The sequence below is a fragment of the Parabacteroides faecis genome, assembly GCF_014647375.1.
In the GTDB taxonomy this organism is placed as follows: Bacteria; Bacteroidota; Bacteroidia; order Bacteroidales; family Tannerellaceae; genus Parabacteroides; species Parabacteroides faecis.
Window position 1 is genome coordinate 173,015 of record NZ_BMPB01000005.1, and the last position, 230,686, is coordinate 403,700.

The 230,686-nt window shown below is 44.1% G+C and carries 167 protein-coding genes, 1 tRNA gene and 1 pseudogene (1 of these 169 only partly in view); 74 read left to right on the forward strand and 95 right to left on the reverse strand.

Annotated features, from left to right (window positions below; translation table 11 throughout):
- The 9 genes from IEY67_RS08305 to queC all read right to left on the reverse strand — a co-directional run.
- On the reverse strand, positions 1 to 955 hold the 5' portion of the coding sequence (locus IEY67_RS08305) for a sensor histidine kinase (RefSeq protein ID WP_122351809.1). 119 nt of this gene lie to the left of the window's left edge; only the first 955 of its 1,074 coding nucleotides appear in the window; it begins with the start codon at positions 953 to 955; its stop codon lies off the left edge, out of view.
- A gap of 26 nt (positions 956 to 981) precedes the next feature.
- Positions 982 to 2,202: an ABC transporter permease gene (locus tag IEY67_RS08310; protein ID WP_122351808.1), complete on the reverse strand. Its 1,221-nt coding sequence runs from the start codon at positions 2,200 to 2,202 to the stop codon at positions 982 to 984.
- Between the two features lie 12 nt (positions 2,203 to 2,214).
- The gene (locus IEY67_RS08315) at positions 2,215 to 2,955 is read right to left on the reverse strand and encodes an ABC transporter ATP-binding protein (RefSeq protein WP_122374859.1); all 741 of its coding nucleotides are present in this window, start codon (positions 2,953 to 2,955) and stop codon (positions 2,215 to 2,217) included.
- 49 nt (positions 2,956 to 3,004) lie between these two features.
- On the reverse strand, positions 3,005 to 4,225 hold the full coding sequence (locus tag IEY67_RS08320) for an efflux RND transporter periplasmic adaptor subunit (RefSeq protein WP_122351806.1): 1,221 nt from the start codon (positions 4,223 to 4,225) through the stop codon (positions 3,005 to 3,007).
- A 25-nt stretch (positions 4,226 to 4,250) separates the two neighbouring features.
- Positions 4,251 to 5,606, reverse strand: a complete 1,356-nt coding sequence (locus IEY67_RS08325) for a TolC family protein (RefSeq protein ID WP_122361166.1) — start codon at positions 5,604 to 5,606, stop codon at positions 4,251 to 4,253.
- A gap of 341 nt (positions 5,607 to 5,947) precedes the next feature.
- Positions 5,948 to 6,571 carry a hypothetical protein gene (locus IEY67_RS08330; protein WP_183671252.1) on the reverse strand — a complete coding sequence of 208 codons (624 nt, stop codon included), beginning with the start codon at positions 6,569 to 6,571 and terminating at the stop codon, positions 5,948 to 5,950.
- 28 nt (positions 6,572 to 6,599) lie between these two features.
- Complete coding sequence (locus tag IEY67_RS08335; protein WP_122351803.1) at positions 6,600 to 7,385, reverse strand: 3-keto-disaccharide hydrolase; 786 nt, start codon at positions 7,383 to 7,385, stop codon at positions 6,600 to 6,602.
- 89 nt (positions 7,386 to 7,474) lie between these two features.
- Entirely contained in the window at positions 7,475 to 7,939 is a 465-nt protein-coding gene (queF, locus tag IEY67_RS08340) for a preQ(1) synthase (RefSeq protein WP_122374862.1), read from the reverse strand.
- Positions 7,940 to 7,943: 4 nt separating this feature from the next.
- On the reverse strand, positions 7,944 to 8,606 hold the full coding sequence (queC, locus tag IEY67_RS08345; RefSeq protein WP_122351801.1) for a 7-cyano-7-deazaguanine synthase QueC: 663 nt from the start codon (positions 8,604 to 8,606) through the stop codon (positions 7,944 to 7,946).
- Between the two features lie 261 nt (positions 8,607 to 8,867).
- Between queC and IEY67_RS08350 the strand changes: the two genes are divergently transcribed.
- On the forward strand, positions 8,868 to 10,325 hold the full coding sequence (locus tag IEY67_RS08350) for an OmpP1/FadL family transporter (protein ID WP_122351800.1): 1,458 nt from the start codon (positions 8,868 to 8,870) through the stop codon (positions 10,323 to 10,325).
- Positions 10,326 to 10,544: 219 nt separating this feature from the next.
- On the opposite strand, the gene IEY67_RS08355 is transcribed toward IEY67_RS08350, so the two are convergent.
- From IEY67_RS08355 to IEY67_RS08375, 5 genes are all read right to left on the reverse strand, one after another.
- Positions 10,545 to 10,874, reverse strand: a complete 330-nt coding sequence (locus IEY67_RS08355) for a hypothetical protein (RefSeq protein WP_122351799.1) — start codon at positions 10,872 to 10,874, stop codon at positions 10,545 to 10,547.
- A gap of 86 nt (positions 10,875 to 10,960) precedes the next feature.
- Positions 10,961 to 11,875: a ribonuclease Z gene (locus IEY67_RS08360; protein ID WP_122374865.1), complete on the reverse strand. Its 915-nt coding sequence runs from the start codon at positions 11,873 to 11,875 to the stop codon at positions 10,961 to 10,963.
- 309 nt (positions 11,876 to 12,184) lie between these two features.
- Entirely contained in the window at positions 12,185 to 13,339 is a 1,155-nt protein-coding gene (locus tag IEY67_RS08365) for a cytochrome d ubiquinol oxidase subunit II (protein WP_122351797.1), read from the reverse strand.
- Between the two features lie 11 nt (positions 13,340 to 13,350).
- Positions 13,351 to 14,916 carry a cytochrome ubiquinol oxidase subunit I gene (locus tag IEY67_RS08370; protein ID WP_122351796.1) on the reverse strand — a complete coding sequence of 522 codons (1,566 nt, stop codon included), beginning with the start codon at positions 14,914 to 14,916 and terminating at the stop codon, positions 13,351 to 13,353.
- A gap of 11 nt (positions 14,917 to 14,927) precedes the next feature.
- On the reverse strand, positions 14,928 to 15,155 hold the full coding sequence (locus tag IEY67_RS08375) for a DUF4492 domain-containing protein (protein WP_122352010.1): 228 nt from the start codon (positions 15,153 to 15,155) through the stop codon (positions 14,928 to 14,930).
- A 288-nt stretch (positions 15,156 to 15,443) separates the two neighbouring features.
- On the opposite strand from IEY67_RS08375, the gene IEY67_RS08380 reads away from it, so the two are divergent.
- The 5 genes from IEY67_RS08380 (at position 15,444) to IEY67_RS08400 (ending at position 19,282) form a co-directional block, all read left to right on the forward strand.
- The gene (locus tag IEY67_RS08380) at positions 15,444 to 16,916 is read left to right on the forward strand and encodes a glycoside 3-dehydrogenase (RefSeq protein ID WP_122351795.1); all 1,473 of its coding nucleotides are present in this window, start codon (positions 15,444 to 15,446) and stop codon (positions 16,914 to 16,916) included.
- A gap of 21 nt (positions 16,917 to 16,937) precedes the next feature.
- The gene (locus IEY67_RS08385; protein ID WP_122351794.1) at positions 16,938 to 17,792 is read left to right on the forward strand and encodes a 3-keto-disaccharide hydrolase; all 855 of its coding nucleotides are present in this window, start codon (positions 16,938 to 16,940) and stop codon (positions 17,790 to 17,792) included.
- Between the two features lie 164 nt (positions 17,793 to 17,956).
- Positions 17,957 to 18,328, forward strand: coding sequence for a DUF6249 domain-containing protein (locus IEY67_RS08390; protein WP_229801002.1), 372 nt, complete (start codon positions 17,957 to 17,959; stop codon positions 18,326 to 18,328).
- 10 nt (positions 18,329 to 18,338) lie between these two features.
- Positions 18,339 to 18,902, forward strand: coding sequence for an RNA polymerase sigma factor (locus tag IEY67_RS08395; RefSeq protein WP_122374866.1), 564 nt, complete (start codon positions 18,339 to 18,341; stop codon positions 18,900 to 18,902).
- Positions 18,899 to 19,282, forward strand: coding sequence for a hypothetical protein (locus IEY67_RS08400; protein WP_122374867.1), 384 nt, complete (start codon positions 18,899 to 18,901; stop codon positions 19,280 to 19,282). Before IEY67_RS08395 ends, IEY67_RS08400 begins: the two co-directional genes overlap by 4 nt.
- Before the next feature lie 115 nt (positions 19,283 to 19,397).
- On the opposite strand, the gene IEY67_RS08405 is transcribed toward IEY67_RS08400, so the two are convergent.
- From IEY67_RS08405 to surE, 6 genes are all read right to left on the reverse strand, one after another.
- Positions 19,398 to 20,474, reverse strand: coding sequence for a hypothetical protein (locus tag IEY67_RS08405; protein WP_183671251.1), 1,077 nt, complete (start codon positions 20,472 to 20,474; stop codon positions 19,398 to 19,400).
- An 11-nt stretch (positions 20,475 to 20,485) separates the two neighbouring features.
- Positions 20,486 to 21,034, reverse strand: coding sequence for a hypothetical protein (locus IEY67_RS08410; protein ID WP_122351790.1), 549 nt, complete (start codon positions 21,032 to 21,034; stop codon positions 20,486 to 20,488).
- Position 21,035: 1 nt separating this feature from the next.
- Entirely contained in the window at positions 21,036 to 21,605 is a 570-nt protein-coding gene (locus tag IEY67_RS08415) for an RNA polymerase sigma factor (RefSeq protein WP_370449234.1), read from the reverse strand.
- 94 nt (positions 21,606 to 21,699) lie between these two features.
- Positions 21,700 to 22,443: a NigD1/NigD2 family lipoprotein gene (locus IEY67_RS08420; protein WP_183671250.1), complete on the reverse strand. Its 744-nt coding sequence runs from the start codon at positions 22,441 to 22,443 to the stop codon at positions 21,700 to 21,702.
- An 85-nt stretch (positions 22,444 to 22,528) separates the two neighbouring features.
- Positions 22,529 to 23,662, reverse strand: a complete 1,134-nt coding sequence (gene lpxB / locus IEY67_RS08425) for a lipid-A-disaccharide synthase (RefSeq protein ID WP_183671249.1) — start codon at positions 23,660 to 23,662, stop codon at positions 22,529 to 22,531.
- A 10-nt stretch (positions 23,663 to 23,672) separates the two neighbouring features.
- Entirely contained in the window at positions 23,673 to 24,440 is a 768-nt protein-coding gene (surE, locus tag IEY67_RS08430; RefSeq protein WP_122374872.1) for a 5'/3'-nucleotidase SurE, read from the reverse strand.
- A 1,035-nt stretch (positions 24,441 to 25,475) separates the two neighbouring features.
- Here surE and IEY67_RS08435 point away from each other — a divergent pair.
- The 15 genes from IEY67_RS08435 (at position 25,476) to IEY67_RS08505 (ending at position 51,041) form a co-directional block, all read left to right on the forward strand.
- Complete coding sequence (locus tag IEY67_RS08435; protein ID WP_183671248.1) at positions 25,476 to 29,123, forward strand: DUF6383 domain-containing protein; 3,648 nt, start codon at positions 25,476 to 25,478, stop codon at positions 29,121 to 29,123.
- 393 nt (positions 29,124 to 29,516) lie between these two features.
- Entirely contained in the window at positions 29,517 to 30,281 is a 765-nt protein-coding gene (locus IEY67_RS08440) for a ParA family protein (RefSeq protein WP_122351783.1), read from the forward strand.
- Between the two features lie 8 nt (positions 30,282 to 30,289).
- Positions 30,290 to 31,174: a ParB/RepB/Spo0J family partition protein gene (locus tag IEY67_RS08445; protein WP_122351782.1), complete on the forward strand. Its 885-nt coding sequence runs from the start codon at positions 30,290 to 30,292 to the stop codon at positions 31,172 to 31,174.
- A 21-nt stretch (positions 31,175 to 31,195) separates the two neighbouring features.
- A complete protein-coding gene (locus IEY67_RS08450) occupies positions 31,196 to 31,921 on the forward strand; it encodes a DUF5683 domain-containing protein (RefSeq protein WP_122351781.1) in 726 nt (241 codons plus the stop codon).
- A 6-nt stretch (positions 31,922 to 31,927) separates the two neighbouring features.
- Positions 31,928 to 33,454 (forward strand): lytic transglycosylase domain-containing protein, encoded by a 1,527-nt coding sequence (locus IEY67_RS08455; RefSeq protein WP_122351780.1) that lies wholly within the window; start codon positions 31,928 to 31,930, stop codon positions 33,452 to 33,454.
- A 95-nt stretch (positions 33,455 to 33,549) separates the two neighbouring features.
- A complete protein-coding gene (locus tag IEY67_RS08460) occupies positions 33,550 to 35,838 on the forward strand; it encodes a RelA/SpoT family protein (protein ID WP_183671247.1) in 2,289 nt (762 codons plus the stop codon).
- Between the two features lie 100 nt (positions 35,839 to 35,938).
- Positions 35,939 to 36,448, forward strand: coding sequence for a flavodoxin FldA (gene fldA / locus IEY67_RS08465; RefSeq protein ID WP_122351778.1), 510 nt, complete (start codon positions 35,939 to 35,941; stop codon positions 36,446 to 36,448).
- Positions 36,449 to 36,497: 49 nt separating this feature from the next.
- Positions 36,498 to 36,878, forward strand: coding sequence for a DUF2023 family protein (locus tag IEY67_RS08470; protein WP_183671343.1), 381 nt, complete (start codon positions 36,498 to 36,500; stop codon positions 36,876 to 36,878).
- A gap of 602 nt (positions 36,879 to 37,480) precedes the next feature.
- On the forward strand, positions 37,481 to 38,050 hold the full coding sequence (locus IEY67_RS08475) for an RNA polymerase sigma-70 factor (RefSeq protein WP_183671246.1): 570 nt from the start codon (positions 37,481 to 37,483) through the stop codon (positions 38,048 to 38,050).
- Between the two features lie 67 nt (positions 38,051 to 38,117).
- On the forward strand, positions 38,118 to 39,098 hold the full coding sequence (locus IEY67_RS08480; RefSeq protein ID WP_183671245.1) for a FecR domain-containing protein: 981 nt from the start codon (positions 38,118 to 38,120) through the stop codon (positions 39,096 to 39,098).
- 132 nt (positions 39,099 to 39,230) lie between these two features.
- On the forward strand, positions 39,231 to 42,614 hold the full coding sequence (locus IEY67_RS08485; RefSeq protein WP_183671244.1) for a TonB-dependent receptor: 3,384 nt from the start codon (positions 39,231 to 39,233) through the stop codon (positions 42,612 to 42,614).
- Positions 42,615 to 42,641: 27 nt separating this feature from the next.
- Positions 42,642 to 44,573, forward strand: coding sequence for a RagB/SusD family nutrient uptake outer membrane protein (locus tag IEY67_RS08490; protein ID WP_183671243.1), 1,932 nt, complete (start codon positions 42,642 to 42,644; stop codon positions 44,571 to 44,573).
- A 71-nt stretch (positions 44,574 to 44,644) separates the two neighbouring features.
- A complete protein-coding gene (locus IEY67_RS08495) occupies positions 44,645 to 45,670 on the forward strand; it encodes a glycoside hydrolase family 43 protein (protein ID WP_183671242.1) in 1,026 nt (341 codons plus the stop codon).
- Positions 45,671 to 46,449: 779 nt separating this feature from the next.
- Positions 46,450 to 49,320 (forward strand): SusC/RagA family TonB-linked outer membrane protein, encoded by a 2,871-nt coding sequence (locus IEY67_RS08500; protein WP_229801011.1) that lies wholly within the window; start codon positions 46,450 to 46,452, stop codon positions 49,318 to 49,320.
- Between the two features lie 11 nt (positions 49,321 to 49,331).
- Positions 49,332 to 51,041, forward strand: a complete 1,710-nt coding sequence (locus IEY67_RS08505; RefSeq protein ID WP_183671240.1) for a RagB/SusD family nutrient uptake outer membrane protein — start codon at positions 49,332 to 49,334, stop codon at positions 51,039 to 51,041.
- A gap of 192 nt (positions 51,042 to 51,233) precedes the next feature.
- On the opposite strand, the gene IEY67_RS08510 is transcribed toward IEY67_RS08505, so the two are convergent.
- The 5 genes from IEY67_RS08510 to IEY67_RS08530 form a co-directional block, all read right to left on the reverse strand.
- A complete protein-coding gene (locus IEY67_RS08510; RefSeq protein WP_183671239.1) occupies positions 51,234 to 53,543 on the reverse strand; it encodes a TonB-dependent receptor in 2,310 nt (769 codons plus the stop codon).
- Positions 53,544 to 53,738: 195 nt separating this feature from the next.
- Complete coding sequence (locus IEY67_RS08515; RefSeq protein ID WP_122351768.1) at positions 53,739 to 54,089, reverse strand: DUF8478 family putative metalloprotein; 351 nt, start codon at positions 54,087 to 54,089, stop codon at positions 53,739 to 53,741.
- 161 nt (positions 54,090 to 54,250) lie between these two features.
- Positions 54,251 to 54,580, reverse strand: coding sequence for a DUF6686 family protein (locus IEY67_RS08520; protein WP_122351767.1), 330 nt, complete (start codon positions 54,578 to 54,580; stop codon positions 54,251 to 54,253).
- Positions 54,581 to 54,771: 191 nt separating this feature from the next.
- Positions 54,772 to 56,052 carry a phosphopyruvate hydratase gene (gene eno, locus IEY67_RS08525; RefSeq protein ID WP_122351766.1) on the reverse strand — a complete coding sequence of 427 codons (1,281 nt, stop codon included), beginning with the start codon at positions 56,050 to 56,052 and terminating at the stop codon, positions 54,772 to 54,774.
- 90 nt (positions 56,053 to 56,142) lie between these two features.
- A complete protein-coding gene (locus tag IEY67_RS08530; protein ID WP_183671238.1) occupies positions 56,143 to 56,529 on the reverse strand; it encodes a thioesterase family protein in 387 nt (128 codons plus the stop codon).
- Positions 56,530 to 56,688: 159 nt separating this feature from the next.
- Between IEY67_RS08530 and IEY67_RS08535 the strand changes: the two genes are divergently transcribed.
- On the forward strand, positions 56,689 to 57,843 hold the full coding sequence (locus IEY67_RS08535) for a DUF362 domain-containing protein (RefSeq protein WP_183671237.1): 1,155 nt from the start codon (positions 56,689 to 56,691) through the stop codon (positions 57,841 to 57,843).
- Positions 57,840 to 58,604, forward strand: coding sequence for a DUF6599 family protein (locus IEY67_RS08540; RefSeq protein WP_183671236.1), 765 nt, complete (start codon positions 57,840 to 57,842; stop codon positions 58,602 to 58,604). Before IEY67_RS08535 ends, IEY67_RS08540 begins: the two co-directional genes overlap by 4 nt.
- 42 nt (positions 58,605 to 58,646) lie before the next feature.
- On the opposite strand, the gene IEY67_RS08545 is transcribed toward IEY67_RS08540, so the two are convergent.
- The 3 genes from IEY67_RS08545 to IEY67_RS08555 are packed head-to-tail and all read right to left on the reverse strand — an operon-like array spanning position 58,647 to position 63,022.
- Positions 58,647 to 60,377: an ABC transporter ATP-binding protein gene (locus tag IEY67_RS08545; protein WP_183671235.1), complete on the reverse strand. Its 1,731-nt coding sequence runs from the start codon at positions 60,375 to 60,377 to the stop codon at positions 58,647 to 58,649.
- Positions 60,378 to 60,391: 14 nt separating this feature from the next.
- Positions 60,392 to 62,188: an ABC transporter ATP-binding protein gene (locus IEY67_RS08550; RefSeq protein WP_183671234.1), complete on the reverse strand. Its 1,797-nt coding sequence runs from the start codon at positions 62,186 to 62,188 to the stop codon at positions 60,392 to 60,394.
- A gap of 12 nt (positions 62,189 to 62,200) precedes the next feature.
- The gene (locus tag IEY67_RS08555) at positions 62,201 to 63,022 is read right to left on the reverse strand and encodes a class I SAM-dependent methyltransferase (RefSeq protein WP_183671233.1); all 822 of its coding nucleotides are present in this window, start codon (positions 63,020 to 63,022) and stop codon (positions 62,201 to 62,203) included.
- 102 nt (positions 63,023 to 63,124) lie between these two features.
- Between IEY67_RS08555 and IEY67_RS08560 the strand changes: the two genes are divergently transcribed.
- The gene (locus IEY67_RS08560) at positions 63,125 to 64,129 is read left to right on the forward strand and encodes a helix-turn-helix domain-containing protein (protein WP_183671232.1); all 1,005 of its coding nucleotides are present in this window, start codon (positions 63,125 to 63,127) and stop codon (positions 64,127 to 64,129) included.
- A gap of 136 nt (positions 64,130 to 64,265) precedes the next feature.
- On the opposite strand, the gene IEY67_RS08565 is transcribed toward IEY67_RS08560, so the two are convergent.
- The 4 genes from IEY67_RS08565 to IEY67_RS08580 form a co-directional block, all read right to left on the reverse strand.
- A complete protein-coding gene (locus IEY67_RS08565; protein ID WP_183671231.1) occupies positions 64,266 to 65,405 on the reverse strand; it encodes a PepSY-associated TM helix domain-containing protein in 1,140 nt (379 codons plus the stop codon).
- Complete coding sequence (locus IEY67_RS08570; RefSeq protein WP_183671230.1) at positions 65,402 to 66,232, reverse strand: alpha/beta hydrolase; 831 nt, start codon at positions 66,230 to 66,232, stop codon at positions 65,402 to 65,404. The genes IEY67_RS08565 and IEY67_RS08570 overlap by 4 nt, the downstream gene beginning before the upstream one ends.
- An 18-nt stretch (positions 66,233 to 66,250) precedes the next feature.
- Positions 66,251 to 67,666: a DUF4374 domain-containing protein gene (locus IEY67_RS08575; protein WP_122374895.1), complete on the reverse strand. Its 1,416-nt coding sequence runs from the start codon at positions 67,664 to 67,666 to the stop codon at positions 66,251 to 66,253.
- Positions 67,667 to 67,729: 63 nt separating this feature from the next.
- Positions 67,730 to 70,084 carry a TonB-dependent receptor gene (locus tag IEY67_RS08580; RefSeq protein WP_183671342.1) on the reverse strand — a complete coding sequence of 785 codons (2,355 nt, stop codon included), beginning with the start codon at positions 70,082 to 70,084 and terminating at the stop codon, positions 67,730 to 67,732.
- A 177-nt stretch (positions 70,085 to 70,261) separates the two neighbouring features.
- Here IEY67_RS08580 and IEY67_RS08585 point away from each other — a divergent pair, with 177 nt between their 5' ends.
- From IEY67_RS08585 to IEY67_RS08620, 8 genes are all read left to right on the forward strand, one after another.
- The gene (locus tag IEY67_RS08585; protein WP_229801004.1) at positions 70,262 to 70,960 is read left to right on the forward strand and encodes an Rpn family recombination-promoting nuclease/putative transposase; all 699 of its coding nucleotides are present in this window, start codon (positions 70,262 to 70,264) and stop codon (positions 70,958 to 70,960) included.
- Between the two features lie 373 nt (positions 70,961 to 71,333).
- The gene (locus IEY67_RS08590) at positions 71,334 to 72,311 is read left to right on the forward strand and encodes an HmuY family protein (RefSeq protein WP_183671229.1); all 978 of its coding nucleotides are present in this window, start codon (positions 71,334 to 71,336) and stop codon (positions 72,309 to 72,311) included.
- An 18-nt stretch (positions 72,312 to 72,329) separates the two neighbouring features.
- On the forward strand, positions 72,330 to 74,462 hold the full coding sequence (locus IEY67_RS08595; RefSeq protein WP_183671228.1) for a TonB-dependent receptor: 2,133 nt from the start codon (positions 72,330 to 72,332) through the stop codon (positions 74,460 to 74,462).
- A 22-nt stretch (positions 74,463 to 74,484) separates the two neighbouring features.
- The gene (locus IEY67_RS08600) at positions 74,485 to 78,768 is read left to right on the forward strand and encodes a cobaltochelatase subunit CobN (RefSeq protein ID WP_444544177.1); all 4,284 of its coding nucleotides are present in this window, start codon (positions 74,485 to 74,487) and stop codon (positions 78,766 to 78,768) included.
- Between the two features lie 2 nt (positions 78,769 to 78,770).
- Entirely contained in the window at positions 78,771 to 79,475 is a 705-nt protein-coding gene (hmuT, locus tag IEY67_RS08605) for an HmuT family protein (RefSeq protein WP_122374900.1), read from the forward strand.
- Positions 79,476 to 79,483: 8 nt separating this feature from the next.
- On the forward strand, positions 79,484 to 80,119 hold the full coding sequence (locus IEY67_RS08610; RefSeq protein WP_183671226.1) for a MotA/TolQ/ExbB proton channel family protein: 636 nt from the start codon (positions 79,484 to 79,486) through the stop codon (positions 80,117 to 80,119).
- On the forward strand, positions 80,116 to 80,442 hold the full coding sequence (locus IEY67_RS08615; protein ID WP_122351744.1) for a DUF2149 domain-containing protein: 327 nt from the start codon (positions 80,116 to 80,118) through the stop codon (positions 80,440 to 80,442). The genes IEY67_RS08610 and IEY67_RS08615 overlap by 4 nt, the downstream gene beginning before the upstream one ends.
- A 42-nt stretch (positions 80,443 to 80,484) precedes the next feature.
- Positions 80,485 to 81,330 carry a hypothetical protein gene (locus IEY67_RS08620; RefSeq protein ID WP_183671225.1) on the forward strand — a complete coding sequence of 282 codons (846 nt, stop codon included), beginning with the start codon at positions 80,485 to 80,487 and terminating at the stop codon, positions 81,328 to 81,330.
- 793 nt (positions 81,331 to 82,123) lie between these two features.
- Here the strand turns inward: IEY67_RS08620 and IEY67_RS08625 are convergent.
- From IEY67_RS08625 to IEY67_RS08635, 3 genes are all read right to left on the reverse strand, one after another.
- Positions 82,124 to 83,107 carry an alpha/beta hydrolase family protein gene (locus IEY67_RS08625; RefSeq protein ID WP_229801005.1) on the reverse strand — a complete coding sequence of 328 codons (984 nt, stop codon included), beginning with the start codon at positions 83,105 to 83,107 and terminating at the stop codon, positions 82,124 to 82,126.
- A gap of 240 nt (positions 83,108 to 83,347) precedes the next feature.
- A complete protein-coding gene (locus IEY67_RS08630; protein WP_183671224.1) occupies positions 83,348 to 83,872 on the reverse strand; it encodes a DUF4890 domain-containing protein in 525 nt (174 codons plus the stop codon).
- 117 nt (positions 83,873 to 83,989) lie between these two features.
- Complete coding sequence (locus tag IEY67_RS08635) at positions 83,990 to 84,778, reverse strand: inositol monophosphatase family protein (RefSeq protein WP_122374905.1); 789 nt, start codon at positions 84,776 to 84,778, stop codon at positions 83,990 to 83,992.
- A gap of 121 nt (positions 84,779 to 84,899) precedes the next feature.
- Between IEY67_RS08635 and IEY67_RS08640 the strand changes: the two genes are divergently transcribed.
- The 6 genes from IEY67_RS08640 (at position 84,900) to IEY67_RS08665 (ending at position 95,290) form a co-directional block, all read left to right on the forward strand.
- Entirely contained in the window at positions 84,900 to 85,700 is an 801-nt protein-coding gene (locus IEY67_RS08640) for a KilA-N domain-containing protein (protein WP_183671223.1), read from the forward strand.
- A gap of 23 nt (positions 85,701 to 85,723) precedes the next feature.
- The gene (locus IEY67_RS08645; protein WP_183671222.1) at positions 85,724 to 87,316 is read left to right on the forward strand and encodes a MutS-related protein; all 1,593 of its coding nucleotides are present in this window, start codon (positions 85,724 to 85,726) and stop codon (positions 87,314 to 87,316) included.
- Between the two features lie 104 nt (positions 87,317 to 87,420).
- Entirely contained in the window at positions 87,421 to 92,028 is a 4,608-nt protein-coding gene (locus IEY67_RS08650) for a translocation/assembly module TamB domain-containing protein (RefSeq protein ID WP_183671221.1), read from the forward strand.
- Positions 92,029 to 92,279: 251 nt separating this feature from the next.
- Positions 92,280 to 94,559, forward strand: a complete 2,280-nt coding sequence (gene tamL, locus IEY67_RS08655) for a translocation and assembly module lipoprotein TamL (RefSeq protein ID WP_122352007.1) — start codon at positions 92,280 to 92,282, stop codon at positions 94,557 to 94,559.
- A gap of 76 nt (positions 94,560 to 94,635) precedes the next feature.
- Positions 94,636 to 94,929 (forward strand): nucleotidyltransferase family protein, encoded by a 294-nt coding sequence (locus IEY67_RS08660; protein WP_183671220.1) that lies wholly within the window; start codon positions 94,636 to 94,638, stop codon positions 94,927 to 94,929.
- Positions 94,913 to 95,290, forward strand: a complete 378-nt coding sequence (locus IEY67_RS08665; RefSeq protein WP_183671219.1) for a HepT-like ribonuclease domain-containing protein — start codon at positions 94,913 to 94,915, stop codon at positions 95,288 to 95,290. The genes IEY67_RS08660 and IEY67_RS08665 overlap by 17 nt, the downstream gene beginning before the upstream one ends.
- A gap of 89 nt (positions 95,291 to 95,379) precedes the next feature.
- Here IEY67_RS08665 and IEY67_RS08670 read toward each other — a convergent pair whose 3' ends face one another.
- The 3 genes from IEY67_RS08670 to IEY67_RS08680 all read right to left on the reverse strand — a co-directional run bounded on the left by IEY67_RS08670 (position 95,380) and on the right by IEY67_RS08680 (position 97,217).
- Positions 95,380 to 95,775 carry a DUF3127 domain-containing protein gene (locus IEY67_RS08670; RefSeq protein WP_122351736.1) on the reverse strand — a complete coding sequence of 132 codons (396 nt, stop codon included), beginning with the start codon at positions 95,773 to 95,775 and terminating at the stop codon, positions 95,380 to 95,382.
- 66 nt (positions 95,776 to 95,841) lie between these two features.
- Positions 95,842 to 96,219, reverse strand: coding sequence for a MerR family transcriptional regulator (locus IEY67_RS08675; RefSeq protein WP_122351735.1), 378 nt, complete (start codon positions 96,217 to 96,219; stop codon positions 95,842 to 95,844).
- Positions 96,220 to 96,233: 14 nt separating this feature from the next.
- Positions 96,234 to 97,217 (reverse strand): M23 family metallopeptidase, encoded by a 984-nt coding sequence (locus tag IEY67_RS08680; RefSeq protein WP_122351734.1) that lies wholly within the window; start codon positions 97,215 to 97,217, stop codon positions 96,234 to 96,236.
- A 97-nt stretch (positions 97,218 to 97,314) separates the two neighbouring features.
- On the opposite strand from IEY67_RS08680, the gene alaS reads away from it, so the two are divergent.
- Positions 97,315 to 99,942: an alanine--tRNA ligase gene (gene alaS, locus IEY67_RS08685; protein ID WP_183671218.1), complete on the forward strand. Its 2,628-nt coding sequence runs from the start codon at positions 97,315 to 97,317 to the stop codon at positions 99,940 to 99,942.
- Positions 99,943 to 100,147: 205 nt separating this feature from the next.
- A complete protein-coding gene (locus IEY67_RS08690) occupies positions 100,148 to 103,774 on the forward strand; it encodes a glycosyl hydrolase 2 galactose-binding domain-containing protein (protein WP_183671217.1) in 3,627 nt (1,208 codons plus the stop codon).
- 303 nt (positions 103,775 to 104,077) lie between these two features.
- Here IEY67_RS08690 and IEY67_RS08695 read toward each other — a convergent pair whose 3' ends face one another.
- The 3 genes from IEY67_RS08695 to IEY67_RS08705 form a co-directional block, all read right to left on the reverse strand.
- Positions 104,078 to 105,640, reverse strand: a complete 1,563-nt coding sequence (locus tag IEY67_RS08695; RefSeq protein ID WP_183671216.1) for a M81 family metallopeptidase — start codon at positions 105,638 to 105,640, stop codon at positions 104,078 to 104,080.
- A gap of 150 nt (positions 105,641 to 105,790) precedes the next feature.
- Complete coding sequence (locus tag IEY67_RS08700; protein ID WP_122374910.1) at positions 105,791 to 106,486, reverse strand: response regulator transcription factor; 696 nt, start codon at positions 106,484 to 106,486, stop codon at positions 105,791 to 105,793.
- The gene (locus tag IEY67_RS08705; protein ID WP_183671215.1) at positions 106,483 to 107,688 is read right to left on the reverse strand and encodes a sensor histidine kinase; all 1,206 of its coding nucleotides are present in this window, start codon (positions 107,686 to 107,688) and stop codon (positions 106,483 to 106,485) included. The genes IEY67_RS08700 and IEY67_RS08705 overlap by 4 nt, the downstream gene beginning before the upstream one ends.
- A 158-nt stretch (positions 107,689 to 107,846) precedes the next feature.
- On the opposite strand from IEY67_RS08705, the gene IEY67_RS08710 reads away from it, so the two are divergent.
- The 7 genes from IEY67_RS08710 to IEY67_RS08740 all read left to right on the forward strand — a co-directional run bounded on the left by IEY67_RS08710 (position 107,847) and on the right by IEY67_RS08740 (position 116,407).
- Positions 107,847 to 108,446 (forward strand): metalloprotease family protein, encoded by a 600-nt coding sequence (locus IEY67_RS08710; protein WP_122351728.1) that lies wholly within the window; start codon positions 107,847 to 107,849, stop codon positions 108,444 to 108,446.
- A 467-nt stretch (positions 108,447 to 108,913) separates the two neighbouring features.
- A complete protein-coding gene (locus IEY67_RS08715; protein WP_183671214.1) occupies positions 108,914 to 109,324 on the forward strand; it encodes a carboxypeptidase-like regulatory domain-containing protein in 411 nt (136 codons plus the stop codon).
- Positions 109,325 to 109,333: 9 nt separating this feature from the next.
- Entirely contained in the window at positions 109,334 to 112,273 is a 2,940-nt protein-coding gene (locus IEY67_RS08720) for a SusC/RagA family TonB-linked outer membrane protein (protein ID WP_262893023.1), read from the forward strand.
- A 27-nt stretch (positions 112,274 to 112,300) separates the two neighbouring features.
- Positions 112,301 to 114,064: a SusD/RagB family nutrient-binding outer membrane lipoprotein gene (locus IEY67_RS08725; RefSeq protein ID WP_183671212.1), complete on the forward strand. Its 1,764-nt coding sequence runs from the start codon at positions 112,301 to 112,303 to the stop codon at positions 114,062 to 114,064.
- A 138-nt stretch (positions 114,065 to 114,202) separates the two neighbouring features.
- Complete coding sequence (gene aroB, locus IEY67_RS08730; RefSeq protein WP_183671211.1) at positions 114,203 to 115,267, forward strand: 3-dehydroquinate synthase; 1,065 nt, start codon at positions 114,203 to 114,205, stop codon at positions 115,265 to 115,267.
- Between the two features lie 35 nt (positions 115,268 to 115,302).
- A tRNA-Pro gene (locus tag IEY67_RS08735) sits at positions 115,303 to 115,377 on the forward strand.
- 121 nt (positions 115,378 to 115,498) lie between these two features.
- Positions 115,499 to 116,407, forward strand: coding sequence for an AraC family transcriptional regulator (locus tag IEY67_RS08740; RefSeq protein ID WP_183671210.1), 909 nt, complete (start codon positions 115,499 to 115,501; stop codon positions 116,405 to 116,407).
- A 4-nt stretch (positions 116,408 to 116,411) separates the two neighbouring features.
- On the opposite strand, the gene IEY67_RS08745 is transcribed toward IEY67_RS08740, so the two are convergent.
- Positions 116,412 to 117,122, reverse strand: coding sequence for a response regulator transcription factor (locus IEY67_RS08745; RefSeq protein ID WP_183671209.1), 711 nt, complete (start codon positions 117,120 to 117,122; stop codon positions 116,412 to 116,414).
- Entirely contained in the window at positions 117,119 to 118,474 is a 1,356-nt protein-coding gene (locus IEY67_RS08750) for a sensor histidine kinase (protein WP_183671208.1), read from the reverse strand. Before IEY67_RS08750 ends, IEY67_RS08745 begins: the two co-directional genes overlap by 4 nt.
- 115 nt (positions 118,475 to 118,589) lie before the next feature.
- Between IEY67_RS08750 and IEY67_RS08755 the strand changes: the two genes are divergently transcribed.
- The gene (locus IEY67_RS08755) at positions 118,590 to 120,878 is read left to right on the forward strand and encodes an outer membrane beta-barrel family protein (protein ID WP_183671207.1); all 2,289 of its coding nucleotides are present in this window, start codon (positions 118,590 to 118,592) and stop codon (positions 120,876 to 120,878) included.
- Between the two features lie 11 nt (positions 120,879 to 120,889).
- On the opposite strand, the gene IEY67_RS08760 is transcribed toward IEY67_RS08755, so the two are convergent.
- From IEY67_RS08760 to IEY67_RS08805, 10 genes are all read right to left on the reverse strand, one after another.
- Positions 120,890 to 123,445 (reverse strand): TonB-dependent receptor, encoded by a 2,556-nt coding sequence (locus IEY67_RS08760; protein WP_183671206.1) that lies wholly within the window; start codon positions 123,443 to 123,445, stop codon positions 120,890 to 120,892.
- A 45-nt stretch (positions 123,446 to 123,490) separates the two neighbouring features.
- A complete protein-coding gene (locus IEY67_RS08765) occupies positions 123,491 to 124,270 on the reverse strand; it encodes a FecR family protein (protein WP_183671205.1) in 780 nt (259 codons plus the stop codon).
- Positions 124,267 to 124,770: an RNA polymerase sigma factor gene (locus tag IEY67_RS08770; protein WP_183671204.1), complete on the reverse strand. Its 504-nt coding sequence runs from the start codon at positions 124,768 to 124,770 to the stop codon at positions 124,267 to 124,269. The genes IEY67_RS08765 and IEY67_RS08770 overlap by 4 nt, the downstream gene beginning before the upstream one ends.
- 23 nt (positions 124,771 to 124,793) lie before the next feature.
- A complete protein-coding gene (locus IEY67_RS08775) occupies positions 124,794 to 125,279 on the reverse strand; it encodes a hypothetical protein (protein WP_229801006.1) in 486 nt (161 codons plus the stop codon).
- Positions 125,280 to 125,483: 204 nt separating this feature from the next.
- Positions 125,484 to 126,488, reverse strand: a complete 1,005-nt coding sequence (locus tag IEY67_RS08780) for a DUF4249 family protein (RefSeq protein WP_183671203.1) — start codon at positions 126,486 to 126,488, stop codon at positions 125,484 to 125,486.
- An 11-nt stretch (positions 126,489 to 126,499) separates the two neighbouring features.
- Positions 126,500 to 129,220 carry a TonB-dependent receptor gene (locus IEY67_RS08785; RefSeq protein ID WP_183671202.1) on the reverse strand — a complete coding sequence of 907 codons (2,721 nt, stop codon included), beginning with the start codon at positions 129,218 to 129,220 and terminating at the stop codon, positions 126,500 to 126,502.
- A gap of 3 nt (positions 129,221 to 129,223) precedes the next feature.
- The gene (locus tag IEY67_RS08790; protein WP_183671201.1) at positions 129,224 to 130,102 is read right to left on the reverse strand and encodes a FecR family protein; all 879 of its coding nucleotides are present in this window, start codon (positions 130,100 to 130,102) and stop codon (positions 129,224 to 129,226) included.
- Between the two features lie 95 nt (positions 130,103 to 130,197).
- Positions 130,198 to 130,761: an RNA polymerase sigma-70 factor gene (locus IEY67_RS08795; protein ID WP_183671200.1), complete on the reverse strand. Its 564-nt coding sequence runs from the start codon at positions 130,759 to 130,761 to the stop codon at positions 130,198 to 130,200.
- A 104-nt stretch (positions 130,762 to 130,865) separates the two neighbouring features.
- Positions 130,866 to 131,144, reverse strand: coding sequence for an HU family DNA-binding protein (locus IEY67_RS08800; RefSeq protein ID WP_122351715.1), 279 nt, complete (start codon positions 131,142 to 131,144; stop codon positions 130,866 to 130,868).
- 31 nt (positions 131,145 to 131,175) lie between these two features.
- A complete protein-coding gene (locus IEY67_RS08805) occupies positions 131,176 to 132,066 on the reverse strand; it encodes a helix-turn-helix domain-containing protein (RefSeq protein ID WP_122351714.1) in 891 nt (296 codons plus the stop codon).
- Between the two features lie 447 nt (positions 132,067 to 132,513).
- Between IEY67_RS08805 and IEY67_RS08810 the strand changes: the two genes are divergently transcribed.
- On the forward strand, positions 132,514 to 132,783 hold the full coding sequence (locus IEY67_RS08810; protein WP_122351713.1) for a hypothetical protein: 270 nt from the start codon (positions 132,514 to 132,516) through the stop codon (positions 132,781 to 132,783).
- A gap of 76 nt (positions 132,784 to 132,859) precedes the next feature.
- Here IEY67_RS08810 and IEY67_RS08815 read toward each other — a convergent pair whose 3' ends face one another.
- On the reverse strand, positions 132,860 to 133,249 hold the full coding sequence (locus IEY67_RS08815; protein WP_122351712.1) for a response regulator: 390 nt from the start codon (positions 133,247 to 133,249) through the stop codon (positions 132,860 to 132,862).
- A gap of 198 nt (positions 133,250 to 133,447) precedes the next feature.
- Positions 133,448 to 135,244, reverse strand: coding sequence for a 30S ribosomal protein S1 (gene rpsA / locus IEY67_RS08820; protein WP_122374924.1), 1,797 nt, complete (start codon positions 135,242 to 135,244; stop codon positions 133,448 to 133,450).
- 282 nt (positions 135,245 to 135,526) lie between these two features.
- Between rpsA and IEY67_RS08825 the strand changes: the two genes are divergently transcribed.
- The 3 genes from IEY67_RS08825 (at position 135,527) to IEY67_RS08835 (ending at position 141,952) form a co-directional block, all read left to right on the forward strand.
- Entirely contained in the window at positions 135,527 to 137,602 is a 2,076-nt protein-coding gene (locus IEY67_RS08825) for a tetratricopeptide repeat-containing sensor histidine kinase (RefSeq protein ID WP_183671199.1), read from the forward strand.
- A 137-nt stretch (positions 137,603 to 137,739) separates the two neighbouring features.
- Complete coding sequence (locus IEY67_RS08830; RefSeq protein ID WP_183671198.1) at positions 137,740 to 139,842, forward strand: ATP-binding protein; 2,103 nt, start codon at positions 137,740 to 137,742, stop codon at positions 139,840 to 139,842.
- Positions 139,843 to 139,849: 7 nt separating this feature from the next.
- Positions 139,850 to 141,952 carry a tetratricopeptide repeat-containing sensor histidine kinase gene (locus tag IEY67_RS08835; protein ID WP_122351709.1) on the forward strand — a complete coding sequence of 701 codons (2,103 nt, stop codon included), beginning with the start codon at positions 139,850 to 139,852 and terminating at the stop codon, positions 141,950 to 141,952.
- On the opposite strand, the gene IEY67_RS08840 is transcribed toward IEY67_RS08835, so the two are convergent.
- Entirely contained in the window at positions 141,924 to 142,289 is a 366-nt protein-coding gene (locus tag IEY67_RS08840; protein WP_122374928.1) for a hypothetical protein, read from the reverse strand. The two genes, IEY67_RS08835 and IEY67_RS08840, sit on opposite strands and share 29 nt — an antisense overlap.
- Before the next feature lie 2 nt (positions 142,290 to 142,291).
- Positions 142,292 to 142,849 (reverse strand): RNA polymerase sigma factor, encoded by a 558-nt coding sequence (locus tag IEY67_RS08845; protein ID WP_183671197.1) that lies wholly within the window; start codon positions 142,847 to 142,849, stop codon positions 142,292 to 142,294.
- A gap of 471 nt (positions 142,850 to 143,320) precedes the next feature.
- Between IEY67_RS08845 and IEY67_RS08850 the strand changes: the two genes are divergently transcribed.
- On the forward strand, positions 143,321 to 143,725 hold the full coding sequence (locus tag IEY67_RS08850; protein ID WP_122351704.1) for a DUF6249 domain-containing protein: 405 nt from the start codon (positions 143,321 to 143,323) through the stop codon (positions 143,723 to 143,725).
- Positions 143,726 to 143,840: 115 nt separating this feature from the next.
- Complete coding sequence (locus tag IEY67_RS08855; RefSeq protein WP_229801007.1) at positions 143,841 to 145,481, forward strand: redoxin domain-containing protein; 1,641 nt, start codon at positions 143,841 to 143,843, stop codon at positions 145,479 to 145,481.
- Positions 145,482 to 145,556: 75 nt separating this feature from the next.
- On the opposite strand, the gene IEY67_RS08860 is transcribed toward IEY67_RS08855, so the two are convergent.
- The 15 genes and pseudogenes from IEY67_RS08860 to IEY67_RS08930 all read right to left on the reverse strand — a co-directional run bounded on the left by IEY67_RS08860 (position 145,557) and on the right by IEY67_RS08930 (position 170,155).
- Positions 145,557 to 146,198, reverse strand: a complete 642-nt coding sequence (locus IEY67_RS08860; protein WP_183671196.1) for a carbohydrate-binding family 9-like protein — start codon at positions 146,196 to 146,198, stop codon at positions 145,557 to 145,559.
- 1 nt (position 146,199) lies between these two features.
- Entirely contained in the window at positions 146,200 to 146,859 is a 660-nt protein-coding gene (locus IEY67_RS08865; protein ID WP_122351699.1) for a LysE family translocator, read from the reverse strand.
- 131 nt (positions 146,860 to 146,990) lie between these two features.
- The gene (locus IEY67_RS08870; protein ID WP_183671195.1) at positions 146,991 to 148,541 is read right to left on the reverse strand and encodes a sulfatase family protein; all 1,551 of its coding nucleotides are present in this window, start codon (positions 148,539 to 148,541) and stop codon (positions 146,991 to 146,993) included.
- Positions 148,542 to 148,642: 101 nt separating this feature from the next.
- Positions 148,643 to 150,148 (reverse strand): sulfatase-like hydrolase/transferase, encoded by a 1,506-nt coding sequence (locus tag IEY67_RS08875; RefSeq protein ID WP_183671194.1) that lies wholly within the window; start codon positions 150,146 to 150,148, stop codon positions 148,643 to 148,645.
- Positions 150,149 to 150,246: 98 nt separating this feature from the next.
- The gene (locus tag IEY67_RS08880) at positions 150,247 to 151,866 is read right to left on the reverse strand and encodes a RagB/SusD family nutrient uptake outer membrane protein (RefSeq protein ID WP_229801008.1); all 1,620 of its coding nucleotides are present in this window, start codon (positions 151,864 to 151,866) and stop codon (positions 150,247 to 150,249) included.
- A 5-nt stretch (positions 151,867 to 151,871) separates the two neighbouring features.
- Positions 151,872 to 155,285 carry a TonB-dependent receptor gene (locus tag IEY67_RS08885; protein WP_122351695.1) on the reverse strand — a complete coding sequence of 1,138 codons (3,414 nt, stop codon included), beginning with the start codon at positions 155,283 to 155,285 and terminating at the stop codon, positions 151,872 to 151,874.
- 102 nt (positions 155,286 to 155,387) lie between these two features.
- Positions 155,388 to 156,398, reverse strand: a complete 1,011-nt coding sequence (locus IEY67_RS08890; RefSeq protein WP_183671193.1) for a FecR family protein — start codon at positions 156,396 to 156,398, stop codon at positions 155,388 to 155,390.
- Positions 156,399 to 156,519: 121 nt separating this feature from the next.
- Complete coding sequence (locus tag IEY67_RS08895; protein ID WP_183671192.1) at positions 156,520 to 158,076, reverse strand: sulfatase-like hydrolase/transferase; 1,557 nt, start codon at positions 158,074 to 158,076, stop codon at positions 156,520 to 156,522.
- 23 nt (positions 158,077 to 158,099) lie between these two features.
- A pseudogene (locus tag IEY67_RS08900) lies at positions 158,100 to 159,614 on the reverse strand (arylsulfatase).
- A 193-nt stretch (positions 159,615 to 159,807) separates the two neighbouring features.
- A complete protein-coding gene (locus tag IEY67_RS08905) occupies positions 159,808 to 160,374 on the reverse strand; it encodes an RNA polymerase sigma-70 factor (protein ID WP_183671191.1) in 567 nt (188 codons plus the stop codon).
- Between the two features lie 163 nt (positions 160,375 to 160,537).
- Positions 160,538 to 162,052 carry an arylsulfatase gene (locus tag IEY67_RS08910; RefSeq protein ID WP_183671190.1) on the reverse strand — a complete coding sequence of 505 codons (1,515 nt, stop codon included), beginning with the start codon at positions 162,050 to 162,052 and terminating at the stop codon, positions 160,538 to 160,540.
- A gap of 16 nt (positions 162,053 to 162,068) precedes the next feature.
- A complete protein-coding gene (locus IEY67_RS08915; protein ID WP_183671189.1) occupies positions 162,069 to 163,616 on the reverse strand; it encodes a beta-N-acetylhexosaminidase in 1,548 nt (515 codons plus the stop codon).
- A gap of 84 nt (positions 163,617 to 163,700) precedes the next feature.
- The gene (locus IEY67_RS08920) at positions 163,701 to 165,536 is read right to left on the reverse strand and encodes a RagB/SusD family nutrient uptake outer membrane protein (RefSeq protein ID WP_183671188.1); all 1,836 of its coding nucleotides are present in this window, start codon (positions 165,534 to 165,536) and stop codon (positions 163,701 to 163,703) included.
- 16 nt (positions 165,537 to 165,552) lie between these two features.
- Positions 165,553 to 168,990: a TonB-dependent receptor gene (locus IEY67_RS08925; RefSeq protein WP_183671187.1), complete on the reverse strand. Its 3,438-nt coding sequence runs from the start codon at positions 168,988 to 168,990 to the stop codon at positions 165,553 to 165,555.
- Positions 168,991 to 169,150: 160 nt separating this feature from the next.
- The gene (locus tag IEY67_RS08930; protein WP_183671186.1) at positions 169,151 to 170,155 is read right to left on the reverse strand and encodes a FecR family protein; all 1,005 of its coding nucleotides are present in this window, start codon (positions 170,153 to 170,155) and stop codon (positions 169,151 to 169,153) included.
- Between the two features lie 136 nt (positions 170,156 to 170,291).
- Here IEY67_RS08930 and IEY67_RS08935 point away from each other — a divergent pair, with 136 nt between their 5' ends.
- Positions 170,292 to 170,891, forward strand: coding sequence for an RNA polymerase sigma-70 factor (locus IEY67_RS08935; RefSeq protein ID WP_183671185.1), 600 nt, complete (start codon positions 170,292 to 170,294; stop codon positions 170,889 to 170,891).
- 110 nt (positions 170,892 to 171,001) lie between these two features.
- Entirely contained in the window at positions 171,002 to 171,436 is a 435-nt protein-coding gene (locus IEY67_RS08940) for a DUF6078 family protein (protein WP_183671184.1), read from the forward strand.
- A gap of 380 nt (positions 171,437 to 171,816) precedes the next feature.
- On the opposite strand, the gene IEY67_RS08945 is transcribed toward IEY67_RS08940, so the two are convergent.
- Together IEY67_RS08945 and IEY67_RS08950 are read right to left on the reverse strand one after the other, a co-directional pair.
- Positions 171,817 to 172,758 (reverse strand): IS3 family transposase, encoded by a 942-nt coding sequence (locus tag IEY67_RS08945; protein WP_262889870.1) that lies wholly within the window; start codon positions 172,756 to 172,758, stop codon positions 171,817 to 171,819.
- A gap of 8 nt (positions 172,759 to 172,766) precedes the next feature.
- Positions 172,767 to 173,126, reverse strand: coding sequence for a hypothetical protein (locus IEY67_RS08950; RefSeq protein ID WP_183671183.1), 360 nt, complete (start codon positions 173,124 to 173,126; stop codon positions 172,767 to 172,769).
- Between the two features lie 113 nt (positions 173,127 to 173,239).
- Here IEY67_RS08950 and IEY67_RS08955 point away from each other — a divergent pair, with 113 nt between their 5' ends.
- From IEY67_RS08955 to purL, 4 genes are all read left to right on the forward strand, one after another.
- The gene (locus IEY67_RS08955) at positions 173,240 to 174,328 is read left to right on the forward strand and encodes a DUF1848 domain-containing protein (protein ID WP_183671182.1); all 1,089 of its coding nucleotides are present in this window, start codon (positions 173,240 to 173,242) and stop codon (positions 174,326 to 174,328) included.
- 5 nt (positions 174,329 to 174,333) lie between these two features.
- Positions 174,334 to 179,511: a DEAD/DEAH box helicase gene (locus IEY67_RS08960; RefSeq protein ID WP_183671181.1), complete on the forward strand. Its 5,178-nt coding sequence runs from the start codon at positions 174,334 to 174,336 to the stop codon at positions 179,509 to 179,511.
- Positions 179,512 to 179,530: 19 nt separating this feature from the next.
- A complete protein-coding gene (locus tag IEY67_RS08965) occupies positions 179,531 to 180,316 on the forward strand; it encodes a hypothetical protein (protein WP_183671180.1) in 786 nt (261 codons plus the stop codon).
- A gap of 218 nt (positions 180,317 to 180,534) precedes the next feature.
- Positions 180,535 to 184,224, forward strand: a complete 3,690-nt coding sequence (gene purL / locus IEY67_RS08970) for a phosphoribosylformylglycinamidine synthase (protein WP_183671179.1) — start codon at positions 180,535 to 180,537, stop codon at positions 184,222 to 184,224.
- Positions 184,225 to 184,374: 150 nt separating this feature from the next.
- Here the strand turns inward: purL and IEY67_RS08975 are convergent, their stop codons facing one another.
- Entirely contained in the window at positions 184,375 to 186,093 is a 1,719-nt protein-coding gene (locus IEY67_RS08975) for a RagB/SusD family nutrient uptake outer membrane protein (RefSeq protein ID WP_183671178.1), read from the reverse strand.
- Between the two features lie 18 nt (positions 186,094 to 186,111).
- Positions 186,112 to 189,108 (reverse strand): SusC/RagA family TonB-linked outer membrane protein, encoded by a 2,997-nt coding sequence (locus IEY67_RS08980; protein WP_122355947.1) that lies wholly within the window; start codon positions 189,106 to 189,108, stop codon positions 186,112 to 186,114.
- 605 nt (positions 189,109 to 189,713) lie between these two features.
- Between IEY67_RS08980 and IEY67_RS08985 the strand changes: the two genes are divergently transcribed.
- From IEY67_RS08985 to IEY67_RS09005, 5 genes are all read left to right on the forward strand, one after another.
- Complete coding sequence (locus IEY67_RS08985) at positions 189,714 to 190,481, forward strand: glycerophosphodiester phosphodiesterase family protein (protein WP_183671177.1); 768 nt, start codon at positions 189,714 to 189,716, stop codon at positions 190,479 to 190,481.
- A 117-nt stretch (positions 190,482 to 190,598) separates the two neighbouring features.
- Entirely contained in the window at positions 190,599 to 192,518 is a 1,920-nt protein-coding gene (locus IEY67_RS08990) for a beta-N-acetylhexosaminidase (RefSeq protein WP_122376184.1), read from the forward strand.
- Positions 192,519 to 192,646: 128 nt separating this feature from the next.
- A complete protein-coding gene (locus IEY67_RS08995) occupies positions 192,647 to 193,933 on the forward strand; it encodes a putative porin (protein ID WP_122355987.1) in 1,287 nt (428 codons plus the stop codon).
- 160 nt (positions 193,934 to 194,093) lie between these two features.
- Complete coding sequence (locus IEY67_RS09000) at positions 194,094 to 194,912, forward strand: phosphate ABC transporter substrate-binding protein (RefSeq protein ID WP_122355933.1); 819 nt, start codon at positions 194,094 to 194,096, stop codon at positions 194,910 to 194,912.
- Positions 194,913 to 195,066: 154 nt separating this feature from the next.
- On the forward strand, positions 195,067 to 196,134 hold the full coding sequence (locus IEY67_RS09005) for an NAD(P)H-dependent flavin oxidoreductase (protein WP_122355931.1): 1,068 nt from the start codon (positions 195,067 to 195,069) through the stop codon (positions 196,132 to 196,134).
- Positions 196,135 to 196,339: 205 nt separating this feature from the next.
- On the opposite strand, the gene IEY67_RS09010 is transcribed toward IEY67_RS09005, so the two are convergent.
- The 14 genes from IEY67_RS09010 to IEY67_RS09075 form a co-directional block, all read right to left on the reverse strand.
- Positions 196,340 to 197,788 carry a DUF3868 domain-containing protein gene (locus IEY67_RS09010; RefSeq protein ID WP_122355929.1) on the reverse strand — a complete coding sequence of 483 codons (1,449 nt, stop codon included), beginning with the start codon at positions 197,786 to 197,788 and terminating at the stop codon, positions 196,340 to 196,342.
- 15 nt (positions 197,789 to 197,803) lie between these two features.
- Positions 197,804 to 198,370 carry a DUF3575 domain-containing protein gene (locus IEY67_RS09015; RefSeq protein WP_122355927.1) on the reverse strand — a complete coding sequence of 189 codons (567 nt, stop codon included), beginning with the start codon at positions 198,368 to 198,370 and terminating at the stop codon, positions 197,804 to 197,806.
- Between the two features lie 127 nt (positions 198,371 to 198,497).
- Positions 198,498 to 199,103, reverse strand: coding sequence for a response regulator transcription factor (locus IEY67_RS09020; protein ID WP_122355925.1), 606 nt, complete (start codon positions 199,101 to 199,103; stop codon positions 198,498 to 198,500).
- Positions 199,104 to 199,109: 6 nt separating this feature from the next.
- Positions 199,110 to 199,802 (reverse strand): hemerythrin domain-containing protein, encoded by a 693-nt coding sequence (locus IEY67_RS09025; protein ID WP_122355923.1) that lies wholly within the window; start codon positions 199,800 to 199,802, stop codon positions 199,110 to 199,112.
- 214 nt (positions 199,803 to 200,016) lie between these two features.
- On the reverse strand, positions 200,017 to 200,286 hold the full coding sequence (locus tag IEY67_RS09030; protein ID WP_183671176.1) for a hypothetical protein: 270 nt from the start codon (positions 200,284 to 200,286) through the stop codon (positions 200,017 to 200,019).
- A gap of 48 nt (positions 200,287 to 200,334) precedes the next feature.
- Positions 200,335 to 201,480, reverse strand: a complete 1,146-nt coding sequence (locus tag IEY67_RS09035) for a Rid family hydrolase (protein ID WP_183671175.1) — start codon at positions 201,478 to 201,480, stop codon at positions 200,335 to 200,337.
- A 95-nt stretch (positions 201,481 to 201,575) separates the two neighbouring features.
- The gene (locus IEY67_RS09040; protein ID WP_122355917.1) at positions 201,576 to 202,184 is read right to left on the reverse strand and encodes a response regulator transcription factor; all 609 of its coding nucleotides are present in this window, start codon (positions 202,182 to 202,184) and stop codon (positions 201,576 to 201,578) included.
- 10 nt (positions 202,185 to 202,194) lie between these two features.
- On the reverse strand, positions 202,195 to 202,887 hold the full coding sequence (locus tag IEY67_RS09045; RefSeq protein ID WP_122355915.1) for a hemerythrin domain-containing protein: 693 nt from the start codon (positions 202,885 to 202,887) through the stop codon (positions 202,195 to 202,197).
- Positions 202,888 to 202,911: 24 nt separating this feature from the next.
- Positions 202,912 to 204,063 (reverse strand): Rid family hydrolase, encoded by a 1,152-nt coding sequence (locus IEY67_RS09050; RefSeq protein WP_183671174.1) that lies wholly within the window; start codon positions 204,061 to 204,063, stop codon positions 202,912 to 202,914.
- A 10-nt stretch (positions 204,064 to 204,073) separates the two neighbouring features.
- Complete coding sequence (locus IEY67_RS09055; protein ID WP_183671173.1) at positions 204,074 to 204,787, reverse strand: hypothetical protein; 714 nt, start codon at positions 204,785 to 204,787, stop codon at positions 204,074 to 204,076.
- Positions 204,788 to 204,797: 10 nt separating this feature from the next.
- Positions 204,798 to 206,012 carry a porin gene (locus IEY67_RS09060; RefSeq protein WP_122376179.1) on the reverse strand — a complete coding sequence of 405 codons (1,215 nt, stop codon included), beginning with the start codon at positions 206,010 to 206,012 and terminating at the stop codon, positions 204,798 to 204,800.
- Between the two features lie 17 nt (positions 206,013 to 206,029).
- Positions 206,030 to 207,457, reverse strand: coding sequence for a di-heme oxidoredictase family protein (locus tag IEY67_RS09065; RefSeq protein ID WP_221267795.1), 1,428 nt, complete (start codon positions 207,455 to 207,457; stop codon positions 206,030 to 206,032).
- A gap of 144 nt (positions 207,458 to 207,601) precedes the next feature.
- Positions 207,602 to 208,789, reverse strand: coding sequence for an imelysin family protein (locus tag IEY67_RS09070; protein ID WP_122376177.1), 1,188 nt, complete (start codon positions 208,787 to 208,789; stop codon positions 207,602 to 207,604).
- A gap of 37 nt (positions 208,790 to 208,826) precedes the next feature.
- Positions 208,827 to 210,155, reverse strand: coding sequence for a hypothetical protein (locus IEY67_RS09075; RefSeq protein WP_122376176.1), 1,329 nt, complete (start codon positions 210,153 to 210,155; stop codon positions 208,827 to 208,829).
- Between the two features lie 952 nt (positions 210,156 to 211,107).
- On the opposite strand from IEY67_RS09075, the gene pflB reads away from it, so the two are divergent.
- A complete protein-coding gene (gene pflB, locus IEY67_RS09080) occupies positions 211,108 to 213,348 on the forward strand; it encodes a formate C-acetyltransferase (protein WP_122376175.1) in 2,241 nt (746 codons plus the stop codon).
- Between the two features lie 105 nt (positions 213,349 to 213,453).
- Positions 213,454 to 214,176 carry a pyruvate formate-lyase-activating protein gene (gene pflA / locus IEY67_RS09085; protein ID WP_122355983.1) on the forward strand — a complete coding sequence of 241 codons (723 nt, stop codon included), beginning with the start codon at positions 213,454 to 213,456 and terminating at the stop codon, positions 214,174 to 214,176.
- Between the two features lie 2 nt (positions 214,177 to 214,178).
- Here the strand turns inward: pflA and IEY67_RS09090 are convergent, their stop codons facing one another.
- Complete coding sequence (locus tag IEY67_RS09090; protein ID WP_183671172.1) at positions 214,179 to 214,484, reverse strand: DUF4884 domain-containing protein; 306 nt, start codon at positions 214,482 to 214,484, stop codon at positions 214,179 to 214,181.
- Positions 214,485 to 214,644: 160 nt separating this feature from the next.
- On the opposite strand from IEY67_RS09090, the gene IEY67_RS09095 reads away from it, so the two are divergent.
- The 3 genes from IEY67_RS09095 (at position 214,645) to ahpF (ending at position 217,957) form a co-directional block, all read left to right on the forward strand.
- Positions 214,645 to 215,544 (forward strand): cation diffusion facilitator family transporter, encoded by a 900-nt coding sequence (locus tag IEY67_RS09095; RefSeq protein WP_183671336.1) that lies wholly within the window; start codon positions 214,645 to 214,647, stop codon positions 215,542 to 215,544.
- Positions 215,545 to 215,703: 159 nt separating this feature from the next.
- The gene (gene ahpC, locus IEY67_RS09100) at positions 215,704 to 216,270 is read left to right on the forward strand and encodes an alkyl hydroperoxide reductase subunit C (RefSeq protein WP_122355897.1); all 567 of its coding nucleotides are present in this window, start codon (positions 215,704 to 215,706) and stop codon (positions 216,268 to 216,270) included.
- A 136-nt stretch (positions 216,271 to 216,406) separates the two neighbouring features.
- Complete coding sequence (ahpF, locus tag IEY67_RS09105) at positions 216,407 to 217,957, forward strand: alkyl hydroperoxide reductase subunit F (RefSeq protein WP_183671171.1); 1,551 nt, start codon at positions 216,407 to 216,409, stop codon at positions 217,955 to 217,957.
- A gap of 58 nt (positions 217,958 to 218,015) precedes the next feature.
- Here the strand turns inward: ahpF and IEY67_RS09110 are convergent, their stop codons facing one another.
- From IEY67_RS09110 to IEY67_RS09125, 4 genes are all read right to left on the reverse strand, one after another.
- On the reverse strand, positions 218,016 to 220,496 hold the full coding sequence (locus IEY67_RS09110) for a S9 family peptidase (protein WP_183671170.1): 2,481 nt from the start codon (positions 220,494 to 220,496) through the stop codon (positions 218,016 to 218,018).
- Positions 220,497 to 220,560: 64 nt separating this feature from the next.
- Positions 220,561 to 222,825: a sensor histidine kinase gene (locus IEY67_RS09115; RefSeq protein WP_183671169.1), complete on the reverse strand. Its 2,265-nt coding sequence runs from the start codon at positions 222,823 to 222,825 to the stop codon at positions 220,561 to 220,563.
- Between the two features lie 89 nt (positions 222,826 to 222,914).
- Positions 222,915 to 225,236, reverse strand: a complete 2,322-nt coding sequence (locus IEY67_RS09120; RefSeq protein ID WP_183671168.1) for a glycoside hydrolase family 20 protein — start codon at positions 225,234 to 225,236, stop codon at positions 222,915 to 222,917.
- A 123-nt stretch (positions 225,237 to 225,359) separates the two neighbouring features.
- A complete protein-coding gene (locus tag IEY67_RS09125; protein WP_183671167.1) occupies positions 225,360 to 226,193 on the reverse strand; it encodes an MBL fold metallo-hydrolase in 834 nt (277 codons plus the stop codon).
- A 95-nt stretch (positions 226,194 to 226,288) separates the two neighbouring features.
- On the opposite strand from IEY67_RS09125, the gene IEY67_RS09130 reads away from it, so the two are divergent.
- From IEY67_RS09130 to IEY67_RS09145, 4 genes are all read left to right on the forward strand, one after another.
- A complete protein-coding gene (locus tag IEY67_RS09130) occupies positions 226,289 to 227,209 on the forward strand; it encodes a Mur ligase family protein (RefSeq protein ID WP_122355886.1) in 921 nt (306 codons plus the stop codon).
- Positions 227,210 to 227,211: 2 nt separating this feature from the next.
- Entirely contained in the window at positions 227,212 to 227,760 is a 549-nt protein-coding gene (locus tag IEY67_RS09135; RefSeq protein ID WP_122355884.1) for a DUF4924 family protein, read from the forward strand.
- Between the two features lie 4 nt (positions 227,761 to 227,764).
- A complete protein-coding gene (gene rfbD, locus IEY67_RS09140) occupies positions 227,765 to 228,625 on the forward strand; it encodes a dTDP-4-dehydrorhamnose reductase (RefSeq protein ID WP_122376169.1) in 861 nt (286 codons plus the stop codon).
- Between the two features lie 85 nt (positions 228,626 to 228,710).
- Positions 228,711 to 230,291 (forward strand): peptide chain release factor 3, encoded by a 1,581-nt coding sequence (locus IEY67_RS09145; RefSeq protein WP_122355880.1) that lies wholly within the window; start codon positions 228,711 to 228,713, stop codon positions 230,289 to 230,291.
- Positions 230,292 to 230,686 lie beyond the last annotated feature (395 nt).

Below are 230,686 nucleotides of genomic sequence, written 5' to 3' on the forward strand. Positions count from 1 at the left end.
CCGAACCGCTCTTGTCCTGTTCCGCATCTTTGGGGAAATAACTGTTTTTCAGGATGCAGACAACCAGGTCGCCGTTCTGGTGTATATCCAGATGGATGAACGAGGGCTGGCTGTTGCTGACGCCATGTTTGAAGGCATTCTCGATCAGGGAGATGAACAACAAGGGGGCGATCATGGCATCCGGTTTGGCGGCAGATATCTCCGTTTTCAGTTCCACATGCTCCGGCAGGCGGATGCGCATCAGTTCCACATAGTTGCGGATAAAATCCAGTTCGCTTTCCAGCAAGACGTGCGGCTGGCTACTGTCGTAAAGGACGTAACGCAGCAGGCGGCTCAGGTCGTGGACTGCTTCTTGTGCTCGTTCGGGACTGAAAGCGATCAGGCTGTAGATATTGTTGAGCGTGTTGAACAGGAAATGTGGGTTCAGCTGGCTTTTCAGGTTCTGAAGTTCGGCTTCCGCCCGGCTCTTCTCCAGTTCGCGGCGCATGGATTCTACCTGATACCAGCCGCTTGTCATCTTGATGGCGACACTCAGGCCTGCCACCAGCGCATACAGCATGGCATTGACGAGGAAGAAGCCGATAATCTCCTGCAACTCCCTTTCCGGACGGTGCGGGCGGTGTATCTCCGGCGGCGGAAGCAGTTGCATCAACAGATGTACCGCCAGCATCGCAAAGGCGATCAGCAGGACGTTGCTGAGGAAGAACTTCCATCCGTGGCGTGAAAACAGATAACGGTTTACCAACAGGAAATAGTTCACATAGAAAACCATCATGAACGAAAGCGGAACGATGACGGAGCGCAGATAGCTGATCACCGTCAGTTCCTGTGATTCCCTGCCCGTAAAGAAGAACGGCAGGCCGAACAAAATCCCCCAGGCAGCAATATGGATAATGCTGCCCATTCCCTTGAAAGGAGGAGATATATGCGTATGTGTTGTCGTTTCTGTTTTCATCTTTTACAAAGATATTAAATAATTTCTTATTCGTAACGGATTGCTTCGATCGGATCGAGCTGGGCGGCTTTCTTGGCCGGATACCATCCGAAGAAGACACCGGTAACGGTACAGACAGCGAATGAAAGCATAACGCTCCATGGTTGGATATAGATCGGGAAGTGGGCGACGCCGTTCACCACCAGGGCGGCTCCTACACCCAATACGACACCGATCAGTCCGCCGGTCACACTGATCAGGATAGATTCGATCAGGAACTGGGCGAGGATGTCGATCCCTTTTGCCCCGATACTCATACGCAAGCCGATCTCGCGGGTACGCTCCGTGACGCTGACATACATGATGTTCATAATCCCGATACCACCAACGAGCAACGAAATACCCGCCACAGCCGCCAACAGCACGGTCATCATGTCCGTAGTGCTTGTCAACATCGTGCTCAACTCCTGCTGACTACGGATGGTAAAATCATCATCGTCACTTTCCTTCAACTTATGGTTGCGGCGCAGTATTTCTGTTATCTCGTCAATAGCCTGGTCGGTGTATTCCTCTTTGAGGGCCGAACAGGTGATGCCTTGCAGATGGGTGATGGCCAGAACTTTTTTCTGAATAGTTGTGTATGGAGCTAAGATTAGGTCGTCCTGGTCCATTCCCATGCTGTTGTATCCTTTGCTTTCCAGCACACCTACGATGCGGAAAGGTAATTTCTGAAAGCGTATGACTTTGCCGACGGGGCTTTCGCCGTTGGTAAAGAGGTTGTCGACTACGGTTTTACCGACTACACAGACCTTTGCTGCCGTCTGGATGTCCTGTTCGGTGAACATATCGCCGTCTTCCACCTTGTAACGGCGGATTTCGAGATAGTCGGGACTGATACCGTAGACGGTGGTCGGGGCGTTGTTGGCTCCGAAGATGGCTTGTCCGCTGCTGTTGACCGAAGGGGAGACGGCAGAGACGTAACGGGTTTCGTCGACGATGTTCTGATAGTCTTCCAGCTTCAGTGTCTCCATAGCGGAAGCATCCTGACGGACACCTCCCCGGACATCGGCACCGGGATGTATCATGATCATATTCGAGCCCATCTCGCTGATCTGTTCCTGTATGCTCCGCTTCGATCCTTGTCCGATGGCAAGCATCGTGATCACGGAGGCAACGCCGATGATGATACCGAGCATCGTCAGGAATCCGCGTAGCTTGTTGTTGGCAAGGGCACGGAGGGCTATTTTTATGAGGTTTGTTCCGTTCATTTTGAATAATTATTAATCGTCATTCTTAGGCAGCCTGGCTAATGCCTCTGCTGCATTTTGTACATTGTTGTTCACCGTGTCGGCCGTTACATGTCCGTCACGCAGGGTGATGTTACGGCTGCTGTACTGGGCAATTTCCGGGTTGTGCGTTACGAAGATGATGGTACGTCCTTCGGCATGCAGCTTCTGGAAGAGTACCAGGATCTCGAATGACGTACGTGTATCCAGGTTTCCCGTTGCTTCGTCGGCAAGGATCACTGCCGGGTCGTTCACCAGGGCGCGGGCGATGGCTACACGCTGCATCTGTCCGCCGGACATCTGGTTGCTCTTGTGCATCAGGCGGTCGCCCAGGCCGACGGCAACCAATGCCTGCACGGCTTTCTCATGGCGGGCGGAGGCACTGAAGTTGGGGTTGTACATCAGAGGTAGTTCTACATTTTCTACGGCTGTCGTTTTGGGCAACAGGTTGTAACTCTGAAAGACAAATCCGATCTTCCGGTTGCGCAGGGTGGCACGGGCGTTCTTTCCCATCGTGCGGACGGAGACGCCGTCGAGATAATATTCGCCCTTGGTCGGTGTGTCGAGACATCCCAACGTGTTCAGCAGCGTACTTTTTCCCGAGCCGGAGGTTCCCATGATGGTGACGAACTCTCCTTCGTGTATCGTGAAGGAGACGCCACGCAGGGCATGGACGATCTCGTCTCCGACCTTGAAGTCACGCCTGATGTTATCTAATTTGATTATCTCTTTCATTGCTGTTGTTTTTAACTGTCAACTATCACTTGTCAACTGTCAACTATTTTTATTTCTTCTTCTTATCGCTTCCCGGAGGGCCAGGCATGAACGGACTCTTTTCCGTTGGGGCAGCGGCCTGTGCCGGTGCGTCCGAAGTAAGGTCGACAGCGATTTCTTCGCCTTCGTTCAGTCCGTCGATCACTTCGATCATATTACCGCTTGTCGATCCGACAGTAACGGCTTTCGGGTGCAACTGCTGTCCTTCTTTAACCCAAACCAGACGTTTGCCGGCCGGTGCTTCCTGGGCACTGTTTTCGGCGATCAGGCCGGTGCCGACGAGTAGTTCTTCTTCCGGAACGAAACGTAACGACTTGGTCGGAATGGTCAGGACGTTATCGCGTTCGAGCGTGTAAATCGTCACGTTGGCTGTCAGACGGGGTTTCAGTTTCAGGTCCGGATTGTCGGCGGTAATCACTACTTCATAGGTTACGACCGTAGAGGATGAGCTGGTGGAGCTGCTCGAACTGCTGCTACTGCTGTCGCCCAAGCGGATCTGCCAGACGGTTCCTTCGAATACATCGTTCGGATAGGCATCGACGGTAAAGCTGACACGCTGTCCGTCGTGTACGTTGCCTATATCGGCTTCATCGACATCGGCGATCACCTGCATCTTGGTCAGGTCGGCGGCGATGGTGAACAGGGTCGGTGTTTCGAATCCGGCGGCAACGGTCTGCCCTTCTTCAACGGCACGGTTGATAACGACACCGTCGATCGGGCTGGTGATCGTGGCGTATTCGAGGTTACGGTTCACTTTGACCATCGCTGCCTGATTCTGTTCGTAGGAGGCTTTCGACTTTTCATAATTGTAAGTCGCTGTCTCATAATCGGAGTCGCTGATCAGTTTCTTTTCGTAAAGCACCTTGTTACGTGCGTAATTCTTCTGCTGGTATTCGTATTCGCTCTTGCTGCTTGCCAGCTGGGCCTGGGCGGATGCCAGTTCGGCCTTCAGGTTTACTTTATCCATTTCTGCGATCAATTGTCCGGCTTTCACTACGTCGTTGTAGTCTGCGTACAATTTATCGATGATGCCGGATACCTGCGTACCGACTTCCACTTCCGTCACCGGTTCTACTGTTCCGGTAGCTGTCACTGTGTTTGAGATGGAGCTGCGGTTCACTTTGGCGGTTTCGAGGCTGATGCCGCCTTTCGACGATTTACCTGTAAAGAACCAGATTCCTCCGGCTACGACCAGCACGCCTGCTATACCGATAATAAGTTTCTTGTTCATATCTTTTTCTGTTTTTATTTTTTACTTAGAACATCACGATTTCTTCACCTTGGTAGAAGCGCAGCAAACCTGCGTTGAGGATGGCCGTATATTTGGCCTGTAGCGTTTCCTGCTGGGCACTCAGGAGATTGTTTTTCTCGGTGAGCAGTTCTACCGTATTTTTCATGCCGACGTTGAACTGTTCGCTGACAAGGGCGTAGCTGGCTTCTGTGCTTTTCAGTTTCTGTGCTGCGGCTACATATTGCTGTTGGGCGCTGTTGGCTGTCAGCCAGAGGCTTTCAATCGTTTTGTAGAGTGTCTTCTGGTTGTCCATCAGGTCGAGCTCGCTGGTTTGCTTTTGCAGCTTCGCTTTGTTGACAGCTGTCTTTGCCTGTCGTTTGTCGAAGATAGGGATGCTCAGGGTCAGGCCCAGGGAGTTATTCCAGTTCTGTTTGACCTGTTCGCTGAAGCTGAAATCGTTGCCGTTGGCATTGGTCGTTCCGATCCCGGCGCTGAGGCTCAGTGTCGGGATATATCCGGCACGTGCCATCTTGATACTCAGGTCGGAAGACTGGATATTCAGTTTCCCGGATTCTATTTCAGGGCGCAGGTTGAGGGCGGTCTGGTAGACATCGTCTTTGCCGGGCAGCGGTATCAATACGCTGCTGTCGTCGAGTTGCGGCATGTAAAGATCCATTTCGAAATCGCCGTCCAGTTCGAGCAGCTGTTTCAGTTGCAGCTTGTAATCCTGCAAAGTTGTTTGCGAGGTGACCAGTTGGTAGTTATTGCTGCTTACCTGTGCTTCGAGTTGGGCGAGGTCGCTGGAGGCGATGCTGCCGGCGTTGAACAGTTCCTGTGCACGTTCGTATTCTTTCTGACTGACTTCCAGGGTCGATTCGTTCACTTTGACTGCTTCGGCGGAATAGAGTATCTGTACGTACAGCTGGGTGATGTTTTCCTCGATGGTGTTTTCGCTTTCATCGACGGAGAGTTCGGCGATGCGGCTGTTCAGTTGTTGCTGTTTGACAGTGTTTACCCGTTTGCTGCCGTTGTAAACCGTCCAGTTGGCATCGATGCCGTAGCTACCGTTATAAGAGGTTTTACTTTCGCTGGTGGTGATGTTGTCGCCACTGATGATCGTACCGCTGGCACTGTTCGGGCGGTTCACGATGCGCTGGCTGATATTTCCACTCAGGGAAGGAAGGAAATCCGCTTTTGCCGACTTTACATCTTCTTGCGTGCTCTCGACGCTGATGCGGTTACGGCGGATGGTGATGTTATGCTCCAGGGCATAATCAATGCAATCACGAAGCGTCCACTGCTTCGGCATGTCGTCCTCTGCTTTCATTCCGGCAGGCAGAAGAAGCAGGCAGGATAGGATTATTAGAGAGATCTGTTTCATAATGCTTTCGTTTTGCGACCTAAACAATCTTTTTACCTTTATTTTCTGAAGCAAAACTACTTTGTATTAAATTCCTCTACAATTAGAATAGAAATAGGAGGTTGGTTCATAGACGAAAACGGGGATTTTGCCGATAAACGGAATAGAAGGGATATGAAAAGGTTTGGTAATTAAATCCGTAATTAGAAAGGGGACGCAGACCACGCAGAAGACGTAGAGTAACGCAGATATTTTTATTCTAAATAATAAATAAGTCTGCGAAATCTGCGTCTTCTGCGTGGTCTGCGTCCCCTTTCTATGATTACGAGCTATATGAGCGGAACTTAAAAATTCCGGATCATTTATCGTTTGAAAGAAACGGTTGTTTTTCCTCCGGTTTTTTGGATGAATACTTTTTTGTCGTGTTCATCGTCATCCGAATATATATGTGTGCCGTTATATTTCCAGGATGATATCTTGGCGTAATATTTACCGCCGATAACGTTTTTGTCTGTGTATTTATAGGTGATTTCCAGTTGGTCGGTATCACCGTTTACATAGATAGGAAACGTATAGGTACTGTATCTTGAATCTCCGTATGCGCTCAATGTGCAGTAATACAGATTTTCCTCTTTGTCGAAATAAATCCAGTTATGATTGCCATTGTAACGTATGATAGTGTCGGCGACGTCTGTCTGCCGGTCCTTGGTACGTTCGATCGGATTCTCCAGTTTCTCGCTCCATGATACGGGATACGTGTTCGGGTCATTCGGATGGATCAAGCTGTTCCCTTTCTCGTCGATATAGTAAAGACGTAAAGTGTTCGCCCTTCCGAAAAAATTACCGTCCGGTATGCTGTTCATCCATTCTTCCCCTTCTTCTTCCGGGTCCTCGGCATTGGGATTCAGGAGATGATCGTTACAGTTGGTAAGACCGACCGTACACAATAAAAGTAACAAGATACCGAATAAATGATTTGTTTTCATGATGTATAAACACTTTACCTGTTGTCTCTTATAATTCTCTTAACCAGATATTACGGAAGCTGATCGGTTCGCTGGGATCACCGTGGCTCTGCAGGATGATCGGGCCGGCTCCGTGAGGGATCACTTTCGGGAAGCCGATGTATTCGGTTGTTCCGAGGATCGTCGTGTTGTTCTGCAAAACGATGCCATTCTGAATAACGGTGATACGGGGCGGCACGCGATAGGTTCCGTCTTCTTTGAAAACAGGAGCGGAGTAAATGATATCGTATACATTCCATTCACCCGGTTTACGCATGGCGTTTGCCAACGGCGGTGTCTGTTTGTAGATACTTCCGGTCTGTCCGTTCACGTATGTTTCGTTGTTGTAGCAATCGAGCACCTGAACTTCATACATTCCTTGCATGAAGATGCCGCTATTGCCACGTCCCTGGCTTGTTCCCGTGATGTTTTCAGGAACGCACCATTCGATATGCAGCTGGTAGCTGTCGAATTTCTGTTTGGTCTGGATATCTCCGGCTTTTTTATTCACGGTGAAAACGCCATCGTGTACAATCCATTGAGCCGGTTCACCTTTGGTGTTTTCCCAAGCGGAAAGGTCTTTGCCATCGAACAGGACGATGGCGTCAGACGGAGCCGAGTTTGTTTTAATATCTCCCGGAGTAACGATTTTGGGTTGAGGAGTCCAGTATTCCGACATGCCCGGAGTCATTGGCTCCTGTTTCGGATACTCCTTCTGCTGTGCGCTGATGCTTACACAAGCCGTACAGGCAATGGCTGCCAGCACGGCTTTGTTGGTGAAGTCTCTTTTCTTCATGGTCTAAATTATTTTATATTTACATATTAAATGTTGCAAATCTACATAATAATTTGCCATGTTGTAACAGCTTTTACAGGAAAATGCGTTTAAGCGTTATGATTGAAAAGACGTTGTTCCGCCAGTTTCTCATATTTGGTCCCCGGACGGCCGTAGTTGCAATAGGGATAAATGCTGATTCCGCCGCGTGGGGTGAAGATTCCTGTCACCTCGATATATTTCGGGTCCATCAGCTTGACTAGGTCTTTCATGATGATGTTGACACAGTCTTCATGAAAGGCGCCGTGGCTGCGGAAACTGAAGAGGTATAGTTTCAGGCTCTTGCTTTCCACCATCTTCACATCGGGGATATAGTCGATATGGATGGTCGCAAAATCCGGTTGTCCGGTGATCGGGCAGAGGCTGGTAAATTCCGGGCAGTTGAAACGTACCCAGTAATCGTTGCCCTGGTGTTTGTTGGTGAATGCTTCCAGCACTTCCGGGGCATAATCCTGTTTATATTCGGTAGAGCTGCCTAAAAGGTGCAGTTCGTTTTCTTCTTTTCTTGTATCCATAATCTTATTTCTTCTTCCTGTTTAGGTATTTCTCCAATCCTTCTCTGCGCAATTTGCAGGCGGGGCAATGACCGCAACCGTCGGCAGGAACGCCGTTGTAGCAGGTCAGTGTCTGTGTACGAATCAGGTCGAATACGCCCAGTTCGTCGGATAACTCCCATACTTCACTCTTGTCACGGTCCATCAGCGGGGTGTGGATGACGAACTGTTCGTCCATAGCTAGATTCAGCGTGACGTTCAGTGAGCGGACAAAGGTGTCGCGACAGTCGGGATATCCGCTGAAATCAGCTTCCGATACGCCGGTTACTAGGTGAAAAATCCCTTTGCTTCGTGCCATGATGGCGGCGAAAGTCAGGAAAACCATGTTTCTTCCGGGAACGAATGTGTTGGGATAGCTGTCTGCCGGTTTGTCCTCATCCATGACGATTGAGGTATCCGTCAGCGAATTTGGAGCCAACTGGCTGATTAACGATACGTCCAGCAATTGGAACGGAACATGCGCATCGGCTGCAATCTTTCTTGCAATTTCAATCTCCTGGGAATGTTTTTGGCCGTAGGTAAAACATACGGCTTCTACGCGTTTAAAGTGCTTCTTAGCCCAGAAAAGGCAGGTCGTGGAATCTTGTCCACCGGAGAAGCATACCAAAGCGGCTTCTTGATGTTTCATATTTTTCTTGTTTTATACGTGGTTCAGCAAGCACACGGAAAAGGAGACGTTCCTTTTCGCTGCAAAGATACTTTTTTAATTGAAAATTGAGAATTGAAAATTGAAAATAGAGGGACATAGCTGGAGCTATTGCACAAAAATGATGTAATTGTGCCGCACATTTCTGTTAAAAGTGTGCAATATTAAAGAAAAGTCTTTATCTTTGCCGCCGTTTGCATCTGAGAGGATGTTATAAAAGAGGTATTAATTAATGAATATTTTATGAAGAAAATTATCGCTTTAGCATGTCTTTCCATGCTTCCGTTGTCGTACGCTGCGGCAGAAGGTTATCAGGTGAACGCCCAGAGTACCAAGCAGGCAGGTATGGGACACGTTGGTGCTGCCATGAAGTTGGGTGCAGAAAGCATGCATTTTAACCCGGCAGGTCTGGTGTTTATGGATAAGAGTGTGGACTTGTCGGCAGGTATAACCGGTGTGTTTGCCAACGGTAAGTTTACAGGAGATAATGGATACGTTCAAAAAACGGATAATAAGGCAAGTACGCCTTTGTATGTATATGCCGGTTTCAAGATTTATGATTTCCTAGCTGCCGGTATCAGTGTAAATACCCCTTATGGGAGTGCCATTAACTGGGGACGCGACTGGAAAGGTGCTCACCTGGTACAGGATATTTCTTTAAAAGCGTTCAATATTCAGCCAACCGTTTCCTGGAAGATTATGGATAACCTGAGTATCGGTGCCGGTCTGATGATGGAATTCGGTAATATCGAACTGAACCGTGCCCTGATCGCGCCGCGTGCAATGACAGGGTTGGCTGAAAGTATGATGGGACAACTCGGTCCGATATTGGAAGCCATGCCACAATATAAGCCGATCGTCGATCAACTCGTATCAGAAATGTCCAAATATGATGAAACATCTGCTGTTTCTGCTTCTTTGAAAGGGGATGCCGGTATTCGTCTGGGATTCAATGTCGGTGCGATGTACGATATTAACGATAAATTTACGGTCGGTGTATCTTATCGTTCAAAAGTAAAAGCCCGTGTGAAAGAAGGCGATGTTCGTTTGAGTTATGCCAATGAATTAGGTTTCAAAGGATTGCTGGGACAAGTGAATGGTTTGGTTAATCAACTGGAAGGAATGGGGATTGCTATCCCGGGTATTCCCAAAGACGGTATTCAGATTCCCCCGTTGGATCAGGCTACTTTTTCTGCGGAATTGCCTCTGCCGGATAACTGGAATGTCGGTTTGACTTACAAGCCTACAGACCGTTGGGTCGTATCGGGAGAAGTTCAGTTCGTCGGTTGGGGTGCTTACAACTCGTTGGTTGTGAATTTCTATCCGGCTTCGGAATTGAGCCAATATGATATCGATGCTCCGAAGAAATACAAAAACTCACGTATTTATCGTCTGGGAACTCAGTTTGCGGCAACTAATCGTCTTGATCTTCGTTTAGGTGCTTACTTTGACGAAACTCCGGTAGAAGATAATTACTTGAATCCGGAAACTCCGAGTATGAATAAGTTGGGTATCACGGCCGGTCTGAGCTTCCGTCCGCTGGAATCTTTGTCTGTTGATTTTGCATTTTCTTATGTGACCGGATTCGGACGCGACGGTTCTTATACGGATCTCGATTTGTTAGGAAAACCTCGTACATTCGGTGGACATTACAATGTATATGCTTTGATGCCGTCAATCGGTCTTTCTTACGCTTTTTAACCTATACATATATATAATAAATCAGAAGAAAAGGGCTTGTCCGGGGTGGCAAGTCCTTTTTTCTTTATCAATGAATGAACAAGGTTTTTTATTTGCGGGTGAAAAAAGTTTCATCCTAGTGGGGAAAGTTTCCCATTATACCGGGGCTTTTCCCCCACTTGTGTGGGGATTTTTCCCCATAGTTATGAAAATTGTGGGGAAATGGAAACGATGCTTCCCTTAGCGGATCGCTACTTTGCGGACAGTTTCGCCGATGCGGACGATGTAATACCCCTTGGCGATATCGACAGTGTATTCACCATCCGGTTGCTTCATTTTGATTTCTTTGACACGGATGCCTACCACGCTGTATATTTCCAGTTTACTACCGATAGGAGCATTCTTTACAACGATCTTGTTGTCGTAGGCACTGATTTCGATAGAGTCGGGTTCTGCTATTTCAGCCTGTTTTACGGCATGCGTAGTTGTTGCCACTTGCTGTGCATTGACAGTGAGTGGATTACCAACGTAAGCGCTGATCAACAGGATTATGGCAAATAATGATCTCATATTCAAAACCCTAAATTCGTACAAATGTATGAATAATTTTGAATATGGTGGATATTTGGCAGTTATTATTTAAGAAAAGGGCCTTATTATATGGGTAAGACCATGCCTTCGCTTCCTAAAATTGTTCCGGGAAATATCTCCTTTGCTTCTTTATGTAATTCTGCGAGTTCTTCGTAACGGGCAGAATAATGACCGATGACAAGCCGTTTTACTCCTGCCTTTAATGCAATATCTGCTGCTTGGCGGGCGGTTGAATGAAACGTCTCTTTGGCACGTGCTTTGTCGCATTCGGCAAAAGTTGCTTCATGGTAAAGGAGGTCTACGCCTTCAATAATCGGAATGACAGACGGATTGTAGGCGGTGTCCGAGCAATAGGCATAGCGTTTGGGCGGTGCTGCCGGGCGCGTCAGCCGGGAACAGGGGATCACTTCTCCTTCCGGGGTGATATAATCTTTTCCCTGTTTGATATCTTTCATGCAGCGTATGGGTACCTGATAGAAATCAGTCATTTCGCGGATGATATGCGCTTCTTTGGCCTTTTCGGCAAACAAGAAACCACAAGTCGGAATCCGGTGCTTCAGGGGAATGGAATAAACAGACAGAGAACGGTCTTCCATGATCAGCGAATGACTGTAAGTATCTATATGGTTGAAACGGACTTTGTAAGGCATTCCTTTGCAGAATGTATCCAATACAGGACGCATGTAGTTTTCGATCTCTTTGGGGGCATGTATCACCAGTTCGCCGGTACGTCCCAGCATACCCAGCGTGGAAATAAGACCCGGCAGTCCGAAGCAATGGTCTCCATGTAGATGGGAAATGAAAATATGGTTTAAGCGGCTGAATTTGATACGCATATGACGCATCTGTACCTGCGTGCCTTCACCACAGTCTATCATATATAATTTATCACGTAAATCTACTACCTGAGAAGTTGCCAGATGCCGTGTTGTGGGTAAGGCTGAACCGCATCCTAAAATGTTTAAATTGAAATCTGCCATAAAGGAATCCCTTGGATAATTGTTTGCAAAGATAATACAAAAGCATCTGCGTTCTGTGAAAAATAACAAAAAAAGCGGTCCGATTGTTCCGAAGATGGCCCGGATTACATATATTTGTTTGCTGTCCTTCGGGAAGCAATGTTTAGTAAGTAAAAAAGACTTAAGATATTTTATTCTAAGCCTTAACTAACTTTTTCTTTTTGTTTAAAACGGTTAAATGTAGAAACGGCCAAGCGTGAGCTTCGCCGTTTCCTTTGTTTTATAGGGTATGTATCTTGCAAGGGCGGTTTTTTTTGACCGCCCCGTACATTAATAAGTGTGACTGTCTTTCTCTTCCATTTCTTCCGCATCGATCTTATGAAGATCAAGTGCCCGCCATGCATAGAATATGTAGGCAAGGACGAAAGGTACCAGGATGGATACGTAACTCATCACTTTCAAAGTAAATGGACTGGAACAACTGTTCTGTATGGTCAATGAACTTTGCAGGTCGGTCAGTGACGGATAGTAAGCCGTGTTGTTCCATCCGGCACAGAGCAATAATGCCAATACGGTGAGAACAGTTCCTGTTCCGGCAAACCAAATCCCTTTTCGCCATGTTTGCGACACGATCGTTTTGATGATTCCATACAGAACGAGTACCACACCGGCAAGCAGTACAGCCAGCACGGCAGGCATTTCTATCAGATTGATGAAATATTTATAAGGCTGCATGAATACTTCCTGTGTTTCCGGATTTACGGCAAATCCGCTTACCAGCATTAAACGTATGAGGAATACCAGGAAGAACACCAGGAATAAAGCTGTTTCCGGGATCAACCGTTTCCGGCAGCGACTGACTATATCCTTATTGTCGATGTTGTTGATAAAATAGAGGAGTGCCTGTACACGTGCCAGGAAGAATACTGCCAATCCGAGACATACGTTCCAGAATACAAAGGCAGCTTCCAGCCCATGCAATGAATTGTTCCAGGTCGAAATAACCGGCATGGCTATATCCGTCATCTGTCCTTTGTTCACCGAAAATTCGGCTCCATTGAAGAAGGTGGCAACTGCCGTACCCAGTAAGATCGGGCCGAGTACGCCGTTGATGATCAGGAATACCTGATATGTTTTCTTACCTAACAAATTACCTTTCTTTGCCTGATATTCGTACGATACGGCTTGGATAACGAAGCAAAGCAGGATGAGCATCCATACCCAGTATGCCCCACCGAAGCTGGTCGAATAGAACAGGGGAAATGATGCAAAGAACGCACCACCGAAAGTCACTAGTGTCGTAAAGGTAAACTCCCATTTACGCCCGGTGGAGTTTATTAACATTTTTTGTTCCAACTCAGTCTTTCCGATCGAGAAGAGTAACGACTGACCTCCCTGGACAAAGAGCAGGAATACTAACAGTGCTCCCAGCAGGGATACAAGGAACCACCAGTAATGTTGTAATAATATATATGTACTATCCATGGTGTATATTTTTAGTTTTCATTGTTAGTAGATACGGCGGGACCTTTCTTGATGGCTTTCACCATAATGCCTATCTCTGCGATCAGCAGGATCGTGAAGAGGATCAGGAACAAGAAGAAAGTGGTCTGCACGGACGATGTGGCGAGTTTGGAAATAGAAGCACTTGTCGGAAGGATATCCTGTATCGCCCAGGGTTGACGTCCCACCTCGGCTACAATCCATCCGGCCTGTCCGGCGATATATCCCAGCGGGATAGACCACAGGCATACTTTTTGCAGCCAGCGTGCATCCTGGAATTTATCTTTCTTATTCCATACTAAAGCAATGATAAAGAGCAGGATGAAATATCCCCCTAGAATAACCATGATGCGGAACGAATAGAATGTCATGCCGACATGAGGAACCAGGTCGCCCGGATCTTTGATATAGCCGTAACCAAAATAGGGGAAGTTTTCTTCCAGCGTAGCCCGGTATTGCTTGGCGGCTGTTTCGTCTTTATCTTTCTTTGCTTGGCGGTAATTGGCCAATGCCTGGATAGCCTGTTGGCCTTTCTCGATCTTTTCGGCAGCAGAGAGGGCAGGGGTGCCTTCTTTCGTTGTGTAACCTCCTTCGATCAGGTTATTGATGCCCGGAACGTAGCCGTTGAGGTCACGTTCTGCCAGGAAAGATAACATCCCCGGTATCTTTATATCGAAAATAAAAGGATCGGCATTGTCTTTATAACTGGTTTTGTCCGGATTCAGCACACCTATGCCGACCAGTCCGACTTTGTTTCCTCCTTCATAGAGACCTTCCATTGCCGCCAGTTTCATTGGCTGTTTCTGTGCTACCTGGTAAGCAGAACCGTCACCCGTCCAAACGATCAGGATAGATGCGACCAGACCGAATATGGCGCTTATCTTAATGCTCTCCAGGGCAAAGCGTGTGTTCCGTTTCTTCAACAGGTACCAGCTGCTGATGCCGATAACGAACAAGGCCCCCACGATCCAGCCGGATAATACAGTATGGAAGAATTTATTGATGGCAACCGGCGACAGAGCAACCGCCCAGAAGTCGAACATTTCATTGCGGACCGTATCCGGGTTGAAATGCATGCCTGCCGGATGCTGCATCCATGCGTTGGCGATCAGAATCCATAAGGCTGATAAAGTCGCACCGATAATAGTTAGCCAGGTGGAAGCCAGGTGGAAACGTTTGCTCACCTTGTCCCATCCAAAGAACATTACGGCAATGAATGTAGCTTCCATGAAGAAAGCAAGGATACCTTCGATGGCCAGTGGCGCTCCGAAAATATCTCCGACGAACCAGCTGTAGTTCGACCAGTTCGTTCCGAATTCAAATTCGAGGATCAGACCGGTGGCAACACCGATCGCGAAGTTAATACCAAACAGCTTCATCCAGAACTGCGCTGTCTTTTTCCAGAATTCGTCACCTGTTTTGTAATAAATGGTTTCCAGGATAGCCTGGATCACACCAAGCCCTAAAGTCAGGGGTACAAAAAGCCAGTGATACATGGCCGTAAGAGCGAACTGCGCCCTAGACCAGTCAATCAAAGAAGTGTCAATGCTTTCGATCATAACTATATTAATTAAGGAGTAATTGCTCGATTGATCAATTCACCCGATACGTGTTCTTCTTTCTCGGAATTGCTGTCAAACTGTCCCAGGTAATTAGGAAAGAAAAACAGTTTTAATATAAAAAACATAATGAAGAGTTTGACCAATATAATCAGCCATAGGGTTTTACCTAGCTTCATCTCACGAAAACCTTCCAGGTAAAATTGGTATATTCGAACAAGTATTGGTTTCTTTTTCATGTTCATCTCTTCATTTATATAACAGAAATCAGGTGAATATGTTTTGTGTTAGACAAATATAAAAGAAACAACGACTTTTCATGCGCCTAGTTTCATAGATAATATTTATGAAAAAATAGACATTGTCTATAAGGTCTGTTAAAAAAAACTATTTTAAAAAAGAAAGCCGGAGGTTCAGGCTTGTTGTTATTTTCGCATTGGCTATATTTGCGTCAGTTTGTGTTTTTAAGCTGTGAATTTTGAATTAGAATATTATTATTAAGTGCTAATCTATAAAAAGTTATTACTATGTCAAACATCACTAGAAGATCATTTCTTCAAAGAGGAGCAGCTGCTGCAGCTGCATTGACCATTGTACCGGGTTCTGTTTTAGGAAAAAGTCATGGATATGTGGCTCCTACAGATAAATTGAATATTGCCGCTGTCGGTATCGGTGGTATGGGCCATGCCAATATTAATAATGTAAAAGGAACTGAAAACATCGTTGCGCTTTGTGACGTGGATTGGAAATATGCGAAAGGCGTATTTGGGGAACATCCGAATGCAAAAAAATATTGGGACTATCGCAAGATGTACGATGAGATGGGTAAATCTATCGATGCCGTTATTATTGCTACAGCCGACCATACACACGCTATGATTACAGGAGATGCGATGACATTGGGCAAGCATGTTTATTGTCAGAAACCGTTGACACACTCTGTGTACGAATCTCGTTTGTTAACTAAGCTGGCTGCTTCTACAAATGTGGCAACTCAGATGGGTAACCAAGGTTCTTCTTCCGAAGATACTGATTTGGTTTGCGAATGGATTTGGAATGGCGAAATCGGTGATATCACAAAGGTAGAATGTGCAACTGACCGTCCTATCTGGCCGCAAGGTTTGAATACTCCGGATAAAGCAGATAAGATTCCTTCTACATTGAACTGGGATCTGTTTACCGGTCCTGCAGAATTGAAACCTTTCAATAACATTTATCATCCTTGGAACTGGCGCGGATGGTGGGCTTATGGTACAGGTGCATTGGGCGATATGGCTTGTCATATTATGCACACTCCGTTTAAGGCTTTGAAATTAGGATATCCAACAAGCGTTGAAGCATCTTCTACTCTGTTGCTCCGCGATTGTGCTCCTAATGCACAGCATGTGAAATTTATTTTCCCTGCTCGTGAAAATATGCCGAAATTGGCTCTGCCGGAAGTTGAAATTCATTGGTATGACGGTGGTATGATGCCGAACCGTCCGGAAGGTTTCCCGGAAGGAAAAGAATTAATGGGGCCTGGTGGCGGTCTGACTATTTTCCACGGTACGAAAGATACATTGATTTGTGGTTGCTACGGACAGCAGCCGTTCTTGTTGTCAGGTCGCGTTCCTAATGCTCCTAAAGTATGTCGTCGTGTAAACGGACATGAAATGGACTGGGTACGTGCTTGTAAAGAAAATCCATCCAGCCGTGTACAAACAAAGTCTAATTTCTCGGAAGCCGGTCCGTTCAACGAAATGATCGTGATGGGCGTATTGGCTGTTCGTTTACAGAGTCTGAACAGAACATTGAAATGGGATGGCAATAATATGCAATTCACGAACATTGGTGATAATGAGATGATAAAGACTTGTATCAAAGATGGTTTCACTATCAAGGATGGTCATCCTTCATTTGCAAAAGACTGGACAGATCCTGTTAATGCAAAACAGTTTGCAGCAGAACTGATCAAGCATAACTATCGCGATGGATGGAAATTGCCTGATATGCCTAGATAACAGTTTTAAACTACATAAAAAATGAAGAAGTCAGTATTATTTGCCAGTGCCGCGCTGATGATGTGTTATTTCACCTCTTGTGGCGGCGGAAAGAAAACAGAAGAAGCTGCTGCGGATGCAACAGTCGAAACAAAAACAGAAGCAGCCGTGCCTGAATACAAATTATTGGATTTACCGACAGTAGACCTGTCTACATTCCCGAAAGATGCCGATGGTTGGATTACTATGTTTGATGGTAAGACACTGAATGGCTGGAGAGGTTATGATCGTACAGATGTTCCTAATGCATGGGAAGTGAACGATGGCGCAATCCATATCAAAGGTTCCGGAGCCGGTGAAGCTGGTGCTAAAGACGGTGGTGACTTGGTTTTTGCTCATAAGTTCAAAAATTTCGAATTGGAATGGGAATGGAAAGTAGCGAAAGGCGCCAACTCTGGTGTGTTTATCCTGATCCAGGAAGTAGAAGGACAACCTTCTTACATCTCTTCTCCTGAATATCAGATATTGGACAATGCAAACCACCCGGATGCTAAGTTAGGTAAGGATGGTAACCGTATGTCTGCTTCCCTGTATGACATGATTCCGGCTAAACCGCAGAACTCTAAACCGTTCGGCGAATGGAACAAGTCAAAGATTATGTGTTACAAAGGTACAGTTGTTCATTATCAGAACGACGAACCGGTTGTTGAATATCATTTGTGGACTCAGCAGTGGAAAGAAATGCTGGATGCAAGTAAGTTCAGCAAAGATAAATGGCCGTTGGCTTACGAACTGCTGTTGAACTGTGGTGGACCTAACAAAGAAGGTTTCATCGGTCTGCAGGATCATGGCGACGACGTTTGGTATCGTAACATCAAGATTAAAGTATTAGATTAATTTAATCGATTTGCGCATAATTAATAGTAATACCCGGAATCGGCGGTTTGTCCGATTTCCGGGTATTTTTTTTGAAAAAAGTTTCATATTCCTGTAACCTTCCCGCCGAAGTGTTAGTCTTATCTGTAAACAAAACAATTAGAAACATTTTAAATATTGAAATTATGGATGGTGGAGAGATGTTAATAGCTTTTACTGCGATTATTTGTGCAGTGGGGCTGCCCGTATTATTGCTTATTGTATTGGTCGTAAGGACTACCCGGACAAAGCATGAAGAGCGTATGGCAATGATCGAAAAGGGTATAGTTTTGGAAGAACCGGAAAAGAAGACGAATAAATTCAATGCTTTACGTAATGGATTGCTGATGATCGGGCTGGCGTTGGGTGCCATGTCTGGAGTTTTCCTGGACGCTACGATGCCAAGTGACTGGACTGGTTTTCCGGTTGTTATCTTTACAGTTCTGGGCGGAGGTATCGCTTATTTAATCTATTTCTTTATCGTTCTCAAAATGATAGAGAAGGAGAAAGAGCAATAAAACAGGATTGATGGACGAACAGAAGTGGATAAAAAGTATTCTGGCAGGAGATACCAAGAGTTTCTCCTGCCTCGTCACGAAGTACCAGCAGATGGCTTTTACGATTGCCTTCCGCATATTGGAGAATCGTGAGGAGGCAGAAGAAGTTGTGCAGGACGCTTTTGTGAAGATGTATCGTGCGCTTCCGTCTTTCCAGTTTGGCAGTAAGTTCTCTACCTGGTTCTATAAGATTGTTTACAATACAGCGATAACGGCGCAAAGGAAACAGTCTGTTTTTGAAAGTTATGATGATGCTATTGCAACCGATCTGACAACGAGTGAAGTGGATAGTGCAACTGCTATCCTGGAACGGGAAGACCGGAAAGAAATAATTACCCGCGTACTGAAAAAGTTACCGGCTGACGAAAGCCTGGTGCTTAATCTCTTTTATCTGGAAGAGTGTTCCATTGCTGATATCGCTCAGATCACGGAAATGACTCCTTCCAATATTAAAATAAAATTGTTTCGGGGACGTAAACACTTCTACGAAACATTGCAGTTAATGATGCAGAACGAAACAGCGAATGTGTTATGAATACATCGGATAAAGATATAAATCGGTTGACCAAAAAGATCCTGAAAGAGAGTATGGTCGAGCCGTCTCCGGAGTTGAGTATGAAGATTATGGATCTGATCATGCAGGAGGAACCCTTGAAAGTACCGGAAGTGAAAAAGGTAAAGCTGGAATCCGGAATGCCGCCTTTTATGATTGTTGGTATAATCATTGTATATCTGGTGGTATTTGCCGGATTACTGATGCTTATCGGTCAGCTTCCCGCAGGAAACGTTAGCCATATACTGAGCGGCCTAAAAGAGAAGTTACCGTATATTCTAACGGTGGCAGCGATTGCCGGATCGTTGATATTTTATTCGGCATTGGATAAAATATTGGCATTGCGGTATTTTGGTAGATGACAGTTGACAAGTGACAGTTGACAGTTATTTCCTCTTTCAGTCGATTTATTTACTGAGTGCGAAGCCTAATTGTCAACTGTCACTTGTCAACTGAAAAATGTTTCACATTTTTCCTTTATAACGCTTTCACCCGTATATTGCTATAATTATTCCCGTCGAAATAAATTCGTCCTTTGTTTCCACCATTAATCTCATAATAATGGTTTGTCTTGTCCTCTGTTGAAGTTTTCGTGATATTAAAGCCTTTGACATCCTGGTTGCCATATTTCATGCTTTCGGCAGCCACCTTGAAAGATGCATTCGACGAAATATTCACATTCAGGTTTCCGTAGCGGGCTTCAACATTCAGACTCTTGAAATTTGCAGAAAGTTCTTTTATGTTCAATGTGCTGTAGGCCAGTTCGCTGATATCCAGTGATTCCTTAACGGAGCCGATTGTCGCCTCACTGTATTTGATCTCCAGACTACCTTTGTCAAGTCCTTGTATCTTTACATTCCCATATTTATTTTCCAGATTGATCTGTGTACATTCTTTGACTTCCATATTGGAATACTTATTATCGGCATTCAGCAGATCCGCATTACCGACTGAAACTTTGCCACAGTAACCCAGATCCAGATTAGCCTTTGTTACATTATTAATATCCACATTCCCGTATTTCACTTCCAGGTTAAGAGGCTCTGTGAAACTTCCGGCATTCAGGTTTCCGTATTTTACCTGTATGGTGCTCTTTCCTTCGTTTTTATCCGGGAGATTGATATTTCCGTATTTCTGTGTCAGGTTGATCGCCAGTTTGGACGGTATGCTGATGAAATAGTTGATCGTGAAACGTTCGTTCCTGTTTCCATTCCAGTTCTGCTGTTTGAGTGAGGTAACGGCAGAAACAATACTTCCGGTTTTCTTTATATCGATCTGTACACGATCGATCGTAGCCTGTGCAGCTTCTGTACTCTCCGCTTTCGCCTCAATCTCGACACGAATCGAAACCTCGTTCTTGTTCCAATGGGTGATTGTGGTATTACCATAACGATTGTCTGTCTGTAACAGGTCGCTCAGACTTACGTTGAATGAACGGCTGATCTCTTTCTTTTTAATACTTTCGGGTTTTGCGGCCCAACCGAGAGCTGTACTTGCAATAAGTAATACAGCCAGAAGTAATAATGAACGGCTTCTTGTTTGTTTTGTATTCATGATATATATTTTTATTTGTTGTCATTCTCGTTTTCATTTGTAACCCGTTCCATCTGCTTCAGCATGATGTTCAGGCTTTCCACACTGGCACTGTAATGCTGGTTCATAGCAAACAAGCCGTCGTTGGAGCAGGGGAGTGTCGGAAGGATCGTCTTTTCAAACATGTAATTGTCTTTCAGTATTCTTTTGCTTTCTTGCAACAGATCTGCACTTCCCGTAGTTTTGTCCTGTTTGTATAACGTCTCCATTTGTGCCATGATGTCATTGATCTGCATCTTGTAATACATCTGCAGCTCGTTGAATTCCTTTTGCTCACTACACTGTTTCTGTATGGATGCTTTCTGATTGTTCGTCGGAACAGGCGTTCCGCCCGGCATCCGTAACAAGAGGAGCAGAGCGATGGATGCTGCTGCTGCGAAAGCGCATAAGCTATATAGCTTGAAATGTTTCCTGCGTGCAGGCGGCAGTTTCTTTTCGAAGCGATCGAAATGACCTTCCGGCAGAAGGTCATCTTCAAAAGCTTCTCTGTTGGTGTCTATGAATTTCTTTAATTTGTCCATGTCAATTAGCTGCTATAATATCTAACAATTTGCGCTTCGCCCGCAGATACTGGCTGCGTACGCTTGGCGGCTGAATGTGCAGGATAGAGGCAATCTCTTCCATATCATATCCCTCAAAGAGGTAGAGTGAGAGAATCACGCGGTAACCGGTCGGCAGTTTATTGGTCGCTTCTTTGACCTGTTTCACGGAATATTGTATTTCTTCCTCGTCGGGTCCGTCTGACTCCGGTGCGGCATAGTTGTCGGACAACTCTTCCCATTCCGGGCTTTGGCGGCGAACATAGTCGATGGCCGTATGAACGGCTATCCGGTGGATCCAGGCTTCGAAACACTGATCGTCCTTATATTGGTCGATGCGGGTGAAGATTTTCAGGAATGCGTCCTGCATGGCTTCTTCCGCTTCGCCGCTGTTACCGACAATACGCAGGCAAGCTATGTACAATCGCCGGGCGAATTGTTTGTACAAGGCCAGTTGCGCATTTCGTTTCCCTTTGCGGCAACCCTCTATCAGTTGTACTGTTGTTTCGTTCATCTGTTTATATAAACGAGAGCAAGCGGCCGACCGTTGCATCTGCGCTACGAATTTATACAAAAAAAAGAAAGGCATCATCACGATGCCTCTCTCCCTGAACTAAATGATAAAAATAAAAGTTATGTGGGAAGGTTTAATTTGTCGAATGAAAATTCTCTTCTCCCATCATCGGTGCTTTACCGGCGGGGGAGCCAGATTTATAGTTGAGTTCAAACGTCTTGTCACCTTCATACGATTTGTATTTGATCTTCATCGTCACTATCTCGCCATTTGTATCCGGCAGGCTGTTCAGTCTGAATGAGGCCAACCCCCATCCCTGTCCGCCTGACAGGTTATCGTATGCATTATGACGGAACTCTAGTTCATAAGTACCCGTATTGTTCATCTTCACCAGGTTGAGGAAATGTTTGGTATGTCCGTCGAAATAAGATTCGAACTGGAAATTGATGTAACCGTCCTCAATCCATACAGACTTCATCCATATGGGATCATTGCCATAATATTCATCATTCTTTTCACCCAGATCGGCAACGATCGATTTAGTCAATACGCTATCTATTTTGTTGACACGGATTATATAATCGTATCCTGGAATGCCACTACTGATAGAATCGCCTAATAAGGTAAAGTTTATAAATGCACGTCTTTCTTTGTCTACTCCGAAATCAGGAGTAACGCCGGAAGCCGGCCATAAAGTAGTGGAATCATCCCATTGCAAGTAATAGTTGTTATTACCCAGCGGCTTGATCGTCGCTATTCCAAAACTATATTTATTGGGCGAATATCCGTCATCATCCAAACAAGAATACAGGGTAGAGGTCGCTAAAACAGTCCCCAGGACCAGTATAAAAGTTCTCAACGTCTTCATCACACTCATATCGCTAAAAATTGCTTATTTCCCATTCTATAAATGTAGATGGAGAAAAAACGGAAAATGCTGCAAAAGAAGATGATAAAAGATGTTAATGCCTTAGTGACTGATAAATAAGTTCGGCGGTACGTTGTGAAGCCCCAGGTTTTCCGAGTAGCTGGATGATCTCGTCGTAACCCCCGAGCATTTGTTGGCGATAGGCGGCATCGTGAAGTATTTTGCCTAGCTCATCGTGTATCTGCTGATAAGAGAATCGGGCGCCGAACAATTCCTGTACGACTTCGCGTCCGGCAATCAGGTTCACCAACGAGATATATTTGGTATGGAAGAAATTGCGGAAGATAAAACTGGCCAACGGTCCGGCCACGACATAATAACAGACTACCTGCGGAACGCGGAAAAGCGATGTTTCAAGCGTTGCCGTACCCGAAGTAACCAGGGCAGCCCGGCTGTTTTGCAACAGGTCGTATGTCTTGCCGAAGACGATTTTGGCAGGATGGTTTCCTATATATTGTTTGTAATATTCCGGTTCCAGTCCGGGAGCTCCGGCTATAACCGGCTGATAGTCGGGATAGGCGGCTGCGACCTCCAGCATGGTTGGAAGATTATCTTTGATTTCCTGCCGGCGGCTTCCGGCCAGGAGGGCCAGGATAGGTTTATCCGGCAGTCCTTCATCTGCCATAAATGTATCGGGGTGGCTGGCTTGCTTTTCTTTATATTGGGCAACCGAGTCGACAGAAGGATTTCCTACGTAATCGACTGAGTAATCGAGCTTGCGGAAAAACTCAGTTTCAAAAGGTAGGATGCAGAACATCCGGTCTACATAACGGCGGAAATCCTTGATGCGATATTGTTTCCATGCCCATATTTTGGGTGAGATATAATAGTAGACGGGTAAATGAAGTACGGTCTTTACGAATTTGGCTATTTTCAGATTGAAGCCGGGATAATCGATCAGGATTACCACGTCCGGCCGGTATTGTCGGATATCTTCCTGGCAGGTCTTCATATTATTCAGGATCGTACGCAGATTGAGCAGTACCGGGATAAAACCCATAAAGGCCATTTCCCTGTAATGTTTCACCAAGGTGCCGCCTACAGCCTGCATCAAATCTCCTCCGAAGAAACGGAAGTCTGCCTCCGGATCTTTTTCTTTTAATGCCGCCATCAGGTTCGACGCATGTAAATCGCCCGAAGCTTCACCTGCTATCAGAAAATATTTCATAAAGAGTAATTTATTTTACTTCCCATTCCTTACATTTCTCCATCCACTCGTAATCTGTTACATCGAGTTTACAGGGAACCAGCGAAGCATATCCGCTATCGAGTGCCAGCATATCGTTATCTGAATGGATCGGTTTGGCATTCTCAAAAGAACCTGTCAACCAAAATACCGGTTTGCCTGCTCCGTCCTCCGAACGCTTATACTCCTTAACCCACTTTCCGGCAGCCTGACGGCATATCTTCATACCTTTTACTGTCTCTACTTTCGGCACATTCAGATTCAGATAAGTCCCGGCAGGCAATCCTTCTTTTAGTACACGGCGGGCTACCATACGTCCCAGGCGACAGCATTCTGTGAAATCTGCATCCGGATGATGGTCGAGCAGTGAGACACCCATCGAAGGTACACCGAATACACAGCCTTCGGCGGCAGCCCCCATGGTTCCTGAATAAAGAACGGCTATTGCCATATTTCCTCCGTGATTAATACCGGAAACAAGCAGATCCGGTTTACGGTCGAGTACTTCATTAATGGACAGTTTTACACAATCCACCGGTGTTCCCGTACATTTATATATTGTCAGTCCTTTTTCTTTTTTCACCAGACTGTATTTGATCGGATTCTCAGATGTAATCGCACTACTCATACCCGAACGTGGGCCGTCAGGAGCAAATACAACCAGATCTCCCAGGTCTCTCAGGCATTCTGTCAACTCTTTGATACCTTTGGCATCTACGCCATCGTCATTTGTAATCAGGATAAGCGGTCTATCGTTCATTGCAACTTATTTTTGTAATACCACTACAAATGTAACGATAATCTTTTGACGGAGGATGCTTTTAATTTTTTCTTAACGTTCTTCCGGGTTGTTTGTCTTTTATGTCTTTTCATGCAGAGAAGTCTGGTTGTTTCAGGAATTATGTAGGGGGCCGTTTATCTTCTTTTGTTTGACTTATGGGAGGAGTAAGTTCTCCTTTCGGAGACTCAAGGGGAGAGCTTTGCTAATCTAAACAATTAACTCTAATATATTATATCTGTAATATATTCTTTTCTAAAAAGTAAGCTATACATTACATATTAGAATACAATACTTTACTTTTAAGTAAGGCATGGCTTACATATATATAGCATAGGAAAAATATATTAAATTCTTGGTTTTGATGGATTATTTCTCTTAGAGAAATTTCTTGGTGTATTAGATGTTGTTGAAACAGATTTCCCTGTGTAGACAATTATGGAAAAATAACTTGATGAAGTTGTTTTATATAGTTGGTTTTGTCGTTAATGGGTTGATTAATAAGTTATAATGTTGTTGCTTGAAAAAAGATGCTACTGATTTGCGTTATCTTTTGATTATAATTGGATGTTTTTGAAGGAAGTATAAAATGAAAGTAGGAGCTTCTGGTGGCGGAGGTGGTTGAAATCCAGGGATATACTGTTTATTTATATTAATGTACGCATGTACATTAATATATTTGATCGATATTGTTCTTTAATTGAGTGAGTAAATTATAGCTTAAATAAAGTGAAATGTATGACTAGCTAAAACGATCGTTTTTTCTCGTCAACAAAAGTAAGCATTTGTTTGATTTCGGCAATTCTTTTTCGATTATTTTTTTCAACCTTATGTTCTTTCTTATCAATTGAATAGCATCGTTTGTATGAATCTCCCGTTTTAAGGGACGAACCCTCCAAGTCATGACGAGAAAAAACGATCGATTAATTTAGTCATAGGACAAGAAGTGTTTTTTGATAGCGATCGTGTTGAATAAGAACTTATTACACTTTAGTATTAATATTAAATTTTAGAATTATGAACAAAAAGTTTTCTACTCTGGTAGGATGCTTGGCTTTGGGAACGTTGTTTTCGGCAAATGCAACAGTACAAGATGCTTATCGTACATTTGCAACAACTTCCGTATCCAAAACATCTACAGGTAATGCTGGTCTATCTGCTTTGACTGGTGGTGCAACATTCAATGGGGCTGCTTGGTCGCAGGATGTTTACCATATCCAAGACAATCTTCTTTATCAATTACAGGTAACTGCCGGTGACAATATTCAGGATGATGGTACAGACCCTTATGTATTGATTCAGGAAAGAAATTACGAAACAGGTAAGATCTATCTGAAAGCAGTTAAATCCAGTGAAGCTCCTCTGAATGCTTCTTTGTGGACAATCAAGTATGACAAACAAGATGGTGTAAGCGGTGGTAAATTTACTTATGTAAATAAAGAAACCGGTTTCGCTTTGACGTTTGATCATGATCGTGCTGCAAAAACTGTTGGTACAGCTGCAAATGCTAAAGCAACAGCTGCTGTAGAAATGAATGGTTGTACTGACAACTGGTCATGGTATACAGTAAACAGCAATACTGTTGCTTTTACTTATTCTCCTGTGTTCTCTTATCTTCATAATCAGGCGAATAATCAGGTGATGTGTTTGGTTGTTGCTGATGATGCAACAGTAACCGCTGATTTGGCTGCTAATGGTATGAATAAGACAGGTGTTCTGTTAACTTCAGCTGTATATGATTCAAATGTAGCAGGTCCGTCAATGGGTAATATCCCTACTATTGCAGTAAATCTTAAGCCAGTGGTTGCTAACCCGATCATCATGACTGCAAACGATTTGAATGCTCGTATGGATGCTGATTTCCATGCAACTAACTTCGAATTTTTGATTAATCCGAATACTTTGGAAGGAACAACCCCTTTCACTGGATCATTCGTTGCTGAAGAAAATGCTTTAAGCTTGCCGACAGCGATGGGTATCGATAAGAAATTTAATTTGAACTTCAAGCTTGGAAATGGTTATCTGTTGGCAGATACAGCTCGTTACCAGGAAGAGAACTATGCTCCTTCGGTTTCTCCTTCTGTTAAGTTTGCCGTAAAGACTCCGGTTGCTGCAGATAATGATTATATGAAGGCTCGTTACTACTTCAAAGCGACTTATTTCCCGACAAACGACAGCTTGCTGATTGAACCGTTGAATGCTGCTGTTCAGGATGATGATGAATTCAATGCTAAAGATGCATGGAAAGATTCAAAAGCTTGTACTTCATACTTCCAGAACGATTATACCGTATCAAATACGTTTACTAATCTAAAACCGTATGCTGGTTCAACAACAGTTTCTTTGACTGCTGCAACAATTCCGGGTCAGACAAATCCGGTGTTGACAGTTGCTAAAGACAACCGTGATGAATTTAAGGTAAAGACATCTGTTGTACGTCCGTTCGATTATCTGACTCGTGGTACAGTTGCTGATGGCTTGTATTTCATCAATCTGTATACAACTAAATCTTCTGTAGAACGTGCCAACGGTATGTATATCGTTGAAAACATGGAAGGTAACATGATGTATGACAACCAGGCTATGGATCAGGACTTCTCTTTGATGCCTGCTACACAGTGGGTTGTTGAACAGTTGGATTGCAACGATGCTTCAAGCGTAGCACGTCGTGTGAAGATTCACAACCGTGAATATGCTGATCAGGTATTTGAAGGTCAGTTATATAATATGGGTACTACTGCTGCTGGTCAAACAATCTACCGCTTTATCGACCGTACTTATGTAGGTGGAAATGATAACAAGGGTATGTTCAATAACCAGAATCTGGGTGTTCAGGATTCTATCATCTTCACTGCAGTAACTTCTCCGATCGCTAAAACAGCTTACCACGGATACAAGAAGTTCACCGTTGACGAACTGAGCAATGGTATTGAAAACAACTATACTATCAAGTATTATCATTTCAATAACGATAATCTGTATTTGCAGAGTGAAGTAGGTAAAATCTCTAAAGCTGAAGAAGCTACAGATCCTACAATCTACGAAATCGCTGAAGCAACATTGCCTAACAATGGTGGTGCTATTGTAAACAATTTTGGTTATTCGTTGACAGGTTATCAGGATTTGGAAAGAACAGCTTATGTTCTGAAACTGAAAGATGCTAATTTATTAGACAACGATAAGAAGTATATTGCATTGGTTAAAAATACACAGGATAACAACTATTATTACGAAGCAGTTAAGAAAGCTGATATCGATGGTGTAAACGCTAAATGGGCTTACTTCTATCTGAAAGCAGATCAGGTTCGTTCTGATGCTAACAATGCAGTAACTGATACTTGTTATGTATTGGTAGACATTCAGAATACCAATGGTGTATTAGAAACTTCTAATGGTTGGAATAAGGCTAATGTTGTAGATGGTCTGGGTACATTACGTTTCTCAAGCCTGAACGACAATCCTGAAGATCGTGCTTCTGCATTCTATTTCCAGCATAAGATACGTCCGCAGTATATCGATATGACTGCTGATTATGACATGCCGATGAACAATGTAGTGAAGATCTACAGAAAGAGCGGTAATGCAAATGAATATCTGTTTGAAGATAGCGGTGACAGTAAGAACGTGAGCGCTTCTCAGCCGATCGCCGATGTTAACTTCCTGGGTATTGAAAGTAAGGGCGTTTCAACTGACGCAGCTGCTATGTATGTTGACAAAGTTCTGTCTTCTAATAAATTTATGCCTCAGTATCTGTTTGCTGTTGATGTTGATTCTATTCCTGACGGATTCTTGTGCGGAAGTAAAACTCATGGTTATTGGGAAACTGAAGCTGAAGCAAAAGCAGCTGATGACAATCATTATGTAGCTTACAATGGTTACCTGGCAGGTCGTTTCTTAGTTAATTATACTGATTCTGTTCAGCCTAATAATAATGTAATGACTGATGCTGATAAATTCAAGTTCGAAAATTACACTCGCTTAGGATTTGTAGAAGGTGTTCATCAGGTGACAACTGATGCTAACGGTAATATTACTGCTGAAACTCTTTATATCCTGAAGAACGGTAAGACTTTAGCAGATGTTACAACTATCGTTAATAATTCGGAAACAGGAACAAAAGTAATTGATTTCGATTTGCTTCGTGCTAATTCTGTGGCAAATGTACTTGACGGTGCTCATAAGAACTATGCATTCTCTCTGAGAAAGATCAATGACCAGGCTGATGAAACTGCTGATGCAAGTGAAGGCTTCCTTCTGGAATCTAATGGTCAGGGTTCTGCTATCGGTTCATTCGCAGGTGCTTGGGTGAAAGTTCATAACGGTATTCCTGTATTGGCTCAGATTACACCGACAGGTGATCATGAAGACATTTCAGCTTCTATCAACGAAGTAATCAACCAGTCTCAGGTATTCCACTTCGGTCAGACAGACGAAACTCCGACAGAAAACGAAGGTGTTAAAACTACCGAAGTATCTGTATCTGTAATTCCTGGTGCTGTTGTAGTGAAGGGAGCTGAAGGTAAGACTGTTGCTATCAGCAATGTTCTTGGTCAAACCATTGCTAACACAGTAATCACTTCCAGTGAAACTACAATCTCTGTTCCTTCAGGTATTGTATTCGTAGCTGTAGAAGGTGAAAGTGCTGTTAAAGCAGTTATCAAATAAGAAATTTATAATCAAAATAAATCATTCTGCGTAATGGTTCTCCTTCGGGAGAACCATTCAGTAGTCCGTGACGGACGAACAAGTAGAGTGATGAATATTAAGTAATGAAATAAAGTTCTTCTGTCGAGTACTCCTGCGAAGGAGGAAAGCAGACAAAAAACAAGCCTCTCCGGCATCAACCGGAGAGGCTTTGTGTTTTTTAAACTTTCGTTATCATTTCCAAAAAAGTATATGCATATTCCTCATTTGGAACAAGTTATTAAATATTCTGTTTATATTTGCAAGTTATCAACAGTTAGGGCGACTTTTCAACAAAACGAGCATTGTTTTGCTTAAACCTGATTTCGTTAGGTTTTTAATGTTTAGTTTTGCCGCTGAATTAATAGACGAAGTATGGGAAAGATTATCGCTTTAGCAAATCAGAAAGGTGGAGTTGGTAAGACAACGACCACGATTAATCTGGCTGCATCCCTCGCTGCACTCGAAAAGAAAGTGCTTGTTGTTGATGCGGACCCGCAGGCAAATGCCTCCTCCGGACTGGGTGTGGATATTCGGAATGTCGAGTTGTCTATCTATGAATGCCTGGTGAATGGTGAGGATGCCAAAGGAGCCATTATCCCTACCGAGGTAGAAGGACTGGATATTATCCCGTCACATATCGACCTGGTTGGTGCGGAGATTGAAATGCTGAACATGGAGAACCGTGAACAAATTCTGAAACAGATTCTCGTTCCCCTCAAGGATATGTACGATTTTATCCTGATTGACTGTTCTCCTTCTCTGGGGCTGATCACAGTAAATGCCCTTACTGCAGCCGATTCGGTCATGATCCCCGTTCAATGCGAGTATTTTGCACTGGAAGGTATCAGTAAACTGTTGAATACGATAAAGATTATTAAATCGAAGCTGAATCCGGCTTTGGAAATCGAGGGATTCTTGCTGACGATGTACGATTCGCGCCTTCGTCTGGCCAACCAGATATACGAAGAGGTGAAACGTCCGTTCCGCGATCTCGTTTTTACAACCGTTATCCAGCGTAATGTGAAACTGAGCGAAGCCTCCAGCTACGGTAAACCGGTCTTACTTTACGATGCCGAATCGAAAGGAGCGCTTAACCATATGCAGTTGGCACAGGAGCTGATAGACAAAAACAAATAAGTAGAATTATGGCAGTAATGAAAAGATCGGCACTTGGCCGTGGATTGGATGCTTTGATCACGATGGACGATCTGAAGACAGGTGGTTCGTCTTCTATCAGCGAGATAGAATTGAGCAAGATTCAACCCAATCCGGAGCAACCCCGTTCTATATTTGAGGAAGAAGCACTGGAAGAACTGGCGACTTCTATTCGTTCCCTGGGTGTTATCCAGCCGATAACCCTGAAAGAGATGGGACCGGAGAAGTACATGATCATCTCCGGTGAACGCCGCTATCGTGCCTCCCTGATGGCAGGTCTGGAGCAGATCCCTGCCTATATCAAGACAGCCGCCGACGAGAATGTAGTCGAGATGGCGCTGATCGAAAATATACAGCGTGAAGACCTTAACTCGATAGAAATTGCGTTGGCCTATCAGAAGCTGATAGATAGTTATGGTCTGACCCAGGAAAAACTCAGCGAACGGGTAGGAAAGAAGCGGGCGACTATCGCCAATTACCTTCGCCTACTGAAGTTACCGGCTGAGATACAAATGGGGTTGAAAGACAAAAAGATAGATATGGGACATGCACGTGCCCTGCTACCGGTAGAAGATCCGGAAGTGCAGCTGGCATTGTATGAACAGATACTGGCAGAAGGACTTTCCGTTCGTAATGTGGAAGAGATCGTCCGTAACGGGGCGGAGGCTGTAACTCCGGAAAAGAAGGAGAAGGCAGCAGGACGCAAGCAGATGCTTCCCGAAGAATTTAATCTGCTGAAAGATCATTTGTCCCGGTTCTTTAATACAAAAGTACAACTGGCATGCAACGAGAAGGGGAAAGGACGTATCACGATTCCTTTTACCTCGGAAGAAGAATTGGAAAGACTGATCGGTCTGTTGGATAAATTGAAATAAGTTGACGGTATATTCGTGAGGATGAAATTAAAAATAAGCAGGATACTGTGCTTACTGATGGTGCTGACAGGTATCTCTTTATATTCGAAAGCACAAGGTAAGGCAGTTATACTTGACGCCGATACGGTGGTTGTTGCGCCACCTGACTCTACTGTGCAGGCTGTACTTCAGTCTGCCGATTCGGCAAGCCAGGTCAACAAGGTGAAGGAAGTCGATATGAAACCGTTCAAACCCAATCCGACAAAGGCGGTCATCTTTTCGGCTATTTTGCCGGGGTTGGGGCAGATATATAACAGGGCATACTGGAAACTTCCTATTGTATATGGCGGTTTTATGGGATGTATCTACGCGATTACCTGGAATAATAAAAACTATAAGGATTATTCGTCGGCTTATTTTGATTTGATGTATGATGTGAAGAATAATCCGGATGATCCGAAGAAATGGAGTGAATCGTGGGTGTCCATAGCCAAGAAGAACGGATATGAACCCGAAAAATTCATTACGGACACACGGTGGCAGGATAATATCAAACGCCGTAAAGATTATTTTCGTCGTTACAGGGACTTGAGTATTATCATTACAGCCGGTGTTTATGCTATCTGTATGATCGATGCTTATGTGGATGCCCAGTTGTTCGACTTCGACATATCGCCTGATCTGAGTATGCGGCTGGAACCGATGGTTATGCCAAAGACCAGCTTCAGCGAGCGTATATATGGCCTGAATTGCAGTATAAAATTCTAATAACACATGAAATACTTATTATCATTACTCTGTTTCTGCTGTTTCGTTACTGTTGCCCATGCACAGGAAACAATAACTGAAAATGAAGAACCTCAGTATTCGGACCTCTCTGCCGATTCTTTGTCGGTCGATGTGGGCTTGATACCCGAAAGTCTGGATGCAGATGTCGACAGTCTGCTTCGTTCCTGGCATGTGCAATATTTCTCCAAACGGGATGAATACTGCCATGACGATGAAGCAAATGTGTGGTTCCCTGACTCTGTCTACCGGGAACGTCTGGAAAGTTTGCCGCGTGTTATTTCTTTACCTTATAATAAGGTAGTACGCGATTGTATCGATTTATATGCCGACCGCCGCCGTAACCTCGTACGCTATATGCTGGGTATGGCGGATTTTTATTTTCCTATTATCGAGCAGGTGCTGGATGAACATGGTTTACCTATTGAACTGAAATATCTGGCTGTAGTGGAAAGTGCCTTGAATCCGGTCGCTTTATCCCGTGTCGGTGCCTGCGGCTTGTGGCAGTTCATGCTTCCGACTGGTAAGATTTACGGTTTGGAGATCAATAGCCTTGTCGACGATCGCCGCGATCCGGTAAAAGCCACTCATGCTGCCTGCCGTTATTTTAAAGATATGTATGCCATCTACGGTGACTGGAATCTCGTGCTGGCTTCTTATAACTGTGGCCCGGGTAATGTGAATAAAGCGATACGTCGCTCGGGAGGTAAGACTGATTTCTGGGAGATATTCCCTTATCTGCCCAAAGAAACCCGGTCGTATGTCCCCCTGTTCATTGCAGCCAATTATATTATGAACTACTATTGCGATCATAATATTTGCCCGATGCAAACAAGTATGCCATTGGCTACCGATACGGTTGTGGTTACAAAAGCATTGCATCTGGAGCAGGTGGCGGAAGTGTTGCAAATGGATATAGAGCAGGTCCGTGCCTTGAATCCGCAATATAAGCGCGATATCATTCCCGGAAACACAGAACCATCCGTACTGAAGTTGCCGGTAAACCAGACATATGCTTTTATTGATAAAGAAGATACGATTTACACTCACCGTGCGGAAGATTTGCTGGAGAATTGCCTGGCCTATAATCCGAATGGAACCGAGAGCGGAAAATCATCTAATCGTGAAAAGATAACCCATCGTGTAGCTTCCGGTGAAAATATTTATACAATATCCGATCGCTATGGCGTGACACCGAAAGAAGTGCGCCAGTGGAACGGATTGAAGTCAAATCGTTTGGCTAGTGGTCGCCGCCTGACTTTGTATGTTGATAACGGAGGTGTGGCTTTTGCTTCCGCAACGAAGTCTAAAACGACACAGAAGACGACTTCTTCATCCGAAATTGTTGAAAAACAGAGTAATGGCTTTATCTCTTATAAGGTTAAATCGGGAGATTCACTGTATACGATCTCTAAAAAGTATCCAGGTGTATCCGCCGCTTTGATACAAAAGGCGAACGGATTATCGAATGCAAATATTCGTCCCGGTCAGGTTCTGAAAATTCCTGTGGGATAAAACATGCTATTTTCCCGGCTTCCGTGCTGATGTTTCATGAATATTTGTATATTTGTGGTTACAGACGTTAGATATAAAAAGAAGAGGTTGTAACCATGAGCGATGCGATAGACACAAAAGACACAAAGGATGCAGGTGAAATGACACCGGCTATGTTGGCGGATGAAAAGATGATCCAGGACGGTTTTAATGAGTTGCTGGACGACTATCTGAAATCGAACCACCGGAGAAAAGTGGAGCGCATTACCAAAGCGTTTAACTTTGCCAACCAGGCACATGCAGGCGTGAAACGTCGTTCCGGTGAACCTTATATCATGCACCCTATCGCTGTTGCACGGATTGTTTGCCGTGAGATGGGATTGGGGTCTACCTCTATTTGTTCGGCATTGCTCCATGATGTGGTGGAAGATACGGAGTATACCGTACAGGATATCAGCGATATGTTTGGTCCGAAGATCGCACAGATCGTAGACGGACTGACTAAGATCTCCGGAGGTATCTTTGGAGAACAGGCCTCCGCCCAGGCGGAAAACTTCCGTAAGCTGTTGCTTACCATGAGTGACGATATCCGTGTGATCCTGATCAAAATAGCCGACCGTCTGCATAATATGCGAACCTTGGGTTCCATGCTTCCCGCCAAACAATTCAAGATTGCCGGAGAAACACTTTATCTCTATGCTCCTTTAGCGCATCGTCTGGGTCTTTTTACTATCAAAACGGAACTGGAAGACCTGAGTTTCAAATATGAACATCCCCAGGAATATGATTTTATCGAACAGAAACTGAAGTCTACGGAAGAAAGTCGTAATACTTTATTCGAGCACTTTGCAATCCCAGTCGATAAAAAGTTGAAGGATATGGGCTTGAATTATGAAATGAAAGCCCGTGTGAAATCAGCCTATTCCATCTGGAACAAGATGGAAAGTAAAGGAATCACTTTTGAGGATATCTATGATCTGTATGCCGTCCGTATCATTTTCGACCCGCTGCCGGGTGTGGATGAAAAAAATATGTGCTGGGATATCTACTCGGCTATTACCGATATTTACCGTATCCGTCCCGACCGTATCCGCGACTGGGTGAGCCGTCCGAAAGCGAACGGATATCAGGCTCTTCACCTGACGGTTATGGGACCTGACGGACAATGGGTGGAAATACAGATCCGCAGCCGCCGTATGGACGATATCGCCGAGAAGGGATTTGCCGCACACTGGAAATATAAAGAACACAGTGTGGAGGAAGATACCGAACTCGACAAATGGCTTCAGACAATTACTGAGATCCTCGAAAGTCCGGACCCGAATGCACTCGACTTCTTGGATACGATCAAACTGAACTTGTTTACTTCTGAGATATTCGTATTTACTCCGAAAGGAGATATCAAGACGTTGCCACAAGGTGCAACAGCGCTTGACTTTGCTTATGCACTACATACCAATATCGGCAATAAATGTATCGGGGCGAAAGTAAATCATCGTCTGGTGCCTCTCAGTCATCCGCTGGCCAGTGGAGACCAGGTGGAGATATTGACTTCCCGTTCCCAGGAACCGCAGGCAGAATGGCTTAATTTTGTCACGACGGCAAAAGCCCGTTCGAAGATCGATGCCGTACTAAAACGTGCCCGTAAGGATGCCGCCAGGCTGGGAGAGGAAAAGGTTATTGTTGCCTTCAAGCGTTCGGAAATGGAGCCGAGTACTTCCAATCTGGATAAGCTCTGTATGTATTTCGGTTTCTCCAAACGTGAAGAGTTTTATTATGCTGTAGAAAAAGGAGATGTAGCCTTACCCGATAACATAAAGAAATTATTGAAAGAGAAGACTGACAATGTCTTATTCAAATATGTAAAGCAGGCACTGGGTGTCGGCTCTAAGAATAATAAGTCGAAAGAGGAAACAGCGCAGGAAGAAAAGCCGAAAGTAAAATATGATAAGTCGAAACCTTATATTTTGCGCGAAGAAGCTTTTGAACGTAACTATGTGATTGCAGAATGCTGTAAGCCGATTCCGGGTGATGAAGCGCTGGGCTTTATCAACGACGACGGAAATGTCGTTGTTCATAAACGTTCCTGTCCGATCGCCATGCGGTTGAAGAGTAGTTTTGGCGAACGTATCCTGAATACGGAATGGAGTAGCCATAAGAATGCTTCTTTCGAAGCTACTTTGGAGGTGAAAGGTATCGACTCGATCGGCGTTCTGAATACGATCACCAAGACGATTGCCGATGATTTCAGTGTAAATATCATGCGTCTGCTTATTGAAGCGAAAGACGGTGTGTTTGAAGGAAAGATTAAGATGAAAGTACACGATGTGGAAGATATCCAGAAAATGTGTGTGACGCTTTCAAAGATCAAGAACATTAAGTCAGTCGGTCGTGTGGCAGACTAACAAGGTAGGTATTTTAACCCCTTAAAATACACATTTCTAGGTATTGCCTTTATACCGGAGATATATGACCTTTGTCTTCATCAATTAAATTATAAAACAGATGAAGACAATTGGTATTTTTTACGGTTCTTCAACCGGGACAACAGAAGATATTGCAAAACGTATAGCAGCCAAATTAGGTGTGGATGCTTCTAACCTGTATGATGTAGCGAAGGCTTCTCCTTCGGATCTGGGTAATTATGAAGCGTTAATTCTAGGTAGCTCTACCTGGGGAGCCGGCGATTTGCAGGATGACTGGTATGATTTCCTTGCTAAGATAAAAAAGTTGGATTTATCCGGTAAGCTCGTGGCTATTTTCGGTTGCGGCGACTCTTCCTCTTTCAGCGACACCTTCTGTGACGCTATCGGAACGATCTATACTGATTTGCAGGGTACAGGATGCACATTTATCGGAAATGTGGCAACAGACGGTTATTCCTACGATGATTCGACAGCTGTTGTCGACGGGCAGTTCGTCGGTCTTCCGCTGGATGAGCTGAATGAAGACGACCAGACCGAATCCCGCCTCGATGCATGGATCGCCTCTTTGAAGAAAGAAGGATTGGAGTAATTGATTTCAAACGTATATTATTAAGATACTATCAGTCAGCATCATGGTAATGGCCAGAGATAATAAAATTCCCGGAGAGGTAAAGGTTTTTCTGAATCATATCTACGAATATAAAAAAGGGGTACGAAGCATGGTTTTGTGCACGATCAATAAATCTTATGAGCGGATTGCAACCGATCGTCTGGAAAGCCAGCAGATTTGTTATGTGAAGCAGGATGCCGGTGAGCGGAGCGTCAATATCTATTTCGGCAGGCCCGAATGTATTGAAGCCATCCGTTTACTGGTTACCCGGCCTTTGAATTTGCTTACTCCGGAAGAGGATTTTATTCTCGGTGCTTTACTGGGATATGATATTTGTATGCAGTGTGAACGTTTCTGTACTAAGAAGAAACAGGCATTATCATCTGACCTGGCTGGTATGGTAGGATAGTTTTCCCTAAAATTGTTTATTTACAGAAGAGTGTCATACTTTGGTATGGCGCTCTTTTTGTTTGCCCAGCACGACCATATTCTATCGGATACAAGTCTCTAACGCACCCTAACAGCGGGAAGCGTCCAGTCGCAGTAACGGTAACCCCTCAATCCTTGGGTTATACAGCCAATTGCATCGTGGTTGAAGAACCGCTATATGCTGAACGGCACGTACAGTGGTGTGAGAGGTCGGAAAATGAAGTAGGAGGAAAATGAAGAAGTTTTCCTCCTACTCGATTGTTGAGACACCGAGAAGTCATCATTAGTATCTTTTTTCCCCTATGCTTAAAATTTGATTTGTTTGTCTAACCAATAACTTTTAATATATTTGCGTTGTTTAACTGATTCTTTCGGATAAAATCTGGTAAATTTATAGAAGAAGATGGGTTAACGTATTCCGCATCGTATTTGTAAATATGGTATGGGGGTATGTTGCTTATTTACTTCTACGGTATTCCAGAGCTTTCCGATAGATAAGTTACTGCTCTCACACTTCATATATAATTAAAAAAGTATTATTTGGAGATCGAGAAGCCGTGATTTAATTTACACAGAAGAAAGATGCTGGCTGAAAAGAAAATACTATCTGACCATTTTGAAGAAATATATGTCTCCTGGTTTTCCCGGATGAAGTATTTCGCATTGGAGTATGTCGTGTCGGAAGAAGACGCCGAGAATGTCGTGCAAGACGTATTTACCGAGCTATGGGAAAGAAAAGAAATCCTGGCATATGATGTGAACCTGGTCGCCCTGCTCTTTACTTCGATTAAGAACCGTAGTATCGACCTCTTACGCCACCGCATTGTTGTGAGGGAGGCTGTCAACCTGATGCAGGAAGAATATCAGGCTACTTTGCGGATGAAACTTACCTCTCTGGAATTATTCGATCAGTCCCTACTCTCCGAGCAAGATATCGAACGGATTATTACCGAAGTAATAGATTCTCTGCCAGAAAAATGTCGGAAAATTTTTATCAAAAGTAAGATAGAGGGTAAAAAGCAGAAAGACATAGCTGTCGAATTGAATATTTCCCTTAAAACCGTTGAAAACCAAATGGCTATCGCTTATAAGAAAATTAAAAGCGAATTGAAAGACTATCTCCCCTTATTAATATTTTTGCTCGCTAATTAAAAAAAACGTTTATCCTCTTGGGGGTTTTGGTTTCCTGATCCGTTTATTAATAACAAAAGCGGAAAATATGAACGAACGGATACATAAATACTTTTATGAGGAACTTTCCACGGAAGAGCGACTATCCCTGCTGCGCGATGTCGAGGCGAGCGAAGAACTCAAAAAAGAATTTGCGGAATATCAAAATCTATATGCCTTGTTGAACTTAGGATATCAGGTACAGGATAAAGCAATCGGCAAACAGAAATACGATCGCTTTATTTTGCAGAAGCAACACGCTATAATGTGGAAGCGTTGGACACGCCGGATTGGGTATGCGGCTGCTATTCTGATATTAGTCGTTTCAACAAGTATATTGACATATTGGTATGCACAGCCTGAGCAAACGGAGTTTTTATCGGAGAATGTGATGAATACTGTGTACGCTCCTGCCGGACAGCGGGCACAACTGGTCTTGCAGGATGGGACGGAAGTCTGGTTGAATGCAGGATCTCGACTTGATTATCCTTCTGCTTTTGCAGAAGAGAGGAGAGTCTATCTTACAGGTGAGGGATTTTTTAAAGTTGCTAAGGATAAAACAAGACCATTTGTTGTCTCTACACAGACGATTGACATAAAGGCTTTAGGTACGGAGTTCAATGTACTTAGCTATCCAAAATCAAAATATGCGGAGGTTTCTTTACAAGAAGGTTCTGTCAAAGCTTATTTTCCTGAATCTGAATCTGAAGGATTGATTTTGTCTCCGGGACAATTGTTGGTGCAAAAGGGAGATTCATTAAAGCTAGAGAATATGAATTGGGATGAGTTGCTTTGGAAAAAGGGAATTTATGTTTTTAGAAAGCAAAAATTGGAGACTATAATAGAAAAGCTGGCATTGTATTTTAATGTAGATATAATTGTCCGGAATCCAGAAATACTGGAGTATGAATATGTCGGTAAATTTCGTCAAAGGGATGGTATTATGACTATTTTGAAGGTGATTCAAGATATTCATCATTTTAAGATTGAGAAAAATGATGAGTTGAATCAAATCGTTTTATCTAAATAATGTGTTTAATATTTTAAAATAAATGTATCTATGAGCCCATGAAAAAATGTAAATCGGCAGATATTGCAGTATCTGCCGATTTTAGAAAGTAAACCTGTTAGAATAATTAGTATTTACTTAATTTACAAATGTATGAAAAAATCCTTGTTAATATATGGGGAATACCCCAAAATAGTAAAAAAAACGTTCAGAGTTATGAAAGCAGCTTTCTTTTGCATGTTCGTTTTTGTTTTGCATTCTTTTGCTTTTGACAGTAATGCACAAGATGCAGTGGTAGAACTTCGGTCAGAAAATCTTTCGATAGAAGAACTGTTTAAGGAAATCGAAAAGCAGACAGATTATTTGATAGTTTATAGTACAAGTGAAATAAACTCTAATTTTAATGTGTCGCTAAGTAAGAGAAAGGCAGTAGTTGCGGACTTATTGAATGAAGCGCTGAAAGGGCAAAACTTGCAGTATAAGTTTTCTGATAATTATATCGTTTTACGGCTTGCTCAAGCGATAGAAGAAAAGAAACCAGGAAAATATATAGAAATTTCCGGTACTGTTTATGATAAGAATCGGGAAATTCTTCCGGGTGTAAATATCAGTGTTATTACGGATTCTTCTATTGCTGGGACTATAACGGATGCAGATGGGCATTTCTATTTAAAAGTTCCTGATAAGAATACAGTGATTGAAATTTCTTATATAGGGTTTAAATCTCAACAGATAAAAATTGGAGATAAGATAAATTTCGATATTGTATTGGAAGAGGACGTGACGGAATTAGGTGAAGTTGTTGTTACAGGGTATGGCAGTCAGAAAAAAGCTTCGGTTATTGGTGCGATCGAGACAATACAACCTACAAAATTGCAATATGGTTCCACCCGTTCATTCTCTAACAATTTGGCGGGTCAGGTTGCTGGTGTGATTGCCGTACAACGTACTGGTGAACCGGGATCGGACAATTCTCAGTTTTGGATTCGTGGTCTTTCTTCTTTTGCCGGTAATACAAATCCTTTAGTTTTGGTTGATGGTGTTGAACGGGATCTGAATAATATTGATCCGGCCGAAATCGAATCTTTTTCGGTATTGAAAGATGCATCTGCTAGTGCCATGTATGGTGTACGTGGTGCAAATGGGGTTGTTGTTATTACGACTAAACGTGGACAAGTTGGCGCTCCTTCAGTGAATTTTCGAATAGAACATGCGATTTCGACTCCGACGAAATTGCCGGACTATATTGGTGCTGCAGACTGGATGACGCTAAGGAACGAATTGTCGGATCCATCAAGTTTACCTTATACACAGGAACAGATAGATAGAACTCGGAATGGATATGATCCGGAACTTTATCCAGACGTGAACTGGATAGATGAAGTGACAAAAGATTATGCTTATTCTACTCGTGCCAATTTGACGGTTAACGGAGGATCTACATTTTTACGTTATGCGTTGGTCGCTTCTTATTATAATGAAAAAGGAATTATAGAGACAGACCCTTCTCTGACTTATGATACGGATATTAAGTTAAACCGATATAATGTGCGTGCTAATGTGGATGTGGATATTACGAAGAGTACCACTTTGCGTATAAATATCGGAGGATATATGCAGGAACATAGGGGACCTTTTTATTCAACCAATGATATTTTATTTAACGCATTTAGTAGAAGACCATGGGAATATGCTGTTCGTTACTCTAATGGGGCAATTCCTCATATTGAAGCATCGGGTACAGGTATCAATAATCCTTGGGCTATGGCTACGCAGTATGGATATAAAACAAATACACAGTCCCAGATTCAATCGTTGGCGACTTTAGAACAGGATCTGAAAATGTTGACTCCCGGCTTAAAAGCCAAACTTAGTTTTTCGTTTGACTCCTATAATTATTCATGGCGAGATAGGAGTGCGGATCCAGCACGTTATACTCCGGCTACTGGGCGTGATGATGATGGTAACTTGATAATAAACCAGTCTCATTATGGGAGTGAGTCATTGGGACTTGGATCGGGTGGTGATTATGGAACCAAACAGACTTATATGGAAGCAACGATGACTTATCATCGTTTGTTTGGGGACATACATGATGTGGATGGCTTATTCCTGTATAATCAACAAAGTTATGATAATGGATCTGTACAACCTTTCCGTAAGCAAGGTATAGCCGGACGTTTGTCTTATATGTATGATAGCCGCTATATTGGGGAGTTTAATTTTGGTTACAATGGTTCTGAAAACTTTGCCAAAGGCCAGCGTTTTGGTTTTTTCCCGTCAGTAGCTTTAGGGTGGCTTGCGTCGGAAGAACCGTTTATGGAATCTACAAAAAGTGTTATTCATAAATTGAAGGTTAAAGCCTCATATGGAAAATCTGGAAATGATAACATCGGTGGCCGTCGTTTTGCTTATATCACAACGGTGAATTCAGGGAATGGATATGTTTTCGGGGAAAACAAAAATTATACAACATCCGGATATACAGAAGGAGAAATCGGTACAAATGATTTGACATGGGAAGTATCTTGGAAGTCAAATGTGGGTTTTGAATTGGGACTTTGGGAAGCTTTAAACTTGAATGTTGATGTTTTCCACGAATGGCGTTCTAATATATTTATGCAACGTCAGACGATTCCTAACCTCACCGGTTTTATATCATTGCCGTATGGTAATTTGGGAAAAATGGAAAATCAAGGAGTGGATCTGTCTTTAGGTTTCCAAAAACAACTGAACAAAGATTGGTCCGTCACATTTAATTCAACTTTTACTTATGCCAAAAATAAAGTGACAGAGTATGATGAACCGGCAAGTTTAGCAGGAACGTATCGTTCTAAAACAGGAGGTGGTTCTATCAATACGTTATGGGGATTGATTGCTGATAGGTTATTTACTGAAAATGATTTTAATCCAGATGGGAGTTTGAAAGAAGGGATCCCTAACCAGTTGGTTGGTTCTGGCAACCTTCGCCCTGGTGATATTAAGTATGTGGATCGTAATGAGGATGGAGTTGTTACGACGGAAGATGAAGGTTATATTGGTGGCACCGTCGATCCGCGTATCGTTTATGGCTTTGGTGCATCAGTAATCTATCGCAATTGGGATTTAAATGTCTTCTTTCAGGGAATGGGTGACACTCATAGAATAATAGGAGGGGGAAATGCTTGGTTGCCGGGAACAGGTAATAGTGCAAACATTTTTACCAATTATCAAGATCGCTGGACAGAGGAGAATCCTTCACAAGATGTTTTTTATCCTCGTTTAGATGCTTCTCCTAATGAAAACAATTATCGTGCTTCTACTTGGTGGAAAAAGGATATGAGTTTTTTGCGTTGCAAAACGATTGAGTTAGGATACAATTTACCTAAAACCTTTTTAAGTAAAGCTCGCTTAAAGAGTTTGCGCGTTTATGTAAGCTGTAATAATCCATTTTATTTCTCCAAATTTAAACTTTGGGACCCGGAATTAAATACGTCTAATGGTACTATATACCCACAGATGGCTTCGGTACAAATGGGGCTGGATTTAAATTTTTAATAATGAAAATGTTATAAAATAAATAAGATGAAAAGATTGAAATCAAAATATCTGGTAGTTGCAGCTTTTGCTTTACTTTCATTTATGTCTTGTGATTTTTTGGAAAAGGAACCAGATACAGAATTGACGATGGACATTGTCTTTGATGATAAAAATAAGGTAGAAGGTGTATTAGGCTATGTATATAATGGCTTGCCTACTCCTGGCGATTATACACATGGATTAGGCTGGAGCGTTTGGGGAGATGAACTCGTGTGGAATCGATTAGTAAATTGGGGAGTACTCTCTGTGCAAGAAAGGTTATTCAATGGAACCTGGAATGTTGCTACTGCGCCGAGTTGGAATATGTGGAATGAATACCCTAAACGGATTCGTCATGCTTATCTGTTTCAGGAAAAAGCTCATGAAATTGCAGGTTTACCTCAAGAAACAATAGATCGGATGAAAGCCGAATGCCGTTATTTAGCTTGTTATTATTGGTGGCATTTGACTGAAAATTATGGCCCTATCCCTTTTATACCCGAAATGTTTTCAACAGATGTACCATTGGCAGAAATGCAGAAAGCGCGTACTTCTTTTGATGATATAGTTTCGTATTTAGATAAAGAATTGTTGGCTGTTTCAGAGTTGCTACCCGATAAGTATACTGCTACTAATGAATATGGGCATGCTACTTCAATTATGGCGTTAACTACTCGTGCTCGTATGCTGCTTTTTGCGGCCAGTCCGTTGGTAAATGGTAATTCTTGGTATAAGGATTGGACTAATGTTGATGGAAGTCAGTTGTTTAGTCCTGTTTATGACCAGCAGAAATGGATAAAAGCAGCTGAGGCTTGCAAACTTGTGATTGATAGAGCAGAGGCTGCTGGACATGCTTTGTTTATCGCTTATAATAAGGATGGGTCTATAGATCCTTTTCGGTCTACGAGAGATCTTTTTTTTACAACAGAGTCTGCTGGGAATCCAGAGATAACATTTCCTATGACAAATGATTTGGGTCATACGAATTTTGAGGGTTACGAAGATCTTTGTATTACTCCTGAATTTGGAGATGCAGGATGTTTAGGGGTATATCAAGGTTTAGTGGATGCTTACTTTATGAGTAATGGATTACCTGCTATTACAGGGTATAAGGCAGACGGGAACCCGATAATTAATGAAGAGTCTGGATATTCCGAGGAAGGATTTACAACAGAAGTTACGAAACGTGCCGATACTTCTTGGGATGAAGGTACAGGAGTAGCGGGCGAAGTTACACCAGCAGGAATTTGGAAGATGTATTATAATCGTGAGCCTCGTTTTTATACATCTGTAAGTTATCATGGTTCATGGTATAAAGTGGCAGAACGTCCTTTTGATTTTTTGTGTTATGGAAAAGATAACAATCATCAGTGGAATTCACCGCGTAATGGTTATTTGGTACGTCGTAAAGTTTATCAAGGGGATAATAGTAAAAATGGGATATGGTATCGAAATCGGACTGAATGGCTTTATCGTTTGGGTACTAGTTATTTGGATTATGCAGAGGCTGTTAACGAGGCTTACGATAACGCAACGGGACGATTGGAGGCTTTGAAATATCTCAATCATATACGTCTGCGTGCTGGCTTACGTCAATATACAATTAACGCTGTTGCTGCAAATAACCCAGACTATATTCACGTAGATAATACGCAAGATGCTATTCGTAATGTTGTACGCATGGAACGGCGTGTAGAATTCGTTTCAGAGGGTATTCGTTGGTTTGATATACGTCGTTGGAAAATTGCTGAAAGTATACCGGAGATGAATGGCTATTTAATGGGCTTAGACTGGGATTGCACGGACATTAATAATTTCTATAAACGGGTGGGAGATCCGGAACATAATCGTGTATGGAAAAAAGCCTACTATTGGATGAATATTGAAATTTCAGAATTAGAGAAAAATCCGAATTTAGTACAAGCTCCTTATTGGTAAAAAAGAAATGAGAGTGTATAAGATACAACTGCGGGAGGACACTCTCATTCAATTATGAAACTTTATAGATCATGATAAAGAAAAAATATATATATGTTATTTACTTATTCCTTTTTTTGGTGGTTTGTCATGGCAGACCACTAAAAGGGAGTTGTAATAAGCATTTAAATCCTTTAAAAACAACAGATAGTGTGGCATTGTCTGTTGCAGATCCTTTTGTTTATAAATTTGATAGTTTATACTATCTGACTGGTACGACATCTTTACCGGAGGGAATGGGATTTGCTTATTATACTTCTACGGATTTAATCACATGGGAGTATAAAGGCCTTTTGTATCGTAAACCGGAAAATCATATTGGCAGTCATGCTTTTTGGGCACCAGAAGTGGAGTATTATAAAGGAAAATTTTATATGACGTATAGTTGCTACGTGGAAGAGCGAGGTTTAATGCTTACTTGCCTGGCCTCCAGCGAAAAACCGGATGGTCCTTTTGTTGATCTTTACACTCCTTGGTTCGACTTAGGATATTCTGCAATAGATGCTGATATTTTTGTAGATGATGATGGGACTCCTTATGTCTATTATAGTAAAAATAGAATACAAGAGACATTGGCTGTAGGCGAGCTTTATGCCGCACGATTGGCAACAGACCTTTCGGGGCTTGACGGAAATCCTGTTTTTATTTCAGGGGCTTCCCAATCATGGGAAAAAGTAAATTGGGATAAAAATCGATGTAATGAGGGAGCTTATGTATTTAAAAGAAATGGGATTTATTATATGACTTACTCTGCGAATGATACAGGATATGGACATTATGGGATAGGGGTCTCTCATTCAAAAAGCCCTTTAGGTCCTTGGACTAAAAGTCTTAATAACCCTCTTTTGACGACTAATCTTTCAAAAGGCATTTCTTCGCCGGGACATAATTCAATAGTAGAGGCACCTGATGGTAGATTTTGTATGATCTATCATCGTCATGCTGACCCATATTGCCAGAAACCAAATTGGGATAGAGTTGTTTGTATGGATCGCTTGTTCTTCGATGAACAAGGCGAATTGCAGATTGAAGATTCTTTACATTATTTATTGCCATGAGTGGATACAAATTGTAGATGGAAGTATTAAATTGATGAAACTTATTTTCCATAGACCGAATTCTCCTTATGGATCGGAAAGAGCTTGTATTTATGAATTGGAAGATATGGGGGATATGTTGGTTCTGAAAGATGAGCATATTGTTTAGTGATTCTTTTTCAATTCATGGGGGTATACTATTTTTTTCAAAAAAATAGTATACCCCTTATTTATTATAAAGAAATTATTTCCGAGTGGGGATGATTTATGTTTTTCTCTTATAACCGTTGAAAAGAAAGGTGAGTCTTGGTAGAACTATGGTGTTTGTGTTTAACCTCTATTAGTAGAAAGCTGTGAAATACCTCTCCGATAGTTTAAAATCCGTCGTAAAATTAATATAAATAAAGTAACAAACAAATAATATTCAGCATATTTTTACTCAAACCTCCTATATGCACCATAGTCCTACCAAGACGATGTTTAAATCCTAATAAGTGTTTTTATTTCCAGTTTCGTTAACTTTTAATAGGAGGACATACATATGACGTGAGACCAATACAAAGGATGGTAAGTAAGCCATCACAGAAGAGAATAAGTTACTTGAATCTTTATTATCAACTAATCTATTAATATTCATGAAAATACAGCAACAAGAGAATTTTCATATACTTTCTCAATTATATAAACCGCATTATTGTGCGGTAGCTATAACTTTAGGCTTGTTTCTGTTTTGTTCGGTTCCGATCTCTGCGACAGACGGGAATAAAGAAGAAATAACAGTTGCGGAAAACGGATCGTCCATGCAGAAAGGACGGACAGTAACAATAACGGTAACGGATGAATCCGGTCCGCTGATCGGTGCAAATGTAACGGTCAAGGGAACGACAAACGGGAATGTTACGGATGCAAACGGATATGTCATATTGCAGAATGTTCCTGATGATGCAGTTCTTTCTGTTTCCTATATAGGATATGTTTCAAAGGAAATACCCTTAGGTAATCAGAGCTCATTGCGTGTCCGGTTGGCTGAAGATACCAAAACGCTGGATGAGGTCGTTGTGATCGGCTATGGAACGATGGAAAAGAAACAGGTGACGAGTGCCGTTACCTCTCTTTCTGCTGATGATCTGATGGTCGGAGTGAGTGGTTCGGATATCTCTTCCGCTTTACAAGGTAAGATCGGAGGATTGATCATGACCAATCTGGGCAGTGCAAACTCAAGTACGACCTTCCAGTTACGCGGTATGACTTCGATAAATGCCGGTAGAGCCCCTTTGGTTGTTATCGATGGTTTTCCCGGGGGCGATATTCGTTCGCTTACTCAGGACGATATAAAATCCATCGACGTCTTGAAGGATGCTTCGGCCGGAGCTATCTACGGAACCCGTGCTGCTTCCGGAGTGATCCTGATCACGACTAAGAGCGGTTCCAATACGGATGGAAAGGTGAAGTTGACGTATAGTTCTGAGTTTACAAAGAAGCAGAATTATAATGCCCCTGAAATGCTTTCCGGCCGAGAATATGCGGAACATGAGATAGGGACCGACTACGGTTCGGATGTCGACTGGTGGGACGAACTGATCAACCACAACAACTTCTCCCAAAAGCACCACCTGGCTCTTGAAATGGGAACGGAGAAAGCGCAGGTCTATACCTCTTTCTTCTATGAGAAGAATCAGGGAATCGCCCATCAGGATGAACGGCAGGATTATGGTGGACGTGTGAATGCAAACTTTAAATTGTTCGACGATTGGTTGGAAGTACGTCCGAATGTCGATTACCGGCAAGCGATGCGTAACAATCATTATCCGAATTTCCAGCAGGCATTGCGTAATAACCCGACCCGTTCACCCTATGATCCGGAGAATGAGACCGGTTATAATGTCTGGCTGAACGAACAGTTGGATTATAATGTAGTAGCCGATGCCATGCTGAGTACCTATGAAGGGCTGGATAAATGGTTCAAACCGGAGGTGACTTTCAAGTTGAATATAAAGCCTGTTCCCGGACTTTCCTATCAGCAAGTGCTAGGATATGAAAACCGGCAATGGGAACATCATTTCTATAATTCCCGCAACCACCGGGATGAACTGGAAGAATCGCGGAAAGGCTATGCCCATCTGGCTTTCAGTAAAACAGAGAACCTCACTTCGGAAGGATATGCAACCTATATCAAAGAATTTAAGGGCGGTCATAACCTGAATGCGGTAGCCGGTTATTCCTATTTTGAAAACAACGGCGAGAGCTTCAATATGTCCAATTATAATTTTGCTGTAGATGGTGTAAAGTTCTGGGATATAGGTGCCGGTTCCTATTTGAGTGACGGTAAGGCAGCAATGAGTTCCGGTAAAAATATTACCGAACGTTTGTTCTCCCTGTTTGCCCGTGCGAATTATTCTTATCAGGATAAATATCTGTTGCAGGCATCTATCCGCCATGAAGGTTCGTCCAAGTTCGCAGCAGATAATCGCTGGGCTAACTTCTGGTCTGTATCTGCCGGCTGGCGTATTTCCAATGAAAAGTTTATGGAAGATATCAAATGGATAGACGACCTGAAGGTTCGTTTCGGTTATGGAGTAACCGGAAATAATGACTTTAGTGCTTCCTATATGGCCAATATGCTTGGCTCCGATACATATTGGATGCTTCCTGATGGTGAATGGGCCTATTCCTACGGAAAGACACAGAATGTGAACCAGAGTCTGGGTTGGGAGGAAAAGAAGGAATGGAACCTGGGGCTCGATTTCTCGCTCTTTGACAATCGTTTATATGGTAAATTCGATTATTATCGCCGTAAGGTAGACAATCTGATTTATAGTGTAAAAGTACCTCAACCACCTTATACACAGGGCTCTCAATGGCAGAATATCGGAAGTATGGAAAGTAAGGGATGGGAGTTTGAAGTAGGCGGAGATATTATCCGAACAAAAGATTTTGTGTGGACCTCCAGCCTGAACCTGAGCCATAATACAGGCAAGATACTGACATTATGGGGGAATAATACCTATTATAATGGGAATGGCTTTCCTGCTCCGGGTTCTCCCGGGGATGCAGCCCGTATGGAAGAAGGTTCGACGATCGGTTCGTTCTATTTGTGGAAGTTTGCCGGTTTTGACGATGACGGAGGTTTCCTTCTTTACAATAAAGACGGTGAAGTGATCCCGGCCGCACAAAAAACGGAGAACGATAAACAGTACATGGGAAATTATACCCCCAAACTTGTGGTCGGTTGGAGCCATACGCTGGCTTATAAGAATTTCGATCTGGGGATCAACCTGCGCAGTTGGATCGATTTCGATGTTTACAACACGATAAATATGTACTTCGGCATCCAAGGACAGGGAAATACCAATGTATTGAAAGCAGCCTATGGAAAATTCAGCCATATCAAAGGGGAGAAACAGATTTGTGATTATTACCTGGAAGACGGTACCTTTCTGAAAATCGATGCTATCACATTGGGATATACGCTGCCGATGAAGAAATACACCAAGTTCATCGATCGTATCCGCCTCTACGGGACAGTAGGAAATGTATGCACTATTACCGGCTATAGCGGCATGAACCCCGAAGTAAATATTACCGGCTGGGAAGGTGGTACGGAAAAGTTCTGGTCGGATTTCTATCCGGTGGTACGTACTTATACTTTAGGTCTTCAGTTAAACTTCTAAATACAGGCAGAATGAAAAAGAATAAGATAATAAATTATATATGTTCGGGTATCGCTTGTTTACTGGCAGCAACATCCTGCGATGTGGAACCGACATTTTATTCGCAGGTAGTTCCCGAAACTTTTTATACCTCTCAGGATGCGGTATGGGAACGTTTTAACCGTCCGTTTACCCATTGGCGCTGGTATGTGGGGCATAACGAACCCCGTTGGATGCTTCAGGAACTGGGGACGGACGAGTTCTGTCTGCCAACCCGGGGTAGTGACTGGTATAACGGGGCTATGTATCAGAAATTCCATCACCATGACTATACGGAGGATATGGCATTTGTGGAAACAGGATGGACGAACTTCGCTATGGGAGTCGCGCTCTCCTGGGATGCGTTGGAAGATCTGGAAAACATTGATTTCGATGCTTTGGGGTTTGAAGAAGGGACAAAAGAGTCAATGCTTAACCAACAGAAAGCTCTGGTTGCCTCTTTTTATCTGGACGGACTGGATCTTTTCGGCGGGGTTCCCCTTTATGAGACGACACAGAGCGATGTAAAAGGTCGCTCTACCGACCAGGAAACATTCGATTTTGTAGAAAATCTCTTGAATGAAGCAATACCCAATTTACCGGTTAAAGAGGAGTTGGGCGCTATGGAGAACGGAAGTCTTCACCGGGCAACTGGTGCAGCTTTACTGGCCCGGCTTTATTTCAATGCAAAGCCTTATATCGGAAAAGAGATGTACACTGAAGCTGCCGCCATCTGTCAGGACATTATCGACGGGAAATATGGTAAGTATGCGCTGGATACGGACTGGACGAATATTTTCGGTTTTGACAACGAAACTTGCCCTGAGATAATCTGGTCGGTTCCCAGTGAGAATGCTAAACTGGAAACGGATGGAATGTATTGGAGTTATATGGTCCCTTACAATTATAAAAACTATCTTGGCGGCTTGGAAGGTTCCGGCTCTAATAATGGTATCGGGTTGATTCCCAGTCTGGACCCGACAGGAAAGAAGTATCCTTATAAGTTGGGAGGTGCTTACTCCAAATTCAATGATAAAGATATCCGCAAACAACCTTATGTGTATGAAGGAAGTGGTAAATACCGGGGAATGTTTATCGTCGGTGAATTGATCAATCCTTTGAATCCGGAGTGGGTTTGTACGGGCAGCAGGGAATATAATGGCCAGCCGTTAGTAGTCCGTGATCAGGTAGCCTATTTTGCAAAAGTCGGATCGGCGGATTACCCGACATTGGAATCTTTACTTTCAACTATTGCTACGGCCGAAGAATCTTCTTGTGTACGTGTTACCAAACGGAGTCCGCGTCCGAATCAGGATGAGAAAACCCGGAAGTTCGACCCGGATGTGCCTATTATCCGTTTGGCTGAAATCTATTATATGCTGGCTGAATGTAAAATGCGTTCAGGAGATAAGGAAGGAGCTGCCCGGTTGATAAATACGGTTCGTCAACGATATTTTGAGAATGGAAATGATCCTGATCCGGTTACGGTAGCCAATCTGGATAAATACCGTATGCTGGATGAATGGTTGCAGGAATTCCTGGGTGAAGGACGCCGGCGTACCGATCTGGTACGGTGGGATGCTTATGTGACCGAAAACTGGTGGGATCATCAGGCTACTAATAATACGAACCTAAACCGTTTCCCTATTCATTATAGTCTTATAGGTGCCAATAATTTGCTGGAACAGAATCCTGGGTATTGATTGGCAGGAATGTCTAGGTTATCTGTTTTGTAGAAAGAGTGTTGGTAGCGGATTGGTGGGTGGGGTAATTTATGAGTTGTGTTTTAATAGATAGAACGGAATGACCGGACTTTTCCTTTTACCCCGGCGATGCTGTCTCCATAGGGTGAGGGAGCTTGCCGAACGGGTAAAAGGAAAAGACGGATCATTCTTTTAGTAACTGATCTTGATACCGGCGAAATAACTTCTCGGTGTTGCCGGCCCGTAGATATAAGCAGAGTCACGGTTCGGACCCTGGTCGAAGTCGGACTGGTAGGCTTCGAAGATATTCTGTACACCGGCATTTACTTCCAGGTTGATATCTTTATAAATGTGGAAGTCATACGCCAGTTTGATATTCATATCGAAGAAGTCCGGTGTCTTAACCGCTTTATCCATTGGAATATAACCTGCCAGATGCTGAACCAGCATACTTCCGGTATAAGTGCCCGACAGGGAAGCCGTGAAATGTTTCAACGGAGTCAGTGTCGCGGTAAAGTAACCGTATGTATTGGGGGTACGGAACATCTTCTTTTCGGTTGGCACGTTCTCATCTTCACTCCATTTCTCCGGTTCGTTGTAGCGGCTGCGTTGGAATGTGGCTCCTGCCTGTAAAGACAACCAGGAAGAAAGGACACTTTTCCCTTCCAGGGTCAGCCCCATCACTTTTGCTCCCGAACCGTTCCGGCGCTCTTTGATGATATTGCCCTGTTCGTCTTTCCCGATTTCTTCCAGCACGAATACATCGTTCAGACTCGTATAAAAGCCTTCCACCAGGAAATTTACCTGGATACCGTTCTTGAAACGGTGATAAAAGTCGACCGATGTGCTGAGGCTTTGCGATTTCTCTTCCTTCAGGTCTTTCGCCCGACGTATCATCGCTATCTCACCTCCGACGGCAGAGATGTGCATGTCTTCGTCGAAAGCCTGCGGAGCACGGAAGCCACTGGAATAGCTGGCACGTATATTGATATCTTCCGTCGGATTGAAACGAACGTTGGCACGGGGGCTGAATACCACATTATCTATCATGTTGTGCTTGTCCATACGCGCTCCGATCAGGAAACTCCACCGTTTGTTTTTCCATTCGTTCTGCAGGAAAAGGCTTTCGATATGGACTTTCTGGTTGGTGTAGCGGTTGTAACCGATCATTTCGTCTTTCAGATGATCGTAGTTGTATTCCAATCCGGCGGTCAGGTCTGACGGCATAAAGAGGAACTGGTCGAAGCTGTACGAATACTGTGTACCGGCCATAAAGGTCAGGTCGGTTGTCTTTCCATACGCATTCGGGTCCTGTCCGGTGCCGTAATAGCTGTCGCGGTCGGTGTTTTGGGCCGAGGTAAAGACACTGAACCTCTGTTTGTAATCGGATGAGAAAAGGTCGAACTTCAATCCTCCGCCGTCGATGGAGTGTTCCAACTGTTCGGCAATATCCGCTTCATGGGGCGGACGATCCAACAGGTTGCCGCCGCGACGGTATTCGTTCATATGGTGATATTCGAACGTCAGTTTGCTGTACGTGCTTGTTTTCAGATAGGAACGGAAACCAACCGTCTGATTCTTCAACTTTGGCAATTCGGTATAGCCGTCATTATCATGGTCGTAACCGGAACGATGGCGGTTCTGTCCGAAGATATACATTCCCGCCTTCCCGTTATCCGTTACCAGCGAAGCATTCAGTGTCGTGTTATTGTCAAAAGAGGAACTTCCTCCGATAGAAGACAAAGTATGTGTCAGTTCGCCCGAGTTACGTAACGGCTCTTTGGTTATGATATTGATCGTTCCGGCGATGGCGGAAGAACCGAACAATGCTGAACCGCCTCCACGCATCACTTCCACACGATCGATCATATTGGCCGGAATCTGTTCCAGTCCGTAAACTCCCGAAAGTGCACTGAATATGGGGCGCGAGTCGATCAGTATCTGCGTATAAGGACCGTCCAACCCATTGATACGTACCTGTTGGAAACCGCAATTCTGGCAATTCGTTTCCACACGCACACCCGGTTGGAAGTTCAATCCTTGCGCCAGGTTCACCGCATTGGTTGTCTTAAATATCTTCGAATCGATCACATTTACCAGTGTAGGAGCCAGACGCCGTGAAGTTTCACTCCGGTTTGCCGATACGACAACGCCGTCCAGGGCGATTCTGTCTTCTTCCATCTCTACATTAATTTCCTGTGTTTTCCCCTTCTCCAGTTTTACATCGCGGGTGACAGTCTTGTAACCGAGATACTTAAATTCGAGGGTGAACTTTCCTTCCGGCAGGTTCTTCAGGAAATAATGACCGGAGTTGTCCGTTGTCGTTCCGATGGTTGTTCCTTTTAGTATAACGGTGATAAATGGCAGATGCTCGCCGGTTTCTTTATCCAATACATGCCCGAATACGTTTGCATCCGATGCGTTCATTTTCTCTTCTTCAGTGGCCCATGCAGCCGTTAGGGTACAGCATAGGCATAGTATAAGTGTTATAATCTTATTCATATTGATTTAATCTGATAAATAGGTAATACAATAATTGAATGCCCGGTATTTTCCGGGACTCTTCTTCCCATGTTGAAGGGTTTGCCACAAGCATGGCATAGCTTTGCCATAGGCATGGCAGGACTTTGCCATAGGCGTGGCAGAACTTTGCCAACGTGATGAAAAAGGTTGGCAAACTGCATGGGGACATATTTATCAGGCTACAGGAGGGGCGCGAAGAGACGGTTCCCCTTGTATGGGGACCAGATAATCCGGGTAGACCGGATTGCAGGATAATCTGAATAATACTGTAAGAAAAGCGGCAAGCAATAAAGAGACAAATGCAGCACCGCTGATCTGAATAGTCGATAGTTGATGAAGTAACTGGAACTCGGCATAACCATGTTCATGGTCCGGGCGTCCGTCGTCTGTCTTATGGTATGGGTGCGAATGTACAATCGTTACCCCATTCACAATATGAACGTGGGTAAACGCAATCAAGCATCCCAGATACGCTATGAACAGTGCGGGGAGCGCTATACGCAGATATTTCCTAAACTTCTCCATCACCTTTTGCAAATATAAGGCTTTATTTATATATAAAAGAAGGGTATGATATTAAATCTGTATTAAATACCTACTGTAAGGTATGAAAAAAGCCTCTCCTCGCAGAGAAGCTTCTCTTCAATTCTTTAGTTGTGCAAATTAGTTATTATATATCTAGTATGTCAGTTCAGTGAATAGTTCTGTGCCAGATAAGGGGACTTCTTGCCGTTTCTCCGGGCGGAAAGAAGTTCTTTCAACTCTTCCAGTTCCATTTTATTCAGGCAGAAGTAGATGCTTTCCGATTGTATCTTTATACATATTTTCCGGTTAGAGGCAAAATGTTGGTTGTTCTGTATGGACAGGTCGCCGTCGATACTGTTTACATATCTTCTGAAGTTCTGGTAGCCGGCTTCGGTGAAGCAGAAAAAGAAATTACCGAATTCGAGACTATATGTATTGCAACATTCGCAGAATGTGAGTTGACCGTTGAAAGTTTTATTTAATATCTTCATAATGGATAGCTGGAATATCTTGTTAATTACTTTCCAAAGGTCTTCATTCTTTGACAGATATACAATCGCAATAAGATGGTAAAACTCGGGTATTGAATACCTATAAAAAGGTAAGAGCCTCTCCTCACGGGGAAGCTCTTTACTTTAATCCTAGTTTTGGTAAATTAGCGATTATGATTTATTTTATGAGATTACTTTAATCTTTTATAGCCATATACAGCTTTGTTACCCAACTCTTCTTCGATGCGGAGCAACTGGTTGTATTTAGCCATACGGTCTGAACGGCTCAATGAACCGGTCTTGATCTGTCCGCTGTTGGTAGCAACGGCGATGTCGGCGATCGTTGCATCTTCTGTTTCGCCGGAGCGGTGAGAAGTGACGGTCGTGTAGCCGTGACGGTGAGCCATCTCGATCGCATTCAGTGTTTCAGTCAATGAACCGATCTGGTTTACTTTGATCAGGATCGAGTTGGCGCAACCTTCCTGAATACCTTTCGACAGGAAGTCGACGTTTGTAACGAACAAGTCGTCACCTACCAGCTGGCAACGGTTACCGATACGGTCGGTCAGCTTCTTCCAGCCTTCCCAGTCGTTTTCGTTCATACCGTCTTCGATAGAGTCGATCGGATATTCGTTGATCAGTTTTTCCAGGTAATCTACCTGTTCGTCGGAAGTACGTTTTACGCCTTTGTCACCTTCGAACTTCGTATAGTCGTAGATACCATCTTTGTAGAATTCGGAAGAAGCGCAGTCCATACCGATCATGATGTCTTTGCCAGGTTCGTATCCGGCAGCTTTGATAGCGGCAAGGATCGAGTTCAAAGCATCTTCCGTTCCTTCCAGAGCAGGAGCGAAACCGCCTTCGTCACCTACGGCAGTGCTCAGGCCACGGTCGTGCAACACTTTCTTCAATGCGTGGAATACTTCGGCACCCATACGCAGACCTTCCTTGAAAGAAGGAGCACCTACCGGGCGAATCATAAATTCCTGGAAAGCGATCGGAGCGTCACTGTGTGAACCGCCGTTGATGATGTTCATCATCGGAACCGGCATCACGTATGTGTTTGTTCCGCCGATATATCTATATAAAGGAATATCCAGATAGTTGGCAGCAGCCTTGGCAACTGCAAGGGAAACACCGAGGATGGCGTTTGCACCGAGGTTTGATTTGGTCTTCGTTCCGTCCAGTTCGAGCATGGCCTGGTCGATACCTACCTGATCCAATGCTGACATGCCTTTCAGGGCCGGAGCGATTATCTTGTTTACGTTTTCAACAGCTTTCAGTACACCTTTACCGCAATAGCGTTTCTTGTCACCGTCGCGTAGTTCCAATGCTTCGTGTTCGCCGGTCGATGCGCCGGAGGGGACAGAAGCTCTGCCTGTTACACCTGATTCCAATAATACATCTACTTCTACGGTAGGGTTACCTCTTGAGTCGAGGATTTCACGTCCTGTAATCTTTTCTATTTTCATTGTTTGTTCATTTTTAAGACGGAACAAATATAGAAAGAGATCGGAGAACGTGAAATCACCATAAATGGGCATTCTGTGCCTGTAAAATACCTATTTGTTGGTAGGGTAGATCTTCGATAGGAACTTCTCTTTGTCTACGATGAAACGGATATGCGTCCCTTCGCCGATCGTCCCCTTTGAGTCTTGTGCCACAACGCTGAAAGTGAGTTTGCGGTCATCCGCTTCCTGTAAGGTTGCCGTGGCGGAAATTGTTTCTCCCAGCGGGGACGGTTTGATATGTGACGTGTTCATCTGTGCACCTACGGTTGTCGAGCCTTCCGGCAGTTTGGCGGCAACAGCCAGCATGGCTGCGTTTTCCATTAAAGCCACCATCGACGGTGTGGCGAATACATCCAGGTCGCCCGATCCCATGGTACGGGCTGAGTTAGCGGCACTGACTACGGTACTGCTTGTGTGTTGTAATCCTTTTTCCAGCATTTTTTATTGAGTTCTCGAATTGTGTCGCAAAAGTAAGTACTTTCCGGCTGGCTATCAATACCCATAAGATGGGATTTATTAGGAAATAACCGGATAAAACGGACAATGCACCGGATAAAATCAATATCTTAGCACCTTGAAGACTTAATCAGTAATACCATGAAAAGAAGAAACTTTTTCCGTTCGCTGGCCCTTGGTGGGGCAAGTGTCGCTTTTTCTCCCATCGTAAAGGCTGTTCCCGTGGTGCAGGCAGATAAAGAGAAACCGGCAACCAATATAAAGGATGCTCTGGCTGTTCCCAGAAAGGAAAATTCCATGCCGGGTAAATATCCCGGAAAAGTAGCCCGTACAACTCATCCTGGCTGCATTGTCGACGGACAGCCTTCCGAAGAAGCTGCTTATGAAATGCTTAGGAGCTGTATGTTGAATCTGACCGGAAAGAGTAATCTGAAAGAAGCCTGGCTACAGTTTGTCGGTCCTGACGATGTGATCGGATTAAAAGTAAATCCGATAGCAGGGAAACTGTTGTCTACTTCACATGCGTTGACGCAATCCATTATCAACCAGTTGGAGGAAGCCGGTATTTCCCGGAAGAATGTCATTATCTGGGACAGGCGAGAAGCGGACCTGAAGGAATCTGGTTTTACCACAGAGAACTATCCGGATATAAAGATCATCGGGACAGAGTATCAGGATGAGAAAGGCAGTTATATCAATGCCGAAGGCAAATTCTATGGGGAAGCACGGATCGATAAGGAGCAGTACTTTTCCGTTGACCTCGAAGGAGAATACGATGCCTATACGATGCCTTTCATGATCAATGGCGGAAAAAACTCTTATTTCACGAAGATATGTACGGAGATGGTAACGAAGATCATCAATGTGCCGGTTCTGAAGAATGCCGGAACAACAATCACTTGCTGCATGAAGAATCTGGCTTTCGGTTCTATCACGAATACGGCCCGACTTCACGGACCGATGTGGCATGATACCTGTGCTTCGGTTTGTGCTTTCCCACCGTTACGGGATAAGGTGGTGTTGAATATTGTCGACGGAATGATCGGTTGCTTCGACGGCGGACCGGCTGCCAATCCGCAATTTATCTGCCATTATAATACTATCCTGGCTGGAAGTGATGCGGTGGCAGTCGACCGTATCAGTTACGATATAGTGATCGCCAAGCGTATTGAAGAGGGATTGCAGGAAGAAGAGAAAGCCGGGGCACGTACCTTTATGGATATGGCGCAGGAATTTCAACTCGGTGTAGCTGATAAGGATAAAATCGAACTGATAGAAACTACGTTGCAGGCATGAAACATTTTATACGATGGGCAGGCTTCCTGCTGTTGATCCCCGCCTTTCTGGTTGCACAGGAGGTCGAAGTGAAAAGGGAACGGGTATTTACAGGCTCGGGACTCTACGGTTTTATGAACGGCGGGGCGGAGCAGTTCCTCGAATACGGTGTCAGCAAACTGACGGCCCGGGATGTGGTTTACGACGGACAAGAATATACGATAGAGATTTATGAGATGCCGACACCCGAGGATGCTTTCGGTATTTATTCGTTGCATGTGTTCCGGTGTCAGCGGGCGGATACATTGGGATGTATCGATTGTCTTTCGCCTTATCAGTTGCAAGTGGTAGCCGGGAATAAATATGTTTCGGTTGTTTTTCCTTCCGGTTCGGCTGCTGCGAAGAATAAGGTTGACGGGTTGATCCGGCAGTATCTTCCGATGGATGGAAAGGATAATCCGGAATTTCCGGCATTATTAAAGGAGCTATCTCCCTGGTCGGGCAAACTAAAGTTTTTCCGTGGACCGATCGGTATCTCCGGCGTTAGTACTTCATTGATGCATTACCTGGAAGAGATTGCTTATACCGGAGTTTGGTTTATCGCAGATAAGCCTTCAAAAAGTTACCGTGCTTTGGTCTGTGTGAAAGAAGAAAAAGAGTTGGAGAAGCTGAAAGAAAAAGTTCCCGCCTCCGATATTATTCAGAGTGGGAACGATTTTATCTATATTCGTGGTAATGAAAAAGAATCGGAAGAAGAGGATCACGGAGGGTTTGGCTTTTAACTTACGCGCCTCCGGTTCCTCTCGGGAGGGGAGAAGATACTTTTAGAGTTTCCACCCGATCGTCTTTTCCTGGATCGTCCATAGTTTGTGATACAATCCCTGATTGCGGAGCAGTTCGTCGTGTGTACCTTGTTCAGCGATATAACCGTCTTCCAGCACGATGATCTTGTCGGCGTTGCGGATCGTCTTTAGCCGGTGGGCGATGACGATGACTGTGCGTCCTTCGATCAAGGTATTGATGGCTTTTTGCACTTCCACTTCATTCTCGGGATCGAGGGAGGCGGTAGCTTCATCCAGCAGAACGATGGGGGCCTCTTTCAGTATGGCACGGGCGATGGAAAGACGTTGCTTTTCACCACCTGACAGTGTACAACCGCCTTCCCCCACCATTGTATCGTAACCATCCGGCAGACGCATAATGAAGTCATGACAGCAAGCCTTGCGGGCAGCGGCTTCTATTTCGGAGTCAGTCGCATTGCTTTTGCCGAAACGGATATTGTTCTTGATTGTGTCTTGGAAGAGGTAGACGTCCTGAAAGACCATCGATATATGTTTCATTAGTGACTCGGGTTCCAGTTCCTTCATATCCTGTCCGTTCAACAGGACTTTCCCTTTTTGCGGATCGTAGAAACGGGCGCATAACTTCATCAGCGTGCTCTTACCGCTTCCCGATGGACCGACCAATGCGGTCAGCGAGCCTTGTCTCAGCGTCAGCGATACATCATGCAGTATCTCTTTCTCACCGTAACCGAACGATACCTTTTCGAAAGTGATATCCCCGTGTTCCGGGCTTTCCTTTTTTCCTGTCATTTCCGGTTCACGCATCAGGTTGAGGATACGGCCACCGGCAATGGAGAAATAGCGGAACTCAGCGAAATTGGTCAGTGCCGAGGTCAGCGGGTCGAAGACGCGAGAGCCGACAATCAGGAACATGACGAAAGTAAGCAGGTCGAGTTGGCCGCCTACCAGCAGATAGGCACCGCAAAGGATCATCAGGGTCAGTCCGGCACGTACCAGGGTGATGGACAGCAGGATGAACGGGCCCATCAGGGCTTCCAGGCGCAGGCTGGCCCGACGCAGGTCGGCAAACGCTTTTTGCAGGCGTTCGAATTTACCTCCCAGCAGGTTATATGCTTTTATGACGCGAATGCCTTGCAGGTATTCTTCCAGGCGGCTGCCCGCATTCACTTTCGCTTCTATCTGCTTTCGACTCAGGCTGTATTGTATGCGGGTACTTCCTGTCAGGACCAGAACCGCCAGCGGAAGAGCGATGAACATGGCTACCGACATCCGCCAGTCGATCCATAATAACCCGAAGAAAGCGAGTACAGGCATAACCAATGCACCCATCAGCTGGGGAAGATGGTGGGAGATACCGGTCTCCGCCAACGTAAAGTCACTGATCATCATGCTGGCAAGGTCGCCCGGATCATGCCGGAAGAGGGAGCCTAAGGGCAAGCGGCGCAGATGTTCCGCCAACCGTATCCGGCCGTCGGCACTCATTTCGTAAGCGCCGCGGAAATTGTGCCGGTACGACTGGCGTTCGGCAACGGCCATCACCAGCATATAAGCGGCGAGGATGCCGAAGATAACCCACAGGCGGGTCGTGTCGAGTCCGCTGCCACTGCCGTCGAAGGCTTTAAAGATGATGTTCACTGCCTCTATCGAAAGCATGAAAGGAACGATATTAACCAGGTTGGCGAGGATGGTGAATCCGACCGGTTTCCTGAGCCGTTCGGTGTGGCCGATCGTTATATTTTGAAGTGCATTCATTCTTGTTTATCTCCTTATTTCTTTAATGTCCATTGAAAAGCGTCGGTATAGGCATCCCACATCTGTTTATAGAGTCCTTCGTTTACCGAAAGTTCCCTGTGGACGCCTTGCTGGGCGATCTCTCCCTCTTTTAAAACAATGATCTGGTTGGCCGAAATGATCGACGACAGGCGGTGGGCGATGATGATGACTGTCTTTTCCCTGATCAGTTCCTGGATGGCTAGTTGCATCTTGTATTCATTTTCGGGGTCGGCAAATGCGGTAGCTTCGTCCAGTACCAGGATCGGGGAGTTTTTCAGGATGGCACGTGCCACGGCTACCCGTTGCGCTTCTCCACCGGAGAGGTAAACGCCGCCTTCACCGATTAGTGTCTGATACCCTTGCGGTAACCGGCGGATGAAATCGTCACATTGGGCAGCACGGGCAGCGGCTATCACCTGTTCCTCGGTGGCATCGGGTTTACCGACACGGATATTCTCGTATAAGGTATCGAAAAAGAGGAAGGTATCCTGGAAAACGAAAGATACCTGGTCCATCAATAATTCGGAAGGGATATTCCGGATATCTGCGCCACCGATCTTGATCGTCCCTTCGGTAACGTCCCAGAAACGGGGAATCAGGTTGGCAATGGTGGATTTGCCGGAGCCGGAAGGACCGACCAATGCGGTTATCTCACCGGCACGGGCGGTAAAACTTATATGTTTCAGAGCTTCGGTACGAGTCTTCTCTTTGGCGTTTTCATAGGAGAAACTGACATTTTCAAAACAGATGTCATGTCCTTTCGGTTGTTGAGGGGTCGCGGGTTCCGGTACAGGTTTTTCTGCAAAGATGGCATCGATACGATGAACGCCTTCATCTATTTCCCGTGTGTTAGATGCCAGGAAAGTTAATTTATAGAAAGGGGAGGCGACACCGGGACCTAATATAATAAAGAATAGGTAGACGGTTGCCAATGCTATATTTCCCGGCTGACCATCCAGTAGTAATAAACCGACAGGAATAATAAAGGTGACGATTGAGTTCAGCAATACGATAAACGTGACCATTCCCGGTTGATAAGTATCGCAGACATTCAGTGCATATTCCTTAAACCGGTAGATCGATTTACTGAACTGGCGGAACGACTCCACCGTCTGCCCGAATATTTTCACAACGGGCATTCCCCTGACATACTGGACGGCTGAGGCACTCATCTGTTCCGATGTATCGAAATACATTTTGAAGAACTCCTGCGCTTTCTTACCAAACATCATGGAGAACTGGACGGATATACCGATTACGATCGCCAGCAGGCAGACTGCCGCCATCCAGCCATTCAGACTAAAGAAGATGACGAACATAACAATAACGGTCGTTGCTGCATTTACCAGATCAGGGATGGTATGCGCCACGAAGTTCTCGATCTTTTCCACATTCTGTTCCAGGGCTTTCTTAATCGCTCCGATCGATGTGCCGTTCAGATAACCCAGCGGTAACCGTCCGATATGTTCCGAAAGCCTGACACGCAGGCCGTATAAGATACGGAACGCTGCCACATGGGATGCCATCAGTCCGCCATAGAGTAACAACAAGGCAGCTGCCAGTCCGATAAAGGCGATCCATGCCCATCGGATCATGTATCCGCTGTCCGAAGCCGTTACGTTTCCGGCATTTTTCAACAACTCATCCAGTACCTGATAGACCGACAGATAAGGAACCAGCATACAGCAGGCACTTAACGCCGACAAGAATCCCGCCAGGATCAGTAGTCCTTTCTTTTCGCCTGCGATCTCAAACAGGCGCGATAACCCTTTTTTCTTTTGCTCTTTCATATTGTTTTTTCTTTATTCGGCTTTATAGCCTACGATCCCGAACGATTTATGCAGGGCGGGGATCAGCCACATAATCAGTCCGGGTAGTCCCCAGCGTTTTTTCTCTTCGCTAACGAAATAAAACCGTTCGATCAATTTCAGCCCCGGTACCCATTGTTCGACAGTGTGAGGATCGTTCAGTCCGAAATGGAAACGGGCTTTCGTACGTTTTACCGACTCATGTTTATCGGAGTTGCGTGCCGCCCATTTGCTGACGAAGTCGAAATAGATCTCGCAACCGGGGAAACGTTTAGCCAGATTTTGGATAACCGATTTAACCTGTTCTTCGGAGAAATACATCATCACTCCTTCAGCAAGGAAAAGAAAGCGGCTGTGCGGATGCTTTTGTTTCAGCATATCCATCCAATCTGTTTCGAGCATGGAGCCTTTGATGTTGATATCTCTTGTCGAGGCGGGGAATAGCTTCTCACGCAGTTCGATCACTTCGGGTAGGTCGAGTTCGTAGAAGGTCGCCTGGTCGCGGTTGGCGACGCGTTGGAAACGACTGTCAAGGCCGCAACCTATCTGCACTACTACAGGGTCTTCGGTTTCCGTGCGGTCGATGAACCAGCTAACCAGCCGGTCGTAGCGGCGCAAGCGGATGGCAGTACCGGCTGTACTCATTGAAATCTTTCCGAATTTGGCGAAGTCGTAGTCTATTTTTTCAACCAGCTCGCAAGCCATCGGGTCTTTTAATATCGCATCTTTCCGGCGGCTTTCATAGGCGCGTGAAAGTAAGGGGATGAATAAGGTTTCTGCAACGTTGTCCTTTATCCCGGGTTTTATTTTATTCATAATATACCTACTTTTAGGGATTGATTATCTGATACAAAGGTGGGATATTTGCTGCTGAATTATTTACGCAAGAAGGAATTGCATTTTAATCTGACGGAAAAAATGATACACATCGAACTTTCATCTCGCGGAAGAGACACGATCGCCCTGGAAATGCCGGATATAAGTTACTTTTCTACCAATGGCTCCGGTAGGCTGGAAGAGAGTAGCTGGAATATGGGGAACGAGTTGCTGACTTACAGTATTTCCGAGTTCAAATGCAGGGATTTCAATGTGGCAAAGTACCAGATACATTGTAAAGAGGATTGTTGCCTGCATTCACGGAATGCGGATTGTTCTTTTATGGGACTTTCTTTTGTCCGTCAGGGAATGGTCGAATGTTTTATGGCAGAGACACGGGATAAGCGGATCTGGGCAGAAGGATATACGAATGTCATGGTCAGCTCGGGGATCAAGGAGGAACGTAACCTATTTAGCAAAGGGGAGACTTTCAGCATGACAAATGTGCTGATATCACCTGATTTCTTCCGTCATCTGTCGGAGCGCTATCCTGAATATTTCGAGAAGGCTTATCTGCGGCTCGACAGTGGAGAGACTTTTTTCCTGGCTCCCGAAAATATACTGATCCCCGTAACTCTGGATACGGCATTGAACGATATTGAATTATCGCGGATGATGGGGAATGCTTCGCCGATGTATCTGGAGGCAAAAGTGGTCGAATGCTTGTCCCTGTTTATGCGGGAGACGGAAGGAAAGGAAGAGACTAAGGAAAGAGTGGTCTCCGTTTCTGACCGGGATAAGATTTACCAGGCGCGGGATATTATCTGCACCGAGTATCTGAACCCGCCGTCATTGCGTGATCTGGCTTTGCGCGTCGGGACGAATGAATGTACGTTGAAAACAGGTTTTAAACAGACGTTCCGGACGACTGTCTTTAATTATTTATTTGATTACCGAATGAATATGGCTGTTCATTATCTGCTGGATACCAATAAGACGATAGCCGAGGTTGCCAGTCTGGTCGGGTATGATTATCAGGGACATTTTTGCACGGCATTTAAAAGGAAATTTAATATTGCTCCTTCAGAATATAGAATGAAAGCTTAAAAAGGAATATAAGTTAATTATAGAAAATAATAAGGCCAGCTTAGTTGCAGGTTCATTTGATGATTGACAGCAAATGAACCTGTAATAGCCAAGCCTTTTTGATAATGGGATAGTCTACTTTCGGTAAATCCCATCCTTATTTTTTCTTTCTGATTTTCTTTTTTATCCAGAAATAATAACCGGTTATGGCAAATACTGCTCCGAGGAAAGAGACCAGGCAGGACAGTATGCGGGTAGTCAGGCCTCCCCATGAGCCGACATGTACTGAATAGATCCATCCCCTGATCTTTCCGGAATTGGGAAGATCTTTATATAATTGTACATTTGTGATCTCACCGTTTGCCGGATCGAAAGTATAACGGTCACTTCCCCGTGTATTACCATATTGAGCAGCAGACACCGTTGCCGATCCATCCTGAATAGTAATGGAGTTGTATTGCGGATAACGATTTTGCAAATCAGCTAAAACTGTTGCCCATTGCGTATAGTTTGTAATCTTTTCTTTGGAGCCTCTTTCACGAGTGCCTCTCTCTCCCGATTTTCCTTTTAAATCGGACGAAGCTGGAGCCTGTGTATGCCCCTGCATTTGAGCCGTTTCGACACCGAATACGGTATAAAAAGCATCGCGATACCAACCGAAGGACCAGGTTAATCCGGTCAATGTCAGGACGAGTAATAGCAATGTTGCATAAAAGCCCCCTGAAACATGCAGATCGTAAAAGAAACGATACCAGCCCGCTTTCGTCTTTATTTTCAAACGATTTTTTAGCGCTTTCTTATTACGAGGATACCAGATAACCAACCCGCTTATCAGGATAAAGGCAAGTACCAGCGTCGAATATCCGACAACCGCTTTACCCAGAGCGAAACTGCCGTCCCGTTTATAGGAGTCGAGCAGCCAGCGATGCAGGCGCATCATTTGCATGAAGAATCCCTGTCCGTCGTCGATACCCGTGATCTCTGCAGTATAGGGATCGATGAATGCCGCCGCCTTTTTACCCGGTAAGACTACCTGGTAGGTCCTTTTCGGATCCTGCATAACACGTAGACCGTTTATCTTGACCGAGTCGGGAAGCTGCTGGCGTGCAGCGTTTAATAAGGCGGCAGGAGGAAGCGGTTCCCCTTTTACCTCCTTGACGAAATAGCGGGAAGGATAACATATTTCCAGTATCTCTGTTTCAAATACCAATATTGCACCTGTCAGACAGACAATCGCAATGATGATGCCGAAAGGTATGGATAACCATAAATGTATTTTTGCAAATAACTTTCTCATTTACCAAATAGTTGTTTGATCCCGTCATATATTCCCGGAATAGCGACTGTTCCGTGGTTCTCTTCGGGAAATGATTTACTAAAAAAACGCAGGTTTTCCGCCTGCGGCAAAATCTCCTGAAGGAGATGGTTCACTTTATTAAGGTGGATATCCACCCGATCGGTACGTTTTTTGGAAGCGACACCGATATACAGGCTTTTCCCTGCAAAGTTCTTTCCTTCGATCAGCGAAGCGGCCTCCTGTGACAGTTTGCCCTGATCCCACCACAGGCTCGGGTCGATAGCCAGATAGGTATCGAACAGTTCCGTATGGCGGAGAAATGTATTGAGCGTAAACAGACCGGAATAAGAATGTCCGATCAACATATTCTGTCCGTTCGTCCGGTAACTACTGTCTATTACACCTCGAAGCTCTTCCGTCAGAAAACGACAGAACGACTCACTTCCACCCCCTTGCGGGAGAGTGCCCGGGCTAATCTTTCCGTCCCGTCTTGCAGCAGAAGCTGTCGGAGTGAGGTCGCGTGTACGGTCGACATTCAGCACACCGACGATGATGCTGGGAGGAAGATGTTTTCCTTTGACAGTAGTGAATGTTTGGCTGATACCCACAACCGAATGGAAGAATGAATCCCCGTCGAGCAGATAGATCACCTGATAGCGTTGTGTCGTATCCCCTTCGTAATTGTCGGGCAAATGTACCCAGTAGTTTCGTTCTTCCTGCAAGACCGTGGAATAAAGGCTGTATTTCTTTCCTATACAAATATCCTCCTGGCTCCGCATGGTTAGCGGGAGCAGGAGGAATACAAGAAAGATGTGAATACGAATCATCTTTTATCTTAACCGTTATTATTTAGCGACTGTCAGTTTGCCGACACCGCTCACCTGAGTAGCTTCGATAGTCAGACCCTTTGTTGCTACGGCTGTTGCCGGATCGATCTTGTAGATGGCAGGATTACCACCGCCTTCATTGAAGGTAACTGTTACATAAGCACTTCCGTTTTCAACATACGGTGCATCGCCGAAACCGCTGATCTGTTCTACTGAAGGAAGACCGGTTACATATGTCAGTTTCTTATCGCCAGCTTTGAAGATTGCCAGTTGGTTCGCTACGCGGTCTGCATTGGAGAATGGTTTATCATACATCAGCAACATGAAATAGTCGCCTGTGATATGCCATGTGCGAAGGAAAGAATTTCCGTTGGTCATCGCTTCCAGATTGCAATAATAATCATCGAATTCAGTCTTTCCGGCAGGGATACGTACCACACCGGCAGGCAGTGTCGTCTGTTGGCGTGCGTCGGTCATCGTTTTGGCGAAGCTCGGAGAGAATACATACACATCGCCATTGTCGGCAGCCCAGATCATTTGATAATACTGTGATTTCATACGTCCGGCAGCATAGCTGATCTTATCTGTCCGGATCAGTTTCTTGCTGGTCATGGTGGCATCATCAAAGATGGCTACCCAACATTCGTTCGGGTACTGAGTCCACTGCAACTCGTCTTTTTTATACGCGCTACTGTTTGAACCGCCTGATTCTTTTTTTACCAGGTCTTCGTTACCCGGCAATACCCATTTGCCATTCTGGTCTTTTGTTCCGTACTGGCTCAGACCCATCGGAATAGCTGCCGTATAAATCTTATTGTTATGCTCCAGAAGACCTGCCAGTGTCACATATTCACCGTTATCCAGGAAGTTTTCAGACAGATATGCTTTGTTCTGTGTATCGTTGGTCGTGAATGTTTCGGCTGCCGGATCGAGATAAGACAGCATGAATACTTTCGGAGTATAACCATTCTCGTCATTCCATTCGGTAGGGCCGTCGCCGGTTGAAGAGGTCATGATATACTTATCGTAGATGCCATAAGTAGTAAATCTCTTTACACCGAATTCGGCGGAACGCTTCTGCAATTCACCTGCTGAATCCATGATATAGGAGCGGGTACCTCCGGCTTCGCCCTGGTTGTATGTCAATGCGTATAAATATTGATTCTTAAAGAATACCCAGTAAGTTGCACCATCGTTCACAACACCGTTGTTTTTGGTTGTAACTGTACCTTCGTCCAGGGATTCGGAGGTCACCAATACATTGGTTGTATTTCCGGAAGCCGTTACGGAAGCAGCGATTACATATTCCGCATTTTTATCTTCTTCTCCGCCGCCGTTATCTCCGCCATTGCTCGGATCGTCATCACATGCTGTAAGTGTCAGTCCGGCCATCGCAGTTGCAAACAGGCCTGTTAAAAAGAAATTCTTCTTCATGTTGTGTTTGTTTTAATATGATTACTATTTATTGTTATTATATTGATAAAATATCTATTTCTGTCATCTGCCCAGATAGACACGGAACTTGCCATAAAACGCCCGTCCTGCTTTCTGAAGGCTGAAATTGTCGTAAAGTTTTTCATCGGTGAAGTTACGGCACTCGAAAGAGATGTTGTAACGTCCGTTTTGAAGGCTGTAAGACAGCGTCAGGTTATGTGAAAACTGATTGGGAACGACATATTCACCTTTGTTCGATCCGATGATGGATGAATAATAGGTAAAGCTATGCAGATATTGATTGTCATAAGTGAAGATCAATGTATTGCCTTTCTTCCAGAGATTACGCCAGTAGAGTGTTATATCCGAATCGGCAAAACGGTAGGGCAGGTTCGGCATACGCTCTTTGTAAGCGATATTTTCCGCCCCGCTGCCGATGGCTGTTTTCTGGTTGTCACGCACATTCATCTGCGTATAATTACCTCCTACACTCAGCCAGTTTGAAAAACTGTAACGGGCGGAGAGATTGTAACCTTTCGTCAGCACCTTGCCATAGTTGATATAGCTTGCAGCTTGTTTCCCGCCACTCAGGTCGGTAATATTACGTTGGATATAATCGTTGGTATTACGATAGATCAGCCCCCCTTCGACATAAAGACCATGTTTACCCAGCGTCTTGTTGTAGCTGACATTCAAGTTCACATTGTCGCTCTTTTCCGGCTTGATGCCGATATCGCCCATTTCAAGGTCTTCATTACCGAACATCTCTTCGATGGTAGGAAGGCGGTAGGCTTTCTCGTAGGAAAGTTTAGCCTGCAATCCCGGTAGGATGAAATAAGTACCTGCCGCACCATACCCTACCGAACTTACGCTGCGGGAAGTGCGGACATATTCAGAGCTCGTATTATCAGTTGCCATCGGCCCTGCCACATACTGATTATAGTGCTTGCCGAAAACGGACAGATTCCAGTGTTCCGACGGCATCAGGCGATAGGACAGTCCGGCAATATTCTTGCGTGTCTGCTTGTCGATCGCATCCGTCAGTTCCTCATTGGTAAGCAGCGAGGTATTGGAACGGCGGAAAGCGGTCAACACATTATTAAATGTGAAGACATGGGCATGTCCAAGACGATAATTGACGGTTACCGTACCATTCCAGTTATTATTGTCCGACCTTGTATGCTGATAAGACTGTTCGCCACGCGAATTCATCAGATTCTTTTCGCCGCGCCAGTTATATTCGTAAGCAGACGTATCGATATTGGTCGTCATGTTCTTATTATAGTTAGCGGTGAAAACCAGGTCCAGCCCTTTGGTCAGCAAGTCGCGTTTGTTATATTCGAGCGACGGCATCAGCGAATGGCCTTTACGATGTTTATCGCCATACACCGTATTCTGACGTACACCTGTCTGTATCTCCTGATACATATTTGAATAAGTAAAACCCAGCAACAGACGGTCTGCCCAGTTTCTATTGACAAACCCCACTTTTCCGATCACCGCCTCATTATGGTAAGTATCGTTGAAACGCTTCACACGTTCCTTTTTATCCGTATCGAGCCGTCCGGTTTCAAAATCCTTCACGGGGGCATCTACCTGATAATCGTTATCCGAATAGTTTTGGAAAGCGTTGATCTCATAGGTGAAACCATTATCCAGTGTCTGCCCGAAGTTGACATACGATTTATGTGTATTGAACGATCCGTAAGAGTAGGAAGCATCGAGGAACCAGTTACGGCGTTTTTTATTCGTCACGATATTGACAACCCCGCCTATCGCATCCGTCCCGAATCCAACGGGTACGACTCCTTTATAGACTTCGATACGTTCGGCAAAATTGACCGGAATATTATTGAGTGCAAACGAATTTCCGACACCTTCCTGCGGTACGCCGTCGATAAACACCTTCACATGCTTCCCGCTGAAACCATCCAGCATCAGTTGCATATCCGATCCGACACCACCCGATTCACGAAGTTTCATTCCCGGCGCTTTCGACAGGGCATCGCTCAGACTCTTGGTCGAATTTTGAAGCTCTTTCGTATCTACCGCAATGGCATTGAAGGCAGAACGTTTCAGTCGGCTGATACCGTTCGATACGATAACTACTTCATCCAGTTCTTCCACCTGCGGCTTGATCGTCAGATTTTGTTTCGTACGTTCACCGGCTGTCAGGCGGACTGCTTTCTCTACGGTCGTATAGCCGATGGCCGATACCACCAGTGTATAGTTTCCTGCAGGTGCTTTAAGATGATAGATACCTTCTTCATTTGTCGTACCTCCGTAGTTTGTCCCTTTCAGATAGACAGTCGCAAAATCAACAATTTCTTTTTCCGTCGATAATATCTTTCCCGAGATCATCGCTTCCTGCTGTGCCTTTGCCGCCATCGCCGCAAAAACAAGGGAAAGCGTGATCATTAATCCTCTTACAATCGCTTTCAATGTATTCAATCTTTTTACCGTTACTAAAAACCGATGCAAAGGTCGGGTGAAAATAAAAGCGCATCAATCACCGATTATAGGTAAAAACAGAGAGGAAAAAGAGGGGTAAAAGTAGCTATATGTAGGTAGTCGGATTTTTTTAAGTATAGTCTGTTGGTCCATTTACACGTTAGCTATTGGCAAATCTTCGATCTCCTTTGCGAAGACGTGGACGGGACAAAATTCATCCTGGAAATGCAGAATTGCCCGCAACGTTATTTCTTTAACCGTGGATTATATTATCTTTGCCGCATGGTCTCCCGTCAGGGAAAGACGGGACGGGATTGGCAATATGGCCTGCTTCCTGTCTATGGTATTTATCTGTTGAATTTCAGCCTGCCGGAATTCCACAACTGGAGAACAGACGTAATCCTGGCCGACGAAGCAACGGGTAAAACTTTTGGTGAGGTCAAACTGAAACAGATCTATCTGTCGTTCGACTTGTTCAATTTAACTCAAGAGGAATGTAAGACTCCTCTTGAAAACTGGATTTATATATTGAAGAATATGAATTTATTTGATATGTCTCCGTTCAAGGAGAAAGAGGATGCCTTCAGACGTCTGCTCGATGTGGCAAACCTCAGTGCCATGACTGACCATGAGCGTGCTGTCTATGAGGAGAACCTGAAGATTTACCGCGACTGGCGCGCTACGCTGATATATGCAGTAGAAGAGGCTGAGGAGAAAGGTTTGAAGAAAGGTAAAGCGGAAGAACAGCGTCTTATTGCTGCAAACTTTAAAAAACAGGGAATAAATAGTGAAACTATAGCTCAGTGTACAGGATTATCGGTAGAAGAAATTGACGAATTGTAGTTTATTATTGGCTATAAAATAAATTATCAGCCGGGTTGTTCAATACATAACAATCTGGCTGATTTTGTTTCTGTCTTTATCAGAATGAAACTCCGAAATGAAATAACATATATGATAAAATCAATTTATTAATATCAACTTTAAACTTATTTATTATGGCGGAAATACAATGTCTCAAGAGGGGATAGAGATAATTTGTGTTATCTATGTGCTTATTATACACTATTTTATTATTTCTTTTCCGCTCTTCTCCTCAAAATACCTATAACTAGGTAAGATCTCCTTTTTTTATACCCCTTTTTAGGGATTTCACATTCTTTCAGAAACCCGGAACTTTGCGGTCAGAATATATTTTACTAAATAATAGAACGCAATGAAAAAGAATTATTACTTATTAGCGATGCTGCTGGTCAGCTCTTTAACGTTTTTCTCGGCTTGTAGCGATGATGATGACAATGGTGGTGGCGATACCGACGAAACGGTAAAATCGGTTACTCTCGATGCTACAGCCTATGATAAATGGATGTATTTCAGCTTTAAGGATGGAAAATCGGTTGCCCATGAGATCGAACCGGCTGCCGGTACTTATAAAGGCGATATTTCACTTGATGTAACAGGAATGGGAAATATGGGTACTGTTTCCGATCTGAACCTGGTAGTTACCCGTCTCGAAGGGGATTCCTTAACTTTTGCATTAGACGAATTCGATTTTAGCCAATATAAAGATATCGCTTTAAAAGCCGGATTTAATATCGCTTCGGATACGATCGGCTGGACACTGACCGGCGGTACAGTCACTGCAGGCAATATCGTTATCACTCCTAAAGGAAATGTGAACGGCGATAGCATTAATCTGATCATAACAACAAGACCCGGAAGTATGCCGATGGACCTCATCGTCACGTATAAAGGCAAGCTCGAAACGCGCGGTGGTATCGATGAAACCTCTTTTGATTGGGACATCGCTTTGCATCGCTATGATGTAAAGACCAATGACGGATCGGCTCTCGATACAAAAGAAACGGATATTACAAAAGTAACGACTGTCCCGGCCAGCGGTTATGTGGCTGATGTCAGAACAGATAGCTTGATGCTGAATACGAATGGAATGCAGTTGCCTACTCCCAAGATCGGTTATACACCCAGCTATTGGAACGAAGTACTGAATAAAGGTATCGAATTCAGTTCTGTACCTATGCCTCCTACAGCGGCAAACTGGTCGATGAGCAACATGGTATACGTCATCAAACTGAAATCCGGCGAATACGCAAAGATCAAATTCACCGATTATTCAAATGATGCTGACGTAAAAGGACATATCTCCTTCGATTACGTATATCCTTTCAAGTAATAAATTCTATCTTCTTATATGAAAACGATTTTATTGATCCTGGCATCAATAGTATTATGCGGAAACCTGTCGGCGAATGAACCTCCCCGACAGGTTTCCGGCTGTATAACCGACGAAAAGGGGGAAACGTTGCCTTATGCGAATATCCTGGTAAAAGGAACGACTCACGGCACGGCTTCCGACCTCGACGGTAATTACAAACTAGACCTCTCAAAGCCCGGAGAATATCACCTTATCATTAAATACGCCGGTTTTACTCCTGTTGAGCAGCGCATCTATTTACACGGCGATACGGTCATTAACTTTCGCCTGAAAGAAGATGCCCTTAACCTGAATGAAGTGACAGTGACAGCTACCCGTACCCCCAAACTGTTGAAAGACGCTCCTGTCATTACCCGTGTCATCACTGCTACCGATATAAAGAAACTCAATGCCGTTACCGTGCAGGACCTGTTGGAAACGGAATTGCCGGGTATGGAGTTTACACGCCAGATGGACGGTCAGATCGCAGTCAACATGCAGGGTATGAGTGGTAAATATGTGCTTTTCCTGATCGACGGCGAACGTATGGCAGGTGAAACGCTCAACAACGTGGATTACAACCGCCTGAATGCCGATAATATCGAACGTATCGAGATCGTGAAAGGGGCCGCATCGGCTCTCTACGGCTCCAGTGCGATCGGTGGTGTAGTCAATATCATTACCAAGGAACCGTCCAAACCGCTCGAAGTCAATGTAAGTGGCTATTACGGAAGCAATAACGAACAACGTTACGGTGGAACGATCGGTACAAAGCAGAAAAATATAAGCAGCTTGACTTCCGTCATGTACAAGAACAAGGATCATTATAGCCTGTGGAGTTCCGATCGTACGGATTCAGCGATTATCTATGGTGGAAAAGACCTGAGTGTCGATGAAAAATTATCCTGGAAAGTCTCCGATAAAATAACATTGACGGGAAAAGGTGGTTTTTATACCCGCCTGGCTGATATTGCGAACGATAAGAAAACAGATCGTTACCGCGATTACAACGGCAGTGTGCGAATGAACTACCTGATATCGGAAAAGCAGGATTTGACGATCTCTTACCTGTTGGACCGTTATAACAAATATGATCATTATACGAAAACAGATGCCGATTCACTGAATTACCGGAATACACAGCATACGGCACGTGCACAATACAATTACTCTTTTACCCCTAACAACACGTTGATCGGGGGAGCCGAGTTCTTTCGTGACGAACTGATGTCTTACCAGTTCAGCGGCGATACACATTCCACCAACGATTATATTCTGTATGCCCAGCATGATTTTAATGTGACGGAACAGTTCAACCTTGTGTATGGGGGACGTATGGATTATTATAATTCATTCGGTGCGCATATCAGTCCCAATATCTCTTTAATGTATAAACTCAAACCGTTTACGTTCCGGACTTCCTATTCGCGTGGTTTCCGTGCTCCGTCATTGAAAGAGATGTGGACTGAATGGGATATGGGCGGTATGAATATGTTTATTATTGCCGGTGATCCCAACCTGGAACCGGAGATCAGCGATAACTTTTCCGTATCTGCCGAATATAGTCGTGACCGTGTGAATTTCTCCGTGATCGGTTATTATAATAATATCAAGGATAAGATCACAACGATCTTTAGTGCGGACCGCGATACTTCTTATTACCGGAATATCGATAAATCGAAGCTGGCAGGCCTGGATGCAAACCTGGCTGTCAAATGTCCCTACGGTTTTACGGTGAAGGCGGCCTATGCTTATGTCCATGAGAATATGAAACAGAATGGATATAATGTATCGTCTACCCGTCCTCACTCTGCCACTCTGGGTATAAATTACGAATATTCAAGAAAGAATTATGACTTGAATGTGGCATTGAACGGCCGTTTCCTCGGTAAGCTGGACACCTACGAGGCGAACAGTACGGGCGATACCTTTACGCCGGTGCATTATTCCGGTTATCAGAACTGGAAGATAACAGTTTCACAACGTCTGTTCGGGGCTTACCTGCTTCAGGCAACGGTAGATAATATCTTTAATTACAAACCGGATATTATAGCCTCCAATTCGCCGATGTCGCCGGGTACAACCTTCATGATCGGCCTATCTGTTAACATCGACGAGATATTCAAATAAGCAAACAACAACAAACCAATAAATAATGAAACGGAATTTAATCATTGCAGGAGCAATAATCGCTGTCGTATTGATAGCCTGGTTTATCTGGGCGAAGGTAGCCGGCACGACCAAGGTGGCTCTTGTGAACTTCCCCAACTATCAGGTTGCCCGCATGGCAAAATCCCTGGATACTGGTTTTATCGACCTGAAACAATTGTCGATCGACGATTTCGACAAACTAAACCGCTACGATGCGATCCTGATCTTCGGTATGGGTATCCGGATGACAGACGAACATCGTGCCGTACTCGAAAAGATGAAGGAAAAGAATGTACCTGTCTTTTCAACAGCTGTGACCGATCCGGTGAACAATATCAGCAGCCTCGATTCCATTCAGAATAAACGGGTGGCGGACTACCTCACGAATGGTGGTTCCGTTAACTACCGGAGCCTGTTTAACTATATCCGCAAGGAGCTGACAGGCAAGAGTGCCTTTACCGGAGAGATCAAAGAGCCGGTGGAGATAAGCTCCGACGTCCTGTTCCATCTGGATGACGAACGGGTATTCGACACGGTCGCCGATTTTGAGAAATATTATAAGGAAAAAGGCTTTTATAAAGAGAAGGCTCCGAAAGTGGCTCTTATCGTTGGGATGGCGGGACCGTTCGATACGAACAAGGATCATCTGGATTCATTGATCGTTAGCCTCGAACGGCGCAATATGAATGTCTATCCTGTCTCCGGCTTCGCCAGCCGTCTGAAAATGCTGGAAGAGATCGATCCGGCAGCCGTGATTTATATGCCGCACGGCCGTTTGCTGATGGGGCAGGGCGAAAAGGCTGTGGAATGGCTGAAAGCACATAATGTGCCCATGTTCTGTCCGATCACGATCAATGATACGTATGATAACTGGATGGCAGACAAGCGCGGTATGGCAGGAGGCTTTATGAGCCAGAGTATCGTGATGCCCGAACTGGATGGCGGTATCGTTCCGTTCGCCCTGAATGCACAGTTTATCGATGATGACGGGTTGTACCTGTTTAAGAATATCCCCGGGCGTCTGGCGCAATTCTCCGATATGGTTGCCAATTACCTGCGGTTGCAATCGCTTCCGAATAAAGACAAGAAAGTTGCTATCTATTATTATAAAGGTCCGGGAAAGAATGCCATGACGGCAGCCGGACTGGAAGTGCTTCCTTCTCTCTATAATTTCCTGAAAGCACTGAAAGCGGAAGGATACGATCTCTCTGCTTTGCCGGCTACGGAAAAGGACTTCGAAGCTCTGATCAATGAACAAGGTCCGGTATTCAATGCTTATGCTGAAGGGAACATACAAAAATATCTGAATTCTGGTTATCCCGCCTGGGTATCATCTCCGCAATACAGTACCTGGTTGGAAGATATATTCAGTCCGGCGATGCAGGATACGTTGATTCATAAATATGGAAGAGGTCTGGGAGATTATTATACTCGTGAAGTGGATGGTATCGAACAGATTGCTGTTACCCGTATCGATCTGGGTAATGTGGTCTTATTGCCTCAGCCTACTCAGGGAACGGGGGATAACTCTTTCGCTGCCGTCCATGGTTCGAACGAGATACCACCTCATCATTATATTGCTTCTTATCTATGGGTACAGAAGGATTTCAAGGCGGATGCCATGATCCATTTCGGTACGCACGGTAGCCTGGAGTTCATTCCCGGCAAGCAGGTTGCCCTGTCGTCCGACGACTGGACCGACCGCCTGGTGGGTTCGCTTCCTCATTTCTATCTTTATACGATCAGTGACGTGGGAGAAGGACTGATCGCCAAGCGCCGCAGCTATGCCGCAACCATCTCTCACCTTACACCGCCTTTCATTGAAACCGGCCTTCGCCGCGAAGTGGACGATCTGTTGAACGATATCAAGCGTTATCTGGCAACCGACCTGCGCGACGAATCCCTCAACCTGAAGATCAAGAACAAAGCGATCGGGATGGGATTACACCGCGACCTTCAACTGGACAGCATCCGTACACAAGCTTATTCTGATACCGAGATCGAAAAGATCGAGAACTTCGCAGAAGAGCTATGTGCCGAAAAGATCGTAGGCGGCCAATATACCTTAGGCGTTCCGTACGATGAATCGAAGATCGCTTCTTCTGTAAAACTGATGTGTACCGAACCGATCGCCTTCAGTCTGGCTAACCTGGATGAGGTACAGAAGAAAGTTACACGGAAGCAAATCGAGAACCAGGCTTTCTTTAATGATAACTATCGTACGAAGGCACAGCAGGCTGTTAAACGGGTCATGGATAATCCGGCTATGGCAGACGACCCGGCTTTGCTGGCTCAATTGGGTGTCTCTCCTGCCACTGTCGCTAAAGCACAAGCTATCAAGAAGGCATCCGAACCGAAGATGAACCGGATGATGGCTATGATGATGGCCAAAATGTCGGAAGAATCCAAAGACGGCAAGAAACCGAAAATGGGACACGGCCATCCTGCCGGTATTCCCAAGACTGGTAAAATGCCGGATGCTGTAAAGAAGATGCTTGCCTCTGCCGATACAACAGCTAAAAGCCAACATCCGATAGACGGAAAGAGCGGAGCGACCCAACAAATGGATACCGTCACCCGTGAGCAACTCCTGTTTGCCAATGCCGTTTTGGACATCCAGCATGCTATCCGGAACGTGAATAATTACCGGGAGTACCTGCGTAAAAGTCCGCAGATGGAACTGGACGGTTTTATCAATGCGCTGAATGGGCATTATGTAGCGCCCAGCCCCGGCGGAGATGTTATTTCTGACCCGAACGTATTGCCTACCGGACGTAACTTATACGGTATCAATGCCGAAGCAACCCCGACTCCCGCAGCCTGGGAAAAAGGGAAAGAGATGGGCAACCGCCTGTTGGCCGAACATGCGAAGAACCACGGTGGCGCAACTCCTCAAAAGGTCAGTTTCACGCTTTGGTCGGGCAGCTTTATCGAAAGTGAAGGAGCAACGATCGCTGAGATCCTTTACTTATTGGGTGTTGAGCCGATCCGCGACCAGTTCAACCGTGTGCTGGATATCCGCCTGATCGATGTCAAAGACCTGGGCCGTCCGCGTGTAGATGTGGTAGTCCAGACTTCCGGTCAGTTACGTGATGTGGCAGCTTCCCGGCTGACCTTGATACAGAAAGCCGTAGATATGGCAGCGGCTGCCGGAGACGGCGAAGATAACTATGTGGCGAAAGGCCGTAACGATGCCGAGCGTGTCTTATTAGATAAAGGTTTCTCTCCGAAAGAAGCCCGCGAATATGCAACACAACGTGTTTTCGGCGGAGCGAACGGTATGTATGGGACCGGTATCACTTCTATGGTGGAAAGTGGTGATCGTTGGGAAAACGAGTCTGAAATAGCCAACGTTTACCTGAATAATATGGGAGCCACTTACGGTAATGAAAAAGACTTCGGTGGTTTTAAACCCGGTATTTTTGAAGCTGCCCTTCAAAATACGGAGGCTGTCGTACAGCCCCGCCAGAGTAATACCTGGGGAGCGCTCAGCCTCGACCATGTCTATGAGTTTATGGGCGGTATGAGCCTGACGGTCCGTAATGTAACCGGCAATGATCCTGATGCTTATTTCAATGACTTGCGTAACCGCCATCAGGCTCGCGTACAGGATTTGAAGTCGGCGATCGGTGTGGAGACCCGTTCGACCCTGTTCAACCCTGTTTATATGAAAGAACAGATGAAAGAAGGTGCTTCCGCTGCTAATGCGATCTCGGAAACGATCCGTAATACATACGGCTGGAATGTCATGAAGCCGAAAGCGATCGACAATGAGATCTGGGATCAGTATTATGAAGTATTTGTAAACGATAAGCTGAATGTCGGGGTGAAAGAGTTCTTTGAACGTGAAAACCCGGCTGCTTTGCAGGAAGCAACGGCAGTCATGATGGAAACGGCCCGTAAAGGTTACTGGAAAGCGACTCCGGAGCAGTTGAAAAATATTGCGGCTCTTCATTCGGAGCTGGTTGAGAAATACGATGCCGGTTGTAGCGGCTTTGTCTGCGATAATGCTAAATTGCGCTCTTTTATCGGCGAACAGTTACCGGAAACTTCTGCCAAACAATATCAGGGTAAAATCGAATCGGCCCGTAACGAAAGTATTTCGGATGACGGAAAAAGTGTTGTCCTGAAGAAAGACAAGAGTGTCCAGGCTAACGAACCGATGAAGCCGGAAAACATGTCTTCATTCAGCCTCGCTCTGATCAGCTTCTTCTGGCTGGCTGTGATCTTCCTGCTTATATTCTTTATCCGGAAAAGAACCCGGAAGACTAAAAAGAGAAAATAACGATGGATAATATATTGCTTTTGCTGTCGCTTTTTGCAGTCGTCAAGAGTTTATTTATGACAAGCCTGTTACCGAACCGCTGGTACAGGCTTGCCTTCAGCCTCTCGTTGGGTGCATTCATCATGCTTTGCCATCCGTATGCGATGGAAGTGAACAAGCTGGAGTTGCAACGGGTGTTGTCGAGCCAGTCTGCTATGATGAATATTTCGCTGGTGGTGATGGTGGATATGCTGTTGTCGTGTTATTTCTGTATCGCCCGCATCAAGGATTGGGAGGATAGTAAGTCGTTCCGGTGGTATACCAAACTATTCAGGTATATGCCGTCACTACTGGTTTTTCCAGCCTTGTATTATATTCATATCACGCTATTTTTTTCGCTGACAGGAGTTGATTTTCTGCGTACGAGTATCGGACTGGCAGCGGGTGTGACGATTACGTTCGGACTGGCTTCCTTCTATATGCGTAAACTGATTGCAGAGAAAGAACTGTTGATCGAACTGGTGGTCATCCTCACTTTCTTTGTCTGCGTACTGGTGATCTGCTGTACGATCTTTCATCCGTCGGCAACCGTTTACAATCATCCTTCGCCGATCGACTGGGTGGGATGCGCAGGAACATTAGCTGTACTGCTGGCTATTTTCATTCTCGGATATCTTTGGACACAGGTGGTCCGCATGTATAAACAACGTAAAAATTCTAAGCACTAAATATCATTATGGAACAAGTTTCAAATATTTTATTCTGGATATCAAATGGGTTATTGGTACCCGTCATTGTTGGTTTGCTCTTTTTCTTTGCCAAAAGTGTTGTTATGCTGGGGGGCTTTGTCGGTCAGTATATACAACGTATCAAACAGGATAAACAGTTACGTCTTCGTATGGACCAACTGGATCAATCGACTATTCATGCTTTTTCCGGAGAATTGGATGAGCAGCCGGATTCTTTGTTTACTCAAACTGCCAAACAACTGCTATCTACGGATAGTATGGCGGTGGCAAACCGTGTCCTCTCCGAATATGAAGTGACAGCCGATGCGGAACTGGGTAAATATAAGGTATTGGTCAAATTCGGCCCGATCCTGGGATTGATGGGTACGCTGATCCCGATGGGACCGGCTTTGGCTGGACTTTCCACTGGTGATATCGCTTCAATGGCTTACAATATGCAGGTGGCATTTGCTACGACCGTATTGGGATTGTTCTCCGGCGCAGTCGGTTTTATCTTGTTGCAGGTCAAGCAGCGTTGGTTCACTTCCGATCTGATATATCTCGATTACCTGTCCGAACTTTCCAGAGAGAAGCCGATAGCGGCCAAAGCGACATTAGTAACCTCTAAAGCTGTAAACGAATGAGTCGCCGCCGGGTATTGAATGCAACCGAAGATCATGATCCGGTTGCGATGTTGTCGAATTTGTTCGATGTGGCTATGGTATTTGCCGTAGCCTTGATGGTCGCATTGGTTACCAAGTTCAATATGACGGAGATCTTTTCGCAGGAAGATTATACGATGGTGAAAAATCCCGGCAAAGAGAATATGGAGATCATTACGAAGGAAGGGCAGACCATTACGAAATATAAGCCTTCGGAAAGCCAGGAGAAGTCCGGTAAGAAGGGAAAGAAAGTGGGAATAGCTTATGAAATGGAAAACGGGGAGATTATTTATGTTCCCGAATAAATTTATGATTACTTTTGAAACCAATAAAAATAAATAACACGTATGAAACTTACTTCTCCCTGGACAGGTATACTGTCTTTCCTGATCGTTTTATTCACGATGCCGTTAGGACATGCTGCCATGATCCTGATGGAGAAACTTCTGGGGCATGATCTTCTTTATCCTGCAGCGTTCGGCCTGGGGGTGTTAGGGATCGTGATGTTGTTGATCGGGATCATTTCCAGGAAAGAGACTTCGGCTACGTTTCTGGGATTGTTCGGCGGACTGTTCGTCTGGACAGGATGGATCGAGTTCGGGTATGTCTATTTCGCCAACCGTTTCGGTGTACAGCCGCTGATCGAGAACGGTCAAGTGGTGACGAAACCGGAATATCTGATCATGCCTTCTTCGTATGGTTTCTGGGCAATCGTTATGCTGTTCTATATCTTCAGTACCCGCTCAGGTTGTAACTTTTTTAACTGGATACAGCGTAAGATACATTACGGTCAACCGGTGGAGACACTTCAGCCGATCATCCGTAATGCAGCCATGACTACTTTTATGGAACTGAATGTTCTTTTATGGACTTGTTACATGATATTGCTTTTCTCTTACGATAACGAGTTCCTGGGCGATCGTCATCCGGTAACGATGTTGATCGCTTTCGGTTCGCTGGCCTGGTCGATCTATCTGTTTATCCGTTTGCTGAAGATCAAGAAACTGGCGTATGCTATCCGTTACGCTATTCCGACAGTGATCATCTTCTGGACCTTTGTCGAGATATTGGGACGTTGGGACATCCTGACCGAAATATGGGTGGAACCGGCTCACTACTGGCTGGAGATGACAATGATGACCATCGCTTTCCTGGTATTGCTGGGGGTATTATTGTTCAAGCATAGAAAGTAAGGTTTGAATTAGAAATAATTGAACCCAAATGACAGGTTCTGTAGGGGCGGGGTTTGCCCGCCTTTTGCGACAATAATATAACAACCGGTGGAGATGGGCGGGCAGACCCCGCCCCTACATTCATTTCTGATAATAATTGAACTTTTTTCATTTTAAATAAATGTCATTTTGTCGGCGTAAAATTTAATTCGCAAGCATTTTGGTTGAATAATCGGGGCATTAATAACATACGCTTTTGACATTACTCCTCTTATAGAAAACGGATATATACATTTATTAACGCAATGTTTAACTGATAGGCATTTTTAATTCGATTGAGAAAAAAGATAAACTCGTTTTAAACGAATTATTTTTCCTTTTAAATGAGTTTTATTTTTATTGTAGCGGAAATATCTGCTTGTTTAAATGTGTTTATTTGTTAATTAAAGGTTGTTTGTGTTATTTTATATACATTGGAAATGTTCGATTGTATGTTATAAAGCATTTAGTCACTTCTGGAACTGCTAAAAAAGCAAGCAACTCTCTTCTGCCTAAAAGTTCGACAATAATTGTCTCTCACAACAAAATAGCGGATATTGTAATGATAATACGATATAATAATATCAATGCATCTGTAATTATGACATCTCGAATATGGTAACCCTCTCTACGATCGAATAAGAACAAACCCTCACCGCTCCATCTCCATACAACTCATCCGCAGGTTACATGAGATAACATTTTGTCAGTTTGATATTCTATTGACACATTGGCAAATTGACTTATTATTGACAGTCGCTGAACTGATATCTTTTTAGAGATTATTCTGAATGTAATCCTGGAGTGTGAAATCCTTTTTAGTTTCCGGTTTGCCGGGGATAGTCTCTATTGTGTTTATAAAGGCTTTCTGCCGGAGGAGAACAAAACGGTCCAGAAAACTCAGGATATCATACCGGTTGTTATCCATCGGTATCCCTGCCATCTCATGACCCGCTTCTTCTGCCAGATAGAAATAATAGGGAGATTGTTTTACCTGTAACTGTTTCGCTATAAAATTCGACCCCCATAACCCCATATTTTCAAGTAAAGCCTTATCGAAAGGAACTGTTCGGTCTGCATTTCCATGGAAAAGCATAATAGGGCACGGTAATTCCTGCCAGTCCGGTATTCCCAGACTACAGATAGCTCCGGCAAAAGAGATAACGCCTGCATAATTGAAAGAATCAGGCAGTTTTTGTGTTAAAGGAGTTCGGTTACATATTTCATATTCTGCCTGCAGGGAGGTGACGGCCCCGGCACTGGAACCACAGGCAACGATCTGTTCCGGTTTTACTTTCCATTCTTTGCTGTTATCGACAATGTAACGTGTAGCATCGAAAAAATCTTCAACAGCCATTGCAATAGCTTTTTGTAAAGTGGCGGCAAATTGCATCGGGTCGGTCATCTTCCCGGTATCTATATCTTTCAGACCGGTCCGGTAATCGGTCGATACAACTACATAACCGTTTTTTGCCAGGAAATGAAAGTAGGGAATATAACTGTCGTTATCCCTGTTACCACCTTTAAAACCCCCTCCGAAGGCAAAAAGGATGACCGGTTTGGATAACGTATCACCAGCTGGTATATTCTGTAATTCATATTTATCCAGACGTAATGTATCTGCTCCTTTTATGGCGAATGTATAGGTTTGTTTACCTACTATATATTCATTGGCCCGGCTTCCTGCCGGTTGCCGGTTACAAGCTGTCAGAAAACAGATCATGACCGTTATCAGGGATAAGAATAGTTGTTTGTTCATAACTTTCCGTTTTTATATTACCCGTAAAAATAATGATATATCTGTAGATACTCTATTTGCTAGCCGTTATTTTATGTACCCGGGGCAATATCGGTTTCCTTTTGGTATAACAAATGCCGGTAGCTGCTATGATAAAATGCCGCATATAATAACAATACGCAGAAGCTTACAGATTTATTATTTTCTTTTTTTGAGAAATATCTGTATTCTTCTGCGTTATCTGCGGTCGGTAAAGCTTTTTTATTCCATCCAATCGCCATCAAATCCTTCACCGGGTCCACCTGGTCCCCCTGGTCCGCCCGGACCTTCGGGAGCTCCATTGCCCGGACCTTTCGGGCGGTTCTCCTTCATGTACTTCTGATACTTTTTGTATTGTTCTTCAGTCAGGATCTTTTGAACGGCAGCATCGTGCTCGCTCATCATTGTATCCATTTTTTCCTTCATCTTGTCGGGAGAAAGCTGCTCTTCATTATCCCTGTCGGGACGCATCTGTTGCATTTTCTCCATAAAGGTTTTCTCTTCCTCTTTGAGTTGTGTCACCTGCTCGTCCGTAAGCGACAGTTTCTTTATGAGCTTGTCGGTGATAAAGGACGGGGCTTCTCCTTTCCGGGGAGGACGTTGGTCCGGTCTGTCCGGCCTGTCATGGTTACAACAACAGCAACAACAGCGAGGCTTTCCGGGGAAAGGTCCGTGTTGAGGCTGGGCGGCAGCGGAAGCCAGTAAGCCAAAAGTGAATAAGCTTGCAATAATCATTTTCTTTTTCATATACCTTTCGATTATGTTGATTTATCGGTGAAGATAAATGACATTGCAAGCTGTTACAAATAAAATAGACAGACAGGGAAAGATTGCCTGTAAACGAATGATATTTCCCCTTTAAAATCAGGACCGGGAGATCAACTGCATCAGTGTTTCATGCATCGCACCGTTAGTGGCAAGCACTTCATCGCCCGATTGCCAGTTGTCACCACCGCTGAAATCGGTCACTTTGCCTCCTGCCTGCATCAGGATCAGGGCACCGGCGGCAATATCCCAGGGACCGATATAGGCTTCGATACGGGCTTCGAACCGTCCGGCGGCGATATAACATACTTCGGCCGCTGCCGCTCCCATCAACCGGGTTCCTCCGGCAAAGCCGTACAGCTTGTCGACCAGGTGAAGGGCTACCGGGCGGTAGGCATCCGAGTTGTAAGGGAATCCCAGATCGATAAAGGCTTTGTCGAGGTCGGACACGTCTGAAACATGAATTTCTCTGCCGTCGAGGTAAGCCTTGCTTCCTTTCCAGGCATAGAAACATTCGTCCCGGCAGACTTCATAGACTACACCGAGTAATAACTCCTCCTTGTTGCGCAGGGCGATGCTGACACAGTAAGGGGCAAGGTCATGAATATAGTTGGAAGTCCCGTCCAGCGGATCGACCAACCAACAGTAGTTCTCGTCGGTCAGGCTTCCGCTACCTTCTTCGGCAATGAAACCGGCTTCGGGAAGTAGGGCGGAGAGTTGTGCGATCAGCCATTTTTCCGATTCTTTGTCGACATACGATACATAGTTGTGGGCACTCTTTTCTTCTACACGTGCGCGGTCGAATTTACGTCGTTCCTCTTTCAGGAAAGCCCCGGCTTGCCGGGCTATCTGTTGTACCTGGGTACAAAGTTCTTCTAACTTCAACATATCTTTATTTTCTCTTTTTGGTCTGACAAACATACGCATTTTGGAACTAAATAATAGGGGTTGTACTGAATATTAATGAAAAAGATATACTTTTGACACAGAACATAAAATACTATGTGACATGGCAAAGATAAAAGTGGAAAATACAGAGATAGCTGTTGTAACATATAATGATAAGGATTATATTTCATTGACAGACATGGCTCGTAGTCAAATGCAGGAGCATATTATATTTAGATGGCTTAGCTTGAAAAGTACGCTTGAATATATAGGAGAGTGGGAAATGTTGTATAATCCTTGTTTTAATTGTACCGAATTCGGTACAATTAAAAATATGTCAGGTAGTAATAATTTTGTTCTTTCTGTCAAAACATGGATTGAGCGTACTGGTGCAATGGGGATTGTTTCAAAAGCTGGCAGATATGGAGGTACTTATGCACATTGTGATATCGCTTATCATTTTGGAATGTGGATAAGTCCGCGTTTTCAGTTGTTACTCGTTAAGGAATACCAAAGGTTAAAGGCTGAAGAGCAAGCTCAACTAGGGTGGACGGCTAAGCGCGAACTATCAAAGATAAACTATCGTATTCATACCGATGCTATCAAGCAAAATCTTATTCCAGCCGAAGTTACACCAAAACAGTTAAATATTATCTATGCAAATGAAGCAGATGTGCTGAATGTGGCTATGTTTGGTATGACTGCAAAGATATGGCGAGAACAAAATCCGCAACTGAAAGGTAATATTCGCGATTATGCTACCATAAACGAATTGATTTGCTTGTCCAATATGGAAAATCTTAATGCTGTATTTATCGATCAGGGAATGTCGCAAGCTGAACGGCTTATTAAACTGAATCAGATTGCTATTCAACAAATGAGAGTACTGGAGGATGGTGGAAGCAGGAATTTATTAAAATAATATAGATAATAAACGATTGTCCTATGAGTATCTTTAACTTCCGGAAACGTCCTGCCGGTTATGGCGGTGAGGAGAAAGCGGAAACTTATGATTTCTTTGAGATCGCTGCTTTCTTCCGTTGTGATTCCCATAAACAGGCTCTGGGGGAATTGTCTGAGCAAACATGTTCTGACCTGGGACTGGATGATCTGTTTATGTTTACCGACCGTACGGCCTCACGGGTGGGCCAACAGTACCTTTATAACCTGATGCGCACGATCCCGGCCAAGGAAGGAGAGATAAAGGCGAACGAGGCTATCATTGAAAAGTTCTCTGCCGATTCCGGAGGACATGCCTCTGTTGTAAAGGAACTGCATACTTTACAGGCGGTGGAGGCGTACAGTATTGCTCCCTTATTGCAGACCGAACATCCGCCTGTATCTGCCTGGTGGCAGTTTGTGCTCCGGGTTTGCAGTCTTTTGCCGACACTGTTCCTTTTATTGTTTCTGTTTTATAAGCTGATACCGGCATTGCTGCTATTGGTTGTTGCTATTTTGGTGAACGGAGTGCTCCATTACCGGAATAAACACAACGGTCTCGGGTATCTGGTTTCCATGCCCCAGTTGATGAAGATGCTGGACGCAGCAGGGAAACTGGCGGCTGATCCGTTGTTATCCGCGATAAGTAAAAAGGTGCCGGAGGCACTGGCTTCGTTGGAGACGTTGAGGCGGTCGAGTAAATCCCTGCGAATAGAGTCGAGGCTGGATAACGACCTGGCTGTGATTTTGTGGGCGATTACGGAAATAATAAAGATATTTTTCCTGATAGAACCTTTGTCCTATAATAAGACGGTCCGTTTGTTGAAAGATAAAAATGCGGCCATCGAAACCGTATTCCGTTTTATCGGGTTAGCCGATAGCCTTTCGTCGGTGGCTTTTCTCCGTAAAGGGCTTCCTTCTTATTGTCTTCCGGAACAACCGGACGGGGAGGTGCGTGTGGAAGCAGACGGGATGTATCATCCGCTGGTGGAGAATTGCGTTCCGAATGCGATCGGCATACAAGGGCGTTCTGTCCTGTTTACCGGTTCGAATATGTCAGGTAAGACGACCTTTATCCGGACTTTAGGCGTGAATATTCTCGTGGCACAGACATTGAATACCGCTTTTGCCCGGCGGATGCGGTTACAGATGCCCGTTATGATACATGCCGCGCTGATGTTGTCCGACAGCCTGTCCGATGGCAAGAGCTTTTACATGAAGGAGGTGGAATCGATCCGTGACATGCTTTCTTACAGCCAAAGCGAACAGACCAACCTTTTCCTGCTGGATGAGATATTTAAAGGAACGAACACGACTGAACGGATAGCGGCGGCTAAGGCTGTGCTGTCATTCCTGAATACTTCCCGCAATATCGTGGTGGTTTCCACCCATGATACCGAACTGGGTACATTCCTTGCAAATGAATACGATTTGTATCATTTTTGCGAGACAATATCCGGGGGTATGCTTTCGTTCGATTATAAGCTGAAGTCCGGAAATTTATACCAGCGGAATGCAATACGGATCCTGGAAATCAACGATTATCCGGCCTCATTGATCGAGGATGCTTATTCCGTTATCCGGCAGATAGAAGGTTAAGCTTTTTATTCTTGAATTTCTTTTCTATATTTGTTAAAGAATTTTCAAACAAAACAGGGTATTTAACCGTTATGAATATAAAAAAGAATACACAAATATAACAAATGAGGATTTGGTTGAAACGAATAGGGATCGTATGCCTGATACCGGTGGTATTGGTTTTATTGGTCTCTGTACTTTTATACATACCGCCTGTTCAGAACTTTGCCGTGAAAAAAGCGGCCTACTATGCCGGTAAAGCTACCGGGATGCAGATAGGGATAGAACGGATACGCCTTTCTTTCCCATTGAACCTGACGGTTCGCGGTGTAGAGGTATTGACTACCCCTGCCGATACGCTTTTGACATTGAAAAGCCTGACTGTAAATGTGCGTGCATTGCCTTTGTTGAAAAAGGAAGTGCTGGTAGACGCGATCGATCTGGAAGGTGTGAAAGTAAATACGGGTACTTTTATCGAAGGAATAGAGATAAAAGGGGTACTCGGACGCTTGTATGCCAAAGCCGACCGCATTAATCTGTCGAAAGAGAAGGTGACATTCAATACGATCGACCTGTCCGATACGGCGATCACTCTGTTACTGAACGATACGACGACGAAGGCCGATACGACCTCTACCGCCGTCAACTGGATTCTGAACCTTCAAAAGATAAATCTCGACCGCGTAGCGTTTGCCATGCAGATGCCTGCGGATTCGTTGCGTCTGTCAACCTATATCGATAAGGCGAACCTGAAAGACGGTATTGTCGACCTGGGGGCTTCGCATTACGGGGCGGATCTGTTCACGCTGACCGGTTCTACCCTCGGATACGATGCCAACTATCAGGATCCGGTTGCCGGTTTCGATCCTTCACATATTGCTTTGAGCAACGTCACGATCTCGCTCGATTCGCTTTTTTACGGCGGACGGGATATCAAGGCGCGTATCCGCGAACTATCTGCCGAGGATCGTTCGGGACTGACTATTTCGTCGCTGACCGGTAGTTTCCATAGCGATAGCACGAACATCAATGTTCCGCAACTGTTGCTGAAAACTCTGTCGTCCGAGGTCCGTTTGCTGGCAATGGTTCCCTGGAGCTCTTTCGATGAGAATCCGGAAGGGAACATGCGGGTGCTGCTGACCGCTTCGGTGGGAAAAGAAGATGTTATGACCTTTGCCGGTGAGCTGCCGGCCGATTTTCAGAAGGCTTATCCGCAGAAACCGCTATCGTTGACGGCCGGTGTGGAAGGAAACTTGTCCTCTATGCTTCTCCGCCAGTTGAAGGGTGAATTGCCGGGTACTTTCCGGATGGATGTTTCCGGGACGATGCAGTCGCTTACCGACAGTATCCGCCGTTCGGGAAAACTGAATCTCAAAGCGGAGACGGGGAACCTGGATTTTCTCTTGAGTATGCTTCCGGCTGCCGAACGTCACCGGTATAATATCCCTTCCGGTATTAAGCTGACCGGTGAGGCTGCATTGAAGAATAATGAGTACAAGGCCGATCTCCTGTTGCGGGAAGATAAAGGAAAAGTACTGCTGACCGCTAGTTTCAATCCGGGTAAGGAAGCCTATAAAGCCGACCTGAAAGTCGATAGCCTGGAACCTGTTCATTTTATGCCGCTCGATTCGCTGTATTATCTGACCGCTTCCATACAGGCGGAAGGGAAGGGCTTCGATCCTTTCAAGAGTTCTTCATGGGCGAAACTGGACGGGAAACTGACAGATATCCGCTATGGAAATTATAATGTATCCGATGTAACGATGGACGGTTCGCTGGAAAAGAATTTTCTTAAATTCGACCTGTTGAGTAAATACCCGCTGGCGGAAATGGACCTGACGCTGAATGCCACGTTGCTGAAGAAAGAGATCAAAGCGATGGTGATTGCCGATGTCACGAATTTAGACCTCTACGGCATGCATCTGATGAATGATTCGCTGGCTACCTCTTTCCAGCTTTTTGCGGAGGCGGAAACGGATATGGGGAAGAACAACCTGGTCGATGTCACGTTGGGAAACTGGGAACTGATCACCACCACAGGCACGTATAAGCCGAAAACGCTTACCCTGCATGCCCAGAGCACGAAGGATACCACCCGTGTCTCCTTTCATGCGGGCGACCTGGGGATCGTGTTGACCGGTAACTCCGACCTGGAAACAATGACCGACAAGTTCAACAAGATTTCCGAGGGGCTGAACAAACAGCTTGAAAAAGATTCAATGATCAATATCCCTGCTTTCAAACCGTTGTTGCCGGATATGCATCTGGCGGTGTCGGCGGGAAAGGATAATCCGATCTATAATATATTGCAGCAGGCGAACATCTCGTTCAATAACCTGAGCCTGGAAGCTTTTACCTCTCCTGAAGAGGGTTTCCGGCTGGATGCGGGCGTTTATAATCTGATGCAGGACACGACACGGATCGATACGATCAGTTTTGCCATCCGTCAGGACTCACTCGGTCTGCTATATGATGCCGGGGTGATCAAGACGAAATTCCGCCAGCAGGCTCCTTTCACAGCCGGAGTCAAGGGGAAGATACGGAATACGTTTGCCGATGCCGAAGTGCTGTACACAGATGGAAAAGGGGATACGGGTATTTTGCTCGGATTGCGTGCCGACAAGGTGGAGGAGGGGATCAACCTGCATCTCTTCCCGGACAATCCGATCCTGGCTTTCCGTCCTTTCAAACTGAATCCGGATAATTATATTCTTTATAAGAATGAGAAAGATATTGCTGCCAACGTTCGCCTGTCGGGCGATGAAAATGCCTCTTTGTGGATTCATTCGCTACCCGAAAAGGACAAGATGGAGGAACTGCATCTCGAATTGAGCCAGATCAACCTGGACGTTATCTCGAAAGCATTTACGGAGATACCGGCCATGCAGGGGATACTGAGTGCCGACATGCAGTACGCGCCGTCGGACAGTTCATTCCTGGTGGTGGTCGATGCGAATATCGACAATCTGATCTACGAAGGCGGACGGGTAGGGGAACTGATGTTCAGTACCGTTTATCTCCCGCAGGCGGATAACCAGCATCAGGTCGATATGCACTTCTTCCGCGATCAGAACGAAGTGATGTCAGCAACTGCCCTTTATAAGATGGGGAAAGAAGATCATCTGGACGGAACGCTCGACGTGACGCATCTGCCGCTGGATATGGTAAATCCGTTTATCCCCGATAATATGACATCGCTGAACGGTGTACTGGAAGGAAATATGACGATAAAGGGCAGCAGTAAGGCGCCCGAAGTGAACGGATATATCGAGATGGATTCGACCTCGATGTTCGTGACTGCTGTAGGAACGAGTTTCCGGGTGGACGATAAGAAGATTGTAGTGAAGGACAATAAGATCCTGTTCGACGAATACCATATCCATGCCGCCGGAAAGAATCCGTTCGTGATAGACGGTACGGTCGATTTCCGGAATCCGTCGAGGATGATGGCAGACCTGAAACTGACGGCCGACCATATGCAGTTGCTCGATGTGAAACGGAATAAGGAAAGCATGGTGTACGGCAAGTTGCTCGTCAACCTGGCATCGACGGTGAAAGGTCCGCTCGATGCGCTGATGATGCGTGGCAGCCTGCAACTGTTGGGCGGGACGAACGTGACCTATGTCATGAAGGATTCTCCGCTGACGGTGCAGGACCGACTTTCCGACCTGGTGACTTTCACCTCTTTTGAAGATACACTGGTGAACCGCCGTCGGCAGGAAGCCCCGTTACCTTTGGGCGGCCTGGATATGTTGCTGACGATACGTATCGACCAGTCTGTGCGGCTGAATGCCGATATCACCCCCGACCGTTCCAGCAAAGTGGAACTCGAAGGGGGCGGCGACCTCTCTTTCCAGTATACCCCGCAGGGCGAGATGGTTCTGAACGGACGTTATACGCTCTCGGGCGGTATTGTGAAATATGCTTTGCCGATCATCCCGTTGAAGGAATTTAATATACAGGACGGCAGTTATGTGCAGTGGAGCGGCGACCCGATGGACCCGTATCTGGACCTGACGGCTACCGAACGTATCCGTACTAATGTAACCCAGGATGGTAGCGGTTCGCGTATGGTGAACTTCGATGTGGGTATCGCCCTAAAGCAGCAATTGGAGAATCTGGGCTTGCAGTTCGTTCTGACGGCTCCCGAAGATCAGACGATGCAGACGAGTCTGAACAGCATGGGTGAGGATGAACGGACGAAGCTGGCTGTCGGCATGATCATCACCGGAATGTACCTGGCAAACAGCAGCGGTGGGAAACAGAACCTGAATATGGGGGCCGCCCTGAACAGTTTCCTGAACAGTGAGATCAGCAATATTGCCGGAAGTGCCCTGAAGACGGTCGATATCTCCTTCGGTATGGATAGCTACGACGAGAACGGCGACGGAACGGGCGGACAGCGGACCGATTATAATTTCAGTTTTGCCAAACGTTTCTGGAACGATCGTATCCGTATCGTGCTGGGCGGCCGTATCTCGACCGGCGAGAATGCAAGTAACAGCAACCAGACACAGGCCTTTATCGACAATGTTTCGATCGAATACCGTCTGGATGCCAGCGGAACGCGCTACGTGAAGTTGTTCCACGACAAAAACTACGAAAGTTTGTTGGAAGGGGAGATCACGGAGACAGGGGTCGGTATCGTCCTGCGCCGCAAGATGCTTCATATGCGGGAGTTGTTCAACTTTAAGAAAAACAGACCTAAACCGGTTTACGAGGAGGAAGAATAATGGAGAAAAAGAGATATGATCAGTTGCAGCAAGCTGGCGGAAGTCCCGTTGGCCTGTTTCATCGTTGTGACAGCCTTGCGGAAACCCCGCCGACCTGTTGCAGAGGTTGCGACAGCCTTGCGGGAATTCCGACAGCCTGTTGCTGCATTGCGGCAGCCTCGCGGGAATCCCGACAGCCTGTTGCAGGAGGAACAACTGGTTCGCGGAAGTTGCGGCAGTCTGTTGCAGGTGCTGCAACTACTTATTTGCTGATGTTTTTGGCCGTAGCATGCCTGTTCTCTTGTTCGACCACCAAAAACCTCCCCGAAGGTGAAGTCCTTTATACCGGAATCAAAAAGATCGACGTTACCCACGACGATAAGACAACCGCCGGTGAGGATGCCCTTGCCGAAGTGGAGGGTGCTCTTGCCTACCCTCCCAACAATGCCCTGCTGGGAAGTTCGTCCATCCGTGTGCCGTTCCCCTTTGGCCTGTGGGTCTATAATGCTTTTGTCAATAAAAAAGGAAAAGTCGGAAAATGGATTTTCGATAAGCTGGCAGCCAAGCCGGTATTTATCTCGACAGTGAATCCCGACGTGCGTATCAAAGTGGCGCAGAACCTGCTGAAAGAATACGGCTACTTCAATGGAACGACTTCTTTCCAGGTGGACACTAACCCGAAGAATGCGAAGAAAGCCAAGCTGGTCTACCAGGTGGAGATGAACCAGCCTTATACCTATGACAGTATCCGTTATGTCAGGATGCGTCATAAAATGGATACGCTGGTACAAAATACCATAGGCGACCGCCTGCTCCGTGATGGGGATAACTTCAACGTAACGAATCTGGAAGCCGAGCGGCAGCGTATCACCTCTCTGCTGCGTAACAACGGGTTCTATTATTTCCGTCCCGAGTTCATCACTTACCAGGCGGATACGATCATGAACCCCGGTAAAGTGGCACTTCGTGTCATGACAAAACCTGGCCTGCCGCGTGCGGCTCTCCGTCCGTGGACGATCGGCGATATTTCCGTCTGGCTGAACGGCTATAATAACGAGCCGCCGACCGATTCGATCCGTTATAAAGATATGACGGTCTATTACGAAGGCAAACTGCGTGTCCGCCCGTCGGTACTTTACAACCGCCTGCGTTTCCATTCCGGCGACCTCTATTCGCAGGAGAGCCAGCAGCGGACGCAGACCAGTTATTCGCGTCTCGGTATTTTCCGGTATTCCGAAATGCAATATACTCCGCGTGATACGGCCCGTCGCCAGGATACCCTCGACCTGAAGATCAACACCGTTTACGACCTGCCGCTCGATGGCGAGCTGGAAGTGAACGTGACATCGAAAAGTAACGACCAGTTAGGTCCGGGAGCTATCTTCAGTGTGACCAAACGAAACGTGTTCGGTGGAGGTGAGACCTTCGGTGTACGTTTGCGCGGTTCTTACGAGTGGCAGACCGGTAAGCGGGTAGACGGTGCCAAATCGGCTATCAATAGTTGGGAGATGGGATTGAGTGGGACGCTGACATTCCCGCAGTTGCTGTTCCCCGGAATGATGAAAAAGGATGGTTTGTATCCTTCGAGTACCTCGTTCCGCCTGTATGTCGACCAGCTGAACCGGGCGCGTTTCTTTAAGATGCTGGCCTTCGGTGGGAATGCTTCGTACGATTACCAGTCGTCTGCTACCAGCCACCATTCGATCACGCCGTTCAAGCTGACATACAACCTGCTCCAGTCGACGACGCATGAGTTTGACAGTATAACGAAATATAACCGTGCCCTGAAGCTGAGTTTGGAGAATCAGTTCGTGCCTGCAATGGGGTATACCTATACCTACGACGATGCCCCGATCACATCCAAACGGAACCATACCTGGCTGCAGCTGTCCGTTTCACAGGCGGGTAACTTGTTGGCTGCCGGTTATGCTATTGCCGGACAGAAATTCAATGAGGAAGGAAAGCATTTGCTGGGGAATAAATTCGCCCAGTTCGTGAAAGGAACGGCGGAGATCCGTTACAATTATAAGATCGGTCATAACCAGCACCTGGTCGGCCGTATGATGGCGGGAGCTATTTATAGTTACGGAAATGCCCGTATATCTCCTTACAACGAGCAGTTCTATATCGGTGGGGCGAACAGCCTGCGTGCTTTCACGATCCGTTCAATCGGTCCGGGCCGCTATCATCCGGAGGAAAATAATACGTACAGTTATCTGGACCAGACCGGTGACCTGAAGTTCGAAGCCAATCTCGAATACCGTTTCCCGATCCTGGGCGACCTGCATGGGGCAGCTTTTATCGATACCGGTAACATCTGGTTGATCCGTAACGACGATCAACGTCCCGGCGGTCAGTTGAAATGGGGTCGTTTCCTGAAAGACCTGGCACTCGATGCCGGTGTCGGTTTGCGTTACGATCTGACCTTCATCGTTATCCGTCTGGACATGGGTATCCCTCTGCATGTTCCTTACGAAACGGATAAAAACGGTTATTTCAACGTTCCCAAATATACTCCGGGCTGGCACCTGGCAATTGGGTATCCGTTCTGATGGAATATAAGCTGCTCATAGACAATCTTCTTGATAGATTTTGTTATCTTTGTAGCATAGTCTAAAAATTCTATTTATGAAGTCAACAAGTGAATATCTGGCTATTTTGCGTTCTTTTATGCAGAAACATGCAGAAAAGTATGGCATATTATCTATGGGCATATTTGGTTCGGTTGCACGTGGTGAACAACATGCAGGTAGTGATTTGGATGTTTTTGTTGAATTGCGTGAAGCCGACCCGTTTATCATGGGATACATAAGTGATGAATTGGAAACTCTCTGCGGTTGTAAAATAGACTTGCTGCGTCTTCGAAGAGGATTGAATAAACTGTTACTTAAAAGGATCGAAGAAGATGGAATACCAGCTTAAAGAAGAGATAGTAAACCGATTGGAATTGCTTATCGAATCTATCGATGTTCTTTTGGAAAGAAATAAGAAGATCACTTCGGTAGAAGATTATCTGTCTACTCCATGGGGTATGACCTTATTGGATGCTAATTTGATGCGTATTCAGTTCATTGGTGAAACAGCTTTGGCTGTTGATAAGAAAACTGATAAAATGTTGCTGATAAATTATCCCGAGATACCCTGGAAGCAAATATTTGGCATGCGGAATTATATATCCCATCAGTATGCCGATGTCGATCCGGATATGGTTTTAATTGTTATTCGTAAGCATTTAAAGCCACTAAAGGCCACTGTACAACAAATAATAAATGATTTACAGTGACCTTTATTAGGTCTTTTGAAACCCATCGGTCAGAGCGTTCGCTCCGACCAGGATGAGGAGTAAGCCACCGATTAAAGCAATGACATTCATCAGAATGGCAGGTCGTCGATCGGATTAGCCGGGCCGAAATCAGGAGCAGCCGGTGCTGTCGGCGCAGAAGCCGGTGCAAAATTATCCGGAGTCATAGCACCCGGTGCAGACTGAGGAGCCATCGCCATCGGACGGTCTACCTTCCATGCGCTGATATTTGTGAACCAACGTCCCTGATATTCACGGCTATCTATATCGAATGATACGGTCAATTCTTCTCCGGGTTGTATCGCTGCCTGTTCGATGCGGTCGGCACCGAAGATCTGGAAGCAAACTTTCTTAGGGTATTGGTCATGTGTTTCTAATACGTACTCCTGTTTTTTCCACTCGTTTCCGTTTTTACTTGTGCCGCCCTGTACTGGCAGTACGGCAATAATTTTTCCCGTAATTTCCATATTTATTGTTCTATTAAATTGTCGGCGAAGGTACACTTTTCCGGCGTAACCTGCTAATTGTTTGGCTTAGATTTTCTCTTCCTGGGGGATTTCGGAAGGGGCGAGGGCATCGAATGCGGCTTTCATCGACAATAGTTCTTCCTTTATTTGTTTCAGTTTATTGACGATCTCTTCCTGCCGGATCGTTGTCTCCCTGTTATCTTTCAGTTTTTGCCGGGCACCCGCCAGCGTCATGCCCCGTTCCTTGACCAGATGGAAGATCAGACGCACCGCGTCGATATCTTCCTGCTTGTAGAAACGGGTTCCTTTGGCCGTCTTACGCGGGCGGATAATATCGAATTCCTTCTCCCAGAAGCGCAGGGTCGATTCGTTGACGTCGAACATCTGTGCTACCTCGCTGATGGAGAAATACAACTTCAGATTTTTATCTTTATTTAATGCCATCGTCTTAAAGATGTTTAATCCATTACCTGTCCATGGTTTTCTGCGATCTGGATCATACGGTCGTATTCTTCCGGAGTAAGATCCATGTAGTAATATCTGGACGGGTTATCATGTTTGCCACGTACTATCACTTCGTAATGCAGGTGCGGGCCGGTTGATTTTCCGGTATTTCCGACTTCTCCGATCACTTCTCCGCGCGTCACCTTCTGGCCGACACGTTTTTTGAATTTGCTCATGTGTCCGTAAAGTGTCTGGAATCCGTAGCCGTGATCGATCATCAGACAGTTACCATACCCTTGTTTCCAGGCGGCAAAAGTAACCACGCCGTCACCGGTCGCATAAATCTCCGTTCCGACTTTGGCAGAGAAGTCCATCCCCGAGTGGAAACGGGGGGTCCGGTAGATCGGGTCGATACGCACCCCGTAACCGGATGCCGTACGGCGCAGGTCCTTATTGGATATGGGCTGTATGGCTGGTATACACCGGCTGCGTTCTTCCTGGTTCTTTCCTAGCTTGATCAACTCTTCCAGGGAGTTGGACTGTATATAAAGTTGCTTGGACAGCATATCCATCTTCTGTGCGGTAGAGACTACCAATTCCGGGTTGGGTAGGTTCATCAGATGTTCGTAACGGTTGGTTCCTCCGAAACCGGACTTACGCACCGATTCCGGAATGGATTCGGCCTGGAAGATAGCGCGGTACAGATTTTCATCACGTTGTTGGATGTCGTCCAGTACTTCCAGGGCATTCGTCAGCCGAAGGGAAAGGAGTTCGTATTGGGTCTGTAGCAGTTTGTTCTCTTTCTTCAACAGCGATTCGACCGGTGAGTCGATCGTGTACATCAGGATAAAAAAGACGCCGATACCGATTGCCGCACCGATACTCAAATGACGGAGCACAATGAAGAAGCGGTCTTTGGCGGAGGGGTAAACGCGCTCGTAACTAAGCGTATTCGGGTTATATAAGTAATATGTTTTTCTTGTTTTAAACAGTTTCATTGAATATTTTATTGCTTGGATACGTGCAAAAATAATAATTTGCAGTACTTTTGCAAATTGTTTTTCAGAATATTAACGAGAACTATATAAATAGATTATGTTGACAGCAAAAGAAATCCGTGAATCGTTTAAAGAGTTCTTCGCTTCCAAGCAGCACCAGATTGTACCGTCTGCTCCAATGGTAGTGAAGGGTGACCCGACATTGATGTTCACCAATGCGGGCATGAACCAGTTTAAAGATATAATCCTGGGAAATGTACCTATTAAGTATTCTCGCGTCGCGGACTCGCAGAAATGTCTTCGTGTAAGCGGTAAGCATAACGACCTGGAAGAGGTAGGACACGATACCTACCATCACACCATGTTTGAAATGTTGGGTAACTGGTCGTTCGGTGATTATTTCAAGAAAGAAGCAATCAATTGGGCATGGGAATATCTGGTAGATGTTCTGAAACTGGATCCGAAACGTTTATATGCAACCGTATTTGAAGGAAGCCCCGCCGAAGGTTTGTCGCGTGACGATGAAGCTGCCGGGTACTGGGAACAGTTCCTGCCGAAAGATCATATCATCAACGGTAATAAACATGATAATTTCTGGGAAATGGGTGATACCGGTCCTTGCGGTCCCTGTTCCGAAATCCATATCGACCTGCGTCCGGACGAAGAACGTGCTGCATCCAGCGGTGCTGAAATGGTCAACAAAGATCATCCGCAAGTGATCGAAATCTGGAACCTGGTGTTCATGCAGTTCAACCGTAAAGCGGACGGTTCGCTGGAACCGCTGCCTGCCAAGGTGATCGATACCGGTATGGGATTCGAACGTCTGTGTATGTCCCTGCAGGGTAAGACTTCCAATTACGATACCGATGTCTTCCAGCCGATCATCCAGGTCATTGCCGGAAAGACCGGAACAAAATATGGCGAGAACAGACAGCAGGATATCGCTATGCGTGTGATTGCCGACCATATCCGTACGATAGCATTCTCTATCACAGACGGTCAGTTGCCGTCGAATGCCAAAGCCGGTTATGTGATCCGTCGTATCCTGCGCCGTGCCGTTCGTTACGGTTATACCTTCCTCGGACGCCGGGAAGCATTCATGTACAGCTTGCTGCCTGTCCTGATCGAAACGATGGGAGATGCTTATCCTGAACTGGTTGCCCAGAAGACGTTGATCGAGAAAGTGATCAAGGAAGAAGAAGAATCATTCTTGCGTACCCTGGAAACAGGTATCCGTCTGCTGGATAAGAAAATGGAAGAAACAAAGGCTGCCGGCAAAACCGTTATCAGCGGCGTGGATGCCTTTACATTATATGATACTTACGGATTCCCGTTGGACCTGACTGAACTGATCCTGCGTGAAAACGGTATGGAGGTAAATATCGAAGAGTTCAATGCCGAAATGCAGAAACAGAAAGAACGTGCCCGCAACGCTGCCGCTATCGAGACAGGCGACTGGGTGGTTCTGAAAGAAGGCGAAGCCAAGTTCGTCGGTTATGACCTGTTCGAATGTGAAGCCGAGATTCTGCGTTACCGTAAGATCAAACAGAAGAATAAAGAACTTTTCCAGATCGTCCTGGACCAGACTCCGTTTTATGCAGAGATGGGCGGGCAGGTCGGTGATACCGGATGGTTGATCGCTGACGATGAGAAACTGGATGTAATAGATACCAAGCGTGAAAACAACCTGCCGGTACATTTCGTCACTCGCTTGCCGAAAGATGTAACGGTTACGTTTACGGCTAAGATCAATGAAAAGAAACGTATCCAGTGTGAATGCAATCACTCGGCTACCCACTTGTTGCACGAAGCATTGCGCGAGGTGCTGGGCACACATGTCGAGCAGAAAGGTTCGTATGTTTCTCCTGAAGCATTACGTTTCGACTTCTCTCACTTCCAGAAAGTGACAGACGAAGAGATCCGTCAGGTAGAAAAGCTGGTGAGTGAAAAGATCCGTGCCAACTTCCCCCTGGAAGAACACCGTAATATGCCGATTGCACAGGCTCAGGCTCTGGGTGCTATGGCTTTGTTCGGAGAAAAGTATGGCGAAGAAGTACGTGTGGTTAAATACGGTTCTTCTATCGAGTTGTGCGGTGGTACGCATATCCCGGCAACCGGTATGATCGGTTCATTGCGTGTAGTGGCAGAAAGCTCCATTGCAGCAGGTGTTCGCCGTATTGAAGCAGTGACGGCCGAAGGTGCGGAGAACTATACATTCATATTACAGGATTCAATGCGTGAATTGCGTGCTTTATTTAATAATGTACCTAACCTGGCGCAGACGATCCGTAAGTCTATCGAAGAAAATGCGGAATTGAAAAAGCAGGTGGGCGATTATGTGAAGGAAAAAGTAGCTACGTTGAAGAAAGAGCTGATCGCGAAAGCGGTAGAACGTCATGGTGTGAAAGTGGTTGTCTACCGTGGCGAAGCCAATGTGGATGCGATCAAGGACCTGGCATTCCAGATCAAGGGCGAAAGCAATATGGATGAAAAAGTATTCTTTGTGGCCGGAATTAAAGACGGTGCCAAATGTGCTTTGATGGTCATGTTGAGCGAACCGCTCGTAGCCGATGGCCTGGATGCAAGCAAGTTGGTGAAAGATGCTGCCAGACTGATCCAGGGCGGCGGTGGCGGCCAGGCTCATTTCGCAACTGCCGGAGGTAAGAATTCGGATGGCTTGGCTCAGGCTGTCGATCAGATTCTGGAAGCGGCTGATTTGAAATAAGGAAATATATTAGATATCTTTGTAAGAAAGGGGAAGTGCCGGTTGCTCTGGTATTTCCCCTTTGTTTTTTAGATTACAATGTCCCGTGTAAAATATTGTCACTACACCTTTTTTATTCGTAACCTTCCCCTATTTGCATAGAAATCACTGTTTTTAATGTATATTTGCCTGTGCAAAAAATACAAATCAAGTAGACTCTCATAGTATGAAAATGTGTAAACAGCAAAAAGTCTCCCGTATCCTGACCCTTTGCGGGGCTGCAGCGACCTCGTTGTTGCTTTGGGGATGCAGTGGGGCAGGTGCAACGAACGAATCGTTTGAGCGATCCGATTATTATACCCGTGGTGTCGGTCAGTATCCCGGTAACCCGAAGGAGGATTTTTCTCCCGAGTTGGCTCCGGACCATGCCAACTACCGGAATATAGCCCTTTTACGTTCGGCCTTCAACTCGTCTAGTCATGACTATAACCTGACGGCGCAGTTGGCAACAGATGGTATCGTGACCGATCGGCAACCACAGTATCTGATCCTTTCTTCTCCTTCAGGCGAAGCTCCGCGGCGTGAACGCGAATGGATGATCGATGAGGGGCCGTACTCACGGAACACCTTTGAAGGGGCCGATACGTATTTCCAGTTTGCATTGAAGAATTACAGCAAATCGGCAGATGAATTGAAGCTGACCGGTACGCTTATCTACGATGATAACCTGGCGAAAGAGGGGTATGAAATCATTTGTCAGGGTTCCAACGACGGACAGAACTGGACGGAAGTAGGTAAACTGAGTGGCAAAGGGTTGCCGGGCGATGCTGTACGTTATCGTGTGCCGGTCACCGACCCGAACAAACAGACCGAACAGATCTCGATGCCCGTTCGTAAACTGAATGAAACTATTCCCTTCGATAAAGAGGCTGCTTATTCCAATTATCGTGTTTTGTTAAAGATGCCGGGTGCCCATAGTTGGGTATTTATGGCTGCCGATTTTTATAATAAAGGTGGTTTGGTGGAAATGAAACCATCCCAGTTCTTCAACAGCTCCTGGATGAGTGCTACGACAGGCGAAGAATGGCTGTATGTGGATCTGGGCAGCCGTTCTGAATTCGATAGGGTGATCCTGCACTGGATCAACAAAGCCGTAAAGGGGAAGGTGCAAATATCCGATGATGCCAATCTGTGGACGGATGTAGCCGACCTGCCGGGCGGAGAAAGCCTGATCGACGAGATAGCGCTTGGCGGTAAGAAGAATGCACGCTATGTACGCATCCTGATGCAGCAACCGGCTAACGACAGCCGTTATATCCTGAGCGAACTGGAAGTAATGGGTAAGGGAGGCTTAGTTCCCCAACCTGTTGCCGAACCAGCCGTATCGAAAGGGATGATCAATCTGTCAGGTGGAAACTGGCAACTGCAACGGGCTTCCGAGGTAGCTGCTGCCGGTGAAAAGATATCCACTCCGGACTTCAAGCCGGAAAACTGGATTGTGGCGACTGTCCCGGGAACTGTCCTGAGCAGTTACAAGAATATCGGTGCTATTGCCGATCCGAATTATGCCGACAACCAGCTGCAGATATCGGAATCGTTCTTCAACTCCGACTTCTGGTACCGTGACGAATTTGAAGTGCCGGAAAACTTTAAGCAGGAGCGTCTGTTCCTGAATTTCGACGGTATCAACTGGAAGGCGAACGTTTATGTGAACGGTCGGAAGATCGGTCGTATCGAAGGCGCTTTTATGCGTGGTAAGTTCGATGTGACGGACGCTGTCGTTCCGGGTAAGAATGTGCTTGCCGTAGAGATCATCAAAAACGAACATATCGGTGCGATCAAGGAAAAGAATGCACAGAGCACAGACTTCAACGGTGGTATCCTGGGGGCCGACAATCCTACTTTCCATGCGACGATCGGCTGGGACTGGATCCCGACGATGCGCGGACGTAATATCGGTATCTGGAACGATGTGTTCCTGACAACGACCGGAAAAGTTACGGTTGCCGATCCGCTCGTGACTTCCGTATTGCCGTTACCCGATACGACTTCTGCTACACTGACAGCTGAAGTGATCGTAAAGAATCATGACACCAATGCCGTAAAAGGTATGCTGGAAGGCAAGGTGGGCGATATCACTTTCCAACAGCCGGTAGAACTGGCCGCCGGAGAGGAAAAGGCGGTTGTCTTCGATGCGAAAGACTTTGCCCAGCTGAAGATGGAGAACCCGCGTTTGTGGTGGCCTAAAGGATATGGCGAACCGAACCTGTATGATGCCAACTTCACTTTTAAGGTTGACGATAAGGTATCGGATACGAAAGACTTTAAAGTCGGTATCCGCCAGATGACTTTCAATGAAGATAATCAGATCCTGAGCATGTTCATCAACGGCCGCCGTTTCATTGGTCGCGGAGGGAACTGGGGATTCAGTGAATCCAACCTGAACTACCGTGCCCGCGAATACGATATTGCCGTGGCTTACCATGCCGATATGAACTTTACGATCATGCGTAACTGGGTCGGTATGATCGGCGATGAGGAACTGTATGATGCTTGCGACCGTCACGGTATCATGATCTGGCAAGACTTCTGGCTGGCGAATCCGGCTGACGGACCTGATCCTTATTATCCGGAAATGTTTATCGCCAATGCCGAGGATTATGTAAAACGTATCCGAAGCCACGCTTCCATCGGTATCTATTGCGGACGTAACGAAGGTTTCCCGCCCGAACAGATCGACAAGGCTTTACGCCGGATCATTAAGGAAGATCATGCGGATATCCATTATATCTCCAGTTCTGCCGACGATGTGGTGAGCGGTCACGGCCCATACCGTATGCTTCCGGCTAAAGAATATTTCACTTTGAAGACCGGAAACGACAAGTTCCATAGCGAACGCGGTATGCCGAATGTGTTGACATACGAAAGTATGCTACGTACTTTCTCTCCGGAAGGACTGTGGCCACAGGATAATCAGTGGGGTATGCACGATTATACCCGTGAGGGAGCACAGGGTGCCACTTCTTTCAATGAAATCATTGCGAAAGGATACGGCGAACCTCAGAGTGCCAAGGAATTCTCCGAACTGGCGCAGTGGGTGAACTATGATGGCCACCGTAGCTTGTTCGAATCCAGAAGCCTGAACCGTAAAGGTTTGCTGATGTGGATGAGCCACTCTTGCTGGCCTTCTATGGTATGGCAGACGTACGATTATTATTTTGAACCGACAGCTGCTTACTTTGCCATCAAGAAGGCGTCCGAACCGCTGCATATCCAGTGGAATCCGGCAACCGATGAGGTGGAAGTGGTAAATTACAGTGCCGGTACGCGTAAGGGACTGACAGCAAAAGTGCAGGTCTTGAACATGGATGCATCTGTAGCTTGGGAAAAAGAGGTAACGATCGACAGCAATGAAGATACGACGAATAAATGTATCAAGCTGGAATTTCCCTCCAACTTGTCGAAGGTCCACTTTATCAAGATGACTTTGGCGGAGAACGGTAAGGTTGTTTCTGATAACTTCTATCACAGAAGCCTGGAAGAAAACAACTATCAGGATCTGCGTACGCTTCCGAAAGTAGCGCTCCAGTCGAATATCTCTACAAACAAAGGGGCTGACGGAACATGGAATGGTAAGGTCGTTATTGAAAACACGACTTCCACTCCGGCATTGATGATCCGTGTCAATGTGGTTGGCGAGAAGGATGGCGAACAATTCCTGCCGATGTTCTATTCTGATAATTATTTCGCATTGCTTCCGGGAGAAAAGAAAGAGGTTAGCTTCCATTGGAAGGATGAAGATACCCGTGGTAATGCGCCGAAGGTAATTGTTTCGGGATATAATGTAGATTGATACAGTGTAAATCGGATAAAAAGTATTCATCCTTTCACCTGTAAAGGCTAATTTGTTTTTATACAAATTATTGTATGTCGTTATAGCAGGTGAATGATATAATAGAAAAGGTGAACGGTTCATAGTAACTGTTCACCTTTTTATATGTCAGACCCTGTGGCGGGGAATGTTTGATCCTAGGCTGAAGCCTTTGCCACTGTAGTGGCAAAGTTGTGCCATACCTGTGGCATTGCCGTGCCATTGTAGTGGCACTCTTGTGGCATAGGCATGGCACTACCTGTCACAAGGTAGTCGTCGGTTGTTTTATCTGCCGTATAAATGTTTGGCAGAAGGTACAAATATGACATTGAGTTCCGGGTCCGGCATGTCCGGATCTAATGGGAACATAGGGCGGATGATATTCTTGTACGGAATGTTTTGGAAGTCCTGATCGACTCCTCCGCGGGTCAGTGCCATCACCCAGTCTGCCTTCATATTGTACCATTGATTTACCAGGTAGCCTTGCTTAACCATTACGATATCCATTTCACGAGGGTCTATTCCCGTTCCTTCCAGGTTGGGCGTGGGGGAAGAAGTTCCTACAACGATATAGATACTTCCTGTTTTAATAATGGCTATGTTACTACGTCTTCTATATTGGGAATTGTCGGATGTCTGGTCCTGGACGGGACTAACATACATGACTGTGCCTGATAACCAAACGGGAGGTTCATAAGAGTTGTCTGTCATGGCACCGACATAACCTTCTGCATGACCACCCACACCGGCTTTTCGTGCAGCTTCGACCATCTCGTCTCCCGGGATGGAGCAGTAAAGTAGTTTTTTACCGTCTGCCGACTGAAGTTCCGGACGTTTCAAGACCCGGGCCAGTGTCCATGTCACTTCACCCGATCCGCCACCACCGGGATTATCCCCCATATCGCTGATAAAGAATGGTTTCTTGTTACTGGCAATAGCTAGGTCAAGACATTTTTCGAGCGGATATCCGGGTGCTTCCAAAGTAAACTGGCGGCGAACATCCCAGAATTTTTGGGCAAGTTTCTTTGCGCCCGCTTCCACTTGTGCTTTATCATCGCCGTAAACCATTACTACCCCCTGATTGCGCCGGTCGTCTCCCCAAACATAACCGATCCAGATACCGGCATCTATCACGCCTGGCATCGCTTCTACTTCGGGAACCATGGCATAGAGCGATTTAGCGGGTTCGGCACGCGTACTCGACCATTCCCCGGAAAGCAATACCGGGACGGCTACCCATGCCTTATATGCCGGACGTCCTTTGCCGGAAGCGAGGCGGTCGAGCAGGTTGACCACGCCGCGGCGATGTGATTCACGGGAATCGTCGTGAGGTGCTTTGCGGTATGTTGTGATCAGGTCGGAGTTGAGGGCTACAAGCCAGGATGCATTGCCGTGAAGGTCCATCGTTGTTGTAATGAGGACATCGTTTCCGATAAGGCTGCGGACTTTTTCCATAAATTCGCCTTCTGGATCGGCTACTCCTTCCACGCTACAGGCTCCGTGATTGTAAAACCAAAAAGCATCGTAGGGCATGTTAGCTTTTATTATTTCAAGAGCTTCGTTGACAAAGGCGTCGTACGATTCGCGTGTAACAGGTCCACGGCCACCGCCCCGACCCATTAAGGAAGGGAGCCATGTAGCGGTTTGTCCCATGGCGGAGTCCGGACTCAGATAATCCGGTAAGGTAAGCGGTCTCCCGACTATCGGTTGCCTGTTGGGCATAAATACACTGTTCTCGATCTGTATACCGGCGATACCGATACGTGGTTTTTTCTGCTGTGCCGCGACATCATCGGCAAATGACAGGGCTAATAGACAAAGACTCAGGAATAAGAAAATTTTCTTCATGGTTCGTTTAAATTTAATAGTATGACATAATATAAAATGCGGGAGAAATGCTTTTGTACAAAAACAAGGCTAAACATACTAAAAATATCTGAGAAACTATTTAAAGTGAAGGGAAATTGTGACTAATATCCTGACCCACTGTTTTATGTGTCAGGATACCGTGATCATTAGTCCGATGCCTTTTACAGTCTTGATACTGACCGCATCGTCCTGTGATAATAGTTTGCGGAGCTTCGTTACAAAGACATCCAGGCTGCGGGAGGCAAAATAGTCATCTTCCGTATTCCAGAATTTATCGAGGATGATTTCCCGGCGGACAACCTCTTCCGGTTTGCGGAATAATAACTCTAATATGCCTGTTTCCCGTGGAGTCAGCAGTTGCTGGCTGCCGGAGCTATGACGTAGAGTGGCTTGTTCAGGCTCCAGTGTATATTCACCTACGGTCAATGTTCGTGTTTTGTCCTTTTCCGTAGTTCCCTGTTTCATGCGCAGCAAAGCCCGGACATGTGCGTCCAGTTCTTCCGGCAGGAAAGGCTTCTTAACATAGTTGTTCACCCCCAGTTCATATCCTTTTACCACATCTTTCGGAGAAACACGGGCTGAAGAGAAAAGGATCGGAATCTCTTCGTCTGTCTCCCGGATGCGGCGTACCATCTCATAGCCATCCATGACGGGCATTTCGATGTCGGCTACGATAATGTCCGGTTTCATCTGCCGGTATGTTTCCAGACCTTCTTTCCCATTAGGAGCGATGGTCACTTCATAACCGCCGATCATGTCTTCCAGTCCGCCCTGAATGATATAACTCAGGTTGGCGTCGTCTTCTACTAATAATAATCTGATCATACTGTTGTCTCTTCTGTGGATATTGGTAATGAGAGAATGAACTCGCTGTATTTCCCTTCCTGGCTTTCGACGCTGACATAACCACCGTGCGAACGGGTGACGTTCATTACATAATTCAGTCCCAGGCCAAAGCCTGTGATACCGTCTGCCGTATTGTTCCGGTTGATCGAAGCCCGTTCAAACTTGTCGAATATATGATTCTGTGCGGAAAGTGAAATGCCGATTCCGTTATCTTTTACCTTGATTTGTGTGAATTGGTTATACAGGCAGGAGGTGATCTGTATATCGACCGAGTCCCCGGAATATTTGATCGCGTTATCTATCAGGTTGCTGACAGCCTCTTTCAGATATTCTTCATCTGCAAATATATCTTCTGCTTCTATATTTAACCGGAAGGTGACGGGTTTATTCGTCTTGGCTGTGAATAACTGTGTCAGTTCTTCCAGCATCGGGCGGATAGGGATATGGCTTTTTTCGAGTAACAATTGTCCATGTTCCAGTTTGGAGATTGTCAGTACTTTGTTGGTCAGGGCCAGCAGGTGCTGCGCTTCTTCTTCCAGTATATCGAAGTATTTTTCTTTCTTTTCCGGTTTCATATCGAGCTTTCCGCTTCGGAGGATACGGGCACCCATCAGGATTGAACTGAGAGGTGTCTTCATATCATGGATCATTGCATAGGAAAAGTCTTCCCGCATGTGTGCTATCTCGTCCTGCTGTTTGATGATATTGATTTGCTTCCGGATGCAAAGCAGCAGTATAGCCAATGCAATGGTTGTGCCGAAGAAAAAGTAAAGCAGCTTGCCGACCGAACCTGCCCGCGGATTGAGGATATGTGCCTGTACTCCCTGTGTGTCGCTGATCGGATAAGTAAAAGTCCGTTGTTCGTTGAACAGGCGTTCGTAATCGGAGAAATACCGGATATCTTTCCGTAGCACTGTATTGGTAGCATTCAGGGGAACCGTGTCCATACGAAAGATCAGTTTATCGAGATGCCGTTTGTCGAGTTCTTCCCGGAAGAGAGTGGGAAGAGCCTTTGTCCTGTCCGCTTCATATTGTTCGGTTGTATGGCAGAAAGATTCGTGTATCTGTCGTATCAGTCGTTCTTTAGTCAGTGAATAACTGCGTCCTATCCATTGTCCCATCAGGAAGAGGACGATGAAAGTAGTGATTCCAGTCAATATAATGTAGAATGATTTTGTCATAATACTTTGCTTTCACTGCCAAAGATAGCTATTTCCGTTATTCTGTTGTCTTTCGTATTCTATCTTAACGTAAAGATAACGTTGGGATAACCTTCTGTCTCTTTCTTCCCCCGTATCTTTGCGATGTAGAAATGAAACAAACTTAATAACGGAACGATATGGAAACAAAAGAAAAGAATGTAGAAGAATATACTCATCCGCAGGGAGTAGAGGTTAAGGTAAGTGCTGCCCGGGTTAATCTAACTATGCTGGGTTTTATAGTTGTTTTTGTTGCTGCCGGAGTCATGTTGTTTAACTATGTTTGGGGAGAAGCGTCGAGTTATAGTGCCGGATATGAATTGGGAAGTATTGTCAGGCTTCGGGCTCTTAGCATCAAAGGGGCGATTATTATGTTTCTTTGTTGTTTGGTTTATACTCTGATTCAATATGGTTTGTTATATTGGTTTTCGGGAAAAGACCGGCAGGCGTTACGATGGAATACGGACTGGAAGTCGTGGGGATTTTTATTGAAGAAACCATTGCTTCTGAAATACTATCGTGTAGCATTGCTATCTCCGTTTATTTTGTTAGGGGTATTTCCAATGATACATGGTTTTTCGACAGGTAACAGCGCTGTTTATTTTACCGGTATCTTCTGTGTTGTCGCCAGTGCTGCCGATTGTTATTATTTCTGGAAACTTCGTTCTTTCGACAGTGACGATAAAATAGTAGATGGCGATGAGTCGCTGAGTGCGACAATTATAAAGGGTACTTATTGATAACATAAGCAAGTTTCAGACCAAAATCAGATAGACACACGAGTTTTTTTATGGAGAGGGTATATCAAAAGTCAGATATGCCCTCTTTGTATTGTTATTGTGTAATATACATATATGATACAGGGGTGAGTTATTGTTGATTATTAAGAATAGCATATCGATGTAATATGTGAATTGATCAGGAAAAACCAATAATGAATTAGGTAAAAATGTATTTTATAATAGAATGATATAATATGTAAAAATTAGTTTAGATGATTTGCTTTGTTTGTATTAATTTATAGGTGATAATTTGGATAACAACTTAAAAATATGATAAAAACAACAGGTAAATATCTGATAAATATTAAAAAATAGTTATATTTGCATCGAGGGATGTAGTAAAAGGAGATTTTGAGAAAGTGTATTTTGTTTTAATGTGAGTTTATTTTATTTATTATTAACCTTATTAACGTAGCTAGTATTAAATGAAAACCTATTACCGAGTACAGTTGGTTTTGGTTGCTTTGGCTCTGTCGTTTCCGGGAAGTATGATGGCAGAACAAGCTCCAAAAAGTGGTATCGCAACCGTAGCGCAGCAGAGCGGACGGATTACAGGTACTGTTGAAGATGAACTGGGCCCCGTTATCGGAGCAGCAGTTGAAGTTAAAGGAACCCATAACGGTGTAGTGACCGATTCTGATGGTCACTTTACGTTATCAGGAGTAAAAAACGGAGCTATTATCCGGATAAGTTTTTTGGGATATGTGACTCAGGAAATCCCTTATAAAGGACAGGCAACATTAAATGTAACTTTGGCTGAAGATTCCCAGGCATTAGGAGAAGTGGTTGTGACCGCTTTGGGAATTGCTAAAGGTAGTAAAAAATTGGGTTACTGAGTAACCACGATCAAATCGGACGATTTGATCAAAACTGGTACTCCAAATTTTGCTACTGCGTTATATGGTAAAGCTTCCGGTGTACGAATTCAAAACACGCAAGGTGGTGCAGCCGGTGGTGTCTCTATTACTGTTCGCGGTTTATCTTCTATCAATGGAAATACACAGCCGCTTGTTATCTTAAACGGTGTACCTATCCGTAATGGTAATTCGGGTACAGGTAGCAGCAACAGCTCCGATTTCTCCAATATCGGATTGGGTAGTACACAGATGGGTAGTGTCCGCTCCAACGGTTTGACTGATATCAACCCTGAAGATATCGACCAGTTGACCATCCTGAAAGGTGCTGCTGCTACGGCTCTTTACGGTTCGGAAGCTGCTAACGGTGCTATCGTCATCACAAGTAAGAAAGCCAAAGGTACCGGTATTACTGTAGACGTTAATGCTACATTTCAGGCCAATATGGTTGCTTATGTTCCTGAGATACAGACTAAATATGGTCCTGGTACAGGTAATGGCGACTGGACGGCAGAAATGATCGCAAATGATGGTTTCAGAAAAGATGCGGCAACCGGCAAATTATATCCGGCTTATAGTGCTTATCAATGGGGACCGGCTTATGATGGCAGGGAAGTATTGTATATCGACGGATCAACCCGTGCTTACTCTCCGATTTCCTCAAATCCGTGGAAACAATTGTTCCGTACCGGCACTGACCAGACTTACAACATCGCTATCAATCAAGGCGGTGAAAATTCATCAAACCGTTTCTCTTATACAACACTACTGGAAACTCCTAATGCCCTGACTGGTTCGTATAGCAAACATAATTTCAGTTTGATTGGTAATTTAAAATTCAATGATAAATTGTCTTTGGATTATACGGCCAACTATATTACTCAGCATGTTGTAAACCGTTCGCAGGCATCTATCGGTATGTATGGTGGTTTCAACAATATGTTTGGTGCATTCCTGGATATTCCTCTAATGAAACAAATGTACAAGACAAGCCTGGGTTATAAAAATAACGATAGAGGTTCCGGCCCGACACCTAATGAAGCTTTTCAGTATGGTTCTGATGGTTTTGTACATGGTGTACGCGAAATATTGTGGGATACCAACGAACATGAGAGCGATGAACTGGAACAACGTTTGATTGCCAGTGTAGCTCCAACCTGGAAGATTTTCCCGTTCCTGACAGCTAAGGGACGTCTTTCTACCGACTATACTTTCTCAAAAATGACAGATCAAAGTAACTCATCATTCCCTTCTGCAGCCAGTACAAATGAATCCAGCGGTAGCTATTCTACTTTGTCTAAATATTATCAGGTGACTTATGGCGACATCATGTTGATGTTTGACAAAAGTTTGGGTGAGAAGTTCAATTTGACGGCTAATGTGGGTTGGCAGGCACGTTCTGAGAAGATGAACAGTTTGTCGCTTGGGACAAACGGAGGTCTGATGATTGAAAATACATTCATGATCGGTAACTCTTATAAGACAATCAATGTTAGCAATGATAACGAACGTAAGATGGAACTGTTGAAAACAGCCTGGTTGGAAACAATCGGTCTCTCTTACGATGATTTCCTGTTCCTGGATTTGACGGGTCGTCAGGAAAAATCATCTACACTGCCAAAACATAGCCGTAGTTATTTCTATCCTTCCGGAAGTGTAAGCTTCTTGTATACGGATGCTTTCAGAGACAACATGCCTTCCTGGTATGGTTATGGTAAGCTGCGCGTATCTTACGGTATTGTTGGTAATGCACCAGAAGCGTATGCAGCTAATATGGCGTATACATTCGGTAGCGGTCCGGGTTGGAGCTACAACCAGGTACCGAATAATTTGGGTAACGAAAACCTGAAGCCTGAAAAGACAAAAGAGTTCGAAATCGGTATCGAAAACAAATTGTTCAATAATCGTGCAGGTTTCGAGGTTTCTTATTACAATAAGAAAATTACCGATATGTTGTTGAAAACGGCATTGGCTCCATCCAGTGGTAGTGAAACTATGTGGGTGAACTCAGGTGTCATGAGTAATAAAGGGGTTGAAATTTCTGCTTACGGTACACCGATCGAAACGAAAGACTTCAGCCTGGAGTTGAAAACTAACTTGGCTTTCAACAAGAATAAGATCGAATCTCTGGTAGAAGGCATCAATTTTGTTGAAACAGGCGATTTTGCCAGCAAAGTAGGTAAGAACTATTCTTATGTAGGGCGCCCGATGGGGGACTTCCTTGCAGCAGTCAATCAGGTAGTGGAAGAAGGCCCGTATAAAGGCCGCAAGATTGTTAATTCTGACGGTAATTATGTGATGTCACAAGACTATGAGTTTATTGGTAACGCTATGCCTAAAGTTGTCGGTGGTCTGGGAGTTACTTTGTCTTACAAACGTTTTGTATTGGATGTCATGACTGACTTCCGTTTTGGCGGCTACATCGCTAACGATTGCTATCGTTATACTATGGCTACCGGTGTGAACCCTGAGACAGAGAATCGTGAAGGGGAAGGATTCTTACCGTATACATATACAAACGGACTTACTGCTCAGACCGGTATCATCCTGGAAGGTGTTGTTTCTGACGGAAACGGAGGATGGAAGGAGAATGACAAAGTAATCGCTTACGAAGATTATATTAATTCAAAAAATGCCTGGGGAACTTCACCGGGAACCCCGAATGCCACTTATCAATTCTTTAAGAATAATTGGTGGAAACTTCGTGAAGTATCTTTGTCTTACAACTTCCCGAAAGATTTGATCAAACATGCTGCGATAAAGAACCTGACTTTGTCGGTATTCGGTCGTAACTTATTCTACTTCCATAAATCTATACCTAACTTCGATCCTGAAACGAGTAATGGTACAGACTGGAAAAGCCAGTTGAGTATTGGTGGTTCTGCCTCTCCGACACGTTCGGTGGGTGTTTCTCTGCGCGCAACTTTTTAATCACAATACAATTAATACGTGGAAAATATGAAAAAAATATTTCTATATTCGGCTTTGCTGACAGCGATGGTTACATTTAATGGTTGTAGCGAAGATGATTTTGACAGCAAATATAAAGATCCGTCAAAGGTTTCAGAGGTGACATTGGATAAAATGATGTCCGGGTGTATGCTTAGAGCCAACGATTGGGCTTGTTCTACTTATGGACGTTATTTCGGCTATGACCCTCAGTTGATGGGTAAACTTGCCAACTCTTTGGGATTTACTTTAAGTGGTAGTGTTTATTATGATGATGAATACGAGGATTACGGACAGCCTTATAATAGTTACCCGTCGATGGTGACCGATTTCAGGAAGATGCAGGAAGTATATGATGCACTTCCTGATGAAGAAAAACCAAAAAATGAAGGATATCTGTTGGCTGCCGAAACGCATCTGTATGGTATGATGATTTTCATTTTGAGTGAATACAACGATATTCCTTTCAATGAAATTGGTCTGGTCGCTCTTAACGGTGATGTATCTTATGCCAATCCGCATTATGAAGATGGTCAGCAGTTATTTGAAATGATCCTGGATAGGCTGGGTGAAATCGATAAGAAATTTGCTACGATAGAAAAGCCTTCTGCTTTTGGCGGACAGGATTTTATCAACAAGGGGGATATGACGTTGTGGCGTCGTTATGCGAACTCTCTTCGTCTGCGTGCAGCTTTGCGTGTGTCTACACAAGGTCCTTTGGCTGCAAAGGGGCAGGCTATTTTGAAGGAGATTCTGGAAGGCGATTATCCGATTGTTGAAGATCTTGAACAGAATATCAAGATCGCACGCCAATCATCCGGTCCGTTGGATATCGAAGGTGGATCCGGTTTCGACTGGCATAATCTGCAGACAGGAAGTGCAGAGATGATCAACCGTATGCAAAAAGCCGGTGACGGTGGTGTATGGGTAGAAGGACAGGATGACCCTCGCTTACCGTTGATGTATTGTATGGCAACAGCTAATGGGGAACAACCGACTGATGTAGAAAGTGAAGTGGTAGTTGGTGACCCTCTTAAAACAGGTATCGCTCTTCCGAGTGTATTCCGCGGTGCTTCAGCTAATACAAACTATGACACTTTCAACGACATGTTTTTCAATCGTTTGAATAGAGGGTATTATTCCCGTGTACGTAGAAATGGATTCTTCTGGGGAAACAAAAACTGGGATCATCAGATCGTTTCTTCTTTTGAAATTCAGTTTATCAAAGCAGAAGTTTATCAACGTGGCTGGGTAGCCGGGGATGCTAAAGCTGCTTTCAAAGAAGGCATCAGGCAGTCTATTAAGTTTTTGTTCAAATATCAGAATGGACGTTCCGTGACAGAAACGGATAATGGCGATAGCGACTATTTGAACGGGAAGCAGCAACGTTATGTGATTAATCCGGATCAATCTATTTACGATGATGCCTGGATCGATCAGTTCGCTGAAGCAAGATGGTCGACTCATATTAACGGAACTCCTTATACCGATGGTAATCTGGAAGCTATCCTGGAGCAGAAATGGGTGGCATTCGGTTATCTTTACTGTGGTGAACAGTGGTGTGATTTGCGCCGTACGGGATATCCGCGCATGTATTACGAGAAAGATCACGATGTAACTGCGATTGTTCCTTATCCTTGCAACCGTTTACGCTATATTGCTAATGAACGTAATTACAATATTCACTTCCAGGATGAAGTCGGTACATACGACAATTATGCGGATGTATTGTTCTGGGCAAAAGCTGATTGGCATGATGGACCTACCTGGTAAGATTCTTTTTATCTGAAAAATAAAAGCCGGCTAAACTATATAGGGGTAGCCGGCTTTTTGCAGTTTTTGGTATGCCATGATCTTTGATAATCGGATTACAAATAATACCTTTGTAACCAGATGCAAAAAGATAAATATATGGCTGATCAAAAAGTAGTGATTAGTAAGGACCTGAAAGCTGACTTACAGGAATTTCTTACTTCATTGGATTACGATAAATTGTTTGTTCTTACCGATACAAATACACAGGAAAAGTGTTATCCGTTGATACAAGATGTGCCGGCAATTAAAGATGCTCCGGTAATAACAGTTGATGCCGGTGATACGCACAAAGGGTTGGAAGCCTTGTCGAACATATGGATGCGTCTTTCTAATGAAGGTGCTTCCCGTAATTCGCTGTTGGTAAACCTGGGTGGCGGTATGGTGACGGATATGGGCGGTTTTGCAGGTGCAACTTTTAAACGCGGACTGAAGACTGTGAATATCCCTACGACACTCATGGCCTCGGTAGATGCCGCTGTAGGAGGAAAGACCGGTATCAATTTTAACGGATTAAAGAACGAAATAGGTTCTTTCTATCCCCCGGAATGTGTATTCATCGATTGTGAATTCCTGCGAACATTGGATCGGGATAACCTTTTATCTGGTTATGCGGAAATGATCAAACATACACTGATCAGTTCGATGGATACTTATGCTACGGTCATGTTGTTCGATCTCGATCAAAAGATGGATTATACTTTTCTGAATAAGATGGTGGCACAATCGGTTGCCGTGAAAGAACGTATCGTGGCAGAAGACCCGAAAGAACACGGTATCCGTAAAGCTTTGAACTTTGGTCATACGATCGGCCATGCATATGAAAGCCTTTCTTTTAAGAAGAACCGTCCGTTGCTGCATGGACATGCGGTGGCTGCCGGTATCGTGAGTGAGTTATATCTCTCGCATAAGCTCTGTGGTTTTCCGTCAGGTAACCTGAGCCAGGTCATTCAGTATATCAAAGAATATTATCCTCCTTTCGTCTTCGACTGCAAGGATTATGAAACATTGTACGAACTAATGACGCATGATAAGAAGAATGAGGGTGGTATTATCAACTTTACTCTTCTTTCTAAAATAGGTGAAGTTCAGATAAATCAGCAGGTGACAAAGGAAAAAATATTAGAGTCGTTAGATTTTTACCGCGAAAGTTTTGGCGTATAAAGGAAAAATCTTACCTTTGCAGCCGTAAAGAAAAACGGGGTGTAGCTCAGCCCGGTTAGAGTACGCGTCTGGGGGGCGTGTGGTCGGAAGTTCGAATCTTCTCACCCCGACATATAGCTGAGCAAGCGATAAAAAGAGATCTACAATTCACTTGTAGATCTCTTTTTTTATATCAGGATTACTGTTTTTTGTATAAATTAGTGGCGTCAACGATTAAATTAGGTTACTAATATGAAGCATAAGAATCTTTTCAAATATCTTGTCAGTAGTGAAAAAGACTTGCTTTGGGGATTGATTGTCGATAATGTGGGACATGCGGAGATACCCCCAAATTATGAGGTTTATCCGCCTAAAGTGGGCCATCCTGTCGATTATGATTTTAATTCGCAAAATGGGCGTATACTTGATAACTATCAGCTCGTTTATATATCGAAAGGTAGTGGCACTTATTTTAAGTCTAAAGACGAAAGTCTTTCGATAAGTGCAGGTGATATGTTGATAATACCGCCTTATAAATGGCATAGTTATTTTCCGGATAAAAAGAACGGATGGGAGGAATATTGGATTGGAATGCGTGGACCTCATTTGGATGCAAGGTTTAAAAATGGATTTTTCAGTGCAGAGAGATTGGTCTATAATGTCGGTCTACAAGAAGAGATCATATCATTATATAATCAGGCTATCGAATTAGCTCTTTTGGAACAGTCGACTTATCAACAATTGTTAGCAGGGATCGGTAATCTTATTTTAGGAATGGCTCTCTATTATGACAATAACCAACATTTTGCCAATGATACAATGATCAAATACATCGATCAGGCCCGTGTTATTATGAGAGAAAACTACCTGACTAATATGTCACCTCAGGAAGTTGCGCAGCAAATTAATATGGGTTACTCCTGGTTCCGGAAAAAATTCAAAGAATATACGAATGTTTCTCCGGCTCACTTTATGCTGGAACTCAAATTGAATAAAGCGAAAGGCTTGTTACTGAATACCCCTTTAAGTGTCAAAGAAATATCCTATGCGATAGGATACGAAGATGCAGCCTATTTCACAGCCCTTTTTAAAAAATATACCGGATTTACCCCTTTGGCTTATAGGGAGCAGTTTTCTTCGAATGAGATGCAGAAATCATGAAATATCATACCTTTCCACACTCTTCTGTCAACGTCAATCCGATACCTCTGATCGTTTTGATGGATATCAGTGGATCATCTTCCAACAGTTTTCTTAGTTTGGCGATGAAAACATCCAATGTGCGGGAGGCAAAATAGTCATCTTCTGTATTCCAGAAACGGCTGAGGATCGCTTCACGTTTTACTGTCTCGTTTTTATTATCAGCCAGGAGTTGTAATATCTGAGCTTCACGTACGGTCAGAACTTTCTTGGTGTTTGTATTGTCATTACGAAGAGATGCGTGTTCCGCATCCAGTGTGTAGGAACCTATTTTATAGTATCCGCTCTCGTTCCTTGTTTTTGCACCATCTTTCATTTTTAGTAATCCGTGGATATGGGCATCTAATTCGTCCGGGACAAAAGGCTTTTTGATATAATTGTTTACACCGATTTTGTAACCTTCCCTGACATCTTTAGGAGAAGTAAGGGCAGATGCGAATACGATCGGAGTATCGCCATCTGTTTCCCGGATACGTTCCACCATCTGGAAACCATTCATGACAGGCATATCGATATCGGAAATAATAATATCCGGATGATGTTGTTGCCATGCCAGCAAACCTTCTGCTCCATTTCCGGCGGTAATGACTTCGTAACCGCCGATAATCTCCTGTAATCCGCTTTGTATGATATAAGACAGAGTCGGGTCATCTTCTACTAGAAGTAATTTTATCATGATGTTGTTGTTATTCGTGGAATGTATAATGTAAATTCGCTGAATTCTCCTTCTATACTGTTTGCAATCACTTTCCCTTCATGGGCTTCCATCACCTGATATACATAATTCAATCCCAGACCGAATCCGGTCGCTCCCCCGGTGTGAATCCGTTGGGTTGCGGCTGCCCGTTCAAACTTGTTGAATATTGTTTTCATATCTTCTACCGAAATACCGATGCCGTTGTCGCGAATTTTGATAAGTGTGTATTTCTCTGTCTCTAGTGAACTGATATGTATATCGACTGATTTATTCGAATATTTGATTGCGTTGTCTATCAGATTACTGATTGCTTCTTTCAAAAATTCTTCATCGGCATATACCGTGTCTGTTTGCAGGTCGGTTGTGAAATGCACGGTTTTATCTGTTTTAGCCGTGAATTTTTCTTGCAGATCCTCTATCATAGGCTGTAGATCAATGGTTGCTTTGGCGAGTTCCAGTTTGTGATTCTCCAGTTTAGAAAGTGTCAGAACCTTATTGGTAAGCATTAACAAATGATCGGTTTCGTTTTCGATGATAGAGAAGTATTTTTCTTTTATATCAGGTTTGTTATCCAATCTTCCGCTATGCAGAAAATTCGTACACATGATAATCGAACTGAGGGGCGTTTTCATGTCGTGAATCATGGCGTATGAGAAATCTTCTCTTACCCGGGCTATTTTGTTTTGTTTGTTGATGATTTTTATCTGATAAATAATACAGTAAACGACAAAGATCATGATCAGGCCGGTCGCAACAAGCAATAACCCCATCTGACGGAAAATAGCCCAGTAGGGATTGGTTAAGACAGCTTGCAGCCCTAACTTGTTGTTTGACTTGATAATCGTTATGTCTGTTTGTAATGTTTGAGAGTTGGGAGGTATTTGGTAATCAGGAACAGAGCTGTTTAAAACAATCCCCGCGGAATCGACCAGATTGCAGGTCGTTTGCGTATGGATATTGGCCTGTTCCAGTAGGCCCTGATAAATAGAGTCCAGTTTATTTAATGAGACAGGAGAATGAAAGAGTGTGTCCAGTGTCTCTTGCAGGAATAGATGGACTTGGGATGTCATTGATTCACTGTCTTCTATATTGTCTCCTTCCAGATCCAGATGAAAATTTTTCTCGATCAATACATCGTTCCCGTCATTATCAGTACAGTCATCCATTCTCGTTTGTAATTCTGTCGTAATGGCGTTTTTGAACAACTCATTGCTCTTTTTGATAGTTTCGTTCTTAACGGTCGAGTAGGTCGTGAATAACCAGATACCTTGTAACGTTAAAATGGCAAGTAATCCGCACAGAGTTAGTGCTTTTATCGGTTTATTATTCATATTCCATTATCCCTTTTTTCCGTTAACCTAACGTTAACCCGGCATTAACCCAGCCCGGGGATGCCTTGTTTTACCTTTGTTGCATCAAAGATAAAGAAATTAAATCAGAGAGAATATGATACGCAAATGTTTTTTATTAGCAGTCGGTATATTGCTTACCGGAATTATGGTGAAAGCGCAAGTCGTTAGAGGAAAAATAGTTGATGCTTCACAAGTACCGGTAGAGGCTGTGACGGTGGTGATGCAGACAATCGATTCTACATTTATAGATGCTGTCATAACAGATACGGAGGGGAATTTTACGTTGAAACAGAATCCGGACAAATACCGTTTGATCTGTCAGCATTTATTATTTCGAACTCAAATAAGAGAATGTTCAGGACCGGATGCCGGAATTATAACAATGCAGGAGCAGGACTATGCACTGGCTGAGATAGTGATCAAAGGAGAACGTCCGCAGGTGAAGGTTGAAAACGGAGCGCTGGTATATGATATGACAGCACTGGCCGAAAAATCGACAGCCGGTAATGTATACGAATCGATCCTTCATCTACCGGGAGTCATGGAACAGAATGAAAATATCAGTCTGGCCGGAGCTGGGGATGTAACGGTTATCCTGAATGGAAAACCTTCTTCAATGACGACTGAACAGTTGTCCAATCTATTGAGAAATATACCTGTTTCTGATGTGGAAAAAGCAGAAGTGATGTATAATGCACCGGCAAAATATCGTGTCAGGGGAGCTGTGATCAATCTGGTCCTGAAAAATATGAAATCTGAAGATCCCTTTGTACGCGGAGAAGTAGGAGCGGGATATAGCCAGGCCCACTATGCCAATGGCAACGGACATGCGAATCTATCTTTCGTAGGTAAGAAACTGTCTGTTGATATCCTTTATTCTGCCGGATATAATAAGAGTATTCTCAATAATGATATCCTGTCTCATCATAAGATTGGAGATAAAATATATGATATAGAGCAATATAATAAGGGCGAACGTTGTAACCTGACACATAATATGCGTGCAGCTTGGGACTATCATTTATCGGAAAACAGTAATTTGAATGTGGCGTATACTTCTGCAATCACTCCGGATAAGAAAGCCGTAGAAAAGTCATCCGGTAATTTTTCCGAATCTCTAAACAGTAAGGCCGGAGATGAACAAATGCATAACGTGAATATGGATTATAAATCCGGCTTCGGATTGAATGCTGGTCTGGATTATACCTACTACGCTTATCCGACGACTCAGGACTATACCAGCCGGAATGAAAGTTCGGTACAACGTTTTTTGACGGATGCCAGTCAGACGATCAATCGCTGGAATGCTTATGTCGGGCAGACACATACTTTGCCGGATGACTGGGAGTTGAATTATGGAATCAACTTTACATTTGCAAAAGATAAGAGCCTGCAGGTTTACCGTCCGCAGGATGGTTCCGATATGTCCGCGATGGATACCTATACTGACCTGAAAGAGGAAACTTATAATTTTTATGGAGGTGTTGAAAAGTCTTTTAATGAGAAGGTCTCTTTCTCGTTGTCAGTAGCGGGCGAATATTATAAATTGATGGATTATAAAAAGTGGGCGCTTTATCCAACTATGCAGTTAAGCTATGCTCTTTCCGGCAACCATATTTTCCAGCTGGGATTTTCTTCCGATAAGACATATCCCGAGTATTGGACCATTCAGGAATCGGTCAGTTATATGAATGGATATGCACTGCTTTTGGGTAATCCGGCTTTACGGCCGTCTACCGATTATACGGCAGAACTGACTTATATTTTGAAAAGTAAGTATATGTTCAATGTATATTATAGTTACATAAAAGATCTGTTTACCCAACTGGCCTATCAGAGTCCGGATAAACTAGCTTTGATTTACCCGGCAATCAATTATGATTATGAAGAAAATTATGGAGCAACGATAACTATACCTTTCTCTGTCGGTAGTTTTTGGAACTCGCAGGTCACTTTAGATGGTTCTGTCTTCAGGGATGTTTGTAATTCTTTTCATGATATCAGTTTTGACCGGACTAAATTCCGGGGAATAGCTATGATGAACAATACGTTTAAACTGTTTACGAAACCGGATATCCGACTGGAACTGAATGGAATGTATATGTCTTCATTTATACAGGGCTTGTATGATATTTCCTCTGTATGGAATGTAGATGCCGGATTAAAATGGACTTTTGCGGATAAGAAGGCGGAGTTGAGATTGAATGCGAACGATCTGTTCGATTCATACGATCTGAACTCTAAAGTGAATTACAAAGGACAGAACCTGATAATGAATCAGCGACGTGATAGCCGGAGTCTTTCAGTCTCTTTTGTTTATAAGTTCGGAGGTTATAAAACGAAGGAACATAAATCGGTCGATACTTCCCGGTTTGGATTTTAACAGAGATATCGTTAAAATTCGATTGTTTTCTTTTCCCTCTCATTTTTAATGATAGAGTTTCGTTCAGGGAATTTACTGTAACCTCGACCAAAACGGAAAGATAATTTTAGCAGGAACATATTGTTGTATGATTCCAAATGGCGGCAAGTATTTTCTTTGTAAAGTGAAGTATCCAGTACCCTCAGTTGGTTACGTCTGATGCCTGCAGAAATGGGAGGGATGTAAGAGAGTACCAAGGATAACCGTTTATCCCAAAATGACTTATTAACAGATATCAGCCAATTGTCTTTATCGACCATTTGATATCCTTGGCTGAGTATCTGTTTTTTCATGTTCCGGTAATATCCGATTTCGAAACCGAAGGATTTGACAGGATGGTAATAACTTATTTCAGAATTAGCAAGCCATCCGTCCGGTTTCTTTTTGATTTCGGCATTCAAGCCTTCTCCGAGATAATATGTCACTATATTCTTGAAACGTACATATTTACCGATAGGTTGATCATAAGTAATTTGAAGGCTATATTCTCTCATGTTTATATTACTGAAAGACCTGTATAGCTTATATCCCTTTTCGATATATAATTCACTGCTCTCATCATGGATATAATCAAATGCAGGAGTAATCGTTACCCGGTCTCCTAATGAAACCCGAAAGGTTATGTTATGCCGGATGGCGGATTTCAATTCAGGGTTTCCTATTTGTGTCAGGAAAGTATCGATAATCAGGCTCATGGGGCTAAGCTGGTATAATGAAGGATAATGCTGGTTTGTTGAATAACTTGCGTTTACGTTTATGTTTGTATTAATATTGAGATTTGCCTGTATGTAAGGTAAAATCCGGGTATAGTTACTTTTTATATCCCTGTCATATGAGTTTATGTGTTCGATAGCTGCCCCGATTTTAGTTTGGAATTTCCTTGAAAAATTGAGCATCATGTATGTAAATACCTTATTTCGGTATTCCCGGTAGTTTAAAAAACCTCTGCCGTGACTACTCTCCGAGCCATATATTCTCCAGGCATTGGAATATCCCAGGTTTATCGACATTTGAGGGGATAAGATGTATTTCCCTTCAATATTGAGTAGGGTGTGATTTTTATATTCATTATACATATCCTGAGCTATATAATTTGAGGCATCGTTCTGGTCGTATTTGTTTTTGATATCGTTGTAGTAATAGTTGTATGAGAAATCAGTGTATAACCGGAAGCGCTCACCGATTTGTCCTTGGTAAAACAGTGTGCCGACAAAAGTATAGTCAGATGTGGCGTTTTCAGTTGAGTTTTTGATTGTACGTCGGTTCTCGTTAGTTATATCCGTGCGTTCCATGGTGTATATCAGGTTTGTTTCTGTTTTTCCTGATATATAATCGCCTTGGAAACTAATTGTTTGCATCGGCGTGATCTGGTAATTGATTCCGGTTGTGATGGTATTGCTCTTACGTTTGTACAGATCGTTGGGCGTGTTTCCCGGAGTTTCCGATAAAAGTTCTATGCCTCTGTAGGTAAGGTTTTTGGATACAGGTAAGTTTTGGTTTTCTTTACTATGGAAATAGGTTGTATAAAAATTGATTTTATCATGTGTGTAACTCATTCCGGCTACAGGCCGGTTCAGAATCCATGGCTCGCTTCTGTTTAATCCGGAAAGGCTGATCGCTGAAAAATTGGAAGAGTAGATCTCATATCCCCGATAATCTTTATTCAGAATGAGATTGATGATGGCTGTATAATCGTCGGATACGAAACGACCGGATGGCCCGTTGATCACTTCTACAGCCTGTATTCTACCAGGCGACAGCTGTTTGATATAGTCTTGTGGCTGTTGTATTCCATCCACTAGCAGTAATATCTTCTTACTTCCGTTGACACTGAGAGTATTGGTTATTTTATCAAAATAGAGACCGGGTATTTTATGCAATAAATCTTCCATATTAACAGCATCCCTGCACATGTCGGAGGTTATGAGATAGCTGTTACGGTCTATTTTATGGCGGACTTCATCTGCTGTAACAATTGTTTCAGCCAGTGGAATTGTAATCATTTTCAATAGAAATTTACCCAGGTTCGTCCCGAATGGAGAGATATCGTCGGTTATTGTTTCATATCCCAGGAAGCTGATTCTGATCTTTTGGGGAGATTCGGAAACCGGGAGTTTGAATATCCCTTTTTCATTTACTATTCCTGTAATTAAGCTGTGGTTGTTTGCATTGAGTAAACTTACTGTTGCGAATGTCAGAGGTTCTCCTGTTTCCCTGTCCGAAACGGTTCCGGTGAAAATAACTTGTTTATGATGTCCGGATGGTTCGGTGTATACATTTTTTTCTATAATTTGCTTATCTGACGGAATGATAATGTATACATGATTTATTTTTTCAACTTTGAACGGCTTGTTGTTTAGCAGATAACAAAGGGCCTCCTCCGGATTCCTGAATGTTTTCGAGACAGATATGTTGTAAGCGGATAAAGCTTTGTTATCAAAGGATATTTCTATTCCAAGCATTCCCAAAACAGCATTTAAAGGTTTATTGGTTACGGATAGCTGCATTTCCTGTGAAAATGTAGCCATCGTACATATTAACTGTATGAAAATGATGATAATTGATTTTTTCACTTATTCTATGCTGAATTTGATACCAAAAGGTTTACCAATGATTTTAAGTACTTCATCCGGTTTTGTGATCCTGGAAAAATTACCCGTGTAGACATATCCCGTCGGAAAGTCTGCTTTTACCCGAATATTATATTGACGTTCTACCTCACTGATCACTTCAACCAGTGGGACTCCTTCAAAAACAAATTTGTTTTCTATCCATGCGACCGATTGACTTGTATGGATATTTTCTTCAATGGTCAGTTTACTGTCGTGATAAGTTAATTGCATGTTCGGGTCGAGGGTTGTCACTTTATCGAGGGTTGCCACTTGCACTTTTCCGGTCAAACAGGTAACGCGGTATTTGTCCGGACGTGAAAATACATTGAAGCTGGTTCCTAATACATTCACCTTGTTCTGGTTTGATTTTACTGAAAAGCGTTTTCCTTGCTTGACTTCAAAGAAGGCTTCCCCTTCAAGCTCTACATTTCTCGATACAAACCATCGGTAAGGTTTATAAGTAAGTCGACTGTCGGCATTGAGATTTACTCTGGAACCGTCCGGGAGTGTAACAAGAAGGTGCGATCCCCGTTCTGCAATTTGGATTACACTGTAAGATTGGCTGATTATGGTTCCGGTTAAAATTACTACCAGAAGGATCACAGCGGCATATTTCTCCAAAGAAATATGCCGGATCTTCTTTGAAAGCGGAACATCTTCAAGGTCGGCAAAAGCTTCCTTCCAGATATCTTCTTTGCTTTTGCTCCAGCGAGGGATTATTTTAATTTTCTCCGGTTTCATTTTTTCGTTTCTGTTAATAATGCTCTCTTTAGAAATTGTAATGCTGAGTTCATTCGTTTTTCAACCGTTTTGATACTTATATCGAGGCGTCCGGCAATTTCGTGATATTTTAATTCGTCGTTCCGGCTCATCAGGAAGACAACACGTTGTTTTTCTGGCATCTGTTCCAAAGCTCTGGCATAGGATGAGGCCAATTCCTTGAATAGAATTTCGTCTTCGGGTGACAAGTCTGGTTCGTTATCGTAGATCATCTCCTGTTCAAAATGGTTACGGCTTGTTTCTTTTCGGTAAGCACTTATGACCATTTCATTTGCTATTTTATATAAAAGGGCTTTCAGATTGTTTTTATGTAATTGTTCTTTTTTCTCCCATACTTTCATGAATATTTCTTGTGCCATATCCGAAGCCGTGTCGATGTCACCGCATCGATAAAATATGAAGCTCCGAATGGCATCGAAATATGTATCGAATAAGAGTTTAAACTCCTTTTTACTTAGCATTAAGCGAACAGGTTGTCGTTGATCTATTTTTTGTACTTATTCACTTTTTTCATATACCGGATAAATTTACCCCATTCATTTGCAATGGCCTGCATATTCTTATCACGTGCTTTTTGTATTTTATCCTGAGGTTTTAGAACGGATATTTCAGGGTAGCCGTCGTTTATATAAAATTTATTTTCAGTCATGTTGTAATATAATACCGGAGAATTGTAAATCTGGGAATTGATATCTGTGACCTTGATAGTCGAAAATAAAAAATCGTCATCCAGATAAAATTTGATATCGGTATAAAATGAAATAGATTTTTGCAGATAGTAATTATCTTTGAACCGGATCTCGTTCGTTGTTTCATTGAACCAGAGGATATCATTTCCCGTAAGGATAATTTGTTCTACGGATTCACTGATTGATTTCATACCGGCAGATTTTGTATCTGCTTTTACCATGAGTGTGGAGTAGCTGTCTTCCGGGGAAGGATTTTGCTCATCATTTGCACAACTGCTCATAAATACAGTAAAAAGCAATACAGATAGAATTAAAGAAACCCCTTTCATATTATGCATATTATTAATGGATTAAAATTACTACATCTTTTTGAAATAGTAACCGCATGAGTTCTGATATTCCCTATGTTGTCTTTCGTGATTTAGTATCCTTTAACTGTTTTACCATGATCAGGCATGGATGATGAAATAGTCGTGACTATTTTTTTACCATATTGGCGGACGGTCCAGTATCTGAACTTTCATTTGTACCTCAGAGCTTGCTCCGACAAATCCAAGGCCGCCTGTTACATTCTGCGGAACGATAACGGGTTCCATAAATGTATCGTTATAATTCTCTGAATCCAGACAGTTCATGGCGCGCATATAGCGGTAATCTGCTTTGGTGATGCTGAGAAGGTGGATGATGGCGTCTGTTTGTATACGTACTGCCTCATATCTGTTATTGAAATCGTAGAAACGTGTATATACATTCAGGGTGTAGGAACCGTTTTCGAAACGGCTGTCTGTGAATATATTGCGTACATTTTGAATTGTCATATCCAGGATGCCGAATTCATCGTCGTCGGCAGTAGTCAGATGACCGTCGGTCAGTACGATATCTTCCTGGTTGATGATTTCCGGATAGGATATATCGAAAGGTAGCGAATCCCTGATACCGGTTTTTAAATCTACTGTATAAGACTTTTCCCCTATGGCTAACTGATAATAATTCCTTTTGCCGGGCAGATCATCGAATGTAATCCTGTACCGTATACAGTCGGCCATGTAATATCCTATTTTAATTTTAGTAAGAAGGGTATCTATCCGAATGATCTTTTCTATTGGTTGGGGAATCTCTACTTCTGCCCATGCGTTATATTGACCGTCTTCAGCAGTAGCCTCCAGACGTACATGGTCGCCCGGATGAAAAATGGTTTGCAAGCGACATACTTTCATGCTGTCGCTGGAATTCCATAGAACTATTTTGGACTTGGCGACTTCTTTTTTTTCATTATTGACATAAACTGTGACGGAGCCATTGCTTACTAATGTCATCTTTTCACTATCGATAATATATAACTGTACTTCGTTTTCCTCCTTCTCAGCTTCCAGGATGGCATTCATTAATAATTGCGGTTTCTGGTATTTGTCGTTGAACGGTATTTCGTTCTCACAAGCAGAGAAGAGCACGATGCCAAGTAGGAGTAATATGAATAAATGCTTTTTCATATCTGATATCTTTAAAATTTGAATGTATAAGTTACTGCCGGAATACAAGGAAGCAAGGTCTGTTTGATCAGTTTGGTATTCCGTATCCATTTGGTTTGTATGGTACCATGTTCATCCGTATAATCCTGTCCGATGAATTCCTCTTCCTTGTAGACCAAATTAGGGGTCATTGCATTGTAAGCGTTGTAGACCGATATGCTCCAGGTTTGTGTACCGCGGCGAAGTTTCTTGTGAAAATTGACACTCAGGTTCAACCTATGACTGACGGGCAAGCGGAAATTGTTACGATGGGCAATATAATCGATCATAATAGGGTTCCCGATGGAAGAGAGTACGCCGGTACGTTGATCGGCAATCGTAGCTGTTCCTCCGGTATTGAATATCCAGGTTGCTCCCATATCGATCCGTTCGTTGAACCGGTGATTGAGGCAGATATTTATATTGTGGCGACGGTCATATTTATAAGGGAAACGTTCGCCGTTATTAATACTGCCGTCTTTAAACCTGCGATCGCTTTTAGCAATCGTATAGGCAAGCCAACCCGTTGTTTTTCCGACTGTCTTCTGGGCGAGTATTTCCAACCCGAAAGAACGTCCGCGTCCCATTTCCACCTTTTCCTGCCAACCTCCGGAGGTGCCGAAGAAAGAAGCTCCGTCCTGATATTCCAAAACGTTATGCATATCTTTATAATATCCTTCCAGTGAGAACTCCCAATCTTTTACACCTGTATAATATCCGCCTATGGCATACTGGAAAGAACGCATCGGACGAATATGTTTGGTGACGGGGACCCATAAATCTGTCGGCAACGAGATAGGGGATGATGATAATAAATGTACGTATTGCTCCATCTGGGTAAAAGAGCCCTTTGTCGCAAAATCATTACTGAACCGGTAGCGGGTTGATAAGCGGGGTTGAGCCGATAAATACCCTTTCCCTTGTGTATAGAAGAGGGAGAAATGGACACCGGCATTGAAACTAAGCTTGTTGCCGATATTAAAATTGTCTTCCGCATACAATGAACATTCGTAACCGTGAAGGTTACTGTTTGATGAGTCATTATAAACCGTATCTTGTGCTGTAGAGCCATTTTCAGCTTCCTTTACACGGGAAGTTGTCACTTCCGGTCGGAACGTGTGATACAGGTATGCTCCCCCGAATTTGATATGATGGTCTGGTGTCGGTGTATAATCGAAGTCCGTCTGGAAACTTATATCATGTATTCCGGAACGATAATCGGAATTATACACATAGGATTCGTTATGATCGGTTTTTGTTTCCTCGTTTTCATTTGTGCCCGTGACCTCTCTTTTGTAGCTGTCTGCCATCGACATCTGATAATGATTGTAAGCGACTGTGGTGTTGCTGAACAGTTTATTATTAAATACATAGTTCCAGCGTCCTGCTGCGATCGTATTTCCCCAGTTAAAATTGATTTCACTGTTATAGAAATGCATTCGCGGACCACCATTATAATCATCATATTCTTTATCCTGTTTGTAGTCGTAATGGTCTTTCCCCTTGTAGAAACTCAGGAAGAGACGACTGCGGTCTGAGAATTTGTGGTTCACTTTCGCATTGATATCGTAAAAGTAATAGTTGTATTTTTTGTCGTCCAGCAGGAACGGTCTTGCTATCAGGTCCAGATAAGTGCGGCGTCCGGTCAGACAGAAAGATGTTTTATCTTTAATGATTGGCCCTTCCAGATGTAGTTTGCTGGTCAACAGACCGATGCTGACTGTCCCGTGATAGTTCAGCATATCCCCGTCGTTGGTACGGATGTCGACAATGGATGATAACCGCCCCCCGTAGCGTGCCGGGAAAGATCCCTTGAAGAGAGTGACTTTCTTCATGGCTTCCGGTGTGAAAATCGAGAATACTCCCAGCAGGTGATCGGCATTATAGATAGGTATGCCATCCAACAGGATCAAATTCTGGTCGGGACCGCCTCCACGCACATACAAACCGCTGAAGCCTTCCACACCTGCCTGTACTCCGGGCATCAGCTGGATCGTTTTCAATAAATCGGCTTCTCCCAGGATAGCCGGTGTATTGCGGATCTGTTTCATTGGGATGTCTATCGCTCCCATTCCGGTAGAATGAATACCGGCTTCTCTCTTTTCTGACAGGACAATCACTTCTTCCAACTGGTTGTTGGTCATTAGACGGATATTCAGCAAGGTATCTTTTTCCAATCGGAATCGGCATGTCTGTTGTTCGTATCCGAGATAAGAGAAAGAAAGCTCCGTGTTTCCTGCCGGAAGTGTGATGCTGTAAAATCCAAAAGGATTGGTGGAGGTTCCTGTTCCCTGATATCGTTCGAAGATGTTGGTTCCGATCAGTGTCTCTGAAGAGATACCGTCCGTCACGTAGCCGCTGATCGTATATTTATGATTGGCTGGCTTTTCTTGTTCATGCAGCAGGATATATTTTCCTGAGATCTCGAAAGTGACAGCTTCATTCTCAAATGCTTTCCGGAGAATTTCACTGACAGTTCGCCGGGACATGTTTAATGTGACAGGCTTTTTGAGCTGTATCTTCTCTCCATAGATAAAGGAAAAACCTGTAGAGTCTTCCAGTTGCTTTACAAATGTATCTAAAGATGCGTTCTGAATGCTGAAGTTAATTCGTTCTTCTTTGTTCTGAGCATCGAGAGAGTTGTTTCCCAGAGTCATCCACAGCAAAAGTATAAGACTGATGCGGAAGAAAGGGTTATACATGAAATGGTTCATAACTTAGTTAAGTTTAGTGCTGATAATGATCGTGTCGTTTGTCTTTGTATAATTGAAATTACCGGCTCCTTTCAATAGGTCGAGCATCTCTTCCAGGCTTTCACCATTGGTAAAGTTTGCCCGTATGCGGTAATTCCTGAGATTGGGATCGGTTATTTCTATTTTTACGTTGAATGCATGCGATAGTTGCCGGATAATTTCCTGCAACGGTAGGTAGTCGAATTGGAAATGACCGTTTCGCCAAATGATCTCATTACTGCTTTCCGGGTTTATTTCATGTTCGAGACTTTTCCGTACCCGGTTATAGACTGCACTTTCGTTGGGGGAAAGGATAAGTTGCTCGTTTTCTCCCGGGATGCTGACTTTAACGGAACCTTCAAGGAGGGTTGTCCGTACTTCTGTATCTTTGGGATAGGCTTGGACATTGAATCGGGTACCTAATACTTGTACATCGACGGATTCCGCTTTTACGATAAATGGATGTCTTTTATCTTTCTCTACATTAAAATAAGCTTCACCGGTCAGTTGAACTTCCCTTTTATCTCCCCTGAAATGAGCGGGAAAGCGAAGTATGGAGTAGCGGTTCAGTGTAACGACGGACTGATCGGGGAGAGTGATCTCCTGTATTTCCGCCAATGTCGAGATTGTCTGTATGGAAGTGGATCGTACATAATCATATGTATACCAACCCGCCAGGCAGAAGAGTATGGAAGCTGCCACACTTCCGGCAATACGGAAGAACTTTATTTTCCCGGTTGTGGAAAAAAGACGTTTTTCCAGTATTCTCCAGCTCTTTTGGGCTGAAAAACGGCCTCTCGGTGAGCGCGTGGAAGCAACCAGTTGGTCCAGTATCTTGTCAATATCTTTGTCTGTAGTTGTCATTCTTTCTTTATTTGATTATCGGTTTCACAAATAAAGACAGGAGAATGTACCGGAACTCACTATGGCTATTGGGTGAAAAAAGGTTAAGATTCGTTTTAGTCTTCGTCTGTATTCAAATAGCGTGATAAGATATCCTGTAGCCGGATGACAGCTTTTTGTAATTGAACATCGACGGTATTGGTACTGATCCCTAATTCTTTGGCAACCTGGGCATAGGATTGTTTTTCTTCCCTTATCCGGATGAATATTTCCCGGCACCTTTCCGGTAAGCGGTCCAAAGCTTTGACATAATGGGAGAAAAGTTCTTCGGTGATCAGGGTTTCTTCCGGCGAGTATTCCTGACCGGGCACGGTGTCGGATAGTTCTTCCGTGCTGTTCTTTCGTCGTTGTTCTTTTTCCAGATAGTTCAGTGCTGCATTCTTTACTGTAATAAAGAAATAATCTTCCAGATTGGCAATCGTATGCAAAGATTCCCGCTTTTCCCAGATTTTCATGAATACATCGAGAACGACTTCTTGTGCCCATTCCTCTGTTTTCAGATAATAGTAAGCGATGCGAAAGAAACGGTCAAAGCATAGATCATAGAACTTCCTCAAGGCTGTTTGAGAATCTTCTTCCTGCATTTGTCGTAAATATTTTCTGATCTCTTGCTCTGTCATGCGATTTTTTACTCTGATCCGTGGCTGCAAAGATACTTTTTAATCAATAAGTATGACCTGCTGTAATAAAAAAAGGACTTATTCTGAAATAAGTCCTTTTCTATTTATTTTTTATTCATCTTCTCCAATAGGAGAGAGGCACATTTGAAATGTACAATTGTTCGCGGTGTAAGTTGGATCACATCGCCATTTCTCGGATTTCTTGCTGGACGGCTTGTTTGCAGACGCGGTTTGAATGATCCGAATCCCGGGATAAATACGCGATCACCGGCTTTAGTTTTTTCGGCAACCATTTCGGTGAAAGCATCAAGTATAGTTGTTATATCCCGTTTGCTTACTGTTGTTTTTTCTGCTAATTCGTTAATTAACTGACTTCTGTTCATAGCTTTATTTTATTAGTTATTAGATGTTTGTTTATTTATTTGTTTCGATCATACTCTTTCTGTATTCTAAAGGAGACATGCCTGTATGTTTGCGAAAGAACCTTCCTAAAGACGACTGGTTTGCGAAATTGGTCTTTATTACAATCTGCTGAATATTTAGCGTTGAGTCTCTTAGCAGCGCTTTGATCTCCAGAATGATATATTCCAATATCCAATCTTTGGCCGACTTGCCGCTGACCGTTTTAATAACGGTAGTCAGATACTTAGGAGTAATGCATAGCTCTTTAGCGTAGAATGCTACTTCCCGATTTTCTTTATAATGCTTCATAATCAGATAAAAGAATTTATCTGCAACTTCTTTTTTGTGAGCATCCATAGTCGGAATATGCGGAAGTGAACTGATCTTATATGTATTATATAAGTCCAGAAAGAGAATCCGGAGTATATGGATTACCGATTCCCTGGGATACAGATTGGACGGTGACTGGGCTTTCGTATATACCATTTTATAGTAGTTCCCAAAGTTGTAACAATCACTATCTGTTAAAGGATAATGAAAATGACTTCGCATATAAAAGAAGAAGTGAGGTGAAAATCTGTGGATACCGCTCAGTACGTCATTGAATAACGACTGAGAGATTGAAAATGCACTTATGGTGAAATCATCGCTTATAGCATTGATCGATAAAAGCTGTCCGGGAAGAAAAATAGCCAATTCATTTTTTCCCAGAACATGTTCATAATTGTACACTTTAAATGTAGCATATCCTTCGGAACATAACATGACTATTCCGTTTTCTATATATGATGGATACGGAGTTATAGGAACTTGTTTGACATTCTCATAGATAATTAAATCATTTTTTATAGAATTATTGGTGTCATTATTTCCTACATATAATTTGTTTTCATTTAAAGACATCACCCTATAATTATATTTGTGTATAAAATTAAAACATCGTTCCTTATGATATTTGGATTGTGGAATTATGGTATGACAATGAAGAAATATGGTACGTATATTGACATTTTTTTTTACAGAGAGTGCTCTGATGAACAGTATAAACCGTGATTAACCTGATTTTGTTCATTGACAATATCATAAAAAATGTTGTTGTTTATCATGAAGGCTACTATTTTCTTCTTTATGATTGCCATGTGGATTCTGTACCTTATTCCTGGCGAAAAAATATGGAAGAGATCTGCATTTCGGTATAAATTAGCGAAAGTTTGAAATTAAAGGCATGAAATTGCATGTAAATAAGAAGATGTTTGTATATTTAAAGCTGTAAAGAAACAGCAAGTACAACTTACTTGTTAGTTCAATAGTTATTAATAAAAAGCAAGTATAACTTTAAAGTCAAACATCATGGGAAAAAATCTGATTCACAGCAATGAGCTGCATCTTATTGACAAGAAAGAAATTCATAGTGCAGCAAAAAAAATGGTAGAGTCATTAAATCTGGCAGCTGGATCGACTGGCGGTTTTGACATCTACAAAGTAGTAGAAGCATATTTTACAGATTTGGATAAAAGACATGAAATAAATCAACTGATAGGGATCGGTGAAGATTGCGCTTATTATGGTGCACAAGAACAGGCAGCCGAATGCGAAAAGGCAGAAGCTGCAAATGAGTAAGTAACAGTTTATTTAAAATAGAAGGAGATACTTTTTAGAAAAGCATCTCCTTTTTTATTGTGTATTTGAAATGTATTTACCATGTCAATTCCGGTAAGAAGCGAGTGATCATCGACTTGAATTCTTTGATGTTGATAGGTTTGGTCATGAACTCATTACTTCCGGCCTGACGTGCCGCTTCCATATCATTTTCAAAGGCATAGGCCGATTGCATGATAATGGGTATATCCTTATCGAACTTCCTGATTTCTTTCAGGGCATCTATCCCGTTCATTTCCGGCATTTTAATGTCCATGAGAATCAAGTCCGCATGTTCTTTCTTGTAAATCTCCAACAATTCCTTTCCGGTCATTGCATGGAGAACTTTGCATTGTCTTTTCAGTATGGTTTGAAGCAATAAGAAATTGCTTTCTTCATCTTCTGCGATGAGAATTGTTATGTTTTTGTGCTTTATATTTTCTTCCATGATCTTATTATTGGAGTAACACCAACAAAGTTCTGTATTTAATTTAAATTACGCAAGCTTATGAGGACTAAATATTATATGAAAATCAACAAACGCATACGTTTTTAGCAAAGATGGGTTGTATTGGGGTAGTTATAAAGAAAAAGGAGCTGTTTTCCAAAAACAGCTCCTTTTATATTTGTTATCAGTTTGATCTGATTATTTGCCTGAAAGTTTTTCTTTCAAAGCGGCCAGTTCTTCAATGTCACCCAGTGTAGTCTTTTCAACCGGACCAGTTACCATTGCAGAAGACTCTTCGTTCTTGTTGCGTCTTGCAGCCGGCTTTTTGTCACCTGCAGGAGCATCTTTCTTAGCGCCCTTCTGTTCATCTTCGAAGATACGGCTGTGAGAAAGGATGATACGTTTTGCTTCTTTGTTGAATTCGATTACCTTGAACTGCAGTTTTTCGTCAACAGCAGCCTGAGAACCGTCTTCTTTTACCAGGTGTTTCGGAGTTGCGAAACCTTCTACACCGTAAGGCAGAGAAACTACAGCACCCTTATCCAGTACTTCGATGATTGTTCCTTCGTGGATTGAACCTACTGTAAAGATAGTTTCAAATACATCCCAAGGATTTTCTTCCAGCTGTTTGTGGCCTAAGCTCAAACGACGGTTTTCCTTGTCGATTTCCAGAACCTGAACTTCGATTTCTGCACCGATCTGAGTGAATTCGCTCGGGTGTTTGATCTTCTTAGTCCAAGAAAGGTCAGAGATGTGGATCAGTCCGTCTACGCCTTCTTCGATTTCTACGAATACACCGAAGTTAGTGAAGTTACGTACTTTTGCAGTGTGACGTGAACCAACCGGGAAGCGAGATTCGATATCTTCCCATGGGTCAGCTTTCAGCTGTTTGATACCCAGAGACATCTTACGTTCGTCACGATCCAAAGTCAGGATAACTGCTTCGATTTCGTCACCAACCTTCATGAAGTCCTGAGCAGAACGCAGGTGCTGAGTCCAGCTCATTTCTGATACGTGGATCAAACCTTCTACGCCCGGAGCGATTTCGATGAATGCACCGTAGTCAGCCATAACAACCACTTTACCTTTTACTTTGTCACCAACTTTCAGGTTAGTATCCAAAGCATCCCAAGGATGAGGAGTCAGCTGTTTCAAGCCCAGAGCGATACGTTTCTTTTCATCGTCGAAGTCAAGGATAACAACGTTGATCTTCTGATCAAGCTGAACGATTTCTTCCGGATGAGAAACACGGCCCCAAGAAAGGTCTGTGATGTGGATCAAACCGTCTACGCCACCCAGGTCGATGAATACACCGTAAGAAGTGATGTTCTTAACAGTTCCTTCCAGTACCTGTCCTTTTTCCAGTTTAGAGATAATGTCTTTCTTCTGTGCTTCAAGCTCTGCTTCGATAAGAGCCTTGTGAGATACAACAACGTTTTTGAATTCCTGGTTGATCTTCACGATCTTGAATTCCATTGTCTTTCCTACGAATACATCATAATCGCGGATCGGTTTAACGTCGATCTGAGAACCCGGTAAGAATGCTTCGATACCGAATACGTCAACGATCATACCGCCCTTAGTACGACATTTGATGTAACCTTTAATAATTTCGTCTTTTTCAAGAGCTTCGTTAACACGATCCCAAGAACGTGTAGCGCGAGCTTTCTTGTGAGAAAGGATCAGCTGTCCTTTTTTGTCTTCCTGGTTTTCGATGTATACTTCTACTTCGTCACCAATTTTCAGATCCGGATTGTAACGGAATTCCGCCATTGATACAACACCGTCTGATTTGAAACCGATGTTCACTACAACTTCACGTTTGTTCATTGCAGTAACGGTTCCCATAACGACTTCCTTATCCTTTACAGTGTTCAGGGTTTCGTCATACGTTTTTACAAGGTCGTCCTTGCTTACGTCACCGTAAGTTTCTCCCATTTCATAGGAGTCCCAGTTGAAATCTTCAACCGGCTGAATGTTCTTTAAATTTTCCATTCTCTAATTGTTAATACTTAAGTTTGTTTTAATTAGTAAGTTAGACATTATGTTGTCATATCTCAAAAATCGGGGCAAAGGTAACGCTTTTTTTCTGATAGACAATAGTTTTACTCCTGAAAATACGTTTTTATACCTCTTGTATTCTTTGACCGGTATAAAGTTTATCCGTATAGATATCCCGTATCTGTTTTTTTGCTTTTTATTGAATAGGATACGTTGATTATTAATTAGTTTCGCAAAAACGATTATCTTTGTGCCTTATTACATACACATACATTTATGTATAAAGGTCGTTTTCGCCGCCAACTAAAGCAGAGTACTCTCTGTCTCTTTTGTATACTTTGTATATTTATATGTATAAAGTCTGCAGCTGCCAATCGCACTACCCGCCTGGACAGTCTGAAAACAATTCTTTCTAAAGCCCCTGCCCCGGATGTTGCCATTAAGACATTACAGGAATTATCCAACCTGTATCGGCAGAAACCGGAAGAAGTGGGGTATCTGCATCAATTGCTGGATATTAGTAACCGGGTAGATTCCGTACAGGTCGTATATACCACTGCCGCCCATCTTTCCCGTTATTATTATGATGACAATAAATCGGACAGTGTAGTCTACTGGGCCAAATATATCGATTCGATCGGTAAAAGCAGGAAAGAACTATCCGACGGGTTGTTCGAAGCCTACAGTTATGTTTGTCTGGATCATTTATGGATGGAGAATTATGAACTGGCAATGAACGAGGCTATCCGGCTTTATAATCTGGCATGCAGCAAGAATAACACCTACGGACAGATCCGTTGTGGTGAGAATCTGGGACATATTTACCAGGCCATCCGGCGTGACAGTGATGCCATAGCCGTTTTTCAAGCGGCACTCGATAAACAGGAAGAGGAGGGGGAGAAACTGACCTTCAGCATTCGCCTGGTTTCTTATCAACTGGAATCTTTATTGCGCATCAATAAACTGGACAGTGCGGAAGTGTTGCTTACCAGGTATAAAGATTTGCTGGACAGGCAGGACAAGGTGAACAAGATCACCGGCTCGATCTATCCGGTAGATCGTTACCGTTGGATCATGCACTCTTTTTATGCTGAACTTTATCTGAAAAGGAAAGAGATGGAAAAGGCGAAGAAGTCTATTGCCTGTGCAACTTCCTATGTCGGTAAAGAAACGATAAGTAATGATTATGCCGTGTTCGCCTATTTGTATATACAAGCACGTTATAATAAAGAGACCGGTAATTATACTGCAGCACTAACTTATATCAATGAATTGCTGAAAAGCTGGAAAACGCCTGATTGCCTGCAACTGAAAGCAGATATCTTATCGGAATCGGGAGACGCCCAAAGTGCGATCCTAGCCTATAAAGACGTTATCTCGGAGACATCCAAGATCAATAATGAAGCCTTTACCCGTCAGATCAACCAGCTCAGAACGCTGTATGATCTGAATGACAAGGAAATGCAGAAAAAGGAATTGGAGATCAGTCAGATGAATGTGAATATAAAAGAGCATCAGTTGATCATCTCTATGTCGGTTTCCGTCATTCTGCTGTTGATCTTATATATCCTTTATTTCTCTCTGCGCCGTACCCGCCGGTTAAAAAATGAATTGCAGAAAGAGAAGGAGGCATTGATCGAATCGGAAAAGAACTTGCGTGTAGCGAAAGATAAAGCGGAAGAGGCAAGTCAGGCGAAAACAACCTTTATTGCCAATATCAGCCATGAAGTACGTACTCCCCTGAATGCAATTGTCGGTTTTGCCAGCCTGTTGTCCGATCCGGCTTGCACTGAGGATGAAAAGACTGAGTTCTCTTCTGTTATCAGTAATAACACTGAATTGTTGCTGAACCTGGTGAACGATGTCTTATGCCTTTCGCAGATCGAGGCCGGGAACCTGAGTTTTACAATTCGTACGGTCGAACTGGTCGATTGCTGCCGGAACGCAATGGATACGATCCGGCACCGGATTGTTGACGGTGTTTCACTTACCTTTACTCCGGAAACACCATCTTTCCTGTTGAATACAGACCCGTTGCGGTTGCAGCAATTATTGGTGAATTTGTTGGTAAACGCCGCAAAATTCACGGAAGCAGGAGAAATAAACCTTTCATTCCACATCGATAGTAAGGAAAACAAGGTTGATATAATCGTTACAGATACCGGTTGTGGCATACCACAGGATAAAATTACACAGATATTTAAACGCTTTGAAAAGGTGGACGAGTATAAACAAGGTACCGGTCTGGGACTTTCCATTTGCCAGGCTATCGCCAATGCGCTGGGAGGGACAATCCGGGTGGATTCGGCTTATACACAGGGTGCCCGGTTTATTTTTACCCATCCTTGTTGATGAGGTATCGTCCGACTACCGGTGGAGTGTTTTATGAATTATTGAAAATCAACAGGACTTTCGTTAAATAACATTGAAAAAAGTCATTCGTTACAGATATTTATTTGTAAGTTTGCCAGACACAGAGGAAAATATGCATGAAGACGAATAGTCTGTATATATATAGGGGAATAAAGTTCGCATGTGTTGTTGTCATTTTACTATACGCTGTATCCGTTTCTTCTCAGAATGAAAAGAGAAGAGATCGTACGGATAGTCTGTCTAGTATATTGCAAGAAATAAAGACGCCTGGTGAGAAACTGGCTCTTTTGAGAGAACAGGTCGCTATGAACCGGCAGCAGAAGGTCGAAGCACTTTTGGATAAGGAGATAGTAGACATAGCCATGCAGCTTGACTCTTTTCAGATAGCTTATAATACAATGGCAGAGTTGAGCCGTTACTATTATAACCGGGATATGCGGGACAGCATGCTTTATTGGTATGCCATGATCGATACGATTTCCCGGCAGCGTAAAGAATGTCCCGATGCCTTGTTCACGGCCGGTAGTCTGGTATGTCAGGATTATCTGTGGGCAGAGGATTATGAACTCGCAATGAACGAAGCTATCCGGCAGATCAACCTGGCGGACAGGGAATCACAGATATATGGACAGGCAAGAGGTAACTACAATCTGGCTTTGATCTATCAGGTCGTAGGACAGGATAGTAATGCCGTAGTCGCTTTCCGCAAAGGGTTGGGGTGGTTGGACAAGAATGTGGACATGCAGATGCTGGAATTGCAATTCCTGTCGGATATGGTTGTTTCGACTCTTCGGCTCAATCTGTTGGATGACTCGGAGGAACTGTTGATACGTTATGAAAACTTATTGGATACGATAGAACTGGATTATAAGAAGAAAAATTATGTTTTTCCCGCTCTTTATTACAGATGCTTGCTTTATTCAAAATATTCTGATCTTTATACTCGTAGCGGTCAATTAATGAAAGCGCATGATTATCTGGAAAAGGCTTCCGTTTTTATCAGCGATTCACTGAGTGGCTTCGTGAAATATGCTTATTACCAGTCTGAAGCCCTTTATTATGTGAAAGCGGGGAATAAGCAGAAAGCATTATCTGCCATCGATAAAGCATTGGCCTTGGAAGACGACCTGGATATGATGAACTTGAAAATGCAGCTTCTTCGTGATTGCGGGCAGTATCAGGAGGCTATCCGGGTATATAAAAAGATGCTCAAAATGAATGCTTCCATCAATAATGAAGCATTCAACCGCCAGATCACTCAGCTTCGTTTCCTGAACGATCTGAACGATAGTGAGAAACAGCTCCGTGAACTTGCTTATCAGAATACACAGATAGCAGCCAAACAGCGCCAGTTGATCCATATTCTGGGAACGGTCTTTGTTCTGTTGATCCTGTTTTTGGTATTGTACCATTTCTATAGCCGGACACGCCGCCTGAAAAATGAACTGTTGTCCGAAAAAGACTCATTACTTGAATCCGAACGGCAACTGCGTCTGATGAAGGAAAAAGCAGTGGAGGCAAATCGCCTGAAAACCATATTCCTTTCGAATATCAGCCATGAGATACGTACACCTCTTAACGCGATTGTAGGTTTCTCCGAATTGTTGGTAGATGACTCTTTTAAGGAAGAAGATAAGGTTGCTTTTGCATCGACTATCAACCATAGCTCGGAGTTATTGATGAACCTGATAAACGATGTACTCGAACTGTCTCGCCTGGAATCCGGAAATTATAGTTTCACGATCAGGGAATGGGATGCCGTGATGCTTTGTCGTGAGATATTGTCGGGTTTTGAAAACATGCCTCGACCGGAAGTGAAACTGACTTTCACGCCTTCGGTCGATTCTTTCCTGATGAATACTGACCGGTTCCGTATGCACCAGCTACTGAAGCATCTCCTGTCCAATGCAATCAAGTTTACCCATAAGGGAGAAGTGAATCTGACTTTCGAGGCAGATACGGAAAATGATCTTGTCCGCTTTATCGTGACCGATACCGGTTGCGGTATCCCGGTCGATATGCACATTCAAATATTCGAACGTTTTGAGAAACTGAATGAATTTGAACAGGGCACAGGTTTAGGACTGCCTATCTGCCGGCTGGTGGCTACGCATCTGGGTGGTTCACTATATATCGATTCAACTTATACGAAGGGAGCTCGTTTTGTTTTTATTCATCCCTGTAATTTGCAGATTACAAAAGAGCCCCCATCTAATTGAATAGAGAATGAAAGATAAGAATGGGTATCGGAATAAAAGTTTGTTAGCTATACTGTTTTTGTGTGGCCTGTTGTTATTGTCTCTGTCTGTGGGAGCTTCGGATGATCAGGTTGCACATGAAACGGATAGTATGCGATCCGTTTTATCGCAGAGTACCGATGCAAGAGTAATCATTCCTGTTCTGCTTCGTCTGGCCGATTTGAATGAACAAAAAGAGGAGAGTGTTGTGTGGCTTGAACGTTGTTATCGGGAAGCGGTCCGGATAGATTCTGTTCCTGCCATCTATGTGACATTGATGAAGTTGTTACAATATTATTACAATGAAAATAACCGGGATAGTCTGCTCTATTGGGGGACTAAGATCGATTCGGTCAGCAAGCAACACAATGAATATCCAGATGTATTGTTTGATTTCAAAAGCTATTCGTGCCAGACATTGTTGTGGGCCCGCGATTATGAAATGGCTCTGAATGAGGCAAAGAACGAATACCGTCTGGCAAGTGAACTCAAACATTCGTATGGCCTGCTTCGTTGTACGGAAAGCCTGGGATTGATTTATCAGGCGATCCGACGTGACAGCGATGCCATAGTCGCTTTTCAGGAAGGTCTCGATTTAAATGAAAAAGTAAATTGTCCGGAGATGGTAAAAGCAGAAACAAAGGTACGCCTGAGTTCTTATCAGTCTGAATGTGCGATCCGTGTATCTCCTTCTGAACAGACGGAAGAGATACTAGCTCATTATAAGAAAGCGATCGAAGAGATCGCCGAGGTGAGTGAACGTACCGGGGCAGTGTATAAAATAGGAAGAGACTACTGGCTCCTTTATTGTTTTTATGCAGACTTCTATATTCGGGAACATCAGCCGGACAAGGCGAAGCGGGCATTGAGCGAGGCGGCAAAATATGTCGGGAATAATCTGACGGAGGACGATTACGTGCTGAATACTTATCTGGCAGCCCAGGCCCATTATTATAAAGAGATCGGAGATCTGCCTATGGCTATAAAATTGATCGACAAGGTGTTCGAGACGGAATGTATCATTGCCGACCTGCAGTTCAAAGCGGATATCCTTCAGGAGGAAGGTAAATTGAAAGAAGCATTGGTTTTATATGATAAATTGTACGGAATGGTATCGGAACGGAATAAGGAAACTTTCTTCCGTCAGATCAACCAGCTCCGGACATTACACGAGTTGAACGGACAGGAGGAACAAAAACATGAAATGAAAGTAAATAACGATCGTATGGAACAGAAACAGCATCTGCTCCTGTTCTTTACGGTTGTGGCATTCCTTTTATTAATTCTTATATATATACTTTTCAGGTATTATCAACGTGCCCGCCGCCTGAAGAACGAATTACTGGTAGAAAAACAAAACCTGCTGGAATCGCAGAATAATCTGAAATGTGAGAAAGTGAAAGCAGAGGAAGCCAGCCGCATGAAAAGTGCTTTTGTTGCGAATATGAGTCATGAGATACGGACACCTTTGAATGCTATTGTCGGTTTCTCCGGCTTGCTGGTCGATGAATCGTCTGATCCGGAAGAACGGGGGGAGTATGCTTCTGTGGTCCATAATAACACCGAACAGTTACTGAACCTGGTAAATGATGTACTGGACCTGTCGCGGATGGAAACAGGCGACCTGAATTTTAAATTTGGTGACTACTCATTACAGGAGTGTTGCCAGAGTGCCCTGGATAGTATCCGTCACAGGGTTCCGGAAGGAGTAAAGCTTACTTTTACTCCGGATACTGTTCCGGTTATCCTGCATACCGATACCTTACGTTTGCAACAGATCCTGACAAACCTGCTTACCAACTCGACTAAATTCACGAGTGAAGGTGAAATAAATCTGTCGTATAAAGTAGATAAAGAAGGAAAGCAGGTCCGTATCGCCGTAACTGATACCGGTTGTGGCATCCCGAAGGAGAAACAGGCTGCCGTATTCCGGCGTTTCGAAAAACTGGACGACTATAAAGCAGGTGCCGGTCTGGGACTATCGATCTGTACCCTGATCGCAGACCGCTTGGGAGGAGTTCTTTCCATCGATCCGGATTATGAGGAAGGTGCACGTTTCATCTTTACTCATCCTTACGATATGCCTTCCTGAATTTATAATCGAGGAACAGGAGTATAAGCGTCAGTATGCCGATATAGAAATAGAAACTGAAGGCAGAGATATCGATTTTCGGCCATGCCATTGGCGTCATTGTTGTTTCTGGCATTCCTATATAATAAAGAATAGCAGCGACAGCCATCCCCAGCATCCCCAGCGAAGCAGCAATAACGGCTGCCAGCCCGAGACGTTCGTTACGCTTTCTGACTTTGATCGTTTCACGGGCAATCTGTTGCATAACGTTCAGACGGAACGAAGCCGGCAACTCTTCTTCCGGCATTTGCCTGAACAGGTTTTCCAGTATATCCGGGTTCTTTTTTGTATCATCCATATTTATTTCTCCTCCATTCCTTTGATTAATACAAATAACTTTTTCCGTATCCGGTGCAGCTTCACTTTGATGTTGGATGCACTGAAACCGGTAATGACCGTTAATTCGTCCACTGTCTTTTCCTTCATATAAAAGAGCAGGATCAATGCTCTTTCATCCGGTGGAAGCAGGGCTAGGGCTGTGTCCAGTTTGTCGAGTTGCTCGGTCACGGATGTATTCTCTAGCAGTTCACCGACTGCTTCTTCCGATGCGTTGCTGATCTGTGACTCTTCGATGGCAACGAATTCCTGCTTCTTCTTACGCAATTCCGATATGGCCGTATTGTAAGCAATACGGTATATCCAGGTGGAGAAGCTGCAGTCGGCCTTGAACGACGGCAAGTTACGAAATACTTTCATAAATACATCCTGCGCCAGTTCTTCCGCGTCTTCCTTGCTACCAACCATTTTAAGGATTAACGAATGAACCGGACGGCTGTATTTATCCAGAAGGCAGGCAAAACAACCTGTATCTCCCGCTACTATTCTTTCTATATAATATGCGTCGCTATACAACTCCATCCTACCTTATGGACGCAAGTTCGGCAATTTGGTTACAACTTGCAACAATAAAAATATTAAATAGATTATTTATGCATTCGTTCTCTTTTATAATTTGTCACTTATCAGCCGGATAGAAGCAGAGAATATACAATGACGAAGTAGTCTGAAAACAGGTATATTGTATGGTAAATACTACTTATACCTAATCCAAACCTCCTTATCTTCTATCTTTTTGACCCAGGTGATATACGTATTCGACCCAGGTCAAAAACATATTCGCCCTGGGTGGAAAAATTGGTTGACCCAGGTCAAAAGTATAAAAGGTAAGTTGTTTTATATTAGAAGGCAATTATTTTGTGATTAGAAAACTATTGTCTTGCGGATAAAAAGTCTATACTTGGTGTTTTTGTCTCTGCAGGCTGTAACCTTTTCTGAGATACTGCGTCAAACTAATAAACGAGATTAATTAACAACTAAAAAATTACAGTTATGATGGATTTTATAATGGTTCCGCTGATCGTCGGAATAGTTTGTGCAGGTATTTACGGTTTATTTGAATTGTTTGTACGTAAAAAAGAACGGTTGGCTATTATTGAGAAGATCGGGGATAAACTGGAACCTTCTGCTTTCGATGCTAAAATAGGTTTACCTCGTTTGAGTACTAATTTCTCTTTCAGTTCTTTGAAAGCCGGATGTTTACTGGCCGGTATCGGATTGGGATTGCTGGTCGGATTTATTATCTCTGTGTCGCTTACGGACTTTAATCTTGATAATTGGGGACGGCGCGAATTAATCAGTACGGTATATGGCGCATCGGTTTTGTTGTTTGGTGGAATCGGACTGATTGTTGCTTTTATTATTGAATTGAAACTATCAAAAGAGAAAAATAAATAGTTTGGAGAGTTGTGTGTTAGATAAGGGTGGGGTTATACTTTCACCCTTATTTTTTTGTCTATTATGCTATATTACTTACTTTTGATAAATTATTAATCCTTTGATCCGGCTGGTTATGAAGACTAAACTATTTTTTTTCCTGATGATTTGCCTCTGTCTTTCCTGTGCAAAGCAAAATCGTATCATCGATTATCCGGTGATAGATAATAAGAATACAACGACGATGGAACTTTACCGGGTGGAATTGACGGATACGGCAACCATTCTCCATGCAGAAATGTATAACCGACCCAATTATTGGGTACGCATCTCCTCTGGTGCTTGTCTGGAAGGTTTGACTTCGGGGAAGAAATATAAATTGCTGGGATCCACCGATTTTGAGTTGGATAAAGAAGTCTATATGCCTGAGTCCGGTAACAGTCCGGCTACCTTATTATTTGAACCGGTTGATCCGAATGAAGAAGCGGTTAGTTTTATTGAAGGACCGGAAAAAGGGGATTTCCGTATCGAAGGAATACATCTGAAAAAACAACCTGTTACGCCCGGAACATTTGAATGTGTTTTGGAGGGTGAAGTAATAGACCGTCCTCAGAGTTCCCGCCTGACGTTGATACGTGCCGGAAAAGATATACGTACAACCCCGTTTATCTCTATTCCTGTCAGAGACGGTAAATTCAATTATACATTGACTGCCGATGAAAATGAAATGTATGAACTGGTGTTCTGGGATGAACAAATGAACGGAGCCTGGCGTCCGACCTATTTCATTTCGGAAAAAGGGACTTTGCATTTCACGCTTTATACTATGGAACATCGTCCGCACAGTGTTCTGCAGGCAGACGGTGCTTTGAATAAGGAAGAGATACGCATGCAGGAGGAAATGGAAAAACTTTATCCGGTAACCCAACTGGAGAAGGAGAGGGATGTGCTGGAAAAAGAAGAACGTTATTCTTCGAAGGAAATGTATGATTTGCAGAAGAGGATGTCGGCAGCAAAAACGGATGAAGACAGAAATAAATTATATGCTGAATATGAGCGTCTGCGTGATGCCGGTAAGGAATATTCGGAAGAAGGCCTTGCTCTGAATGAAAGATTCAAAGAGTCGTTTGATGGCATTCGGCAATGGAAGCTTGATTATGTAAAGAAAGAACCGACGCTGAACGGTTTATGTCTTTTAAAGCAAATGCTCGATAATGCCGTGATGATGGCACGCTATTATCCGGGCAAAGAAGAATTTCCGGCTTATCCGGAGATATTCGAGCGTAATTATAAGGAGAAGTTCGCTTCTCATCCTTATGTGAAGGATATGGAACGGATTATTGCCAGTATGAATGTGAAAGTAGGCGGTTCTTATATCGACTTTACTGCTCCCGATCTGGAAGGGAATATGGTAAAGCTTTCCGACCAGATAAAAGGGAAAGTCGCTTTGATCGATTTATGGGCCTCCTGGTGTGGACCATGCCGCCGGTTGTCGTCCAGTATGATACCGGTTTACGAAACGTTCAAGGATAAAGGATTTACTGTTGTCGGTATTGCTCGTGAAAATAATAATACGGATGCCATGAAGAAGGCGATCGAGCAGGATAAATACCCCTGGTTGAATCTGGTTGAACTGAATGATAAAGGAAATATCTGGGAGATGTATGGTGCAGGTAACAGCGGAGGGTGTACGTATCTGGTAGATAAGGATGGAAAGATATTAGCCATCCATCCTTCTGCCGAAGAAGTGACTAAGATCCTGAAAGACTTATTGTAGGCAATAAAAATAAAATACCGGAGAATAACAATCTCTGTTATTTTCCGGTATTTTATTTTGCCATTAGAGTTTGTTTTATAAATAGATTTCTCCAAAGAACTCCGGACGATGGAAATCCGGCGTAGGAACGTTTATCGGACTCCAGCTTACGAAATGCGGGAATTCCGTATCGTCGGCGCATTTATAGAAGTTACCCATGATTTTTTCCGGCAGGTTATCAGGATCGAGACCCATTAGCTGGAATGGGATAGCGACTACCAATTCCCAGGAATATACGCCTTTCTTTTCTGCAAAAGGCTTATGTTCCAGTGTGGAATACCTACGGATAGAGGCATACTCGTCCGAGTTCAGCGATCTCTTGATATCGCGTGACTGGCGGCGTGCCGCATCGCAGGTGCCGATACAGTTAAATTCAAAATTCATGTAGTTGTGATCTTCTTCGGTTTTCATAAAAAACTCTACACAACTATCTGTATAAACTGGTGACCCGTCTGCGCTGTGCACAGCTTTCAGGGAATTTCCTTTCACGAAATAACGAATGTATAAATTCGTGTCTGTTCGTGCTATATCAAAGGCAACAATTGGTTTGTAAGGGTACTCTTCCCAATTGATCACATCAATATACTCTCGCTGGGCTTTGCTCTCCAGCAGATATCCTGCGGATGATAGATCCAGTACATCCAGCGTCACTAAATACGGTACTTTAAGCTTCTTCATGTTAATTATAGATTTGGAGCAACGGCAAATGGAAATATGAGGTAAGGAGCACAGATAATACTCCTACAATAGCCAAAACAATGATGACTGTCCCTACAATCCGATTCAATAACCATATTCCTCGTACATTAAACCATTTTTTTAATTTGGCAACTATATATGTGATACCGAACCACCACAAAACGGCACCTATACCAATGCATGCAATCCCTCCCAATAACATCCAAACAGAATGATCTGGTAACACAAACCCAAAACGTGCAAACAAGCCAATATATAGAAGCACGATTAAAACGTTGCTAAAGGTAAGAAGAAAAGCTGTAATAAAATCCTGTGTGAACGATAACTTTTTTTCACGTTGCTTTTTTAAGTTTTTTACAGGATTGGATTGGTATATATAGTAACCGAAAAGTCCGAGAACGATGCTTCCCATTAGTTGGAGCGGTGCCTGATTGGCTTCGACGAAGTTGACAACAACTCCCATTCCCAGGCAGGTAAGAGCGGCATATATGACATCCGATAAGGCTGCTCCCAGGCCGGTAACGAACCCGTGCCAACGTCCTTTATTTAATGTTCTTTGTATACACAGCATACCGATCGGACCCATAGGGGCTGATACAAGTACGCCTATCACAATTCCTTTACTAATAAGTCCCAGCATTATCTTTTATTTTCTGCCCAATTGCCCACAAAGATAGTGTCTATTCCCTGATAAAAAAAGGTAAAAACATAAAAATGGTCTGGAACAAAAGTCCCAGACCGTTGATTCTTAATTCAAATAGGTTATTCAATTTATTTTGGTTTGACGGTGTTGTTACGAACACCTTTCAGAATTCCCTGCAACTGATAAACGACTTCCGGACGTTTTTCTGACAGATTCTCCTGTTCGCCTACCTGGGTCATATCGTATAACTGAGGTGTTTTAGAATAACCTGTCTCGATCTTGGGTCCCCAGGGTACCATTTTCGGTCCGTCGCTGGTCTCGATATACTTCCAGTCTTTTGTGCGGACCGATAGCGTATGGTCGGAAGCCTGTTCGATCACCCATGGGCGGTCGGCATTGTCTGTGCCCAGTAAGGTTCCCAGGTAATTGTAACTGTCGGGGGCAGCGCCTTTGGGAAGAACAGATCCTGTCAATGCTGCCAGTGAAGCGAACCAGTCGACCTGTGACATTAAAGCATCGGATACTTTTCCTTTTTTTATTTCTTTCGGCCAACTGATAATGGCGGGAATACGTGTTCCTGCTTCGAATGCACTGTATTTTCCTCCGCGTAACGGGCCGCCCGGTTTGTGATCACCCAGCAGTTCTTCTGCCTGGTCTGCATAACCGTCATCCACTACCGGACCATTGTCGCTGGAGAGGATGATCAATGTATTTTCTCTTAATCCCAATCTTTCCAGTTCGTCCAGTATCTGTCCGACACTCCAGTCGAACTGCACGATCGCATCTCCTCTGAGTCCCATCGGGTTTTTCCCTCTGAAACGTTCGTGAGGAAAACGGGGAACGTGCACGTCGTTTGTGGCGAAGTACATAAAGAAAGGTTTGTCCTTGTTTGCCTTGATAAAGTCGAGGGCATGTGTCGTGATGGAGTCTGCCAGGTTTTCATCTTTCCACAAAGCCTTGCCGCCGCCTTTCATATAACCGATACGTCCGATACCATTGACGATTGCCATGTCGTGGCCGTGGCTGTGTTTCAGATTATACAGCAGTTCCGGATGGTCTTTGCCCAACGGTTCACCTTCAAAAGGTTTCTGATAACTGACTTCGATAGGTGCCGACGGGTCGTAGTTGGCTACTTTACCGTTTTCAATGAAGACACAGGGTACACGGTCGGCTGTGGCAGCCATGATATAGGAATAATCGAATCCGAGATCTGCCAACGCTGCGGGCAGAGGTGCATTCCAGTCCTGTTCGCCTGTTTTATCACCCAGTCCCAGATGCCATTTGCCTAAAGCTGCGGTTGTATACCCTGCACTTTTGAACATGTCCGCGATGGTATATCTTTCCGGGCGGATGATCATTCCGGCATTTCCTGCAGCAATATCTGTTCCCGGCCTGCGCCATGCATACTCTCCGGTAAGCAGTGAATAACGGGATGGTGTGCTGGTCGCTGCTGTTGCGTGGGTATTCGTAAAGCGAATGCCGCTGTTAGCCAGTTTGTTGACGTTGGGTGTCTGTACTCGTGTTGCACCGTAACATTCCAGGTCGCCATAACCCAGGTCGTCGGCATAAATGAAAATGACATTCGGCGTTTGCGTCTCTTTTGCCTTTTGAGCATGGGAGGTGATCGGAGAAACAAGGAATGCTCCCAGTCCGAAACCGATTAGTACGTTTGATTTCATGATATTTTTAGTTTATATTAGTTTATGATAGTTCGGGAGTTAAAGGTCTGCATTTTTTTTCTAGTAGCCTTGTTTTATACCGTGTTTTTAACGGATATTGTCTACTTTTTTAAAATGGCAGAGCTTATTTCGTATTGAATTTTAGGATGATGAATCCTGGGGTCATTGTATCGTTCTCCATATTCTTTTAAGTTGGAGGCTAATTGGGAAACGATCTCTTTATAAGCCGGGTCAAAATAACAATTAAACAATTCGTCCGGGTCTTTTTTTAGATCGGTCAGCCAGGGAATATCTGAACTATATTCCGAATAAGTTAGTTTATAATCAGGTGTTACGGCAGATATCCACATAGTACGTTTGGCTGTAGCCGATTCATCCCAATCACTTTTTAATTTAGGTGTTGTAGCTCTCATAAAAACAATATCATTGTATTTTTCAGGGAGTTTATTACCTTTCCATAATGGGGACAAGTCCCGGCCGTCATATTGGTCGGAAGGCTGGATCTGGCAAAAACTAAGTAGAGAAGGAGTAAAATCAACAACAGACATGACATTATCGACTCTGATTCCTTCTCGCATTCCCGCCGGGTAACTGATAATGAACGGGACACGGGCTGAATCGTCTAATGGGACACCTTTGTTGATCAATCCGTGTTGCCGGCACAAGTCTCCATGATCAGATGTGAAAACAATAATTGTATTATCAAGAACACCTTTCTCTTTTAGAGTACTTAATATTCGTCCTATATTATCGTCAATGCATTTAATCATGCCGAAGTATTGAGCCATATCTTCGGGCTGGTCTGCCGGGAGATTATCCCCGTGTGACCATGCAGGTCGACTGGTTGTATCGGCGGTAGCAGTTACTGGTTCCTTGAACTTTATGTGACTGTACTTCGTGTCGTAGGGCGGTCTTACAAGATTCGCACTATGCGGATCCGGAAAACAAATCATGCAACAGAACGGCCCGTCTTTTTGTTGGTTTATGAAATCAATGGCCCGTGTAGCAATAAAGTCAGTAGTGAATGTCTTTTCATTTGTTGTTTTCACATCTGCATTTGTTCTGAACACGGGTCCTTCTTCCGCTTCTTCTATCTTTTTCCAATGGCCACGATTATACATATAAAAATTGTCGGAAAAGCCGAAGTCACGTTTGGGATGCCATTCCGGTTTTCCTTTTCCATTGAGATGTAATTTCCCGAAGTACCCGGTTGCATAGCCGTTATCCCGTAAGGATTCTCCAAAGGTGGGTGTCTTTTCAGACAGGGCCATGTCGTTTGTCCATACTCCGTTGTTCTGTGGATAAAATCCGGTCATGAAAGAGGCTCGACTGGGGGAACTAACTGGGGTTGTGGCATAGCAGCGTGTAAATAATACTCCACGGTGTGCCAGATAATCTATATTGGGTGTTTCCACAATGGCTTCTTCTCCCCATGGGAAAGCTTGTTCATTTTGCAGGCATTCCCGATAACAACCTAAAGTACGAAAGTTCTGTTCATCTGTATGAATGATGACAATGTTGGGTTGCTGTGTTTGGGAATAACTTCCGGAAGCAACAATAGATAATAATGATACAGGCAGGATTACTTTATTTATTTTATGATTCATGATATGGATGTTCAGGTAATATTTAATCAAAAGCGGAAAAGAAAACAGAGATACCGGAATTATAAGTAACCGGTATCTCTGTAAAGTTATTTAACCGACTATCTCAAGTTGGGATTGATATTCTTTTCAGATAGTGGAATAGGCCAACGTTCTTGTCCGGCTTTAAAATTACGTTTGTCAACGTACCAGCGGTTATACGGATCAGGCTGTCCATCTTTCTTCTTCATTAACTCTTGATTGGTGATGTAAAATGGTGAACCATAAATATCCTGATTTAAGCGTTCTTCAGCGATTCCCCAGCGGAATAAATCCCAAAGGCGAAGTCCTTCAAAAGCAAATTCGATCATACGCTCTTTCTGAATAATTTTTAATAATTTATCCGGATTGGTTTCCGTTATCTTTGGCATACTTACGCGTCCCCGAACTGCGTTGATCGTTTGGTCAAGTAGAGTTTGGGTGATTGGTGTCCCGGCTTCCATCTCGGCTTCCAGGTACATCATTAATACGTCAGCATAACGTGCTAAAGGAACATTGTTTCCATATTGGCTTTTATCCCCGTTCCAGCTTTCATCAAAGTATTTACGTAAAAGGAAACCTGTTTGAGTTGTTTGTCCCGGGCCGATCTTGTCGGCTGCCGTTGTTTCAGGATTGCAGCTGTAAACTGTTCCGCGGAAGGTCGAACCATCGTAAATAAGTGTATAATCCAAACGGGGATCACGATTTTCTCCAAAGTTGTTTTTGTTGAAACGTGGGTCATCATAGCTGAAAGGTGTTCCATCCAGAAAGTCATAGGCTTCAAATAGAATGCTGGATCCATTCACCAAACACCATCCTCCGTCTTTTATCGGATAAGCATGTTGAGGTAGTCCGTGTCCTGCTAAGTCATCGACAAACTGTGTCGCGAAAATATGTTCAGAGCTATTTATTGCACTGGGATAAAACAATTTCTGATAGTCGGTATCTAATTTGTTATCTCCCCAATCGATGATTTGCTTACATGCCACAGCAGCTTCCTTGTAATTTTTCGCAACCAGATGTGTCCGTGCCAAATAAACCAATGCAGCCTGTGCCGTTGCGCGTCCGCGTTCCGAGGATGGTAAATCTTTATGGCGGGGCAGGAGATTAGCAACTTCTGTTAATTCGTCAATTGCATATTGAAGAACCTCTGCACGCGGTGACTTTAAAACTGTATTGGCTTCATCCAAGGTCAGGACTGTTTTAATTAGCGGAACATCATAGTAATAGGAAGCCAGGTAAAAATATTGTACTGCCCGGATAAAGCGAGCTTCCGCTTTCATACGTTCCATTTCCGGATTATCAGATTCGAGCGTATTGATTCCTTCAATGAATCGGGTACATGCACTGATACGGCGGTAAGGTTTCTGATACAAGTCTTTTACCCATCCGTTATTTTCATCGATTTGTCCGGATGTCAGTTTCCCGAGATTATTATTGAATCCGCGGCGGTCGTATCCCATATCGCTGACACCATCTATTAGTATTTTTGCACTATAGGCCCACCAATCGGAGGCATTGTAGTCTACTCCATAGGTGATACCTCCGCGGTATAAACCGATAAGTGCAAGTTTTGTATTTTCTTCTTTATCGAAGAAAGTATCTTCGCTGAAATTTGTCAGCGGATAACGGTCCAACTCGCAAGAGGTTAAAGATGCAATAGCAACCAAGACCATTATTAATTTCTTTATAATTGATTTCATACTTTTCAGAATTTAAGATTCAAACCAAATGTATAGTTTGCCAATACCGGATAGAATCGGTCATCGGCATTGATTTCCGGATCCCAACCATCCGGATAGCTATGGAATGTGAACGGGTTCTCTGTTGCTACATAGAAACGTACATTCTGGATGAAAGTGTTCTTTAAGATTGACTTGGGTAAAGTATATCCTAACTGAATGTTCTTTACACGTAGGTAAGAGGCGTTGCGAATCCAGAAATCAGATTGTTGCGTATTAATTCCAGTTGCATTTCCCAGGTTTGCTATACGTGGGTATTTCGGGTAACGTGTCGGGTTTTCCGGATCGAAGGCTTCTTTCATCTGCCATTTTTGGATATTTCCTTCACTCCACAAAGCCCAGCCTGAAAAACCGTTTAGCAGTCCGTTGACACCAGCTACTCCCTGTAAGAAGATGTTCAGGTCAAAACCTTTATAAGCTGCATTTAATGAAAGACCGAATGTGTATTTAGGAATTTTTGAACCTAAATAAACGCGGTCGTAAGTCGCATCGACTTTTCCGTCGGGAACACCGTCGGGGCCTGAAATATCTTTGTATCGAATATCACCTGGTTTGGTGTTGGCTTTATTTGCTCCCATGGCGGATTGGTCTGTGTGAGCAAAATAATCGTCTATATCCTGTTGGTTCAGGAATACTCCATCTGTTTGATATCCGTAGTACATATCGATTGGATAACCGATAAATAGATTGGAACCGTTACCTACCATTCCGTTTGCTTGTTCTACATTACCAAGTCCTAACGTTTCAACCTTATTTTTGATGATTGAGAAGTTGCCGTTGATACTATAGCTGAATTCACCTATATTATTTCTGTGTCCTACTTCAAATTCCCAGCCCCGGTTGGAGGCTTCTCCGGTATTAACCTCACTCATTTGTAGTCCGAAAGCAGATGAGGCGCTTGCGTTTGGTTTGAATAAGATATCATAAGTATATCTGTAGAAGTAAGAAATATTGGCGGTCAGTAAACCATTCCAGAGCACAGATTCGAAACCACCGTCTATCGTACGGGTCGTTTCCCATTTAAGTCGCGGATCCGTATAGGTTTTCAAAGCGGCTCCCTGCTGTATCGTACCTCCCAGTGGATAATTGAAGTCATTCCCTAATTCATAGACTGACTGATAAGCATAATTGCCAATATTATTATTCCCCAGAATACCAGCGGATGCTTTTAGTTTGAGGTTATTAATAAAGTTCAATTTCTCATTTTCTTTAAAAAAGTTTTCTTCTGAAATTCTCCAACCTATAGCGGCTGAAGGAAAGAATGCATAACGCGAATTTGAAGGAAAACGTGATGAACCGTCGTAACGCATTGTCACTTCACCTAGATAGCGTTCTGCATAGTTGTATTGTGCACGTCCGAAGAAAGACTGGATGACCCAGTCGTAACCTCCGCCTTTATTGGTCTGGTTATCCGGTGAACCTACTGTCAGGAACGGGTACTCATTGCTGGGGAAATTATCCCGACGGCCTTCCAGATCGCGGGCCGATTCTTCTTCCCACGAATAGCCGGCCAGGATACCTAGATTATGTACTTTGTTGAACGTTTTTGAATAGTCAACTGTGGCCTGAAATGATTTATAGTCAGTGTTGGTATTCTTTTCTTCTAAATAAGAGGGACCTAAAACACTGGTGGCTCCGTTGATTGTGACGGGTAAAGTGGCACGGAACTTTTTGTCTTGTGCATTCGTGAAATTGTAAGCACCGATAGCGGAGAACTTCAACCCTTCTATCGGGGTATACTCCAGGCGTACATTCGAGTTGATTCTCATGGTAGGCTTTTCCTGGAATGATTCGGATGCCAGCCATGCTTTAGGTGTTCCGAAGTTTTTAACACCCGGTCCCCATGAACCATCACTTAATACTGAAGGACGGAATCCTGGAAAACGTAATCCCTGACTGATCAGTGACATCATTCCGTAACCACCGTCTATGGCACCGGCTGTGCCTGGTTCTTTGGTTTGAGCTTTATCACCTCGTAAGCGAATAGTTAATTTCAGTTTGTCAGATAAATTGGACGTAAGATTGACACGGGCTGTGTAGCGTGAATAGTTGTTGCCCGGTACAATACCGTTCTGGCTTAAATAACCGAAAGATGCAAAATACTGGCTTCGGTCGTTGCCTCCGTTCAAAGACAAATCGTGTCCTGTCTGTAAACCGTTTCCGGAGAAAATGTCGTCTACGAATTTTTCATTGGCCCATAAGTCGGGCATACTTCCCGTACGCATAGCATTGATTTCCTCATCAGTGAAACGGGTAACTCCTTCAGCCTGATTCAGCAAGCGCGCGTAATCCCAACTGTCTACATACTTTGGAAGAGCGGTTGCCCGGTTAAAACCTACGTAACCATTATAGGAAACAGAGACTTTCGATTCTTTTCCCATTTTAGTTGTGACCAATACTACTCCATTTGCTGCGCGTGATCCGTAAATGGCGGCAGTTGATGCGTCTTTTAATATGGAAATACTTTCAATATCATTCGGGTTTATATCCGTCATATTTCCTGGTATTCCATCTATAAGGATTAGAGCATCGGCTTTTTTGGCATCATTGTCGCTACTGAAAGAGCCGACACCACGCACACGTATCGTTCCGGTATTCTCACCCGGACGTCCGCCCGCTTGTGTGATCGTAACACCTGGCATCTGGCCGGTAAGGGCTGAAACGACTGACGAAGTGGCACGGTTTTCCAGTTGTTTGGAATCAACAGAAGCGATAGAACCGATCACATTCACCTTTTTTGATGTACCATATCCAACAACCACAACTTCATCGAGTGCCTGCGAATCTTCGATAAGCTGGATTGAATAATTGTCTTTTCCGTCTACACGGATATCCTTGGATAAGTATCCGATGTAAGAAATTTGTAAAGTATTACCCAGAGAAGCCTCAATAGAAAATTTGCCTTCCAGATCGGTGATTGTTCCATTGGTTGTACCTTTCACAACAACGTTTGCACCAATAACAGGTAGACCGCTGGGATCAGTAATGATGCCCTGGATTTTCTGAGTGGACTGTTGTTTTTGCTGTAGCTGTACCGGAACAATAATAATATGTTTCCCTTCAATCCGATAGGTAAAACTACTGTTTTCTAGTAGCTCTGTTATAACAGAGGACAGGATTTTATCATTAAAATCCTGATTGATAATTCTATTAACATCTAATTTTGTTTGATTATAAGCAATACTCAACCCTGTTTGTTTTTCAATATTTTCGAATACGCTTAACAGTGTCTTGTTTTTTGCAACAATTGATATTCGTTGGTTCTGCCCCCAACCCGAGTTAAATGTGAATAGGCTTAATAGTGTAAATATTAACAATTTACGTAATTTTAAGAGTCCGTATGTACTCTTATAGTAGTTTAATTTCATACTTTTGTACATTAAATCAATGAATACTAAATTTAAGATCTCTACAGTTTTAAATGGATTGTTGATTTCGGGGGTTGGAGAAGGTGTCGCAATTTTTTCCAGTCCCTTTTTTTGTTATTTTACTCCTTTCTTTTTTAGTGAATAAATAGTTATTGTATCATCATCTGTTTCATAAGTTAATCCATTGACAGTCATTGTCAGAATTTTCATGACTGTATCAATGTCTTCATTCTGGCGGAATTTTATAGTGTATAAATCCGGGGTAAACAAGCGGGGATTTATAATGAAGTCAACGGCATATTTTCGCTGGATTGTAGCCAGAATCTCTTTTAGAGGCATATTTATAAAATTGAGTTCACCTTTTATCCAGGCAGAATAATTGGCTGCATTGATAGTTCTTTTTTCGAATATGCCTGTTTTGTAATTATATTCCAATTGTTCGTTTGGTGATAAGATGAAAGAGTTTTCATCATCTTCGATTTTATTTACTTTGATGCTTCCGTTTTCGAGTGTCGCAATGATTTTATCACTCTCCGAGTAAGCTTGTACATTGAATTTTGTACCAAGTGCCTCAACCCTTAGAGAACTTGTCTTTACAATAAAAGGATGCTTTTTGTCCTTTTTTACCGTGAAGTTTGCTTCTCCTGCCAGATGCAGGGTACGAGTGTCTCCTTTGAATTCTTTTGGATAGATTAATATACTCCCTGAATTGATGTTTACTATGGAACCGTCGGGGAGGGTTAACTCCTGTTTCTCTCCTTCCGGTACGAAACATTGTATTAGTTCCGGATTATATGTGTTATGTTTAACATACAGATAGGAACCGATTACCGATAATAAAGGAATAATAAGTATTGCTGCTATTCTCGATAGTTTGTATGTCAGTCTATATTGTTTATGTGAGGATTTATTTTGTTTGATCTTTTCCTGAGTAGCTTTCAGTGAAAGATAAGTATTTGCATCTGTTTTTGCCGGATATTCATTCCATATAGACAGGAGTGCTTTTTCTTTTTCTTCTTGATTGGATGAATTAACCAGCCATTGCCATATCTTGATCCGAAGTTCCGAATCGAATGTATGGGAAACCAGGTTATATAGTATTTTATATGTTTTTGATGTGTGCATATTATTGCCGTTTTATATAAGAGACGTAAGGGAGATGGAACACACAGTCAGAATGTGATTTTTTATAAAAAAAGATGCTGGAAGATGTTTTGACACACCTTCCAGCTTGTAAGGGTTTTGTTTAATGTGATCCTTGTTTTTGTATCTTTTTCAGGATTTGCTGCAATTTGAAAACAATTTCAGGATGTAGAGATGCTTTATTGGTTTGTTCTGTAGATTCTTTCATATCATATAACTGGGGTTCCGTTGAATAGCCGGTTTCAATATTTGTTACTCTGGCTACTTTAACAGGATTGAAACTGGTTTCTATATATTTCCAGTCTTTTGTCCGGATGGAAAGTGTATGGTCAGAGGCTTGTTCGATTACCCATGGTCGGTCCGTATTGTCTTTCCCAAACCAATTAGATAGCATATCGAAGCTATCTGATGCAGATCCTTTAGGTAGTATTGCATGTATGAGAGTTGCAAAAGATGCAAACCAGTCGATCTGGGAAACTAAAACATCTGAAATTTTTCCTTTTTCTACAATAGTTGGGTAGCTTACAATTGCAGGAATGCGTGTGCCACCTTCGAAGGCACTATATTTTCCTCCGCGTAATGGGCCGGCAGGCTTATGATTACCTACTAATTCTTGAGCCTGGTCGGCGTAGCCGTCATCGAGGACGGGACCGTTGTCACTTGAAAGAATGATCATTGTGTTTTGGGTCAATCCTAATTTATCCAATTCTTCCATCAACTGTCCGACACACCAGTCGAACTGTACAATTGCATCTCCTCTTAGGCCCATCGGGTTTTTACCTCTGAAACGGTCATGCGGGAAACGGGGTACATGTACATCGTTCGTTGCAAAATAGAGAAAAAACGGATTGTTTTTATTTTCCCGGATGAAGTTTAGTGCATGTGTCGTTATTGAATCGGCTATGTTTTCATCTTTCCAAAGAGCTTTGCCTCCTCCTTTCATGTATCCTATACGTCCAATACCGTTTATGATAGCCATATCATGCCCGTTACTGTGTTTCAGATTATACAACAGTTCAGGATGGTTTTTGCCGAGTGGCTCTCCTTCAAATGGTTTTTGATAACTTACTTCAATGGGAGCGGAAGGATCATAGTTGGCTACTTTTCCATTTTCGATAAATACGCAGGGGACCCGATCGGCAGTAGCTGCCATGATATAGGAGTAGTCGAATCCGATATCTAAAGCAGTAGGCAAGGGGGCGTTCCAATCCTGTTCGCCGCTTTTATCCCCTAAACCGAGATGCCATTTCCCGATAGCTGCTGTTGTATATCCGGAGTTTTTGAACATGTCTGCCATCGTATATTGTTCGGGACGAATGATCATACCGGCATTTCCAGCTGCGATATCTGTTCCTTTTTTTCTCCAGGCATATTCTCCGGTAAGCATAGAATAGCGAGAGGGAGTGCTGGTCGCTGCTGTGGCATGCGCATTGGTAAAACGAATCCCGTTTTGTGCCAGGCGGTTGATATTAGGCGTGGCGGCTCCTGACCCTCCATAACATTCCAGATCACCATAACCCAAATCGTCTGCATATATAAGTATGACGTTAGGTGTCGGCTTCACTTCTTCACTGTTTTTTTGTTGCGAAAGGGATGGAACGGGGAGAAATATACTTCCGATACCTAATCCGATCAATATATCTTTCTTTTTTATTGTCATATCAGTATAATATTTGTGTAGTGTTAAAGTATGAATTTAGGATTCTCAGGTGAAGTTGTGGATGTATACATTAATTCATAGAACTTCTTAACAATATCTGGATGCTTATCGGCAACATCATGTAATTCCTGCAGGTCGTTTTCCAGATCGTACAGTTCCATTCTTGTATTTCCCTTACGGATATCGGTAATAATCCCTTTCCAGTTTCCCATGCGAATCGCTTTATTTCCGATTTTTGGATCGGGATATTCCCAATACAAATATTCGTGTTGTTTTTGTTTGTCTTTTTTATCGAGTAGTGTCGGTAGGAAGCTGATCCCGTCAGTTGGAGGACATTTGATAGAAATAATATCGGCCAGTGTCGGCATAACGTCCTGGAATGCACATATATGATCGGATTCTGTCCCCGCTTTGATCTTGCCCGGCCAGAATACGATAGCCGGAACACGTATCCCTCCTTCGTGAAGGAAAGATTTCCCCCATCCGTATTCTGATTTGAATAGTCCGCCACTATTGAACCAAGGGGAATCGGTTCCTCCGTCGGAGGCAGGTCCATTATCAGATGTGAAAAAGATAAGTGTGTTTTCGTATATTCCTTCTTGTTTTAATTTCTCAACGAGTTTTCCTATTTGTTCGTCAAAATAGCTGATCATGGCGGCATAGGTTGCATGTGGATAACGGCATGGCATGTATCCTTTATCTCCGATATAAGGTTCTTCATTTCCAAATTTTTCCACATAGTGTTTTACCCAGCGTTCCGGAGCTTGTAGGGATACATGTGGGATCGGGGTTGTCCAAAACAGAAAAAACGGTTGATCTTTATTGTCATCGACAAACTGTATCATTTCATCAAAAATAAGATCGTTTGCATATTCATCCTGAGTGAATTTTTTGTAGCTGGCCTCGTCCTAGGGGTCTGCTCCTTCATCCAGTTTAGTCTGGTGGGGGTCACGTACCTGATTACTAAGGTATACCCGTTGATCATTTTTATACAAAAAAGGAGGATAGTAGGTATGTGCTTGTCGTTGACAATTATATCCATAGAACCGGTCAATACCCTGTTTGTTCGGAACTCCTTCTGAGCCGGGATAACCCAGTCCCCATTTTCCGAAACACCCCGTTGTATATCCTGCATTTTGCATCATACGTCCGATTGTCATGGTTCCGGCTTTCAAAGGATATTGTCCTTCCAATTCGGGATGTATGAACATCGAATCATGGCTGCTGACCGCTCCTCGTGACGACATAGGGTCATTTGCTCTGATCTGTGCGTGTCCGGAATGTAATCCGGTTGTCAACACACATCGTGACGGAGCGGAGACCGGCGAGCCACTATAATGCTGCGTTAATTTGATACCGTTGTCTTTCAATCGGTCGATATTGGGTGTCTCAATTTTTTCCTGACCGTAACATTGCAGGTCACCATACCCCATATCGTCCATCAATATGTATATGACATTAGGCTTACTTTTTTCTTTTTGACAGGAAGATAAACTTGCTGCACAAAGTATCCCAACCAATAAAGTTGTCTTTTTCATGTTTTATTAGTGCTTTAAATCGATGATTACTAAATTTATGATCTCTGTTATTAAATTCAAATATAGATTTCGGGAGTCCTGAAAAGGTGTCGCTGTTTTTCCGGTCCCTTTTTTACATGTTCTTATTTCCTCCGTATTTTATTTATTAAGATACGTGAGAAAGAGTTTGCACACGGTTTGAGATGAGCTTTTTTTAAAAGAAGATGAGAATGAAGAATCCGATCAGTTTACGGATGTCGGCTAATGCCAGTGTAAGATGATTTTCTACCGTCCGTTTACTGATCACAAGCCGTTCGGCGATTTCGTCGTTGGATAATCCTTCCATACGGCTCATTTTATAAATCTGCTTTCGTTGGGACGGCATTTTTTCGACGGCAACAGAAATGAGATATTCCAGTTCTTTTGCATATATTTCTTCTTCAATAGTTTCATTGTTGGCGGATGAAAATGAGGAACGTTCGGCTTGTTGTTGCTGATAATCCCTGAATAACAGAGACCGCTCGATATGGCGGAAAACAGTATTTTTAGCCATACGGAACAGATAAGCGTTCAGATTTTCAATGCCGGTTAATCGGTCTTTGTTTTGCCACATCGAAACGAAAATATCCTGTGAAATATCCTCTGCCTCTTCCTCGTTTTGCAGAATCCCGCAGATGAATCCTTTTATCCGTGGAAAGTAATGCAGGAACAATGACTCGAATGCCTGTTCATCCCCCTTGCTAACAGCCTCTATGTATCCCTTTTCGGTGGCAGAATCCATTAATAGATAGATTTAATATCTCTTTGTTATTGGATACAAATATACAGATCGTTTGTTATTAAAAAGAAAAAGTTTGATTAAAACTGCATTTTATGATACGTAGTTCGTTAATCGGAGATCATTCCGACAAGAACAGAATTCCATATCGGAATGATCTCTTTTACTAGAATCTGAACTTCGGATTTTCCGGAACAGTGCCGGACTCGATCATCCATTCATTCATCTTTCCGACGATGTCCGGATGTTCGGCGGCAACATCATGAAGCTCCTGTAAATCGTTCTCCAGATCAAAGAGTTGCATGGTAGTGTTTCCTTTCCGGATATTAGTGATGATCCCTTTCCATTTTCCCCATCGTATGGCTTTATTCCCGATAACCGGATCCGGATATTCCCAGTATAGGTATTCATGCTCCTTTTGTTTGGAGGATTTTCCTAATAAGGTTGGCAGGAAACTGATACCGTCGGTCGGAGGACATTCGATAGAGACAATTTCAGCTAAAGTAGGTATGACGTCCTGGAATGCACAGATATGGTCGGACTCTGTTCCGGCTTTGATCTTTCCCGGCCAGGAGACGATAGCCGGTATGCGTATTCCTCCTTCATGGAGAAAACATTTCCCCCATCCGTATTCCGATTTGAATAATCCTCCGCTGTTGAACCAGGGTGAATCGGAACCTCCGTTGAATGTCGGACCGTTATCTGAAGTGAAAATGATCAGGGTATTTTCATATAGTCCCTCTTTTTTCAACTTCTCTACCAGTTTGCCGACCTGTTCGTCGAAATAACTGATCATAGCTGCATAAGTAGCATGTGGATACCTGCAAGGCATATATCCTTTGTTTCCGGTATAAGGTTCTTCATCCCCGAATTTGTTGACATAATATTTTACCCAATGTTCGGGTGCCTGCAACGAGACGTGTGGGAGCGGAGTGGTCCAGAGCAGGAAGAAAGGTTGTTCTTTATTCTGATCTACAAATTGGATCATTTCGTCAAAGATGAGATCGTTGGCATATTCGTTCTGCGTGTATTTTTTATAACTTGCTTCGTCATAGGGATCTGCTCCTTCGTCGAGTTTGGTCAGATGCGGATCACGTACCTGATTGTCGAGATAAACCCGTTCATCGTTTTTCCAGAGAAAGGCCGGGTAATACGTATGTGCCTGTCTTTGGCAATTATAACCGTAAAACTGGTTGATCCCCTGTTTGCCTGGAACACCTTCCGAGCCAGGATATCCCAATCCCCATTTCCCGAAGCATCCGGTGGTATATCCTGCATTTTGCATCATCCGCCCGATCGTCATTGTTCCGGCTTTCAGAGGAAATTGTCCTTCCAGTTCCGGATGGACATACATGGAGTCGTGGCTGTTGACCGCTCCCCGAGATGCCAGTTCATCGTTGGCTCTGATCTGCGTGTGTCCTGAGTGTAAGCCGGTCATCAACACACATCGGGCGGGAGCGGAGACCGGCGAACCCGTGTAATGTTGTGTCAGTTTGATGCCATTGTTTCTCAAACGATCTATATTCGGTGTCTCTATCTTTTGCTGGCCGTAACATTGCAGGTCGCCATAGCCCATATCATCCATCAATATATATATAATGTTAGGGCGGCTTTCTTTTTTCTGACAGGAAGATAAACCTGCCATGCAGATCAGGCCTGCCAATAATTTTATACTTTTCATTTTCTTCTGTTTTTAGTTAATCCCAACTGAAATCACTGGTAATTTCTTCTTTTAATCCGGGTCCGAAAAGATATCCCTGTTTTTCAAACCAGCCTTTTTGGCTTTTTACCTTTTCGTAGAATACTTCAAAAGTTTCCGGTTCGTTCCGGTTCCACATCTGTTCGGCTATAGCCAGGATACGGGGAAATAGTCTCTTGTCGATCATATGTTCCCTGACCCCATGATCGGTCCATAAAGCACAGCTCATTCCTAATAAACAGGAATTCTTATCTTTTATATAGGAGGGATTGGCTGTATATACATCCTTTATATCGAAAGTTCTCTGTTCTTCATATCCATTCCAGGGAGTAAGCGGAAAGTTCAGGTACGTATAGTAATTGGTTCCGCAAATAACAGGAAGATCTCTTTTTATCGCTTCCCGGAGCGCTTTATCTTTGTGTCCTCTCCAGTTCCACCAATGGATAACCGTATTGTCGGGCAACGGATATCCGTCATGGTAAACGACATCTCCCCAAAAGACCGCTTTTCTACCTTTGGCCTTCAGATAATCGGCCATTGTTGCGGCAAACCAGAGTTGGAGGTCATGACTGTCTTTCAGACCGTACTGTTTGATGCGTTGCCGGCAGTCAGGACAAATATCCCAATTGCCTTTAGGTGCCTCGTCGCCTCCTAAATGAATGTATGTGGAAGGGAAGAGTTCACAGACCTCATCGAGAACGTTCTTCAGGAAGTCCAGTGTATGTGTTTTACCTGCACAAAAGATATTTTTTGTAAAACCGTTTTCCGGAACTTCTATCGTATCGCCAAAGCAACCTAATTCAGGATAGGCGACCAATGCCGCTTCGGCATGTCCCGGCATATCGATTTCCGGGATGATGGTAATGCAGCGCCCGGCAGCATAGTTGACAACTTCTTTTATTTCTTCCTGTGAATAGAAGCCTTGCTGTTCAGGCCCTTTCCCTACAAAAGCACCTGTTTGTGTGAGGCGCGGATATCGTTTGATCTCGATACGCCATCCGAGTCCCTCCGTCAGATGCCAGTGGAAATAGTTCATTTTCAGCATGGCGGCCATGTCGATGTACTTCTTTATAGTCGATACTTTTTGATACTGGCGGCCGGAATCCAGTAGAAAGCTCCGGAAACCAATCCGCGGACTGTCTTCTATTTTCAGGCAGGGGAAGATCAAAGTCCCGTTTTGCCCGGAAGCCAGTTGTCGTAGTGATTGCATAGCATAAAAGAAACCTTCATTTCCGGCTGCCCGGATCTCGATATAATCAGGTGTAATCTGCAACCGATAGGCCTCGGTTACGAGGCTGGTGTCCGTGATCATCCGGATATCGGCTTCTGCTTTACCGTTGACTTGGTTTAGTTCGGATGTTCTCAACAATTCGTTTAGCAGGTACTCCAGACAATCCGGTTTTGTTCCACCGATAAACAGGTTCATTTGTTTTTTTGTCTGAAACTCTCCATCGCTTTGTACGATCTTTTCCGGAGAAGGAATGATCGTCTGTGCCGGTAGACACAACGTGTGAAGCATAAGAATGATGACAATTACATATTTCATAACATACGGATAAAGTAAAGCTGCCTGACAAATTGTTTTTTCATACTTATCAGACAGCTTTGTTAGTATTTTAGATCTTATAAATTATTCCCAACCCGGATTCTGTTTGATATTCGGGTTTAATACCATCTGATTTAAAGGAATCGGATAAAGATAGTAATATTCCGGCCAAAGTTTGCCGGGTGCCGGATGAAATTCCAGATAACCTTCTTCCGTACCTCCGTCGATAGTAACAGCCGTACCATCCGGGAAATCGGATTTTCGGACATATTGCCCGAGCTTTTTCTTCATGGCATACTGGCATTTTTTCCATCTTCTGAGATCGTCGAAACGGAAGTTCTCGGCAAATAGCTCGATACGTCTTTCGCGGCGGACTTCCCACAGGAGCGGCGATACGGCATAATCTCCGCTGTAACTGGCATTGCCCAGATCCCTTTTCGGGTCGAAGCTTTCGTTTATTTGCGAAACGACCATCGGAGAAACGTTTGTTCTTGAACGTATTTTATTGATCGTCATATCGGCTGTCGCCTGGGTAAATTCTCCCAGCTCGACCATTGCCTCGGCATAATTCAACATAACTTCTTCTACCCGGAAGATCGGCATATCCGTTTCTTCGTTCCTCTGTGACCCCATGCTCAGGTAGGTATTGAAATATTTCCAGTTATTATATCCGAAAGCAGATTTGTACCAGGGTTGACCATTCAGATAAAAATCAAAATGCGGATTTTCTCCTAAAATACCTCCGTCGTATCCCTGGCGGAAAGGCAATGTTTTCTGACGTTCTGCCGGGACGATCATATTGATACTGTCAATGAAACTCCTGTCCTTCGGGTTGTCTGTGAATTTCCATTTGTTATCCCAGGCAGTGGTCGATTCCGAACGATCGACTACGTAAGGAGGTGTGACATGTAACCAGAGACGATGATCCCTGTTACTGAATTCATTGTATATATCTTTATCACCGAGATACATCGGACTGTTCCAACGGGGTTTTCCATCTGAACATAAATAACTGTCTACCATGTCTCTGGTCACGTTATAGAATGATTGTGCCGTAGTTCCCCCGATACTGGTGGCATGTACTACACCCGCTTCGTTCGAATAAGCTTTGTACAGGATAATTCCAGGTATACCGTTTAACGACAGAGAGTTGAATAAATCGTCATAGTTGCTGTGTATGTTCGGATATACTTTCAATACCTCTTCGGAAGCCCGTTTACATTCCCGCAGGAATTTATCGGCTTCCTGAAGGGCGTGATATTTTCGCCAGGTTCCTTCAAACAAACAGAAACGGGATAGTAATGTCTGTACCACTACCCGATTGATCGTATTGGCTCCGTCGCCGTTCTGGTTGATATGCTGTTCGGCATACTGCAGGTCTTCCAGAATATGGTTGGCAATTACATCGCGCGATTCTCTCGCACCGTAAATGATATCCGTTTCATCGTCCGCCAACACATGATCCACCCAGGGCACACCACCGTAGGCAGATAGTAACGTCATGTAACGATAGGAGCGGAAGAAGTAACCGACACTGCGCCAGTGTTCTCTTTCCGTTTCACTCATTTCCGAGCTCTCGATATGATCCAGCATCAGGTTTACCCGGCGTATGAACGAATATTGTGCCCAGGGCGTATTGGTTGTATTGGAAGGAGGTACGACGATCCCTCTGATCCAATCCGTTTCTCCCGAACCGCGTGTGGAGTTATAGGATATATTATCCGTGTTGGTTTCTCCATAGCTGAGTGCCGGGAACGTTTCATACAAGCCCCATGCATATGTTTTGAAATTGTCGTATGACTTGAATACGGTTTCTGCCGTAGGATTCCCCAGCGGATATCTTTCCAGGAAGTCGTTGTTCATGCAACCTGAAAATCCGAGAATAAGGAGTAATCCGAATATTATTTTGAATGTTTTCATAATCGTACCGTTTATTTTAGAAAGTAACATTTATGCCCAGTGAATACTTTTTCATGAAAGGATATTCCCAGGCTCCTTTAGAAAGCATATCCGATTCCAGACCTTCGGGCAGATGGTCCCAGGTATGCAGGTTCTCGCCGCTGACGAATACCCGGATATTGTCCATATAGATCCTCTGGCAGAAGCTTTTCGGAAGTGTATAAGACAAAGTGATATTCTGTATTTTCAGATACGCTGCGTTCGCCAGATATTTGGTCTGCACCTTTCTGTTGAATGATGTATTGGTCTGGTCCTGCGAATAGACTCTGGGGAAATACGCATCCGTGTTTTCCGGTGTCCAGAAGTCGAGTGTTTCCTTGAACAGACTTCCCCAGCCGCCGGTAGGCCATGCCATCTGGTCTGTACGCCAGTAATCCCGTTTGCCTACTCCGCGTAGAAAGATGGACAAGTCGAAACCTTTGTATGTTACACCGGCTGTAATGCCATATTGGTAACGGGGCGTGTTGTTTCCGATGATACGCTGGTCTCCGGGATTGTAAACCGTATTTTCTCCCTGGAAGATATATTCGGTATCTTCATCGAAGTTCTTATAAAGGATATCTCCCGGATACACTTTCCCGGCTCCTTTGAACATCGGGATACCCGGTTTGAGGGTTCCGTCGGCATTGAAATCGTCTTCCGTATAGAAACGGTCGGTGACGTATCCCCATATTTCTCCCAACTTCATGCCTTTGCGGTAGATGTTCGATCCGATCAGTCCCGCTTCATTATCGTACTTTGTGATTTCCGATTGTGAGTCATACAGATTGAAACCTACCCGGTAACCTACCTGTCCGATTTGGTCACGCCAGTTGATCTTCAGTTCCCATCCATACGTTTTCAGGTCTGCTGCATTTTGCTTTGCTGCGCTGGCGCCGACAACTCCCGGTAGTTCCATTCCCGGAGCCAACATTCCTTTGGTATCGCGGCGATACCAGTCGAAAGTCGTATTCAGTTTATTGTCGAACAGATCCAGGTCGAAGCCGAAATCGAGCGTATATACCTTTTCCCAACCGAAACTGCTGCTGACCATAGCGGGTGCTCCCAGTGTCGTGATCTTCTGTCCGTCTACCAGCCAGCTGGAGAGATAAACGTTCATATCCGGGATATACGGATAGTTGTCCGGCGTATTATCGGATTTCAGGATAACCTGGTTACCGATAGACCCCCAGGATGCTCTCAGCTTCAGGTTGGAAAGATAACTGTTCATCCCTTGCATGAAACTTTCTTCCGAAACCCTCCAACCGGCAGAGAAAGAGGGGAAGAAACCGAAACGGCTGTTTTTAGGGAAACGCGAAGTCCCATCATAACGTCCGTTGGCTTCGAACAGGTATTTTCCGTCATAACTGTAGTTGACCCGGTAAAATAATCCGCGGATAGCGAATTCTTCGAACGCATCGCTGGTTATTGGGGTTCCGGTCGATAAAGACAATGACGGAAGCGAACCGACTACAACGTCTGTCCGGTATGAATACTGGGATTCGGTATGGCTTGATTCCTGATTGTATCCGCCCATCAGGGAGATATCGTGTTTACCGAATGTCATATCATAATTTGCGAATAAGTTGACGGCATTATAATCCGTGTATTTGGAGGTAACTGCATAACTGGAATTTTCCGTGCTGTTCAGAACCCCGGTAAAGTTCAATCCGATATACTGATATTTATTCTTATAGAACTTGTTTTGCGAGGAAGTACGGTTATATGTATATTCCCCGGTAATACGTAAGCCTTTTAAGGGCGTCAGTATAACGCGTCCCAATACACGGAGATCGTTTTGTTTGATCTTACGCGGTTCGCCGTAGCGGATATAAGTGGCTGGTGACTCCGGGGCATATGTAATCCCGTCCTGCTCATAATCTTCGTTGTTCTGATAGGAGGGCAGATTCATTGCTGCCACCCATACGGTATTACGTCCTCCGGCTTCCACTTTGTTCTGCTTCGAGTTGCCATATTTCAGGTCGAGTTGTGTTGTCAGCCATGAGTTGACATCTACGCCCATGAATGTAGACAGGTTGAGTCGGTCGTAACTGTCTTTGTCGGTGATCAGGATACCGTCTTCTCCGGTGTAACCGACACCGATACGGTAAACCGTTTTCTCGCTACCGCCGGATACGGACATGCTGTGGTTCTGCATAAAACCGAAATTGTCGGTCATATCATCGAACATGTTCCGTTCCTTCATCAGGAAAAGATTCCCTTTTTCATCGAAGATATATCCTTTCGGGTATTTGCCGGGATCGCTCATGTAATCGCGGATATATCCTTCCCATTGAGTAATATTCTTGCCGTCCACATAAGTGTCGTTCGGCCAGCCCATTTCCTTATAAGCCAGGACCGATTCCAGCGGACTTGCCTTTTGGGGCAGTTCCAACGCTTTGGAGAAAGATATATTATTGTTGTAATTGAATTTCGGGGCAGAGTCTTTTTTCCCTTGTTTGGTTGTGATCAGAATTACCCCGAATGCCGCTCTCGCCCCGTAGATGGCTGCGGATGCTGCATCTTTCAATATGGATACCGACTCAATCTCTTGTGGGTCGATCATATTGATATCCATAGGAACGTTGTTCACCAGTACGAGCGGAGTACCTCCGTTGATGGAAGTCGTACCACGGATATTATAGCTCATCGCATCGCCGGGTGTTCCGGTCTCCGAACCGATCTGTAATCCCGGTGTGGCTCCTTGCAAGGCTGCCGTGACATTGGCTATCGGACGGTCGCCCAGTGTTTCGGACAGATTGACGGAGGCAACGGCACCGGTCAGGTTTACTTTCTTCTGGGTACCGAAACCGACTACTACGACTTCGTCTATCAGTTGCGAATCTTCCTTGAGTGTGACCGTCAGTTCTTTCTGTCCTTTCAGATGGATCTCCTGTGAAATGTATCCGATGAACGAGACAGTCAGCACAGCATTCTGGGGTGCGTCAATCGTGAATTTGCCATCCAGATCGGTAATCGTCCCGCTATTGGTTTTCTTATCTATCACGTTGGCTCCGATAATGGGCAGTCCGGTTTCATCAAGTACCTTTCCGGTGATTTTCCCTTCCTGCTGAGGTTTATCGGCGAGCAGGACAATTTTATAATTCTCTATCCTGTAATTGTTGGACGATAGTAACTGGTTCAGAACTTCTTTGATACTGGCATCTTTGGCATTCAGGCTGACCTGCCGGTTCATGTCGATGTCCGAATTATTGTAGAAAAAGACGAACGGTGTCTTTTCTTCAATCGTTTTAATTGCTTCGCTGAGCTTTACACCGGATAATTCCAGGCTTATTTTAGTGTTTTGTGCATAGGTGCTTACTGCATAAAGCTGGAAGAAGCAAAAGCTTATAAGTAATAGTATTAGCTTCATTTTTCTAAATGAATTAATGTTAAGAAAGGAGATAACATTCCTTCCCGTGGAAATTTTTTTCATACATTTGTACTGTTTTAAATTTAACTTATTGTTCTCATTTCTAAGTTTAGAGAACAGTTTGTTTCACATTACCAGGCAGATGTTACCAGCATTTGCCTGGACTGTTTTTATACTTCCCTGTTTGTTTACTTCATAGGCATTTCATTTTTATTGATTCGTATTATTTTTTAGGCTTCACATAGATTATATCGTCTTTGATGGAATAACGGATCGGAACGATCATTTCCAATAGTTTGAATATCTCATCGGGAGACTCTTTCCGGATGGTCAGCGACAGGCGTTGATCGACCGGAGTACCTTGCTGGCAGACCAGTTCCATACCGTACCATAACTTTATCTTATGCAGGACGACGGACAATTTCTCATCCTGACAGATCAGTTTGTCATTGATCCATAAGATATATTCGGATGCATCTACCTGTTTTATTTCATGAACTCCTGTCTGTTTGTCGACAGTCAGCCGTTGATCCGGTTTCAGAAGGATCGCATCGGGATTGCCGGGCAGGTGTATCTCAACTTTTCCGGTAAGCAGGGTTGTCTCGCTATTGGTCTTGTTCGGATAATCTTTTACATCGAAACTGGTTCCCAGTACATTGACGGTCATCTGGTTGGTTTCCACATAAAAAGGAGCCTTTTCGTCTCTTTTTACTTCAAAGTATCCTTCACCTTCCAGCTTCACCTTTCTGTATTTATCGGAGAATTTTTCCGGATAAACCAGTTTGCTGTTCGCATTCAGCCAGGCGATACTTCCGTCGGGCAGCGTGACCGATCCTTTGCTGTCTTTCCCCATAATAGCCTGGTTTATAACAACAGCTTCTTTCTCTCTATATACGATATCCGGTGTCTGCCTGCCTATAAAATATCCGCCTGCAGAACATACCAGGATGAGGGCGACTGAAGCTGCGATACGTAATAAAGGACGTAACCGGTAGCTGGTCTGCCTTTTTTTCTTTTCATATTGTTGTACGTTCTCTTTGAACTGCCGGAAAGCATTTTCGGAATACTCTGCCGTTTGTGGCGGAATGTTCCCGGAAGCCAGCCAGATATCCCGCAGACCGGAGAATGTTTTTTTATTCCCTTCGCTTTCCCGTAGCCAGTCGAGTAGCTGTTTTTTTTCTTCCGTACTCGCCGTTTGTTGTAAATATTTTAATATGATGTTTTCCATCCGCTCTGTGTATCCCTGTTATTTCTGTAATACTCTTCTTCTTATACCTATCACAAAACAAAACCGGTTATCCCTACCTCGATGATGAAAAAAAAGCCTATTTTTACAGAAATATTTTTGAATAGGGGATCGTTGAATGCAAACCATAGGTAGAAATCAGTATGATAAGGAGGAAAACGGATTAGGAGAATTGATGCTGTTCCAGGAGCTTTTCGAACGTTATTTTCGTTCTTTGGTGACTTATGCTTACAGATATGTAAACGATTGGAATGTAAGTGAGGATATTGTCCAGGATGTTTTCATGGCTTTATGGGTTAACCGGAACGAGATCGATTTTGAGGAACCGGTAAAGCCTTATCTGTATCGTGCTACTTACAACCGGTCGATCAATCATCTTAATTCTGTGCTGGTTCAGCGTCGTGTCGACCATGCCGATAATCTGGATGAACTGATCGACTACGAGATCCTTTCCTATAACCAGCATGATAATCTGCTTTTGAAAGAGATAGAAGAGGAAATATCATCTTTTGTCAAGACGCTTCCGGAGCAACGAAAGAAAGTATTCTTGTTAAGTCGTGAAGAAAATATGAAGAATAAAGAAATTGCATTCCTCTTGAATATCAGTGAAAAGACCGTAGAGAAACATATAACTAAAGCCTTGTCCGATATCCGTACCCATCTGACACAAACCGGGCTGATGTCCGGACTGATTTACTTCTTGCTGAACCAGAACTGATTGTATCTTACCGCAGGAAAGCTTTATAATTCGGGCTAAATGCCATATTTATGCTGCAATTGTCTTGTAGTTAAATAATAAAGCGTATTTTTGTTAAAACGATATGCATTATGGATAAAGACTTTGATTACAATTTACTGCCGTATAAGTTTGCTCATTGTATGAACAGACAATGCAAACAAGCTGATAGGTGTCTTCGTAGCAGGGCTGCCCAGCATATACCGATTGAGCGTAAGACTGTTACCTTTGTTAATCCTGCACAAACGAATCCTGCCAATGAAGATTGTCCCTACTTTAAGGCCGACCAATTGGAACAATTTGCTTTGGGTATGACAAATTTGCTGGCGTATATTCCACATAATGATGCAATAGCCATCAAACAAGAGATGTTAACCTATTTCGGACGAACGCATTTTTACCGGCTTTGGCGTAAAGAGCGTCTTTTTACTCCCGAGCAACAGGAGTATATCCGGCAATTGTTCCTTCAAAGAGGTCTTCAGGAAGCTCCCGTATTCGATGAATATGTTGAGCAATATGAGTGGTAAAAGTATATAAGCCAGATTTTGTTTCTCCCTAATGAAACAGTTGTTTCTCCATAGTGGAACAAGTGTTTCATTAGTATGAAACAATATTTGTTCAGTATGGACTGTTTACCGGAAAAGTGACACATTTGTAGTTTAACGATTTTAGTTGACTACTTTCTGCCTAATCAATAAAAAGGGTTGACTCGGTTTATAGTTAATAATAAAAAGGGTTGTCCCTTTTGTTGTTTATTTCTGAAAGAGGTTTACTCTCTAATTATTTGCCGGCAAAAATAATCAAGAGTGTGATTCTCTCCAAATAAATTATGAAAAACCACCGCGGAGGATTGCCATGCGGCTGGAGGCGTGAAGCCTCCAAAGAGCTTCCTCAGCCTGATATTCTTCTATCCAGTCAGACTTACGTTTATCTGGCTCTTAATGGCATTTTCCCGATAACTTATCCACCTTTTCTTCAGTTCTCCCCTGCACTGTGCAGCCTGAGACGGGGTCATGCCGTCCAGACTCCAATGCGGACGTTCATTATTATAGAAGTCTACAGCCGATTTTACCGCAGTTTTCACTTCCGGGATACAAGTAAACTTCATATCTTTAAGAAGTTCATTCTTAATGGTATTATTTACCCGTTCGGCTATGGCATTTTCCTTGGGGTTTCCATTTTCAGTCATGCTTATGCGGATTCCGCAGTCTTTCAAGCGGGCTGTATAGGCATAACTGGCATACTGGATACCACGGTCAGAATGATGGATCAAACCGGACAAGTCTTTTCGACCATAATGGCTGATAGCCATTTCCAAAGCATCTAAAGGATACTTAGTATCCAACGTTTCTCCAATACTATATCCTATGATTTCCTTACTATAAGCGTCGGTGACGACTGACAAAAAACAAAAAATATTTTTACCCGTTACCAGATTCTCTCCCAGATGAATATAGGTAATGTCGCTGACCATCAGCTGACAAGGAGCCTGAGGGAGGAAGTTTCTAACCAGATTGGGATAAACAGGACGGTCATGTTCCGAGTTGGTGGTACGGGTACGATGATGCCGTTTGCGAATTTTCAGCGAGAAACGATCCAGTATATCATAAAAACGATTATAACCCACGCTGTTTTCCTGACCAAATCGGCTACGGTACATCAGCCAGAGTTTGTTCCCTCCTATTCCGGGGTCTTTGGCACGGACTTCTTTAACGTATTCTATCACAAATGATTCCAATGCCAATCTTTGCATCAGATTGTCCTGATGTTTATAGTAGGCTTGTTTGCTTACACCAAGTAGACGACACATAGGGACAATGCAATATCGCTTTTTGTCCCTATTGTGCAGCCTACCTGCTACTTGGTGCCAGCTTTTTTTAGGTCAATCCCATATACTTCTTTTCCAAAAGCGACCATTTCCTCATAAAAATCAGCACGCAAGCGTTCCTGGGCAAGGCTTTTCTTCAACTCGCTTATCTCCTTGAGTAATTCTTTGTAATCTTCAGGAGTCACATTTTTACCTTGTTTCTTCATCTGTTCTATCTGTTTGGGATTATCGCGTTCAAAAGTAGATAATGAACGATAAACTGTCACACGACTTACATGCATTTTTTCCATGATGGGGGATATGTCCAGTCCTTCTATTACACGAAGACGGTAGATTTCCTCATTACGACTATACTGTATTCGCTTTTGTTGATAATTTTGTTCTCTCATTTTGGATTCTTATAGAGAGTCAACCATATCTACAAAAAGACACTTCACTGTAAAGTGATATATAGTTACCATATTTTATTTCAATCATTTAAAAAAGGCTCTAAATAACAAAAATGGCTTGGAGGAAGATAACAATTACACTCGATAATGGGATTTGTACCGATGCACAGGCCCCTGAAATCGTATCAGCAAGTAGAAGTACAGATATACCGGCATTTTATGCAGACTGGTTTTTCTATCGCCTTGCTAAAGGATATTCAGCATGGACAAATCCCTTTAACGGGAAAAAAAGTTATGTCTCTTATCAGAATACCCGGTTTGTTGTTTTTTGGTCGAAAAATCCGGAAAAGCTTATTTCTCATCTTGATGAATTGGCACAGCATACTCCAAAAATCAACTGTTATATTCAATACACCCTAAATGATTACGTTGAAGAAGGGTTAGAGAAAGGCGTTCCATCCCTCAATAAGAGAATAGATACCTTTAAAAGGCTTGTCGATAAATTGGGTAAAGGTCATGTCGTTTGGCGTTTTGATCCATTATTGCTTACAACCCACATATCTCCCGACAAGTTGCTTAAGAAGATAGAGAATATTGGGGACCAGCTGTTGGGCTATACTGAAAAACTTGTTTTCAGTTTTGCGGATATTGAATCATACAAGAAAGTTAGGAATAACTTGATTAACAACAATATCCCTTATCAGGAATGGACGGAAGATTTGATGGTTGACTTTGCTAAAAAACTTTCAGAACTTAACCAACGTAAAGGATGGAATTACAAACTTGCCACCTGTGGAGAAAAGCCTATCTTCAAAGAATATGGAATTCTACCGAACCATTGCATTGATGACAACTTGATGATTAGATTCGCTTGGCAAGATTCGGCGCTGATGAAGTTCCTTGGGGTTGAGATAAGGCAAAAGAACCTACCTCAAAGCCTATTTGGTGAGTCAGAAAAAGTCCCTTCTGATGCTATTATGCTGGATGATGGCATTCACTATGCCATTAAGCGAAAAGATAATAAAGACAAAGGCCAACGAACACTTTGCGGTTGTATGGTGAGCAAAGATATTGGACAATACGATACTTGTCCACATCAATGCGAATATTGCTATGCAAATACAAGTAAGCAGACAGCTATTGCGAATTTTAAATCAGCCATAGCAGCAGGGCTTAAAGGCGAAACAATAACCGGAAAGTAAAAAGAATGAGTGCATTTATTGATAATCTAAAGCAAACAAAACGTATCTCATTCGGTAGCATGAGGTATGTTGCTATGGAGCATCTTAGAACAATAAGTAAGGTGCAACAAGATACGATATACGAAGAACTTCAAAGAGGTAAAGGAATCCTTGATGACGATGAGCATCTAGATATGTATCTCAAAAGCTTTGGAAAGATGCATGAAGCCAAATTGCATGAGGCTTTCGAGTGTTTGCCGTCTACTATGGATTTTGAAAATACATTGTTCGAAATCTATGATTGGGGCTGCGGACAGGGCACTGCCTCGATTTGTTTATTGGATTATTTTGAAAACAACCACATTCAAGCTAAAATAGAACGCATAACTTTGATTGATCCGTCAAAAGCTGCACTAGATAGAGCCCTATCAGTAATTGCTATTCATCATCAGAAACCAATCGAAATACGTCAAGTACAAAAAGGTTTTGATTCTCTTGTAGAAAATGATATAGTAGGTAGAGTAAAACATAAATTGCATCTGTTTAGTAATATTCTTGATGTAGAATTCTTTGATTTATCTGAGTTCATTCACCTCTTTCAGAAGAGTATAGCAGGAGACAATTACTTTATCTGTGTAGGTCCTTACTATACGAACAACAAGAGAGCGGATGAGTTCATCGCAGCAGTATGCCCGGACACAATTTTCGCTATTCAAAATTATGAAAAGGGTAAATGGATTAATGATTGGAGTATGTCTCTTCGTGAGTTCTCCAAAAATATCGATAAGGTTGAAGAAGTCAATACTATCAGAAAACGTATTGCCGAATTTAAGAAAAGACAGCAGTTTTTTGCCGGCTATATTATTGATGCTGTATCAGAAGAGTTGTCACAATATGATACAGAGAATACAGAAAAACTTCTTAAATCAATCGCAGCTTTTGATGTAATATCTAATAAGCCATTTGACTTACCACAAGATTTGGATTCAAAATGGGCTGTTGTAAATAATATCGTGACAAGAGGAATTCCTACTCTGGCCCCTGTCTTTTTGGAAGAAATATTCTCAAAAATATACGGAATATCTAGTGTTCCAGATGCTGATAGCCCTTCACTGAGATATAAATCCAATGGGACACTTAGTGGGGGAATTCTATTTGAAGCTCTTCACGTGATTGATCCACGATTCTCAACTGAGTATTATAATGGGGATATGCTTGAAAGTTCATTTGAAAAGGCTTTTATCGAAAATAAATTTAAACATGAAAATAGTGAATATCTAATTCAATTGTTGGAACCCCAACGTTGTCTTTCTTCGTTAGTCCGTATTCCTGATAAACAATTTGTATATGACAGACGTGTTGATTTTGCATTGGAAATGCCATATACTAAGAGTGATGGGACCTCAACCGGCGAATCTCCTGTCGGTTTCATAATTGAGGTGGATGGTTCATTATACCATTCAAACATATTTGATAGAATTAAGGATGAACGCCGCGATAGAATGACATCCCAAAATCATTGGGATACTTATCGGCTGACAAATTTGTTAGACAATTCTTTTATTGACAATTGGGAGCATGAAGCAGCTTTCGTTGATTATCTCAGTATTATTAAACAAAACTATTCTAAAAAAATAGAGGGGGATTGGAGAAGCTATCTTGAAATGGCATTGGCTCCTTTTGCAATTGCTCGTATTCAAAAAATGCTTATCGAAGCTATTCTCTGCGGACATCTAACCATGGAGACTGATTCGTGGAGGTTTGCTGTCATAGAAAGGGATATACCTTGTGCAGCAATAGCCATAAAAGACTTGCAAGATAAATTTGAGCATCTGGCAGAACTGGATGGAACTGACATTAAGCTTCCCTTTATTCGGCTGGATATAATCTCTACGGACGAATTTAAGAATTCCAAGCTTCATCTTGGAAATAGGATTTATACTGAACAACCTGAAGGAAAATATGATTTTTGCATTGATATATCGATGCTTTTGCGTGCTCAGATTGATTCACAGCCTATGCGCATTGATGCAGATACATATTACATTGCTCGCAGTTCTCACTACAAGAGAGAGGAAAGAAGAATATACAGCGCTCGCAGTATAAACTACGTCCCATTGGTCAATAAGAATGGAAGAGGTGAATATACGGATTTAGAGGGACCCAAAAAGGTCCTGACTTATTTTCTTAATGAAGTGTTTCGTAAACGTTCTTTTAGGAAAGGTCAGTTGCCTATTATAAGTCGTTCCTTATCTAATCACACAACCATAGGATTGCTTCCTACTGGAGGTGGAAAGTCCCTTACTTATCAAATATCATCAGTCCTTCAACCTGGTGTTACTTTAGTTGTAGATCCTCTTATTTCCCTTATGGTGGATCAATGTCGTGGACTAACGGATATCAGAATAGATGCTAGTGCTTGTGTAAATAGTACGCTGAAAAGAAAAGATAGAGAAAGCAATCTTAACCAAATGCAAAATGGAAATTTGCTTTTTATACTTCTGTCTCCTGAAAGATTCATGATGACGAATTTCCGTGAATCTCTTTATAAAATGTCAACAAAGAACAATGTTTACTTCTCCTATGGAGTAATTGACGAGGTTCATTGTGTTTCTGAATGGGGCCATGATTTCAGGCCTTCCTACTTACATTTAGGAAGAAACATGATTCGGTATATGTGTACAAAATCAGGAAAGCCAATATCCATAATAGGATTAACGGCGACTGCTTCTTTTGATGTCTTAGCTGACGTGGAACGAGAACTTACATTGGGGGGCGATCTGTCGTTTGATAGCGAAGCCATAATCAGACCTGAAAATGACACCAGACCTGAACTCACTTATAAAGCTGTTCCGGTAAATGCTGATTTCTCAACTATCAGAGATATGCATCAACCGACTTTACTGATCGGTGATGAATGGACTATAAAAGGATGTGTGGCAGAGGCTAAGAAAAAGGCAATTCGAGAGCTTTTTGATGAAATACCCCACGACTTGGAACGCTTAAATGAGCATGGGACTTGTAAGATTACTAATTATATACCTGATGAATTTTACGAGCCCGATGATAATCAATTATTCCCATATGCAGGTATCATATTCTGTCCACATAAAAGGGGCACATTTGGTGTCATTGATACTGATACTACACAAGGCATAGCTTCTTATATATTATGTTGTAAAGGCGATCTTCATGTTGGAACGTTTGTTGGAGGTGATAAGCCAAGTGGAGATATGAAATCGTTCAATGATAATGAGCAGAATGTAATGGTGGCCACAAAAGCTTTCGGTATGGGGATTGATAAACCTAATGTTAGATATACGATTAACGTAAACCATCCATCTTCAATAGAAAGCTTTGTTCAAGAAGCGGGACGTGGTGGGCGTGACCGTAAAAATGCTATATCCTATTTGTTATATGAATCAACAGAATTCATCAATCTATCCGTTGATAAGATTAATGATATTCGTTATATCATGGGAAAAGAAAATGATCCGATTTGGTTGTGGAACTATCGGAATAGATATATACTGGCAGAAGACTTAGCCACGATTTGTTTTGAAAATGGTTGCAATTCAAGCCAAACCAATCAGATTATCACTATTTGTAAAGGGCATGGTTTCTATGAAAACGTTGATAAGAATATAGAGCTTTGGTTTCATAATAATTCATTTAGAGGCCTGTATAAAGAAAAGGTTATCTTAAACGAAATGACAGATCGTATTCTCAATACAAAACCAAGCCGATTTCTTGAAGTTCAGGAAAAATTGCGAGATAACCTTGGGTCTACAGATTATAGAATCAGATTGAATGTCGCTAAGAATTCGTTGCAGGTCGTATCTGAAGATGATGGATCCAAGCAATACGGCTATTTATTCCTGGAAAATCTTCATGTTACTTACAAGTTTATAGGTTTTGATATGGCTTTGTGTCAGTCTGTTATGAGCGAACTGGTCTCAATCTTACATGATTATCCGCAACATGATGCTGCTTGGCTTAATCATCCCATTGATGATCTTGAAGTAGATGATTTCGGTATTTATGCTGCTATCAAATCAATGGGACAAGATGACTATATTTATGTTACTGTTTCGTGGGAAAACCAAATTCAGCAGAATTATGATGTATTTGTGCAAAATATTCATGAGGCAATTCAACAGATTGCAATAGCTCAACAATGGAATATACCGAACGAACAGAAACATGGTTCGCTTAAATTGGATAAAATAAATGACTTTGATTCTCTTCTTTCAAAAATTGCTAAAATATCAGAAGACCCACGATGGCTGATTTATCATGCTAATACGGATATATATAGGCCATTACAAAATGCATTCTGCAAAAAAAGAGATAAGGATGATACCGACAAGGCTATCTATAGAATGTGTTGTGTCGGTTTGGTAGAAGATGTTACTATTGATTATGGAACACAAACCTATCAATTAATGATAAAAAAACGTGATGATCAAGAATATCTTGGTTATATGCTTGATTTCTTTAAAAAGTATTATTCGTCAGAGCAAGCAGAAGAGAAAGTTGCTGAAATTCAGAATCAAAAGGGGAGAAATATTCTTGATAAATGTTTATCATATTTAGCCAGTTTTGTCTACAATAATTTGGAGAAGAAACGATTTCGCGCTATTGAAGATATGAGATTGGCATGTGAAGATGGTATTGAAAAAGGAGAAGATTGGCTGAAAGAGTTTATTCACTTATACTTCAATTCAAAGTATGCTAGGGATGATTATAAGATTGATGGAAATCCCTACTCTTTGAAAATGGATACGGATAAGAAAACAGAAAGTTTCGAACTCGTTAGAAAGTACATAAAGGCCATGCGTACAGATTCTTCTGGGAGCGAAGTTGATAATGTAAAACATCTCTATGGTGCAACTTTATTGGTATTGAGAGCACACCCTGAGCACGCTGTATTACACTTATTAAGAACATATTGTATAGCCTTTTTGGGTACGGGAACCAATGCGACATTGCAAAAAGATGCACTTTCAAGCTATGTAGATGGATTTATACAGCTTGATAAATCAAAAAATATCAATGTAATGGGACTAATTGACGAGTATAATGCATTTCTTTCAATCTCAAACGACGATTATGTGAAAAATAAAATCCTTAAGGAAGGAAAGGATCTCGTAATGTTGTACAAACATGGAAATTGGTTCGATGATTTCACTGATAAGTATTAACAATAAAAATATCAACTATATGGATTACAATATAAATAACGCATTAGAGAATTTGGAGAAGAATCTGCAAAAGGTGGATTCGGCTCGTGAACAGGTTGAAAAGACTGTAAACGCATACTCTCAGCTTCAAGGAAAAGTTGAAGTATGCACTAATTGCTTCCATGACCTTGTATCAAGTGTAGAGGCATTGATATCTATAGCTAAAGAACACCGGAATTTTATTTCAACAGAAATGAATTCATCTTTAGTCTCAATAAAAGAATCATGCGACAAAATTAATAAATCATTTGATGACTCTTGTGGAAAAGCAGCATCTAATTTTGAAGAGAAAGCTACTAAGAGTGTGATTCAACTTAACGAAAACATTGATAGCCTTAAAAGACAAATCAGTGGCTTAGATTCCATTGAGAAATCTTTTGCTTTATCAATGGATCAAATACGATCTTTAAAGATAAAGATTGAAAATATTGCTGAAAATTTGGATTCATCTCAATCTTCTCAGGATGATTTACTCAATGCAATAGATAATAATGTAAATGAGTGCAAACGGATGATTGAAACTGTCACAAAGGGGTTGTTGCGCAAACAAGAAGAACTGCAAACTCTGATTGGCACAAAATCGTCAGAAGTATCATCGTGCATCAATGAATCCTCCAGTAAAACACAGAAACTCTTATCTGAAAGCAAAGATAGTATAACTCAACAAAACAATATAAATGCCAAAATGATTGCTAAGAGTCATAAACTGATCTATTGCATAATCGCTCTTATAGTTATAGATATAGTGATGCACTTCATAATATAATCTAAAAAAATACAAGTTTGTTTGATTTGTTCGTTATCTAGTCTCTTTTTTAGCTTGGTCTTTGCCTAAAAAAGGTGGAGAAATCCTCTGTGGAATTTGGATAGGAGTCCAACTTATTTTGTATCTTTGCACCCTGTAAGCGAGAGGGTATACCCCAGCTGATTACAGAACGGACGGAAATCCGTCGCACACAAAGAATATCTTAATAAATCGACGATATGATTCTATTCTTTCAATCTCCAACAAAGACGGTGCTGGCTGTTGAGGCGGCACATGCTTTCTCTCCTGAAGATGTTCAAAAGCTCGTTTGGTTGTTTAGTGAAGCAACTCCCGTTCAATCGGAAACATTGGATGGCTGGTATGTTGGTCCCCGCCGGGAAATGATCACCCCGTGGAGTACTAATGCCGTGGAAATCACCCAAAATATGGGATTGAGCGGTATCTCACGTATCGAAGAATACTTCCCTGTATCTTCCGGTGAGGCAGACCACGACCCGATGCTGCAACGCATTTACAACGGACTGAACCAGGATATCTTCACGATCAGTAAACAACCGGATCCGATTGTTTATATCGAAGATATTGCAGCTTACAACCAACAGGAAGGGCTGGCGCTGAGTGCTGAAGAGGTGTCTTACCTGAACGAAGTAAGCCAGAAGCTGGAACGTAAGCTGACCGACAGCGAAGTGTACGGTTTTGCACAGGTAAATTCGGAACACTGCCGTCACAAGATCTTCGGCGGTACATTCGTTATCGACGGAGAAGAGAAAGAAAGCTCTCTCTTTAACCTGATTAAGAAAACATCGGCAGAAAACCCGAACAAACTGGTTTCTGCTTATAAAGATAATGTGGCTTTCAATGAAGGTCCGGTGATCGAACAGTTTGCTCCGGCAAGCGGTGACAAACCTGATTTCTATGAAACAAAGGTATATAAATCGGTTATCTCTCTGAAAGCTGAAACACATAACTTCCCGACAACGGTTGAGCCGTTTAACGGTGCTGCTACCGGTTCAGGTGGTGAGATCCGTGACCGTCTGGGCGGAGGTAAGGCTTCTTTGCCTATCGCTGGTACAGCCGTTTACATGACTGCTTATCCGCGTACGGAAGGTGCTCGTGAATGGGAAAAGATCATGGACCCGCGTCCTTGGTTGTACCAGACACCGGAACAGATCCTGATCAAGGCTTCCAACGGTGCTTCCGACTTTGGTAACAAGTTCGGCCAGCCGCTGATCTGCGGTTCGGTACTGACTTTCGAACACGAAGAGAATAATAAGAAATATGCTTACGATAAAGTGATCATGCTGGCAGGTGGTGTTGGTTATGCCAATATGCGCGATGCTTTGAAGGGTGATCCTCAGCCGGGTGAAAAGGTCGTACTGCTGGGTGGTGACAACTACCGTATCGGTATGGGCGGTGGTGCCGTATCTTCTGTAAATACAGGACAGTACACCAGCGGTATCGAGTTGAACGCCGTACAGCGTGCCAACCCGGAAATGCAGAAACGTGTATCGAACGTGATCCGTGCGATTGCAGAGTCTGACAACAATCCGGTAATCTCTATTCACGACCACGGTGCAGGCGGTCACCTGAACTGTCTGTCTGAGTTGGTGGAAGCTACCGGCGGACATATCGATATGAGCCAGTTGCCTGTCGGTGACCCTACGCTTTCTGCTAAGGAAATCGTAGGAAACGAGAGCCAGGAACGTATGGGCTTGCTGATGAAGGAAGAAGACGTTGCCCGCGTACGCCGCATTGCCGACCGCGAACGCTCTCCGATGTATGTAGTAGGTGAAACGACCAACGATATGAAATTCGTATTCGAGCAGGCCGACGGTGTGAAACCGATCGACATTAAGCTGGAATATATGTTCGGTAAACCGCCTAGAACAATCATGACAGACCATACAGTGAGCGAAACTTATGCTCCTGTGGTTTACAAAGATTCAGAAATACATCATTATCTGGAAAACGTACTTCAGCTCGAAGCTGTTGCATGTAAAGACTGGTTGACCAACAAGGTAGACCGTTCCGTAACAGGTAAGATCGCCCGTCAGCAGTGCCAGGGTGAATTGCAGTTGCCGTTGAGTGACCTGGGTGCCGTAGCATTGGATTACCGCGGAAAGGCTGGTATCGCTACTTCCATCGGTCATGCTCCGCAGGTGGCTTTGGTCGATCCGGCTGCCGGTTCGGTAATGGCTATCGCTGAGTCGTTGACGAATATCGTATTCGCTCCGCTGGCTGATAAGTTGACCGGTGTTTCTTTGAGTGCTAACTGGATGTGGCCGTGCCGCAACGAAGGAGAAGACGCTCGTCTGTACACGGCTGTTCAGGCCGCTTCAGATTTTGCCTGCGAACTGGGTATCAATATCCCGACAGGTAAAGACTCTTTGTCGATGACACAGAAGTATGGCGACGATAAGGTGATCGCTCCGGGTACGGTAATTATTTCGGCAGGTGCTGAGGTAAGCGATATTCGCAAGATCGTTTCTCCGGTATTGGCTCACGAAAAGAATTCTTACATATATTATATAGACTTCTCGTTCGATACGATGAAGTTGGGCGGTTCTGCTTTTGCACAGGCTTTGAACAAGCTGGGTAATGAAGTGCCGACCGTGAAGGATAGCGAATATTTCGCAGATGCGTTCAACGCCGTACAGGATGCGATCGAGAAAGGTCTGATCCTTGCCGGACACGATATTTCTGCCGGTGGTATGATCACTACCATGCTTGAAATGTGTTTCGCAAACGTAGAAGGCGGTCTGGAAGTCAATCTGGATAAGCTGTCTGAAACAGACATCGTGAAGATCCTGTTCGCTGAAAACCCGGGTATCCTGGTACAGGTGAAAGACAAGAAAACTTTCGAAAAGTTGATGGAAGAAGCCGGTGTCGGTTTCGCTATCATTGCCAAACCGACTGCCGAACGTCATATCCTGGTGGAAAAAGACGGTGTTCAGTATCACTTCGGTATCGACTATATGCGTGACGTATGGTACGAATCGTCTTACAAACTGGATATCAAGCAGAGCGGTAGCGTATGCGCAGGCAACCGTTTCGAAAACTATAAGATGCAGCCGCTGGAATTTAAATACGGCAAGAATTTCACCGGTAAGCTGGCTGACTACGGTCTGACTCCCGACCGTAAAGGTAAGAGTGGTATCCGTGCTGCGGTAATCCGTGAAAAGGGTTGCCAGTGCGAACGTGAAACATCTTACGCATTGTATCTGGCCGGTTTCGACGTGAAAGACGTTCACATGACTGACTTGGCTTCGGGACGCGAAACACTGGAAGATGTGAATATGATCGTATTCTGCGGTGGTTTCTCCAACTCCGACGTTTTAGGTTCAGCCAAGGGATGGGCCGGTGGTTTCTTGTATAACGAAAAGGCTAAGAAAGCATTGGATAACTTCTATGTACGTCCTGATACGTTGAGTCTGGGTATCTGTAACGGTTGCCAGCTGATGGCTGAACTGGGTGTGGTTTATCCGGAACACGAAAAGAAACATAAGATGTTGCATAACGACTCTCACAAACTGGAGTCTAACTTTATCTCTGTAGAGATTCCGAAGAACCATTCAGTGATGTTCGGTCCGATGAGCGGACAGAAACTGGGTATCTGGATCACACACGGAGAAGGAAAGTTCAGCTTCCCGTACGAAGAGAAAGAATATCATATTGCTCTTAAATATAACTATGAAGGCTATCCTGCCAACCCGAACGGTTCGCCCTGGTCGGTTGCCGGTGTCTGCTCACACGACGGACGCCACATGGCTATGATGCCTCACTTGGAACGTGCTTTGTTCCCATGGCAGTGCGGTTATTATCCTGCTGACCGTAAAGGTGACGAAGTAACTCCGTGGATTGAAGGTTTTGTAAATGCACGCAAGTGGATTGAAGAAAACAAGAAATAAGAAAAAGAGATACATCTTTATAAAAGTAAAGGTTGCAATGTTCTGAACGTTGCAACCTTTTTTTCTATGAATAAGCAGCCTGGAATTTATTATTAAGTGCTGAATTGTTAGTAGATGCGGCCGCTTATTCATAGTTGTTTCATCAGATGATTACCAGCCTTTTGTCGTTTGCTTTAACAGTGGGTTGGCGTCCAGTTGGCGCTTAGGGATCGGGAAGATCGTGTATTCTTTATCCGACGGATCGACATCTTTATCCCACCAGGCATTACCGAAACGTCCCCAACGGATCAGGTCCGAACGGCGGCGGCGTTCGCCGATAAACTCGCGTCCCCATTCGTCGACAAACTCCTGGTCGGTCAGCAGGGCCGGATTTTGTACATAGCTGTATTTACCCCATTCGTCTGCCGGATAGTTTCTGACACGGATAAAATCGAGCAGTTCGGCAGCCTTAGCTTTGTTGCCGCTTCTGTAATTGATCTCTGCCAGCATATAATAGATTTCTGTCAGACGGATCTCCGGTGCGGATTGGCACATATATAGTCCGTCGCCTTCCTGCAGATACGGGAACTTATTGAAACGTACGCCTGAATTTTCTTCTCCTGTCGTTACGCGCGAACCTTTTTCTTTAGCCGTGCTGAGACCTTCGGAGAAACGGCCGACCTGATCTACGTAGATCAACGGTTCACCTTTGTATTCTTCTGTTCCTTTTACTGTCTCGTCCGTGTAGCCGTATCCTTTTGTATAGTCGAACTTGTATTGGGTTCCGATCATAAAGAAACCTTCGTAATCGCCGTTGGCGCTAGTGATTTGGAACGGTTGTTTACGGTAATCGCAGTCTGCATACTTTTCATACGGGGTTCCCAGTTGGCTGGCGAAACTATACACGTTGCCATCGAAATCCCGTGAAGGTGTCATGTGAATACCATTGTTGCCACCGTCGGGATTACCCAAAGCCTGGCCGGAAGTATAATGCAGGAAAGAATCATGGAAACCGCCGAACTGGTACACATTGCGTTTGTGGGGGAATTCGAACAACAATTCAGGTGACCTGTATCCTTTGATGCCGGAGCGGAACGGATCGCGGTAATCGTTCTGGTTGATATGATATTCCCCGTATTTACCGGCAATGATATCTTCGCAGAATGTTTTACAGTCTGCCGAACGGTCGACATTGAGCCATACCTGCGAATTGAAATAGATACGGGCCAGTAATGCCGCAGCAGGAGCCTGGGTGAAACGACCGACGATATTCTCTTTTTTCAGTTGAGGCAATACATCTTTCAGTTCGCTCTCGATATAGCTGAATACTTCTTCGGGTGTAGCCTGGGCGAGCAGTTCGTCCGGTGCATCCTTTTCCGTGAAGATAGGCACATTCCGGTAGAAGTCGATCAGGAAGATATAGAACCAGGCACGCAAAGTACGTAATTCGCCGATGTAGTTGTTTTTCTCTTCATCCGTGATCCCCATGGCCTGGAAGTCCAGGACATTGAAATCGCGAAGGAGTGAATTGATCTGTTGGATACCCTGGTACGGACCGACCCAGCCTCCATTGATCTGGTTCATATCGTAATTCCATTTATGCTCGTGCAGACGGACCCATTGTCCGTCGTCGTAGCCGTGGCGTCCTTTCTGTGTCCAGACGAAATGGTCGCCGGTAAGTTCCTGCAACTGCCAGCGGTCGCCGTCCCAGCCACACCATTGAGCGTGTTCGTAGGGGCGGAGTACGGTTGCTTCGACAGACGCTTTGTCTGTGAAGTAGTTGTCGCTTGTCAATATATTGAATGGCTCCTCCGTCAGATCCGTACAGGAAGTGAAAGCCATGGTTGTAGCCATCAGGCTGACTGCACAAAGTGATTTTATATTTTTCATGCTGTATATACTTTTAGTTTAGTAACTGATTTGAACTCCGAATGATACGTTGCGGGCTGTCGGATATAAGTCCATACTGCCTCTACCGGCCCATAAGCCAGTGACGTCGACACTTGACGGGTCCATGCCGCCTGAATACTTCGTGATGGTGAACACGTTCTTCATGGTTGCATAAATACGCAGGTTGGAGATCCATTTCGTATTCAGTTTAGGTGTCCATCCCAGCGTGATGTTATCCAGTTTCAGGTAATTACCGTTTTCGAGGAAGTAGTCGCACATGATCTTTTCTCCTTTGATATGGGCATTTTCCTTATAGGCGGATGTCAGCTTGTTAATACCTGTTACTCCTTGCAAACCATAATACATCTGGTATTGATTCAGGATCTGGTAGTCGAAACGTCCGCGGAAGTAAAGGGATAGGTCGAATCCTTTATAAGTAAATGTGTTTCCCCAGGCCATTTCCCATTTGGGCGTACCGTTACCGATATAGGTTCTGTCCGCTTCGCTGGCGTCACGTCCCCGTACGGTTTCTCCTCCTTTGATACCATTTTTGAAAACCATGATATTCCCATCTTCATCGACACCGGCGTAGCGGTATCCGTAGAATGAACCGATTTCAACACCATCCTGCAAACGCTGGCACGGGCCGGGGTTTCCGGGTGAAGGCAGACCGTCGCCTTCCATATAACCCAACTCATATTTCTCGTTAGAGAATGATTTCAGCTTCGATTTGGTATAGGCAAGCGTGGCATTGGTTGAATAGGTGAACTTGTCGTTTTGTACGGCATCCCAGTTTACCTGTAATTCAAAACCTTTGGAATTGGTTGTACCTACATTAGTCATGATCTTTTCGTGCAAATAGGGAGGAACAGGAACCTGATATTCACCGATTACATCTTTCCCTTCGCGGATGAAAAGGTCTAAACTACCGGATAGGCGGGAGTTGAACAAGGTATAATCGATACCCAGGTTGTAGGATATTTGTTTTTCCCAGGACAGGTCTTTGTTAGGATTGTTTCCCGGGCCGTATACCTGAACCCATTTACCTTCACTGTTCGGCATCCATCCGTAACCGGTATATTTTGCCAGGGAGATGTATTTATCGAAGCCCGAGCGTCCAGTCTGTCCGTAAGAGAAACGGAGTTTCAGGTCATTCACGGTCTGAGAATCTTCGAAGAAGGAAAGACGGGAAACACGCCATGCGGCAGAAGCAGCAGGGAAAGCCCCCCATTTATGATCCGTACCGAATTTGGTGTTCCCTTCGTAACGGATAGAACCCGTGAACAGGAAAGTATTATCGAAATCATAGTTGACGCGTCCCAGGAAAGCGATCGTCTTTTCTTTGTTTTTATCGGATTCCATGCCCAGACGTCCGTCGGCCTTGTTGTAGTCGCCGGCTCCCAGGTTGTTGTACAGGAAAGCGTCTGTCGGGAAGTTCATGTTTTCGGCATTGAACTTTTCCCAGTTGAATTCCTGATAGGAGTAACCGCCCATTACTTTCAGGTGGTGCCGATCTATATCCAGCGAATAATTGCCTAACCATTCTAACGTATAGTCCACCCATTTCTCATTTTCCAGGCGGGCACGTCCGTTACGGCTGTTGTTGATCGACTCGCGATGGTCTTTGAAATAATACTCGCGTTGCTTCTTGTCATGTCCCTGGCGGCCGAGTTTTAATTCGGTATTCAGGTTCTTCAGGATGTTGAGTTTGATGTTGAAGTCGGTAGTCAGGTATTCCTGTGTAGCTCCGTTTTCACGTCTTGTCAGGTTGAAGATCGGGTTGTAACTATCGAAGTTATTCCGGAATGCATCCATTTCATCCTTCGAATAGGTCGGGTTCAGTTCGACTGCCTGTTTGAAACTTCCGTAATCGGTGTAATCTTCATCGGCGTAACGATAGGATATGTTTCCTGTCACTTCCAATAAACCTTCTAAAGTGATTTGTTTGAAGCTGGCACGTAAACCATATTCTTTACGGTCTGTTGCAATGTCGAGCCCCTCTTTCGAACGGTAGTTTGCCGAGATACGGAAGATGCTGGATTCGCTACCACCGGAGAGGGCCAGGTTGTGGTTCTGTCCGAAGTTGTTTTTGTTGAGCAACTCGTTGTACCAATTCGTACGGGAACCGTAATCCTTTCCGATATTGTTGGCCACAAACTCTTCCGGACTCAGTATTTCCGGTCGTGCAGCAACGAAATCATGTTCGGCATAACCATCGTATGTGATGGATACTTTACCGGCTTTCCCCTGCTTCGTCTGAACTAGGATAACTCCGTTTGCTCCGCGGGAACCGTAGATGGCAGCGGCGGAACCATCTTTCAATACGGTAATAGATTCGATGTCTTGCTGGGCAAGATTTCGCAGGTCACCGCCCGGCATCCCGTCGATAACGATCAACGGACCGTTTCCGGCTTTCAAAGAAGAGGCTCCGCGTACCTGGATACTCGGACTGGCATTCGGGTCGGCTGCTGCCGTATTGGATACGGATACACCGGCTACTTTACCGTCGATCATCTGTAACGGACTATTGGAAGCTCCTTGCAGGAAGTCTTTACTTTTTACACTTGTCACGGCAGTTGTCAGGTCTTTTTTCACCGTACTACCATAACCGACAACAACTACTTCCTGTAGATTTTCGGTATCTTCTTCCAGTGTAACTTCTATTTTTAACTGGTTGCCTACCGGTATCTCCTGTGATTTGTAACCGATATAAGATATTTGTAGCGTTGCATTCGCAGGTACATTGTTCAGCGTAAAATTTCCGTCGAGGTCCGTAATGCTCCCATTGGTTGTTCCTTTTACTACTACATTGGCTCCGATAACAGCCATCCCTTTTGTATCGGTAATGGTGCCTGTTATTGTTTTGCTTTGCTGGGTAATACTTGTTACCGGTGAATTTTCTGTTGTCGATCGTTTTATATCAGATGCATTTACAGGAAAGGCATAGAATAGAAAACAGAATGCTGACATTTTTGCTATCTCGTTGAAAGAGATGTGATTAAATGTTTTCTTCATAATTGTGAATTAATACTAGTTAGAATTAATAATTTTAATAGGTAAGTGATACGTATCTTATACGTATTGTCTGAACTGTTGTTTTTTCTACGTCATAGGCCTTATTTCTTTAGATTAGAATTAAAGTTGATTTAATACTCGCATTGAAATTCAATCAATAGTTCTTCAGGAACTAATTACTTTATGAATTTGATTGAGAGAGGAGGTAGTCCCTTTATTGGGAAATTTTGCGAATAATGTTCTTGAGAAGGAGGAATAAGTCAAGGTAAAACATCGAATTCTGTGTTTTTATAATAAAATATTAGCTTATTAATTACTTCATCTGATTTTAAAGCCGGGGTATTATGATATTATATTAATTTTTTTATTATTTTTGCCCTGTGTTTTTCTCAATTTGATTTGTTTTCCATAGTTCCTGAAGAACTATGTCCGATATCTTCTATTCCCGTTAAGATAATGTAAGACCATCATTTTTTATACTCGTATTGATTACCGGCAGTTTTAGCCGGAGTTAGAAATCTTCCGCGGATGCTCCCGAATATCGGATAAAATCTGTAAGTTTACATGCTCAATATTTTGTAACGGATTCTAATACAAAAAAGAAGATGAAGAAGAGATCAATGTTAACTATCCTGCTTGCCGTATGTTTATATGGAAGTAATGTTTTTGCCCAGACAAAAGTAATTGCCCATCGGGGATATTGGGATTGTGAAGGTTCTGCCCAGAACTCGATTACGGCTTTAAACAAAGCCCATGAGGTTGGTGCGTATGGTTCTGAATTCGACGTATCTATAACGGCTGACGGTATTCCGGTCGTCAACCACGATGACAGTATTCAGGGTTTTTGTATAGAAACATCTCTCTATGAACAACTGAAAGACCTGAAGTTGAAGAACGGGGAGAGATTACCGACTCTGGAAGAATACCTGATCCAGGGAAAGAAAAATCAGGGAACTCAACTTATCCTCGAGATCAAACCTCATAGAAGAGTAGTCAATGAAGACAAAGCTGTCGCGGCAATTCTTTATCTGGTACAAAAATATCAGATGGAAGACCAGGTAGAATATATTTCTTTCAGTATGAATATTTGTAAGGAGTTGATCCGGCGTGCTCCGGCAGTACAGGTCTCTTATCTGCGCGGAGAGGTTTCTCCGGCCGATTTGAAAATACTCGGATTCTCCGGTTTGGATTATCATTATAAGGTATTTGACAAACATCCTGAATGGATTCAGGAAGCGAAAAACGAAGGTTTGACCATTAATGTCTGGACAGTGGATGATCCGGCTGTTATGGAGTCGATGGTTGCAAAGGGGGTTGATTTTATCACAACAGATAAACCGAAGGAACTGAAAGCTGTTATTGCAAAATTCTGATCCTATATCCAGTTGCTCCGTTATTTCTTTATAGCTCAATTGCGTGTGACGGCTTCTTTTCTGTTTGTCAGGGAAATTACTATCTTCGTGCAGAATTTCTAACATAAACAAAAAATAATGAAAAGAACACTGCTAAGTTTTGCTACAGCCGCTTTGTTGTTTACCTCTACGTCTTGTGCCGACAAGACCTGTGCGACAGCGGACAAAGAACTCGCCTTGATTCCCGTGCCGCAGGAAATGACTGTCGGTTCGGATTGTTTTACACTTACACGCAGAGCTTCAATCACGTTGGATACTTCGAACGAAGATCTGAAGGGTATTGCGCAGTATTTTAATGAAAAGATAGCTCCGGCTACCGGCTTCACTCTCCCTGTAGAGAAACATGGGAAGATCGAATTCAAGCTGACCGACGATGCGGCATTGGGTGATGAAGGATACCACCTGAAAGTGAAACACGGCGATATTATCCTGACTGCCAATAAACCTGCGGGTATCTTCTACGGTGTGCAGACCTTGTTGCAGATGCTTCCGGCTGAGATCAAGAGCACAACCGAACAGCCGACAGATAAGAAATGGACGATCCCCTGTGTCGATATCACGGACAAACCGCAGTTCCCCTGGCGTGGTCTGATGCTCGACGTAAGCCGTCATTGGTTTACTAAAGAGGAAGTGATGAAATATATCGACGAATTGGCAGAATACAAAATGAATGTCTTCCACTGGCATCTGACGGATGACCAGGGATGGCGTCTGGAAATAAAATCTTTGCCGAAACTGACAGAGGTAGGTGCCTGGCGTGCTCCGCGTGTCGGACAGTGGTGGCAGCGCGAACGCCAGCAACCGGGAGAAGAAGCTACTTACGGCGGTTTCTATACCCAGGAAGATGTGAAGGAAGTGTTGGCTTATGCTGCTAAACGGTTTGTTCGCGTTATTCCTGAGATAGATGTACCGGGGCATGGTGTTGCTGCGCTGGTGGCTTATCCGGAACTCGCTTGTATGAAAGCGCCGGATGCAGTGAATGTCGGGAATAAATTTTACGGAGAAGACGAAAACACGCTTTGTATAGGAAAAGAATCTACTTTTGAATTCATGGATAAAGTGCTGACGGAAGTGGCTGCCCTTTTCCCGGATGAATATATCCATATTGGCGGTGACGAATGCTTCAAAGGCTTCTGGCATAAATGTCCCCGTTGTCAGGCTCGTATGAAAGCAGAGAACCTGAAGAATGAAGAAGAATTACAAAGCTATTTCATCCACCGGATGGGAGATATGCTGAAAGAGAAAGGCAAAAAGCTGGTCGGCTGGGATGAAATCCTGGAAGGTGGTCTTGCCCCGGATGCCAATGTAATGAGCTGGCGCGGTATGGAAGGCGGTATCAAGGCAGCCCAGGCGGGACATCATGTGATCATGACACCGACAAACCATTGTTATATCGACCTGTGGCAGGGTGAACCTTCCGTAGAACCGGATACCTATTCCATGTGCCGTCTGAAAGACTCCTATAGTTTCAATCCCGTACCGGAAGGTGTACCTGCCGAAATGGTGCTGGGCGGACAGGGAAATCTGTGGGCTGAATCGGTTCCGACTTTCCGTCATGCTGAATATATGACGTGGCCGCGTGGCTGGGCATTGGCCGAGGTGTTATGGAGCGGACCGGCTAAGAGCGACTGGAACGGATTCTGGCCTCGTGTAGAGAAACATTTCGTACGTGCCGACCAGGCAGACATTAATTACGCCCGTAGTATGTATAATGCAATTGTCAGCCCGTACCTGCAGGACGATGTCTTGAAAGTGGAGCTGGGTAGCGAGATCGACGGAACGGATATTTATTACACATTCGACAATACCGATCCCGACCGCCACACTCCGAAATACTCGGAACCGCTCAGTATTCCAAAGAATGCAACATGGCTCCGTATCGTAACTTACCGCGACGGTAAACCAGTCGGAAAAGTCATTACCCTGACTGTAAAAGAGCTTGCCAAACGTGCCGAAAAGGACAAACGTACCACCCACGGTAACCTGGATGTAAGCTGATCCTGATGGACGAAACGCTTGTAACGTATTTGTAATAAGGATGCAATACATGTGAAATAGCAATGCTGTTTCTTTGCAGCCGGAAACAGCATTGTAATACATTTTTCACTGCACCAACCAACTCAGGAATGAAGATAACAAATGTAATGGCGCTCCTCCTGTTGGCGCTGCTTCCCTTTTTCGCGGAAGCTCAAAACACGGAACAATTAGATGCCCGCATCGATTCGCTTGCGGAAGAAACAGCAACACTGGATAAGATCGTAAAGGGACTGAGTAAGTTCAAAGTCTCTGCTTATATCCAGGGGCAATATCAGTATGGACAGGAAGATGCTACCCTGAAGGTCGGCGATAAGAACGAACACGAAGATAAAGGTTTTAACCGCATCGGCATCCGTCGCGGACGACTGAAGTTTGAATATAACGACGGTATCGGTACCGGAGCCGTACAGATCGAAGCTAACGATAAAGGTGTCAGTTTCCGCGATCTGTATATCGGTATTAAGGATCCCTGGACGAAGCGAAGCCAGCTGATGGCAGGTGTTTTCAACCGTCCTTTCGGTTACGAGATCGGTTATTCGACCAGTGGCCTGGAGTCGCCCGAACGTGCTACGATCATCCAGTATTTTTTCCCGGATGAACGCGACCTGGGGGCCATGTTAACGCTGCGTGCGAAGAAAGAAAGTCCTTTGGGTTTCCTTCGTCTGGACGCCGGATTGTTTGCCGGTAACAGTATCAATCGCGAAACCGACAGCCGTAAAGATTTCATCGGACGTCTGGGAGCCGAGAAAGAAATCGGAAACTGGGGTAAATGGGGAGCCGGTTTCTCTTATTATAATGGCGGTGTTTACAATCCGACAACGGAAGCTTACGAAATGAAGGATAAACGTTTCGTCAAAATAGATAAAGATGAAACGGGTACGTATATGAAGCGTGAATATCTCGGTCTGGATGCGCAGTTGAGTTTTCTGAGTTCATGGGGAACAACAACATTACGCGCTGAAGGCCTGTTGGGTACGCAGCCTGGGATTGCTTCCAGCAGTAAAAGCCCGAATACCGGTACGCGCCCTGAAAACCTGCCGGAGAATGCCTTGTTCAAACGTCCGTTCATCGGCTATTTTTTCTATTTGGTACAGGATATCGGAACTTCCCCGTTCTCAGCCGTATTTAAGTATGATGTATATGATCCGAATACCAAGTTGAAAGGGAATGAGATCGGTTTGGACGGTTCCAATACCTCTAAAACTGACCTGGCACAAAGTACGTTCGGTGTCGGTGCTCTCTATCGTTTTAATAAACATATCCGTGTACAGGCTTACTATGAATTCAATTTCAATGAAAAGAGCGACTTCGTAAAAGGATACGAAAAAGACCGCAAGGACAATGTCCTGACCGTCCGTTTACAGTATAAATTCTAAAACAAGTCGGAATGGGAGCCTGTCCGGGCATAAGCTTCAGTTACAAATAAGGCATGCCTGATTACAGGTTTATTCTTCATAGAAATGTAACACCTGTTTCATGCCGTTGAAATACGCCTGTACTTACTTTGCAGTAAGAAAATTAATTCAATAAAGAGTAATGAAAAAGACGATTCTTTTGGCCGCTATGGCCATCGGTTTATTTACAACAAACGTATTTGCACAGAAGATCAAAGGTAGCGATACCTGTTTACCGGTCAGCCAGACGGAAGCCGAGAACTTTATGAATAAGAATAAAGGAACGAAAGTAACGGTTACAGGTGGCGGTTCGGGTGTCGGTATTTCTGCCCTGATGGAAGGTACGACTGATATCGCCATGTCTTCCCGTAAGATGAAATTCGATGAAAAGGTCCGTCTGCAGGAAGCAAAGAAGAACGCAAAGGAAGTGGTGATTGCCTATGATGCCCTGGCAGTGGTTGTCCATCCGTCCAATAAAGTAGATAACCTGACCCGCGAACAACTGGAAGGTATCTTTACCGGGAAGATCAAGAACTGGAAAGAAGTAGGCGGAGCCGATATGAAGATCGTGGCTTATTCACGTGAAACATCTTCCGGTACCTATGAGTTTTTCAAGGAAAGTGTATTGAAGAACAAGAACTATATGAACGGTATCCTGAGTATGCCCGCTACCGGAGCTATTATCCAGTCGGTGAGCCAGACAAAAGGTGCTATCGGTTACGTCGGACTGGCGTATGTCAATAAGGACGTAAAACCGCTTCATGTCTCTTACGATGCCGGGAAGAATTATGTAGAACCTTCTTTTGCGAATGCAAAGAACAAGACCTATCCGATCGTTCGTCCGTTGTTCTACTATTACGAAGTGAAAAGTGAAGGCCGCGTAAAGCCTTTCATCGATTATGTGTTGTCTGCTGAGGGACAAGAAATTGTGAAGAAAGTGGGTTATATCCCGGTTAAATAGTTTAGTCTTTAAAGGTTTTGCTTTAGTTTTAATCTGAAGGGCCGATGTTATTGCACAAAAAAGATATACCTGTGCAATAATATTGGTCCTTTTTGCACATCATTTGGTTTATTGTGCTACCTTTGCTGCGTATTTATAAACTATATAAACTTACATGAAGACATTAACAATCGGAGATCTCAAACCCCGTTTCCCAATTATCCAGGGTGGGATGGGCGTAGGTATATCTCTATCCGGCTTAGCCTCGGCCGTAGCAAATGAAGGTGGGATTGGCGTTATCTCCGCCGCCGGTCTCGGACTTTTATATAAGAAATTATCTCCCAATTACACTGAAGCTGGCAATTTAGGCCTGGCTGAAGAGATACGTAAAGCCCGTGAAAAGGCCAAAGGTATCATCGGTGTAAACGTGATGGTCGCATTGTCTGACTTCGCTGAACTGGTGAAGACAAGTATCGCTGAAAAGGTCGATATTATCTTCAGTGGTGCAGGTCTGCCTCTCGACTTACCGTCTTTCCTGAAGAAAGACAGCGTAACGAAGCTGGTGCCTATCGTATCGAGTGCACGTGCCGTACGCATCATCTGCGAGAAATGGAAAAACAACTACGACTATCTTCCCGATGCTGTCGTGTTGGAAGGCCCGAAAGCAGGCGGTCACCTTGGTTACAAGGAAAACCAGCTTGAAGACGAACATTTCTCACTGGAAGAGTTACTGCCGCAGGTAGTACACGAAGTTTCTCTCTTTGAAGAGAAATATCACAAGAGTATCCCGGTAATTGCAGCAGGAGGCATTTATACGGGTGAAGATATCAAACGCATGATGGACCTTGGAGCATCAGGCGTTCAATTAGGAACCCGTTTTGTCACCACCACCGAGTGCGACGCTTCTGATGCTTTCAAAGAGAGCTACATCAAAGCGGAAGAGAAAGACATCGAGATCATCAAGAGCCCTGTCGGAATGCCGGGGCGTGCGATCCATTGTAACTTCCTCGAGAAGGTGAAGGCAGGCATCAAGCAACCGAAGGCATGTCCTTTCAACTGCATCAAGACGTGCGATATCTCGAAGAGTCCTTATTGCATCGTTACGGCGTTGTATAATGCTTTCAAAGGAAACTTTGAAAACGGTTATGCTTTTGCCGGAAGTAATGCTTGGAAGACCAGCCGTATCATGTCGGTGAAGGAAACGATCAATGAACTGATCAGCGAGTGGAAGTCGAAAGAATGATTTTTATCTACTTATATGAATACAAAACCCCGGTAGGCATAATGCTTATCGGGGTTTTATTATTATTATTCAGGATGTTGCCCTGTCTTAGTAGTGTTACCGTATGTAGCATGCTAGTGCTGCTGTATGTAGGTAAGTAGTGTTACTATGTGTACGTTAATAGTGCTACTAAGCATGACTTACCTATCCTGTCGGCAAGCAGTGATTATTGCTCATCCAACCATTTGCTTAATCCTTCCTTATTCTGTACTGCGGCTGCAACACCAGCATTAGCTGCTTTGCTGAAATACTCGAGCGCTTTCTGATACTCTTTCTTTTTTGCATAGGCAACACCGAGGTTGTTCCATGCTTCCGGCGTGTTGATCTTCTGCAGACGTTCGATGCCGGCGTCGGTAGCTCCGCGTTCTATTTCGAGAGCAGCCGTGTTCTGTTGTGCAACCGGATCGGTCGGGTAGAGACGTACGGCAATATCGAATACTTCTTTGAATTCAGCACTTTCCTTCGGATAGGTGTTGGCTACCACGAACATTTCGTTCAGGCTCAGATACTGAGGTTTCGTTTTGATTACCTGTTTGGCTTCGTTTACATCGAACGGGCGGGCAATATAAGCCAGTGTATAGTCGATACGACGCAGGGCAGGATAATAATCGTCCAGCAACATGCGATATGTCTTACCACCGTTCAGCGCTTTTAGTTGTGCTTTACGTTTGTTGATATCGGAGATTTCCAGCACTTTGAGGATTTCATCGCGATTGGACAGGTTGGATGCTTTGACTGCGTTGCGCAGGCCGATCCAGTCTTCACCTTCCCAATTGACTTTCATCAGTGAAGCAGCCATATCTTCCTTATCCTTCATATAAGTGGCAAAAGCTTTGGCACGGCTTTCCGACAATTTCATATTATACTCGTAACCACCTTCAGGAGATGCATAACCGGTGATGTTGAACTCGGTGAACTTCAGGTTCTTGTCATTACGTACTTCATTCACGATCTTGTTGACGTCTTTCAGTTCGGCAGCGTTATTCTTGAAGTCATGTAACAGGACAGACTTGCCTACTTCGAAGTTCAGATAAGCCGAATGGGTTTCGCTACGTTGTTTTACCGGTTCTGCCGGAGGAGTTACATAGCTTAGTTCGTAAGTCGGTGCAACCACGGGCGGCAATATACGTGACGACAGCGGAGTGATGTTGCTGGCTACATCACATGAGGCACATCCGGTCGTATTCGCCTGCATCACCAGTGAGGCGTTACGCATCCAGCTCTCGTACGGCACGGAGAGGGTCATCGGAATAGACTCTGCCTGGTTTTTCTTGTGACGGAAGATGACGGTCGGTGTCTGTGCGAACGGTTCGGCACCGAAGCCCATTTCGCGGTCGAGCGCTTTCATACGTTTCTTGCCGGTTACGACGAACGGATCGAACTTGATCGTATTTGCCTTGTCGGCCGATTGAAGAACCGGAGTGATGATAACCATGTTCTGCGATTTCAGGTTCATGTTGGTGAGGTTGGCGGTTGTCGATAATACAACCTGGCTACCCTCTTTTTTTACTTGTAGGTCGCTGTATGCTATACCGTCGGGGCTAACAGTCTGTGCCTGCATGCTCCCATAGGCGGAGCATAATAAAACGGTTGCTATATAGAATAACTTCTTCATTTTGCTTGCTTGATTTTAGTGGATAAAATAGATAAAAGAGATAGACGCTTTCGTCACACCCCAGTAGTTGTGGTTGCCTGTACGAAGTTTCGGCATATCTTTGCCTTTGGCGTATTCGTCGTAATGCATACGGGCGTAGCCTGCACCGATCTCGGCTTCGAGTCCCCAGCGTTTGCTCAATATCCATTGATGACCGATACTGACGCCTCCACCATACATATAACCATCGTAGCGATGGTTTTCCAGTTTCTTAAACATATCGAACGGCAACTTGAATCCGGCTACATCGTACTGCCCGCCCAGGGCATGGACTCCGATGAACGTACCGTTGAACTTCTCGCAAGTCCAGAAACGAACGCCGGCATGGGCAAGCCAATGCTTGAACTGTTTGTCGTTGTTAAACTCGAATGGGTTATAACCCGCAGAAAGGTCCATCGTAACCTTCTTCCCCAATCCTACTTCCAGACCTAAGTTGGGAGTGGCGGTGGCATCGTAGACGATATTGTTCTTTAACGCAACATGCTGTGCACTTGCATACAATGAGAATAATAACGTTGCTCCTATTAAAAAGAATCTCTTCATATGATATTCATTATTAGTGATACTCATGAATGTAACATAAGTAGAGACGTGAATGTTCGTGGTTGTTATAAAAAAAGGGTGAAATGTTAGCGTTAATTATTAAGGGGCACGCCGAAGCCTCTCCAAGTCAGGCCTTTTTGATGTCACTAAGTTCTACCAGCTTGTTCACTATGGCATAGACCGTAAGGGCACTGGCACTGTGTACCTGTAGTTTGCGGGCGATGTTCCTCCGGTGTGTGATGACGGTGTGGGTGGAGAGAAACAGGCGGTCGGCTATCTCGCGGTTGGTCATACCTTTGACTACACAGACGACGATCTCTTTCTCGCGCGTACTCAAAGTTTGTTGTTCGTCTGCGTCATTACCTTCTTCTTTCTTTGCGTGCAGGCGCTCCAGTTTATGCTTCAACTCGTCGGCACTGTCGAAGATGCTGATCTGATCGTCGTAATAACGGGTGAGGGAATGGTCCGTGAGTGTATAAAGCAGGGCGAAACACTTCATATCCGGGCATCCGGTCATCTCTTTTAAGTGAGGGATCGTGAAATAACCCGGGATAGAAGGGTTGATGATAAGGATATCCGGTTGGTGTGTCCGGAGATCTTCTGTAAGCGATTCGATGGTTGCTATTTCTGAGATCTGGATGCGGAGACCTGGCAGGTGCTTCAACATTGTTTCCAACCCGCTGCGGATAATAGCGGAAGGTTCAGCAATAACGATCTTCAAATAAGCACTCATAGGTTGTTATTTAATTGTTTTTTCTAATGCAAGTATTGCAGGCATGAAGAGGTAGTCTTCCACATGGTTGTGGGAAGCCAGGTCTTGTTCCGTGGCGAAGATATCGAAGAGGACACTGTTCAGCAGGTTACTTCCGGGACCGGGGTAATATTTGATCAGGATGTTCTTCAGTTCGACAATCTTCATTTCTATCTGGTCATGCCGTTTGCGGAAAATAGAAATATTATATTTCGGATCTTTTACTCCTTTCAACAGATCGCGGACATACGGGAAAACGACTTTCTCTTCGTATGACATATGTTTATTTACCTCTTCGGCATATTCATCGAAGAAACGCTGGATGACAAAGGCTACGTCCTGCGGACATTCGCCGATCGATTCCAGCAGCTTTCTGCGCAGATGCGGCAGCCGGAAATTGAGGAAGTAATCGTGTGCATTATGGAGATAAGTGATCAGAGCCTCGATGGACAGGCATTTGTCCACGTTCATAACCGGAGCGGATACATCTTGTGTCAGGAAGTTGACGACTGTGAGAAAAGTACAGGCATCGACACCATTCTGACGGCATACTTCTCCGATGTTCTTTTCACCGAAGCCCAGGGCAATGCCAAAACGACTCATCACGAGCACCATCGGATAGTTCTCGCATATAAGATCACTCATTTTGTCGGTTTCCCGGTATTTCCCATTTTTATACATAAGCTATAATCGTCCTTTCTTTTTTGTTTTGGTGTTTGACTGCTCAAAGATACTTCTTTTTTAGGGAACCTCTTGGCTTGTTATTAATCTTTCACGTTTGTTGGGTCTGTTTGTTCTCCATCCTTCAAAAAGTTGCTGTATCGGGGACTGCCATTACGTTCATAGTAGAACTCCATAATACATTTAACTTCTGCTTTGGAGTTCTGTGTCCAACTTATTCTTCTTCTTTTCCTAGCCATTCGTCAAAGAATTGATCCATTTCCTCTTCCGTATAAGTCTGCCCGCTCCGCATCTGTTCTAATGCCAAGTCAATTCTTCCTTTCAGTTCGGGGGAGAAATGGAGAACACCGTCTTCAACATAGGGACTTTCTGCTTTAACGCCATCCTGTTCGTTGAAGATTTTTTCAATCCTGTCGAGGATATCCTCGTCGAAGGTCTCTTCCAGGCGGTCTATCAGTTTCTGTTTGCGTTGTAAGAATGTCATAAGGCTTTTGTTTTAAAGTGTTGCTACAAATGTAAGCATAATAATCGATTATAACGGAGCATATTCCGGTTCATCTACGGCTATGACGGCAATACATTCGATTTCGACCAACCAACCCGGGCGGCATACCGGAGCCCGGACGATGAGGTAAGGCATATTCGGATGTTGGGTTTCCATATACTGTTGCACACGGGCGAAGTCGCCGGTATCGCGTATATAGACGATGGCTTGCATGATATCGTTCAGGTCGGCACCGGCTTCGTTGAGGAGGGCGGTGATATTTTCGATCATACGCTCCGATTGCCTGATCACATCGCCCGGATGAACGATCTCGCCATATCTGTCGATACTCGCCGTACCGGATACGAAAACATGACGGCGGTCACCGTATGTGATGGCAACACCTCTTTCAAAGGTTACTCCGTATTCATAAGTCCGGCTCAGATGGTCGGGAGCATACAGATATTGGATCTGTTCCCGTCCGATACCCGAAACAGCGTACGTATCCATGGTAACGAACACATTTGTATCCTGATAACGGCCTTCGATACCGGTACTGGCTATGAAATGGGTGTTTTCTGTCAGGTTCTGCGTGGCGAAAACCTCCTTGCGGGCTTTGACTACCCCCGGATAGTTCACGTCGACATTCTGTACGAATATCCAGGTGCGTATACAGTTATTGGCCAGTGTGCAGTTGGCAGCTGTCAGTTGCATGATATAATCGCGGAAGATAAGCCGTGTCTGATATTCCGAATTGGCAGCACGGTTGCAGAGGTTGGCACCGAACAATTGGCGGTAATTGCCGTGACGTGCTTCGAACAGATTGCTGGGGAGTACTTGTGTCTGAACTCCGGTCTGGAGCCACACCCAGAGAGCTATCTTTGTCCCGTTCATGGGAGCCTGCTGTACGATGGATAAAGCACAATACGGGTTGGAACGGTCCTTTTCCATTAACAAAGCAGTCTGGTTGGTTACGTCACTCAGGAAGTAGCGGCGGAATACGGCAGTCGGATTTCCCGGAAGTTCTTCGACACATTGTTTATATGCCTGCTGTAGGTTCTGTAACTGGGTGGGATAATCTTCCATATAATCTGTTTGCTGGAAGATGACATGATATTCCGTAATTCCCTTTTTGGTTTCGAATGAAGTGATCTGTACCTCTGTTTTATCGTATTGTTTTGTTGTTAACTCCATGGTAGCTGATATCTATTATTGTTTCTTTCCCAAAGATACAGTATATCAGTCTGAAGCCAAATTTTGGAATGTGAAAAGAAAATAAAACTGACTTGTCAGGTCTTTTTGATATCATTCAGTTCGACCAGTTTGTTTACGATGGCATATACGGTCAGACCGCTGGCACTATGCACCTGTAGCTTTCTGGCGATGTTCCGGCGGTGGGTGATCACGGTATGGGTGGAAAGGTACAAACGGTCGGCTATTTCCCGGTTGGTCATACCCTTTACGACACAGACGACGATCTCTTTTTCCCGGGCGCTGAGAGTCTGTTGTTCTTCCTCTTCGGGTTCGGGAGTGACTTCTTCCGCATTCAGCCGCTCCAGCTTATGTTTCAGTTCATCGGGGCTGTCATAAATATTGATCAGGTCGTCATAAGGGCGAAACATGGCGTGGTCGGTAGCCATGCAGGCAATCGCGATACATTTCATTTCGGGGCAGCCACATTCTTCTTTCAGGTGCTGTATTCCGAAATAGCCGGGAAGTGAAGGGTTAATGATCAGTACTTCCGGCCGGTGCATGCGTAGACTTTCCACCAGACATTCTGCGGTAGCGATTTCCGTCAACTGGATATGCAGTCCGGGCAGCCGTTTCAGGATGGTGATCAGCCCGCAGCGAATAATGGAAGATGGCTCTGCAACAGCTATTTTAAAGTTAGTGCTCATAAAGCAACGGTCATTTGATTGTTTTTTCAATTGCTAGTACAGCGGGAACGAAGAGGAAATCTTCTACCCGGTTATGAGAAGCCAGATCCTGTTCGGTGGCAAAGATATCGAACAGGACACTGTTCAGCAGATAATTGTCGGGTCCGGGATAGTATTTGAGCAGGATATTCTTGAGTTCGACGATCTTCATCTCTATCTGGTCGTGCCGCTTGCGAAAGATACTGATATTGTATTTGGAATCTTTCACTCCGTCCTGCAGGTTGCGTACATAAGGGAAGACGATCTTTTCTTCATACGACATATGTTTATGGACCTCGTAGACATAGTCGTCGAAAAATTTAGTGATGGCGAAGGCGATATCTCCCGGGCATCCGGTGATCGCTTCCGTCAGTTTACGGCGGATGTGCGGCAACCGAAAGTTCAGGAAATAATCGTGCGCATTATGCAGATAAGTGATCAGCGACCGTAGGGAAAGGCAATTGTTGATCTCGTTGATCGTACCTGAATTTTCTTCCGAAAGGAAATTAACAACGGTAAGGAACGTGCAGCAATCCACTTCGTTTTGCCGACATACATCCCCGATGTTTTTCTCCCCGAATCCCAGGTCGATACCGAAGCGGCTCATTACGAGAACCATGGGATAGTTCTCGCAAATCAAGTCGCTCATTTTATCTGTCTCTTTGTATTTTCCTTGTTTATACATGTTGTTGTATTTATGGTGTTTTATTTATAAACAGGGGTATTGTGGAAAGTCTGCCGGAATAACGGCAATACATTCCGTTTCGATCAGCCATCCCGGGCGGCATACTGGTGCCAGTACGATCAGGTGGGGCATATCCGGGTGATGGGTGCGGATATAGAGGTTCACTTCCTCGTAATCTGCCGGGTCGCGAAGATAGACGATAGCCTGCATGATATCGGCAACGGAAGCTCCGGCCTCCTGCAGCAGGACGCTGATATTCTCCATCATCCGTTCAGTCTGTTTCAAAATATCTCCGGGATGGACGATCTCCCCTCGGTTATCGATACTGGCTGTTCCCGACAAGAATATCTGTTTCCTGTCACCGTACGAAACGGCTGTGCCCCGTTCAAAGGTGACACCGTATTCATACGTCGGGTTCAAATGGGTAGGGGCGTAGAGGAACTGTATCTGTTCCGGTTGCAGGCCGTCTACCGTATAGGCATCCATTTGTACCAATACCTCCGGATCGGCATGGCGTCCTTCTATCCCGGTACTGGTTATGTAGTGCGTTTTCTCCGTCAGATTCTGTGTGATGAAAACCTCTTTGCGGGCTTTTACGACACCGGCGTAGTTTACATCTACATTTTGTACGAAAAACCAGGTCCGGATACAGTCGGCTGCCAGCGTACAATGTTGTTCGGTCAGTTGCAGTACATAATCGTTCAGTAACAGACGTGTCTGATATTCGGATGTGGCAGCTTTGTTGTATGCACCGCCGGTCCACAGATGGCGATACTTATTATGAGAAGCCTCAAACATACCGGAATTGTAAGTCTCCGTAGTCATATCGGTTTGTAAATAACCCCATAAGGCTATTTTAGTACCGTTTAGCGGAGCTTGTTGTACGATCGATAATGCACAGAACGGGTTTTCACATTCCCGTTCCATCAGCAGTTCCGTTTGATTTGCCGCATCGCTCAGGAAATACCGCCGGAATACGGCTACGGCTTTACCGGCTTCTTCTTTTGTTACTGTTTCGTATGCTTTTTCTAATTTATCCAATTGTTTGGTAAAAGGCAGCGAAGGGTTGGTAACGGAAAATAGTATATGATATTCCGTCACCCCTCCCTTGCCTTCAAAAGAACAAATTTGAGCGTGAATGAAGTCTTGTTCGTATATTTTTGTTTTGAATGCCATAATTATAAATTTATTCTTGGGCTCCCCCTTCGATCCAACTCTTCAAAAGAGAAATCTTTTCGGGTGAACCGGATAACAAATCATTATGATAATGGTTGCTCGCCCCTTCTGTCAGTACATCCATGATGAAGCTGTTATCTGCATCACCAGGCTTTACAAGCATTTTCCCTTCATTCGAAGAGTTCGCTTTTACATTGACCAAAGCACTGTAACTTTTTCCTTCAGTCAGATATAGACCATCTGCAGCACTGGCCCCGGCCCCATGACAGCCGGTACAGCTAGCATCAAAAATGCTTTTTTGTATACCATTGAATAAACTCGCATTGACCGTACCTATATCCAGCTTTAGCGTATCGGATGAATCCGTAAAATCCGTTTGATAGAAACTGACAATACGCTTTCTCAGTTTATTGATAACACAAACTTCTATCTGGCTGACCTCATTTGAAATACCTTTTAAAATAAGGTCCATCGAGCCATCGTCTGCGGTTGTCACTGTTTTGGCAACCGCTGCATATTCATCATCCTTTTTAAATCCGGCGACAACAATCGTATAATCGCTGGGCCAGGTTTGAACGCCCTGGATAGTAGCTGTAACCCTGGCTATGCCTCCCTCTATCTCTACGTGTCTGCCCTCGTCGTAAATTTTGCCGTCATCGCAGGAAGCGAAAAGACAAGAGAATAGTAGCGCATTGATTATGAATGAAAAAAACTTTCTATTCATGGTGTGACAATTAGAATGTATATTGAAGCAAAACTGTTCCTGAATGCATAGCTAACCCTAGATCATCGTTATCACGATCAAGCTGTGTGTCATGTCCCGTACGTCCGATGAACTGATACATTGCCTGCAATTTCAGATTACATCCAGTAAAGAAATAGTTGAATCCGACTGCGGGCATATTCAGGAAACCGTTTGTGTCTACTCCGTTGCGGTTAAAGAAATCGTAGCGGGCCGTCGCTTGCAGGCGATTGGTTACAAAATAACCGCCTTGTACATATCCGCCCAGATAGTTATAACTTTCATCTATTTTCTGTCGTTTGGTGAAACCAACGTTCATATAATAGAGCTCCGCTCCCAGATAAAGACGGTTTTTCAACATGGCAAATTCAGCACCGGCACGGTAATCGTTTGTACTTTCATTTTCGCTTTCTACATTTAAAGACGTTGATAGGCCGAATAATATTTTATCTTCTTTCAGACGATTGGGATTTCCTTGATTGGACGGCATAACACCTTTTGGCATGTAAGTAATACGTCCGGCATATAATAAAGAAGGGATATGCCAATCATCGCTGAATGTTTTTGAAGCCACGTTTACGGAGCTACCTGTACCATTAAATATACCCACTTCATAGCCGAATTTTTCTTTGATTAATCCGTGAACTTCTACACCCAGGTCAAAGCCTGTGCCGATATTGGGAGTTACGGCATTCAGTGAATAGGGCAGAATGACAGGTGCTGTCAGTGAAACAGGAAGAGTAGGCATCAGTGTCTCTCCTAATGTTGTCAGATAAGCATGCGCGAACGGTGTTTTGAACTTACCTACGCGTATGGCAAAACTTTCTTTGAGTTTTACGTCAAACCAAGCCTGTTGCAGAATACCACCTCCGCTTGAGGCTGCATTGATAGACAGGTTGAATGTAACCATATTGAACGCTTTTCCTGTAAAACCGAGAATGGCGTATGGGATGGAAAAACCGGAATTTGCAATATTGTCTTGATTATAAGCAGGATCCAAACCTTCATCATCGTAATAATTGATATTTGCACTGGTTTGAACGAGCATATAAGGTTTAAAAACAAAATCGCCTTTTTTAGTGCCGATAGTGAAGCCTTCTTTGCCGGACAAAGATACCACCCCGTTTTCCGTATCTTCTTCGTGCTGGGCCAGTACTGTTAATGGTAAGAACAGTAATGCAATGATTGTAGTTATTAGTTGTTTCATCTTTGTTGTCTTGCTAATTATAATGAATTGATAAATGTGATTAACGCATCGCGATCTTCTTTGCTCATTTTCTTGAATAAATTCTTGGAAGCCTCTCCTTCACCTCCGTGCCACATGATGGCTTCAACCAGATTGCGGGCACGTCCGTCATGCAGATAGTAGGTATGTCCGTTGACTGTCTCTTGAAGGCCGATTCCCCATAAAGGAGTGGTACGCCATTCATTGCCGCGTGCCAGACCGCTGACATAGTTGTCGTTCAAGCCAACTCCCATAATTTCAGACCCCATATCGTGTAATAGGAAGTCTGAATATGGATGGATGGTTTGTCCTCCCAGCCAAGGTAATTGTGTCCCATTCAGTAAAGTAGCACCACGTGTCTTGGTGTGCAGAGTCGTTACGTGGCATAGGTGACATTTGGCTTCGTAGAATTTTTGTTCTCCTTTGATTACCTGCGGATTGTTGACATTTCTTCGGGCCGGTACGCCCAGGGCATGCAGATAAAGGTCTACATTTTCCATCTCTTCCGTTGAAACGTCTAACTGGTCATACGAAAGGCCCATCATGCTGCCCTGATCCATTTGTATCTGTCCTTCGCAGATTTCTTCCGGATAACGGCTGTTGGTTACACCCATATCGCTGGAGAAACCCAATTCGATGGTCAAGTCGGCATGTTGCGCCTTATTGCCGGACAGACCCAGACGCATGACACCTCGTTCGGAAATGTAGTTGCAACGACCGCTGATGCCATATTCAGGATAATTACTTTTGGCGGCAAGGGCTTCGATCTCTGTCGGGTCGAGTGCCATCATCTGCCCCATGCCGACATGGCGTAAAGGAATACGTACAGTACAGAACAAATCTTTCGGAGCGATACTGTCGGCATACCATTCTGAAATCGAATATTCAGGTTTGCATAACTCGTATGTTTCGCCATCAGGAAACGAGAACGTTTCGTAAGTATATTGAACGGAAAGTTTTCCTTCCGGCTTTACACCATATATGGCCTGGTCGTGCAATACTCGGCCGTAGTTTCTGAATTGTGCCCCGTTTCTTTTGGCGATATAAACTAGCATAGAGGAAAATCCGTAGCTTCCGGAGCCTCCTTCGCTCCATAATGTAGGTTTGGTTCGTCCGGCATTACGATGGCAGCTACCGCAGGAATAGCCTGCATACACGGGGCCGAGGCCGCCGCCTGTGCCATTACTACTAGTACGTACGTCGTCATACAATCTATCTCCGTTGTTAAACCGGGTTGAATATTTGCCGGAAACCCAGTCTGCTTCTGTGTCGTACGCTACGGATGAGTTGAGGAAGATGGTCGAAGTCCCGGCAGAGAGTGCATAATTGTTAGGAACTTCCACATCATCCATATCTATTCCTTCTTTGTCGCAGGAACAGAGTGGAACGAGGAACAACAGAGGAAAAAACAGATATCGAAATTTCATATTGATTTTTCTTTATTTTTGATCAGATCTTATTGTTTTGAAATCCATCATCAAACATTCCAAAGCCTTGGAGTAGCCTGGTCGCATAACCAGGCTACTTCAAGGCATTATAGCAATGGTGAAAAAGTTTCACCTGGCTCTTTATTAGTTGTTTACTTTACGCGGTTTTCCGTCTTTGAACAACAGGTATTCCAGCGTGTGATAACCACGTACATTTTGTGCGGCTTCTACATCTGCGCTGTCATCGTCTTCGTCCCATTCGATTTGGTCGAAGTTTCCGGATTGCAGGACACTTACAATCATGTTCTGGTCCAAAGGCCAGCTGTCCATATTCGGGTCAAGATTTTCTGTGTCAACCGGACCAAACAGGAATCCCTCGCTCTTTTCCCACGGTTCGCGGGCCACAAGCCATGCTTCGCTGGCTGCCTCGAAATTGCTGTCGCTCGGGCTATTTCTGAACTGTTTAACTGCTTCAAACAGAGCTGCGTTCTTTTCCATCAATGATTTGTAGGTAGGCAATACAACATAGTCGGTATATTGAACCAGGATGGCTTCCAACTTGCTGTCGTTCGGTGTGTTTTCATAGGCGGCACGTACGGCTGCTTTTACTTCTTTCAGCGTGTTTTCCAATGAAAGACAAGCCTCTTGAGCGGCTAACGCTTCATCGCTGTTGATGTTGTTACGGAAAGGCTGTGGGATATTTTGGATAGCGTCGGCTGCTGCATGGATAGCATCGTCCAATTGCTTGTTCATATCGGCATCCATTGCTTCAACCAATTTGTAGATGGAGCTTGTCTGAATGTCGTTCTGGTCGTTGGTGTCGTTGCTTGAAACTGTTCCGTAGTAAGAGTTACGGATTGACCAGATGTTGTTGGTATAGTCGTCGCGTGAGTGCCAGCTATACCACGATTCTACGGCATAAAGTGCACCTTCTTTGTCTCCTGAATTGTATTTGTCGAGCGGGTCACCGATTTTGGCACTACCTACTTCGTTGGCGATTTCGGCACATTTGTCGAAGATTTGTTCGATACCGTTCAGTGCCGTCTTGATGCTTGTTTCGCCTCCGATGTTATGTTTCTTGAAAGCTTCAGCATAAGGGCCTGTACCTTTGTAGTCTTCATTCCAATATTTGTATAAGTTGGCAGCGTCGTTTTTCAACAGGCTGGCAACGTTATACATGTAGTTACCCCATGCACCTGCATTCTCTGCAGAATAGTCAAGGTCTGCCGGAGTTTCTGTATCCGGTCCGTTGTTGTCATCGTCAGAACAAGCACTGAAAGTCAATGCTATCCCTAACATAAGTGTTGCAAATGATAAAAATTTCTTTTTCATTTTCTTTTGTTATTAAATAGGTTTATATTCTTTCTTCTTATTTACTCAGAAACCAGCCTACGTAGGCAACGGCCAGGCTGAACTCGTTTTCACTGTTATATTTTCCTCCGCCGATTTTGCGTGTCGAATAATCTGCTTTGACAACCAGGTTAGGAAGTGCATACCAGTTTAAACCGGCTGTCCACATGCTGACTTTGGTGCGCGGGTCCATGGTCTGTCTGCCTTCACCCTTTTCTTGCGGATTGTAATATTCGAAACGTGCAAACGGATAGATTACAGGTACTTTCTTGTTGTCTTTGAAGACGGAACGAAGGTTGACACCTACTTCGCCACCATAGCTGACTGCGTTTTTGGCAACCGGAGTAAGGCGGCTGTAAGGAGACGTATTACTTTGTGAACCGATTTTGCCGGAAAGGGCTTCGGCATTGCTTAAACTGCCGTAAATCATGTTTCCGCGGGCGGTTACATATTTGTTTTTATATTGAAGGTCTGCCGTATAAATGCGTAGCGGACTTTTTCCGATGCTGGCGAATGTCTGGGGTTTGTCGGAGTTCGCACCCACATTATTACAATAATAGAAGGAAGCGCCTACTCTTAATCCGGGAACACCTTCATAATTTAAACGGCCTACATAAGCAGGAGAGGTGAAATTGTCTGTTTCGAAAATACCCTGTTTGCCTCCAGCAACCCATTCGTCGCGCGAGAATCCGCAGGCGTTTAATCCGGCAACAACCAACGCTTCATAACTGAAGCGAGTATAATCCCTACCAAATGTACCGAACACTTCGATACCGTTTTCATGCCATGTGGAGGGGATAAGCATTGTTTCCCCTTCCGGACGTGATGTGCCGAAGAAATTGATAGGTTCATGATGGGCGTTAGTCAAACCAACCGGAACGATAATATGTCCTACCCGGACATTAAATGCGGGATGGATTAACCGTGTGATATGAAACTGTTCCAGTGCAACTTCGCCACCTTTTTCGACTTCTGTTTCGTATTCTCCGTTTTCTGTATTTTCAAGTTCATAGGCAGTACCTGTACCACCTGCTTCGAATTCAATTTCTGCTCCTAATATCCATTTAGGATTAAATTTATAGTCGAAAGCTACAACGAAACGAGGGATGGATATTGAGTTTCTGTTTGTTTTTGCATTTCCATTATTCCCCCCGTAAAAGCGGTTGATACCATAATCCATAAAATTCGCAAGGATTTCCCCATAACCGCCAAATCTAAATTTATCATAACCGTTGGCATAAATTTCTGCCGACTTTTCTACAGCTGTTGGCTCTTCGTTGCTTTGTGCATAGGCTGTTGCATAAGAACTAAGTAGAGTGATAGCCAACAGGTTTGTTAATTTTCTCATTGCCTTTTTAAATTTTTGGCAAAATTAGAGTGGTTGGGAAGTATGCGCAATCGCATATAGTAGGTAAAAATTGACAGGGCTTACCTATTTGTAGGTATTTGTAGTGTTTATTCACTAACTTTGTCATTTCTCCGTCGCCGAGGGGCGGGCAGGTCAGTGGTATATGTTACGGGAGAGAACCTGCTGGCAGAATAGCTGCGCTGGTGATTTTTTGTCCTGTAATCCCTACTAATAGTTAGAAATGAGTCCATTTTACATATATATAGGTATTGTGGCCTTAGGGTAGTGCCCGTATATTTGCACCATCAATTAAGTTTTACTATTAGTATAATCGTCCTGACCAAAACCCCGATTTGTTGATTTTTATGTACACCTATTATTTAAGGTAAAATACCCAAGTGGAAGGGAGTTTTTTTATTGGTTGTCCCTTTCATATAAAAGATGAGCCATCCTGTGAAGAATGGCTCTTTTTATTTTTTCGTTTTTTCTTTAGTACAGAAAGCAATTTGCTTAATATAACACAAAGTAGGTAACAGACACCTCCCTTTTTACTCTATTATAGGTATTGTGTACTTTCCTAGCCGCCTCTATCTTTGCAAATGTAAAAAGTAACACTATTAGTATAATCGCTATATCAAAACCTTTTTGCTAATTATGTAAGCATATAAGATGATTAAACGTATGTCGGAAAGTTTTTATTGGTTGTTTCCGACATAAAAAAGGGGCTCCCCTGTGAAGGATGGTCCCTTTTTTATTTTTTTGTTATTATTTATAATCTATCCCCTGTGATACCTAAAAGAGGCTATATACTATTATTCTCAGTCCTTTTTTGTAACTATTTGTAGGCATTTTGACCGTTTCCTGCATATCAAGTATATATGACCAGTTTCTTGTCCCATATAAAAGCTGTACCTTTGTATCGAAATTAAAACCGAAGTAAACAAAGATAGGTATGAAGTTTGAAAACGAGAACTGGGCGCAGTTCAAAGGCGAAATTTGGAAAAGAGAGATTAATGTAAGGGATTTTATCCAGAACAATTATAAACCTTATGAAGGGGATGATTCTTTCCTGAAGGGTTCCTCGGATAAGACGAAAAAGGTTTGGGATAAACTGACCGAAATGTTTAAGGTAGAAAGGGAGAAAGGTGTTTACGATGCTGAAACTAAATTACCGCAGGGGATAGATACGTACGGTCCCGGGTATATCGACAAGGAAAATGAGGTCATTGTCGGTTTGCAGACAGACGCTCCGCTGAAACGCGGTATTTTCCCGAAATGCGGTGTCCGCATGGTAGAAAACAGCTTGACTGCTTATGGCTATGAGCTGGACCCGATGACAAAAGAAATCTTCACGAAATACAGAAAGACGCATAACGAAGGCGTATTCTCAGCTTATACGGATGAAATGATTGCAGCACGTCGCTCCGCTATCATCACCGGTCTGCCGGATGCTTACGGACGCGGACGTATCATCGGTGACTACCGTCGTGTAGCATTGTATGGTACTGAAATCCTGATCACAGAGAAGAAGAACTATCTGAAACGACTCGATATTCAGGAACTGACGGAAGAGATTATCCAGAGCCGTGAGGAGATATCCGAACAGATCAAGGCCTTGAAGGCTTTCGAAAAGATGTGTGCAAGTTACGGTTTCGATGTGACACAGCCGGCTAAGAATGCACGCGAAGCCGTTCAGTTTGTCTATCTGGCTTACCTGGCTGCTGTAAAAGACCAGGATGGTGCGGCTATGTCGTTGGGACGTACTTCTACTTTCCTCGATATTTATCTTGAAAAAGATATCCGTGAGGGCAAATTGACGGAAGAAGAAGCACAGGAGTTGATCGACCAGTTCATCATCAAACTGCGTATTGTCCGCTTCCTGCGTACTCCGGAATATAACGATCTGTTCTCCGGCGATCCTGTGTGGGTGACTGAATCTTTAGGCGGACAAGGTGTCGACGGCCGTTCTCTGGTGACAAAGACATCTTACCGTTATCTGCATACATTATATAACCTTGGCCCGGCTCCGGAACCTAACCTGACAGTGCTGTGGTTCAATAATGCTCCTGAAAACTGGAAACGTTTCTGTGCAAAGGTTTCTATCGATACTTCCGCTATCCAGTATGAGAACGACGATCTGATGCGTCCGGATTATGGCGACGATTATGGTATTGCCTGCTGTGTATCTCCGATGAAGATCGGTAAGCAGATGCAATATTTCGGTGCACGTGCCAACCTGGCTAAATGTTTGCTGTATGCGATCAATGGCGGACGTGACGAACGTTCAGGTGCGCAGGTAGCTCCGAAGTTCGAGCCGATCACCAGCGAATACCTCGATTATAACGAAGTAATGGAGAAATACGAACAGATGATGCGCTGGCTGGCAAAGGTATATGTCAATGCTCTGAAGATCATCCATTATATGCATGATAAGTATGCTTACGAAGCATTCGAGATGGGCTTGCACGACGGTCATGTGGAACGTATCCGTGCGACAGGTATTGCCGGTCTTTCTATCGTGGCCGACTCATTGGCGGCTATCCGCGATACGAAGGTGAAGGTGATCCGTGATGAACGCGGACTGGCTGTCGGTTTTGAGCGCGAAGGCGATTATGTTCCTTTCGGAAACAACGATGACCGTACGGACAGTATTGCTGTGGATATTACTGAAATGTTCATGGAATATCTGCGTCAGCACCAGACATACCGTAACGCTACTCCGACACAGTCTATCCTGACCATTACTTCTAATGTCGTATATGGAAAGAAGACAGGTGCTACGCCTGACGGACGTGAAGGCGGTACGCCGTTTGCTCCGGGTGCCAATCCGATGAACGGACGCGATACCAAGGGGGCGATTGCCGCACTGGCTTCTGTTGCCAAGTTGCCGTTCCAGCATGCACATGACGGTATCTCTTATACATTTGCCGTTTCTCCGTCTACTTTAGGTAAAGAACGTGATATTCAGATAGCCAATATGGTAGGCTTGCTGGATGGTTACTTTACTCCTGATGGCGGTCAACATCTGAACGTGAACGTTTTCGATAAGGAATTACTGTTGGATGCTATGGACCATCCTGAAAAATATCCGCAGCTGACCATCCGTGTTTCCGGTTATGCCGTGAACTTCGTGAAACTGACACGCGAACAGCAGTTGGATGTCATTTCAAGAACAATCAATCACTCACTTTAAAAGTTGACAGTTGACAAGTGATAGTTGACAGTTAGAGGATGCGTAAATGTGTCCTGGCTGTCATCTGTCATCTGTCATCTGTTGACTATCACTTGTCATCTGCTTATGGAGGGGAAAATTCATTCTTTAGAAAGTTTCGGTACAGTTGATGGACCCGGAATTCGCTTCGTCGTTTTTATGCAGGGATGTCCGCTTCGTTGTCTCTATTGCCATAATCCGGATACCTGGGACAGCCGGGGAGGTGCTAAATACCAATTGTCACCGGAAGAACTTCTGGCGGAAGTCTTGCGCTACAAAAATTTTATAGCTAAAGGTGGTGTGACTGTCACCGGAGGAGAGCCTTTGTTGCAGGCTGAATTCCTTACCGCTTTTTTCCGTCTTTGCCGGGAAGCCGGTATTCATACGGCATTGGATACTTCCGGTTATATCTGTACACCGAAAGCTTTGGAAGTGTTGGATTATGTCGACCTGGTCCTGCTGGATATAAAAACGATCGATCCCGAATTACATCCCCGGTTAACGGCAGTGAAGCTGGATAATACGTTACGTTTCCTGGATGAACTGGAGAAACGCGGTGTTCCTGTATGGATCCGCCATGTCATCGTTCCCGGACTGACTGATAATGACGATGCGCTGAATAAACTGGCTGAATATATCAGCCGCTATAAAATGGTGCAGAAAGCAGAGCTGTTGCCTTATCATACAATGGGTGCTTATAAATATGAAGCACAAGGAATCGAATACAAATTAAAAGACGTGGAACCTCTGTCTGCCGAACGTCTGGCAAATGCCAAAGAGATATTTAAGAAACAGGGTATTACCGTGTGACCCTATTCAATCCGTTCCCTGTGAATTTTTACCGGTTGTCTACGGATTTTGTTAACGATACGGATGCTGTCGTTCTCGATACTCGTTACGTCTCCCTGACAGTTGGTGAAATAGACGTAATTCCCCATATCCATGAACCGGTATACTTTGCAACCATCATGTTCGAATAGATACTCGACTTTATAACTGGGGTTATTATCAGGAGCTGATTGAGCTATAGGTCTTCCTGCCAGGCCACATGCTGTCAAACCGGCCATATAGGTTAGTAGTGCACCTGCCGAAAAAATGAAAAAACTTATTCTTCTCATATTCTTTTTCTTTTAGTTTGCTTTGTGTCCAAAGATAACGAAATCCAAAGACCGGAGGATAAAACTGTGTGACATTTTACCTACAATCAGGTAGATTTTTATTGCTAGGAAAAACATAGTTTTGTTTCATTTTGTTACTCAAATAAAAGTAAGAATGAATATGGAACAACATCATCATGACCATCATCACGAAATAACCTCTTTGAATAAAGCTTTTATCATCGGTATTACCCTGAACCTGGCATTTGTTGTAGCCGAGTTTGCTGCGGGCTTCTGGTATAATTCGCTCGGTTTGCTATCCGATGCCGGACATAACCTGGGGGATGTCGCCAGCCTGGTACTGGCTATGCTGGCTTTCCGGCTGGCAAAGGTACATCCGACGGCCAGTTATACCTATGGGTATAAAAAAAGCACGGTATTGGTCTCCCTGCTAAATGCGGTCATTCTGTTGGTCGCTGTCGGCATTATTATAGCTGAGAGCATAACGAAACTGTTTCATCCCCGTCCGGTAGAAGGAGATGCAATCGCCTGGGTTGCGGGGATTGGGGTTGTTATCAATGCAGTTACGGCATGGCTTTTTATGAAGGATAAGGATAAAGACCTGAATGTGAAAGGGGCTTATCTGCATATGGCGGCGGATGCGCTGGTGTCTGTCGGAGTCGTTATTTCCGGGATTGTCATTGCACATACAGGATGGTTTATTATCGACCCGGTTATCGGATTGATCATAGCTTTAGTCATCATCTATTCTACTTGGGGATTGTTGCGTGACAGCTTACGTCTTTCGCTCGACGGCGTTCCTGCCGGGACCGATATTGAAAAGGTGGAAAAGGCTATGCATGCCGTGGAAGGTGTACAGGGTGTCCGTCACTTGCATATCTGGGCGATCAGCACGACTGAAACAGCCTTGACCGCGCATGTCTCGATCAACGATCTGTCTGATATGGAACGCATCAAACAGGAGATCAAACACGAGCTTCAACATGTTGGTATACATCATGCCACTCTGGAGTTCGAAACCTCGAAAATCAAGGGTGAGAGCCTGTGCTGGCCGGATTGAATCCACTTGTTAATAACTCTGAAATACTGATACCCAAAGATTTTGTCTATGAGGGCATAAAACCTTTCGATTGGATTTTTTGTTCTTACCTCGAACCGGCAACTTATCTTTGCATCAGAAACAAAACAAAATAGTAATAACGATTAAAATAAAAATTCTATGGAACCTATTATCAATTCACAAGCACCCGAGTTCAAAGTACAGGCATACCATAACGGTAAGTTCGAAACAGTAAGCAGCGACGATATCAAAGGTAAATGGGCCATTTTCTTTTTCTATCCGGCTGACTTTACATTCGTTTGTCCGACCGAGTTGGTAGATATGGCTGACAAATATGACCAGTTCCAGGCTATGGGTGTAGAAGTTTATTCTGTAAGTACAGATTCACACTTCGTACACAAAGCATGGCACGATGCTTCTGAAACGATCCGTAAGATCAAATACCCGATGTTGGCTGACCCGACAGGCGTATTGAGCCGTGCTTTCGGTGTCATGATCGAAGAAGACGGTATGGCTTACCGTGGTACATTCCTGGTAAATCCGGAAGGAAAGATCAAATTGGCTGAAATCAACGATAACGGTATCGGTCGTAATGCAGACGAACTGCTTCGTAAGGTAGAAGCTGCTCAGTTCATCGCTGAACATCCGAGTGAAGTTTGTCCCGCTAAATGGAAAAAAGGCGGCGAAACATTGAAACCGAGCATCGATCTGGTCGGTAAGATCTAATAGTAAAACTGGAGGCCGGCAACATATTGTCGGCCTTTTTTGTCTTTGAGGCAGACTTAGTTACAGGTTCATTTGATAATAGGATAGCTCGAAGCTATCAAAGAATAAACAACTAATAATAAGGAGGATTTTAATAATGTTAGACTCTTCAATGAAAAATCAGTTATCCGGTATTTTTGCCGGACTGACGAACGAATATATGTTTGATGTTCAGGTATCCCCTGAACACGAAAACCGCAAGGAACTATTGGAGCTGCTGAACGATGTGGCAGACTGTTCCGATAAGATTTCCGTACAGGTAACCGACGGAGAAGGACTGGAATTTTCTTTATTGAAAAATGGGGAAAAGACCGGTATTAAATTCCGTGGTGTTCCCAATGGACATGAATTTACCTCTCTGCTGTTGGCGCTTCTGAATAGTGACGGGAAAGGAAAGAATATTCCCGACGAAAGTATCTGCAACCGCGTGAAAGCTTTGAACGGTCCGGTCAAGCTGACAACTTATGTCTCTCTGACCTGTACCAACTGTCCTGACGTAGTACAGGCTCTGAATGCTATGGCTACGCTGAACCCGGAAATCACACATGAGATGGTGGACGGAGCGATCAATCAGGAAGAAGTGGAAGCCATGAAAGTGCAGGGTGTTCCTTCTGTCTTTGCCGACGGCAAACTGATCCATGTGGGTAGGGGTGATTTCGGCGAACTGCTCGGTAAGTTGGAAGCTCAGTATGGCGTAAAAGAAACAGACCTGCCTGTAGTAGAAAAGAACTATGATGTGATCATTGTGGGCGGTGGCCCTGCCGGTAGTGCAGCTGCTATTTACACGGCGCGTAAAGGGTTGAATGTGGCAGTCGTGGCGGATCGTGTAGGCGGTCAGGTAAAGGAGACGGTGGGTATTGAGAATATGATTTCCGTTCCCCAGACGACCGGTCAGCAACTGGCACTCGACCTGATGTCGCATATGAAAGATTATCCGATCGATATCCTCGAACATCGCCGGGTAGAAAATGTGGTAGTGGAGGGCCGTGATAAAATATTGACCACTTCGACCGGAGAGAAATTGATCGCACCCGCAGTGATCGTTGCGACCGGGGCAAGCTGGCGCCGTCTGAATGTTCCCGGCGAAGCAGAGTATATCGGACGTGGTGTTGCTTTTTGCCCGCATTGCGACGGACCCTTTTATAAAGGAAAGCATGTGGCTGTAGTGGGTGGAGGTAACTCGGGAATCGAGGCGGCTATCGACCTGGCAGGTATCTGCTCGAAAGTGACTGTCCTGGAATTTGCCGATGCGCTGAAAGCCGATCAGGTATTGCAGGATAAACTGAGAAGTCTGCCGAATGTGGAGATATTCATGAACTCACAGACTATGGAAGTCGTGGGTAACGGTGAGAAAGTGACCGGTATCCGTGTAAAGGATCGTCAGACGGATGAAGTGCGTACGATCGGGCTGGATGGTATATTCGTTCAGATCGGTCTGGCTGCCAATAGCGGTGCTTTCCGTGAGGTGGTGGATACGAACCGGCCGGGCGAGATCGTGATCGACAGCCATTGCCGGACAAGCGTTCCGGGTATTTATGCAGCGGGTGATGTTTCGACTGTTCCTTATAAACAGATCATCATTTCGATGGGCGAAGGAGCGAAGGCTGCGCTGACAGCTTTCGAAGACCGGATGCGTGGGATAGTGTAACGTAACAATATATTTTATAAAAAGAGCCCCTCAGACTGTGGCCTGAGGGGCTCTCTTTTTATAAGGATTTAGCAGGATATAACGCCTCCCACCATTCCGGCTGTTCTTTCAGCCATTTGGCGAACCAGGCGAAGATCGTGTTATTCCATTCGGCACGTTTCTTATAATCGAATATCTGATGATTCTGTCCTGTTACTTGTATAAAGGCTGTCTCTTTTCCTAATAACTTTAAGGCAGTGAACATCTGAATACTTTCTCCGATCGGTACATTCGTATCGATAGAACCGTGTAGGAACAGGAGCGGTGTATTGATTTTATCCGCATGAAACAACGGACTCTGCTCTACATAAATATCGCGGGCATTCCAGGGATAACTGTTAGCTGTTGCCAGCGAGCTATATGAATAGCCCCAGTACCCTTCTCCCCAATAACTTGTAATATCGCTGATACCGGCATGCGAGATCGCTGCAGCGAACAGATCTGTTTTCGTTTGCAGATATTGTGTCATGAATCCTCCGTAGGAGGCTCCGATACAGCCGATCTTCTTGGCATCTACGAAATGATGCTCTGTACAGAACTTTTTTGTTCCTTCAATGATCTCGTCTCCCGTGCGTTTTCCCCATGCATTGACGTGGCGTGCCGAAAATTCCTGTCCGAATCCTGTTGCTCCGCTGGGTTGGATGATATAAACCACATACCCTAATGCCGCATACACATGTGACGGATAACGGTTCTCCAGCGAGCGTTCTGTTGGGCTTGTTCCACCGTAATAGTTGACGATCAGCGGATATTTCTTATTCGGATCGAAATGAGGAGGTAGATAATAGCGTCCGTAAATCGTATCGCCTGCCGCTGCCTTAAAGTTCCAGTCATGTACTTCACCCAGCGTGATATCTTTGAGTATATCTTTGGAGAGGTCTTTCAGGCAGGCAGTCGTATTCTTCTTTAGGTCAACAGCGTAAAGACGTTGCGAGTTGGAAGCACTTTCTCCGAAATAAACCAGCTCCGGAGCCGATGTAGCTATCGTAAAATCCGAGAGAATATCTTCTTTTAACGGGACAGGTTTGATCTTGCCATTAGACGGATCGAGCACATAGAGGCGGACACAATCTTTATCCTCTCCCTGGAGATAGATCTGTTTATTATGGTTGTTCCAGGTAAAAGACTGGATGGACGGGTTAAAATCCTTGCTTACGGGAGTCACTTGTTTGCTATCGGGATCATAGATAAATAGTTGCCCGTCAGCCGTATTGGAGGTTTGTCCCGGTGCGATATTCAATCCGATGCCGTCAAAAGCTTCGCCTGAACCTGCGATAGCCAATTGTTTACCATCGGGAGAGAAGCAGGCGTAATTGATAAACGGATCTTTCAGTAACGCTTCTGTTTGCATGGTTTGAAGGTCCATGCGGTAAAGCGTCGTGATGCTGAAAGGACGTTTGGTCAGTGTCCGTTCGTGGCTGGTGAATAACAGATAACGACCGTCTTGTGAGATGTCGTTGAGCGAAGTCGAATTATGTCCGTAAGTCAGGCGCTCGAAAACCCCTGTCGCCAGATCGTATTTGTGCAGGAAGGAACGGTTGCGCCATCCCGGCTGACGGTCGTCGGGAACCAGGATTTCTTCCATATCCTGATCCTTTTTCGGCCCTTCTTCAGATACACTGAAGAGCAGATAATCTTCGGTTGGGGAGAAGACGAACCATCCGTCGGGTAAGTTGACGGAAAGTATGTTCTCCGTTTTCGTAACAGGATCGAGGCTTACCAGTTCTTTCCCTTGCAAGCCGTTACGGGTATAATACAAACGGTTGCTTTGAGGCATCCAGTTATAATTAATGGAGTTACTTTCCATCAGGACTTGTCCGCTGGCCCGGTCGGTAACCTGTTGGTATGATTCGGTTTTACCACCCGGGAAAGTGGTCTGGTAAGCTGTCAGCAGATATTTTCCGTTAGGGGAGAGATTGACGGAACGTATACGTGTTCCGTCGAACACATCGCTGATGGTATATCTTTTTTCCGGATCGGTTGTTGCTGTAACGACAGCTTCCGATTCCGTATCGAAAGAGACTTTCAGAGAGCCTGTTTTTTCTTTTTCCGACAGATATTTGATAATGACTTCATACCGGTGAGGTTCAAGTGTCAGTGCCACTTTTCCATCCGAAGGTGTCTGCTTTTCATTATTTATATAAACCTCATACGTTTCCGGTCCTTTTATCTGCAAAGAACCCTTTACATACCGGTCGCTGTTCAGATAGAAAGAAGCCAGTCCGATATGACAGGCCTGGTTATTGTCCGGTAGCATACTTTCCCCGCTGGCATTTACCTCCAGGAATTGCATACTTTGGCGGACATTGTTGAACGGAACGGATGTTTTCAGTAACTCTTTTTCAGTAAATTTCTTGCTGTTTACGTCGAGGCTGTCTTGCAGGAACGGCTTTTTAACTTCATAGGGGCCGGCGTATCTGAACTGTTTTACGATTACCTCTTCGGCAAACAGATTATAGCAGGAACAGATCGCCGCTAAAAGTAATATATTTCTTTTCATGGCGAATAAAATTAGATATTTGACGCAAAGGTATCTAATTTATTTCACCGGATGGCTTTTGTCTTTATTCAACTTTCATTGTAAACCAGAATAAAGTACCTTCTCCTTCCGTCGACTCCACACCGATCTCTCCGCCGAGTTTTTCAACAATCGTTTTACAAATGGAAAGTCCGAGCCCGGTACCTTGCTGGAAATTATTCAGTTTAACAAAGCGTCCGAATACCGAATCTATTTTATCGGCAGGAATGCCGCAGCCGGTATCTTCTACATAGAAACGCAGCATCTTACCTTCTTGCCGGTAACCGAAACGGATATTTCCCCGGGTGGTGAACTTCATGGAGTTGTTCAATAAATTGGTGATGACCTGGGTCAGGCGGTTACGCTCCGTATGGATGATACACTGAGGTAAACGTTCCTCAAAAGAGATTTGAACTTCCGGATGCCGGTTACGGATATGGTAACTTTGCTCTATTTCCGTTAATAGACTGTTCAGGTCTACATCGGAATAAGTAAATTCGAGTGTTCCCGCTTCTATTTTGGACAGGTCGAGTATGTCATTGATCAGCCGGAGCAATAGTTCATTATTATTCTCGATGATCCGGATGAACTCTTCTCTTTCTTCCTGATTCTCTTCATAGGCGAGCAGATTGGAAAAACCGATGATTGCGTTTAGCGGAGTGCGGATTTCATGACTCATATTAGCCAGAAAGGCGGACTTGAGGCGGTTCGCTTCCTCCGCTTTTTCACGTTCGCGGATTTCCTGTTCTATCTTTTTGCGTAGGTTCAGGCTCTGCTGGGCTTCCGTCTTGTCGATGCAGAATATATCGACCACATTTTCTGTGTCCGGAAAAATCAATACATCGAAGAAAGAGGTTTTTCCTTCTTTGTCTTCTACTGGAAATAGGCCGCTGTGGTTGATTCCCATATTATCTATGAACTGGAGTTTAGGAAACTTCTGTTTTATCTGTGAAAAACGTTTACCTATCACTTCTTCGCGGGAACAGCCGAAAAACTTCTCATAAGCCCGGTTGATATTTACGAAAATAAAATCGTTGGGTTCCCTTTTTTCGTTAGAGATGATTCGCTGACGGATATAAATGACCGGCATATTGTCTATCATACGTCTGAAACCGGCGAGCAGTTCATACTCGCGTATTTTTTGCTGGCGCTTTTGCCAGTAGAAACGAAGTCTCATGACGAGGATGACGATCATGGCGCAGAAAAGAGCGGCGATGCTGATCATAGCCAGCTTGTTCCGTTCATAGAAATTGGGAGGACGCTGGTAATAGACTGCATCCCCGGGATAGAGGTTGCTGTCGGTATTGTGTGATTTCAGATGGGGATAGTTCAGGTAAGTTCGTGCTTTACCACCGGGATGCGGCTGAATATCGCGGGCAGGAATACCTTCGATTATTTTCTGTAACGTACGGGTCGTTTCGTGGCTGAAGTCGGATAACGAGATGTAATGTCCTCCGGCAAAGTAACCGGTTTCCACTTGCTGGTCTGCGATGGTGAAGACCGGATAATGGGAAAATCCGTAAACGACCCGTTGTATATTGTCGTTCAGGTAATTGTCTTTGTTTTGAAGATGTTTCGAAAACCAGGAATAATATAAAATACCGGTTTCTTTGTTATAACGCGAGATCGTGTCGAGTAATTGTTCGGTGGAAAGCCGGGTAGTGGTAAGAAGGTGCAGTTTCAGAGAAGGAAAATGAGTCGACATAGTCTGTTCGACTTCTTTTTGTGCGCACAGGCTGATATAACGGTTGTCGGATATGAAAGCTATATTCCTGATATCCGGTTGTATATGTTGCATGAGTTCAAGAGTTTCCCGGATATAAAAGGGTTGGTATAAAGCCGTTATATTATAACCTTTCATAAGTTGGCCGGCAGGTACGAGTTGTCGGTCGGATAGGTTCCGCGAAAGGAGATTCTCCAGACTGGCGGGCATTGATTCACGTGAATAACAGATCAGGATAGGGATATCCTTCCACTCGTCATCGAATAACGGACGGCATACCAGCCATCCGGGATCGCCTATGAAGACAACGACTTTGGGACACTGGGGGAATTTTTCCAGTAATGAATTTCTTTTGGCCGCAGCTTCTTCTGCGTTTGCAATGGTCGGGACCATCAACTCTTCCGCTTTGACTGCGTATGGCGACTCGTCGAATGATTTGCAGATAGACTGATAGATTCCGTTAGTCCAGGCTTCATCGAAATTGACGGAGTTCAGAACAAGAATATATTCCTGGTCATCTTGATTTTTGGAACTTGCCAGTGTGAAGAAGTATAAGAGGAAGCTTAGTGTGATGATTGTCCTTCGCATGAAACCAGTGTGGATTTTAAGCAAAAAAGCCGGTTAAAGCTTACGTCGGGAAGAGGTAAGTCTTTAACCGGCTCTGTGTTGATAGTACCCTATTGAATAATAATTTCGTCTACAAACAGGTAGGCTGGATTGCCTGCGCCACCGTGCCATGCCGGCAGCTTGTCACTCTTGATAATCACTTCTACATAACGGGCTTTAACCGGTGCAAAAGTAACTTCCTGCGGATAGATGCCGTCTTTATCCGATTGCTTCAATGAAGGGATTGTCTTGGATACAACCTCTTTGAAGTTCTTTCCGTCTTCGGAAACCTTAACGGTAACTCCTGCTGTTCCCATGATCCAGTCGCCTTTCACCACATTGGTATTGAAAGCCACCTGGCTGATTTCGACCGGTTGTTTCAGGTCGATAGCAGCATCCAGGTCTTTCCCCTGGAAGCCCAGCCAACGTCCGGTTTTATAGTTCGTATCACCTGTCAGGCCGTCTGTCATTTCAGGACCGCCTTTGAACTCATACCCTCTGCTCGGAGCAACCCGCAAGGTAACCGGCTTTGCTGTCGATTTGCTGAAGGTGATCTTTTCAGAGAATACGCGGCTGTTACCTGCAGGACGTACCACAACGGCTTTTATCGTTGCATTTTCTTTGATCCTTACCGGTGTATCGTATTTATTGCTTGCACTTGTCGGTTCGCTGCCGTCCAGTGTATAATAAATATCGCCGTCACCCATTGTAGACAGATCGACAACGACTTCGCCGTTTTCCGTATCAGTGGTGAATTCGGCATGGATATCGAAGATATTCTTGGCATAATTGTATCCCAGACGGTCGTACAGCTTGGTCATGCGAACCAGACGGGGCAGGAAGCTCTGATATTCTTTCTTACTCGGATCGGTCCACTGCACTTCAGCCAAAGCAGCCATACGAGGCATAACCATGTATTCAACCTGTGAGAAGGTCGGGATATATTCGGTCCAGAGATTTGCCTGTACGCCGATCACGTATTTTTTATATTCATCCGGGATACCGGCAGTTGGTTCCAGTGAATAAACCCGTTCCAGAGGAAGATAACCACCGATAGCCATCGGTTCGTTCTCCGTATCGGTAGACTGGTAATAGTCGAAATAAAGGTAAGTGTTCGGGGTCATGATCACATTGTGATGTTGTTTGGCCGCTTCGATGCCGCCATCCACTCCGCGCCAGCTCATAACGGTGGCATTCGGTGCCAGACCGCCTTCCAGAATCTCGTCCCAGCCGATAATATGGCGGCCTTTGCTTTCCACGAATTTCTCCATTTGCGAGATCACGGAGCTTTGCAGATATTCTTCTGCACTGTGTTTTTTATCTCCTTTAATGCCTTCCGCTTTAATCCTTGCCTGACATTTCGGACAAGTTTTCCAGCGTATTTTCGGGCATTCGTCACCGCCGATGTGGATGTATTCGGACGGGAACAGGTCGATCACTTCCGAGAGTACGTCTTCCAGGAACTGCATTGATTTCTCATTTCCTGCACAGATCACATCTTCTGAAACTCCCCATTGTTGCCATACGTCATACGGACCGCCTGTACAACCCAGTTCCGGGTAAGTAGCCAACGCAGCCTGCTGATGTCCCGGCAGGTCGATTTCAGGAATGATCGTGATAAAACGTTCTTTGGCATAAGCGATCACATCACGGATCTCGTCCTGGGTATAGAAACCACCGTAAGGTTTGCCGTCATATTCGCCGGAGTTATGTCCGATCACGGTTTGTTTGCGTTGAGAACCTATTTTTGTAAGTTCCGGATATTTCTTGATCTCGATACGCCATCCCTGGTCGTCTGTCAGATGCCAGTGGAAAGTGTTCATATTATGTAAAGCCAGTATGTCGATGTACTTTTTGACAGAGTCAGCCGGGAAGAAATGACGGGAAACATCCAGGTGCATACCCCGATAGGCAAAACGGGGATAATCGTTGATCGTGACAGCCGGAAGTTCTATATTCATGCCTTCGGCAACTGCGGGGATCGACTTGCGTAAAGTTTGTACGCCATAGAAAACACCGGCTTCGGTCGCTCCGGCCAGTTCAATGCCTTCGGGAGTAACTGTCAGTCGGTAACCTTCCGGATTGGAGATGCTTTTATCAATCGAAAGATGGATCGGCTTTGAGCTTTTTGCCGTAGCCACTTTCGGGGCATAACCGGTTGCTTCTTTAATATAAGAAGCCAGAAATTCGCCAGCTTGTTTTAGCAGATCATTCCCTTCGGGGTAAATGATAGAAGTAGAAGGCGTTAATACGAAAGAGCCTCCATTGGTGATGGAAACTTCCTGGGGAAGTGGGATAATTCCGTAATCGCCTTTAGCGACTTTTCCGTCGGAACATGCCATCATTCCCGCAAAAGCTGCACAAAGCAGCGTTAATTTGCTTAGTTTATTCATGCGTCGTAAAAAGTTATAAATGATACTGTTTTTTTCTTGTATTTATGATCTGTCTTAGAGATTGTTTCCAAAGATAGTGATTTATTTTATACCTGATATAATTCTCGTTCTTAATCGACGAAGTTACTGTGTTTCTATCGTTTTATCCTTTTTGAAAAAGTCTTTTACTTTTTTTACTGTACTGCATTTGATGTACGCATCATGGCAATAAATGAGTGCTTGCCTTTCGAGGGCTGCTTCTTCCAGTAGGCGTATTTTTTCCTGATAAGAAGTGACCGGAAATGTGTCGTAAGCAGATATCCATTCCGGAGAAACGCTGGCAGCCAGCGGGATCACATCGCCGGCAAAGACAAAGGTCTGTTCGGGTGTCCGGATATAAGGAACGATCTGTCCTGGTGTGTGTCCGTCGAAAAGACGCAGGTCTATACCCGGACAAAGTTCCGTATCGGTATCGATAAGGCGTAACAACCCCTTGTCTGCTATCGCCTGCATATTTTCAATAAAATAAGAATCCTTTTCCAATGCATTCGGGTGGAGGAAATTCTCCCATTGTCTGCGGCTGACCCAGTGGGTTGCATTGGGAAAAGCCGGATAGATTTCTCCGGTCTCTTCATTTTTCAGGGTCGAGTAGCCGCAATGATCAAAATGCAGATGGGTGAGAACGACATCCGTTACCTGTTCCGGTGAAATGTCCCGTTTGTGTAATTCTTCCCCGAGGTCGACAAGATCGAAGAAGTTATAATATCCCAGTTGCTTGAGATGTTTTGTGCCTGCTCCGGTATCGATGAGGACCACTTTTTCGGGAACGTTTGATAGTAGCAGGCTTCTCATCGCCAGGACGCAGCCGTTCGTTTCATTACTCGGATAACGCCGGCTCCATGCCGTTTTAGGAATAGCTCCGAACATGGCTCCGCCATCTGCATAAAAGTACCCGGTATCGATTATCTGTATATTCATTTCACTTTTTTTGTGTCAAATATAAGCATGTTTTTTCTATTACTGTTATGGTGAACCTTAATGAAAATGTGTACATTTGCGACAAAATCTAAGCGATGCGAAAAGTTCATTTAATCTCCGTGACCGAACCTCTTGTGCTTGATTTGGCTTTGGCTATTCATGAAAAGGGATATGACGTGAGTGTTTCAGGTGACGGTATAGCAGAGGAAGTGATAGCAAAGCTACACGCCGCAGGTTGTACATGTCATGGAGACGGTTGGTTTCCGGAGAGATTAACAAAGGATAATAATTTTGTCGTTTTGGGCGCTACTGTCAAGCAGGATAACCCGGAACTGATAAAAGCTAAGGAATTGGGGTTATTAATTCTCTCTATACCTGAATTCATTTTTCAGCGAACCAAAGAGAAGACTCGGGTAGTTGTTGCGGGAAGCCGTGGAAAGAAAACAATTATCTCGATGATCATTTATGCCCTTCAGCGACAGAAACTGGCCTTCGATTATGCCCTGACCAGCGAAATCCCTTTGTTGCCGAATCGGGTACATATGAGCTATGAAGCACGTATAGCCCTGATCGAAGGGGATGAGCATGTTACATCCGCATTGGAAAAACGTTTTCAACTGGAATTTTACCGTCCTCATATTGCCATACTGACCAATCTGTCATGGACACCGGAAACAGACCATGACAGTCCGGATGCTTATTACGGTACGTTCAGGAACTTCATAACCCTGATCGAACGTTCCGGCAAGCTGATCTATTTTGAAGGCGATCCGGCTGTGAGACAGTTGGCGGAAGAGGTGCGTGAAGACATTACCGCCATTTCTTACGGCCAGCATCCGGTGATCGAAAAAGACGGGGCTACTTTCCTGCAGACCCGTTACGGAGATTTCCCGATACGGATACCGGACAACTATTTTCTGACGAATCTGAACGCAGCGCGCCTGGCATGCCGCCAGTTAGGTGTTAAAGATGCCGATTTTTATCGGGCGATATCTGAATATAGTGTATCTTTGTAGCTATGATTATAGCGAGACAAAAAAGAAAAGAAAATATAGCCGAGTATTTATTATACATGTGGCAGGTGGAAGACCTGATACGTGCCAATCAGTTTGATCTCGATTCGATCCGCCGGACGGTGATCGCCCAATACGATCAACCGGACGAAGTGAAAGAGGAGATAGCCAAATGGTATGAAGAACTGATCGATATGATGCGTAGCGAAGGAGTCATGGAAAAAGGACATATTCAGTTGAATAAGAATGTGATCATTGCCCTGACCGACCTGCACCTGCGATTGCTGAAATCCCCGAAAGAAATGGTTTACGGGGCGGCTTATTATAAAACGCTTCCTTATATAGTACAACTTAGGGCAAAGTCCGGGGGTGAAGATTTACCGGAACTGGAAACCTGTTTTAACGCAATCTATGGCTATCTGCTTCTTCGTATGCAGGGAAAAACCGTCAGTTCGGAAACACAGGAGGCGATCAAACAGATCAGTTCTTTCCTGGCTCTTTTGGCCGAGAAGTATCGTGAAGATATGAACGGTGATTTGAAATTAGAAGATTAATGAAATGAAAACATTATTAGTAACCGGTGCCAACGGGCAACTGGGCAATTCGATCCGCCTGCTGGCAAAGAACTATTCAGGATACAATTTCCTTTTTACGGATGTCGATACATTGGACATTACGGACCCTGCTGCCGTGCGGGCAATGATCAAGGACAACCGGGTTGATTATGTGTTGAACTGTGCCGCTTATACGGCTGTCGACAAGGCAGAGGAAGATGAAGCCCTGTGCCGCCGCATCAATGCTTTTGCAGTCGGTGTACTGGGGGAAGCAGCGCACGAAGCCGGAGCTAAAATGATCCACGTCTCTACCGATTATGTATTTAACGGAACGGGTTACCGCCCTTATGTGGAAACAGATGCCACTCGTCCGGTTTCGGCTTATGGTCGTACCAAACTCGCCGGTGAAGAGATACTGCAGGAGGTTTGTCCCGATGCGGTTATTATCCGTACGGCCTGGTTATATTCCGAGTTCGGTAATAATTTCGTGAAGACTGTGCTCCGTCTGGGTAAAGAACGCGATGAGTTAGGCTTTGTCTTCGACCAGATCGGGACGCCGACTTATGCCGGTGACCTGGCAGCTGCCATGCTGGCGGTGGTGACATCCGATGAGCGGAACGCTTTCGTACCGGGTATTTATCATTTCTCGAACGAGGGTGTTTGCAGTTGGTATGATTTTACAGTGAAGATCCTTCAGATCGCCGGGATCGATTGCCGTGTCTTGCCGATCGAAACGAAAGATTATCCGACAAAGGCCGTACGTCCTCCCTATAGTGTATTGAATAAGAGAAAGATAAAAGAAACATACGGTGTCGCTATCCCGCATTGGGAAGAGAGCCTTCGCCTTTGCATGAATAAATTGTAGGGTGTTGATAACCCTGTTGATATGTTGATAAGTATGTTGATAACTCTGTTCATAACCCTGTTTGAAATAAAATAAAGATATAAAAATGAGTCAGTATTCAGAAGAGATTAAAAGAAGAAGAACGTTTGCTATTGTCAGCCACCCGGATGCCGGTAAAACCACATTAACGGAAAAACTGCTGTTGTTCGGTGGTGCGATCCATGTGGCCGGTGCCGTAAAATCCAATAAGATCAAAAAGACGGCTACCTCCGACTGGATGGAAATAGAAAAACAACGTGGAATCTCCGTTGCAACCTCTGTGATGGCTTTCGACTATGACAATCATAAGGTAAATATCCTCGATACTCCCGGTCACCAGGATTTCGCCGAAGATACTTTCCGTACGTTAACTGCCGTAGACAGTGTAATTATCGTGATCGACATTGCCAAAGGTGTGGAAGCACAGACCCGTAAGTTGATGGAAGTTTGCCGTATGCGCAAAACGCCGGTGATCGTGTTTGTCAACAAGATGGACCGTGACGGTAAAGATCCTTTCGATCTTCTGGATGAGATTGAAGAAGAACTGCATATCAACGTACGCCCTTTAAGCTGGCCGATCGATATGGGACAGCGTTTCAAAGGGGTATATAATATATATGAGCAGAAACTCGACCTTTACACGCCGAGTAAACAGTATGTGACGGAGAAGATCGAGTTCAACGATATAAACAACCCGGAACTGGAAAACCATATCGGCGATACGCTGGCCGAAAAGCTTCGTGCAGATATCGAACTGATTGAAGGCGTTTATCCGGAGTTCGATGTGGATACGTATCTGCGGGGAGACATCGCTCCTGTCTTTTTCGGTTCTGCCCTGAACAACTTCGGTGTGAAGGAACTGCTGGATTGTTTTATCAAGATCGCACCGTCTCCCCGTCCTATCCAGGCGGTAGAACGTGTCGTTGAGCCGGAAGAGGATAACTTTACCGGTTTCATCTTCAAGATCCACGCGAATATGGACCCGAATCACCGCAGTTGTATTGCTTTCGTAAAGATCTGTTCCGGTCGTTTCGAACGTAATGCTCCTTATAAACATGTTCGCTTCGGTAAACAACTGCGTTTCAGCAGTCCGACTGCTTTTATGGCACAGAAGAAAGAAACGGTGGACGAAGCGTTTGCAGGCGACATCATCGGTTTGCCGGATACGGGTAATTTTAAGATCGGCGATACGCTGACTGCCGGTGAAGAGCTTCATTTCAAGGGGTTGCCCAGCTTCTCGCCGGAGATGTTCAAATACATTGAAAATGCCGACCCGATGAAAGCCAAGCAGTTGAATAAGGGGATCGAACAGTTGATGGACGAAGGGGTTGCACAGCTCTTTACCAACCAGTTCAATGGCCGTAAGATTATCGGTACGGTCGGACAATTGCAGTTTGAAGTAATCCAGTACCGTTTGTTACATGAATATGGTGCCCAGTGTAAATGGGAACCAATCAGTCTTTATAAAGCTTGCTGGATTGAAAGTGACAATCAGGTCGCTTTGGATAATTTCAAGAAGCGTAAATCGCAGTATATGGCGCTTGACAAAGAAGGCCGTGATGTTTATCTGGCCGATTCCGGTTATGTACTGACCATGGCACAACAGGATTTCCCGGATATCAAGTTCCATTTTACGTCGGAATTTTAAGGAGAGGGGATAATATGCCAATAAGCTAATGTGCTAATGGTGATAGTTACTTACCTGCTACATACGAGAACTTATTATGTACATTTCAGCCTTCAGTTGCTCACTCTCTTTGATAATCATGGCTCAATCCTGAAGGGTGAAAATATGATGACGCGTTTTTTCTCCTTTCAGAATAATGCTTTGTAAATCAATCCGGAGAAGTGACTGAAGGCTGAAACGTGACTTTATGGATCTCGCTTGTAGAAGTCATTTCGGGTAGCTGTTGCAGTCATTTCCAGTAGTTGCTGCAGTCATGAAAAATCGCTGCGGCACTCATTTGAAATGGTTGCCTACCCGTTCCGGAATGGCTGCCTACCTGTTCTGAAAAAGACGTAAACTTTTTCTTTGGAGGTTTT

Bases quoted from the DNA above. Each gene is read 5' to 3' on its own strand.
- IEY67_RS08310 (WP_122351808.1), bottom strand. From the start codon at position 2,202: ATGAACGGAACAAACCTCATAAAAATAGCCCTCCGTGCCCTTGCCAAC.
- IEY67_RS08315 (WP_122374859.1), bottom strand. From the start codon at position 2,955: ATGAAAGAGATAATCAAATTAGATAACATCAGGCGTGACTTCAAGGTC.
- IEY67_RS08320 (WP_122351806.1), bottom strand. From the start codon at position 4,225: ATGAACAAGAAACTTATTATCGGTATAGCAGGCGTGCTGGTCGTAGCC.
- IEY67_RS08325 (WP_122361166.1), bottom strand. From the start codon at position 5,606: ATGAAACAGATCTCTCTAATAATCCTATCCTGCCTGCTTCTTCTGCCT.
- IEY67_RS08330 (WP_183671252.1), bottom strand. From the start codon at position 6,571: ATGAAAACAAATCATTTATTCGGTATCTTGTTACTTTTATTGTGTACG.
- IEY67_RS08335 (WP_122351803.1), bottom strand. From the start codon at position 7,385: ATGAAGAAAAGAGACTTCACCAACAAAGCCGTGCTGGCAGCCATTGCC.
- queF (WP_122374862.1), bottom strand. From the start codon at position 7,939: ATGGATACAAGAAAAGAAGAAAACGAACTGCACCTTTTAGGCAGCTCT.
- queC (WP_122351801.1), bottom strand. From the start codon at position 8,606: ATGAAACATCAAGAAGCCGCTTTGGTATGCTTCTCCGGTGGACAAGAT.
- IEY67_RS08350 (WP_122351800.1), top strand. From the start codon at position 8,868: ATGAAGAAAATTATCGCTTTAGCATGTCTTTCCATGCTTCCGTTGTCG.
- IEY67_RS08355 (WP_122351799.1), bottom strand. From the start codon at position 10,874: ATGAGATCATTATTTGCCATAATCCTGTTGATCAGCGCTTACGTTGGT.
- IEY67_RS08360 (WP_122374865.1), bottom strand. From the start codon at position 11,875: ATGGCAGATTTCAATTTAAACATTTTAGGATGCGGTTCAGCCTTACCC.
- IEY67_RS08365 (WP_122351797.1), bottom strand. From the start codon at position 13,339: ATGGATAGTACATATATATTATTACAACATTACTGGTGGTTCCTTGTA.
- IEY67_RS08370 (WP_122351796.1), bottom strand. From the start codon at position 14,916: ATGATCGAAAGCATTGACACTTCTTTGATTGACTGGTCTAGGGCGCAG.
- IEY67_RS08375 (WP_122352010.1), bottom strand. From the start codon at position 15,155: ATGAAAAAGAAACCAATACTTGTTCGAATATACCAATTTTACCTGGAA.
- IEY67_RS08380 (WP_122351795.1), top strand. From the start codon at position 15,444: ATGTCAAACATCACTAGAAGATCATTTCTTCAAAGAGGAGCAGCTGCT.
- IEY67_RS08385 (WP_122351794.1), top strand. From the start codon at position 16,938: ATGAAGAAGTCAGTATTATTTGCCAGTGCCGCGCTGATGATGTGTTAT.
- IEY67_RS08390 (WP_229801002.1), top strand. From the start codon at position 17,957: ATGGATGGTGGAGAGATGTTAATAGCTTTTACTGCGATTATTTGTGCA.
- IEY67_RS08395 (WP_122374866.1), top strand. From the start codon at position 18,339: ATGGACGAACAGAAGTGGATAAAAAGTATTCTGGCAGGAGATACCAAG.
- IEY67_RS08400 (WP_122374867.1), top strand. From the start codon at position 18,899: ATGAATACATCGGATAAAGATATAAATCGGTTGACCAAAAAGATCCTG.
- IEY67_RS08405 (WP_183671251.1), bottom strand. From the start codon at position 20,474: ATGAATACAAAACAAACAAGAAGCCGTTCATTATTACTTCTGGCTGTA.
- IEY67_RS08410 (WP_122351790.1), bottom strand. From the start codon at position 21,034: ATGGACAAATTAAAGAAATTCATAGACACCAACAGAGAAGCTTTTGAA.
- IEY67_RS08415 (WP_370449234.1), bottom strand. From the start codon at position 21,605: ATGCAACGGTCGGCCGCTTGCTCTCGTTTATATAAACAGATGAACGAA.
- IEY67_RS08420 (WP_183671250.1), bottom strand. From the start codon at position 22,443: ATGAGTGTGATGAAGACGTTGAGAACTTTTATACTGGTCCTGGGGACT.
- lpxB (WP_183671249.1), bottom strand. From the start codon at position 23,662: ATGAAATATTTTCTGATAGCAGGTGAAGCTTCGGGCGATTTACATGCG.
- surE (WP_122374872.1), bottom strand. From the start codon at position 24,440: ATGAACGATAGACCGCTTATCCTGATTACAAATGACGATGGCGTAGAT.
- IEY67_RS08435 (WP_183671248.1), top strand. From the start codon at position 25,476: ATGAACAAAAAGTTTTCTACTCTGGTAGGATGCTTGGCTTTGGGAACG.
- IEY67_RS08440 (WP_122351783.1), top strand. From the start codon at position 29,517: ATGGGAAAGATTATCGCTTTAGCAAATCAGAAAGGTGGAGTTGGTAAG.
- IEY67_RS08445 (WP_122351782.1), top strand. From the start codon at position 30,290: ATGGCAGTAATGAAAAGATCGGCACTTGGCCGTGGATTGGATGCTTTG.
- IEY67_RS08450 (WP_122351781.1), top strand. From the start codon at position 31,196: ATGAAATTAAAAATAAGCAGGATACTGTGCTTACTGATGGTGCTGACA.
- IEY67_RS08455 (WP_122351780.1), top strand. From the start codon at position 31,928: ATGAAATACTTATTATCATTACTCTGTTTCTGCTGTTTCGTTACTGTT.
- IEY67_RS08460 (WP_183671247.1), top strand. From the start codon at position 33,550: ATGAGCGATGCGATAGACACAAAAGACACAAAGGATGCAGGTGAAATG.
- fldA (WP_122351778.1), top strand. From the start codon at position 35,939: ATGAAGACAATTGGTATTTTTTACGGTTCTTCAACCGGGACAACAGAA.
- IEY67_RS08470 (WP_183671343.1), top strand. From the start codon at position 36,498: ATGGCCAGAGATAATAAAATTCCCGGAGAGGTAAAGGTTTTTCTGAAT.
- IEY67_RS08475 (WP_183671246.1), top strand. From the start codon at position 37,481: ATGCTGGCTGAAAAGAAAATACTATCTGACCATTTTGAAGAAATATAT.
- IEY67_RS08480 (WP_183671245.1), top strand. From the start codon at position 38,118: ATGAACGAACGGATACATAAATACTTTTATGAGGAACTTTCCACGGAA.
- IEY67_RS08485 (WP_183671244.1), top strand. From the start codon at position 39,231: ATGAAAAAATCCTTGTTAATATATGGGGAATACCCCAAAATAGTAAAA.
- IEY67_RS08490 (WP_183671243.1), top strand. From the start codon at position 42,642: ATGAAAAGATTGAAATCAAAATATCTGGTAGTTGCAGCTTTTGCTTTA.
- IEY67_RS08495 (WP_183671242.1), top strand. From the start codon at position 44,645: ATGATAAAGAAAAAATATATATATGTTATTTACTTATTCCTTTTTTTG.
- IEY67_RS08500 (WP_229801011.1), top strand. From the start codon at position 46,450: ATGCAGAAAGGACGGACAGTAACAATAACGGTAACGGATGAATCCGGT.
- IEY67_RS08505 (WP_183671240.1), top strand. From the start codon at position 49,332: ATGAAAAAGAATAAGATAATAAATTATATATGTTCGGGTATCGCTTGT.
- IEY67_RS08510 (WP_183671239.1), bottom strand. From the start codon at position 53,543: ATGAATAAGATTATAACACTTATACTATGCCTATGCTGTACCCTAACG.
- IEY67_RS08515 (WP_122351768.1), bottom strand. From the start codon at position 54,089: ATGGAGAAGTTTAGGAAATATCTGCGTATAGCGCTCCCCGCACTGTTC.
- IEY67_RS08520 (WP_122351767.1), bottom strand. From the start codon at position 54,580: ATGAAGATATTAAATAAAACTTTCAACGGTCAACTCACATTCTGCGAA.
- eno (WP_122351766.1), bottom strand. From the start codon at position 56,052: ATGAAAATAGAAAAGATTACAGGACGTGAAATCCTCGACTCAAGAGGT.
- IEY67_RS08530 (WP_183671238.1), bottom strand. From the start codon at position 56,529: ATGCTGGAAAAAGGATTACAACACACAAGCAGTACCGTAGTCAGTGCC.
- IEY67_RS08535 (WP_183671237.1), top strand. From the start codon at position 56,689: ATGAAAAGAAGAAACTTTTTCCGTTCGCTGGCCCTTGGTGGGGCAAGT.
- IEY67_RS08540 (WP_183671236.1), top strand. From the start codon at position 57,840: ATGAAACATTTTATACGATGGGCAGGCTTCCTGCTGTTGATCCCCGCC.
- IEY67_RS08545 (WP_183671235.1), bottom strand. From the start codon at position 60,377: ATGAATGCACTTCAAAATATAACGATCGGCCACACCGAACGGCTCAGG.
- IEY67_RS08550 (WP_183671234.1), bottom strand. From the start codon at position 62,188: ATGAAAGAGCAAAAGAAAAAAGGGTTATCGCGCCTGTTTGAGATCGCA.
- IEY67_RS08555 (WP_183671233.1), bottom strand. From the start codon at position 63,022: ATGAATAAAATAAAACCCGGGATAAAGGACAACGTTGCAGAAACCTTA.
- IEY67_RS08560 (WP_183671232.1), top strand. From the start codon at position 63,125: ATGATACACATCGAACTTTCATCTCGCGGAAGAGACACGATCGCCCTG.
- IEY67_RS08565 (WP_183671231.1), bottom strand. From the start codon at position 65,405: ATGAGAAAGTTATTTGCAAAAATACATTTATGGTTATCCATACCTTTC.
- IEY67_RS08570 (WP_183671230.1), bottom strand. From the start codon at position 66,232: ATGATTCGTATTCACATCTTTCTTGTATTCCTCCTGCTCCCGCTAACC.
- IEY67_RS08575 (WP_122374895.1), bottom strand. From the start codon at position 67,666: ATGAAGAAGAATTTCTTTTTAACAGGCCTGTTTGCAACTGCGATGGCC.
- IEY67_RS08580 (WP_183671342.1), bottom strand. From the start codon at position 70,084: ATGATCACGCTTTCCCTTGTTTTTGCGGCGATGGCGGCAAAGGCACAG.
- IEY67_RS08590 (WP_183671229.1), top strand. From the start codon at position 71,334: ATGAAAAAGAATTATTACTTATTAGCGATGCTGCTGGTCAGCTCTTTA.
- IEY67_RS08595 (WP_183671228.1), top strand. From the start codon at position 72,330: ATGAAAACGATTTTATTGATCCTGGCATCAATAGTATTATGCGGAAAC.
- hmuT (WP_122374900.1), top strand. From the start codon at position 78,771: ATGGATAATATATTGCTTTTGCTGTCGCTTTTTGCAGTCGTCAAGAGT.
- IEY67_RS08610 (WP_183671226.1), top strand. From the start codon at position 79,484: ATGGAACAAGTTTCAAATATTTTATTCTGGATATCAAATGGGTTATTG.
- IEY67_RS08615 (WP_122351744.1), top strand. From the start codon at position 80,116: ATGAGTCGCCGCCGGGTATTGAATGCAACCGAAGATCATGATCCGGTT.
- IEY67_RS08620 (WP_183671225.1), top strand. From the start codon at position 80,485: ATGAAACTTACTTCTCCCTGGACAGGTATACTGTCTTTCCTGATCGTT.
- IEY67_RS08625 (WP_229801005.1), bottom strand. From the start codon at position 83,107: ATGAACAAACAACTATTCTTATCCCTGATAACGGTCATGATCTGTTTT.
- IEY67_RS08630 (WP_183671224.1), bottom strand. From the start codon at position 83,872: ATGAAAAAGAAAATGATTATTGCAAGCTTATTCACTTTTGGCTTACTG.
- IEY67_RS08635 (WP_122374905.1), bottom strand. From the start codon at position 84,778: ATGTTGAAGTTAGAAGAACTTTGTACCCAGGTACAACAGATAGCCCGG.
- IEY67_RS08640 (WP_183671223.1), top strand. From the start codon at position 84,900: ATGGCAAAGATAAAAGTGGAAAATACAGAGATAGCTGTTGTAACATAT.
- IEY67_RS08645 (WP_183671222.1), top strand. From the start codon at position 85,724: ATGAGTATCTTTAACTTCCGGAAACGTCCTGCCGGTTATGGCGGTGAG.
- IEY67_RS08650 (WP_183671221.1), top strand. From the start codon at position 87,421: ATGAGGATTTGGTTGAAACGAATAGGGATCGTATGCCTGATACCGGTG.
- tamL (WP_122352007.1), top strand. From the start codon at position 92,280: ATGTTTTTGGCCGTAGCATGCCTGTTCTCTTGTTCGACCACCAAAAAC.
- IEY67_RS08660 (WP_183671220.1), top strand. From the start codon at position 94,636: ATGAAGTCAACAAGTGAATATCTGGCTATTTTGCGTTCTTTTATGCAG.
- IEY67_RS08665 (WP_183671219.1), top strand. From the start codon at position 94,913: ATGGAATACCAGCTTAAAGAAGAGATAGTAAACCGATTGGAATTGCTT.
- IEY67_RS08670 (WP_122351736.1), bottom strand. From the start codon at position 95,775: ATGGAAATTACGGGAAAAATTATTGCCGTACTGCCAGTACAGGGCGGC.
- IEY67_RS08675 (WP_122351735.1), bottom strand. From the start codon at position 96,219: ATGGCATTAAATAAAGATAAAAATCTGAAGTTGTATTTCTCCATCAGC.
- IEY67_RS08680 (WP_122351734.1), bottom strand. From the start codon at position 97,217: ATGAAACTGTTTAAAACAAGAAAAACATATTACTTATATAACCCGAAT.
- alaS (WP_183671218.1), top strand. From the start codon at position 97,315: ATGTTGACAGCAAAAGAAATCCGTGAATCGTTTAAAGAGTTCTTCGCT.
- IEY67_RS08690 (WP_183671217.1), top strand. From the start codon at position 100,148: ATGAAAATGTGTAAACAGCAAAAAGTCTCCCGTATCCTGACCCTTTGC.
- IEY67_RS08695 (WP_183671216.1), bottom strand. From the start codon at position 105,640: ATGAAGAAAATTTTCTTATTCCTGAGTCTTTGTCTATTAGCCCTGTCA.
- IEY67_RS08700 (WP_122374910.1), bottom strand. From the start codon at position 106,486: ATGATCAGATTATTATTAGTAGAAGACGACGCCAACCTGAGTTATATC.
- IEY67_RS08705 (WP_183671215.1), bottom strand. From the start codon at position 107,688: ATGACAAAATCATTCTACATTATATTGACTGGAATCACTACTTTCATC.
- IEY67_RS08710 (WP_122351728.1), top strand. From the start codon at position 107,847: ATGGAAACAAAAGAAAAGAATGTAGAAGAATATACTCATCCGCAGGGA.
- IEY67_RS08715 (WP_183671214.1), top strand. From the start codon at position 108,914: ATGAAAACCTATTACCGAGTACAGTTGGTTTTGGTTGCTTTGGCTCTG.
- IEY67_RS08725 (WP_183671212.1), top strand. From the start codon at position 112,301: ATGAAAAAAATATTTCTATATTCGGCTTTGCTGACAGCGATGGTTACA.
- aroB (WP_183671211.1), top strand. From the start codon at position 114,203: ATGGCTGATCAAAAAGTAGTGATTAGTAAGGACCTGAAAGCTGACTTA.
- IEY67_RS08740 (WP_183671210.1), top strand. From the start codon at position 115,499: ATGAAGCATAAGAATCTTTTCAAATATCTTGTCAGTAGTGAAAAAGAC.
- IEY67_RS08745 (WP_183671209.1), bottom strand. From the start codon at position 117,122: ATGATAAAATTACTTCTAGTAGAAGATGACCCGACTCTGTCTTATATC.
- IEY67_RS08750 (WP_183671208.1), bottom strand. From the start codon at position 118,474: ATGAATAATAAACCGATAAAAGCACTAACTCTGTGCGGATTACTTGCC.
- IEY67_RS08755 (WP_183671207.1), top strand. From the start codon at position 118,590: ATGATACGCAAATGTTTTTTATTAGCAGTCGGTATATTGCTTACCGGA.
- IEY67_RS08760 (WP_183671206.1), bottom strand. From the start codon at position 123,445: ATGGCTACATTTTCACAGGAAATGCAGCTATCCGTAACCAATAAACCT.
- IEY67_RS08765 (WP_183671205.1), bottom strand. From the start codon at position 124,270: ATGAAACCGGAGAAAATTAAAATAATCCCTCGCTGGAGCAAAAGCAAA.
- IEY67_RS08770 (WP_183671204.1), bottom strand. From the start codon at position 124,770: ATGCTAAGTAAAAAGGAGTTTAAACTCTTATTCGATACATATTTCGAT.
- IEY67_RS08775 (WP_229801006.1), bottom strand. From the start codon at position 125,279: ATGAGCAGTTGTGCAAATGATGAGCAAAATCCTTCCCCGGAAGACAGC.
- IEY67_RS08780 (WP_183671203.1), bottom strand. From the start codon at position 126,488: ATGAAAAAGCATTTATTCATATTACTCCTACTTGGCATCGTGCTCTTC.
- IEY67_RS08785 (WP_183671202.1), bottom strand. From the start codon at position 129,220: ATGAACCATTTCATGTATAACCCTTTCTTCCGCATCAGTCTTATACTT.
- IEY67_RS08790 (WP_183671201.1), bottom strand. From the start codon at position 130,102: ATGACAACTACAGACAAAGATATTGACAAGATACTGGACCAACTGGTT.
- IEY67_RS08795 (WP_183671200.1), bottom strand. From the start codon at position 130,761: ATGACAGAGCAAGAGATCAGAAAATATTTACGACAAATGCAGGAAGAA.
- IEY67_RS08800 (WP_122351715.1), bottom strand. From the start codon at position 131,144: ATGAACAGAAGTCAGTTAATTAACGAATTAGCAGAAAAAACAACAGTA.
- IEY67_RS08805 (WP_122351714.1), bottom strand. From the start codon at position 132,066: ATGTCTTTAAATGAAAACAAATTATATGTAGGAAATAATGACACCAAT.
- IEY67_RS08810 (WP_122351713.1), top strand. From the start codon at position 132,514: ATGGGAAAAAATCTGATTCACAGCAATGAGCTGCATCTTATTGACAAG.
- IEY67_RS08815 (WP_122351712.1), bottom strand. From the start codon at position 133,249: ATGGAAGAAAATATAAAGCACAAAAACATAACAATTCTCATCGCAGAA.
- rpsA (WP_122374924.1), bottom strand. From the start codon at position 135,244: ATGGAAAATTTAAAGAACATTCAGCCGGTTGAAGATTTCAACTGGGAC.
- IEY67_RS08825 (WP_183671199.1), top strand. From the start codon at position 135,527: ATGTATAAAGGTCGTTTTCGCCGCCAACTAAAGCAGAGTACTCTCTGT.
- IEY67_RS08830 (WP_183671198.1), top strand. From the start codon at position 137,740: ATGAAGACGAATAGTCTGTATATATATAGGGGAATAAAGTTCGCATGT.
- IEY67_RS08835 (WP_122351709.1), top strand. From the start codon at position 139,850: ATGAAAGATAAGAATGGGTATCGGAATAAAAGTTTGTTAGCTATACTG.
- IEY67_RS08840 (WP_122374928.1), bottom strand. From the start codon at position 142,289: ATGGATGATACAAAAAAGAACCCGGATATACTGGAAAACCTGTTCAGG.
- IEY67_RS08845 (WP_183671197.1), bottom strand. From the start codon at position 142,849: ATGGAGTTGTATAGCGACGCATATTATATAGAAAGAATAGTAGCGGGA.
- IEY67_RS08850 (WP_122351704.1), top strand. From the start codon at position 143,321: ATGATGGATTTTATAATGGTTCCGCTGATCGTCGGAATAGTTTGTGCA.
- IEY67_RS08855 (WP_229801007.1), top strand. From the start codon at position 143,841: ATGAAGACTAAACTATTTTTTTTCCTGATGATTTGCCTCTGTCTTTCC.
- IEY67_RS08860 (WP_183671196.1), bottom strand. From the start codon at position 146,198: ATGAAGAAGCTTAAAGTACCGTATTTAGTGACGCTGGATGTACTGGAT.
- IEY67_RS08865 (WP_122351699.1), bottom strand. From the start codon at position 146,859: ATGCTGGGACTTATTAGTAAAGGAATTGTGATAGGCGTACTTGTATCA.
- IEY67_RS08870 (WP_183671195.1), bottom strand. From the start codon at position 148,541: ATGAAATCAAACGTACTAATCGGTTTCGGACTGGGAGCATTCCTTGTT.
- IEY67_RS08875 (WP_183671194.1), bottom strand. From the start codon at position 150,148: ATGAATCATAAAATAAATAAAGTAATCCTGCCTGTATCATTATTATCT.
- IEY67_RS08880 (WP_229801008.1), bottom strand. From the start codon at position 151,866: ATGAAATCAATTATAAAGAAATTAATAATGGTCTTGGTTGCTATTGCA.
- IEY67_RS08885 (WP_122351695.1), bottom strand. From the start codon at position 155,285: ATGTACAAAAGTATGAAATTAAACTACTATAAGAGTACATACGGACTC.
- IEY67_RS08890 (WP_183671193.1), bottom strand. From the start codon at position 156,398: ATGCACACATCAAAAACATATAAAATACTATATAACCTGGTTTCCCAT.
- IEY67_RS08895 (WP_183671192.1), bottom strand. From the start codon at position 158,076: ATGACAATAAAAAAGAAAGATATATTGATCGGATTAGGTATCGGAAGT.
- IEY67_RS08905 (WP_183671191.1), bottom strand. From the start codon at position 160,374: ATGGATTCTGCCACCGAAAAGGGATACATAGAGGCTGTTAGCAAGGGG.
- IEY67_RS08910 (WP_183671190.1), bottom strand. From the start codon at position 162,052: ATGAAAAGTATAAAATTATTGGCAGGCCTGATCTGCATGGCAGGTTTA.
- IEY67_RS08915 (WP_183671189.1), bottom strand. From the start codon at position 163,616: ATGAAATATGTAATTGTCATCATTCTTATGCTTCACACGTTGTGTCTA.
- IEY67_RS08920 (WP_183671188.1), bottom strand. From the start codon at position 165,536: ATGAAAACATTCAAAATAATATTCGGATTACTCCTTATTCTCGGATTT.
- IEY67_RS08925 (WP_183671187.1), bottom strand. From the start codon at position 168,990: ATGAAAAAAATTTCCACGGGAAGGAATGTTATCTCCTTTCTTAACATT.
- IEY67_RS08930 (WP_183671186.1), bottom strand. From the start codon at position 170,155: ATGGAAAACATCATATTAAAATATTTACAACAAACGGCGAGTACGGAA.
- IEY67_RS08935 (WP_183671185.1), top strand. From the start codon at position 170,292: ATGCAAACCATAGGTAGAAATCAGTATGATAAGGAGGAAAACGGATTA.
- IEY67_RS08940 (WP_183671184.1), top strand. From the start codon at position 171,002: ATGGATAAAGACTTTGATTACAATTTACTGCCGTATAAGTTTGCTCAT.
- IEY67_RS08950 (WP_183671183.1), bottom strand. From the start codon at position 173,126: ATGAGAGAACAAAATTATCAACAAAAGCGAATACAGTATAGTCGTAAT.
- IEY67_RS08955 (WP_183671182.1), top strand. From the start codon at position 173,240: ATGGCTTGGAGGAAGATAACAATTACACTCGATAATGGGATTTGTACC.
- IEY67_RS08960 (WP_183671181.1), top strand. From the start codon at position 174,334: ATGAGTGCATTTATTGATAATCTAAAGCAAACAAAACGTATCTCATTC.
- IEY67_RS08965 (WP_183671180.1), top strand. From the start codon at position 179,531: ATGGATTACAATATAAATAACGCATTAGAGAATTTGGAGAAGAATCTG.
- purL (WP_183671179.1), top strand. From the start codon at position 180,535: ATGATTCTATTCTTTCAATCTCCAACAAAGACGGTGCTGGCTGTTGAG.
- IEY67_RS08975 (WP_183671178.1), bottom strand. From the start codon at position 186,093: ATGAAAAATATAAAATCACTTTGTGCAGTCAGCCTGATGGCTACAACC.
- IEY67_RS08980 (WP_122355947.1), bottom strand. From the start codon at position 189,108: ATGAAGAAAACATTTAATCACATCTCTTTCAACGAGATAGCAAAAATG.
- IEY67_RS08985 (WP_183671177.1), top strand. From the start codon at position 189,714: ATGAAGAAGAGATCAATGTTAACTATCCTGCTTGCCGTATGTTTATAT.
- IEY67_RS08990 (WP_122376184.1), top strand. From the start codon at position 190,599: ATGAAAAGAACACTGCTAAGTTTTGCTACAGCCGCTTTGTTGTTTACC.
- IEY67_RS08995 (WP_122355987.1), top strand. From the start codon at position 192,647: ATGAAGATAACAAATGTAATGGCGCTCCTCCTGTTGGCGCTGCTTCCC.
- IEY67_RS09000 (WP_122355933.1), top strand. From the start codon at position 194,094: ATGAAAAAGACGATTCTTTTGGCCGCTATGGCCATCGGTTTATTTACA.
- IEY67_RS09005 (WP_122355931.1), top strand. From the start codon at position 195,067: ATGAAGACATTAACAATCGGAGATCTCAAACCCCGTTTCCCAATTATC.
- IEY67_RS09010 (WP_122355929.1), bottom strand. From the start codon at position 197,788: ATGAAGAAGTTATTCTATATAGCAACCGTTTTATTATGCTCCGCCTAT.
- IEY67_RS09015 (WP_122355927.1), bottom strand. From the start codon at position 198,370: ATGAAGAGATTCTTTTTAATAGGAGCAACGTTATTATTCTCATTGTAT.
- IEY67_RS09020 (WP_122355925.1), bottom strand. From the start codon at position 199,103: ATGAGTGCTTATTTGAAGATCGTTATTGCTGAACCTTCCGCTATTATC.
- IEY67_RS09025 (WP_122355923.1), bottom strand. From the start codon at position 199,802: ATGTATAAAAATGGGAAATACCGGGAAACCGACAAAATGAGTGATCTT.
- IEY67_RS09030 (WP_183671176.1), bottom strand. From the start codon at position 200,286: ATGACATTCTTACAACGCAAACAGAAACTGATAGACCGCCTGGAAGAG.
- IEY67_RS09035 (WP_183671175.1), bottom strand. From the start codon at position 201,480: ATGGAGTTAACAACAAAACAATACGATAAAACAGAGGTACAGATCACT.
- IEY67_RS09040 (WP_122355917.1), bottom strand. From the start codon at position 202,184: ATGAGCACTAACTTTAAAATAGCTGTTGCAGAGCCATCTTCCATTATT.
- IEY67_RS09045 (WP_122355915.1), bottom strand. From the start codon at position 202,887: ATGTATAAACAAGGAAAATACAAAGAGACAGATAAAATGAGCGACTTG.
- IEY67_RS09050 (WP_183671174.1), bottom strand. From the start codon at position 204,063: ATGGCATTCAAAACAAAAATATACGAACAAGACTTCATTCACGCTCAA.
- IEY67_RS09055 (WP_183671173.1), bottom strand. From the start codon at position 204,787: ATGAATAGAAAGTTTTTTTCATTCATAATCAATGCGCTACTATTCTCT.
- IEY67_RS09060 (WP_122376179.1), bottom strand. From the start codon at position 206,012: ATGAAACAACTAATAACTACAATCATTGCATTACTGTTCTTACCATTA.
- IEY67_RS09065 (WP_221267795.1), bottom strand. From the start codon at position 207,457: ATGAAATTTCGATATCTGTTTTTTCCTCTGTTGTTCCTCGTTCCACTC.
- IEY67_RS09070 (WP_122376177.1), bottom strand. From the start codon at position 208,789: ATGAAAAAGAAATTTTTATCATTTGCAACACTTATGTTAGGGATAGCA.
- IEY67_RS09075 (WP_122376176.1), bottom strand. From the start codon at position 210,155: ATGAGAAAATTAACAAACCTGTTGGCTATCACTCTACTTAGTTCTTAT.
- pflB (WP_122376175.1), top strand. From the start codon at position 211,108: ATGAAGTTTGAAAACGAGAACTGGGCGCAGTTCAAAGGCGAAATTTGG.
- pflA (WP_122355983.1), top strand. From the start codon at position 213,454: ATGGAGGGGAAAATTCATTCTTTAGAAAGTTTCGGTACAGTTGATGGA.
- IEY67_RS09090 (WP_183671172.1), bottom strand. From the start codon at position 214,484: ATGAGAAGAATAAGTTTTTTCATTTTTTCGGCAGGTGCACTACTAACC.
- IEY67_RS09095 (WP_183671336.1), top strand. From the start codon at position 214,645: ATGGAACAACATCATCATGACCATCATCACGAAATAACCTCTTTGAAT.
- ahpC (WP_122355897.1), top strand. From the start codon at position 215,704: ATGGAACCTATTATCAATTCACAAGCACCCGAGTTCAAAGTACAGGCA.
- ahpF (WP_183671171.1), top strand. From the start codon at position 216,407: ATGTTAGACTCTTCAATGAAAAATCAGTTATCCGGTATTTTTGCCGGA.
- IEY67_RS09110 (WP_183671170.1), bottom strand. From the start codon at position 220,496: ATGAAAAGAAATATATTACTTTTAGCGGCGATCTGTTCCTGCTATAAT.
- IEY67_RS09115 (WP_183671169.1), bottom strand. From the start codon at position 222,825: ATGCGAAGGACAATCATCACACTAAGCTTCCTCTTATACTTCTTCACA.
- IEY67_RS09120 (WP_183671168.1), bottom strand. From the start codon at position 225,236: ATGAATAAACTAAGCAAATTAACGCTGCTTTGTGCAGCTTTTGCGGGA.
- IEY67_RS09125 (WP_183671167.1), bottom strand. From the start codon at position 226,193: ATGAATATACAGATAATCGATACCGGGTACTTTTATGCAGATGGCGGA.
- IEY67_RS09130 (WP_122355886.1), top strand. From the start codon at position 226,289: ATGCGAAAAGTTCATTTAATCTCCGTGACCGAACCTCTTGTGCTTGAT.
- IEY67_RS09135 (WP_122355884.1), top strand. From the start codon at position 227,212: ATGATTATAGCGAGACAAAAAAGAAAAGAAAATATAGCCGAGTATTTA.
- rfbD (WP_122376169.1), top strand. From the start codon at position 227,765: ATGAAAACATTATTAGTAACCGGTGCCAACGGGCAACTGGGCAATTCG.
- IEY67_RS09145 (WP_122355880.1), top strand. From the start codon at position 228,711: ATGAGTCAGTATTCAGAAGAGATTAAAAGAAGAAGAACGTTTGCTATT.